The organism is Pantoea sp. PGP6 (assembly GCF_053474785.1).
In genome coordinates, this window is record NZ_JBQBMA010000001.1 from 3,992,171 (window position 1) to 4,222,856 (window position 230,686).

Annotated in this window: 182 protein-coding genes, 11 tRNA genes, 6 rRNA genes, 2 other RNA genes, 1 pseudogene and 2 riboswitches (2 of these 204 cut by a window edge); of the genes and pseudogenes, 59 read left to right on the top strand and 143 right to left on the bottom strand. The window is 56.1% G+C overall.

The window, feature by feature from the left end:
• On the bottom strand, positions 1–447 hold the 5' portion of the coding sequence (locus ACLIBF_RS19335; protein WP_031375506.1) for an oligosaccharide flippase family protein. 810 nt of this gene lie to the left of the window's left edge; only the first 447 of its 1,257 coding nucleotides appear in the window; its start codon is at positions 445–447; its stop codon lies off the left edge, out of view.
• Between the two features lie 525 nt (positions 448–972).
• Here ACLIBF_RS19335 and ACLIBF_RS19340 point away from each other — a divergent pair.
• Complete coding sequence (locus tag ACLIBF_RS19340) at positions 973–1,368, top strand: transposase (protein WP_031375507.1); 396 nt, start codon at positions 973–975, stop codon at positions 1,366–1,368.
• 924 nt (positions 1,369–2,292) lie between these two features.
• Here the strand turns inward: ACLIBF_RS19340 and ACLIBF_RS19345 are convergent.
• Both ACLIBF_RS19345 and ACLIBF_RS19350 read right to left on the bottom strand, forming a co-directional pair.
• Positions 2,293–3,252, bottom strand: coding sequence for a DMT family transporter (locus ACLIBF_RS19345; RefSeq protein ID WP_279810438.1), 960 nt, complete (start codon positions 3,250–3,252; stop codon positions 2,293–2,295).
• 75 nt (positions 3,253–3,327) lie between these two features.
• Positions 3,328–4,155 (bottom strand): AraC family transcriptional regulator, encoded by an 828-nt coding sequence (locus ACLIBF_RS19350; RefSeq protein WP_031375509.1) that lies wholly within the window; start codon positions 4,153–4,155, stop codon positions 3,328–3,330.
• Positions 4,156–4,282: 127 nt separating this feature from the next.
• Here ACLIBF_RS19350 and ACLIBF_RS19355 point away from each other — a divergent pair, with 127 nt between their 5' ends.
• The gene (locus ACLIBF_RS19355) at positions 4,283–4,813 is read left to right on the top strand and encodes an isochorismatase family protein (RefSeq protein ID WP_031375510.1); all 531 of its coding nucleotides are present in this window, start codon (positions 4,283–4,285) and stop codon (positions 4,811–4,813) included.
• Positions 4,814–4,898: 85 nt separating this feature from the next.
• On the opposite strand, the gene ssb1 is transcribed toward ACLIBF_RS19355, so the two are convergent.
• Positions 4,899–5,453, bottom strand: coding sequence for a single-stranded DNA-binding protein SSB1 (gene ssb1, locus ACLIBF_RS19360; protein WP_448310312.1), 555 nt, complete (start codon positions 5,451–5,453; stop codon positions 4,899–4,901).
• Between the two features lie 224 nt (positions 5,454–5,677).
• Between ssb1 and uvrA the strand changes: the two genes are divergently transcribed.
• Positions 5,678–8,506, top strand: coding sequence for an excinuclease ABC subunit UvrA (uvrA, locus tag ACLIBF_RS19365; protein WP_089561279.1), 2,829 nt, complete (start codon positions 5,678–5,680; stop codon positions 8,504–8,506).
• 233 nt (positions 8,507–8,739) lie between these two features.
• The gene (locus tag ACLIBF_RS19370; protein ID WP_031375512.1) at positions 8,740–9,804 is read left to right on the top strand and encodes an NAD(P)-dependent alcohol dehydrogenase; all 1,065 of its coding nucleotides are present in this window, start codon (positions 8,740–8,742) and stop codon (positions 9,802–9,804) included.
• A 52-nt stretch (positions 9,805–9,856) separates the two neighbouring features.
• Here ACLIBF_RS19370 and ACLIBF_RS19375 read toward each other — a convergent pair whose 3' ends face one another.
• The 6 genes from ACLIBF_RS19375 to dnaB all read right to left on the bottom strand — a co-directional run bounded on the left by ACLIBF_RS19375 (position 9,857) and on the right by dnaB (position 14,826).
• Positions 9,857–10,180, bottom strand: coding sequence for an MmcQ/YjbR family DNA-binding protein (locus tag ACLIBF_RS19375; RefSeq protein WP_089561278.1), 324 nt, complete (start codon positions 10,178–10,180; stop codon positions 9,857–9,859).
• Positions 10,180–10,599 carry a secondary thiamine-phosphate synthase enzyme YjbQ gene (locus tag ACLIBF_RS19380; RefSeq protein ID WP_031375514.1) on the bottom strand — a complete coding sequence of 140 codons (420 nt, stop codon included), beginning with the start codon at positions 10,597–10,599 and terminating at the stop codon, positions 10,180–10,182. Before ACLIBF_RS19380 ends, ACLIBF_RS19375 begins: the two co-directional genes overlap by 1 nt.
• A 119-nt stretch (positions 10,600–10,718) precedes the next feature.
• Entirely contained in the window at positions 10,719–11,912 is a 1,194-nt protein-coding gene (locus ACLIBF_RS19385) for an amino acid aminotransferase (protein WP_279810448.1), read from the bottom strand.
• A 42-nt stretch (positions 11,913–11,954) separates the two neighbouring features.
• Positions 11,955–12,569 carry a YitT family protein gene (locus ACLIBF_RS19390; protein WP_046288554.1) on the bottom strand — a complete coding sequence of 205 codons (615 nt, stop codon included), beginning with the start codon at positions 12,567–12,569 and terminating at the stop codon, positions 11,955–11,957.
• Positions 12,570–12,810: 241 nt separating this feature from the next.
• Positions 12,811–13,290, bottom strand: coding sequence for an Lrp/AsnC family transcriptional regulator (locus tag ACLIBF_RS19395; protein ID WP_031375515.1), 480 nt, complete (start codon positions 13,288–13,290; stop codon positions 12,811–12,813).
• Positions 13,291–13,419: 129 nt separating this feature from the next.
• Positions 13,420–14,826 carry a replicative DNA helicase gene (gene dnaB / locus ACLIBF_RS19400; RefSeq protein ID WP_031375516.1) on the bottom strand — a complete coding sequence of 469 codons (1,407 nt, stop codon included), beginning with the start codon at positions 14,824–14,826 and terminating at the stop codon, positions 13,420–13,422.
• Between the two features lie 96 nt (positions 14,827–14,922).
• Here dnaB and ACLIBF_RS19405 point away from each other — a divergent pair, with 96 nt between their 5' ends.
• Complete coding sequence (locus ACLIBF_RS19405; protein WP_031375517.1) at positions 14,923–15,906, top strand: quinone oxidoreductase; 984 nt, start codon at positions 14,923–14,925, stop codon at positions 15,904–15,906.
• Positions 15,907–16,113: 207 nt separating this feature from the next.
• On the opposite strand, the gene pspG is transcribed toward ACLIBF_RS19405, so the two are convergent.
• The 3 genes from pspG to ACLIBF_RS19420 all read right to left on the bottom strand — a co-directional run bounded on the left by pspG (position 16,114) and on the right by ACLIBF_RS19420 (position 18,910).
• Positions 16,114–16,380, bottom strand: a complete 267-nt coding sequence (gene pspG, locus ACLIBF_RS19410; protein WP_069729440.1) for an envelope stress response protein PspG — start codon at positions 16,378–16,380, stop codon at positions 16,114–16,116.
• Positions 16,381–16,557: 177 nt separating this feature from the next.
• Positions 16,558–17,553 carry a tRNA dihydrouridine(20/20a) synthase DusA gene (gene dusA / locus ACLIBF_RS19415; protein WP_279810439.1) on the bottom strand — a complete coding sequence of 332 codons (996 nt, stop codon included), beginning with the start codon at positions 17,551–17,553 and terminating at the stop codon, positions 16,558–16,560.
• A gap of 106 nt (positions 17,554–17,659) precedes the next feature.
• Positions 17,660–18,910, bottom strand: a complete 1,251-nt coding sequence (locus tag ACLIBF_RS19420; RefSeq protein ID WP_279810440.1) for a conjugal transfer protein TraF — start codon at positions 18,908–18,910, stop codon at positions 17,660–17,662.
• 450 nt (positions 18,911–19,360) lie between these two features.
• On the opposite strand from ACLIBF_RS19420, the gene zur reads away from it, so the two are divergent.
• Positions 19,361–19,882 carry a zinc uptake transcriptional repressor Zur gene (gene zur / locus ACLIBF_RS19425; RefSeq protein ID WP_072051006.1) on the top strand — a complete coding sequence of 174 codons (522 nt, stop codon included), beginning with the start codon at positions 19,361–19,363 and terminating at the stop codon, positions 19,880–19,882.
• Between the two features lie 72 nt (positions 19,883–19,954).
• On the opposite strand, the gene ACLIBF_RS19430 is transcribed toward zur, so the two are convergent.
• From ACLIBF_RS19430 to ACLIBF_RS19445, 4 genes are all read right to left on the bottom strand, one after another.
• Positions 19,955–20,167, bottom strand: coding sequence for a CsbD family protein (locus ACLIBF_RS19430; RefSeq protein ID WP_031375521.1), 213 nt, complete (start codon positions 20,165–20,167; stop codon positions 19,955–19,957).
• A 171-nt stretch (positions 20,168–20,338) separates the two neighbouring features.
• Positions 20,339–21,661: an MATE family efflux transporter DinF gene (dinF, locus tag ACLIBF_RS19435; protein ID WP_089561276.1), complete on the bottom strand. Its 1,323-nt coding sequence runs from the start codon at positions 21,659–21,661 to the stop codon at positions 20,339–20,341.
• A 104-nt stretch (positions 21,662–21,765) separates the two neighbouring features.
• The gene (lexA, locus tag ACLIBF_RS19440; protein ID WP_031375523.1) at positions 21,766–22,380 is read right to left on the bottom strand and encodes a transcriptional repressor LexA; all 615 of its coding nucleotides are present in this window, start codon (positions 22,378–22,380) and stop codon (positions 21,766–21,768) included.
• A gap of 105 nt (positions 22,381–22,485) precedes the next feature.
• Positions 22,486–22,854 (bottom strand): diacylglycerol kinase, encoded by a 369-nt coding sequence (locus tag ACLIBF_RS19445; RefSeq protein WP_031375524.1) that lies wholly within the window; start codon positions 22,852–22,854, stop codon positions 22,486–22,488.
• Between the two features lie 128 nt (positions 22,855–22,982).
• Here ACLIBF_RS19445 and plsB point away from each other — a divergent pair, with 128 nt between their 5' ends.
• Complete coding sequence (plsB, locus tag ACLIBF_RS19450; RefSeq protein ID WP_031375525.1) at positions 22,983–25,406, top strand: glycerol-3-phosphate 1-O-acyltransferase PlsB; 2,424 nt, start codon at positions 22,983–22,985, stop codon at positions 25,404–25,406.
• Positions 25,407–25,637: 231 nt separating this feature from the next.
• On the opposite strand, the gene ubiA is transcribed toward plsB, so the two are convergent.
• The 4 genes from ubiA to ACLIBF_RS19470 form a co-directional block, all read right to left on the bottom strand.
• Positions 25,638–26,522, bottom strand: coding sequence for a 4-hydroxybenzoate octaprenyltransferase (gene ubiA, locus ACLIBF_RS19455; protein WP_046288553.1), 885 nt, complete (start codon positions 26,520–26,522; stop codon positions 25,638–25,640).
• Positions 26,523–26,533: 11 nt separating this feature from the next.
• Complete coding sequence (ubiC, locus tag ACLIBF_RS19460; protein WP_031375526.1) at positions 26,534–27,046, bottom strand: chorismate lyase; 513 nt, start codon at positions 27,044–27,046, stop codon at positions 26,534–26,536.
• A gap of 85 nt (positions 27,047–27,131) precedes the next feature.
• The gene (gene psiE / locus ACLIBF_RS19465; RefSeq protein ID WP_031375527.1) at positions 27,132–27,542 is read right to left on the bottom strand and encodes a phosphate-starvation-inducible protein PsiE; all 411 of its coding nucleotides are present in this window, start codon (positions 27,540–27,542) and stop codon (positions 27,132–27,134) included.
• 71 nt (positions 27,543–27,613) lie between these two features.
• Positions 27,614–28,321, bottom strand: a complete 708-nt coding sequence (locus tag ACLIBF_RS19470) for a UTRA domain-containing protein (RefSeq protein ID WP_031375528.1) — start codon at positions 28,319–28,321, stop codon at positions 27,614–27,616.
• A 216-nt stretch (positions 28,322–28,537) separates the two neighbouring features.
• Here ACLIBF_RS19470 and ACLIBF_RS19475 point away from each other — a divergent pair, with 216 nt between their 5' ends.
• The 6 genes from ACLIBF_RS19475 (at position 28,538) to ACLIBF_RS19500 (ending at position 34,802) form a co-directional block, all read left to right on the top strand.
• Positions 28,538–29,599, top strand: coding sequence for an ABC transporter substrate-binding protein (locus tag ACLIBF_RS19475; protein ID WP_031375529.1), 1,062 nt, complete (start codon positions 28,538–28,540; stop codon positions 29,597–29,599).
• Positions 29,600–29,619: 20 nt separating this feature from the next.
• Entirely contained in the window at positions 29,620–30,432 is an 813-nt protein-coding gene (locus ACLIBF_RS19480; protein ID WP_031375530.1) for an alkaline phosphatase family protein, read from the top strand.
• A complete protein-coding gene (locus tag ACLIBF_RS19485) occupies positions 30,429–31,274 on the top strand; it encodes an ABC transporter permease (RefSeq protein ID WP_031375531.1) in 846 nt (281 codons plus the stop codon). The genes ACLIBF_RS19480 and ACLIBF_RS19485 overlap by 4 nt, the downstream gene beginning before the upstream one ends.
• Positions 31,275–31,285: 11 nt before the next feature.
• Entirely contained in the window at positions 31,286–32,071 is a 786-nt protein-coding gene (locus tag ACLIBF_RS19490; protein ID WP_031375532.1) for an ABC transporter permease, read from the top strand.
• 2 nt (positions 32,072–32,073) lie between these two features.
• A complete protein-coding gene (locus ACLIBF_RS19495) occupies positions 32,074–33,066 on the top strand; it encodes an ABC transporter ATP-binding protein (RefSeq protein WP_279810442.1) in 993 nt (330 codons plus the stop codon).
• Positions 33,067–33,176: 110 nt separating this feature from the next.
• A complete protein-coding gene (locus tag ACLIBF_RS19500; RefSeq protein WP_046289211.1) occupies positions 33,177–34,802 on the top strand; it encodes a Na/Pi cotransporter family protein in 1,626 nt (541 codons plus the stop codon).
• 67 nt (positions 34,803–34,869) lie between these two features.
• On the opposite strand, the gene panS is transcribed toward ACLIBF_RS19500, so the two are convergent.
• The 3 genes from panS to lysC form a co-directional block, all read right to left on the bottom strand.
• Positions 34,870–35,805 carry a ketopantoate/pantoate/pantothenate transporter PanS gene (gene panS, locus ACLIBF_RS19505; RefSeq protein WP_031375534.1) on the bottom strand — a complete coding sequence of 312 codons (936 nt, stop codon included), beginning with the start codon at positions 35,803–35,805 and terminating at the stop codon, positions 34,870–34,872.
• A gap of 183 nt (positions 35,806–35,988) precedes the next feature.
• Positions 35,989–36,681 carry an aquaporin Z gene (gene aqpZ / locus ACLIBF_RS19510; RefSeq protein ID WP_089561272.1) on the bottom strand — a complete coding sequence of 231 codons (693 nt, stop codon included), beginning with the start codon at positions 36,679–36,681 and terminating at the stop codon, positions 35,989–35,991.
• A 221-nt stretch (positions 36,682–36,902) separates the two neighbouring features.
• Positions 36,903–38,255 (bottom strand): lysine-sensitive aspartokinase 3, encoded by a 1,353-nt coding sequence (gene lysC, locus ACLIBF_RS19515; RefSeq protein WP_031375536.1) that lies wholly within the window; start codon positions 38,253–38,255, stop codon positions 36,903–36,905.
• A gap of 116 nt (positions 38,256–38,371) precedes the next feature.
• Positions 38,372–38,565, bottom strand: a riboswitch (Lysine riboswitch).
• Between the two features lie 413 nt (positions 38,566–38,978).
• On the opposite strand from lysC, the gene pgi reads away from it, so the two are divergent.
• The 5 genes from pgi to ACLIBF_RS19540 all read left to right on the top strand — a co-directional run bounded on the left by pgi (position 38,979) and on the right by ACLIBF_RS19540 (position 45,104).
• On the top strand, positions 38,979–40,625 hold the full coding sequence (gene pgi / locus ACLIBF_RS19520) for a glucose-6-phosphate isomerase (RefSeq protein WP_316554494.1): 1,647 nt from the start codon (positions 38,979–38,981) through the stop codon (positions 40,623–40,625).
• 556 nt (positions 40,626–41,181) lie between these two features.
• Positions 41,182–41,430, top strand: a complete 249-nt coding sequence (gene yjbE, locus ACLIBF_RS19525; RefSeq protein ID WP_031375538.1) for an exopolysaccharide production protein YjbE — start codon at positions 41,182–41,184, stop codon at positions 41,428–41,430.
• Between the two features lie 196 nt (positions 41,431–41,626).
• Complete coding sequence (locus ACLIBF_RS19530) at positions 41,627–42,274, top strand: YjbF family lipoprotein (RefSeq protein WP_031375539.1); 648 nt, start codon at positions 41,627–41,629, stop codon at positions 42,272–42,274.
• The gene (locus ACLIBF_RS19535) at positions 42,271–43,014 is read left to right on the top strand and encodes a capsule biosynthesis GfcC family protein (protein ID WP_448310317.1); all 744 of its coding nucleotides are present in this window, start codon (positions 42,271–42,273) and stop codon (positions 43,012–43,014) included. The genes ACLIBF_RS19530 and ACLIBF_RS19535 overlap by 4 nt, the downstream gene beginning before the upstream one ends.
• Positions 43,014–45,104 carry a YjbH domain-containing protein gene (locus ACLIBF_RS19540; protein ID WP_316554493.1) on the top strand — a complete coding sequence of 697 codons (2,091 nt, stop codon included), beginning with the start codon at positions 43,014–43,016 and terminating at the stop codon, positions 45,102–45,104. The genes ACLIBF_RS19535 and ACLIBF_RS19540 overlap by 1 nt, the downstream gene beginning before the upstream one ends.
• Before the next feature lie 511 nt (positions 45,105–45,615).
• Here the strand turns inward: ACLIBF_RS19540 and metH are convergent.
• Positions 45,616–49,299, bottom strand: coding sequence for a methionine synthase (metH, locus tag ACLIBF_RS19545; protein ID WP_448310418.1), 3,684 nt, complete (start codon positions 49,297–49,299; stop codon positions 45,616–45,618).
• Positions 49,300–49,492: 193 nt separating this feature from the next.
• Here metH and iclR point away from each other — a divergent pair, with 193 nt between their 5' ends.
• Positions 49,493–50,323, top strand: coding sequence for a glyoxylate bypass operon transcriptional repressor IclR (iclR, locus tag ACLIBF_RS19550; RefSeq protein ID WP_069729427.1), 831 nt, complete (start codon positions 49,493–49,495; stop codon positions 50,321–50,323).
• On the opposite strand, the gene aceK is transcribed toward iclR, so the two are convergent.
• The 8 genes from aceK to ACLIBF_RS19590 all read right to left on the bottom strand — a co-directional run bounded on the left by aceK (position 50,298) and on the right by ACLIBF_RS19590 (position 61,548).
• On the bottom strand, positions 50,298–52,046 hold the full coding sequence (aceK, locus tag ACLIBF_RS19555) for a bifunctional isocitrate dehydrogenase kinase/phosphatase (RefSeq protein ID WP_279810445.1): 1,749 nt from the start codon (positions 52,044–52,046) through the stop codon (positions 50,298–50,300). The genes iclR and aceK overlap by 26 nt on opposite strands.
• Before the next feature lie 60 nt (positions 52,047–52,106).
• Positions 52,107–53,408 carry an isocitrate lyase gene (gene aceA, locus ACLIBF_RS19560; RefSeq protein ID WP_031375545.1) on the bottom strand — a complete coding sequence of 434 codons (1,302 nt, stop codon included), beginning with the start codon at positions 53,406–53,408 and terminating at the stop codon, positions 52,107–52,109.
• Between the two features lie 17 nt (positions 53,409–53,425).
• Positions 53,426–55,024, bottom strand: coding sequence for a malate synthase A (gene aceB / locus ACLIBF_RS19565; RefSeq protein WP_279810446.1), 1,599 nt, complete (start codon positions 55,022–55,024; stop codon positions 53,426–53,428).
• A gap of 261 nt (positions 55,025–55,285) precedes the next feature.
• Positions 55,286–56,215 (bottom strand): homoserine O-acetyltransferase MetA, encoded by a 930-nt coding sequence (gene metA / locus ACLIBF_RS19570; protein WP_031375546.1) that lies wholly within the window; start codon positions 56,213–56,215, stop codon positions 55,286–55,288.
• Positions 56,216–56,394: 179 nt separating this feature from the next.
• Positions 56,395–56,510, bottom strand: a 5S ribosomal RNA gene (rrf, locus tag ACLIBF_RS19575).
• A gap of 199 nt (positions 56,511–56,709) precedes the next feature.
• Positions 56,710–59,615 (bottom strand): 23S ribosomal RNA (locus tag ACLIBF_RS19580).
• A 230-nt stretch (positions 59,616–59,845) separates the two neighbouring features.
• Positions 59,846–59,920 (bottom strand) — tRNA-Glu (locus ACLIBF_RS19585).
• Between the two features lie 88 nt (positions 59,921–60,008).
• Positions 60,009–61,548: ribosomal RNA gene (locus tag ACLIBF_RS19590) — 16S ribosomal RNA — on the bottom strand.
• Together the 16S, 23S and 5S rRNA genes with 1 tRNA gene alongside form the textbook arrangement of a ribosomal RNA operon.
• Before the next feature lie 633 nt (positions 61,549–62,181).
• Between ACLIBF_RS19590 and purH the strand changes: the two genes are divergently transcribed.
• Entirely contained in the window at positions 62,182–63,771 is a 1,590-nt protein-coding gene (gene purH / locus ACLIBF_RS19595; protein WP_089562562.1) for a bifunctional phosphoribosylaminoimidazolecarboxamide formyltransferase/IMP cyclohydrolase, read from the top strand.
• A gap of 17 nt (positions 63,772–63,788) precedes the next feature.
• Entirely contained in the window at positions 63,789–65,069 is a 1,281-nt protein-coding gene (gene purD, locus ACLIBF_RS19600) for a phosphoribosylamine--glycine ligase (protein WP_159222925.1), read from the top strand.
• 35 nt (positions 65,070–65,104) lie between these two features.
• On the opposite strand, the gene ACLIBF_RS19605 is transcribed toward purD, so the two are convergent.
• The 6 genes from ACLIBF_RS19605 to nudC all read right to left on the bottom strand — a co-directional run bounded on the left by ACLIBF_RS19605 (position 65,105) and on the right by nudC (position 69,501).
• Positions 65,105–65,767 carry a DUF1481 domain-containing protein gene (locus ACLIBF_RS19605; RefSeq protein WP_279810978.1) on the bottom strand — a complete coding sequence of 221 codons (663 nt, stop codon included), beginning with the start codon at positions 65,765–65,767 and terminating at the stop codon, positions 65,105–65,107.
• A 69-nt stretch (positions 65,768–65,836) separates the two neighbouring features.
• Positions 65,837–66,109, bottom strand: a complete 273-nt coding sequence (hupA, locus tag ACLIBF_RS19610) for a nucleoid-associated protein HU-alpha (RefSeq protein ID WP_003850136.1) — start codon at positions 66,107–66,109, stop codon at positions 65,837–65,839.
• Between the two features lie 188 nt (positions 66,110–66,297).
• Positions 66,298–66,888: a YjaG family protein gene (locus ACLIBF_RS19615; RefSeq protein ID WP_031376924.1), complete on the bottom strand. Its 591-nt coding sequence runs from the start codon at positions 66,886–66,888 to the stop codon at positions 66,298–66,300.
• 63 nt (positions 66,889–66,951) lie between these two features.
• On the bottom strand, positions 66,952–67,620 hold the full coding sequence (gene nfi, locus ACLIBF_RS19620; protein ID WP_031376923.1) for a deoxyribonuclease V: 669 nt from the start codon (positions 67,618–67,620) through the stop codon (positions 66,952–66,954).
• A 2-nt stretch (positions 67,621–67,622) separates the two neighbouring features.
• Positions 67,623–68,690 (bottom strand): uroporphyrinogen decarboxylase, encoded by a 1,068-nt coding sequence (gene hemE / locus ACLIBF_RS19625; RefSeq protein WP_089562566.1) that lies wholly within the window; start codon positions 68,688–68,690, stop codon positions 67,623–67,625.
• A 40-nt stretch (positions 68,691–68,730) separates the two neighbouring features.
• Positions 68,731–69,501 (bottom strand): NAD(+) diphosphatase, encoded by a 771-nt coding sequence (gene nudC / locus ACLIBF_RS19630; protein WP_069729839.1) that lies wholly within the window; start codon positions 69,499–69,501, stop codon positions 68,731–68,733.
• Positions 69,502–69,590: 89 nt separating this feature from the next.
• Here nudC and ACLIBF_RS19635 point away from each other — a divergent pair, with 89 nt between their 5' ends.
• The 3 genes from ACLIBF_RS19635 to thiE all read left to right on the top strand — a co-directional run bounded on the left by ACLIBF_RS19635 (position 69,591) and on the right by thiE (position 72,995).
• Positions 69,591–70,097 (top strand): Rsd/AlgQ family anti-sigma factor, encoded by a 507-nt coding sequence (locus ACLIBF_RS19635; RefSeq protein ID WP_031376920.1) that lies wholly within the window; start codon positions 69,591–69,593, stop codon positions 70,095–70,097.
• A 153-nt stretch (positions 70,098–70,250) separates the two neighbouring features.
• Positions 70,251–70,351, top strand: a riboswitch (TPP riboswitch).
• An 86-nt stretch (positions 70,352–70,437) separates the two neighbouring features.
• Positions 70,438–72,360: a phosphomethylpyrimidine synthase ThiC gene (gene thiC / locus ACLIBF_RS19640; protein WP_279810983.1), complete on the top strand. Its 1,923-nt coding sequence runs from the start codon at positions 70,438–70,440 to the stop codon at positions 72,358–72,360.
• A 2-nt stretch (positions 72,361–72,362) separates the two neighbouring features.
• Entirely contained in the window at positions 72,363–72,995 is a 633-nt protein-coding gene (gene thiE / locus ACLIBF_RS19645; RefSeq protein ID WP_279810986.1) for a thiamine phosphate synthase, read from the top strand.
• A 187-nt stretch (positions 72,996–73,182) separates the two neighbouring features.
• Here thiE and ACLIBF_RS19650 read toward each other — a convergent pair whose 3' ends face one another.
• Positions 73,183–74,652, bottom strand: a complete 1,470-nt coding sequence (locus tag ACLIBF_RS19650) for an aminotransferase-like domain-containing protein (RefSeq protein ID WP_069729842.1) — start codon at positions 74,650–74,652, stop codon at positions 73,183–73,185.
• A gap of 174 nt (positions 74,653–74,826) precedes the next feature.
• Here ACLIBF_RS19650 and ACLIBF_RS19655 point away from each other — a divergent pair, with 174 nt between their 5' ends.
• Positions 74,827–75,015, top strand: a complete 189-nt coding sequence (locus tag ACLIBF_RS19655) for a DUF1127 domain-containing protein (RefSeq protein ID WP_031376917.1) — start codon at positions 74,827–74,829, stop codon at positions 75,013–75,015.
• Positions 75,016–75,065: 50 nt separating this feature from the next.
• Here ACLIBF_RS19655 and rpoC read toward each other — a convergent pair whose 3' ends face one another.
• The 13 genes from rpoC to ACLIBF_RS19720 form a co-directional block, all read right to left on the bottom strand.
• Entirely contained in the window at positions 75,066–79,289 is a 4,224-nt protein-coding gene (gene rpoC / locus ACLIBF_RS19660) for a DNA-directed RNA polymerase subunit beta' (RefSeq protein WP_031376916.1), read from the bottom strand.
• Positions 79,290–79,420: 131 nt separating this feature from the next.
• Positions 79,421–83,449, bottom strand: coding sequence for a DNA-directed RNA polymerase subunit beta (gene rpoB, locus ACLIBF_RS19665; protein WP_031376915.1), 4,029 nt, complete (start codon positions 83,447–83,449; stop codon positions 79,421–79,423).
• Between the two features lie 329 nt (positions 83,450–83,778).
• Complete coding sequence (rplL, locus tag ACLIBF_RS19670; protein WP_006121499.1) at positions 83,779–84,141, bottom strand: 50S ribosomal protein L7/L12; 363 nt, start codon at positions 84,139–84,141, stop codon at positions 83,779–83,781.
• 66 nt (positions 84,142–84,207) lie between these two features.
• Positions 84,208–84,705: a 50S ribosomal protein L10 gene (gene rplJ / locus ACLIBF_RS19675; protein WP_003848098.1), complete on the bottom strand. Its 498-nt coding sequence runs from the start codon at positions 84,703–84,705 to the stop codon at positions 84,208–84,210.
• Between the two features lie 365 nt (positions 84,706–85,070).
• Positions 85,071–85,775, bottom strand: a complete 705-nt coding sequence (gene rplA, locus ACLIBF_RS19680) for a 50S ribosomal protein L1 (RefSeq protein WP_031376914.1) — start codon at positions 85,773–85,775, stop codon at positions 85,071–85,073.
• 3 nt (positions 85,776–85,778) lie between these two features.
• The gene (gene rplK, locus ACLIBF_RS19685) at positions 85,779–86,207 is read right to left on the bottom strand and encodes a 50S ribosomal protein L11 (protein ID WP_006121495.1); all 429 of its coding nucleotides are present in this window, start codon (positions 86,205–86,207) and stop codon (positions 85,779–85,781) included.
• Positions 86,208–86,354: 147 nt separating this feature from the next.
• On the bottom strand, positions 86,355–86,900 hold the full coding sequence (gene nusG / locus ACLIBF_RS19690) for a transcription termination/antitermination protein NusG (RefSeq protein ID WP_003848088.1): 546 nt from the start codon (positions 86,898–86,900) through the stop codon (positions 86,355–86,357).
• Position 86,901: 1 nt separating this feature from the next.
• The gene (gene secE, locus ACLIBF_RS19695) at positions 86,902–87,285 is read right to left on the bottom strand and encodes a preprotein translocase subunit SecE (RefSeq protein ID WP_031376913.1); all 384 of its coding nucleotides are present in this window, start codon (positions 87,283–87,285) and stop codon (positions 86,902–86,904) included.
• Between the two features lie 229 nt (positions 87,286–87,514).
• Positions 87,515–88,699: an elongation factor Tu gene (gene tuf / locus ACLIBF_RS19700; RefSeq protein WP_176035909.1), complete on the bottom strand. Its 1,185-nt coding sequence runs from the start codon at positions 88,697–88,699 to the stop codon at positions 87,515–87,517.
• Between the two features lie 109 nt (positions 88,700–88,808).
• Positions 88,809–88,884: transfer RNA gene (locus ACLIBF_RS19705), tRNA-Thr, on the bottom strand.
• 5 nt (positions 88,885–88,889) lie between these two features.
• Positions 88,890–88,964: transfer RNA gene (locus ACLIBF_RS19710), tRNA-Gly, on the bottom strand.
• 193 nt (positions 88,965–89,157) lie between these two features.
• Positions 89,158–89,242, bottom strand: a tRNA-Tyr gene (locus tag ACLIBF_RS19715).
• Positions 89,243–89,249: 7 nt separating this feature from the next.
• Positions 89,250–89,325 (bottom strand) — tRNA-Thr (locus tag ACLIBF_RS19720).
• Positions 89,326–90,124: 799 nt separating this feature from the next.
• On the opposite strand from ACLIBF_RS19720, the gene coaA reads away from it, so the two are divergent.
• Positions 90,125–91,072, top strand: coding sequence for a type I pantothenate kinase (coaA, locus tag ACLIBF_RS19725; RefSeq protein ID WP_089562633.1), 948 nt, complete (start codon positions 90,125–90,127; stop codon positions 91,070–91,072).
• 45 nt (positions 91,073–91,117) lie between these two features.
• Here the strand turns inward: coaA and birA are convergent, their stop codons facing one another.
• The 10 genes from birA to pepQ all read right to left on the bottom strand — a co-directional run bounded on the left by birA (position 91,118) and on the right by pepQ (position 102,788).
• The gene (gene birA / locus ACLIBF_RS19730; RefSeq protein ID WP_089562634.1) at positions 91,118–92,077 is read right to left on the bottom strand and encodes a bifunctional biotin--[acetyl-CoA-carboxylase] ligase/biotin operon repressor BirA; all 960 of its coding nucleotides are present in this window, start codon (positions 92,075–92,077) and stop codon (positions 91,118–91,120) included.
• Positions 92,074–93,111, bottom strand: coding sequence for a UDP-N-acetylmuramate dehydrogenase (murB, locus tag ACLIBF_RS19735; RefSeq protein WP_159222931.1), 1,038 nt, complete (start codon positions 93,109–93,111; stop codon positions 92,074–92,076). Before murB ends, birA begins: the two co-directional genes overlap by 4 nt.
• Before the next feature lie 149 nt (positions 93,112–93,260).
• Positions 93,261–93,376, bottom strand: a 5S ribosomal RNA gene (gene rrf, locus ACLIBF_RS19740).
• A 198-nt stretch (positions 93,377–93,574) separates the two neighbouring features.
• A 23S ribosomal RNA gene (locus tag ACLIBF_RS19745) occupies positions 93,575–96,480 on the bottom strand.
• A gap of 213 nt (positions 96,481–96,693) precedes the next feature.
• Positions 96,694–96,769, bottom strand: a tRNA-Glu gene (locus ACLIBF_RS19750).
• Positions 96,770–96,854: 85 nt separating this feature from the next.
• Positions 96,855–98,394 (bottom strand): 16S ribosomal RNA (locus tag ACLIBF_RS19755).
• A 410-nt stretch (positions 98,395–98,804) separates the two neighbouring features.
• Positions 98,805–99,338 carry a menaquinone-dependent protoporphyrinogen IX dehydrogenase gene (hemG, locus tag ACLIBF_RS19760; protein WP_031375005.1) on the bottom strand — a complete coding sequence of 178 codons (534 nt, stop codon included), beginning with the start codon at positions 99,336–99,338 and terminating at the stop codon, positions 98,805–98,807.
• 17 nt (positions 99,339–99,355) lie between these two features.
• A complete protein-coding gene (trkH, locus tag ACLIBF_RS19765; protein WP_031375006.1) occupies positions 99,356–100,807 on the bottom strand; it encodes a Trk system potassium transporter TrkH in 1,452 nt (483 codons plus the stop codon).
• 32 nt (positions 100,808–100,839) lie between these two features.
• Positions 100,840–101,457, bottom strand: coding sequence for an IMPACT family protein (locus ACLIBF_RS19770; protein ID WP_031375007.1), 618 nt, complete (start codon positions 101,455–101,457; stop codon positions 100,840–100,842).
• Positions 101,457–102,788 carry a Xaa-Pro dipeptidase gene (gene pepQ, locus ACLIBF_RS19775; RefSeq protein ID WP_031375008.1) on the bottom strand — a complete coding sequence of 444 codons (1,332 nt, stop codon included), beginning with the start codon at positions 102,786–102,788 and terminating at the stop codon, positions 101,457–101,459. Before pepQ ends, ACLIBF_RS19770 begins: the two co-directional genes overlap by 1 nt.
• A 187-nt stretch (positions 102,789–102,975) precedes the next feature.
• Between pepQ and fadB the strand changes: the two genes are divergently transcribed.
• Positions 102,976–105,159, top strand: coding sequence for a fatty acid oxidation complex subunit alpha FadB (gene fadB / locus ACLIBF_RS19780; protein WP_448310326.1), 2,184 nt, complete (start codon positions 102,976–102,978; stop codon positions 105,157–105,159).
• Between the two features lie 10 nt (positions 105,160–105,169).
• Positions 105,170–106,333, top strand: coding sequence for an acetyl-CoA C-acyltransferase FadA (fadA, locus tag ACLIBF_RS19785; RefSeq protein WP_279810489.1), 1,164 nt, complete (start codon positions 105,170–105,172; stop codon positions 106,331–106,333).
• A gap of 72 nt (positions 106,334–106,405) precedes the next feature.
• On the opposite strand, the gene fre is transcribed toward fadA, so the two are convergent.
• The 3 genes from fre to pepE all read right to left on the bottom strand — a co-directional run bounded on the left by fre (position 106,406) and on the right by pepE (position 109,439).
• Positions 106,406–107,107 (bottom strand): NAD(P)H-flavin reductase, encoded by a 702-nt coding sequence (gene fre / locus ACLIBF_RS19790; RefSeq protein ID WP_031375011.1) that lies wholly within the window; start codon positions 107,105–107,107, stop codon positions 106,406–106,408.
• Between the two features lie 41 nt (positions 107,108–107,148).
• Positions 107,149–108,633: a 4-hydroxy-3-polyprenylbenzoate decarboxylase gene (ubiD, locus tag ACLIBF_RS19795; protein ID WP_046289563.1), complete on the bottom strand. Its 1,485-nt coding sequence runs from the start codon at positions 108,631–108,633 to the stop codon at positions 107,149–107,151.
• An 80-nt stretch (positions 108,634–108,713) separates the two neighbouring features.
• Positions 108,714–109,439: a dipeptidase PepE gene (gene pepE / locus ACLIBF_RS19800; RefSeq protein ID WP_069728598.1), complete on the bottom strand. Its 726-nt coding sequence runs from the start codon at positions 109,437–109,439 to the stop codon at positions 108,714–108,716.
• Positions 109,440–109,648: 209 nt separating this feature from the next.
• Between pepE and rfaH the strand changes: the two genes are divergently transcribed.
• Complete coding sequence (gene rfaH / locus ACLIBF_RS19805) at positions 109,649–110,137, top strand: transcription/translation regulatory transformer protein RfaH (protein WP_031375013.1); 489 nt, start codon at positions 109,649–109,651, stop codon at positions 110,135–110,137.
• Here the strand turns inward: rfaH and tatD are convergent.
• From tatD to udp, 10 genes are all read right to left on the bottom strand, one after another.
• Positions 110,134–110,916: a 3'-5' ssDNA/RNA exonuclease TatD gene (tatD, locus tag ACLIBF_RS19810; RefSeq protein WP_089562557.1), complete on the bottom strand. Its 783-nt coding sequence runs from the start codon at positions 110,914–110,916 to the stop codon at positions 110,134–110,136. The two genes, rfaH and tatD, sit on opposite strands and share 4 nt — an antisense overlap.
• 90 nt (positions 110,917–111,006) lie before the next feature.
• Positions 111,007–111,765 carry a Sec-independent protein translocase subunit TatC gene (tatC, locus tag ACLIBF_RS19815; RefSeq protein WP_031375015.1) on the bottom strand — a complete coding sequence of 253 codons (759 nt, stop codon included), beginning with the start codon at positions 111,763–111,765 and terminating at the stop codon, positions 111,007–111,009.
• Positions 111,765–112,523: a Sec-independent protein translocase protein TatB gene (tatB, locus tag ACLIBF_RS19820; protein WP_279810490.1), complete on the bottom strand. Its 759-nt coding sequence runs from the start codon at positions 112,521–112,523 to the stop codon at positions 111,765–111,767. Before tatB ends, tatC begins: the two co-directional genes overlap by 1 nt.
• 3 nt (positions 112,524–112,526) lie before the next feature.
• Entirely contained in the window at positions 112,527–112,781 is a 255-nt protein-coding gene (tatA, locus tag ACLIBF_RS19825) for a twin-arginine translocase TatA/TatE family subunit (RefSeq protein ID WP_031375016.1), read from the bottom strand.
• Between the two features lie 111 nt (positions 112,782–112,892).
• Positions 112,893–114,530, bottom strand: coding sequence for a ubiquinone biosynthesis regulatory protein kinase UbiB (ubiB, locus tag ACLIBF_RS19830; RefSeq protein ID WP_031375017.1), 1,638 nt, complete (start codon positions 114,528–114,530; stop codon positions 112,893–112,895).
• On the bottom strand, positions 114,527–115,132 hold the full coding sequence (ubiJ, locus tag ACLIBF_RS19835) for a ubiquinone biosynthesis protein UbiJ (protein WP_279810491.1): 606 nt from the start codon (positions 115,130–115,132) through the stop codon (positions 114,527–114,529). Before ubiJ ends, ubiB begins: the two co-directional genes overlap by 4 nt.
• Positions 115,133–115,143: 11 nt before the next feature.
• Positions 115,144–115,902, bottom strand: coding sequence for a bifunctional demethylmenaquinone methyltransferase/2-methoxy-6-polyprenyl-1,4-benzoquinol methylase UbiE (ubiE, locus tag ACLIBF_RS19840; protein WP_031375019.1), 759 nt, complete (start codon positions 115,900–115,902; stop codon positions 115,144–115,146).
• Positions 115,903–115,977: 75 nt separating this feature from the next.
• Positions 115,978–117,477, bottom strand: a complete 1,500-nt coding sequence (gene rmuC, locus ACLIBF_RS19845; RefSeq protein WP_089562555.1) for a DNA recombination protein RmuC — start codon at positions 117,475–117,477, stop codon at positions 115,978–115,980.
• An 85-nt stretch (positions 117,478–117,562) separates the two neighbouring features.
• Entirely contained in the window at positions 117,563–118,831 is a 1,269-nt protein-coding gene (locus ACLIBF_RS19850; RefSeq protein WP_279810492.1) for a tetratricopeptide repeat protein, read from the bottom strand.
• 97 nt (positions 118,832–118,928) lie between these two features.
• Entirely contained in the window at positions 118,929–119,690 is a 762-nt protein-coding gene (gene udp / locus ACLIBF_RS19855; protein WP_031375022.1) for a uridine phosphorylase, read from the bottom strand.
• 302 nt (positions 119,691–119,992) lie between these two features.
• Here udp and ACLIBF_RS19860 point away from each other — a divergent pair, with 302 nt between their 5' ends.
• Positions 119,993–120,826, top strand: coding sequence for a dienelactone hydrolase family protein (locus ACLIBF_RS19860; protein WP_031375023.1), 834 nt, complete (start codon positions 119,993–119,995; stop codon positions 120,824–120,826).
• Between the two features lie 58 nt (positions 120,827–120,884).
• Here ACLIBF_RS19860 and metE read toward each other — a convergent pair whose 3' ends face one another.
• On the bottom strand, positions 120,885–123,155 hold the full coding sequence (metE, locus tag ACLIBF_RS19865) for a 5-methyltetrahydropteroyltriglutamate--homocysteine S-methyltransferase (protein ID WP_069728603.1): 2,271 nt from the start codon (positions 123,153–123,155) through the stop codon (positions 120,885–120,887).
• Positions 123,156–123,293: 138 nt separating this feature from the next.
• Here metE and metR point away from each other — a divergent pair, with 138 nt between their 5' ends.
• Complete coding sequence (metR, locus tag ACLIBF_RS19870) at positions 123,294–124,220, top strand: HTH-type transcriptional regulator MetR (RefSeq protein WP_031375025.1); 927 nt, start codon at positions 123,294–123,296, stop codon at positions 124,218–124,220.
• 83 nt (positions 124,221–124,303) lie between these two features.
• Positions 124,304–124,783, top strand: a complete 480-nt coding sequence (locus tag ACLIBF_RS19875; RefSeq protein ID WP_031375026.1) for a YehS family protein — start codon at positions 124,304–124,306, stop codon at positions 124,781–124,783.
• 182 nt (positions 124,784–124,965) lie between these two features.
• On the opposite strand, the gene ACLIBF_RS19880 is transcribed toward ACLIBF_RS19875, so the two are convergent.
• Positions 124,966–125,829 carry a carboxylate/amino acid/amine transporter gene (locus tag ACLIBF_RS19880; RefSeq protein WP_031375027.1) on the bottom strand — a complete coding sequence of 288 codons (864 nt, stop codon included), beginning with the start codon at positions 125,827–125,829 and terminating at the stop codon, positions 124,966–124,968.
• Between the two features lie 376 nt (positions 125,830–126,205).
• On the opposite strand from ACLIBF_RS19880, the gene glpT reads away from it, so the two are divergent.
• Complete coding sequence (gene glpT, locus ACLIBF_RS19885) at positions 126,206–127,546, top strand: glycerol-3-phosphate transporter (protein ID WP_031375028.1); 1,341 nt, start codon at positions 126,206–126,208, stop codon at positions 127,544–127,546.
• Positions 127,547–127,594: 48 nt separating this feature from the next.
• Here the strand turns inward: glpT and yigL are convergent, their stop codons facing one another.
• A complete protein-coding gene (gene yigL, locus ACLIBF_RS19890; RefSeq protein WP_031375029.1) occupies positions 127,595–128,395 on the bottom strand; it encodes a sugar/pyridoxal phosphate phosphatase YigL in 801 nt (266 codons plus the stop codon).
• A 52-nt stretch (positions 128,396–128,447) separates the two neighbouring features.
• A complete protein-coding gene (pldB, locus tag ACLIBF_RS19895) occupies positions 128,448–129,440 on the bottom strand; it encodes a lysophospholipase L2 (protein WP_089561590.1) in 993 nt (330 codons plus the stop codon).
• Between the two features lie 113 nt (positions 129,441–129,553).
• On the opposite strand from pldB, the gene rhtB reads away from it, so the two are divergent.
• Positions 129,554–130,177, top strand: a complete 624-nt coding sequence (gene rhtB, locus ACLIBF_RS19900) for a homoserine/homoserine lactone efflux protein (protein ID WP_031375031.1) — start codon at positions 129,554–129,556, stop codon at positions 130,175–130,177.
• Positions 130,178–130,267: 90 nt separating this feature from the next.
• Here rhtB and rhtC read toward each other — a convergent pair whose 3' ends face one another.
• From rhtC to pldA, 3 genes are read right to left on the bottom strand one after another with little or no spacing between them, the layout of a single operon-like run.
• Entirely contained in the window at positions 130,268–130,891 is a 624-nt protein-coding gene (gene rhtC / locus ACLIBF_RS19905) for a threonine export protein RhtC (RefSeq protein WP_031375032.1), read from the bottom strand.
• Between the two features lie 12 nt (positions 130,892–130,903).
• Positions 130,904–132,733 (bottom strand): ATP-dependent DNA helicase RecQ, encoded by a 1,830-nt coding sequence (recQ, locus tag ACLIBF_RS19910; RefSeq protein WP_031375033.1) that lies wholly within the window; start codon positions 132,731–132,733, stop codon positions 130,904–130,906.
• Positions 132,734–132,757: 24 nt separating this feature from the next.
• The gene (gene pldA / locus ACLIBF_RS19915) at positions 132,758–133,636 is read right to left on the bottom strand and encodes a phospholipase A (protein ID WP_279810494.1); all 879 of its coding nucleotides are present in this window, start codon (positions 133,634–133,636) and stop codon (positions 132,758–132,760) included.
• Between the two features lie 194 nt (positions 133,637–133,830).
• Here pldA and ACLIBF_RS19920 point away from each other — a divergent pair, with 194 nt between their 5' ends.
• Both ACLIBF_RS19920 and rarD read left to right on the top strand, forming a co-directional pair.
• A complete protein-coding gene (locus ACLIBF_RS19920; RefSeq protein WP_031375035.1) occupies positions 133,831–134,301 on the top strand; it encodes a thioesterase family protein in 471 nt (156 codons plus the stop codon).
• A gap of 23 nt (positions 134,302–134,324) precedes the next feature.
• Positions 134,325–135,224: an EamA family transporter RarD gene (rarD, locus tag ACLIBF_RS19925; RefSeq protein ID WP_089561591.1), complete on the top strand. Its 900-nt coding sequence runs from the start codon at positions 134,325–134,327 to the stop codon at positions 135,222–135,224.
• On the opposite strand, the gene ACLIBF_RS19930 is transcribed toward rarD, so the two are convergent.
• From ACLIBF_RS19930 to ACLIBF_RS19975, 10 genes are all read right to left on the bottom strand, one after another.
• The gene (locus ACLIBF_RS19930) at positions 135,195–136,247 is read right to left on the bottom strand and encodes an AbrB family transcriptional regulator (RefSeq protein WP_046289561.1); all 1,053 of its coding nucleotides are present in this window, start codon (positions 136,245–136,247) and stop codon (positions 135,195–135,197) included. The two genes, rarD and ACLIBF_RS19930, sit on opposite strands and share 30 nt — an antisense overlap.
• Before the next feature lie 97 nt (positions 136,248–136,344).
• Positions 136,345–137,298: a magnesium/cobalt transporter CorA gene (gene corA / locus ACLIBF_RS19935; RefSeq protein ID WP_031375037.1), complete on the bottom strand. Its 954-nt coding sequence runs from the start codon at positions 137,296–137,298 to the stop codon at positions 136,345–136,347.
• 178 nt (positions 137,299–137,476) lie between these two features.
• The gene (gene ysgD, locus ACLIBF_RS19940; RefSeq protein ID WP_353846917.1) at positions 137,477–137,533 is read right to left on the bottom strand and encodes a YsgD/CorL family protein; all 57 of its coding nucleotides are present in this window, start codon (positions 137,531–137,533) and stop codon (positions 137,477–137,479) included.
• A gap of 67 nt (positions 137,534–137,600) precedes the next feature.
• Complete coding sequence (uvrD, locus tag ACLIBF_RS19945) at positions 137,601–139,763, bottom strand: DNA helicase II (RefSeq protein WP_031375038.1); 2,163 nt, start codon at positions 139,761–139,763, stop codon at positions 137,601–137,603.
• 157 nt (positions 139,764–139,920) lie between these two features.
• Positions 139,921–140,637 carry a 5-amino-6-(5-phospho-D-ribitylamino)uracil phosphatase YigB gene (yigB, locus tag ACLIBF_RS19950; RefSeq protein ID WP_031375039.1) on the bottom strand — a complete coding sequence of 239 codons (717 nt, stop codon included), beginning with the start codon at positions 140,635–140,637 and terminating at the stop codon, positions 139,921–139,923.
• A complete protein-coding gene (gene xerC / locus ACLIBF_RS19955; RefSeq protein ID WP_046289560.1) occupies positions 140,634–141,539 on the bottom strand; it encodes a tyrosine recombinase XerC in 906 nt (301 codons plus the stop codon). Before xerC ends, yigB begins: the two co-directional genes overlap by 4 nt.
• Positions 141,536–142,240 (bottom strand): DUF484 domain-containing protein, encoded by a 705-nt coding sequence (locus ACLIBF_RS19960; protein ID WP_031375040.1) that lies wholly within the window; start codon positions 142,238–142,240, stop codon positions 141,536–141,538. The genes xerC and ACLIBF_RS19960 overlap by 4 nt, the downstream gene beginning before the upstream one ends.
• A complete protein-coding gene (dapF, locus tag ACLIBF_RS19965; RefSeq protein ID WP_031375041.1) occupies positions 142,237–143,061 on the bottom strand; it encodes a diaminopimelate epimerase in 825 nt (274 codons plus the stop codon). Before dapF ends, ACLIBF_RS19960 begins: the two co-directional genes overlap by 4 nt.
• Before the next feature lie 28 nt (positions 143,062–143,089).
• Positions 143,090–143,290, bottom strand: a complete 201-nt coding sequence (lptM, locus tag ACLIBF_RS19970; RefSeq protein ID WP_031375042.1) for an LPS translocon maturation chaperone LptM — start codon at positions 143,288–143,290, stop codon at positions 143,090–143,092.
• Between the two features lie 146 nt (positions 143,291–143,436).
• Complete coding sequence (locus ACLIBF_RS19975) at positions 143,437–145,995, bottom strand: class I adenylate cyclase (protein WP_031375043.1); 2,559 nt, start codon at positions 145,993–145,995, stop codon at positions 143,437–143,439.
• Between the two features lie 313 nt (positions 145,996–146,308).
• Between ACLIBF_RS19975 and hemC the strand changes: the two genes are divergently transcribed.
• Genes hemC through hemY form a run of 4 tightly spaced genes read left to right on the top strand, consistent with a single transcriptional unit; the run spans position 146,309 to position 150,333 of the window.
• Positions 146,309–147,250: a hydroxymethylbilane synthase gene (gene hemC, locus ACLIBF_RS19980; RefSeq protein WP_069728605.1), complete on the top strand. Its 942-nt coding sequence runs from the start codon at positions 146,309–146,311 to the stop codon at positions 147,248–147,250.
• On the top strand, positions 147,247–147,975 hold the full coding sequence (hemD, locus tag ACLIBF_RS19985; RefSeq protein WP_031375045.1) for a uroporphyrinogen-III synthase: 729 nt from the start codon (positions 147,247–147,249) through the stop codon (positions 147,973–147,975). The genes hemC and hemD overlap by 4 nt, the downstream gene beginning before the upstream one ends.
• A 25-nt stretch (positions 147,976–148,000) precedes the next feature.
• Positions 148,001–149,134 (top strand): uroporphyrinogen-III C-methyltransferase, encoded by a 1,134-nt coding sequence (gene hemX / locus ACLIBF_RS19990; protein WP_031375046.1) that lies wholly within the window; start codon positions 148,001–148,003, stop codon positions 149,132–149,134.
• A 2-nt stretch (positions 149,135–149,136) separates the two neighbouring features.
• Positions 149,137–150,333: a protoheme IX biogenesis protein HemY gene (hemY, locus tag ACLIBF_RS19995; protein ID WP_031375047.1), complete on the top strand. Its 1,197-nt coding sequence runs from the start codon at positions 149,137–149,139 to the stop codon at positions 150,331–150,333.
• A 570-nt stretch (positions 150,334–150,903) separates the two neighbouring features.
• On the opposite strand, the gene ACLIBF_RS20000 is transcribed toward hemY, so the two are convergent.
• The 19 genes from ACLIBF_RS20000 to trxA form a co-directional block, all read right to left on the bottom strand.
• Positions 150,904–151,019: non-coding RNA, RtT sRNA (locus ACLIBF_RS20000), on the bottom strand.
• Positions 151,020–151,051: 32 nt separating this feature from the next.
• Positions 151,052–151,128 (bottom strand) — tRNA-Pro (locus tag ACLIBF_RS20005).
• 20 nt (positions 151,129–151,148) lie between these two features.
• Positions 151,149–151,235 (bottom strand) — tRNA-Leu (locus ACLIBF_RS20010).
• Positions 151,236–151,251: 16 nt separating this feature from the next.
• Positions 151,252–151,327 (bottom strand) — tRNA-His (locus ACLIBF_RS20015).
• A 102-nt stretch (positions 151,328–151,429) separates the two neighbouring features.
• Positions 151,430–151,506 (bottom strand) — tRNA-Arg (locus ACLIBF_RS20020).
• 158 nt (positions 151,507–151,664) lie between these two features.
• Positions 151,665–152,405 carry a lipopolysaccharide N-acetylmannosaminouronosyltransferase gene (gene wecG / locus ACLIBF_RS20025; protein WP_031375048.1) on the bottom strand — a complete coding sequence of 247 codons (741 nt, stop codon included), beginning with the start codon at positions 152,403–152,405 and terminating at the stop codon, positions 151,665–151,667.
• A 25-nt stretch (positions 152,406–152,430) separates the two neighbouring features.
• Positions 152,431–153,774 (bottom strand): ECA oligosaccharide polymerase, encoded by a 1,344-nt coding sequence (gene wzyE / locus ACLIBF_RS20030; RefSeq protein ID WP_279810504.1) that lies wholly within the window; start codon positions 153,772–153,774, stop codon positions 152,431–152,433.
• Positions 153,771–154,838 (bottom strand): TDP-N-acetylfucosamine:lipid II N-acetylfucosaminyltransferase, encoded by a 1,068-nt coding sequence (locus ACLIBF_RS20035; protein ID WP_279810503.1) that lies wholly within the window; start codon positions 154,836–154,838, stop codon positions 153,771–153,773. The genes wzyE and ACLIBF_RS20035 overlap by 4 nt, the downstream gene beginning before the upstream one ends.
• Positions 154,835–156,085, bottom strand: a complete 1,251-nt coding sequence (gene wzxE, locus ACLIBF_RS20040; protein ID WP_279810502.1) for a lipid III flippase WzxE — start codon at positions 156,083–156,085, stop codon at positions 154,835–154,837. The genes ACLIBF_RS20035 and wzxE overlap by 4 nt, the downstream gene beginning before the upstream one ends.
• A complete protein-coding gene (gene rffA, locus ACLIBF_RS20045; protein ID WP_031375052.1) occupies positions 156,085–157,215 on the bottom strand; it encodes a dTDP-4-amino-4,6-dideoxygalactose transaminase in 1,131 nt (376 codons plus the stop codon). The genes wzxE and rffA overlap by 1 nt, the downstream gene beginning before the upstream one ends.
• A complete protein-coding gene (rffC, locus tag ACLIBF_RS20050; protein WP_069728609.1) occupies positions 157,202–157,909 on the bottom strand; it encodes a dTDP-4-amino-4,6-dideoxy-D-galactose acyltransferase in 708 nt (235 codons plus the stop codon). The genes rffA and rffC overlap by 14 nt, the downstream gene beginning before the upstream one ends.
• On the bottom strand, positions 157,887–158,768 hold the full coding sequence (gene rfbA / locus ACLIBF_RS20055) for a glucose-1-phosphate thymidylyltransferase RfbA (protein WP_031375054.1): 882 nt from the start codon (positions 158,766–158,768) through the stop codon (positions 157,887–157,889). Before rfbA ends, rffC begins: the two co-directional genes overlap by 23 nt.
• Before the next feature lie 18 nt (positions 158,769–158,786).
• Positions 158,787–159,857: a dTDP-glucose 4,6-dehydratase gene (gene rffG / locus ACLIBF_RS20060; RefSeq protein ID WP_089561596.1), complete on the bottom strand. Its 1,071-nt coding sequence runs from the start codon at positions 159,855–159,857 to the stop codon at positions 158,787–158,789.
• Entirely contained in the window at positions 159,854–161,113 is a 1,260-nt protein-coding gene (wecC, locus tag ACLIBF_RS20065; RefSeq protein WP_089561597.1) for a UDP-N-acetyl-D-mannosamine dehydrogenase, read from the bottom strand. The genes rffG and wecC overlap by 4 nt, the downstream gene beginning before the upstream one ends.
• A complete protein-coding gene (gene wecB / locus ACLIBF_RS20070) occupies positions 161,110–162,240 on the bottom strand; it encodes a non-hydrolyzing UDP-N-acetylglucosamine 2-epimerase (protein WP_031375057.1) in 1,131 nt (376 codons plus the stop codon). The genes wecC and wecB overlap by 4 nt, the downstream gene beginning before the upstream one ends.
• Before the next feature lie 10 nt (positions 162,241–162,250).
• The gene (wzzE, locus tag ACLIBF_RS20075; RefSeq protein ID WP_031375058.1) at positions 162,251–163,300 is read right to left on the bottom strand and encodes an ECA polysaccharide chain length modulation protein; all 1,050 of its coding nucleotides are present in this window, start codon (positions 163,298–163,300) and stop codon (positions 162,251–162,253) included.
• 24 nt (positions 163,301–163,324) lie between these two features.
• Entirely contained in the window at positions 163,325–164,413 is a 1,089-nt protein-coding gene (wecA, locus tag ACLIBF_RS20080) for a UDP-N-acetylglucosamine--undecaprenyl-phosphate N-acetylglucosaminephosphotransferase (protein WP_031375059.1), read from the bottom strand.
• Positions 164,414–164,693: 280 nt separating this feature from the next.
• Positions 164,694–165,953, bottom strand: coding sequence for a transcription termination factor Rho (gene rho, locus ACLIBF_RS20085; protein WP_031375060.1), 1,260 nt, complete (start codon positions 165,951–165,953; stop codon positions 164,694–164,696).
• A gap of 351 nt (positions 165,954–166,304) precedes the next feature.
• Complete coding sequence (gene trxA / locus ACLIBF_RS20090) at positions 166,305–166,637, bottom strand: thioredoxin TrxA (protein ID WP_003851963.1); 333 nt, start codon at positions 166,635–166,637, stop codon at positions 166,305–166,307.
• 117 nt (positions 166,638–166,754) lie between these two features.
• Between trxA and rhlB the strand changes: the two genes are divergently transcribed.
• Entirely contained in the window at positions 166,755–168,047 is a 1,293-nt protein-coding gene (rhlB, locus tag ACLIBF_RS20095; RefSeq protein WP_031375061.1) for an ATP-dependent RNA helicase RhlB, read from the top strand.
• Between the two features lie 7 nt (positions 168,048–168,054).
• Positions 168,055–169,539, top strand: coding sequence for a guanosine-5'-triphosphate,3'-diphosphate diphosphatase (gppA, locus tag ACLIBF_RS20100; RefSeq protein ID WP_031375062.1), 1,485 nt, complete (start codon positions 168,055–168,057; stop codon positions 169,537–169,539).
• Between the two features lie 61 nt (positions 169,540–169,600).
• Here gppA and rep read toward each other — a convergent pair whose 3' ends face one another.
• Positions 169,601–171,622 (bottom strand): DNA helicase Rep, encoded by a 2,022-nt coding sequence (gene rep / locus ACLIBF_RS20105; protein ID WP_031375063.1) that lies wholly within the window; start codon positions 171,620–171,622, stop codon positions 169,601–169,603.
• A 75-nt stretch (positions 171,623–171,697) separates the two neighbouring features.
• On the opposite strand from rep, the gene ppiC reads away from it, so the two are divergent.
• On the top strand, positions 171,698–171,979 hold the full coding sequence (gene ppiC / locus ACLIBF_RS20110) for a peptidylprolyl isomerase PpiC (RefSeq protein ID WP_031375064.1): 282 nt from the start codon (positions 171,698–171,700) through the stop codon (positions 171,977–171,979).
• Here ppiC and ACLIBF_RS20115 read toward each other — a convergent pair whose 3' ends face one another.
• Positions 171,980–174,040 carry an AsmA family protein gene (locus ACLIBF_RS20115; protein WP_279810501.1) on the bottom strand — a complete coding sequence of 687 codons (2,061 nt, stop codon included), beginning with the start codon at positions 174,038–174,040 and terminating at the stop codon, positions 171,980–171,982. It lies immediately after the preceding gene.
• Positions 174,041–174,103: 63 nt separating this feature from the next.
• Positions 174,104–174,877, bottom strand: coding sequence for a cyclic-guanylate-specific phosphodiesterase (gene pdeH / locus ACLIBF_RS20120; RefSeq protein ID WP_279810500.1), 774 nt, complete (start codon positions 174,875–174,877; stop codon positions 174,104–174,106).
• A gap of 283 nt (positions 174,878–175,160) precedes the next feature.
• On the opposite strand from pdeH, the gene ACLIBF_RS20125 reads away from it, so the two are divergent.
• Together ACLIBF_RS20125 and ACLIBF_RS20130 are read left to right on the top strand one after the other, a co-directional pair.
• Positions 175,161–176,093: a 2-dehydro-3-deoxygluconokinase gene (locus ACLIBF_RS20125; RefSeq protein WP_031375067.1), complete on the top strand. Its 933-nt coding sequence runs from the start codon at positions 175,161–175,163 to the stop codon at positions 176,091–176,093.
• 381 nt (positions 176,094–176,474) lie between these two features.
• Complete coding sequence (locus tag ACLIBF_RS20130) at positions 176,475–177,347, top strand: alpha/beta hydrolase (protein WP_031375068.1); 873 nt, start codon at positions 176,475–176,477, stop codon at positions 177,345–177,347.
• Between the two features lie 4 nt (positions 177,348–177,351).
• On the opposite strand, the gene ACLIBF_RS20135 is transcribed toward ACLIBF_RS20130, so the two are convergent.
• From ACLIBF_RS20135 to ACLIBF_RS20230, 20 genes and pseudogenes are all read right to left on the bottom strand, one after another.
• Positions 177,352–178,848, bottom strand: a complete 1,497-nt coding sequence (locus ACLIBF_RS20135) for a M16 family metallopeptidase (RefSeq protein ID WP_031375069.1) — start codon at positions 178,846–178,848, stop codon at positions 177,352–177,354.
• A 246-nt stretch (positions 178,849–179,094) separates the two neighbouring features.
• Positions 179,095–180,384, bottom strand: coding sequence for a dicarboxylate/amino acid:cation symporter (locus ACLIBF_RS20140; RefSeq protein WP_031375070.1), 1,290 nt, complete (start codon positions 180,382–180,384; stop codon positions 179,095–179,097).
• A 225-nt stretch (positions 180,385–180,609) separates the two neighbouring features.
• A complete protein-coding gene (gene hmsP, locus ACLIBF_RS20145; protein WP_031375071.1) occupies positions 180,610–182,616 on the bottom strand; it encodes a biofilm formation regulator HmsP in 2,007 nt (668 codons plus the stop codon).
• 173 nt (positions 182,617–182,789) lie between these two features.
• Positions 182,790–183,797: a glycosyl hydrolase family 8 gene (locus ACLIBF_RS20150; protein ID WP_279810499.1), complete on the bottom strand. Its 1,008-nt coding sequence runs from the start codon at positions 183,795–183,797 to the stop codon at positions 182,790–182,792.
• Between the two features lie 9 nt (positions 183,798–183,806).
• Positions 183,807–184,250, bottom strand: a complete 444-nt coding sequence (gene bcsD / locus ACLIBF_RS20155) for a cellulose biosynthesis protein BcsD (protein ID WP_031375073.1) — start codon at positions 184,248–184,250, stop codon at positions 183,807–183,809.
• Positions 184,250–188,051 (bottom strand): annotated as a pseudogene (locus ACLIBF_RS20160) (cellulose synthase subunit BcsC-related outer membrane protein). Before ACLIBF_RS20160 ends, bcsD begins: the two are co-directional and overlap by 1 nt.
• A gap of 11 nt (positions 188,052–188,062) precedes the next feature.
• Positions 188,063–190,669, bottom strand: coding sequence for a cellulose biosynthesis cyclic di-GMP-binding regulatory protein BcsB (bcsB, locus tag ACLIBF_RS20165; protein ID WP_279810498.1), 2,607 nt, complete (start codon positions 190,667–190,669; stop codon positions 188,063–188,065).
• Entirely contained in the window at positions 190,666–192,777 is a 2,112-nt protein-coding gene (gene bcsA, locus ACLIBF_RS20170; RefSeq protein ID WP_069728618.1) for a UDP-forming cellulose synthase catalytic subunit, read from the bottom strand. The genes bcsB and bcsA overlap by 4 nt, the downstream gene beginning before the upstream one ends.
• A gap of 53 nt (positions 192,778–192,830) precedes the next feature.
• On the bottom strand, positions 192,831–193,634 hold the full coding sequence (gene bcsQ, locus ACLIBF_RS20175) for a cellulose biosynthesis protein BcsQ (RefSeq protein ID WP_031377812.1): 804 nt from the start codon (positions 193,632–193,634) through the stop codon (positions 192,831–192,833).
• The gene (gene bcsO / locus ACLIBF_RS20180) at positions 193,625–194,215 is read right to left on the bottom strand and encodes a cellulose biosynthesis protein BcsO (RefSeq protein WP_159223043.1); all 591 of its coding nucleotides are present in this window, start codon (positions 194,213–194,215) and stop codon (positions 193,625–193,627) included. The genes bcsQ and bcsO overlap by 10 nt, the downstream gene beginning before the upstream one ends.
• A gap of 504 nt (positions 194,216–194,719) precedes the next feature.
• The gene (dppF, locus tag ACLIBF_RS20185; protein ID WP_069728620.1) at positions 194,720–195,742 is read right to left on the bottom strand and encodes a dipeptide ABC transporter ATP-binding subunit DppF; all 1,023 of its coding nucleotides are present in this window, start codon (positions 195,740–195,742) and stop codon (positions 194,720–194,722) included.
• Entirely contained in the window at positions 195,732–196,718 is a 987-nt protein-coding gene (dppD, locus tag ACLIBF_RS20190) for a dipeptide ABC transporter ATP-binding protein (protein WP_031377815.1), read from the bottom strand. The genes dppF and dppD overlap by 11 nt, the downstream gene beginning before the upstream one ends.
• Before the next feature lie 12 nt (positions 196,719–196,730).
• Positions 196,731–197,633: a dipeptide ABC transporter permease DppC gene (dppC, locus tag ACLIBF_RS20195; protein WP_031377816.1), complete on the bottom strand. Its 903-nt coding sequence runs from the start codon at positions 197,631–197,633 to the stop codon at positions 196,731–196,733.
• Positions 197,634–197,642: 9 nt separating this feature from the next.
• Positions 197,643–198,662, bottom strand: a complete 1,020-nt coding sequence (gene dppB / locus ACLIBF_RS20200; protein WP_031377817.1) for a dipeptide ABC transporter permease DppB — start codon at positions 198,660–198,662, stop codon at positions 197,643–197,645.
• A gap of 171 nt (positions 198,663–198,833) precedes the next feature.
• Complete coding sequence (gene dppA, locus ACLIBF_RS20205) at positions 198,834–200,444, bottom strand: dipeptide ABC transporter periplasmic-binding protein DppA (RefSeq protein ID WP_031377818.1); 1,611 nt, start codon at positions 200,442–200,444, stop codon at positions 198,834–198,836.
• A 1,127-nt stretch (positions 200,445–201,571) separates the two neighbouring features.
• Positions 201,572–201,700, bottom strand: a non-coding RNA gene (locus ACLIBF_RS20210) — RtT sRNA.
• A 34-nt stretch (positions 201,701–201,734) separates the two neighbouring features.
• Positions 201,735–201,811 (bottom strand) — tRNA-Pro (locus ACLIBF_RS20215).
• Between the two features lie 126 nt (positions 201,812–201,937).
• Positions 201,938–203,629 (bottom strand): kdo(2)-lipid A phosphoethanolamine 7''-transferase, encoded by a 1,692-nt coding sequence (gene eptB, locus ACLIBF_RS20220; RefSeq protein ID WP_256150991.1) that lies wholly within the window; start codon positions 203,627–203,629, stop codon positions 201,938–201,940.
• 326 nt (positions 203,630–203,955) lie between these two features.
• Positions 203,956–204,384 (bottom strand): organic hydroperoxide resistance protein, encoded by a 429-nt coding sequence (locus ACLIBF_RS20225; protein ID WP_031375563.1) that lies wholly within the window; start codon positions 204,382–204,384, stop codon positions 203,956–203,958.
• Between the two features lie 95 nt (positions 204,385–204,479).
• On the bottom strand, positions 204,480–204,944 hold the full coding sequence (locus tag ACLIBF_RS20230) for a MarR family winged helix-turn-helix transcriptional regulator (protein ID WP_031375564.1): 465 nt from the start codon (positions 204,942–204,944) through the stop codon (positions 204,480–204,482).
• Between the two features lie 63 nt (positions 204,945–205,007).
• Here ACLIBF_RS20230 and ACLIBF_RS20235 point away from each other — a divergent pair, with 63 nt between their 5' ends.
• On the top strand, positions 205,008–205,601 hold the full coding sequence (locus ACLIBF_RS20235; RefSeq protein ID WP_031375565.1) for an HD domain-containing protein: 594 nt from the start codon (positions 205,008–205,010) through the stop codon (positions 205,599–205,601).
• 42 nt (positions 205,602–205,643) lie between these two features.
• Here the strand turns inward: ACLIBF_RS20235 and ACLIBF_RS20240 are convergent, their stop codons facing one another.
• Positions 205,644–205,937 (bottom strand): HTH-type transcriptional regulator, encoded by a 294-nt coding sequence (locus ACLIBF_RS20240; RefSeq protein ID WP_031375566.1) that lies wholly within the window; start codon positions 205,935–205,937, stop codon positions 205,644–205,646.
• A gap of 728 nt (positions 205,938–206,665) precedes the next feature.
• Here ACLIBF_RS20240 and ACLIBF_RS20245 point away from each other — a divergent pair.
• The 6 genes from ACLIBF_RS20245 (at position 206,666) to ACLIBF_RS20270 (ending at position 213,927) form a co-directional block, all read left to right on the top strand.
• A complete protein-coding gene (locus ACLIBF_RS20245) occupies positions 206,666–208,264 on the top strand; it encodes a gamma-glutamyltransferase family protein (RefSeq protein WP_448310352.1) in 1,599 nt (532 codons plus the stop codon).
• Between the two features lie 248 nt (positions 208,265–208,512).
• Entirely contained in the window at positions 208,513–209,229 is a 717-nt protein-coding gene (locus tag ACLIBF_RS20250; protein ID WP_279810143.1) for a DUF3053 domain-containing protein, read from the top strand.
• A 442-nt stretch (positions 209,230–209,671) separates the two neighbouring features.
• Positions 209,672–211,606: a PTS mannitol transporter subunit IICBA gene (locus ACLIBF_RS20255; protein ID WP_031375569.1), complete on the top strand. Its 1,935-nt coding sequence runs from the start codon at positions 209,672–209,674 to the stop codon at positions 211,604–211,606.
• Between the two features lie 95 nt (positions 211,607–211,701).
• Positions 211,702–212,850 carry a mannitol-1-phosphate 5-dehydrogenase gene (mtlD, locus tag ACLIBF_RS20260; RefSeq protein WP_031375570.1) on the top strand — a complete coding sequence of 383 codons (1,149 nt, stop codon included), beginning with the start codon at positions 211,702–211,704 and terminating at the stop codon, positions 212,848–212,850.
• 64 nt (positions 212,851–212,914) lie between these two features.
• The gene (gene mtlR / locus ACLIBF_RS20265) at positions 212,915–213,460 is read left to right on the top strand and encodes a mannitol operon repressor MtlR (RefSeq protein ID WP_176035878.1); all 546 of its coding nucleotides are present in this window, start codon (positions 212,915–212,917) and stop codon (positions 213,458–213,460) included.
• A gap of 104 nt (positions 213,461–213,564) precedes the next feature.
• Positions 213,565–213,927, top strand: coding sequence for a YibL family ribosome-associated protein (locus ACLIBF_RS20270; RefSeq protein ID WP_031375572.1), 363 nt, complete (start codon positions 213,565–213,567; stop codon positions 213,925–213,927).
• A gap of 8 nt (positions 213,928–213,935) precedes the next feature.
• On the opposite strand, the gene ACLIBF_RS20275 is transcribed toward ACLIBF_RS20270, so the two are convergent.
• From ACLIBF_RS20275 to ACLIBF_RS20285, 3 genes are all read right to left on the bottom strand, one after another.
• Entirely contained in the window at positions 213,936–214,898 is a 963-nt protein-coding gene (locus ACLIBF_RS20275; protein ID WP_046289490.1) for a VirK/YbjX family protein, read from the bottom strand.
• A gap of 212 nt (positions 214,899–215,110) precedes the next feature.
• On the bottom strand, positions 215,111–215,728 hold the full coding sequence (gene sodA / locus ACLIBF_RS20280) for a superoxide dismutase [Mn] (RefSeq protein ID WP_031375573.1): 618 nt from the start codon (positions 215,726–215,728) through the stop codon (positions 215,111–215,113).
• A 257-nt stretch (positions 215,729–215,985) separates the two neighbouring features.
• Positions 215,986–217,326: an aspartate aminotransferase family protein gene (locus ACLIBF_RS20285; RefSeq protein ID WP_031375574.1), complete on the bottom strand. Its 1,341-nt coding sequence runs from the start codon at positions 217,324–217,326 to the stop codon at positions 215,986–215,988.
• A 177-nt stretch (positions 217,327–217,503) separates the two neighbouring features.
• On the opposite strand from ACLIBF_RS20285, the gene ACLIBF_RS20290 reads away from it, so the two are divergent.
• The gene (locus ACLIBF_RS20290) at positions 217,504–218,280 is read left to right on the top strand and encodes a DeoR/GlpR family DNA-binding transcription regulator (protein WP_279810142.1); all 777 of its coding nucleotides are present in this window, start codon (positions 217,504–217,506) and stop codon (positions 218,278–218,280) included.
• Here ACLIBF_RS20290 and fdhD read toward each other — a convergent pair.
• Positions 218,277–219,101, bottom strand: a complete 825-nt coding sequence (gene fdhD, locus ACLIBF_RS20295) for a formate dehydrogenase accessory sulfurtransferase FdhD (protein WP_407719872.1) — start codon at positions 219,099–219,101, stop codon at positions 218,277–218,279. The two genes, ACLIBF_RS20290 and fdhD, sit on opposite strands and share 4 nt — an antisense overlap.
• Before the next feature lie 404 nt (positions 219,102–219,505).
• Between fdhD and fdnG the strand changes: the two genes are divergently transcribed.
• The 5 genes from fdnG to ACLIBF_RS20320 are packed head-to-tail and all read left to right on the top strand — an operon-like array spanning position 219,506 to position 225,668.
• The gene (fdnG, locus tag ACLIBF_RS20300) at positions 219,506–222,556 is read left to right on the top strand and encodes a formate dehydrogenase-N subunit alpha (RefSeq protein WP_279810141.1); all 3,051 of its coding nucleotides are present in this window, start codon (positions 219,506–219,508) and stop codon (positions 222,554–222,556) included.
• A 12-nt stretch (positions 222,557–222,568) separates the two neighbouring features.
• Complete coding sequence (gene fdxH / locus ACLIBF_RS20305) at positions 222,569–223,474, top strand: formate dehydrogenase subunit beta (protein WP_089561657.1); 906 nt, start codon at positions 222,569–222,571, stop codon at positions 223,472–223,474.
• A complete protein-coding gene (gene fdoI / locus ACLIBF_RS20310) occupies positions 223,471–224,112 on the top strand; it encodes a formate dehydrogenase cytochrome b556 subunit (protein WP_031375577.1) in 642 nt (213 codons plus the stop codon). The genes fdxH and fdoI overlap by 4 nt, the downstream gene beginning before the upstream one ends.
• Complete coding sequence (gene fdhE, locus ACLIBF_RS20315; RefSeq protein WP_031375578.1) at positions 224,112–225,038, top strand: formate dehydrogenase accessory protein FdhE; 927 nt, start codon at positions 224,112–224,114, stop codon at positions 225,036–225,038. Before fdoI ends, fdhE begins: the two co-directional genes overlap by 1 nt.
• Before the next feature lie 18 nt (positions 225,039–225,056).
• Positions 225,057–225,668 (top strand): glutathione S-transferase, encoded by a 612-nt coding sequence (locus tag ACLIBF_RS20320; RefSeq protein ID WP_279810139.1) that lies wholly within the window; start codon positions 225,057–225,059, stop codon positions 225,666–225,668.
• Between the two features lie 81 nt (positions 225,669–225,749).
• On the opposite strand, the gene glyS is transcribed toward ACLIBF_RS20320, so the two are convergent.
• Both glyS and glyQ read right to left on the bottom strand, forming a co-directional pair.
• The gene (gene glyS / locus ACLIBF_RS20325) at positions 225,750–227,819 is read right to left on the bottom strand and encodes a glycine--tRNA ligase subunit beta (RefSeq protein WP_069728628.1); all 2,070 of its coding nucleotides are present in this window, start codon (positions 227,817–227,819) and stop codon (positions 225,750–225,752) included.
• Between the two features lie 9 nt (positions 227,820–227,828).
• Complete coding sequence (gene glyQ, locus ACLIBF_RS20330; RefSeq protein ID WP_031375581.1) at positions 227,829–228,740, bottom strand: glycine--tRNA ligase subunit alpha; 912 nt, start codon at positions 228,738–228,740, stop codon at positions 227,829–227,831.
• A 220-nt stretch (positions 228,741–228,960) separates the two neighbouring features.
• On the opposite strand from glyQ, the gene ACLIBF_RS20335 reads away from it, so the two are divergent.
• Positions 228,961–229,956: an acyltransferase gene (locus tag ACLIBF_RS20335; RefSeq protein WP_031375582.1), complete on the top strand. Its 996-nt coding sequence runs from the start codon at positions 228,961–228,963 to the stop codon at positions 229,954–229,956.
• On the opposite strand, the gene ACLIBF_RS20340 is transcribed toward ACLIBF_RS20335, so the two are convergent.
• On the bottom strand, positions 229,941–230,686 hold the 3' portion of the coding sequence (locus ACLIBF_RS20340; RefSeq protein ID WP_279810138.1) for a GlxA family transcriptional regulator. The gene runs 187 nt beyond the window's last position; only the last 746 of its 933 coding nucleotides appear in the window; its start codon lies beyond the right edge, outside the window — the gene reads right to left on this strand; the stop codon is at positions 229,941–229,943. The genes ACLIBF_RS20335 and ACLIBF_RS20340 overlap by 16 nt on opposite strands.

Here is a 230,686-nt window from a genome sequence, read left to right on the forward strand (position 1 = left end):
CATGCCGACCGCATTGGCGATGGTATTCAGACGCGAGGCAAGACGCGCATTGTTGTAAACGCTGAACGTATCCTGGGTGACAAAAACCGAGGCAACAAATGAGGCCAGTGCAAATGCCAGGAAATTTTCCTGCATGTTGTACCAGACCCAGATTAAGACTGGCACCGAGGTGAGCAGTAATAGCACCATGCGCAAGGTACGCGCGATGGTCATCAGGCGTAAGCCTTTCGACGCATTTTTACTGACACGCTTAAACAGAATGGTTTCGGTGCCAAAGATTGCAACGGTTTGCACCATCGCAAATAGTGAGGTTGAAAACGCCATCTGGCCAAACACCGTTGGGCCAAAGGATTTCGCCACGTAAGAAGTCACAAATATGACGCCAAACACGGAGATGATCTTCTCAGACATCATCCAGGCGGCATTAGACATTACGCTCAATTTCATCGACTCTTCCTTAGTATTACTCAACTACAACCGCTTCGGTACAACATCCCTGTAACGAATTAATAAGCGCTCAGTGGGCCTGGCGAAAATGTAAGACTTCAAACCAAGCTGGTCCGAAAATTGAGAATCACATCATGATCCGGAGAATAAATTCAGGACAATTCTTATTATATTTGGCGCGAATCGGTTCGGTTGGAAACGATTTCAGCCTGAAAATAGTGCAATCTTCATGAGTCATAACCGCTAAATTAATCAAGTCGGTTATGCTAAATATCCAACGTACGTAGAATTTTTTCGTATTTGGGATGCGATGAATTTATAACAAAAAACCGCCTCCAGGAAGGCGCGCCCCTCGGATCGGAATAAAATAAGATTTATCCCATGATGATATTTATTCTAAATATCTTAATTTAACCTTCGCAATTCAATACGCACACTTTAATACTGCATTAATAGAAACTTACAGTGCCAGGAATTATTAAAGTCATTCTCATCCATTAATCGATAAGAAAGGTAAGAGCATTTATGAGAAAGTCACGATACAGCGAAGATCAAATCACAAATGCCATTAAAGCTTCTGAATCGGGCGTTAAAGTCAGAGAGATTTGCGAAGAGCTGGGTATCTCTGAAGCAACTTTCTACAGCTGGAAGAAGAAGTTTTCTGGGCTGTCTTCCGAAGAAGGCAGAAAAATCAAAGAGCTGGAGGAAAAACTGCAGAACCTTACCCGTGAACTGCAAACCCTGAACTCTGATAAGGAGATGCTGCAAAGCGTTCTGAAGAACTTCTTTACTACGAATGAAAAACGTCAGGCGGTCGACTTCCTGCAGAGCACCTTCGACATCGGCACCCGTCGCAGCTGTCGTTTATTAGATATCAGTCGCAGTGTATATCATTATCCGTCCGGCACAGAGAATCGCTAAACCCAATGCTACCGCGCTTTTTAGACTTAACGCTGAGATTTGTTCTTACCAGAAGAGATGAAGATCATTTAACAGGACAATTGCGGCACCCTTTTCCGCTCCATTTATAACTAATGAATGGCTTCACGGCTAAGCTTCTTTTTTTGCGGTAAAATTGATTCACAACAGCAAAAGTCTCGCATTCTACGCACCTTTCCCCTCTCCCAATCCCGTTTCGGCGGGATTGGGGTCTCATGTTTCTTCGTTAAGCTCGGCTAATCATCGGAACTGAATTGCATCCATTCCGTTAAGCCGGCTTAAACATCGCTTTCAAAATAACCTACTCGCCTTTAAGTTAATGATGGATCTAATCCCCATTTTTGCGGTTACGCTTTAATTCGCGAGTAGTGTCATTCGGCAAAACTTTCCCCAGGATTAATCCAGGATAAATAGTTTATTACTGCTTATCACTAACGTTATGTGCCTACTCATTTTGCATCCTTAGTGCGCATCAATGATGCCAGACGTTAATCTTTAAATAAAAACGCAGCGGCGGAATTCTCTTACTCTTTTATCAATGAATGAAGTTAATAGTGGTTTTTAGTCGCCGTTCTTCAGGTCCGGAAGGCAATGACAGCAGGTCGTTAATCACTTAATCGCCATTATCTGGCCGAAATTCGTCTCATTAATGGATGAATTTCAACCACTGCCCCGGCGTTACACATCAAAAAGGATCTGATTCTGACCTGTGCTGGCTGTTTTTTAGCCTTGGCTTGTCGTCAATGGCGTGAAGATGAAGCGGCCTGTCCGGCCGGATGTGAGGTATGAAATCGATTACGTAGCGAATATGGGTGCAAAATCGTTCAAATCGGAATGCGACTTAATCTTAAAAAGCCGCGCGGACGGCTGACCGCGCGACAGAACAAAGATTATCCACTGGCAGCGTTACTCGTTGATCGCCACCACCTGCGGTTGCGGTTTTATCCGCATCGCCCACAGCACGCCAGCCATCAGAAAAATAATGCCGGCCACGGTCAGCAGCGGCGGCCAGCTTTGATGCCAGAGAAAAGTCCACAAAAGGCCAAAGAGGATTTCAAAAACGATCAATGGCCCCATCAATACAGTGGGTAAGCGCTGGCTGGCGGCATTCCAGCACAGCGTCCCCAGCCAGGAGCAGAGCAGACCAATCGCCAGCATTAGCGGAATGAAGACCTGAGGATGAGGCCCAAACGGCAGCGTGAAGTCAGGCTGCTGCCAGGCGAGCTGAGCGCTGACCAGCGCATACAGCACCAGCGCCATCGGCAGCGTGACCAGCCCCTGCGCCGTAGCCCAGGTAGAAGGCCGGTGTTCAGGGTGCGTGCGCAGCCAGCGCGCGTTACGCAATGGATACCAGGTCCAGCACACCACGGCCAGCATCGCCAGCACAATCCCGGTGAGATACCGGCCGATGTCCAGCGTGCTGCCATGAGCCTGCAACTCGGCAGCATTCACGCACACCAGCCCGGCCGCCATCAGTATTAAGGCAGGAAACAGTCGCCGCCACGGCAGTCGCCCTTCAAGATGACCGTAACAGAGGTTCGCGGTGACAGCGATCACCACCGGCAGCGTACCGATTATCATGGTCGAGACCGGCGCGCCGGTGCGCTGAATGGCATTGGCGAGAAAGGCGTAATAAAGAAGGTTGCCCACCAGCGAAAGCTTTACCGCTTCCCGCCAGTCAGCCACAACCAGCCGCTGCAATCGACGGCGGTCGTGCCACGCCAGCGGCAGCGCAATCAGGCCAAAGGCAACGTAGCGGCCAGCTGATTGCAACGCCCCGGGATAGTCCGGCACCAGCAACGGGCCAACAAAGATCAGTCCCCACATCAGACCTGCGGTCACAGCAAACAGTACGCCAGCGAGCATAATTTTTCCCTTTATCGTTTGTCTGGCGCAGTGTGGCGAAATGAGGCGGGAAAGGCTTGTAGCAGATTGCGATTTTCAGGCCTGGCGCACCTGTTTCTGATAGCGGACCGGAGTAATACCGTACCGGTTGGCGAAGGCGCGGGTCAGGTGAGCCTGATCGGTCAGCCCCACCGCAGCCGCCACGCTGGCTGCACTCTCCCCCTGCGCCAGCCGCTGTTTGGCATCATACAGCCGAAAGGCCATCAGCATCTGATGCGGCGTCACATGATAATGCTGGCGAAAAGCACGTAAAAAGTGCCAGGGCGATAATGCTGCCAGCGCCGCCAGCTCCTCAAGGCGCACCGGTTGCGCCAGGTTTTCCCGCAGGTAATCACGTACCTTATCGAAGCGATGCGCTGGCTGAAGCCGGGCGGACGACGCCATCCGCGCCAGCGGCCGAATCTGCAATAACAGTTCCGACAGCAATCCCTGACGTGCCAGCACCGAGTCCGCCTGCCACAGTGCCGCCAGGGTGCGCGACAGCGGCTGGGCCAGACGGGAATCAGTCAGCAGTGCCTCATTAAACCACCAGCCGCGATCGCCGGTCAGCTCATCCATTAACTGTGGCTGGATATAGATCATCTGATAACGCCAGCCTTCGGCACAGGCGGATTCCCCGGTATGCAGTTCATCCGGATTCATCATCACCAGCGAATCTTTGGGTGCGGTGTATTGGGTGCCGCGATAGCGAAAGCGCTGCGCGCCAGCTTCAATAGTGCCGATACCAAAGGCTTCATGCGTATGCGGTTCAAAGGCGTAGCGAGAGATGTGAGCCTGATACAGTTCCACACCGGGTAACTCAGACAGCTGCTGAAACTGCGCGCGATCTGTCTCGCAGGGAAAAATAGCCGGAACGCCCTCCACTTCACTCTCCTCATTTAACCGACAGGCAGTTCAGCATGCCTGTGATGGACGATAAAATGCAAAATATTGCTATTCATCCGCCTGGTGCCAGGCAACACTGCTTTTTTCCGTCGCGATAGGATCAAGCATGGCACAGCGAGTGGTGTTGGTTATAGATATGCAAAATGGCGTATTCGCTACGCCGCGTTTTGACTGGCAGGGGCGGGTGGCGCAGATAAATCGTCTGACTGAGCGGGCCGATGTCACGGTGTTTATCCAGCATACCGAGGAAAGCCTGCCTGAAGGCAGTCATGCTTTTGCGCTGTTGCCCGAGATCCACCAGCCTGCCGGCGCGCATTTTATCACTAAAACGGCCTGCGACAGCTTCTGGCAGACTGGTCTGGCTGCGTTGCTTCAGACGCTGGCGGTGAAGGAATTTGTGATTTGCGGCTGTGCCACAGACTACTGCCTGGATACCACCATTAAAGTTGGTGCCAGCGCCGGCTATCGCATCACCGTGGCGGCAGATGCGCATACCACCGCCGATCGCCGCTGGGTGAGCGCAGAACAGCTGATAGGTCAGCATAATGAGGTGTGGTCGTCGCTGCTGATACCCGGCAACGTGCCGCGCGTGCTGAGCTGTGACGCAATCCTGACCGAATGGGCGTCCCTCGCCTGATCTGTTTGTGCAGCCGCTATTAAAGGTAATAAAAAGGCCCGGTATACCGGGCCTGTTTGCTATCAATGTCGCGCTGTCAGGCGGATCAGAACGGGATATCGTCGTCAAAATCCATTGGCGGTTCGTTGTTGTTGCTGGCAGGTGCGCTCTGAGGCTGCTGCTGCGGACGGGACTGCGCGCCGCCGCTGAACTGATTATTGCTGCCCTGCGGCTGCTGTGGCTGGCCCCAACCGTTGTTGTTACCGCCGCCCTGCACGCCGCCTGCTGATGCACCGGCGTTACCGCCCTGCTGACGGCCGCCCAGCATCTGCATGGTGCCGCCGACGTTAACCACCACTTCGGTGGTGTAACGCTCCTGGCCACCCTGATCCTGCCATTTACGAGTGCGCAGCTGGCCTTCGATATAGACCTGAGACCCTTTTTTCAGGTATTCACCCGCGACTTCAGCCAGTTTGCCAAACAGCACCACACGGTGCCACTCAGTGATCTCTTTGTTTTCACCGGTCTGCTTGTCGCGCCAGCTTTCCGACGTAGCCAGCGTAATGTTGGCAACAGCGCCACCATTTGGCATATAACGTACTTCCGGATCCTGACCCAGATTCCCGACAAGAATCACTTTGTTAACGCCACGACTGGCCATGTTGCTGTCTCCCGATGAGTTAATGCATACAGTCTAATCTATCAATTCTAACACGTCCTGCTGACTGTTTCCCACTTTAGAGCGGGGTTCCAATTTTAATCATCCGCCGCCAAAAGGCAAAGAGTACTGGATATTTATTCAGTCTATTTTTTGTGCCATAATGATGCGTTTATTCTGGCCGTGTCGGCAAGGCGCGGTGAGTGCTGCTAATCCGGGAAAGGTGAATGGATAAGATCGAAGTTCGTGGTGCCCGCACCCATAATTTGAAAAACATCAACCTGACCATCCCACGCGACAAACTCATTGTGGTGACCGGCCTGTCTGGCTCCGGTAAATCCTCACTGGCGTTTGATACGCTGTATGCGGAAGGTCAGCGCCGCTATGTGGAGTCGCTCTCTGCGTATGCGCGCCAGTTTCTTTCGCTGATGGAAAAACCGGACGTCGATCATATCGAAGGTTTGTCGCCCGCCATTTCCATTGAGCAGAAATCAACCTCACATAACCCGCGATCTACGGTCGGTACCATCACCGAGATCCACGACTATCTGCGTCTGCTGTTTGCCCGCGTCGGTGAGCCGCGCTGTCCGGATCACGATGTGCCGCTGGCGGCGCAGACCGTCAGCCAGATGGTTGATCAGGTGCTCTCTCAGCCGGAAGGCCGCCGCTTGATGCTGCTGGCTCCGGTGGTGAAGGATCGTAAAGGCGAGCACACCAAAACGCTGGAAAACCTGGCGACGCAGGGCTACATTCGTGCGCGTATCGACGGCGAAGTATGCGATCTCTCCGATCCGCCAAAGCTTGAACTGCAGAAGAAGCACACCATTGAAGTAGTGATTGATCGCTTTAAAGTGCGTGCCGATCTGGCAACCCGGCTGGCCGAATCGTTTGAAACCACGCTGGATCTCTCTGGCGGCACGGCGATCGTGGCGGATATGGATGACAGCGCGGCTGAAGAGCTGCTGTTCTCTGCCAACTTTGCCTGCCCGATTTGTGGCTACAGCATGAGCGAGCTGGAACCGCGCCTGTTCTCGTTTAACAACCCTGCGGGTGCCTGTCCGACCTGTGATGGGCTGGGCGTGCAGCAATATTTCGACCCGGATCGGGTAGTCCAGAACCCGGAGCTCTCGCTGGCGGGCGGTGCAATCCGCGGCTGGGATCGCCGTAACTTCTACTATTTCCAGATGCTGCGCTCACTGGCGGAACATCTCGATTTTGATATCGAAGCGTCGTTCGGCAGCCTGCCGGATAACGTGCAGAAAGTGATTCTGTACGGTTCCGGTAAAGAGACCATTGAGTTCAAGTACATCAACGATCGGGGTGACACCTCCGTGCGTCGCCATCCGTTTGAAGGCGTGCTGAACAACATGGAACGCCGTTACAAAGAGACCGAATCGTCAGCGGTGCGCGAAGAGCTGGCGAAATTTATCAGTAACCGGGCCTGTGCCACCTGCGATGGGACGCGTCTGCGTCGTGAAGCGCGCCATGTCTTCGTGGAAAACACCACGCTGCCGACCATCTCGGAGATGAGTATCGGTCATGCGATGTCGTTCTTTGAAAACCTGAAGCTCAGCGGCCAGCGCGCCCAAATCGCGGAAAAAGTGCTGAAAGAGATCAGCGATCGCCTGAGCTTCCTGGTGAACGTCGGCCTGAACTACCTGTCGATGTCTCGTTCGGCTGAAACCCTTTCCGGCGGTGAAGCACAGCGTATCCGTCTGGCCAGCCAGATCGGCGCGGGCCTGGTGGGCGTGATGTACGTGCTGGATGAGCCCTCTATCGGCCTGCATCAGCGCGATAACGAGCGCCTGCTCGGCACCCTGATTCACCTGCGCGATCTCGGCAATACGGTGATTGTGGTTGAGCACGATGAAGATGCGATTCGGGCGGCTGACCACGTGATCGATATCGGTCCCGGCGCGGGCGTGCATGGCGGCCAGGTCGTGGCAGAAGGCACCGTGGATGAGATCATGGCGCAGGAAGCGTCACTGACCGGCCAGTTCCTTAGCGGCAAACGTGAAATTTCCGTGCCGCCGCAGCGGGTTAAAGGCGATCCGGCCAAAGTGCTGAAGGTGACGGGCGCACGCGGCAACAACCTCAAGGACGTGACGCTGACGCTGCCGGTCGGGCTGTTTACCTGCATCACCGGCGTATCGGGTTCAGGTAAATCGACGCTGATCAACGATACGCTGTTCCCGATTGCCCAGCGCGCGCTCAACGGCGCGACCATCGCGGAACCGGCGGCCTATCGCGAGGTCACCGGCCTCGAGCATTTCGATAAGGTCATCGACATCGACCAGAGCCCGATTGGCCGGACACCGCGCTCTAACCCGGCAACCTACACCGGCATCTTCACGCCGGTACGTGAACTGTTTGCTGGCGTGCCGGAAGCGCGCTCGCGTGGATACAATCCGGGCCGCTTCAGTTTCAACGTGCGTGGTGGACGCTGTGAAGCCTGTCAGGGCGATGGCGTACTGAAAGTCGAAATGCACTTTTTACCGGACATTTATGTGCCGTGCGATCAGTGCAAAGGCAAACGCTATAACCGCGAAACGCTGGAAGTGAAGTACAAGGGCAAGAGCATCCACGAAGTGCTGGAAATGACCATTGAGGAAGCGCGGGAGTTCTTCGATGTGGTGCCGGCGCTGGCGCGTAAGTTGCAGACGCTGATCGATGTGGGTCTCTCTTACATCCGTCTCGGCCAGTCCGCTACTACTCTTTCCGGCGGTGAAGCGCAGCGCGTTAAGCTGGCGCGTGAGCTGTCGAAGCGCGGCACCGGTCAGACGCTCTATATCCTTGATGAGCCCACTACCGGCCTGCACTTTGCCGATATCCAGCAGCTGCTGGAAGTGCTGCATCAGCTGCGCGATCAGGGCAATACCATCGTGGTGATTGAGCACAATCTCGACGTGATCAAAACTGCCGACTGGATTGTCGATCTCGGTCCGGAAGGCGGCAGCGGCGGCGGTGAAATTCTGGTGGCCGGCACGCCAGAAACCGTGGCGGAGTGTGAAAAATCACACACCGCACGCTTCCTCAAACCGTTGCTGAACAAGTAATCTGTCAGGCCCGCCTCGTGCGGGCCTTTTTTTTACCGGCTGCCCATTCAGCCAGAGAAATGCAGGATCAGGCAAGATTCAGACACCTATAGGCATATACGCTTTTCGCTACGCTGACTATCCTTAAGCGGTTCCTCTTTGGCACGCCCTGCGCGTCGCCCTGTTTTCGCTGCAGCACACTGCTGCCGCACTTCACCGAAAAACACGCACGACACATCGAAACTGGAGACACCATGAATATTACGCATGCGTATGCTGCTCAGGATGCTAAATCCAAACTGGCACCGTTCGATTATCAGCCGCGTGAGCTTCGCGCTCATGACGTACAGCTTGAGGTCCTGTTCTGTGGCGTCTGCCACTCAGACCTGCATCAGGCACGTAATGAGTGGAAGAACACCATTTTCCCGGTGGTGCCTGGCCATGAAATCGTGGGTCGCGTTACTGCTGTGGGTCCACAGACTCAGAAGTATAAGGTGGGCGACCTGGTCGGCGTCGGCTGTATGGTCGACTCCTGCCGCAGCTGTCCAAGCTGTCAGGAAGGTTTAGAGCAGTATTGTGAAAATGGCTTTGTTGGCACCTATAACGGTGAAGATCGTGAAACCGGCGCCATTACCTATGGCGGTTACTCAACGGCGATGGTGGTGGATGAGAGCTTTGTGCTGCGCATCCCTGAAAACCTGGAACTGGCTGGCGTTGCGCCGCTGCTGTGTGCCGGTATCACCACTTACTCACCGCTGCGTCACTGGAATGTCGGTCCCGGCAAAAAAGTAGGCATCGTCGGATTGGGCGGTCTCGGCCATATGGGCGTCAAAATTGCCCATGCGATGGGCGCGCATGTGGTGCTGTTCACCACCTCGCCGTCTAAAATTGAAGACGGTAAACGCCTGGGCGCAGATGAAGTGGTGATTTCGAAAGATCCGGAGCAGATGGCACAGCACGCCAACAGCTTCGACTTCATTCTGAATACCGTGGCGGCACAACACGATCTCAACCCGTTCATTACCCTGCTGAAGCGCGATGGCAACATGACGCTGGTCGGCGCACCAGAGCACGATCACCCTGCGCCGCAGGTATTTAACCTGATCTTCAAGCGTCGCAGCATCGCCGGTTCACTGATTGGCGGCATTGCCGAAACGCAGGAGATGCTCGATTTCTGTGGTGAGCACGGCATCACCTCAGATATCGAACTGATTGCGATGGATCAGATCAATGAAGCCTACGAACGTATGCTGAAGAGTGATGTGAAATACCGTTTCGTTATCGATATCAACACATTGCGCAATCAGTCCGCCGCGTAATCGCTGCACCTTATCACCCTCTTCCAGCCGGGAGAGGGTTTTTTATTGCCGCCTATTTGACGGTCGCAATCTGATCAAAAGACGCATCAACCAGATAGTAGATCTGCGAATCTTTCAGTGAGCCATCAAGATACAGAGTGCTCCAGTGAGATTTGTTCAGATGCTGGCTTGGAAAAATGTCGTTATGCTCTTCGCGCAGTAATTCCGCCAGCGCCGGGGTCGATTTCAGTGAAACCGCGGGACGACCTTTCACCTCATGCACCATGGCAAACAGTACGCCGTTGCTTTTAATCTGAGTGGCTTTCCAGTCACTATGGACGCTCTGTTCCGCGCCCGGCTTGCTCATGCAATAGGTCAGTAAGTCTGAATTCGTCATTACGCTTCCCCTTGTAAAGTGGCGACAATTCGCCGCGCACCGCCATCAATGCGGTGTTCGCCCAGCCAGATCCCCTGCCAGGTGCCCAGCACCAGACGTCCGCGCTGAACCGGCAGTAACAATGATACCCCTAAGGTCGATGATTTAATGTGCGCTGGCATATCGTCACGCCCTTCGTAGTCGTGCTGATAAGGCGCATCTTCCGGAACGTGCCGCATAAAGTGCTGCTCCATGTCGCTGCGCACCGTCGGGTCGCAATTCTCGTTTAAGGTTAACGAAGCCGAGGTGTGCTGCAACAGCAGATGCAACAGGCCGGTGTTGATGTTACGCAGGGCGGAAAGCGCATCGACGATCTCATCAGTGATCAGATGAAATCCGCGTGGTTTCGCGCTAAGCGTCAGAATTTGTTGATGCCACATAGCTTTTTCCTGAAACGGTCTCCCGTTTAAGTGTGCAGCATGTCGGCGAAAGGTAAACCCTGCGGGCAAATAAAAAACCGCCGGGCTGGGCCGGCGGTTTTTACACAGCGGAACGGCGATTACATTACGGCAGCAAATGCTTCCGCAACCTGATGTACATTTCTGCTGTTCAGGCCGGCGACACACATCCGGCCGCTGCCGACCAGATAGATGCCGAACTCGTTGCGCAGGCGATCAACCTGCTGTGCGCTCAGGCCGGTATAGCTGAACATACCGCGCTGCTTCAGCAGGTAGTCAAAGTTTTTACCTGGCAGTGCGGTGTTCAGCACATCGACCAGCGACTGACGCATCTCCAGGATGCGTAAGCGCATCGCTTCTACTTCCGCCAGCCAGCTCGCTTTCAGAGCATCATCATTCAACACCCGTGCCACCACCTGCGCACCAAAATTCGGTGGGCTGGAGTAGTTGCGGCGTACGGTCGCTTTTAACTGACCCAGCACCCGGCCGGCTTCCTCTGCGCTGTCGCAGACGATAGACAGACCGCCGACACGCTCACCATACAGTGAGAAGATTTTCGAGAAGGAGTTGCTGACCAGCGCTGGCAGGCCCGCTGCGGCCACGGCGCGCAGTGCATACGCATCCTGCTGCATGCCCGCACCGAAGCCCTGATAGGCAATGTCGAGGAACGGAATCAGCTGCTGCGCCTTCAGCACCTCAACGGTCTGGTCCCACTGCGCATCGGTCAGGTCGGCACCGGTCGGGTTATGGCAGCACGGATGCAGCAGAACGATGCTCTGCTGCGGCAGGGTTTTCAGCGCGCTGATAAATGCATCGAACCGCACGCCGTGGGTCTCTGCGTCATACCACGGATAGGTGTTCACCTCGAAACCGGCACCGTTGAAAATCGCCACGTGGTTTTCCCAGGTCGGATCGCTGACCCAGACCGCTGACTGCGGAAAATAACGTTTAAGGAAATCCGCACCGACTTTCAACGCGCCAGAGCCGCCCAGCGTCTGAATAGAGGCAATCCGGCCCGCCTGCAGCATCGGATGGTCGGCACCAAACAGCAGAGGCGCAATCGCGCTGCGGTAGCTGTTCAGCCCTTCCATTGGCAGATAGAGCGACGCCTGCTGTGGCTCAGCGTGCAGCTGCTGTTCAGCAGTCGCAACCGCTTTCAGCTGCGGGATGATGCTCTGCTCGTCATAGTAAAGCCCGATACTGAGGTTAACTTTGTGTTCGCGTGGGTCTTGTTTAAACGCTTCCATCAACGACAGAATCGGGTCGCCAGCATAGGCATCAACGTTTTGAAACACGGTGTAGGTCTCCATGAGTGGTCTTCGGGTAACAGAGTGTCATTAAACCAGGTAGCGTCCTGGACGGTGGTTCATCGCGATAATCAGATTAAGAATAACCGCGCCGCCAATCGAGGCGAGCAGAATCGGTACGCTCACCACAAACAGGGAGGCCAGCACCACGCAGGTATCCACCGCCATTTGCAGCTTGCCGGCGCGAATGCCAAAGCGATCCTGTAGCCACAGCGCCAGGATATTGATGCCGCCCAGGCTGGCTTTATGACGAAACAACACTATAAACCCGATTCCCATGATGACGTTACCGAACAATGTCGCATAGAACGGATCGAGGGCGGAAAAATGGACAAACAGCGGATGCAGATGGGTAAACAATGATACCAGCCCAACGGCACAAAAGGTTTTCAGGGTAAATTCCCAGCCCATGCGTTTTACCGCCAGCCAGTAGAACGGAATATTGATCAGAAAGAAGGCGCTGCCGAAGGATAACGGCGACAGGTAGCTGATCAGAAAAGCGATGCCCGCCGTACTGCCGGTCAGCGCGCCCGCCTGTTTCAACATAATGACGCCGAACGAAACCATTAGGGTGCCAAGCACAATCGCCAGTGCATCTTCAATGCGGGAATGGGGAATGCGGGCGGGTTCTGCAACGTTATCCATGGAGTTATCTCAGTGCAAATGATGCGGTTCAGATGCAAAAAACGCACCATACCGGCAGCCGATGACGGCCACCGGTAGGGTGCCAGCGATTATCCCATTGATATCTAAGGTGCTTTATTGCAGGGTTTTGTGCAAAAAACTTCGAAAAAACCGTTAATTCATGCACAAATGTTTGTTCTGGTGCGTATTACTTGCATTATTTACCGCAGTGATGCACCAAAACGGCACAGGACGCACCTTTTTAGCGCGTCTTGTGTTCTGGAATCATCATCAGCCCGTTCTCTTTCAGACGTCCCAGCACCACCGAGGTTTTTACATGAGAAACGCTCTGGTGGCCGGCGACCAGCTGGCTGATTAAGGCGCTGAGCGAATTGAGATCGGCCACCGCCACTTTTAACAGATAATCGGCATCACCGGTGGTTTTGTAGGCGTCGACAATCGCCTCTTCCTGCTCCACCATCCGATGAAAACTGTCGACATATTCGGCAGTATGATTAATTAACCGCACCTCGATCAGCCCGACCATACCCAGCCCAATCGCATCCGGTGACAGCCGGGCGTGGTAGCCAAGGATAAGGTTGGCCTGCTCCAGGTTGATCCGGCGGCGTGAGCATTGTGACGCCGACAGGCCGACTAAATCGCTCAACTCCTGATTGGTCAGGCGGCCATTAGATTGTAATAAAGTCAGGATTTTAAGGTCGTAATCGTCTACGTGAGTCATTCCGTTTCCACAGCGTTATTGGCATCGCTTTGTTACAGATAACCCGATAATCGGCGGGGTTGTCCAACACTATTTTCTGATGACGGGGGCTGTCATGCACAGATCGTGCATGACAGCACAAAGAAGGGATTATTCGTCGTCGTATTGCGGACCCGCGTAGTTATCGAAACGCGACCACTGTCCGTTAAAGGTCAGACGCACCGTGCCGATGGGACCGTTACGCTGTTTACCGAGGATGATCTCGGCGATCCCTTTAAGATCGCTGTTTTCGTGGTAAACCTCATCGCGATAGATAAACATGATCAAATCCGCATCCTGCTCGATCGAGCCCGATTCACGCAGATCCGAGTTCACCGGCCGCTTATCGGCACGCTGCTCCAGCGAGCGGTTAAGCTGCGACAGCGCCACCACCGGCACATTCAGCTCTTTGGCTAACGCTTTCAGTGAGCGCGAGATCTCGGCGATCTCCAGCGTACGGTTATCCGACAGGGAAGGCACGCGCATCAGCTGCAGGTAGTCGATCATAATCATGCTTAAGCCACCGTTTTCACGGTAGATGCGGCGGGCGCGCGAGCGCACTTCGGTCGGCGTCAGGCCAGAAGAGTCATCAATGTACATGTTCTTCTTCTCCAGCAGGATGCCCATGGTGCCGGAGATACGCGCCCAGTCCTCATCATCCAGCTGGCCAGTACGAATACGGGTCTGATCGACCCGCGACAGCGAAGCCAGCATACGCATCATGATCTGTTCGCTGGGCATTTCGAGGCTGAAAATCAGCACCGGTTTGTCCTGCAGCATCGCGGCGTTTTCGCACAGGTTCATCGCGAAGGTGGTTTTACCCATTGAGGGACGCGCGGCGACGATAATCAGGTCAGAGCGCTGCAGGCCCGCGGTCTTCTTGTTCAGATCCTGATAGCCGGTATCCACGCCGGTGACGCCATCGTGCGGCGTCTGATAAAGCGATTCGATACGTGAGACGGTCGCCTCAAGGATCTGCTCAATATTTTTCGGGCCAGCATCCTTACTGGCACGCGCTTCGGCAATTTTGAAAACGTTGGATTCGGCGAAATCCAGCAGCTCTTCGCTGTTGCGGCCCTGCGGATCGTAGCCAGCATCGGCAATCTGGTTGGCGACCGAAATCATCTCACGCACTACCGCACGTTCACGCACGATGTCTGCATAAGCGCCGATGTTAGCCGCGCTGGGGGTATTTTTCGCCAGTTCAGCAAGGTAAGCAAAGCCGCCAGCCATCTCCAGCTCGCCGCGGGTTTCCAGCGATTCAGAGAGAGTGATCAGGTCGATTGGCTTGCTGTTTTCCAGCAGCCGCTGCATCTCGGAAAAAATCAGCCGATGCGAGCGGTTGAAGAAATCATTGGCGACCACGCGCTCGGAGACGTTGTCCCAGCGCTCGTTATCCAGCATTAACCCACCGAGCACCGATTGCTCCGCTTCCAGCGAATGCGGGGGCATTTTCACGCCTTCCAGCTGGCGATCCTGCGTTTCGTTCGATTTGTTGGTGGGTTTATTTCCTGCCATAGTGAATGCATTACCGATGTTCTGTGGGGACGCGCAAGTATACCTCAGTTGGGGTGCGCGCCTCACCCTCATGATGAAACAATCACAGGAGTCAGAATGGCAAAGCGTATTCAGTTCAACGCGCACGGCGGTCCGGACGTTTTACAGTGGGCTGATTTTGAACTTGCCGATCCTGCCGGTAATGAGGTGCAGGTAGAAAATCGCGCCATCGGCATTAACTACATCGATACCTATCTGCGCAGCGGGCTCTATCCGGTGGCAGCCTTCCCGTCCGGTCTCGGTACCGAGGCGGCGGGCGTCGTTACCCGCGTCGGCCGTGACGTGACGCTGTTTAAGCCTGGCGATCGGGTGGTCTATTGTCAGGCAGCCCTCGGCGCCTACAGCGAAGCGCACAACGTAGCAGAAGATCGGCTGATGCACCTGCCCGACGCGATCGGCTTTGAGCTGGCGGCAGCCAGTTTTCTGAAAGGGCTGACCACTCAGTATCTGCTGCGCCAGACCTATAAAATCAAAGCGGATGAGACCTTCCTGTTTCATGCCGCCGCCGGCGGTGTCGGGCTGATTGCCTGCCAGTGGGCAAAAGCGTTGGGCGCGCACCTGATTGGTACCGTCGGTTCGGCTGAAAAGGCGACGCTGGCGAAGAATGCCGGTGCCTGGGCAACAATTAACTATCGCGAAGAGGATATCGCCGCACGCGTCAGCGAGCTTACCCAGGGGAAAAAGGTTGGCGTAGTGTATGACTCGGTCGGTAAAGATACCTGGGAAGCATCGCTGGACTCGCTGCGTCGTCACGGTCTGATGGTCAGTTTCGGCAACGCTTCCGGCCCGGTGACCGGGGTTGATCTGGGCATTCTGAATAAAAAAGGCTCACTGTTTGTTACCCGCCCGTCGCTGTTCGGTTACATCACTAACCGTCAGGAGCTGGAAACCGCCAGTGCCGAACTCTTTTCGCTGCTGGCCAGCGGCGCGATCAAAGTGGACGTGCCGGAACAGCAGAAGTTTGAATTGAAGGAGGCGGGCAAAGCGCATCAGATGCTGGAAAGCCGCGCTACTCAGGGGTCGAGCCTGCTGATTCCCTGACCATCGGCAACGCCGTCTGGCATACAAAAAGGGCTTCCCGCAGGAAGCCCTTCTCTTTTTTTATTTTCGTTCGCGCTGGTGTAGGGACAGCGGCGATGAATTCGTTTCGACTCAACGACGACTATCCTGCCAGAAAACATAAGTAAAAAATATGTTTAATTGCAGATATCGTCTAAGCAAAACGTCACACTGTGATCATCTCCGCATTTAACGCCAGCCTTTTCGGTCTAAGTTGTTGATCTTACGCTTTAGCTTACGCCATTCTCGCGTGTTGCGATCGCCGAAAAAGGCGCGATGCAGCCAGACCGCGACCACTGCCAGCACCAGCCACGGCAACACTTTGATAACAAGTGCAAACAGTCCACCGACGAACATTACCAGCGTGGCGACCACCAGCGCAGCCAGTACGCCGAGCAATGAAACACCGGTCAGCAACAGCATCAGGAAAAACCCCAATACAAATAAAATTTCCACGTTAGCGCTCCTTATTGAGACTCATTGTGTCAATCTTTACAAGAAACGTGCCAATGTTTAACTGCTTGTTTTACCTGACAACAGCCCGGTGTGGCTATCCTGCAAGCAGTCAAAATAACCAAAAAATGGCGCAAAAAAAACCAGCCGTTGCGGGCTGGTCTCCTGGGCGCAGGTCGATCAGGCTTCCTGCGGGATTTTGTCCGCCACCAGTGCCAGTGCAGCTTCCAGTACGCGCACATCCGCGCCTGGTTTGTGGGCATTTTCACTCAGGTAGCGTCGCCACTGGCGTGCACCCGGAATCCCCTGGAACAGACCGAGCATATGACGTGTCACATGGCCCAGATAAGTGCCCTTCGCCAGTTCGGCTTCAATATAGGGGTACATGGCGCGGACCACTGCCACCGGATCGGCCGCCGGATGCTGACGACCAAACAGTTGCTGGTCCACCTGTGCCAGAATGCCGGGATTTTGATAGGCTTCACGCCCCATCATGACGCCATCAAGATGCTGCAGGTGGGTTTCCGCCTCTTCCAGCGTTTTCACACCGCCGTTAATCGCCAGCGTCAGGTGCGGGAAGTCCCGCTTCAGCTGATAAACCCGTGGATAATCAAGCGGCGGAATTTCGCGGTTCTCTTTCGGGCTGAGACCTGATAGCCAGGCTTTACGCGCATGAATGATAAACGTCTCGCATCCACCGCGCTCGGCCACTGTCCCGACAAAATCGGTCAGAAACTGATAGCTGTCCTGTTCATCAATCCCGATGCGCGTTTTCACCGTCACCGGAATCGACACCACATCACGCATCGCTTTGATGCCGTCAGCAACCAGATCGGCTTCTGCCATCAGGCAGGCCCCGAAGCGGCCATTCTGCACCCGGTCAGAGGGACAGCCGACGTTCAGGTTCACTTCATCGTAACCGCGCTGCTCTGCCAGTCGGGCGCAGTGCGCCAGCGCAGCGGGATCGCTGCCGCCCAGCTGTAAGGCGACCGGATGTTCATCCTCGCTATAGGCCAGGTAATCGCCCTTACCATGAATAATCGCGCCGGTGGTCACCATTTCGGTGTAGAGCAGCGTATCGCCGGTCAGCTGGCGATGAAAATAGCGGCAGTGGCGATCGGTCCAGTCGAGCATCGGGGCAATCGAGAAACGTTGCGAAGAAACAGTATCGGTCATGAAGCGCAGATAATCCGGTAAATGAGGGTGATTGAATTCTGTGCAAGGATAACACAAGGGCGGGCGATAGTGCATCGCCCGCCCCGAACTGCGGTATCAAAGAAGATCAGAAATTGAAGCCCAGCTGCATCATCGCGCCCCAGGTATTGTTCGCCCCGACCGAGCCAGCCAGATCCAGATGCACCGCTTTATTAAACGGTGACAGGCCGAAACCGGCGGTTGCGACGTTTTCATCGTTCGAACGCATATCCGCACGATAACCGGCACGTAACTGTAACCAGTCGAGCACCCGATATTCCGCACCGACCGCCGCATACTGGCTGTTTTCCTGCGTTTTGAAACGCTTGGTTTCGGTCAGATCGACATCGCCGGTCACGGTGAACGGACCTTTATCCCAGGCCAGACCGGTGGTGACCAGCGGACGGATCTGGTAAGTATCACGGAAGCCGTTGACCTCTTTGGTCTGCAGATCGCGGGATACCAGGTTTTGACCGGTGATGCCCAGCGTCCAGTTTTCAGCAAACGTGGTCGCCAGACCGGCATCAACGTTAAAGCCGGTGTCCGTGCTGCGATACTGGCTATTGTTGATGTCACTTTTGTCGTAGTTGTAAATGCTGGCGGTGTAGTTATACAGCCAGGTTTTTTGCAATTTCGGCGTGACGCCTACCGACACCGGCTGACCGGCAATGGTGAACTCATGCGCCAGTGCGACGCCATAATCGGTGACCAGCGCCGCCAGGCCGTTGGCGCTGGAGCGCAGATTGTCCTGATCGCCCGGACGCGGAAGCACCGTGCCGTTAGCTACGCCGCGCAGATAGTCGATATCGCTCTGGACCACATTGGCTCGCACATGTGCCGATCCATAGGCTTTGGTGATAAAGGCGAAAGGCAGCGTCTCGTTAGGAATAGTGACCGCCAGCGCCACCCCGGTGTTGCCGTCCGCTTTGTTGCCACGCAAATCACTTAACTGGTTAGCAACATCGCCTGAAGCAGCGCGCACTTCAGGATAGCCACGCAGATAATCGGCAAAGGTCAGGTTGCCGATCACCTCGCGGTAGCGATCAACGGTATCGGTGATGTCATCCACTTTGTCGATCAGGTGATCTTTGTCGGTGACCTGAATACCGGCTGAAGGGAAAATAATACTGACGCTATCGTCGGGTTTAGCTCGCGTCATCAAAGCCGGGTTGGCCAGCACGGCTGAGCCATAAAGAGAAGATGCGACGCCGGTTCCGCCCATGGCATCATTGCGTGCATCATACCAGGTCCCCGCCGCCATGGCGGAAGAAGAAAGGAAAAGCGCGTTCACTACAGCGGTGTACTTCAGCGCTGAGCGTTGAGCGGATTTTTTCACCATTTGCCTGCCATCACCTGAGAAAGTGCCGTTGAAACATTCAACGACTGAATAGTTTGTTAGCCCTATTGTGAACCCTGGCTAACGCGTTATTGCTGTGAATTCAAAGGAAACAGTCGCTTAATTCAAAGGATTGGATGTTTTCCAATCAATAAAACTTTATTTTTGTTCAAAATACCCGGTAATAAATAAAATAATACCAGACATTTCTTAAGTCTTGCTGAACATTACTTCTTAACTCAGTGAGATGCAAAGCAAAAGCGCTGAAAAGGCCACCTTAACCGGTCGGCGAGTGGATCTGATTGGGTGCCGATAGCGGCCTCTCCTGATCCTCACACAGCGTTTTTAATCGACCACCGGCCAGAATTTGCTGTTTTATCAGGCAAAAACCAACCTCTGCGCCGCGAAAATTTGTGTGATAAAATAACATCACTTATCCAGCGGAGAGTTTCCATGTCAAACATGACGTCACAGCAAATAATGACCCAGGCGGAAAAACTGTGCCTGCAGCGCGGCGTGCGTCTGACATCGCAGCGGGCTGAAGTGTTGCGATTAATGGCTGAGCAGCCAGGATCGATCAGCGCTTATGATCTGCTGGATCAACTCCGGGTTAGCGAACCCCAGGCCAAGCCCCCTACGGTCTATCGGGCGCTGGACTTCCTGCTGGAACAGGGCTTTATCCACCGGGTGGAGTCCAATAATAGCTACGTAATGTGTCACCATTTCGAGGCACCGGCACACACCTCGGTCATGCTGGTGTGTGATCGCTGTGCGGCGGTAACCGAAAAGCAGGCGCAGGGAGTAGAGAAGATTATCGCCACACTGGCTGGTGAGGCACAGTTTGCCCTGCGTCATAGCGTGATTGAAGCGCATGGATTATGTGAGAATTGTGTCGAAGTCGAAGCCTGCACCCATCATGAAAGTTGTCAGCACGATCATCAAAGTGAGGGTAAAAAGCGGGGAAAACGCGGGTAATGTGCACATCCTTGTGCGGTTGCCGGTATGAGCGTACCGGCGGGTAGGAGCTTTATCCGTAAATCTTTGTGATTACCAACGGTAATCTTTGTTCTGACCTTCCCAGTCCGTTACTTCACGCTCTGCATCTTCTTTCGCATAGCCGTAACGTTCCTGAATTTTTCCGACCAGCTGATCGCGTTTGCCTTCGATAACCTGCATATCATCGTCGGTCAGCTTGCCCCATTTCTCTTTTACTGTGCCTTTGAACTGCTTCCAGTTGCCGCTCGCTTGATCTTTATTCATGGCAGACCTCTATGTCATCCTTTGGTTACATCATTTATCTTGAAAGAAAACAAAATGACGATATAAAGCGCTGGTTCACTGCGCTGCTTACGGTTAATTGTAGTAGAAGATTTTAGGTTTGCCGGAACAATACAGAATAATCTGTAGCCGGAGGACATCAGATGCCAGCTATCAGGCGTTAAACCAGCTGTTCTGCTGCCAGTGTTTACGCCAGATCAGCCACAGCGACAGGCCACGCAGCGCCAGGAAAACGGTGACCGCCAGCCACAAGCCGTGGTTGCCCAGCAGCGGGACGCTAAGCAACGTCAGGAAGTAACCAAGTGCCGCCACCATCATGCTGTTACGCATCTCCCGGCCGCGGGTTGCACCGATGAACATGCCATCCAGCAGATAGCACCAGACGCCCGCCAGCGGCAGGATCACCTGCCATATCAGATAGCGATCGGCCGCCTGTTGCAGCTGTTCAATCGAGGTCAGCAGCGCCACGATATGCGAGCCGAAACACGCATAAATTACTGAGAACATCAGAGCCACCACCAGCGCCTGTCGGCAGGCAGAATGCCAGACGCGCAGCAGCCTGCTGCCATCTTTCGCGCCATGCGCCTCACCGGCGAAGGCTTCGACTGCGTAGGCAAAACCATCCAGCGCATAGGCGGTAAAGGTGATAAACATCAGCAGCACGGCGTTCACCGCCACCACCTGCGGACCGATACGTGCGCCCAGCACGGTCAGCGAGGCAAAACAGAGCTGCAGCATTAACGAACGCAGCATAATGTCGCGATTAAGACGCAGTAGCCGCTGAATATCGCCGCGCCAGCTCTGCTTCAGCATTGCGGTGGTGATGCCACGTAGTTTCAATACCCGCCAGACCATCACTGCCCCGACGACCAGCGTTATATACTCCGCCAGCGCGGTCGCGGTTGCCGCGCCTGCCACTCCCCAGTGCAGCCCCATCACCAGCCACAGATCGAGCACAATATTGACCAGATTGCCGATCACCAGCAGGATGACCGGCGCACGCGCGTACTGCACGCCCAGCAGCCAGCCAAGGATCACCAGATTTGCCAGGGTGGCGGGCGCACTTAACCAGCGGATCTGAATAAACAGTGCCGCCTGTTGCAAAACTTTGGGATCGCCGCCAATCAGATCGGCCGCCAGCGTAGTAATCGGCGAGCGCAGGCAGATGAACAGCACGCCAGCCAGCAGCGCAATAATTAAAGGCTGGGTCAGCGCACGTGCCAGCGCCATTTTATCGCCGGCACCAAAAGCCTGCGCCGTCAGGCCGGTAGTACTCATCCGAAGGAACAGCAGCAGCATGAAGAGGAAACTGGTGACTGTCGTGCCGACCGCAACCCCGCCCAGATAGACCGGGCTGTCGAGGTGACCAATGACAGCAGTATCGACCACCCCCAGTAAGGGAACGGTGATGTTAGAAAGGATCATCGGCAGCGCCAGCCGCCAGAGGTTTTTGTCGGTAGCCGTTAAAAAACGCATTCGCAGTTCCGTGCTCGGTGTCGCTGCAGAGAGGGGAGCAGCAGCGACAAAATTAGGGCAGACAGAATAGCATCAGACGCTACGAATGCGCGGTTATGTCAGACTCAGAGCCATTCGCCGTTGCGAACCACACCGACCGCCAGACCTTCTACCGTCAGCGACTGGGCGCGCGTATCGACAATGATCGGCTCAAAATCACTGTTTTCAGGCAGCAAATGCACAATAGCACCCTGCTTCTTCCAGCGTTTAACCGTCACTTCATCATCAATACGGGCCACAACAACCTGGCCGTTGCGTACGTCCTGGGTTTTATGTACCGCGAGCAGGTCGCCATCCATAATCCCGATATCTTTCATCGACATTCCACTGACGCGCAGCAGAAAATCGGCAGAAGGTTTGAACAGGCCCGGATCCACTTTGTAATGGGTTTCGATGTGCTCCTGCGCCATGATCGGCTCACCGGCAGCAACCCGGCCAATCAGCGGCAGACCTTCAGATGCTTCTTCTTCCATCAACAGGCGAATACCGCGAGAGGCGCCAGAGACAATCTCAATCACCCCTTTGCGTGCCAGTGCCTTCAGATGCTCTTCTGCCGCGTTCGGCGAGCGGAAACCCAGCTGCGCGGCAATTTCTGCACGCGTAGGCGGCATGCCCGTTTGAGTAATATGGTCGCGAATCAGGTCATAGACCTGCTGCTGCCTGCTGGTTAATGCTTTCATCCCGCCCCCTGGTTGTTTATACAGTCGCTGTGAGTATATACAGGTATTGGTGAAATGGAAACCGATTCTCAGGCAAAACGCGCCATCTGGCGCGTTGTGGAAGGCTTATCGCAAATGCGACCAAAGCAGCGCGATCCAGACAAACAGTGCCAGTAAGATGCTGATCAGCACCGCCGCCGAGCCCATATCCTTTGCCCGTCCGGCTAAAGGGTGGCGCTCCTGGCCAATACGATCCACTACCGCCTCGATGGCGCTGTTGAGGATTTCAACAATGACCACCAGCACCACTGCCCCGATCATCAGGATGCGAGAGACAATATCGACATCCAGCCAGCAGGCCACAATAATGGCCACCAGCGCGGCCAGCGCCTCCTGGCGGAAAGCCGCTTCGTGTTGCCAAGCGGCACGCAGGCCCTGCCATGAGTAACCTGCGGCTTTTACTATTCTTACAAGACCCGTGGCATTATTTGCCATATAAGTGGAACCCTTTCATCGGATTGACGTCAATGTCTGGGCTGCGTGCAAATGGCACCACCACAGATCTTCGCTGCGCTTTCTGGTATGCTTGCGGCGCTTTGCTAACAAGAGGCTTCATGTTGTCTATGTCAGGTTGGCGTAAACTTTATTACAAATTACTGAATTTACCACTGTCGTTTTTGGTAAAGAGTAAGGCCATTCCGGCCGATCCCGTTTCTGAACATGGTCTGGACCCGACCCGGCCCATTATGTACGTTTTGCCTTACGATTCGAAGGCTGACTTACTGACTTTACGCGCGCAGTGCCTGCGGCATCATCTGCCCGACCCGCTTTCTCCGCTGGAGATTGATGGTTCGCTGCTGCCGCGCCACGTTTTTATCCACGATGGCCCGCGTGTGTTCCCCTATTTTGTGCCCAGCGTCGAATCGGTGAAGATTTTTCACGATTATCTGGACCTGCATCGCAATAACCCCAAGCTGGATATCCAGATGCTGCCGGTGACGGTGATGTTTGGCCGGGCGCCTGGTCGTGAGGTTCAGGGCGAAGATACGCCGCACCTGCGGGTGCTGAACGGCGTGCAGAAATTCTTTGCGGTGATCTGGCATGGACGCGACAGTTTTGTCCGTTTCTCGCCGACCGTTTCGCTGCGCCGCATGGCAACCGAACACGGCACCGACCAATCAATCGCCCAGAAACTGGCCCGGGTGGCGCGCATTCATTTCGCCCGCCAGCGGCTGGCGGCGGTTGGCCCACGCTTACCGGCACGTCAGGATCTGTTTAATCGTCTGCTGCAATCGAAAGCGATTGAAAAAGCGGTTGAAGATGAAGCGCGCAGCAAAAAAATCTCCCATGAAAAAGCGCAGCAAAATGCGGTTGAGATGATGGAAGAGATCGCGGCAAACTTCTCCTATGAAGCGATTCGCGTCACCGACCGCGTCATGGGCTGGCTCTGGAGCCGGCTCTATCAGGGCATCAATGTTAATGGCGGCGAAAAAGTCCGTCAGCTGGCGCAGGATGGCCATGAAATCGTCTATGTGCCGTGCCATCGCAGCCACATGGATTACCTGCTGCTCTCTTACGTGCTTTATCATCAGGGACTGGTGCCGCCGCACATTGCCGCCGGTATCAACCTCAACTTCTGGCCAGCCGGACCGATTTTCCGTCGTCTGGGCGCGTTCTTTATCCGTCGTACCTTCAAAGGCAACAAGCTGTATGCCACGGTGTTCCGTGAATATCTTGGCGAACTGTTCACCCGCGGTTACTCGGTTGAATACTTTGTCGAAGGGGGACGTTCACGCACCGGTCGCCTGCTCGATCCGAAAACCGGCACCTTAGCCATGACCCTGCAGGCGATGCTGCGCGGGGGGAATCGCCCGATCACCCTGGTGCCGATTTACATTGGCTACGAACATGTCATGGAAGTGGGTACTTACGCCAAAGAGCTACGCGGCGCGGCGAAAGAGAAAGAGGGCTTCATGCAGATGGTGCATGGCTTACGTAAGCTGCGCAACCTCGGCCAGGGCTACGTTAACTTTGGCGAACCACTGCCGCTGGTTAACTATCTCAACAAGCGCGTGCCGGAATGGCGTGAGTCGATCGATCCTATCGAACCGCAGCGTCCAAGCTGGTTAACGCCCACCGTGAATGACATCGCGGCGAGCTTAATGGTACGCATCAATGAAGCGGGCGCGGCCAACGCCATGAACCTGTGCGTCACCGCGCTGCTCGCCTCACGTCAGCGCTCACTAACCCGCGAACAGCTGATTGAGCAGCTTGAGTGCTATACCCAGCTGCTGCGTAACGTGCCTTATTCAGCCAACGCCACGGTGCCCGATCTCTCGGCAGAGGCGCTGCTGGATCATGCAATGGGCATGAATAAGTTTGAGAGCGAGAAAGACAGCATTGGCGACATCATCATCCTGCCACGTGAGCAGGCGGTGCTGATGACCTATTATCGCAACAACATTCACCACATGCTGGTGATGCCGTCGCTGATTGCCGCTATTGTGCAGCAGCATCAGACCATGAGCGAAGCCGAGTTGTTGCGCCAGGTGAGTCTGATCTACCCGATGCTGAAGAGCGAACTGTTCCTGCGCTGGCAGACCGATGAGCTGCCGCAACTGCTGACCGAACTCTGTCAGGAGCTGGCGCGTCAGGGACTGATTACGCTTGAGGCTGGTCAGCTGCGCTTTACGGCGGCGCGCTACCGTACGCTGCAACTGCTGGCGGCCGGGGTGCGAGAAACGCTTCAGCGTTATGCCATCACCTTCTCTATTCTTAGCGCCAAGCCAGCCATTAACCGCGGGACGCTGGAAAAAGAGAGCCGCACACTGGCACAACGTCTGTCAGTGCTGCACGGTATCAACGCGCCGGAGTTCTTCGATAAAGCCGTCTTCACCTCACTGGTGCTGACGCTGCGTGATGAAGGGTATATCAGCGACAGCGGTGATGCGGATGTCGCGCAGACCCTGGCGACCTGGCACATTCTGGCCGATCTGGTCACCAGCGATGTACGCATGACCATCGAAAGCGCCGTGGCCCACGACTAAATGCCCTGCGCAGTAAAAAGGCGACCCCGAAAGGTCGCCTTTTTTGTGCCTGAATGATGTTGCAGCCTAATCCTTTCCTGCCTGACTCGTTGCCTAATCCTTTCCTGCCTGACTCGTGGCCTGATCCTCTGCTGCCTGACTCGTTGCCTGACTGCGCGCCAGGTACCGTTGCGCTGAATCGCGTCGGGACTTAGCCCGCCTGCAACCCGCCCGGCCTGTCGATCACCACGATCACAACAGCTGGGTAAACGGCGGGGTGTTCATCAGCACACCGAGGAACAGCACCAATCCGACATAGTTGTTGTTGAGGAAGGCTTTAAAGCAGGCAGGGCGTTCACGCTGGGCGATCAGCGTTTGCTGGTAAATAAACAGGCCAGCTGCCAGCAGTAGCGTCCCGTAAAACGCCACGTTGAGCTGCAGCAACATGCCAACCCATGCCATCAGCAGCAGCGTTGCCAGTTGCAGCAGGCCGATTATCAGCTTGTCGAAACGGCCAAACAGAATCGCGGTCGACTTAACGCCAATCTTCAGGTCATCGTCGCGATCCACCATCGCGTACTGGGTGTCATAAGCCACCGTCCAGCAAATGTTGGCGCAGAATACCAGCCAGCAGACCAGAGGTAAGGACTCACTAACTGCCGCCCAGGCCATCGGAATCGCCCAGCCAAACGCGGCCCCCAGCACCACCTGCGGCAGATGGGTATAGCGCTTCATAAACGGATAAACCCAGGCGAGCGCCAGACCGACGACCGAAAGCAATATCGTCATCAGATTCATGGTCAGCACCAGCGCAAACGCCACCAGCGCCAGCCCGGCAAATAACAGTTTGGCTTCTCTGGCACTGACCGCGCCGCTGGCTAAGGGCCGATGCTTTGTCCGCTCAACATGCCCATCCACCTTACGGTCAGCAAAGTCGTTAATGACACAGCCGGCTGCACGCATCACGAAAACGCCGGCAACAAACACCAGCAGCACCGGAAGCGGCGGGATCGCCATATCAGCCAGCCACAAGGCCCACAGGGTGGGCCACATCAGCAACAGGGTGCCGATCGGCTTATCAATGCGCATCAGACGGCTGTAGGCCTGCCATTTATTGATGTGTAAGCTCTTTTCCACCACAGATTTCCTCAGGCCAGATCGCGATAAAGCGGCGAAGCCGGTAAAAACAGTTCCGTCAGCAACAGCGGTTTGCCGGACAGCCGCAGACGTGAGCGGCGTCCCCACAGCGCTTCAACCTTGCCCGGTTCGATAAAATCACGGGTCAGGGTTGAAGAGGAGAACAGATAACGCCCCAGCGGGCGCGTGCCCAGCTGTTGAAGCATCGCCTCAGGACCATTCAGGGTACTTTCCGGCACCAGCGTGCGACCCGCCAGCCAGGGTTCACCGTCGCCGAACAGCAGCACTTCCCGCAGCCAGAAGCGTTTGTCGTCCGGTAAAAAGGCTTTTTCCTCTCCCAACTCGCTGGCATCAATAAAGCCTTCACGTACCGGCTCTACGGTAACCTGCTGGCAATGCTGCTCAAAACGGCGCGTCATGGAGTCTTCTTCCATCAGCCAGTCGAGCAGGGACGGCGCAAGCGTAGCCTGCGTCGATGAAAGCCAGTTGATCGCACGTAATAAGCTGAGCGCGTCTTGCGACATAGCACCACTCCCAAAAATTTTCAGGGCGTCAGTTTAGCGCAGAGTCGCGGCATGAACACCTGCCGTCGTTACCGACGGCAGAGGTTTATTCGCGTTTGAGGCGGTTGCTGTTCGCCAGCCACAGCGTCACCACCAGAATCAGGATCGCGGCGGAGTAGCAGAGGGTATCGAAAGGATTTTTATGATCGACAATAATCAGGCGAATAATTGCGGTAATGCCGATATAGACAAAATAGCGTAACGGGAAGTGATAGCCAGACTGAAAATACTTCACAATCAAAGCGATAAACTCAAAATAGAGGAAATAAATGACAATTCCCTCTATCAGCAGATAGGACGAAGCCTGTTCACCGGTGCTGAACAGCACGTTAGCCAGGTGAATGGTTTCTTTGCCGAGAAAGACGATAAGGATAATCGCCAGGCTAAGCAGACCCAGATTCAGCACCCATTGCAATACGGTCGCAAGGTGGCGGGCCAGGGGATTCTTGTCACTCATGTAGCGCCTTAGAAAAGAGTTAATAGCGAACGCTATCATGCGTTAGTGTGACCTGAATCACAATATGGCCCTCAGGCTTCGACATCAACACACAGCGCATCGTAGCGCCAATATTCACAGTCGCAGTCAATCACCTGTTTTAGCCGATCGCGATTAATCCGGGTAATCAGCAGGCCCGGACTGCCAGGCGCGACGTTCAACGCCGGCGCGGCGATCTCGGGCAAAGGGCCGGGCAGAATGGTAAAGCGCGCCCCGCCGTAGCGAATACCGTAGCGCTGGTCATAGAGATCGGTCAGTGAACGGGTAAGATCTTCATCCAGCAGGCCGGGGAAAAAACGCGGATTAAGGTAATGTTCAACGTACAGCACCGCCCGTCCGTCAATGCGCCGCAGGCGGCGAATGCGGTAAACCGTTGATCCCGGCGCCAGCAGCAGCGCTGTCGCTATCTCGCCCTGCACCGCGACCTGTTCAGCCGCGATCACTTCGGTGGTCGCCTGACGCCCCTGTTCCGTCGCCATGGCATGAAAATGGCTGTGATGCAGCGGGTTATAGATCAGTCGTGGCGGTGCGATAAACCAGCCACGGCGCAGTTCACGGTAAATCATTCCCTGCGCCTCCAGCTTGCCTAACGCTTCACGCAGGGTAATGCGGGTGGTGCCAAATGCCTCGCTCAGGGCCCGTTCCGCAGGCAGTCGCCCGCCGCTGAACTCACCAGCCTGTATGCGGCTCAGCAACGCGCTGGCGATCACGTCCGCCGTTTTGAGTGCTATCGACTCCACAACAGTAGCCTCATTTTGGTGCGATTCCGCACTGTAACCGTTCAGATAAACGTCCCGGACCCTGCCTGCCGCGGTGGGACGCTGCTGGCTTGCTATCTGCTATCCGCTACGCGCCCTCGCTTTGTCATAAATCGTTCATATACAGGGGCTACATTGGCTCGGTTCTTGCTGGACTAGACCAGCCAGGCCCATCAACTTACACCCGGAGCAACTGAGATGAAAGCGTTTATCGCCTCTGTAGTAGCCAGTGCTGTAGTGCTCGCCCTGCCCGTTGCGCAGGCTGCCGATAACGACCTTGCCGCGCTGGAAAAAGCCGCGCGTAGTGAAGGTCAGGTTAACAGCGTCGGCATGCCGGACAGCTGGGCCAACTGGAAAGATACCTGGAACGATATCAGCAGCAAATACGGTCTTAAACACAGTGATACCGATATGTCGTCCGCCCAGGAGCTGGCGAAGTTTGACGCTGAGAAAGAGAACGCCAGCGCCGATATCGGTGATGTAGGCGCGGCATTCGGCCCGGTGGCGGTGGCGAAAGGCGTTGCTCAGCCTTATAAACCGAGCCACTGGGATCAAATCCCCGACTGGGCCAAGGACAAAGACGGTAATTGGGCGCTGGCCTATACCGGCACCATTGCCTTCCTGATCGACAAGCAGCAGGTTAAAGATATTCCGCATAGCTGGGCCGATCTCAAAAAAGGTAAGTATGTGGTTACTATCGGCGACGTCGGCGTGGCTGCTCAGGCGGCCAATGGCGTACTGGCTGCAAACTACGCTTTAGGCGGCGATGAGAAGAACCTGAAACCGGCGCTGGCCTTCTTTGCTGACCTGGCTAAACAGGGCCGGCTGGGCGTCACCGATCCGGTGATTGCCAACATTGAAAAAGGCGAAGTACAAATGGCGGTGGTGTGGGACTTTAATGGCCTGAACTATCGTGACCAGATCGATAAAAATCGTTACGAAGTGGTGATCCCGTCTGACGGCTCCGTGACCTCTGGCTACACCACCATCATCAACAAATACGCGAAGCATCCGAATGCCGCCAAACTGGCGCGTGAATATATCTTCTCAGACCAGGGTCAGATCAATCTGGCGAAAGGTTACGCCCGACCAATCCGTGCCGAGCATCTGACCCTGCCTGCCGATGTTCAGGCTCGCCTGCTGCCGCAGTCTGAATACAAAAATGCCCGTCCAATCCACGATCAGGCCGCCTGGGATAAGTCCTCGAAAATGCTGCCGCGTCTGTGGCAGGAAAATGTCGTCATCAATATGCAGCAGTAAATCGCGGCAAGGAGAACGGAATGAAGACTATCCTGGTGGTGCTGGACGGGTTGAGCAATCAGGTCGCGCAACATGCAATGGGCTATCTGCACGCCGAATGTGCGCAGGGTAACGGTCACTATTACCGTCTGACCTGTGAACTGCCGTCGCTGTCGCGCCCGCTCTATGAGTGCATTCTGACCGGCGTTACGCCGGTCAGAAGCGGTATTATTCATAACGGCGTCAACCGTTTAAGCCGCGAGCGCAGCGTATTTCACTATGCGCGCGCTGCCGGGCTGACCACGGCCGCCGCCGCCTACCACTGGGTCAGTGAACTGTATAACCGGACGCCGTTCGTGGCGGCGCGCGATCGTCATACTGATGCGCCGGAGCTGCCGATTCAGTACGGACATTTCTACTCTGATGATAGCTATCCCGATTCACACCTGTTTGAAGATGCCGAAAGCCTGCGGCTGCGCCATGATCCGCACTTCCTGCTGATTCATCCGATGAACATTGACGATGCCGGCCATAAATCCGGCCTCTCGTCACCGCAATACCGCAATCGGGCGCGGATAGCGGACGGCCTGCTGTCGCTCTGGATGCCGCGCTGGCTGGCCGAAGGCTATCAGGTGATAGTGACTGCCGATCACGGCATGAACGACGATCGCTCACACGGTGGCATTCTGCCGGAAGAGACTCAGGTGCCCCTGTTCGTTTTCGGTGCGGCTTTCTCGCTGCAACCCGACCTCCTGCCACAGCAGACCGACCTGTGCGGCACCCTGTGTGAGCTGCTTGGGGTGCCCCACGATAAGCCGCTCTGTCGCGGGCTGCTGGCGGAGCAGCGTGCATGAAGGGAAAAGTGTTAGCGCTGTTTCTGCTGCTGCCGTTTGCCCTGTTCTGGATTGCCTTTCAGCTCGCCCCGCTGCTGTGGATCACTATCAATAGCTTCTGGAGCGAGATGAACACGCGCTGGGGCTGGGACAACTATGTCGACATTCTGAGTTCGCCGTTTTATCAGCAGGCATTTCGTTTTTCGCTGGATATCTCTTTCTGGTCAAGCGTGTATGGCTTACTGATTGCGCTGCTGACCGGCTATTCGCTGCATCAGCTTGGCGGCGGTCGCCTGCAGCGCTTCCTGATTTCGTTCACCAACATGACCAGCAACTTTGCCGGCGTGCCACTGGCGTTCGCCTTTGTGATCCTGCTGGGGCTGAACGGTTTTCTGACGCTGCTGCTGCGTCATTATGGAGTCATTGACGCGTTCAGGCTGTTTTCACGTAACGGTATGGTGCTGGTCTACACCTGGTTTCAGATCCCGCTGGGCGTGCTGCTGCTCTATCCCGCTTTTGATGGGCTGAAGCGCGAGTGGCAGGAATCCGCCGCCCTGCTGGGTGCCAGCCGCTGGCGCTACTGGTGGCATATCGGCCTGCCGATTCTGTTTCCGGCGCTGCTGGGGACTTTTGTCATTCTGCTGGCCAATGCGCTCGGGGCCTATGCCACCATTTATGCCCTGACCACCGGCAACTTTAACGTGGTGCCGGTCCGTATCGCCGCGCTGGTGTCCGGTGATATCTCGCTCGATCCCAACACCGGCAGCGCACTGGCGATGCTGCTGGTGGCGATTATGGCGCTGATCACCCTGATACAGCAGTATCTGGTGCGCCGTAGCTACCTCAACGCCAGACAACCATGAAAGGAGCCGTCATGTCGCGCGCCGAACATCTCTATCATCGGGTGATGGTCTGGTTACTGTTTATTCTGCTGGCGCTGCCGCTGGTGGCAACGCTGTTGTACGCGCTGTCATCTGACTGGAGTAATACCATTCTGCCGCAGGGCTACAGCCTGAAATGGTTTATCCAGCTCTGGAGCGATGGGCGTTTTCTGACCGCGCTGGGCCATTCTTTGCTGATTTGCTTCGGCGCCCTGCTGTTCTCGCTAGTACTGGTGCTGCCTGCGATGTTTGTAATCGCTTACTACTATCCACGGCTGGATGCGGTAATGAACATCCTGATCCTGATGCCCTTCGCCGTGCCGCCGGTCGTGTCCTCGGTCGGATTGCTGCAGCTCTACTCCTCGTCACCGCTGATGCTGACCGGTACGCCGTGGATCCTGATCGGCTGCTACTTCACCATCGCGCTGCCGTTTATTTACCGCGCGCTGGCCAACAATATGCAGGCGATCAACCTGAAAGAGCTGATCGATGCTGCCCAGTTACTCGGTGCCAGTACCTGGCAGGCGGCGCTGTGGGTAGTGCTGCCTAACCTGCGTAAAGGGATGCTGGTTGCCGTCCTGCTCTCTTTCTCTTTTCTGATCGGTGAGTTTGTATTCGCTAACCTGCTGGTCGGCAACCGCTATGAAACGCTGCAGGTTTACCTCTACAACATGCGTAACGGCAGTGGTCACTTCACCAGCGCGCTGGTGATCTCCTACTTTTTTGTGGTGCTGCTGGTCACCTGGCTGGCCAATGCCCTGAATCCAGAACGAGGCTGAGTATGAGCTACCTTGAGGTCAGACAACTGAATAAGCGCTATGGGCCAACGACGATATTCGAACAGATCAATTTCAGCACCGCCGAAGGGGAATTTGTGACGCTGCTCGGCCCGAGCGGCTGCGGCAAATCGACGCTGCTGCGCTGTCTGGCCGGTTTAACCGAAGTCGACAGCGGCGAAATCGTGATACAGGGCAAGGATATCGTGCCGCTGGCCCCGCAGAAGCGCGCCATTGGCATGGTGTTTCAGAGCTATGCGCTGTTTCCCAATATGACGGTGGAGAAAAACGTCGCTTTTGGCCTGAAGATGCAGAAGCTGCCGGAGACGCAAATTCGTCAGCGGGTGCAGGAAGTTCTGGAGCTGGTCGAGCTCACCGACTATGCGCGCCGCTATCCGCATCAGCTGTCGGGAGGACAGTGTCAACGGGTGGCGCTGGCCCGTTCTCTGGTCACCCGCCCGCGCCTGTTGCTGCTGGATGAGCCGCTGTCGGCGCTGGATGCGCGCATCCGTCGTCATCTGCGCGACCAGATCCGTCGTATCCAGCGCGAGCTGAATCTCACCACCCTGTTCGTTACCCACGATCAGGAAGAGGCGCTGACGCTGTCAGATCGCATCGTGCTGATGAACCGCGGCAAAATTGTGCAGAATGGCGACGCCGAAGCGCTCTATACCCAGCCGGTCGATCTGTTTGCCGCCGGTTTTATTGGCAACTACAACCTGCTGAGCGCCGAACAGGCAACGCAGCTAACCGGCCAGCCTTTCCACAGTCAGGTGGCCATTCGCCCCGAGTCGATGCAGTTCACCGCGCCAGGGCTCGGCATTCCGGCCGAAATCCTCAGTCACAGCTTGCTGGGCAACGTGATTCGCTACCGCATCCGGGCGCAGGGAGTGGAGCTTTCTGTCGATGTCCTGAACCGATCCGCCGCGGAATTACACCCCGCCGGACAGCAGATTGGTCTACAGTTAGAGATGTCGACTTTGCGCCAGGTGGCTTAAAACACAGGAAAAATTTACGCAAAGTCCGGCAATCCCCTTCACAGATTGCTCTCTCCGTCAGGCTGGCAGTCTGTGCTGCTTAAAGCCTGATGGTCGAGGAGCATCGCGACGTGTTAACCCTGCTTAATTTACTCTCTGCTGTCGCCCTGCTGGTGTGGGGAACCCATATTGTGCGGACCGGCATTATGCGGGTGTATGGTGCCGATCTGCGGCGGGTACTGAGCCGCAGCGTGGAGAAAAAGCCGATGGCGTTTCTGGCTGGCATTGGCGTGACGACGCTGGTGCAGAGCAGTAATGCCACCACGCTGCTGGTGACCTCTTTCGTGGCGCAGAACCTTGTCAGCCTGACGCCGGCGCTGGTGGTGATTCTGGGTGCTGATGTCGGGACCGCCATCATGGCGCGTATCCTGACCTTTGACCTCTCCTGGCTATCGCCGCTGTTCATCTTCTTTGGCGTGGTGTTTTTTCTCAGCCGTAAGCAGACCCGGGCCGGTCAGCTCGGCCGGGCCAGTATCGGCCTTGGGCTGATTCTGCTGGCGCTGCAGCTGATTGTCGAAGCAGCCCGCCCGATTACCCAGGCCGCCGGGGTACAGGTGCTGTTCTCCAGCCTGACCGGCGACATCATGCTGGATGCGCTGATTGGCGCCGTCTTCGCCATCATCAGTTACTCCAGCCTGGCGGCCGTGCTGATTACCGCGACGCTGACCGCCACCGGCGTCATCTCATTCAAGGTGGCGCTCTGCCTGGTCATTGGTGCCAACCTGGGTAGCGGTTTGCTGGCGATGATCAATGCCAGCGCGGCCAACGCGGCCGGCAAGCGCGTCGCTCTCGGCAGCCTGCTGTTTAAGCTGATTGGCTGCGTGGTGATCCTGCCGTTCGTTAATCTGGTGGCGGACTGGCTGGATAAGCTGCCGGTCAACGACGAAGAGCTGGTGATCTTTTTCCATGTTTTTTACAACCTGATCCGCTGTGTGGCGATGGTGCCGTTTGCCGATCTGATGGCACGTCTGTGCCGCCGGCTGATCTCTGATGACGTGGAAAATGATCTGCATCTGAAGCCGAAACATCTGGACCGCAGCGCGCTGGATACGCCGGCGCTGGCGCTGGTCAATGCCGCCCGTGAGGCGTTACGTATGGGTGATGTGCTGGAACAGATGCTGGAAGCGTTCAACAAAGTGGTGCATGGCGAACCGCGTGAAGAGCGTACGGTGCGGCGGCTCGATGATGACGTTGACGTGCTTTATACCGCCATCAAGCTCTATCTGGCGCGGATGCCGAAAGAGGATCTGCCGGCGGAAGATTCGCGCCGCTGGGGTGAAATTATTGAGATGTCGCTTAACCTGGAGCAGGCCGGTGACATCATTGAGCGGATGAGCGGCGATGTCGCGGATAAGTCGCTGGCTGCAGGCCGCGCGTTCTCCGCTGAGGGATTAAAGGAGCTGGAGGCGCTGCAGGAGCTGTTGATCGCCAATCTGCGCATGAGTCTGTCGGTGTTTCTGTCGCACGACGTCACCAGCGCCAAACGGCTGCGCCGCGCCAAACATCGCTTCCGCCTGATGATTCGTCGCTATTCTCATGCGCACGTCGATCGCCTGCATCAGCAGAACGTACAGAGCATAGAGACCAGTTCACTGCATCTGGGTCTGCTGGGCGATATGAAGCGTCTGAACTCGCTGTTTTGCAGCGTCGCCTATACCGTGCTGGAGCAGCCGGATGATGAGCGTGATTACGAGTAACAGCGAATAGGCGTAACCTACAGCGCCGGGCGAAACGTGCCCGGCGCAAGCAGATTGCGGTGCGGTGTTACTCGCCGTGCCGCGTTGATCCCTTGGTGATCGGCTTACCGGACCAGTAACCGGCCAGCAACGAACCGGAAAGGTTGTGCCAGACCGAGAACAGTGCGCCAGGCAATGCCGCCAGCGGTGAGAAGTAGAGCTTGCCCAGCGTTGCCGCCAGACCGGAGTTCTGCATCCCGACTTCCAGCGCCAGCGTCCGGCAGGTTGACTCATCGAAGCCAAACAGCTTACCGCCCCAGTAACCGCCCAGCAGGCCAATCGCGTTATGCAGTATCACCGCTGCGATCACCATTAATCCAACCGATCCGATAAAGCCCTGGCTACCTGCCACCACCGCGCTGATGATCAACAGAATGCAGACCATAGAAAATGCCGGCAGCCAGGGTTCGACCCGACGCACCACGCTGTTCATGCTGTGATGAATGATCAGGCCGAGGCCGATCGGGATCACCACGATCTTTACGATGCTCAGCAGCATGCCAACCACATCCACCTGAATATGGGTATCGACATACAAACGCGTTAACAGCGGCGTGGCGAACACGCCCACCAGCGCCGATACCGACGAAATGGTCACCGACAGGGCGACATCGCCCTTAGCCAGATAGATCATTACGTTACTGGCCGTGCCGCTGGCGACGCTGCCGACCAGGATCATCCCGGCGGATAGATCCGGCGGCATATGAAACAGTTTCGCTAATCCCCACGCCGCTAACGGCATCACCAGATAGTGCAGAAAAGTGCCGGCAATCACCGGCGCAGGCCGGGTCAGTACCCGTTTAAAATCGCCGATATTTAAGGTCACGCCCATCCCAAACATGATCAGCATCAGCAGGTAACTCACCCACGGACCGATGCCGAGGAAAGTGGCGGGAGAATAATAGGCGGCGACAGATAACAGCACGGCCCACAGCGGGAACAGGCGGGTGACGGTGGCGAGCATGGCCAGACTTCCTTATAAGAATGTAATGATTTATGCAGGTTTGCCATAGAGATACGCCCGACAGGAACGACTGCGCAGGCGAAGGCGGGATCATAACATTTCGTTATCACGGCGTAAGGCGCAGATGGGGTCAGAGCGGAAAATGCGGATCGACTGCTGCCGATCCGCCGATCGTTGACGAAATTACGCTGCTTTTTCGCCTAAACCGCGGTAGATCGCACCACCAATCATCGCCCCGATGACCGGCATCAGCCAGAACATCCACAGCTGGGACAGCGCCCAGTCGCCCTGGAACAGCGCGACGGCGGTACTGCGCGCCGGATTGACCGAGGTGTTGGTGACCGGAATGCTGATCAGATGGATCAGCGTCAGCGCCAGACCGATGGCGATTGGAGCAAAGCCTTTGGGCGCGCGCGGGCTGGTGGCGCCCATGATAACGATCAGGAAGATCGCCGTCAGCACCCCTTCGGCGATCATGCCAGCCTGCAGGCTAAAGCCACCGGGTGAGTGCTCACCATAGCCGTTCGCCGCAAATCCGCTGGCAGCGGCGTTAAAGTCGCTCTGGCCGCTGGCAATCAGGTACAGCACCGCGCCTGCCGCAATGCCGCCTGCCAGTTGAGCGATAATGTAAGGGATCACCTTTGAAGCAGGAAAGCGCCCGCCCGCCAGCAGGCCCAGCGTTACCGCCGGATTAAAATGGCCACCGGAGATAGGACCGACCGCACAGGCCATTACCAGCACGCTTAGCCCGAATGCCAGCGCCACGCCCATAAAACCGATACCCAGGCCGGGGAACGCGGCTGACAATACCGCACTCCCGCAACCGCCCAGTACCAGTACGAAGGTGCCCAGCGCCTCTGCCACTAACCTTTTCATATTATTTCCTAAAATGTGTGTATTGATTTAGCGGCGGGATTATAAAACTGCGCAGCAGCAGCGCAACGAAAGTGACTGAAATCCCTGAATAAAGTGGATTTCATTTGGCAATGAAGGAATCTAACGTCTTGTAGAATAAGGCTTAAATCAGGAAGAGGGACAGAGCGGGATGGGGATGATTTTCAGGCCGCGCGCACGCGGCCTGATCGACGCGCTGGCGTCTATTCGAACAGATTGTGATGCAGCGTACGGACCACGCTTTCCGCGTCCGTGCCGGGGACCAGGAAGCAGAGGTTATAGCTGCTGGCACCGTAGCAAATCATCCGCAGGTTAAACGGCTCAAGCACGCCAAACACCTCTTTGCCGACGCCACAGGCTTTTGACAACTGGTTGCCAATAATCGCCACCAACGCCAGATCTTCTTCTACTTCGACCCGACACAGTGACGACAGCTCAGTCAGCAGCGCCTGCGTCAGCAGGCTGTCGCCGGTTGAGGTAGAACCGGTGGTGTCGAGCGTCAGCGCCACGCTCACTTCAGAGGTGGTAATCAGGTCCACGGAAATATTGTGGCGGGCCAGAATATTAAACAGTTCGGCGAGGAAGCCAGGCGTATGCAGCATGTTAAGGCTGTGCAGCGTTAGCAGCGTCTGCTTGCGACGTAATGCCAGCGCGCGGAACAGCGGTGGATTACGGGTTTCATTACAGACACGCGTTCCGCCCGCGGCCGGATCTTTGCTGGAGCCGACAAACACCGGAATATCACAGCGTACCGCCGGCAGCAGTGTGGCCGGGTGCAGCACTTTGGCACCAAAGGTCGCCATTTCAGCGGCTTCTTCAAAGGTAATTTCGTCGATGCGCTTGGCGGTCGGTACCACACGCGGATCGGTGGTATAGATGCCTGGCACGTCAGTCCAGATATCGACCCGCGCCGCTTTCAGCGCTTCACCCAGCAGCGCCGCCGTGTAATCACTGCCGCCACGGCCTAAGGTGGTGGTGCGGCCTTTGCTTTCGCTGCCGATAAAGCCCTGAGTGATGACCAGCGCCTGCTCAACGCGCGGCTGCAACTGGGCAATCGCCTGCTCCGCCAGCAGCTTCACGTCCGGCTCGGCACGGCCAAAACGGTCATCGGTGCGCATCACTTTACGCACGTCAAACCACTCGGCATTCACCTGGCGTTCACGCAGAATTTCGACAAACAGCAGCGACGACATCAGTTCGCCATGGCTGACCAGCTCATCAGTCAGCGCATGCGACGTCGCCAGCGAGGCGGCTTCAGACAGCATAGCAATGTTGTCAATCATCCGATCGATTTCGTCGCGGATCACGTCCGGACGCTGTAAGCGATCGATAATGGCATATTGGATACGGCGGATATCATCCAGCAGGATGGCGCGCTCGGTGAGCGGCTGGCCTTCAGCCAGAGCCACCAGCAGATTGGTAATGCCCGCCGAAGCGGATAGCACCACCAGACGCGTACTGGCATCTTTCAGCACCACGTCGGCGCTGCGGTTCATCGCATCAAAATCGGCTACGCTGGTGCCGCCGAATTTTGCCACAATCAGAGTTTGAGACATGTATGACCTCGTGTCAGGTTATCTTGTTCTCGCCGGCGATAATGCGGTCGGGAAACATTCTTTCAGCCAGGCACAAGGGAAGAGCAGAAACGGGCAGACCAGATCGGGTAGACGAGTCACCCAGAAGCGCCCCACCTTGCGAAACGTCCGACTGTGGACGTTTCTGGTGACAACCCAGAGGATTCAGCCCCTGTAGCCGACAGGCAACACACCGCGTGTTGACCCACCTCGGCGTCGCTCCCCATCATGTGTCTTCACCGGATACGGTTCCTCCAACACACTGCCTGGGCGACGCGCCTCTTCTGGCTTGCGCACGGGTGCGCAAGTAGCCGCATACATTTATCGGTTTCTGGCTCTGCTGTCAATCTCAGAGGCAGGCAGATTTTTGCTTTGCGGCGCACCGTAAAACAAATTTACCTGCCTTACAGCGACTAGAGTGCTAAATGGCTTCAGCCAGTGCAGCAATCTCTGATGCGGCACAATGATTTATCGCCGCGTTCACGCCACACTTTCGCCGCGCGATCTCGTCGCCGTCTGCAGGCCATTCGCACCAGCCAATGCTGGCGATCCGGCGCAGGCAGGCCGGCGACTGCGCCCGGCTTACCCGCAGCCGGATGACAAAATTTTTCCTTTCAGTAGCAACTGTGGTCATACTGAAACGCTAACCGGGTACGATGTGCCCCCGATGGAATGACGGTTCTTAATATCAACAAGAGTGTTGCCATGAAAAATATCAATCCGACACAAACCGCAGCCTGGAAAGCGCTGCAACAGCATTTTGAGCAGATGAAATCGGTAGAAATTGCCGACCTGTTTGCCCAGGATGCCGATCGTTTTGCCAAATTCTCTGCCACCTTTGATGATCAGATGCTGGTGGATTTCTCCAAAAACCGCATCACCCAGGAAACCCTCGACAAATTACAGGCGCTGGCGATAGAGACCGATTTAAGCGGCGCGATTAAGTCTATGTTCTCTGGTGAGAAAATAAACCGCACCGAAGACCGTGCGGTGCTGCACGTTGCGCTGCGTAACCGCAGCAACACGCCGATTCTGGTCGATGGCAAAGATGTGATGCCTGAGGTCAATGCGGTGCTGGACAAGATGAAGGGCTTTTCAGAGCGCATCATCAGCGGCGAATGGAAAGGCTATACCGGTAAAGCAATCACCGACGTGGTGAACATCGGTATCGGCGGGTCTGACCTGGGTCCTTTCATGGTGACCGAAGCGCTGCGTCCTTACAAAAACCACCTGAACATGCACTTTGTCTCCAACGTTGACGGCACCCATATCGCTGAAACGCTGAAAGACCTCAGCCCGGAAACCACTCTGTTCCTGGTGGCGTCAAAAACCTTCACCACCCAGGAAACCATGACCAATGCGCACAGCGCGCGTGACTGGTTCCTGAAAACGGCCGGTGACCAGCAGCACGTAGCGAAACACTTTGCGGCACTCTCGACCAACGCCAAAGCGGTCGGCGAATTTGGTATCGACACCAACAACATGTTCGAATTCTGGGACTGGGTTGGCGGTCGCTACTCGCTGTGGTCAGCGATTGGCCTGTCGATTATTCTCTCTATCGGCTTCGATAACTTCGAGCAGCTGCTGAGCGGCGCGCATGCGATGGACCAGCACTTCGCCTCTACCCCGGCCGAACAGAACCTGCCGGTCCTGCTGGCGCTGATTGGCATCTGGTATAACAATTTCTTCGGCGCGGAAACCGAAGCGATTCTGCCGTATGACCAGTACATGCACCGCTTTGCCGCCTATTTCCAGCAGGGAAATATGGAATCGAACGGCAAGTATGTCGATCGTGACGGTAATCCGGTGGATTACCAGACCGGCCCAATCATCTGGGGCGAACCGGGGACTAACGGCCAGCACGCGTTTTACCAGCTGATCCATCAGGGCACCAAGCTGGTACCGTGTGACTTTATCGCACCGGCTATCACCCACAATGCGCTGGCGGATCACCATCCAAAACTGCTGTCTAACTTCTTTGCACAGACCGAAGCGCTGGCGTTTGGTAAATCACGCGAAGTGGTCGAGAAAGAGTTTACCGATGCCGGTAAATCGGCCGAATCGGTCGCCCACATCGTGCCGTTCAAGGTCTTTGAAGGTAACCGTCCGACCAACTCCATCCTGCTGCGTGAAATTACGCCGTACAGCCTCGGCGCGCTGATTGCCCTGTATGAGCACAAGATCTTCACCCAGGGCGCGATTCTGAATATCTTCACCTTCGATCAGTGGGGCGTGGAATTAGGTAAGCAGCTGGCAAACCGTATTCTGCCAGAACTGGAAAATGACGAAAAAATTACCAGTCATGACAGTTCCACCAATGCCTTAATTAACCGCTATAAATCCTGGCGTTAATCGGCGATAAAATATCCGGGCGGCATGATTGCCGCCCTTTTTTTGCCCGGATCGGACAATTTATTCACTGCGCTACCGCCGCTCCGGTTGGATAATTCTTAAAATCACCTAAGATAATTCTGAACATGCCGTGATTAACCACGTCTTAATCCAGTTAAAAATGGACCTGAAATAAGTGCATGATAGCAGTTACTCTTTGATTATTAATGGGATTAAAATAAGGCAATCCTGAGTAAATTCTGATTATTCTTATTCCGTACCAAATATAACTAAAAAAGAACAATCCGCTTTGCATCTGTTTTATGACCAGTGAAATATGCGGCATTAACCGGAAATATTCCGATATAAAAAGGTGTTAAAACCAAACTGACTTAATATCCCGCCGTTTTACCCCGCCCGATCGCCTGCTTTTTCCGGTGCTGAACTCTGGTATTTTGTTGCCCTATACTGAACGCGCCCGCAATGGGACTGTCCGTCGCCTTTGCTGCGTAGTTATCTGCGCGGTGAATGTGGCGGATCAGAGATCCTTCATTCACTCAATGCAGGAAACGTTGTTATGAAAAAAACCATGGTTGCCGGTGCAGCCCTGATTTTCGTTGCTGTCTCTTCTAGTGCTTTTGCAGCCCCGGAAGACGCAGGTGCCGCAGCTGGCGCGCAGGCGGGAGCAATCTCCGCTGGCACGTCGACCGCTGTAGGTATCGGCGCACTTGGCGCGTTAGTCGGGCTCGGCATTGCTGCTTCTGGCGGTGGTGACGGCGCAAATACCGGTACAACAACCACGACCACGACGAGCACCACTCGTTGATGGATACCCAGCAGGTGTTCGGGTGCCAGACAGCGGCAAACGGGCAACGGCGGAATCGCTGACCACGGTGAGTGATCTGCCGGGCAACGCAGTCTTGCTGTACCGACACGCGAACCCTGCGGGTATAGGACCTTTAAACATAACCACACGCCTGTGTGGTTATTTTTACTTTGGCATGACTTATCAGGGACACACAGTGCGCCAACTTCCTCTGCTGCTCGCTTGCCTGCTGCTGCAGGCCTGCACACAAACGCAAAAAGGCCTTGAACAGACCCTTATGCTGGCCGTTAACGGTCCGGATGACGTCACCGTCACCGACCAGCAGGTCAACGCATTACCCTACGCCAGCCTCTATGCCCGCCTCAATGAAGGCCCGCGAATCTTCGTGGTACTTGGCTACAACGAAGCCGGCCAGCAGAAATGGGTAACGCAGGATCAGGCGATGCTGGTGACACAGCATGGCCGGCTGGTTAAAACGCTGGGATTACCCGATAACCTGATTAGCGTGAGTAATCTGCAGCAGGATCCGCTGGCGGATAGCCTGCATCTCAGCAACGGTGCCAGCTGGACCCGCATCGTGCAGTGGACCGAGCAGGGCAACATCCGCGCGGGGACGGTTCGGTCCACCTTCCAGCGCGGCACCGATGAAGTGCTGACCGTGGCGGGTAACCGTATCGCCTGTCGCGTCTGGCATGAGCAGGTGAGCCTCGACAGCAGCAACCGCGAGTGGGAAAACACGTTCTGGATCGATAACAGCAGCGGCGATGTGGTGCAGGCCCATCAGATGCTGGCGGCTGACGCCTTCCCCGTAGACACCACCATTCTGAAGCCGGCGAAATCATGAAAAAAATCACTTTCCTGCTGGCCGGATTGAGTCTGCTCAGCACCGCAGGCGCGCAGGCTGCTGCGCAGGTTACGGTCCATGCGCCGCACAATGGAGCACAGGCAGAACTGAGCCAGGTGCCCGATCTGGCACAACTGGTCAGCCAGCCCGCCCTTCAGCAATCGATCGACTGGCGCAGCAGCGTCATTGCCGAACGCGGCGCCAGCGCCGTGGCACAGCAGCAGTATCAGCAGACGCTGGGCCAGCTACGTGCCTGGCGAGCCGACAGCAGTGGCGATCGTGCCGCCGCGATTGATGAGGTGATCCGCCAGCTAAGCGCGATTAAGGTCACCGGCCGGCAGTTCACCTCGCTCGATCCGGACTGGGTGCGCCTGCATCCGGCCGACAATCGCCGCCTTGAAGGCAGCTACGATCTCTATCTGCAAACCCGGTCTGATTCGGTGTTACTGCTCGGCGCGCTGAGCGGCGCAGGCAAGGTCAGCTGGCAACCGGGCCGCTCAGTGCGCGAATACCTGGCCGATCATGCACGCCTTTCCGGCGCGGAACGAAACTTTGCAACGGTTATCGCCCCCTCAGGTGCCACGCAGCAGGTGCCGATTGCTTACTGGAACCACCGTCACGTCGAAGTGGAACCGGGCAGCATTATCTGGCTGGGCTTCTCATCATGGAGCCTGCCAGGCGCCTATGACGATCTGAATAATCGCATCCTTTCCGTTCTGACTCACCGGATACCAGACTGATGAAAAAACGTTATCTCTTCAGCCTGTTGGCTGTTTCTGTGGCGACAGCCTGTCAGGCGCAGGCTGAAACCTGGCCCGCGCCGGTGGGCCCTTCACAATCCGATTTCGGTGGTGTTGGCCTGATGCAGGTGCCGACGGCGCGCATGGCCAGAGAGGGCGAGTTCAGCCTTAACGCGCGCGACAACGATCAGTACCGCTATTACTCCGCGTCGCTGCAGCTGTTCCCGTGGCTGGAAACCACCGTGCGCTATACCGATGTACGTACCCGCCGCTACAGCGCCGTGTCAGATTTCAGTGGCAATCAGAGCTACAAAGATAAAGCCTTCGATCTGAAACTGCGTCTGTGGCAGGAAGGTTTCTGGCTGCCGGAAGTGGCGCTGGGTACCCGTGATCTTGGCGGTACCGGGCTGTTCGACAGCGAATATCTGGTCGCCAGCAAAGCCTGGGGTCCGTTTGACTTCACGCTCGGCCTTGGCTGGGGCTATCTCGGCAACAGCGGCACGGTTAAAAACCCGTTCTGCTCCTACAGCGACAGCTACTGTCAGCGTCCACGGGTCGGGGAAGCGGGCTCGATCAATGGCTCACAGATGTTCCATGGTCCAACGGCCCTGTTTGGCGGCGTCGAGTATCAGACACCGTGGCAGCCGCTGCGGCTTAAGATGGAATATGAAGGCAACGATTATCAGGATGATTTCGCCGGCCGGCTGACGCAGAGCAGCAAGGTTAACGTCGGTGCCATCTATCGCGTGACCGACTGGGCAGATATTAATGCCAGCTACGAGCGCGGCAACACCTTTATGTTTGGTGTGACCATCCGCACCAACTTTAACGATCTGCGTCAGGCGCACATCGACAGCGAGAAACCGGCGTATAACCCGCAGCCTCAGCCGAAGCTGCTGGAGCCGACCGTGGTCGGTAATCAGCTAACTGACCTGAAGTACAATGCCGGACTCGACGGTCCACGCATTCAGACCAAAGGCCACACGCTGTATGTGTCGGGCGAGCAGACCAAATATCGCGACACCCAGGAAGGGGTCGATCGCGCTAACCGCATCGTCATGAACCACCTGCCGGCGGACATTGATACCATCAGCGTCACCGAGTCCCGCTTCAATATGCCGCAGGTCACCACCGTGACGCCGGTCGCCAGCCTGCACAATACGCTGGCGGGCTATCCGCTGGGCCACGAGCAGCCGCTGCAGCAGACGCGTGAAAATCCGGTGGATCCGGGTCAGACTGAGCAGGGAATGTTTATCCGTAAAGATCGCCTGAACTACAGCCTGTCACCGGTGCTCAATCAGTCAGTGGGCGGCCCGGAAAGCTTCTACATGTATCAGGTTGGCGTGATGGGTAACGTCGATTACTGGCTGACCGATCACCTGCTGGTGGGCGGTAGCCTGTTCGGCAACCTCGCTAACAACTATGACAAGTTCAACTACAACGGCGCGCCAGCGGACTCCAGCCTGCCCCGCGTGCGGACCCATATCCGCGACTACGTTGAGAACAACGTCTACGTTAACGATCTGCAGGCTAACTATATGGGCCACCTCGGCAATGGCTTCTATGGTCAGCTGTATGGCGGTTATCTCGAAACCATGTATGGCGGCGTGGGCGGCGAGCTGCTCTATCGTCCGGTCGATGCCAACTGGGCCGTGGGCGTTGATGCCAACTATGTCCGGCAGCGTGACTGGGACAATATGATGCAGTTTACCCGTTACAAAGCCTCAACCGGCAACCTGACCGCCTACTGGCGTCCGTGGTTTATGCAGGATGTGTTGGTCAAAACCAGCGTCGGTCAGTATCTGGCGAAAGATAAAGGTGTGACGGTAGACGTGTCGAAGCGCTTTGACAGCGGCGTAATGGTGGGTGTTTATGCCACTAAAACCAACGTGTCGTCTGAAGAGTATGGCGAAGGTGACTTCACCAAAGGGTTCTACATCTCGATTCCGATGGATCTGTTCACCGTCACCCCAACCCGTGGTCGGGCGCAGGTCAACTGGGTGCCGCTGACGCGTGACGGTGGTCAGATGCTGGGCCGTAAGTACCAGCTGTATGATTTGACGTCGGATCGCGACGCTCGCTTTAACTAAACAGAGGCGGCCTCCGGGCCGCTTCATGCTGTTGATAGAAAGCGGGCTCAGGGAGCATACGCCCTGCGTAAAGACGCAAAAAATGCCATCCATGGCATGCTCAGCGCGGGCCATCCCTGGCCCGCGCTGCTTTACTCCGGGCGTATACTCCCATCGCGTTGACTTCGGTACACATTTCAGACGGCCCTCTGAACGCTTCAGACGCTGAAAAGCCGAATCAGGGTGAGGCTGGCCGCAGCACCTAAGCTCAATGCGCAGGGAACGCGGTCAGAAGAGGAAAGCGTCCCGCTGCCCGGATAAAAACGCCGGGAGCGTTTTTGAACAATGCAAAGCGTTGGCCCGGCTACGGGCGCAATTCAGGGATGAGGTGCGTAATCGTGCGGGCCGAGCGGCCAGGGACTGGCTTTAGCGCCTTTCCGATCTGACCGTGTATCCTGCGCTGGCTCGATTTCACTGCTGACCGGGCCAGACTGTGCAACAACCTCAGGCGGCCATCAGGCCGCTTTTTTGTTTAGTCTGCGTCGTAGCCGAGATTTGGTGCCAGCCAGCGCTCGATCTCGGTCACTGACATCCCTTTACGCGCCGCATAATCCTCCACCTGATCGCGCTGAATCTGCGCCACAGCGAAGTAGCGACTGTCAGGATGGCTGAAATACCAGCCTGAGACTGCCGCGCCTGGCCACATGGCAAAGGATTCGGTCAGCTGCATGCCGGTCTGCTTTTCCACATCCAGCAAGGTCCAGATCGCCGCTTTCTCAGTATGCTCGGGACAGGCCGGATAGCCTGGCGCTGGCCGTATGCCCTGATAATTTTCGCGAATCAGCTCTTCATTACTCAGGTTTTCGTTGGGCGCAAATCCCCAGATCACTTTACGCACGCGTTCATGCAGATATTCCGCAAAGGCTTCAGCCAGACGGTCAGCCAGCGCTTTCACCATGATCTTGTTGTAGTCGTCATGCTGACGATCGTACGCCTCCGCCAGCGCATCCTCTTCCAGTCCGCCGGTCACCGCGAAGGCACCGAGATAGTCCGCTTTACCGCTTGATTTAGGTGCGACAAAGTCCGCCAGACAGTAGTTGGCGAAGTCGGTTTTTTCGGTCTGCTGACGTAAGTGATGACTCACTACCAGTAACTCACTGCGGCGCTCATCGCGATAGATCTCGATGTCATCGCCGACCCGGTTAGCCGGAAAAATACCGACCACGCCGCGCGGTTTCAACAGTGCCTGCTGGCTTAGCTGGTCCAGCATCGCATTCGCATCGGCGAACAGGCGCTGTGCCTCTTCTCCGACCACCTCATCTTCCAGGATGCGCGGATACTTGCCAGCCAGCGACCAGGTCATGAAGAACGGCGTCCAGTCAATGTAGTTGCGCAGCGTTTCAATACTGGCCTCGACCTGACTGACCCCGAGACGATGCGGCACCGGCGGCGTATAGCTCTGCCAGTCAATCGAGGTGGCGTTGTCGCGGGCCACCTGCAACGATACCGGCGGGGTGCGCGGTTTTTTGCGCGCATGCTGAATACGCACGGTTTCGTACTCTTTACGGGTCCGCGCCACAAAATCCTCTTTCAGCGTGGCGGAAAGCAGTGAAGAGACCACGCCTACGGTACGTGAGGCGTTCTGCACGTAGACCGTCGGACCGCTGTAGTTCTGCTCAATTTTGACCGCCGTATGCGCTTTAGAGGTGGTCGCGCCGCCGATCAGCAGCGGTAGAGTGAAGCCCTGACGCTCCATCTCTTTCGCCATATTGACCATCTCATCCAGCGACGGCGTAATCAGGCCCGACAGGCCAATGATGTCAGCATTCACTTCACGCGCCGTTTTCAGGATCTTCTCGCCCGGCACCATCACGCCGAGGTCAATAATTTCGTAGTTGTTGCACTGCAGCACTACGCCAACGATGTTTTTTCCAATGTCGTGAACGTCGCCTTTGACCGTGGCCAGCACGATTTTACCGTTGCTGCGCCCCGCCTCTTTGCTGGCTTCGATAAAGGGCTCCAGATAAGCCACCGCCTGCTTCATTACCCGCGCCGATTTCACCACCTGCGGCAGGAACATCTTGCCTTCGCCAAACAGATCGCCAACCACGTTCATGCCGGACATCAGCGGGCCTTCGATCACCTCTATCGGACGCGGCACCTGCTGGCGCGCCTCTTCGGTATCCTGCTCAATGAATTCGGTGATGCCTTTGACCAGCGAATATTCCAGCCGCTTCACCACGTCCCAGCTGCGCCACTCGGCCAGCTGTTTTTCCTGAGCACCGTCACTTTTGCCGCCACGATATTTTTCCGCCAGATCCAGCAACCGCTCGGTCCCGTCATCACGGCGATTGAGGATCACATCTTCTACCGCATCGCGCAGCTCCGCCGGCAGATCGTCATAAATCGCCAGCTGGCCGGCGTTGACGATGCCCATATCCATGCCTTTGCGGATGGCGTAGTAGAGAAATACCGCGTGTATCGCTTCGCGCACCGGATCGTTGCCGCGGAATGAAAACGACACGTTGGAGACGCCACCGGAGATCATCGCATGTGGCAGCTCGCGCTTGATATCCTCACAGGCGCCGATGAAATCCATCGCGTAGTTGTTATGTTCTTCAATGCCGGTCGCCACCGCAAAAATGTTGGGGTCGAAGATGATATCTTCCGGCGGGAAACCGACCTGCTCCGTCAGGATGCGATAGGCGCGGCGACAAATCTCAATCTTACGGGCGCGGGTATCCGCCTGGCCCACCTCATCAAATGCCATCACTACCATCGCCGCACCGTAGCGGCGGACCTGGCGCGCATGATGAATAAAGGCCGCTTCACCCTCTTTCATCGAAATGGAGTTAACGATGCCTTTACCCTGAATGCACTGCAGCCCTTTTTCAATCACCTCCCACTTTGAGGAGTCGATCATGATCGGGACGCGGGCAATATCCGGCTCACCAGCAATCAGATTCAGGAAGCGCACCATCGCCGCTTCGGCGTCGAGCATTCCTTCATCCATGTTGATGTCGATGATCTGAGCACCGCTTTCAACCTGCTGCAGCGCTACTTCCAGCGCTTCGTTATATTTCTCTTCTTTAATCAGCCGTTTGAATTTGGCTGAACCGGTAACGTTGGTCCGTTCGCCGACGTTAACAAACAGCGATTCTGCGGTAATGTTGAGCGGCTCAAGACCGGCCAGACGGCAGGCAACCGGGATCGTCGGCAGCTTACGCGGAGCAACGCCCTCAACGGCCGCCACCATGGCGGCGATATGCTGCGGTGTGGTCCCGCAACAGCCACCGATAATATTCAGAAAACCCGAAGTCGCCCATTCGCCAATCTGCTGCGCCATCAGCTCCGCATCCAGATCGTATTCGCCAAAAGCATTGGGTAAACCAGCGTTCGGGTGCGCAGTGACGTAACCCTCGGCGATGCGCGACAGCTCCGCCACATACTGACGCAGCTCGTCCGGTCCGAGGGCGCAGTTAAGGCCAAAGGAGAGTGGTTCAGCGTGCCGCAGGGAGTTGTAAAAGGCCTCGGTGGTCTGGCCGGAGAGTGTCCGGCCGGAGGCATCGGTGATGGTGCCTGAAATCATCAGCGGCAGCGTCACGCCGAGCGCTTCCATCTCGGTCTGGACCGCATAGATCGCCGCTTTGGCATTCAGGGTATCGAACACCGTTTCGATCATGATGATGTCACAGCCGCCTTCCACCAGCGCACGGGTCGATTCGCGGTAGGCGTCCACCAGCTGATTAAAAGTGACGTTACGGTAGGCGGGATCGTTAACATCGGGCGAGATCGAGCAGGTACGGTTTGTCGGCCCCAGCACGCCCGCGACGTAGCGTGGGCGATCCGGCGTTTTTGCCGTCCATTCATCGGCGCAGACGCGCGCCAGACGGGCGGCCTCGTAGTTGATCTCGGCCGATAACGCTTCCATCTGGTAATCCGCCATCGCAATGGTGGTGGCGTTAAAGGTATTGGTTTCGAGAATATCGGCACCGGCAGCCAGATAGGCGTCGTGGATCTCGCGGATCACCGCTGGTTTAGTCAATACCAGCAGATCGTTATTGCCCTGAAGATCGCAGGGCCAGTCGGCAAAACGGCTGCCGCGAAAATCCTGCTCATCCAGCTTATAGCTCTGGATCATGGTACCCATACCGCCGTCCAACACCATAATGCGTTGTGCGAGCTGCTGATGTAGCGCTTCGATTTTATTGCTCACTGATGGCCCACCCACGTCAATCTGCTGGCTGAAATAGCTGTTAGTCATTCTGTCATAAGCGGGTTAACCAACAAAGCAACCTTAGCTGAGACATTTTCAGGTCGGCCATGAACAGGTCTGACCAGAAAACCAGCATTTGCAAAGCGCGTGATTAAAACGAAAATGATTTCCACATTCCTAAGGAGATTTGATCATGGCGACGCCTGTTCCCGTTAAGCGCGGCAAAAAACCTCGCGGCACTGCCGCCACTGCCGCACCCGCGGGTGGCCAGGTGCAATCCCTGACCCGCGGCCTGACACTGCTGGAGCTGATTGCCGATTCCCACGGCAGCGTGGCGCTGACCGAACTGGCACAGCAGGCAGGTTTGCCGAACTCCACGACTCATCGCCTGCTCAGCACCATGCAGCAGCAGGGGTTTGTCCGCCAGGTGGGCGATCTGGGGCTGTGGACCATCGGAGCACATGCCTTCGTGGTGGGCAGCAGCTTCTTGCAGAGTCGCAATCTGCTGGCGCTGGTGCATCCGGTACTGCGCAGCCTGATGGACGCCTCGGGCGAGACGGTTAATCTGGCGGTGCTGGATCTCAGCGATCATCAGGCGGTGATCATCGATCAGGTGCAGTGTACCCAGCTGATGCGCATGTCCGCACCGATTGGCGGCAAGCTGCCCATGCACGCGTCGGGAGCCGGCAAAGCGTTTCTGGCCCATCTCAGCGATGAGCAGGTCACGACGCTGCTGCATCAGAAAGGGTTGCATTACTACACGCCGAAGACCCTGATGTCGCCGCAGAGCCTGAAAGAGAATCTGGCGCAGGTGCGTAAAGCGGGCTTCTCGTTTGATGATGAAGAGCATGCGCTTGGACTGCGCTGTGTTGCAGCACCGATCTATGACGAACACGGCGAGCCGTTTGCGGCCCTCTCCATCTCCGGCCCGATCGCCAGGATGACCGACGATCGCATTACCGAACTGGGTGCGCTGGTGATCCGTGAAGCGCGTCAGGTCACGCTGGCGTACAGTGGTCGCTGACTGCCTCCGTCGCGTAGCGCACGCAGAAGCGCTGCGCCTGCCGCCAGGCAATCACCTCTTCCACGTGTCCCCCGGCAATGCGTTGTTGCTGGGCTCGCCACCAGCGGGCCTCAAAAATCTCCGGATGCAGTTCCAGCAGCAAAGCACCGATGGCAGCGTCGCTGCATAGTGCATAACGGAAGGTTTCCGGAAATACATCGTCCGGCCCGACGCTGTACCAGGGTTCGGCGCTGAGTTCATCCTCTTCGTAGCGCGCGGCCGGCACCTCACGGAAGTGCAGTTCCTGCATCGGTCGGATCTCATCGTAGTCGTAAAACACCACCCGGCCATGGCGGGTTATGCCGAAGTTTTTAAACAGCATGTCGCCCGGGAAGATATTCGCCGCCGCCAGCTGGCGGATAGCATTGCCATACTCCTCAATCGCCTGACGCCGTTGTTCGGCACTGGCCTGCGCCAGATAGAGGTTAAGCGGCTGCATGCGGCGTTCGAGCCACAGGTGCCGAATGATCAGCCGGTCGCCTTCAATCTTCAGCTTCTCCGCCGCGCAGGCGTTAAGTTCGGTCAGCAGTTCAGGCGAGATACGCGCCAGCGGCAGCGCGAACTGCTCAAACTCCTGAGTATCCGCCATTCGTCCGACGCGATCGTGCTCTTTAACCTGCTGATAGCAGGCGCGCACCTGGGCCTCCGTTACCTCTTTTTGCGGCGCGAAGCGATCTTTAATCACTTTAAACACCCGATCAAAGCCAGGCAGCGTGAAGACCAGCATCACCATGCCGCGAATGCCAGGTGCGATCTCAAATTCAGCTTCACTCTGTTCCAGCGCCTGCAGGTATTCGCGGTAACTTTCGGTCTTGCCATGCTTCTGGCAGCCAATCGCCATATAACGTTCGGCCAGCGTTTTGCCTGGCAGAATCGGCTGCAGCCACGCCACCAGCGCTGCGGGCATCGGCGCATAAACCATGAAATACGCGCGGGCGAAACCAAACACAATACTGGCGTCATCCACATCGGTCAGACAGGTATCGATCCACAGTTCGCCCGTCGCGCTGCGCTGAATCGGCAACAGACAGGGATGGATGGCATCCGGCAGGTGCAGACGCGCCACCAGCCATGCAGTTTTATTGCGATAAAACAGTTCGCAACTGACCTCAAGCCAGCCCTGCTCCAGCTGCGGAAACTGCGTCTGCAGGTGGCGCACAATCCAGCCGATATCACGTTCGCGATGCTGCCATGGCAAGGTTAACGGTAAATCACGCAGCACCTGTCCGATCAACGCCTGCCAGCCCTGCTGTGGCTGATAGCCGCGCGCCAGCGGCCGCGACGGACTTATCTGTGCTGACGGTGATTGAGAACTGAAGATAAATAGCCGTTCTGGCTGCAAATCGGCATGACCGTGCAGCCGGCAGTAGACCGAATTAAAGAAACTCTCTGCAATTTCATAGCGCGGATAGCCAGGCAATAAGCTTTCATACTGGCTCTTTACCCGTAGCCAGAACGCCTCATCCCAGCAGGCTGCACCGTTCAGCACCCGCAGCTGATCAGCGACCAGCCCGACATGATGATCGTAGAGATGGATTCTTGCTTTCATGGCCTGCTGCACCGCCTGCCATTCAGCCTGTTCAAAGCGCTGCTGGGCTCCGGCCGTGATGTCGAGAAAGCGGCCATATTGTGCGTCGAAGCCCTGCAGGATGGTGTGCGCAATCAGCGATTCGCGTGGCGGCATAATCAGCTCCGATAAAAGCCCGCCCGCGAACAGCCGGGCAGGAGACTGTCAGGGATTTACTCAGAACTGGTGCTCTTCAGTCGAACCGGTCAGCGCCGTCACCGACGATTTACCGCCCTGGATGGTGGTGGTGACCCGATCAAAATAGCCGGTGCCCACTTCCTGCTGATGCGATGAGAAGCTGTAACCGCGATCGCGCGCGGCAAATTCAGGCTGCTGCACTTTCTCAACGTAGTGGCGCATGCCCTCGCCCTGCGCATAGGCGTGAGCCAGGTCAAACATGTTGAACCACATGCTGTGAATCCCGGCCAGCGTGATGAACTGGAAGCGATAGCCCATCTCGCTGAGCGCCTGCTGAAACTGTGCGATGGTGCGATCGTCGAGATTTTTTTTCCAGTTGAACGATGGCGAACAGTTATAGGCCAGCAATTTACCGGGATAGCGGGCGTGGATGGCATCGGCAAAACGCTGCGCCATAGCCAGATCGGGCGTCGAGGTTTCACACCACAGAATGTCAGCGTAAGGGGCATAAGCCAGACCGCGGCTGATCGCCTGCTCGATACCGGCATTGGTGCGGAAGAACCCCTCTGCAGTGCGGTCGCCACTGATGAAAGGACGATCGTATTCATCGCAGTCTGAGGTAATCAAATCGGCTGCATCGGCATCGGTACGCGCCAGCAGCAGCGTGGGCACGCCCATGACATCGGCCGCCAGCCGGGCAGCCACCAGTTTTTGTATCGCTTCCTGCGTCGGTACCAGCACTTTACCGCCCATATGACCGCATTTTTTCACCGCCGCCAGCTGATCTTCAAAGTGAACGGCCGCCGCTCCCGCCTGAATCATCGCTTTCATCAGCTCAAACGCATTCAGCACGCCGCCGAATCCCGCTTCGGCATCGGCAACGATCGGCAGAAAGAAGTCGGTATAGCGACTGTCACCCGCTTCAATCCCGCTGGACCACTGAATCTGGTCGGCGCGCTGAAAGGTCTGATTGATGCGCGTCACCACTTCAGGTACCGAGTTAACCGGATAGAGCGACTGATCCGGGTACATCTGTCCCGCCACGTTGGCATCGGCAGCCACCTGCCAGCCAGAGAGATAGATCGCCTCTATACCGGCCTTTGCCTGCTGTAATGCCTGCCCACCGCTTAACGCGCCCAGACTATTGATGTAACCCTTCTTCGCGTCTCCGTTAAGCAGCGCCCACAGTTTTTCCGCACCGCGCTGGGCCAGAGTGCAGGCGGGCTGTACCGAGCCGCGCAAATTTACCACCTCTGCCGCACTGTAAGGACGGGTGATGCCTTCCCAGCGCGGGTGCTGCCAGTGCTGCTCGAGTTGCTGAATTTGTTGAGTACGTGTCATGGCAATGTCTCCGAGAGTCAGGGGATCAGGCGGTAGCCCGGCAGAGTAAGGAATGAGACCAGCTCGCGTTCGGTGGTGATTTGCGCCATCAGCTGTGCCGCTTCGCCATAGCGACCGGCACTGAACCGGGTTTCGCCCAGGCTCTGCTGCAACAGATGGAGTTCTTCGTTCAGCCAGCGCAGGAACAGTTCAGCGGTAACCTGCTGACCACTGCTCAGGGTTTGCTGATGACGTATCCATTGCCAGATTGAGGTGCGGGCAATCTCTGCCGTGGCGGCATCCTCCATCAGGCCATCAATCGGCACACAGCCGTTGCCGCTGATCCAGGCTTCAAGGTATTGCAGCGCTACGCGAATATTGGCGCGCATACCCGCTTCAGTGCGTTCACCGGAACAGGGCGCCAGCAGCGTGGTCGCGTCGATCGGCGCATCCTCTTCCCGTGTGACCGATAGCTGGTTAAGCCGGTTGCCCAGCACCGCATCAAATACCGCCATCGCGGTGTCCGCCAGACCGGGATGGGCGATCCAGGTGCCATCATGACCGTTGTTCGCTTCGCGCTGCTTATCTTCCGTAACGCGTTGCAGCACCCAGGCATTACGCGCCGGATCTTTACTCGGGATCAGCGCTGACATGCCGCCCATCGCAAACGCGCCGCGCCGATGACAGGTTTTGATCAGCAGGCGTGAATAGGCGTCCAGAAAAGGCTGAGACATAGTGACGGACTGGCGATCCGGCAGTACCCGATCCGCATGCTGTTTCAGCGTTTTGATATAGCTGAAGATGTAGTCCCAGCGCCCACAGTTAAGGCCAACGATGTGATCGCGCAGATTCCACAGGATCTCATCCATCTGGAAGACCGCCGGCAGAGTTTCTATCAGTACCGTGGCTTTGATGGTGCCGCGCGGCAGATCGAAACGATCCTCACTGAAGCTGAAGATCTCACGCCACCAGGCGACCTCCTGCCAGCTTTCGGTTTTGGGCAGATAGAAATAGGGACCGCTGCCTTTCGCCAGCAACGGGTGAACGTTGTGAAAGAAATAGAGCGCGAAATCAAACAGCCCGGCGGGAATCGGATTGCCCTGCCAGCTGACATGCTTTTCCGATAGATGCAGGCCGCGCACCCGACACATCAGCACGGCTGGATCGGCGCGCAGCTGGTAAATTTTGCCGGCATCGCTGGTATAGCTCAGGGTGCCCTGTACCGCTTCACGCAGGGTCAGCTGCCCCTCCATCAGCTTATTCCACTCCGGTGACAGCGAGTCCTCAAAATCTGCCATAAATACTTTTACATTCGCATTCAGGGCGTTAATAACCATTTTGCGATCCGGCGGACCGGTAATTTCGACCCGACGATCCTTCAAATCTTCCGGAATCGAACGGATTGCCCACTTACTAGCTCGAATGGAAGCTGTTTCCATATCAAAGTCGGGCAGATAACCCTGATCGTACTGTTGCTGTCGCAGCTGGCGGGCCGTCAGTAACGCGTCACGCTGTGAGGCAAAGCGCGTAACCAGCGCATCTAAAAACAGAATCGCCTCGGCAGTCAGCAACTGCTGTTCGGCATGGTTAAAGGGCTGGCTGAAGGTCAGGGTATGGCTGATTACAGAATCTGTCATGCTGGCGCTCTCCTGTATTCAGAGGATCGAATAACGCGGATCCCCGGATCGACTGTTTTGTGAACTACAGGATCAGAGCATATTCATTTAATTTTCTAAATCAAAAACTATTTCCATTTTATTGGAATAAATTATCCATCCGATTGTTTTTAAAGTAGTTAAACTTTTATTTTCTAAGGGAACAGTTTTCACCGTCAATTTCAGGTGAAAAAAAACCGTGTCGCCAGCGGCTAACACGGTTCAGTTGAGGATATCCCGGCGCTATTCAAGAGTCGGATTCATGCGGCGTAAATCAAACGGTGTGATCTGATAGACGTAGTAGTTAAGCCAGTTAGAGAACAGCAGATTACCATGGCTACGCCAGGCGGCACGCGGTGGCAGTGCCGGATTATCCTGTGGGAAGTAGTTATAAGGCACCTCAGGATTGAGGCCGGCTTCATAATCACGGTGATATTCACCCGATAAGGTCAACGCATCGTATTCAGGATGACCGGTAACAAACACCAGTCGTTTGTCTTTACTCGCCATCAGGTAGGCACCGGTTTGTTCCGATTCAGCAAATAATTCCAGATCGGTATAATCGGTAATCAACTGCGTCGGGAAATCAGCATAACGTGAATGCGGCGCCAGAAAATTATCATCAAATCCGCGGGTCAGTAAGGCATGCGGATGCAATATCTGATGCTCAAAGACACCTGATAGCTTGTTATGCCTGGTCTGCTTTGGAATGCCATACAAAATATTAAGCGCCGCCTGCACTGCCCAACAGACAAACAGCGTTGAGGTAACATGCTCTTTGGCCCAGTGCAGCACGCGCTGGATCTGTGGCCAGTACGCCACATCATTAAAGTCGACCAGTCCCAGCGGAGCACCTGTCACGATTAAGCCATCAAAGTTGTCGTGCTGGATATCTTCAAAATTGCAGTAGAAGTTATTGAGATGCTCAGTCGGCGTGTTACGTGACTCCCGGCTGTCGATGCGTAACAGCTGAATATCGATCTGTAACGGTGAATTTGAGAGCAGGCGCAGGAACTGATTTTCCGTTTCGATCTTTTTCGGCATCAGATTCAGTACCAACACTTTAAGCGGACGGATCTCCTGAACACTGGCGCGTGACGAGGTCATCACAAAGACGTTTTCGTTACGCAAAAAATTCACTGCCGGTAATTCGTCGGGAACCCTGATTGGCATAGCCTGCTCACCTCTTACAACCATATAAACGTTTAGACATCTGGATGCCCAACATTAGCCTGGTGGTCCTGTAATGTCGAGGTTTCATGCAGAAAATGAAAATGTTTCAGCTTAAAGTGGCAAATCGCAGACGTAAAAAAGCCCCGCACTTTCGTGCGGGGCTTCTTCACTCGTATGATGCCTGGCAGTTCCCTACTCTCGCATGGGGAGACCCCACACTACCATCGGCGCTACGGCGTTTCACTTCTGAGTTCGGCATGGGGTCAGGTGGGACCACCGCGCTACAGCCGCCAGGCAAATCTTGGTGCACGAAACGAATCTTTTACGCCGTGACCGCGTTGCCATCGCTCGGCCACACCGGTCACATACTTCAGTATGCTCCCGCTGACGTCCTCGCTCTGCGCCTTGTCACGCCGCAAAATCTTTCGTTTCCGCTAATTTTTATCCGGTACAGGCTGAAAATCTTTCGTCTCTCAAAACGCCTCTGGCGTTGTAAGGTTAAGCCTCACGGGTCATTAGTACCGGTTAGCTCAACGCATCGCTGCGCTTACACATCCGGCCTATCAACGTCGTCGTCTTCAACGTCCCTTCAGGACCCTTAAAGGGTCAGGGAGAACTCATCTCGGGGCAAGTTTCGTGCTTAGATGCTTTCAGCACTTATCTTTTCCGCACTTAGCTACCGGGCAATGCCATTGGCATGACAACCCGAACACCAGTGGTGCGTTCACTCCGGTCCTCTCGTACTAGGAGCAACCCCCCTCAATTCTCCAGCGCCCACGGCAGATAGGGACCGAACTGTCTCACGACGTTCTAAACCCAGCTCGCGTACCACTTTAAACGGCGAACAGCCGTACCCTTGGGACCTACTTCAGCCCCAGGATGTGATGAGCCGACATCGAGGTGCCAAACACCGCCGTCGATATGAACTCTTGGGCGGTATCAGCCTGTTATCCCCGGAGTACCTTTTATCCGTTGAGCGATGGCCCTTCCATTCAGAACCACCGGATCACTATGACCTGCTTTCGCACCTGCTCGAGCCGTCACTCTCGCAGTCAAGCCAGCTTATGCCATTGCACTAACCTCACGATGTCCGACCGTGATTAGCTGACCTTCGTGCTCCTCCGTTACGCTTTAGGAGGAGACCGCCCCAGTCAAACTACCCACCAGACACTGTCCGCACCCCGGATAACGGGGCCACGTTAGAACATCAAACATTAAAGGGTGGTATTTCAAGGTTGGCTCCACGCGGACTGGCGTCCGCGCTTCAAAGCCTCCCACCTATCCTACACATCAAGGCTCAATGTTCAGTGTCAAGCTGTAGTAAAGGTTCACGGGGTCTTTCCGTCTTGCCGCGGGTACACTGCATCTTCACAGCGAGTTCAATTTCACTGAGTCTCGGGTGGAGACAGCCTGGCCATCATTACGCCATTCGTGCAGGTCGGAACTTACCCGACAAGGAATTTCGCTACCTTAGGACCGTTATAGTTACGGCCGCCGTTTACCGGGGCTTCGATCAAGAGCTTCTCCTTACGGATAACCCCATCAATTAACCTTCCGGCACCGGGCAGGCGTCACACCGTATACGTCCACTTTCGTGTTTGCACAGTGCTGTGTTTTTAATAAACAGTTGCAGCCAGCTGGTATCTTCGACTGGCTTCGGCTCGGGGAGCAAGTCCCTCCACCTACGCGCCAGCGTGCCTTCTCCCGAAGTTACGGCACCATTTTGCCTAGTTCCTTCACCCGAGTTCTCTCAAGCGCCTTGGTATTCTCTACCTGACCACCTGTGTCGGTTTGGGGTACGATTTTGTGTTACCTGATGCTTAGAGGCTTTTCCTGGAAGCAGGGCATTTATCACTTCAGCACCGTAGTGCCTCGTCGTCACGCCTCAGTGTAAAGTGAACCGGATTTGCCTGGAACACACACCTACACGCTTAAACCGGGACAACCGTCGCCCGGCTGATATAGCCTTCTCCGTCCCCCCTTCGCAGTAACACCAAGTACAGGAATATTAACCTGTTTCCCATCGACTACGCCTTTCGGCCTCGCCTTAGGGGTCGACTCACCCTGCTCCGATTAACGTTGAACAGGAACCCTTGGTCTTCCGGCGAGCGGGCTTTTCACCCGCTTTATCGTTACTTATGTCAGCATTCGCACTTCTGATACCTCCAGCATGCCTCACAGCACACCTTCGACGGCTTACAGAACGCTCCCCTACCCAACAACACATAGTGTCGCTGCCGCAGCTTCGGTGCATGGTTTAGCCCCGTTACATCTTCCGCGCAGGCCGACTCGACCAGTGAGCTATTACGCTTTCTTTAAATGATGGCTGCTTCTAAGCCAACATCCTGGCTGTCTGTGCCTTCCCACATCGTTTCCCACTTAACCATGACTTTGGGACCTTAGCTGGCGGTCTGGGTTGTTTCCCTCTTCACGACGGACGTTAGCACCCGCCGTGTGTCTCCCGTGATAACATTCTTCGGTATTCGCAGTTTGCATCGGGTTGGTAAGCCGGGATGGCCCCCTAGCCGAAACAGTGCTCTACCCCCGAAGATGAGTTCACGAGGCGCTACCTAAATAGCTTTCGGGGAGAACCAGCTATCTCCCGGTTTGATTGGCCTTTCACCCCCAGCCACAGGTCATCCGCTAATTTTTCAACATTAGTCGGTTCGGTCCTCCAGTTAGTGTTACCCAACCTTCAACCTGCCCATGGCTAGATCACCGGGTTTCGGGTCTATACCCTGCAACTTAACGCCCAGTTAAGACTCGGTTTCCCTGCGGCTCCCCTATACGGTTAACCTTGCTACAGAATATAAGTCGCTGACCCATTATACAAAAGGTACGCAGTCACCCCCATAAAGAAGGCTCCCACTGCTTGTACGTACACGGTTTCAGGTTCTGTTTCACTCCCCTCGCCGGGGTTCTTTTCGCCTTTCCCTCACGGTACTGGTTCACTATCGGTCAGTCAGGAGTATTTAGCCTTGGAGGATGGTCCCCCCATATTCAGACAGGATACCACGTGTCCCGCCTTACTCATCGAGCTCACAGAATGTGTGTTTTTGTGTACGGGAGTATCACCCTGTACCCTGCGACTTTCCAGACGCTTCCACTAACACACAAGCTGATTCAGGCTCTGGGCTGCTCCCCGTTCGCTCGCCGCTACTGGGGGAATCTCGGTTGATTTCTTTTCCTCGGGGTACTTAGATGTTTCAGTTCCCCCGGTTCGCCTTGCAGCACTATGTATTCATGCTGCAATGATGCACTGAGTGCACCGGGTTTCCCCATTCGGACATCGACGGCTGTAGCGGTTCATATCACCTTACCGTCGCTTTACGCAGATTAGCACGTCCTTCATCGCCTCTGACTGCCAGGGCATCCACCGTGTACGCTTAGTCGCTTAACCTCACAACCCACAGGCGTTTTTCAGCGCTGCGTGTTGCAAGCATTTGAGAGACTCGAACATGTCGTGGCTTTCATTCTTATTACGGAGAATGAAAACGACATGTCGTTTCAATTTTCAGCTTGTTCCGGATTGTTAAAGAGCAAATATCTCAAACGCGGCTCGGCTGCTCACGCAACTGAATCGGTTTTGAGATACTTCGTGGAGACACCTTTCACCTGTCACCAAGCAAGTGGCGTCCCCTAGGGGATTCGAACCCCTGTTGCCGCCGTGAAAGGGCGGAGTCCTAACCGCTAGACGAAGGGGACACAAAGGTGTCACGACTTCGCAGCCGTCTTGCTCATTACTTTTTATCAGACAATCTGTGTGGACACTGCGCCGGAAGGTATCTTCAGGTAAGGAGGTGATCCAACCGCAGGTTCCCCTACGGTTACCTTGTTACGACTTCACCCCAGTCATGAATCACAAAGTGGTAAGCGCCCTCCCGAAGGTTAAGCTACCTACTTCTTTTGCAACCCACTCCCATGGTGTGACGGGCGGTGTGTACAAGGCCCGGGAACGTATTCACCGTGGCATTCTGATCCACGATTACTAGCGATTCCGACTTCACGGAGTCGAGTTGCAGACTCCGATCCGGACTACGACGCACTTTGTGAGGTCCGCTTGCTCTCGCGAGGTCGCTTCTCTTTGTATGCGCCATTGTAGCACGTGTGTAGCCCTACTCGTAAGGGCCATGATGACTTGACGTCATCCCCACCTTCCTCCGGTTTATCACCGGCAGTCTCCTTTGAGTTCCCGACCGAATCGCTGGCAACAAAGGATAAGGGTTGCGCTCGTTGCGGGACTTAACCCAACATTTCACAACACGAGCTGACGACAGCCATGCAGCACCTGTCTCAGCGTTCCCGAAGGCACCAAGGCATCTCTGCCAAGTTCGCTGGATGTCAAGAGTAGGTAAGGTTCTTCGCGTTGCATCGAATTAAACCACATGCTCCACCGCTTGTGCGGGCCCCCGTCAATTCATTTGAGTTTTAACCTTGCGGCCGTACTCCCCAGGCGGTCGACTTAACGCGTTAGCTCCGGAAGCCACTCCTCAAGGGAACAACCTCCAAGTCGACATCGTTTACGGCGTGGACTACCAGGGTATCTAATCCTGTTTGCTCCCCACGCTTTCGCACCTGAGCGTCAGTCTTCGTCCAGGGGGCCGCCTTCGCCACCGGTATTCCTCCAGATCTCTACGCATTTCACCGCTACACCTGGAATTCTACCCCCCTCTACGAGACTCAAGCCTGCCAGTTTCAAATGCAGTTCCCAGGTTAAGCCCGGGGATTTCACATCTGACTTAACAGACCGCCTGCGTGCGCTTTACGCCCAGTAATTCCGATTAACGCTTGCACCCTCCGTATTACCGCGGCTGCTGGCACGGAGTTAGCCGGTGCTTCTTCTGCGGGTAACGTCAATCGACGCGGTTATTAACCACATCGCCTTCCTCCCCGCTGAAAGTACTTTACAACCCGAAGGCCTTCTTCATACACGCGGCATGGCTGCATCAGGCTTGCGCCCATTGTGCAATATTCCCCACTGCTGCCTCCCGTAGGAGTCTGGACCGTGTCTCAGTTCCAGTGTGGCTGGTCATCCTCTCAGACCAGCTAGGGATCGTCGCCTAGGTGGGCCATTACCCCGCCTACTAGCTAATCCCATCTGGGTTCATCCGATAGTGAGAGGCCCGAAGGTCCCCCTCTTTGGTCTTGCGACGTTATGCGGTATTAGCCACCGTTTCCAGTGGTTATCCCCCTCTATCGGGCAGATCCCCAGACATTACTCACCCGTCCGCCACTCGTCACCCAAGAGCAAGCTCTCTGTGCTACCGTCCGACTTGCATGTGTTAGGCCTGCCGCCAGCGTTCAATCTGAGCCATGATCAAACTCTTCAATTTAAGTTTGATTTGCTTAAACACGTTAAGCGGTACTCATCTGTAAAACGTCATAATGAATTTCATTATGTGTTCACTCGTGAGACTTGATATTTTTTACGTCCGGAGACGCTGATATCAATCCTGCGAGTGCCCACACAGATTGTCTGATAAATTGTTAAAGAGCAGTGCGAGCAGCGGGTTAACCGTCTGTCGCGAGGTGGCGTATATTACGCTTTCCTCCCTCAGAGTCAACTTCTTTTTCAGAAGCTTTTCTCCGGCGGCGCAGTCTCCTGTGCCTCTCAACCCGGCGGCCGGTAAGCCGTTGTTCCGTGTCGATGGAGGCGCATTATAGGGAGTTGTTCGGCAGGCGCAACCAGTAAATTGCATAAAAACAACCGTTCGCTGCATTCCACAGCAAAAGCCCCTGTTATACGCAGTTACGCACAAACTTATCCACATTCATCGGCCACAGCGAATTTAGGCGAGCATCACGCAAACGTTTTCGCTACAATGCCCGGCGACGTAACGGACGCCCCTTTTCGGGGCGTTACCTGAAGTTTTCGATCTTTTCTTCTTATATAAGCAAAGGAAGGATCGTTAAGCTTGATGTAACGCTCTTATATACGCGAAACAAAGCCAAGGGATAAAACCACCATGCAACAACGTCGTCCTGTACGCCGCGCTCTGCTCAGTGTGTCTGACAAAGCCGGTATCCTCGAATTTGCTCAGGCGCTCGCTGACCGCGGTGTCGAGCTGCTCTCCACAGGTGGCACGGCTCGCCTGCTGGCGGATGCGGGCCTGCCTGTCACTGAAGTCTCTGACTACACCGGCTTCCCGGAAATGATGGATGGACGCGTCAAAACCCTGCACCCGAAAGTGCACGGCGGCATTCTGGGCCGCCGCGGCCAGGATGATGCCATCATGGCGCAGCACGACATCAGCCCAATCGATATGGTGGTGGTAAACCTGTATCCCTTTGCCCAGACGGTGGCACGTGAAGGATGTTCGCTGGAAGATGCCGTTGAGAACATCGATATCGGCGGCCCGACTATGGTGCGCTCCGCTGCAAAGAACCATAAAGATGTGGCGATCGTAGTGAAGAGCAGCGACTATCCGGCTATCGTGGCCGAGATGGATGCGAATCAGAACGCCCTGACCCTTGAAACCCGCTTCGACCTCGCCATTAAAGCCTTCGAGCATACAGCCGCCTACGACAGCATGATCGCTAACTATTTTGGATCGCTGGTGCCGGCCTATCATGGCGAACGCGGCCAGCCAGCCGGTCGCTTTCCGCGTACCCTTAACCTGAACTTCATTAAGAAGCAGGATATGCGCTATGGCGAAAACAGCCATCAGGATGCGGCCTTCTATATAGAAGAGAATGTGGCGGAAGCGTCCGTCGCTACCGCACAGCAGGTTCAGGGCAAGGCCCTTTCTTATAACAACATTGCCGATACCGATGCGGCGCTGGAATGCGTAAAAGAGTTCAGCGAGCCAGCCTGTGTCATCGTTAAACATGCTAACCCGTGCGGCGTCGCGGTCGGTGATTCTCTGCTGACGGCCTATGAGCGTGCCTGGCAGACCGACCCGACCTCCGCATTCGGCGGCATCATCGCCTTTAACCGCGAGCTGGATGAAGCAACCGCGCAGGCCATTATCAGCCGTCAGTTTGTTGAAGTGATCATTGCGCCTGCAGTTTCCGAGGCGGCTTTGAAAATTACCGCGACCAAACAGAATGTCCGGGTGCTGATCTGCGGTCAGTGGCAAAACCGGGTGGCAGCGCTGGACTTCAAACGGGTTAATGGCGGCTTACTGGTGCAGGATCGCGATCTCGGTATGGTCGATGCCAGCCAGCTGCGCGTGGTCAGCAAACGCCAGCCAACGGAGCAGGAACTGCGTGATGCGCTGTTCTGCTGGAAAGTGGCGAAGTTCGTTAAGTCTAACGCCATTGTTTATGCGCGCGACAATATGACTATCGGTATCGGCGCTGGCCAGATGAGCCGCGTCTATTCCGCTAAGATTGCCGGCATCAAAGCGGGCGATGAAGGGCTGGAAGTGAAAGGCTCGGCGATGGCGTCTGACGCCTTCTTCCCGTTCCGCGACGGTATTGATGCGGCAGCGGCGGTAGGTATCAGCTGCGTGATTCAGCCTGGCGGCTCGATCCGTGATGACGAAGTGATCGCCGCAGCCGATGAACACGGCATAGCGATGATCTTTACTGATATGCGCCACTTCCGCCATTAATCGTTTGGAGAGTACAGATGAAAATTTTAGTGATTGGCAATGGCGGACGTGAGCACGCATTAGCCTGGAAAGCTGCACAGTCTCCGCTGGCGGAAACTGTGTTTGTGGCACCGGGCAACGCTGGCACCGCATTAGAGCCGGCGCTGCAAAATGTGGCGATCGCCGCCACTGACATCCCTGCCCTGCTGGCCTTTGCACAACGCGAAGCCATCGATCTGACCATCGTCGGCCCTGAAGCGCCACTGGTGGCGGGCGTGGTCGATGCGTTTCGCGCTGCCGGCCTGAACATTTTTGGCCCGACCCAGGCAGCCGCTCAGCTGGAAGGCTCAAAAGCCTTCACCAAAGATTTTCTTGCCCGCCATCAGATCCCGAGTGCCGAATACCAGAACTTCACCGAGGTTGAGCCTGCGCTGGCCTATCTGCGTGAGAAAGGCGCACCGATCGTCATTAAGGCTGACGGTCTGGCTGCGGGCAAAGGCGTGATTGTGGCGATGACGTTGCAGGAAGCGGAAGCGGCGGTTCAGGATATGCTGGCCGGCAATGCTTTTGGCGATGCCGGCCACCGGATTGTGATCGAAGAGTTTCTCGACGGTGAAGAAGCCAGTTTCATCGTCATGGTCGATGGCGAGCATGTCCTGCCAATGGCCACCAGCCAGGATCACAAACGCGTCGGCGACGGCGATACCGGCCCGAACACCGGCGGTATGGGCGCCTATTCTCCGGCACCGGTGGTTACCGATGAGATCCACCAGCGGGTGATGGATCAGATTATCTGGCCAACGGTGCGTGGCATGGCCGCTGAAGGTAACGTCTATACCGGCTTTCTCTATGCCGGCTTGATGATCGATCAATCCGGTCAGCCTAAAGTGATCGAATTTAACTGCCGCTTCGGCGATCCGGAAACTCAGCCGATCATGCTGCGTATGCAGTCGGATCTGGTCGATCTTTGCCTGGCAGCCTGTGCCGGCACGCTGGATCAGAAAACCTCTGAGTGGGATCCACGGCCGTCACTGGGCGTGGTGCTGGCGGCGGGCGGCTATCCGGGCGATTACCATCAGGGCGATCAGATTCACGGTCTGCCCCTGGAAGAGGTTGAGGATGGCAAGGTATTCCACGCCGGAACTCGCCTGGAAGACGATTTAGTGCTTACCAACGGTGGCCGGGTACTGTGCGTTACCGCGCTGGGCGACGATGTGGCGGCGGCCCAACTGCGGGCTTATCAGCTGGCTCAGCCGATTTCCTGGCAAGGCAGTTTCTGCCGCCGCGATATTGGCTACCGCGCTATTAACCGCAAATAAGTCAAAGGGGCACTGTGTGCCCCTTACTCCTGCGCTTACATATCCTCTTCTTTCGGCTGCTGTGCGCAGTCATCCTGCGGGCTTACCCGCAACAGTTGCACCCCTTCCGGCGCTTCCAGCCATGAAACCATCAATGGCGAGGCCGACCCACGCTGCTGCTGCGCCAGCGTCCGTAGGGCATCGCTATCGAAGGCGGGCCTGACCTGCTGGCCTTCACAGCTTTCGATCAAATTGCCGCCCTGCCAGTGACCCTGGCGCAGGAATATCCGGCCGCTGAGCAGCGCGTCACTAACGTGGCGCATCCGCTGGGCGTCGAACTTATACAACTCAACCGCATCCGGACTGACCGCTTCGCGCCGGCCAGCCAGCTGGCGCTGCATAAAGTTAAGGCCGCCTTCCTGGTCAAACCGTAAGGTGACGTCATCGGGATGCTCGCCTTTGACCTGACGATGAACGCTGATTAACGCCTCTTCCAGCCAGATGTAATCGGTAATTTCCCCTTCACCGCTGGCGAACGGGGTAAAAATGGTGCGGATATGGACCGACTGGTGATCGTTATTCTTGCGCCAGATGCGCACGACGCCACGGTCAGCAAGATAACCACTGGCAGAGAAAGGAGGAATATCGGGTGTTGAGCTGCAACCGAAAAGCAATAAGGAGAGAGACAGGGCGGAAAAACGCTGAAGCAGCGTGGTCATGATGGCAGGCCCCTTAAACAAAAGGGGCGAATCGCCCCCTGTTTTAAAGCTTAACCGCAGTGCGACGTCTTACTTAACGGCGTCTTTCAGCGCTTTACCAGACACGAATGCCGGTACATTTGCTGCAGCGATTTTGATCTCTTTGCCAGTCTGCGGGTTACGACCGGTACGCTCAGCGCGGTGGTTCACTTTAAAAGTACCAAAACCAACCAGTTGTACAGCATCACCATCTTTCAGAGACTCAGTGATCGCAGCCAGAGTAGATTCCAGCGCTGCCTTTGCCTGGGTTTTAGACAGGTCAGCTTTTTCTGCGATCACATCAATCAGTTGAGTCTTGTTCATAAGTTATCCTTAAAGTGTATTTATCGCTTGCTAAGCAACGAGTGCGAGGGAAAAGCCATATTCTGGCACTCTTCAGCCTGCACGCACCGATAGCCACAATTTTCAGCCCCCCAAATGTAGACCAGAGAGGGGGCCGATGTGAAGCCTCCAGGCGCGCTAATTCGGGCCTGAAGTCACGTTTTGTCGCCTTACTGCTGGAAATTTATACCGATGTTGCTAATTCCCGCTTCACGCAGGTCCGATCGCAGGCCTTTGATTAATTCAAGGTCACGCTCTTCGCACTCGGCAAGCAGGCGGAAAATCTCCCATTGAAGGTCCCATTCATCAATGATGGCCGGGTTTTCACGAAGCTCTTCGTCGGTCATTTCGCGTCCAGCCTGGGTCATTTCCAGCATGGCAACGGTAGTAATTGAGGTCTCGCTGACTTCAATCGCGTGCTCAAGTGTGTCGCCGCTCAGCTGCGCATGAACCACTTCGCTTAATGCCACGCAGGCATCAATCGCCGGATACACACCGTAAACCTCAAACGCATCACCATCAGGAATGGCAGCTTCAAGTTTTTCCAGCTGGCTGTCGAAGTTGATCTTCGCATCTTTGACCGTCAGGTTTTCCCAGATCAGATCAAGAATGCGGCGATAGAGTGCCGGATCGGCAAATTCGGTCTGCTCGCAGAATGCCCGATAATTCGGGTACATACGCTCACACAGGCAGGCCATAAAAGTAAGATGCTGCCAGCTTTCCAGCTTCGCCAGACGCAGATGAACGGGATTTTGTAACATAAAGGTGGCTCTTATTCGTTTCGCTGGCGGCAGTGTAACTGCAAAAGCGCAGCACAAACAGTGTTAAAGCGCGTTTTGCCAGCGCTGGAAAGCGGTTCGGTTCGAGGCAACCGCGTCGGCCCAGCGGGTCGGTTCCGGCAGCCGGTAACCACGCGTACAGTTTTCGACCCACTGCAGCGCGGTATCCAGGCTGACACGATGACCGGTGGCGACAAACAGCGGATTGCAACGCTGCTTGCTGCGCCATACCCAGCCTATCTGTTCGCCTTTGTCGATCAGTGGCTGACGACTGCCAGGCTGCGCATCCAGATCGGCAAACCGGCCACACAGACGACTTTTCGCGACACCAATGGTGGGCACATCGACCAGCAGGCCAAAATGCGACGCAACGCCGAGCCGTCGGGGATGGGAGATACCGTGACCGTCGACAAACAGCAGATCCGGTTTTTGCTCCAGCATCTGCCATGCGGCCATCAACGCCGGATACTCACGGAAGGAGAGAAAGCCGGGAATGTAAGGCATGGTGGTCTCAATACGCGCAATGCGATGTTCCACCAGCGTTAGCGAAGGCCACTCAAGCACTACCAGCGCCGCCCGGGTGACGGCACCTTCCTGTTCAAACCCGACGTCCGCCCCGCCAATAAAGCGCGGCGGCAATACGTCAAAGTCATCTTCACGCACCACATCAGCGGCGCGTTGCAACTGCTCAGCGCGAAGTGCGGCAATATCCATGGTTACTCCTGATGGAAAGGACGCGATAAACGGTGCACCGCTTCAACAAACACGCCCGCATTTTCCGGCGGGACATCCTGATGAATACCGTGACCGAGATTGAAAACATGACCGGTGCCATTGCCAAAGCGCTGCAGAATCCCGGCCACTTCCTGTTCAATACGGGCGGGTGGCGCATAGAGCATTGAAGGATCCATGTTGCCCTGCAGCGCAACTTTGTCACCGACACGGCGGCGTGCATCGTCGATATCTGTGGTCCAGTCGAGGCCCAGCGCATCGCAGCCGGTTTCGGCCATCGCTTCCAGCCACTGCCCGCCCCCTTTGGTGAACAGGGTAATCGGCACCCGACGACCGTCGTTTTCACGCAGCACGCTATCGACGATTTTGTGCATGTAGTGCAGCGAGAACTCGCGATAATCACGGCCGGTCAGGACGCCGCCCCAGGTATCAAACACCATCACTGACTGCGCACCGGCGCGAATCTGGGCATTGAGATAGAGAATAACGCTGTCCGCCAGTTTATCCAGCATCGCATGCAGCGTGGCGGGATCGGCATACATCATCTTTTTGATTTTGGTGAACGCTTTGCTGCTGCCGCCTTCCACCATGTAGGTGGCCAGCGTCCACGGACTGCCGGTAAATCCGATCAGCGGCAGGTCGCCGTTCAGGCTTTTACGGATGGTGCGCACCGCGTTCATTACGTAACCCAGTTCCATTTCCGGATCGGGCACCGGCAAACGCTCTACATCTGCCCGGCAGGTAATTGGATGCGAAAAGCGCGGACCTTCGCCGGTTTCGAAATAGAGGCCCAGGCCCATCGCATCAGGGATAGTCAGGATGTCACTGAAGAGGATTGCAGCATCCAGCGGATAGCGGCGCAGCGGCTGCAGCGTCACCTCACAGGCCAGCTCAGCATTTTTACACAGCGACATAAAGTCACCCGCTTCGGCGCGCGTCGCTTTGTATTCTGGTAAATAACGTCCGGCCTGGCGCATCATCCACACTGGCGTTACATCTACTGGCTGACGTAACAGGGCACGCAAATAACGATCGTTCTTCAGTTCACTCATTTCATTACTCTCTCAATTTCAGGCGTGTAGTGTAGCACTTTCACGCTTCGGCGCGGCACAGGGCGACGGTATCTTCAATCAGGCGGCGCGCCACGGTGCCCGGTGGCGGCAGCAAGGGCAAGGCATCAAAACGAAACCAGGCCGCATCCAGCAGCTCTTTGCCGTCATGTTGCAGATCGCCACTATCATATTCCGCCATAAACGCCGTCATCAGCGATTGCGGGAATGGCCACGGCTGGGAGGTGACGTAGCGGACATTTTTGACGCGGATATTACTCTCCTCCATCACTTCACGTGCCACCGCCTGTTCCAGCGTCTCGCCGACTTCGACAAAGCCAGCCAGTACGGTATAGACGTTATTACGATGACGGGCGTGATTCGCCAGCAGGATCTCATCGCCACGCCGGATCGCCACGATAATGCAGGGCGCAATCTGCGGATAATAGCGCTCGCGGCAATGACTGCACAGGCAGGCAAACTCATGTTTGCTGTGGTGCATTTCGTGACCACAGTAGCCACACCAGCGATGGGAACGGTAGAACTCCGCCAGCTGCACGCCGCGTCCCGCCAGCTGAAACAGCCCCACATCCAGATCGATCAGTTGCCGTACCGAGAACATGCTCTCTGCACGTGGCTCGCAAATCAGCCAGACTTTTTCCCCCTGCCACTCGCCAATCTGTCGGGCTTTGGTACCCGTCAGACCGAAATTTTCGGCGCTTCCGTGGGGTAAATCACCTTGCGGCAACCAAAGTTTCTGCTCGTGGCTGACAATCCACCATCCAGCGTCTACGCTTGAGATTTCGCATTGCATTTATTTCGTCATCCTTAGCGTCAACTCGCACGCTGAAGTCCTGATGTTAAGTGTGTAGATGAACAACTATAACTCACATGGAGTTAGATATGCTTAACCAGTTAGACGTCCTGGCCGAACGCGTAGGTGGCAGTAACGAACTGGTCGATTCGTGGCTGGAAGCCCGTCGCCAGCTGTTAGTAACCTATTACCATCTGGTCGGACTTAAACCGAATAAAGAAGCCCTGACCCGCCTTGATGAGCAGGCGCTGGATAACTTTTGTCATGGCCTGGTCGATTATCTTTCCGCCGGTCACTTTAGTATTTATGAACGCATCATCAGTGAGATGAGTGGTGACAGCCCGATGATCGCGGCGGCCCAAATCTATCCCCCGCTGGAAGCCAACACTGAGCGCCTGATGCAGTTGTATGATGGCCATCTGCAGCAGGCGATCGATGATGATAACTGCATGACGTTCCAGCAGGCGCTATCTGAAGTCGGTGAAGTGCTGGAGGCGCGCTTTACGCTGGAAGACAAGCTGATCCAGCTGGCGTGGGATAACCATCTGGCACCACCGCCGGTGGCCAATGACAGCCAGATTGCTCGTCCGGCATAAGGTTAAACGCAGGTAAAGGGGTTGTGATTCAGTTGCAGCCCTTTTATGCTGAAGGGGTTCTGATGGCTGAGGCCAGAAGAACCCATTTTTTTCTGTTAGAACGTTAAGGTTTTTCGTCTTCAGCGGGCGCTCTGCCAGCCGCAGCGTAAAACCGCATTCTTGTCGGAGTGCCCAGTTGGGCTGAGACCGTTAATTCGGGATCCGCGGAACCTGATCAGGTTAGAACCTGCGAAGGGAACAAGAGTAAATATTGTCGGTACGCCAGTCTCTTGCACTGCCCGTGCTGTTACTCCTTCCGAACTCCGGACAAGCATCATTCCCACTCAACTGGAAGATTGCTATGTCTGACCCAAAAATGACCCGTCGTGAACAGCGTGCCCTGGCGCAGGAATTTATCGATTCACTGCAAGGCGGCAGCGCATTTCCCCGTTCTGAACGCATCTGGATTACCGGCAGTCGGGAGGATATTCGCGTACCGATGCGCGAAATCAGTCTCAGTCCGACCCCGGTCGGCGGCAGTAAAGATCAGCCACTTTATGAGCAGAATGAGGCGGTGCCGGTCTATGACACCGCCGGTGCCTATGGCGATCCCGCCGCGCAGATTGATCTGCATCGCGGGCTGACAAAGCTGCGGGCAGGTTGGATCGAAGAACGCAATGATAGCCAGCCACTGCCACAGCGCAGTTCAGACTATACCCAGCAGCGTCTGGCGGATGATAGCCTCGATCATCTGCGCTTTGACGCGCTGCCCACCCCGCGTCGCGCCCTTGCTGGCCGTTGCGTCACGCAGATGCATTACGCCCGCCAGGGCATCGTGACGCCGGAGATGGAGTTCATCGCCCTGCGGGAGAATATGGGCCGTGAGCGAATTCGCAGCGAGGTGTTACTGCAACAGCACCCGGGCCACAGTTTTGGCGCGCATTTGCCAGATAACATCACCCCGGAGTTTGTGCGTCAGGAAGTGGCGGCTGGCCGGGCGATTATTCCCGCCAACATTAACCATCCTGAATCGGAACCGATGATTATCGGGCGTAACTTCCTGGTCAAGGTGAATGCCAACATCGGCAATTCAGCGGTCAGCTCGTCGATTGAGGAGGAGGTAGAGAAACTGGTCTGGTCGACCCGCTGGGGCGCCGATACGGTGATGGATCTCTCTACTGGCCGTAATATTCATGAAACGCGCGAATGGATTTTGCGTAACAGCCCGGTGCCAATCGGCACAGTGCCGATTTATCAGGCGCTGGAGAAAGTGAACGGCGTGGCCGAAGCGCTCAACTGGGCAGTATTCCGCGATACGCTGCTGGAACAGGCTGAACAGGGAGTCGACTACTTCACCATTCATGCGGGCGTACTGCTGCGCTACGTGCCGATGACGGCAAAACGGCTGACCGGGATTGTCTCGCGCGGCGGATCGATCATGGCGAAATGGTGTCTGTCGCATCATCAGGAGAGCTTCCTCTATCAGCATTTCCGCGAAATCTGTGAAATCTGCGCGGCCTACGATGTCTCACTGTCGCTGGGCGATGGCTTGCGTCCAGGCTCGATTCAGGATGCTAACGATGAAGCGCAGTTCGCCGAACTGCAAACGCTGGGCGAGCTAACGCAGATCGCCTGGGAATATGATGTGCAGGTGATGATTGAAGGCCCCGGCCACGTCCCGATGCATATGATCCGCCGCAATATGACAGAGCAGCTCGATCGGTGTCACGAGGCCCCCTTCTATACGCTTGGTCCCCTCACCACCGACATTGCGCCCGGCTATGACCACATTACCTCCGGTATCGGCGCCGCAATGATTGGCTGGTTCGGCTGTGCGATGCTGTGTTATGTCACGCCCAAAGAACATCTTGGTCTGCCAGATAAGGAGGATGTGAAGCAGGGTCTGATCACTTATAAAATCGCCGCTCATGCCGCCGATCTCGCCAAAGGCCATCCGGGCGCGCAGATCCGGGATAACGCGATGTCAAAAGCGCGCTTTGAATTCCGCTGGGAAGATCAGTTCAATCTGGCACTCGATCCGCATACGGCGCGCGCGATGCATGACGAAACATTGCCTCAGGCGTCCGGCAAGGTGGCCCATTTCTGCTCAATGTGCGGCCCTAAATTCTGTTCAATGAAAATCTCTCAGGAGGTACGGGATTTTGCCGCACGCCAGCAAGCCAGCGCGCAGCCGATTGAGGTTGGCATGGCACAGATGTCTGAACAATTTCGCAGCCGGGGTGGTGAGCTTTATCATCCGGCAGATGCCATGAAGGAGGAGTAACTATGTCCGCATTTCCTGCTACTGTGTCGCGTCTCGGCCTGTATCCGGTAGTCGATAGTGTTGAATGGATCGAACGCCTGTTAGATGCCGGCGTCCGTACCCTGCAACTGCGCATCAAAGATCAGTCGGACGAGGCGGCAGAAGCGGCCGTCGCCCAAGCCATTGCGCTGGGCAAACGCTACGATGCGCGCCTGTTCATCAATGACTACTGGCGGCTGGCGATAAAGCATCAGGCCTACGGTGTCCATCTGGGTCAGGAAGATCTGGCGGTGGCGGACCTGGCACAAATCCGTCAGGCGGGATTACGACTCGGCATTTCAACCCATGATGATGCCGAACTGGATCGTGCGCTGGCCATTCAGCCCTCTTACATCGCGCTCGGGCATATTTTTCCGACCCGCACCAAACAGATGCCATCCGCGCCGCAGGGACTGGCAGAACTGCAGCGGCATCTGGCCCGCCTGACGCACATTCCGACCGTGGCGATTGGCGGTATCTCCGTTGCGCGGGCATCCGCGGTGCTGGCGACCGGCGTAGGCGGCATTGCAGTGGTAAGCGCCATCACCGAGGCAGAGGACTGGCATGAAGCGACGCGTACCCTGCTGGCGCTGGCTGAACCGGCGCAGCCAGCGTGAGTATTGTTGGGTAACAGCGCGCAAAAATAATTAAACTGCTGTAACGGCAGCGATAAATCAGGAATACCGCGCGCAGTTAGCCAATCAGTCACTGGCGCGGTGTCAGACAGCCGTTTAGTGTGGCCTTCGTCAGGTACGGTTACCTGACCAGGGCCAGTTCCCTCCTCTTTCTGGCCCTGCTTCTTCCCTACTTAGCCACCAGCAAATCGGGCGCTAAGGCGGCAGGAAGATCATCATGCTGGCAGGCCTGCATCGCCCGCTCGACGGCTGCCCCTACCCGCGCCACCGCCTGTTCGGTTTGTTCAGTGATCGGCAAGCCGTAGTTTAAGCGCAGGCAGTTACGGTATTTGCCCGAGGCGGAAAACAGTGAGCCGACGGCGATCTGAATTTTAGATTCACGCAGTTCGCGATTAAGACGAACGGCATCAAAGGGCTCCGGCAACTCAATCCACATCAGGAAACCGCCCTGCGGACGGGACACGCAAATCCCACAGGGGAAGTAATGACGCACCCAGCAGCTGAAGGTTTCATAGTTGCGATGATAGATCTGCCGCATCCGCCGCAGATGGGGTTGATAATGGCCCTGACGAATAAACTCCGACACAGCATGTTGCGGTTGCGTGGCGGTAGAGCCGGTAACAATGTACTTCATATGCAGGACGCGGTCCCGGTAGCGGCCCGGTGCCACCCAGCCAACCCGTAATCCGGGTGCCAGCGTTTTAGAAAACGAGCTGCAGAGCAGGACCCGGCCATCCAGATCTAACGCTTTGATGGTCGGCGGACGCGGATATTCCCAGGCAAGCTCACCATAGACATCGTCTTCAATCACCGCAGCGTCAAAGCGTTGCGCCAGCGCCAGCAAGGCGCGTTTACGCGGTTCCGGCATAATGAAACCCAGCGGGTTATTGCAGTTCGGTACCACCACCACCGCTTTGATTGGCCACTGATCAAATGCCAGTTCCAGCGCTTCCAGGCTGATGCCGGTCACCGCATCGGTGGGGATCTCAATGGCGCGAATGCCAAAGCCGCGCAGCGTCTGCATGATGCCGTGAAAGGAAGGTGACTCAACCGCGATGATATCGCCGGGCTCGCAGACCGCGCGTACTGCGACGGATAACGCTTCATGACAGCCGGTGGTGATCACAATGTCATCAGCGGTAAACTGACAGCCGCTATCGATCGCCAGACGCGCAATCTGTTGTCGCAGCGCGAGCACGCCGTACAGGTTGTCATAATTAAGCAGCGCCGTTTCCTGCTTCTGGGCCTGACGGCTAAATGCTTTCCACAGCGGCTTTAGCGTCGGCTGGGTCAGATCGGGCATGCCGCTGCCAAGTTGCAGCACGTCATCTTCCAGACGGCTGTTGATCAACTCCAGTACCGCGTCCCACTGGGTGACTTCAACCGGCCGCTGCGCAGGCCGCGTCAGTGCGGGTATCGGCGGGGTCGCTTTCCGTGATGCCACAAAATAGCCTGAACGCGACTGCGGTGTGATCATCTGCTTCTCTTCCAGCAGGTGATAGGCCTGTTGTACCGTACTGATGCTCACGCCATGTTCGGCGCTCAGGCTGCGTACTGAAGGAAGACGCTCTCCGCTGCGGTATAAGCCCTGTTCAATGCGCTGCGCCAGTAGCGTAGCCAGATGTTCATATCGGGTCATCGTATCCCCTCGTTGCAATTTTCAAAGCCTGAACCAGTACAGTTAGTCACTATTATTACCATTCAGATCGCACTGACAGCAATCTGTATGTTAAATAAAAGTGATTTTTGGGTCTGTATCATACAGCGCTACTTTACGAAAATAGTCCTCAGGCAAAACAATGAGGGCAGCATGATGGGATACGATGAAAATCGCGCAGGCAAACCGTTTACCGGTACACCTTACACACTGGTGCGTTATCTGTGGCGCAGCTTCAGACGCTGGCAGTGCCGGCGTGAAACCCGCCTTATTCTGTCGAAACTCAGCGACAGCCAGCTAAAAGATATCGGCCTCAGTCGCAATGAATGGAACAAGCTGAACTGAAGACAAAAAAAACCCTGCCGAAGCAGGGTTTTTTATTACGCCAATGACGATTACTCGTCGTTGTTACCGCCGAGACCGGCGTTCAACAATTCGGCCAGGCTGGCTGAGGCTTCATCCGCAGTAACCTGCGGTGCTACCGGCACTTCACCTGCCGCTTTGCGGCGCATACGATCCTGATGGTAAGCGTAACCGGTACCGGCCGGGATCAGACGACCCACGATTACGTTCTCTTTCAGACCGCGCAGTTCGTCGCGCTTGCCTGCTACAGCAGCTTCGGTCAGGACACGAGTAGTCTCCTGGAACGATGCGGCAGAAATGAACGATTCGGTTGCCAGTGACGCTTTGGTGATACCCAGCAGGTCACGCATGAAAGTGGCACCAACTTTTCCGTTCGCTTCCAGATCGCGGTTAGCAATCTTGATGCGAGAGAATTCAGCCTGTTCACCTTCGAGGAAGTCTGCACTTCCTGCGCTCATGATGGTTGCTTTACGCAGCATCTGACGAACGATGACTTCGATGTGCTTATCGTTAATCTTAACGCCTTGCAGACGGTAAACTTCCTGCACTTCGTTAGTGATGTAACGGGTCACCGCATGCACGCCACGCAAGCGCAGGATGTCATGTGGAGACTCTGGGCCATCGGAAACCACGTCACCACGCTCAACACGTTCACCTTCGAACACGTTCAGCTGACGCCATTTCGGAATCATCTCTTCGTACGGCTCGCTGCCATCCAGCGGAGTAATCACCAGACGACGCTTACCTTTGGTCTCTTTACCGAACGAGATAATACCGCTGATCTCGGCCAGAATAGCCGGCTCTTTCGGACGACGCGCTTCGAACAGGTCAGCAACGCGTGGCAGACCACCGGTAATATCTTTGGTACCGCCAGATTCCTGCGGTACACGCGACAGCGTGTCACCGGCGCTGATTTTAACGCCATCTTCCAGCTGAACAATCGCTTTACCTGGCAGGAAGTACTGAGCCGGCATATCGGTGCCCGGAATCAGAACGTCGTTGCCGTTGGCATCCACAATTTTCAGCGCTGGACGCAGATCTTTACCGCCCGCAGTACGCTCGGCGCTGTCCAGAACTACCAGCGAGGAGAGACCGGTTAAGTCATCTGTCTGGCGGGTAATGGTCTGGCCATCAATCATGTCGGTGAAGCGAATGAAACCGCCCACTTCGGTGATAACCGGCATGGTGTGCGGATCCCAGTTTGCGACGGTTTCGCCCGCTGCAACCTGCTCACCATCACCTTTCGCCATGGTGGCACCGTAAGGAACTTTATAGCTCTCTTTGGTACGACCAAATTCGTCGATCATTTTTAGTTCAACGTTACGCGAGGTGATCACCAGCTTGCCAGCCGAGTTGGTTACCGACTTAGCATTGGTCAGCTTGATGGTACCTTTGTTCTTCACCTGAATGCTGGATTCAGCAGCCGCACGTGATGCCGCACCACCGATGTGGAACGTACGCATCGTCAGCTGTGTACCCGGCTCACCGATGGACTGTGCCGCGATAACACCGATCGCTTCACCTTTGTTGATGATGTGACCACGTGCCAGGTCGCGACCGTAGCAGTGTGCACACACACCAAAGTCGGTTTCACAACCTACTACCGAACGGACTTTCAGGCTGTCTACTGAGTTCAGTTCCAGCACGTCACACCAGTGCTCATCGAGCAGGGTGTTACGTGGAACCAGAATGTCAGCGGTGCCTGGCTTCAGCACGTCTTCTGCCGTCACACGACCCAGTACACGTTCACGCAGTGGTTCTTTAACGTCGCCACCTTCGATGACCGGAGTCATCATGATGCCTTCGTGCGTACCACAATCGTCTTCGGTAACCACCAGATCCTGTGCAACGTCAACCAGACGACGCGTCAGATAACCGGAGTTCGCCGTTTTCAGTGCGGTATCCGCCAGACCTTTACGCGCACCGTGGGTTGAGATGAAGTACTGAAGTACGTTCAACCCTTCACGGAAGTTCGCCGTGATTGGTGTTTCGATGATGGAGCCATCTGGCTTCGCCATCAGACCACGCATACCGGCCAGCTGACGAATCTGTGCAGCAGAACCACGCGCACCGGAGTCGGCCATCATAAAGATGCTGTTAAAGGAAACCTGTTTCTCTTCTTCGCCATGACGGTTGATCACGGTTTCGGTTGAAAGGTTTTCCATCATCGCCTTGGCAACACGTTCGTTCGCTGCTGCCCAGATATCGATGACTTTGTTATAACGTTCGCCGGCGGTAACCAGACCAGACTGGAACTGTTCCTGAATCTCAGCCACTTCGGCTTCAGCTTCAGAGATGATTTCCACTTTCTTGGCCGGGATAACCATGTCGTCGATACCGACTGACGCACCTGAACGGGCTGCGTAAGCAAAACCGGTGTACATGGTCTGGTCAGCAAAGATAACGGTCGGCTTCAGGCCCAAAATGCGGTAACAGGTGTTCAGCATTTTGGAGATGGCTTTTTTACCCAGCGCCTGGTTAACGATTGAGTACGGCAGACCTTGCGGTACGATCATCCACAGAATCGCACGACCAATGGTGGTGTCGATAATGCTGGTTTTCGGAACGAATTCGTCCTGCTCGTTTTTGCTGTATTCAGTGATACGAACTTTAACGCGGGCATGCAGCTCAGCCAGGCCAGCGCGGTAAACACGCTCAGCTTCTTTCGGGCCAGTCAGCACCATGCCTTCGCCTTTGGCGTTCACTTTGTCGCGGGTCATATAGTACAGACCCAGAACAACGTCCTGTGAAGGAACGATGATTGGCTCGCCGTTCGCTGGAGACAGAATGTTGTTGGTCGACATCATCAGCGCACGCGCTTCCAGCTGGGCTTCCAGCGTCAGCGGTACGTGAACAGCCATCTGGTCACCATCGAAGTCGGCGTTATAAGCCGCACAAACCAGCGGGTGCAGCTGGATCGCTTTACCTTCGATCAGAACCGGTTCAAACGCCTGAATACCCAGACGGTGCAGCGTAGGCGCACGGTTCAGCAGAACCGGGTGCTCACGGATTACTTCGTCGAGGATATCCCAGACAACCGCTTCTTCGCGCTCAACCATTTTCTTCGCGGCTTTGATGGTGGTGGCGAGGCCACGCAGTTCCAGCTTGCCGTAAATGAACGGTTTGAACAGTTCGAGTGCCATTTTCTTCGGCAGACCGCACTGATGCAGGCGCAGGTATGGACCTACGGTGATAACCGAACGACCTGAATAGTCGACACGTTTACCCAGCAGGTTCTGACGGAAACGACCCTGCTTACCTTTGATCATGTCAGCCAGCGATTTCAGCGGACGCTTGTTGGAACCGGTGATCGCACGACCGCGACGACCGTTGTCCAGCAGGGCATCTACCGCTTCCTGCAGCATACGTTTTTCGTTACGTACGATGATATCTGGCGCAGCCAGATCCAGCAGGCGCTTCAGACGGTTGTTACGGTTGATCACACGACGATAAAGATCGTTCAGATCCGACGTAGCAAAACGGCCACCGTCCAGCGGTACCAGCGGACGCAGATCCGGCGGCAGTACAGGCAGCACGGTCAGGATCATCCACTCTGGCTTGTTGCCAGACTGAACGAACGCTTCCAGCAGCTTGATACGCTTGGTCAGTTTTTTACGCTTGGTTTCAGAGTTGGTTTCGTTCAGCTCTTCGCGCAGCTGCTCGCACTCCTGCTCCAGATCCATGTTTTTCAACAGGGCCTGGATCGCTTCGGCGCCCATTTTGGCGTCGAACTCATCACCGAACTCTTCCAGCGCGTCAAGGTACTGCTCTTCAGTCAGAATCTGGCGCTTCTCGAGGTTGGTCATGCCACCTTCGATTACCACGTAAGATTCAAAGTAGAGCACGCGCTCGATGTCACGCAGGGGCATATCCAGCAGTAAGCCGATACGCGAAGGCAGTGACTTCAGGAACCAGATGTGCGCAGTTGGCGACGCCAGTTCGATGTGGCCCATGCGCTCACGGCGCACTTTAGTCTGGGTCACTTCAACGCCGCACTTCTCACAAATCACACCACGGTGTTTCAGGCGCTTATACTTTCCGCACAGGCACTCGTAGTCTTTTACCGGCCCGAAGATACGGGCACAGAACAGACCATCGCGCTCTGGCTTGAAAGTACGGTAGTTAATGGTTTCCGGCTTTTTCACTTCACCGAAAGACCAGGAACGGATCATGTCTGGCGAAGCCAGCGCAATTTTGATCGCATCAAACTCTTCGGTTTTAGTTTGCGCTTTCAGAAACTTAAGTAAGTCTTTCACGGATTAGCTCCCGTCGGAGTGAGACTCAGGGGCGTCCAACCGAAATTGAACGCCCCATAACCAGTACAATTGCGAGCGCTTAAACCCTGCGCTTTCAGGCGGCGGGGTTGCCCGCCAGCCTGAAGTGGGGGTTACTCGTCTTCCAGCTCGATGTTGATACCCAGCGAGCGAATCTCTTTCAACAGTACGTTGAAGGATTCTGGCATGCCCGGTTCCATCTGATGGTTGCCGTCAACGATGTTTTTATACATCTTGGTACGGCCGTTGACGTCATCAGACTTAACGGTAAGCATTTCCTGCAGGGTATACGCGGCGCCGTATGCTTCCAGCGCCCACACTTCCATCTCACCGAAGCGCTGACCACCGAACTGCGCCTTACCACCCAGCGGCTGCTGAGTAACCAGGCTGTAGGAACCTGTTGAACGCGCATGCATCTTGTCATCAACCAGGTGGTTGAGTTTCAGCATGTACATGTAGCCAACGGTTACCTGACGTTCGAACTGCTCACCGGTACGGCCGTCAAACAGGGTAATCTGACCAGAAGAAGGCAGGCCGCCGAGCTGTAACAGCTCTTTGATTTCGCTCTCTTTCGCGCCGTCAAACACCGGAGTGGCGATTGGCATACCTTTTTTCAGGTTCTCAGCCAGACGCAGGACTTCGTCGTCGGTGAACGTATTCAGGTCAACTTTCTGACGTACGTCGGTACCCAGGTCGTAAGCGCGCTGGATGAACTCGCGCAGTTTCGCGACTTCTTCCTGCTTCTTCAGCATGGCGTTGATTTTCTCGCCGATGCCTTTCGCTGCCATACCCAGGTGGGTTTCGAGGATCTGACCGATGTTCATACGTGACGGTACGCCCAGCGGGTTCAGTACGATGTCAACCGGCGTGCCGTGTTCATCGTAAGGCATATCTTCGATCGGGTTGATCTTGGAGATAACACCTTTGTTACCGTGACGACCCGCCATTTTGTCACCCGGCTGAATCTGACGCTTAACCGCCAGATAAACCTTAACGATTTTCAGCACGCCTGGTGCCAGATCATCGCCCTGGGTGATCTTACGACGCTTACCTTCGAGCTTCTTCTCAAACTCGTGTTTCAGTTCGTCGTACTGCTCTGCCAGCTGCTCCAGCTGGTTTTGCTTGGCTTCGTCAGTCAGACCCAGTTCCAGCCAGCGCTCACGCGGCAGCTTGTCCAGTTTGTCTGCTTCAACGCCACCCGAAATCAGCACGCTCTGGATACGGCTGAACAGGCCCGCTTCCAGAATCTGCAGTTCTTCAGACAGGTCTTTCTTGGCCTGCTTCAGCTGCATCTCTTCGATTTCAAGTGCACGTTTGTCTTTTTCCACGCCATCGCGGGTAAAGACCTGAACGTCAATCACGGTGCCTGACACGCCATTCGGTACGCGCAGTGACGAATCTTTCACGTCAGAGGCTTTTTCACCGAAAATAGCGCGCAGCAGTTTTTCTTCCGGCGTCAGCTGGGTTTCACCTTTCGGCGTAACCTTGCCCACCAGAATGTCACCACCGGTCACTTCAGCACCGATATAAACGATGCCGGATTCATCCAGTTTAGACAGAGCGGCTTCACCCACGTTCGGGATATCCGCAGTGATCTCTTCTGGCCCCAGCTTGGTGTCACGCGACACACAGGCGAGTTCCTGGATGTGAATAGTGGTGAAGCGATCTTCCTGAACCACACGCTCGGAGACCAGGATGGAGTCTTCGAAGTTGTAGCCGTTCCACGGCATGAACGCTACGCGCATGTTCTGGCCCAGCGCCAGTTCACCGAGGTCGGTGGACGGGCCATCTGCCAGCACGTCGCCGCGCTCAACCGGCTCACCCAGAGAAACACATGGCATCTGGTTGATGCAGGTGTTCTGGTTAGAACGGGTATATTTGGTCAGGTTGTAAATGTCGATACCGGCTTCGCCAGCGTGCATTTCGTCTTCGTTAACTTTGATAACGATACGGGATGCATCAACGTACTGCACGGTACCACCACGTTTCGCTACGGCGGTTACACCGGAGTCAACCGCAACCGCGCGCTCCATACCGGTACCAACCAGCGGCTTATCAGCACGCAGAGTCGGAACGGCCTGACGTTGCATGTTCGCACCCATCAGGGCGCGGTTGGCGTCATCGTGTTCCAGGAATGGGATCAGTGATGCACCGACAGAAACCACCTGTTGGGTGGAGACGTCCATGTAGTCAACCTGATCGCGACTGAACAGGCTCGACTCGCCTTTGCTACGGCAGGTGACCAGATCATCAACAAACGCGCCGTTATCATCCAGAGAGGCGTTAGCCTGAGCGATAACGTAGTTACCCTCTTCGATAGCGGAGAGGTAGTGAATCTCATCAGACACTAAACCGTCGATAACGCGACGATAAGGTGTTTCAAGGAAACCGTACTCGTTGGTCTGCGCATAGACAGACAAGGAGTTGATCAGGCCGATGTTCGGACCTTCAGGGGTTTCGATTGGGCAGACACGACCGTAGTGCGTTGGGTGTACGTCACGCACTTCGAAGCCGGCACGCTCACGGGTCAGACCGCCTGGGCCGAGAGCAGAGATACGACGTTTGTGCGTAATCTCTGACAGCGGGTTGTTCTGATCCATAAACTGAGACAGCTGGCTTGAACCAAAGAACTCTTTCACCGCCGCCGAAATTGGCTTGGCGTTGATCATGTCCTGTGGCATCAGGGTATCGAGGTCGCCCAGTGACAGGCGCTCTTTAACCGCACGCTCAACACGCACCAGACCGACACGGAACTGGTTCTCAGCCATCTCACCCACTGAACGAATACGACGGTTACCGAGGTGGTCGATATCGTCCACTTCGCCTTTACCGTTACGGATGTCGATCAGCTTCTTCATCACTTCGATGATGTCTTCTTTGCTCAGGATGCCTGAACCTTCGATTTCATCACGCAGCAATGAACGGTTGAACTTCATGCGGCCAACCGCAGAGAGATCGTAACGATCTTCAGAGAAGAACAGGTTCTCAAACAGGTTCTCTGCAGCTTCACGCGTTGGCGGCTCACCAGGACGCATCATGCGGTAGATCTCAACCAGTGCGCTCAGGCGATCGCTGGTTGGGTCGACACGCAGGGTCTCGGAGATATAAGGACCGTGGTCCAGATCGTTGGTGAACAGCGTCTCGATGCGCTTATGACCCGCCTGGCTCAGCTTAGCCAGCAGATCCAGCGACAGCTCCATGTTGGCAGCAATGATCAGCTCACCGGTGCTCTCATCGATATAATCTTTAGAGACCACTTTGCCCGCGATATATTCAACCGGGACTTCGATGTGCTGAATGCCATCTTTTTCCAGCTGACGGATATGGCGCGCAGTAATACGGCGTGCTTTTTCGACGTAGACGGTGCCGTTAGCTTCGATATCGAAGGTCGCGGTTTCACCGCGCAGGCGCTCAGGCACCAGTTCCATCTGCAGCTTGTTGTCACGGATTTCAAACACCACTTTCTCGAAGAAGATATCGAGGATTTCAGCGGTGGTGTAATGCAGTGCGCGCAGAATGATACTGGCCGGCAGCTTACGACGACGGTCAATACGGACGAACAGGTTATCTTTCGGGTCAAACTCAAAGTCGAGCCATGAACCACGGTAAGGGATGATACGTGCGTTATACAGCACTTTACCCGAAGAGTGGGTTTTACCCTTATCGCTGTCAAAGAACACGCCAGGACTACGGTGCAGCTGAGAAACGATAACGCGCTCGGTACCATTGATAACAAAGGTACCGTTGTCGGTCATGAGCGGAATTTCGCCCATGTAGACTTCTTGCTCTTTAATGTCTTTTACGGTGCCTTCTGGCGCTTCGCGCTCATAGATCACCAGACGCAGTTTCACGCGCAGCGGTGCCGAATAGGTCACGCCACGGATCTGACACTCTTTCACGTCAAAGACAGGTTCACCTAAGCGATAGCTCACATACTGCAACTCAGAGTTGCCGCTGTAGCTCGCGATAGGGAAGACGGAACGGAATGCAGCTTCCAGTCCGTACTGACCTTCTGGATCTTGCTCGATAAACTTCTGGAACGAGTCAAGCTGGATGGAAAGGAGATAAGGTATGTCCAGAACTTGTGGACGTTTACCAAAATCCTTACGAATACGTTTTTTCTCGGTATAGGAGTAAACCATAGGGTTCCTCAGCTAGCTGACAAGTCGACCCACGCTGTCCGTCCTGACAGGACAGTTCATGCAACACGATTTTGTTTGATTCACTGGCTGCGCGGCAGCAGTGCAATACCTCTTTCTATCACGCTTAAATCATTTCATCGCTGTTGCGAGGGCAGGGAACCCGCACAGGAAAGCGGTATATTAAGTCGTCGATAGAGAAAGATATTGAAGAGCAACAATGGACAAACAGTGTGAAACCCCATTGAGGCCCTGGAGCGCAAAAAGGCTGGTGACCAAAAAGTCACCAGCCATCAGCCTGAAACTACTCAGACTGCAACCCGAAGGTTGTCTTACTTAACTTCAACTTCAGCGCCAGCTTCTTTCAGAGCAGCTTCAAGTGCAGCTGCGTCATCTTTGCTGATGCCTTCTTTGATTACGCCAGTTGCTTCAACCAGATCTTTGGCTTCTTTCAGGCCCAGACCAGTTGCAGTACGTACGGCTTTGATTACTGCTACTTTGTTCGCGCCAACAGCTTTCAGGATAACGTCGAATTCAGTTTTTTCTTCAACAGCTTCAGCTGGGCCAGCAGCAACAGCTACAGCGGCAGCAGCAGAAACGCCGAATTTTTCTTCCATAGCAGAAACCAGCTCAACTACTTCCATTACGGACATAGCTGCAACAGCTTCCAGAATTTGGTCTTTAGTGATAGACATGACAATTGTTCCTAAGAATCAGAAAAAGTTTATACGTTAGCAAGTACGAAGAAAAAGAATCTGGCCTTAAGCCGCTTCTTTTGCATCGCGTACAGCAGCCAGAGTGCGGACCAGTTTGCCAGCAGCGGCTTCTTTCATGGTCGACATCAGACGTGCCAGTGCTTCTTCGTAGGTCGGCAGAGTTGCCAGACGGTCAATATTAGCCGCCGTGATCAGCTCACCTTCAAAGGCTGCAGCTTTGACCTCAAATTTTGCATTCGCTTTCGCGAAATCTTTGAACAGACGAGCAGCAGCGCCCGGGTGTTCCATAGAATATGCAATCAGGGTCGGACCAACAAACGTGTCTTTCAGGCACTCAAACTGAGTACCTTCAACGACGCGGCGCAGCAGGGTGTTACGAACAACACGCATGTAAACGCCAGCTTCACGACCTGCTTTACGCAGTTCGGTCATTTTATCAACGGTAACGCCACGGGAATCCGCAACAACCGCTGAAAGCGCGCCTTTGGCTACTTCGCTGACTTCAGCAACAATCGCTTGTTTGTCTTGAAGATTTAATGCCATTAGCTTTTGCTCCTGGATTTGACCGGGGAAGGATTTCCCCGGAACTCACTTCACTTACTCACCCGAAGGAAAATAAGCGCTCGAACACGGTGAGCAGAATCCAGCTAAGAAAAAATTCTTTTGGTTCTGTCACCGTCTACGCAGGGAATTAAGCGGAATATCCGAAGATAAGCTGCTCCTGCGGTCTTGGACGGAGGCCAGGATAAGGCCTGGCTCCAACCTAAATTCTGTTTGATGCAGCAGGGTTCAAAGCGGGAAGGCGATAAACGCAGCGACCGGTTCTGACTCTCTGGTATCGGTTCTGCTATTAACAGAACAACGGGCGTAAGATTCTAGGTGAATTTTTCGCCCGTTTCAAGCAGCAATTAGTTTGCTGTTGCGTTCAGACCAGCCTGGTCAACGGCAACGCCGGCGCCCATGGTGGTTGAAAGGCTAACTTTCTTGATGTACACGCCTTTCGCCTGAGATGGTTTAGCTTTTTTCAGCGCAACCAGCAGAGACTCCAGGTTTTCTTTCAGTTTGTCAGCGTCGAAGTCCACTTTACCGATGGTAGTGTGGATGATGCCGTTTTTGTCGTTACGATAACGAACCTGACCCGCTTTAGCATTCTTAACTGCTTCAGCAACGTTAGGGGTTACAGTACCGACTTTCGGGTTTGGCATCAGGCCACGTGGACCCAGAACCTGGCCCAGCTGGCCAACAACGCGCATTGCATCCGGAGAAGCAATAACAACGTCAAAGTTCATTTCGCCTTTCTTGATCTGATCGGCCAGGTCTTCCATACCTACCAGCTCAGCGCCTGCTGCTTTAGCAGCTTCAGCGTTGGCGCCCTGGGCGAAGACAGCAACACGTACTGAACGACCAGTACCGTGTGGCAGAACGGTCGCGCCGCGCACGTTCTGATCAGATTTACGAGCATCGATGCCGAGGTTTACAGCAACGTCAACGCTTTCTACGAACTTAGCGGTAGCCAGTTCTTTCAGCAGAGCGATCGCTTCAGCAATGTCGTACTGCTTGGTCGCGTCAACTTTGTCGCGAATTACGGTCATGCGCTTGGTCAGCTTAGCCATTTCTTAGTCCTCTACTACCAGGCCCATGGAACGAGCAGTACCTTCGATGGAGCGAGTCATCGCTTCAACGTCAGAACCAGTCATGTCCGCAGCTTTAGTTTCTGCGATTTCACGTACCTGAGCACGAGTCACTTTACCGACTTTATCTTTGTTCGGCTTACCAGAACCAGACTTGATGCCCGCTGCTTTTTTCAGCAGTACGGCAGCCGGAGGCGTTTTGGTAATGAAGGTAAAAGAACGGTCGCTGTATACAGTGATAACAACAGGAGTCGGCAGACCTTTTTCCAGAGATTCGGTCTTCGCGTTGAACGCTTTACAGAATTCCATGATGTTAACACCCTGCTGACCCAGTGCTGGACCAACCGGTGGACTTGGGTTCGCCATACCAGCTGCAACCTGCAGCTTGACGTAGGCTTGGACTTTCTTAGCCATGATATTTCCTCAATTGGGTTATAGCGCCTGAAAAGGCTCCCCGTGATAACGATTCACACGCTGTTGCCAGCGCATAAAAACAAAAGGCGCGAAATTGTAGTTAAATTTCGCGCCTGCTGCAACAGCTAAATTGTGAGCGGAAAGAGGTTAACCTTTCTCCACCTGACCGAAGTCGAGTTCAACCGGTGTTGCACGTCCAAAGATGGAAACGGAGACAGTCAGACGACTCTTCTCGTAATCCACATCTTCAACGACGCCATTAAAGTCAGCAAACGGACCGTCATTAACGCGAACCATTTCACCTGGCTCGAACAGCGTTTTCGGCCGTGGCTTATCGCCAACCTGCTGCAGACGGTTCATGATCGCGTCGACTTCTTTGTCACTGATAGGCGCTGGACGGTCAGAGGTGCCGCCGATGAAACCCATCACGCGCGGAACGCTGCGGACCAGGTGCCAGCTTGCGTCATTCATGACCATCTGGACCAGGACATAACCCGGGAAAAACTTGCGCTCGCTCTTACGACGCTGGCCGCCACGAATCTCAACGACTTCTTCAGTCGGAACCATGACGTCGCCAAACAGCTCTTCCATGTTGTGCAATTTGATGTGCTCGCGCAGCGACTGTGCTACGCGGCCTTCAAAACCGGAAAACGCCTGTACGACGTACCAGCGTTTCTTTGGAGCTTCAGACATCTCAGAACCTCAGGCCAGTGATAAACGATACCAGACGGACCAGAATACCATCCAGCCCCCACAAAATCAGTGACATCACGGCGGTAACCGCGGCAACGATTAACGTGGTGTGCAGCGTTTCCTGGCGGGTTGGCCAGATAACCTTACGCATTTCGGTTCTTGCTTCACGAGCAAAAGCCACGGTCGCTTTGCCTTTGGTCGTTAAAAGCGCAATGCCGCCGGCCGCTGCAATCAGCACAACTACAGCTAACGCGCGCAGAGGCAGTGTCACATCACGATAGAGGTAGTTACCTACGATCGCTGCGAGCAGTAGTAACACCACTACTACCCACTTTACCGCTTCCAGGCCGCGCCCGCTCCCTTGAGCTTCGGTATTCGCACTCATAAACCAACCTGCCACAATAATTCAGAAACTATTCTGCCCCGCAGTGCGAGGCATCCAAACCGAATGAGCTTTTGGGGCGTAACTCGGTATCCTACGCCGCATAACAGAGCCTGTCTCAGCAATGATTATGATCGAAAATCACTGATGAGCCAGGTTCTATGAAGCAGCGTGCAAAAAGGGCATCAAATGATGCCCTTTTCGTGTGCATTGCGTCAAACGTTATCGATAATTAAGCGATAACTTTAGCAACAACACCCGCACCAACGGTACGGCCGCCTTCGCGGATTGCGAAGCGCAGACCTTCGTCCATCGCGATTGGGTGGATCAGGGTAACAACCATTTTGATGTTGTCGCCTGGCATTACCATCTCAACGCCTTCTGGCAGCTCAACTGAGCCCGTTACGTCAGTAGTACGGAAGTAGAACTGAGGACGGTAGCCTTTGAAGAACGGAGTATGACGGCCGCCTTCGTCTTTAGACAGAACGTAAACTTCTGACTCGAACTGGGTGTGTGGCTTGATGGTGCCTGGCTTAGCCAGAACCTGACCACGCTGGATGTCTTCACGCTTGATACCGCGCAGCAGAACACCACAGTTTTCGCCTGCCTGACCCTGGTCCAGCAGCTTACGGAACATCTCAACACCGGTACAGGTTGATTTCGCAGTATCTTTGATACCCACGATTTCAACTTCGTCGCCGACTTTAACGATGCCGCGCTCAACACGACCGGTAACAACAGTACCACGGCCAGAGATTGAGAATACGTCTTCGATTGGCAGCAGGAACGGCATGTCGATCGCACGAACTGGATCCGGGATGTAGTTATCCAGGTGTTCAGCCAGTTCAACAATCTTCGCTTCCCACTCTGGCTCGCCTTCCAGCGCTTTCAGCGCAGAACCACGAACGATTGGGGTGTCGTCGCCTGGGAAATCGTACTGTGACAGCAGGTCACGCACTTCCATCTCAACCAGTTCCAGCAGCTCTTCATCATCAACCATGTCGCACTTGTTCAGGAACACGATGATGTAAGGAACGCCAACCTGACGACCCAGCAGGATGTGCTCACGGGTCTGTGGCATTGGGCCATCAGTCGCAGCAACAACCAGGATCGCGCCGTCCATCTGCGCAGCACCAGTGATCATGTTTTTCACATAGTCGGCGTGGCCTGGGCAGTCAACGTGAGCGTAGTGACGTGAAGCCGTCTCATACTCAACGTGTGCGGTGTTGATGGTGATACCACGCGCTTTTTCTTCAGGCGTGCTGTCGATCTGATCAAATGCACGCGCCTGGCCTCCGTTAGTTTTTGCCAGAACGGTGGTGATAGCTGCAGTCAGGGTGGTTTTACCGTGGTCAACGTGACCGATGGTGCCCACGTTTACGTGCAGTTTGTTACGTTGAAATTGCTCTTTAGCCATCGCTTGTCCCTCTAAGACACGGATATATCAAAGATATCATCACATTAACCAGGCAATGCCTGACTGCAAGGAAGTTACAGAGAGAAAATCAGGAGGGAGATAAAGGAAGTGGTGCTGATACCCAGAGTCGAACTGGGGACCTCACCCTTACCAAGGGTGCGCTCTACCAACTGAGCCATATCAGCACATCTGGAGCGGGCAGCGGGAATCGAACCCGCATCATCAGCTTGGAAGGCTGAGGTAATAGCCATTATACGATGCCCGCATCCTGGAACTCGGCTACCTGTTCTTTCTGTAGCTTGTGAGTAACAGAGGATGTTCCCCTATTATTCACAGCCTGTCAGCGAAGCTGACCGACTTTGACTGCGCTAATGCCCAGCCTGAATTCAGGGTGAGAAGAAGTGACTCACCTGACAGATAAACAGGTTGTTTATCTGGTCTCAACCGTGAGGTTGAGATGGTGGTGGGAGAAGGATTCGAACCTTCGAAGTCTGTGACGGCAGATTTACAGTCTGCTCCCTTTGGCCGCTCGGGAATCCCACCTACTTGATGGTGCCGGCTACCGGAATCGAACTGGTGACCTACTGATTACAAGTCAGTTGCTCTACCAACTGAGCTAAGCCGGCATCAAGTGACGCGCATTCTAGGAAGGTCGGCTTCAGGATGCAACAAAAAAATCGCTTAAATTGCGCTATCGCTTACTATTTGTGCAAATCATCGCAATTTAGCGTTTTTATGCAGAATTATTGTGCAATTCACTGGCGTTTTACTGGATGGCAGCCAGTCTGCGGACGCCTGTGACTGGCTGATCGCTCCCCCTTTTTGCCGGTCAGCGCGCTGCAGCAATAAATTTATTTTGCGGCCAGGAGATTAAGTGCTGCTTTTTTAGCCTGCCCCTGCGCCTTTACTTATCCGGCGGCTAAATCGGGCGCACCTGACTGACTGCGGGTCAGACCCACCCTGCCAACCTGATTGCCTCCTCTACGCGCTCATAGGCGGTATGCTGTCCTGTTCTGGCGTATCACCGCCTGATGATTCATCTGCGCCACCTTGCACTCAGTGCCAGGCTGTTGCGTCAGCGTGGCGACAGATGCGGTTACAGGCCTCATCGGGCGAATCAGCATTGTCACGCTATACTCAGCGTGAGTAGCAATAGCACAGCGCAAAGTTATGACGTAATGCGGGTCAGCCTTTAACAGGATTGCACTATTTTATGGGCTGCCCGACGTAAGTTTGTGGGCCTGCCGACGAAAGCGAGTGCACATTTATCTTTTTACTTCTGTTAAAAGCCTTACTGGTGATACCCTCCAGCCCATTGTTCTCAATGATAAACTCGTGATCCGCGATTCATATTTACCATGTTGTCTTACCCTATCCGGGTGACAATCTCCTGAATGTAACGAATTTGCGGTCAGATGCATGCTTATGGATAAAACGACACCCTTGACGACGCCTTATTTGCAGTTCACTCGTGAACAGTGGGCTGCATTACGCGATTCTGTCCCTATGACGCTGTCAGAAGAGGAGATCGCCCAGCTGGAGGGGATCAATGAAGACCTCTCGCTGGAAGAAGTCGCAGAGATTTATCTGCCGCTTTCACGTCTGCTCAATTTTTATATCAGCTCGAATGTACGTCGTCAGGCGGTGCTGGAGCAGTTCCTCGGGACTAACGGGCAAAAGATCCCCTACATTATCAGCATCGCCGGCAGCGTCGCGGTGGGAAAAAGCACCACTGCACGCGTGTTACAGGCGCTGCTGAGCCGCTGGCCTGAGCATCGTAAAGTTGAGCTGATCACTACGGATGGTTTTCTTCATCCCAATGCCGTGCTGAAAGAACGGGGCCTGATGAAGAAAAAAGGCTTCCCGCAGTCTTATGATATGCACCGACTGGTGAAGTTTGTCTCCGATCTCAAGTCCGGTGCCAGTCAGGTGACCGCACCGGTTTATTCGCATCTGATTTACGATGTCATCCCGGATGGCGACAAGGTTATTCAGCAACCTGATATTGTGATTCTGGAAGGGCTTAACGTATTACAGAGTGGGATGGATTATCCACACGATCCCCATCATGTCTTCGTTTCCGATTTTGTCGATTTCTCTATTTATGTCGATGCGGCAGAAGATCTGTTGCAGAGATGGTATATCAATCGCTTCCTGAAATTCCGTCAGGGTGCGTTTACCAATCCTGATTCTTATTTCCATCATTATGCCCAGCTCTCTGAAGCGGAAGCGATTGAAATAGCAGGCAACTTGTGGAAAGAGATTAACTGGCTGAATTTGCAGGAAAACATTCTGCCAACGCGCGAAAGAGCCAGCCTGATTATGACTAAGAGTGGTAATCATGCGGTCGACAAGGTCCGACTGCGTAAATAAACGGTTCAATGAAAAAGGCCTGCGTTCGTGCAGGCCTTTTTATATTCAGACTGGCCGAAGTGATATTTCTCCGCCAACCCACGATTTTATTTCGCCATCCTGCTCTAATAACAGCCCGCCCTGGCTATCCACTCCCCGGGCAATGCCATGCACCTCACGTTCGCCAATAAGCAGCTTAACCGGTCGATTAATAAAATTATCGAGTGCTGCCCAGCGCGTAACAAACGGCGCTAGTCCTTCCTGCTCAAACATCGGCAGTGCGTCACGCAGGCTGTTAATCAGGCTGGCGGCCAGTTCATTACGGTTAACCGTTACGCCTGCTTCCTGCAGGTTGATCCAGCCCTGATTGATCTGGGACGCATCCGCTGAACGCATCGCCAGGTTAATCCCGGCCCCCATCACAATATGCGCAGCATCGCCGGTTTTACCGGTAAGTTCGACCAGAATACCCGCCAGTTTGCGATCGTTGAGGTATATATCGTTGGGCCATTTTACCCGTACATCCGTGGCCCCTAGCGCGTGCAATGTTTCAGCCATGATAATACCAATCACCAGGCTAAGCCCCATAGCGGCTGCAGGCCCCTGATCCAGACGCCAGTACATCGACATATAGAGATTGGCACCAAACGGTGAGAACCATTGCCGACCACGGCGTCCGCGACCCGCCTGCTGATATTCAGCAATACAGGCAGCCCCCGATTGCAGCTCATGCATCCGCTCCAGCAAATACTGATTGGTCGAATCAATAACCGGAATGACTGAAACATTGCCCTGCTTAACCCGTGACAGAATCGCCTGTTCATCCAGCAACTGGATGGGCGCGGACAGGCTGTAGCCTTTCCCGGTTACGGTATAAACGTCGAGGCCCCAGCTTTTTAGCGTCTGAATATGCTTATTGATGGCTGCCCGGCTCATACCGAGGGTTTCACCTAACTGCTCGCCAGAATGAAACTCGCCATCAGACAAAATATCGACCAGTTTCAGCGGGACATTATGGTCCTTCATGCGATCACCTCAACAGCATTGCATTCACCCTGTGCCTGAATGAACCGGACTTCAGGCTCAAGCCAGACATCAAATTTTTCACCCACCCGGGTACGTACGGTTCGGGCCAGCGCCACAATGTCGTCAGGGGTCGCATCATCAGCATTGATCAACACCAGGGCCTGCTGCTGATGCACAGCTGCGCCACCCATACGAAAGCCCTTTAACGCGCATTGGTCAATAAGCCACCCTGCAGCCAGTTTGGTTTCGCCGCTCGCCAGTGGATAATTTGGCATCGACGGAAAGCGAGCCAGCAGCAGGCTGGCCTGCGCCTGGCTGATCACCGGGTTTTTGAAAAAGCTGCCCACATTACCGGTGATTTTGGGGTCGGGTAACTTGCTCTGACGCATCTCACAAACTGCTTGATAAACATCCCAGGCATTTGCGGTGACGGGATTAAGCGTTTTTAGATCGCCGTAGGTCAGGATCGGTCGCCATTGTTTTGGCAGAATCATCCCTACGGCCACAATCACGTAGCCAGACTGGTAGCGGTGTTTAAATATACTGTCGCGGTAGCCGAACTCGCAGGCGTCGCGATCGAGCCGCTCCGTCTGACCGGTGCGCAGATTGAGCACATCGACATATTCGCATACGTCTTTTAATTCAACGCCATAGGCGCCGATATTCTGGATCGGTGCAGAACCGACCATGCCAGGGATTAACGCCAGATTTTCCAGGCCGGTAATGCCCTTTTCCAGCGTACTTTTCACCAATTGATGCCAGTTCTCACCTGCCCCAACGTGCAGTTTCCAGTACTCGAACTCATCCCGGATCCCGATTCCTTTGATACGGTTCAGTACCACCGTGCCGGCGAAATCCTCCAGGAACAGCACGTTGCTGCCCTCACCTAACACCATAAACGGCGTTTGTTGATGCTGGCTTGCTTGCCAGGCAGCCAGGATAGCGGCTGGAGTTTCCGCCACAATGCGTTGTTGGGTATGAATGGCAAGCCCAAGCGTATTGTCGGCTTTTAATGAGGGGTGTTGGCTGGACATTTGACGGCCTTAACTGATTAATCTGGCCGTAGTTTACCGTATCAGACGGGTGTTGCAGGGGGAATTTCAGGTTCTCAGCGAAAATTTCAGCGATCTGCAGACGTAAAAAAGCCCCGCACTTTCGTGCGGGGCTTCTTCACTCGTATGATGCCTGGCAGTTCCCTACTCTCGCATGGGGAGACCCCACACTACCATCGGCGCTACGGCGTTTCACTTCTGAGTTCGGCATGGGGTCAGGTGGGACCACCGCGCTACAGCCGCCAGGCAAATCTTGGTGCACGAAACGAATCTTTTACGCCGTGACCGCGTTGCCATCGCTCGGCCACACCGGTCACATACTTCAGTATGCTCCCGCTGACGTCCTCGCTCTGCGCCTTGTCACGCCGCAAAATCTTTCGTTTCCGCTAATTTTTATCCGGTACAGGCTGAAAATTGTGTCTCTCAAAAACGCCTCTGGCGTTGTAAGGTTAAGCCTCACGGGTCATTAGTACCGGTTAGCTCAACGCATCGCTGCGCTTACACATCCGGCCTATCAACGTCGTCGTCTTCAACGTCCCTTCAGGACCCTTAAAGGGTCAGGGAGAACTCATCTCGGGGCAAGTTTCGTGCTTAGATGCTTTCAGCACTTATCTTTTCCGCACTTAGCTACCGGGCAATGCCATTGGCATGACAACCCGAACACCAGTGGTGCGTTCACTCCGGTCCTCTCGTACTAGGAGCAACCCCCCTCAATTCTCCAGCGCCCACGGCAGATAGGGACCGAACTGTCTCACGACGTTCTAAACCCAGCTCGCGTACCACTTTAAACGGCGAACAGCCGTACCCTTGGGACCTACTTCAGCCCCAGGATGTGATGAGCCGACATCGAGGTGCCAAACACCGCCGTCGATATGAACTCTTGGGCGGTATCAGCCTGTTATCCCCGGAGTACCTTTTATCCGTTGAGCGATGGCCCTTCCATTCAGAACCACCGGATCACTATGACCTGCTTTCGCACCTGCTCGAGCCGTCACTCTCGCAGTCAAGCCAGCTTATGCCATTGCACTAACCTCACGATGTCCGACCGTGATTAGCTGACCTTCGTGCTCCTCCGTTACGCTTTAGGAGGAGACCGCCCCAGTCAAACTACCCACCAGACACTGTCCGCACCCCGGATAACGGGGCCACGTTAGAACATCAAACATTAAAGGGTGGTATTTCAAGGTTGGCTCCACGCGGACTGGCGTCCGCGCTTCAAAGCCTCCCACCTATCCTACACATCAAGGCTCAATGTTCAGTGTCAAGCTGTAGTAAAGGTTCACGGGGTCTTTCCGTCTTGCCGCGGGTACACTGCATCTTCACAGCGAGTTCAATTTCACTGAGTCTCGGGTGGAGACAGCCTGGCCATCATTACGCCATTCGTGCAGGTCGGAACTTACCCGACAAGGAATTTCGCTACCTTAGGACCGTTATAGTTACGGCCGCCGTTTACCGGGGCTTCGATCAAGAGCTTCTCCTTACGGATAACCCCATCAATTAACCTTCCGGCACCGGGCAGGCGTCACACCGTATACGTCCACTTTCGTGTTTGCACAGTGCTGTGTTTTTAATAAACAGTTGCAGCCAGCTGGTATCTTCGACTGGCTTCGGCTCGGGGAGCAAGTCCCTCCACCTACGCGCCAGCGTGCCTTCTCCCGAAGTTACGGCACCATTTTGCCTAGTTCCTTCACCCGAGTTCTCTCAAGCGCCTTGGTATTCTCTACCTGACCACCTGTGTCGGTTTGGGGTACGATTTTGTGTTACCTGATGCTTAGAGGCTTTTCCTGGAAGCAGGGCATTTATCACTTCAGCACCGTAGTGCCTCGTCGTCACGCCTCAGTGTAAAGTGAACCGGATTTGCCTGGAACACACACCTACACGCTTAAACCGGGACAACCGTCGCCCGGCTGATATAGCCTTCTCCGTCCCCCCTTCGCAGTAACACCAAGTACAGGAATATTAACCTGTTTCCCATCGACTACGCCTTTCGGCCTCGCCTTAGGGGTCGACTCACCCTGCTCCGATTAACGTTGAACAGGAACCCTTGGTCTTCCGGCGAGCGGGCTTTTCACCCGCTTTATCGTTACTTATGTCAGCATTCGCACTTCTGATACCTCCAGCATGCCTCACAGCACACCTTCGACGGCTTACAGAACGCTCCCCTACCCAACAACACATAGTGTCGCTGCCGCAGCTTCGGTGCATGGTTTAGCCCCGTTACATCTTCCGCGCAGGCCGACTCGACCAGTGAGCTATTACGCTTTCTTTAAATGATGGCTGCTTCTAAGCCAACATCCTGGCTGTCTGTGCCTTCCCACATCGTTTCCCACTTAACCATGACTTTGGGACCTTAGCTGGCGGTCTGGGTTGTTTCCCTCTTCACGACGGACGTTAGCACCCGCCGTGTGTCTCCCGTGATAACATTCTTCGGTATTCGCAGTTTGCATCGGGTTGGTAAGCCGGGATGGCCCCCTAGCCGAAACAGTGCTCTACCCCCGAAGATGAGTTCACGAGGCGCTACCTAAATAGCTTTCGGGGAGAACCAGCTATCTCCCGGTTTGATTGGCCTTTCACCCCCAGCCACAGGTCATCCGCTAATTTTTCAACATTAGTCGGTTCGGTCCTCCAGTTAGTGTTACCCAACCTTCAACCTGCCCATGGCTAGATCACCGGGTTTCGGGTCTATACCCTGCAACTTAACGCCCAGTTAAGACTCGGTTTCCCTGCGGCTCCCCTATACGGTTAACCTTGCTACAGAATATAAGTCGCTGACCCATTATACAAAAGGTACGCAGTCACCCCCATAAAGAAGGCTCCCACTGCTTGTACGTACACGGTTTCAGGTTCTGTTTCACTCCCCTCGCCGGGGTTCTTTTCGCCTTTCCCTCACGGTACTGGTTCACTATCGGTCAGTCAGGAGTATTTAGCCTTGGAGGATGGTCCCCCCATATTCAGACAGGATACCACGTGTCCCGCCTTACTCATCGAGCTCACAGAATGTGTGTTTTTGTGTACGGGAGTATCACCCTGTACCCTGCGACTTTCCAGACGCTTCCACTAACACACAAGCTGATTCAGGCTCTGGGCTGCTCCCCGTTCGCTCGCCGCTACTGGGGGAATCTCGGTTGATTTCTTTTCCTCGGGGTACTTAGATGTTTCAGTTCCCCCGGTTCGCCTTGCAGCACTATGTATTCATGCTGCAATGATGCACTGAGTGCACCGGGTTTCCCCATTCGGACATCGACGGCTGTAGCGGTTCATATCACCTTACCGTCGCTTTACGCAGATTAGCACGTCCTTCATCGCCTCTGACTGCCAGGGCATCCACCGTGTACGCTTAGTCGCTTAACCTCACAACCCACAGGCGTTTTTCAGCGCTGCGTGCTGCAAGCATTTGAGAGACTCGAACGCATCGCCTTGCCATTCCTTATTACGGAGGAATGACGCGCTGCGTCGTTTCAATTTTCAGCTTGTTCCGGATTGTTAAAGAGCAATATCTTAAACATGACTCGTAAGTCATCTTTAAGATATGTGGGCAACACCTTTCACCTGTCACCAAGCAAGTGGCGTCCCCTAGGGGATTCGAACCCCTGTTACCGCCGTGAAAGGGCGGTGTCCTGGGCCTCTAGACGAAGGGGACATTTAAGCCTGCTTCGCAAGACGCTTTGCTCGTTACTTTTTATCAGACAATCTGTGTGGACACTGCGCCGGAAGGTATCTTCAGGTAAGGAGGTGATCCAACCGCAGGTTCCCCTACGGTTACCTTGTTACGACTTCACCCCAGTCATGAATCACAAAGTGGTAAGCGCCCTCCCGAAGGTTAAGCTACCTACTTCTTTTGCAACCCACTCCCATGGTGTGACGGGCGGTGTGTACAAGGCCCGGGAACGTATTCACCGTGGCATTCTGATCCACGATTACTAGCGATTCCGACTTCACGGAGTCGAGTTGCAGACTCCGATCCGGACTACGACGCACTTTGTGAGGTCCGCTTGCTCTCGCGAGGTCGCTTCTCTTTGTATGCGCCATTGTAGCACGTGTGTAGCCCTACTCGTAAGGGCCATGATGACTTGACGTCATCCCCACCTTCCTCCGGTTTATCACCGGCAGTCTCCTTTGAGTTCCCGACCGAATCGCTGGCAACAAAGGATAAGGGTTGCGCTCGTTGCGGGACTTAACCCAACATTTCACAACACGAGCTGACGACAGCCATGCAGCACCTGTCTCAGCGTTCCCGAAGGCACCAAGGCATCTCTGCCAAGTTCGCTGGATGTCAAGAGTAGGTAAGGTTCTTCGCGTTGCATCGAATTAAACCACATGCTCCACCGCTTGTGCGGGCCCCCGTCAATTCATTTGAGTTTTAACCTTGCGGCCGTACTCCCCAGGCGGTCGACTTAACGCGTTAGCTCCGGAAGCCACTCCTCAAGGGAACAACCTCCAAGTCGACATCGTTTACGGCGTGGACTACCAGGGTATCTAATCCTGTTTGCTCCCCACGCTTTCGCACCTGAGCGTCAGTCTTCGTCCAGGGGGCCGCCTTCGCCACCGGTATTCCTCCAGATCTCTACGCATTTCACCGCTACACCTGGAATTCTACCCCCCTCTACGAGACTCAAGCCTGCCAGTTTCAAATGCAGTTCCCAGGTTAAGCCCGGGGATTTCACATCTGACTTAACAGACCGCCTGCGTGCGCTTTACGCCCAGTAATTCCGATTAACGCTTGCACCCTCCGTATTACCGCGGCTGCTGGCACGGAGTTAGCCGGTGCTTCTTCTGCGGGTAACGTCAATCGACGCGGTTATTAACCACATCGCCTTCCTCCCCGCTGAAAGTACTTTACAACCCGAAGGCCTTCTTCATACACGCGGCATGGCTGCATCAGGCTTGCGCCCATTGTGCAATATTCCCCACTGCTGCCTCCCGTAGGAGTCTGGACCGTGTCTCAGTTCCAGTGTGGCTGGTCATCCTCTCAGACCAGCTAGGGATCGTCGCCTAGGTGGGCCATTACCCCGCCTACTAGCTAATCCCATCTGGGTTCATCCGATAGTGAGAGGCCCGAAGGTCCCCCTCTTTGGTCTTGCGACGTTATGCGGTATTAGCCACCGTTTCCAGTGGTTATCCCCCTCTATCGGGCAGATCCCCAGACATTACTCACCCGTCCGCCACTCGTCACCCAAGAGCAAGCTCTCTGTGCTACCGTCCGACTTGCATGTGTTAGGCCTGCCGCCAGCGTTCAATCTGAGCCATGATCAAACTCTTCAATTTAAGTTTGATTTGCTTAAACAAGTTAAGCGGTGCTCATCTGTAAAACGTCATAATGAATTTCATTATGTGTTCACTCGTGAGACTTGATATTTTTTACGTCCGGAGACGTTGATATCAATCCTGCGAGTGCCCACACAGATTGTCTGATAAATTGTTAAAGAGCAGTGCGAGCAGCGGGTTAACCGTCTGTCGCGAGGTGGCGTATATTACGCTTTCCTCCCTCAGAGTCAACTTCTTTTTCAGAAGTTTTTCTCCGGCGGCGCAGTCTCCTGTGCCTCTCAACCCGGCGGCCGGTAAGCCGTTGTTCCGTGTCGATGGAGGCGCATTATAGGGAGTTCGCGCGGGCTGACAAGCGTTTATTGCAAAAAGATTACCGTTCGAAGTAATTTTCATCAAATCGCGTTATTTCGCTACGATTTGCCTGGTAACTGTGCAAAATCATTGGCAAAACGGCTGACCTGTTGCCAATCGGTGTACTCCACTTCTTTAGTAGAATCGGTCTCGCCACCGGTCATTCGCATAATCAGCTGAATCATGATGCGATCAAACCAGCGATAACGCGGGTAATAGAGCGCACCAGCAAACACCGCACAGCAATCTGGCCGCCACGGCGACTGTGATAAGAACTTCTGGGTATAGGCATTGGTTTCCGGGGAGCGCTTCTCGGGTTTACGCGCCGTCAGGTTCACCGAGAAGAAACCACTGGTACGCTGCTGCAATTGGTGCAAATGCTGCTTAACAAATGCATCGACCACCGGCTGGAAATGGCCGTAACGAATCGAGGCACCAATCAGCACCCGATCATACTGTGCCCAGTCAGGCGAAGTGGCATGCTGGATATTCATCACATCACAGTTTTGCTGCTGACCGATCTGCTCAGCTATATAAGAGGCGATTTTTTGCGTTTGTCCGTCACGGGTCGAGTAGAGAATTAGCGCTTTCATTTCAGCATCCTTATTAATTACTCACGCCAGAACGTCGGCGTGAACAGCACCAGCAAGGTAAAGACCTCGAGACGCCCGAATAGCATGGTGGAGATCAATATCCACTTCGCCACATCATTCATTGAGGTGAAGTTATCCGCGACCACCCCCAGACCGGGTCCGAGGTTGTTCAGCGTGGCGGCGACGGCAGCAAAGGCCGAGAAGTCATCTACCCCGGTGGCGATGATTGCCAGCATGCTGATCAGGAACACCAGCGCATAGGCCGAGAAGAATCCCCAGACCGCTTCGAGGATACGCTCCGGCAGCGCCCGGTTGCCCAGCTTGATAGTGTAAACCGCATTCGGGTGGACCAGCCGTTTAAGCTCCCGGTTACCCTGCTTGCACAACAGCAGGATGCGGATCACCTTCAGGCCACCGCCGGTTGAACCGGCGCAGCCACCAATAAAGGCGGAGCACAGCAGCAGAACCGGCAGGAACAGCGGCCAGCGCGCGATGCTGTCGGTAGTAAAACCGGCAGTAGTCGCCATGGAGACGACCTGGAAGAACGCCTGGTTCAGGGTCTGCCAGCCACCGGCGTAGACATTGTGGAACCAGAGCACCAGCGTGCAGATCAACACCAGCGTCAGCTGGACGCCGATAAACATCCGTAACTCCGGGTCACGCCAGTAGACGCGCAGATTACGGCCACTCAGCATGGCAAAGTGCAGACCGTAGTTACAGCCGGAGATCAGCAGAAACACCGCCACGATGGTATTGATGGTGCCGCTATTAAAATAGCCGATACTGGCATCATGGGTGGAAAATCCGCCGATGGCGATGGTCGAGAAGCTGTGGCCAATCGCATCAAAGGCCGGCATCCCCGCCAGCCACAAGGCCAGCGCACAGGCCACCGTCAGCAGCACATAGATCAACCACAGAGTCTTGGCTGTTTCAGCAATGCGCGGCCGCATTTTGTTATCTTTCAGCGGGCCAGGCATCTCAGCGCGATAGAGCTGCATCCCCCCCACGCCCAGTATCGGTAATATCGCCACCGCTAAGACGATGATCCCCATACCGCCGAGCCATTGCAGCATTTGCCGATAGAACAGAATCGCCTTTGGCAGTGAATCCAGTCCGACCAGGGTAGTGGCACCGGTGGTCGTCAGGCCAGAGAACGATTCGAAGAACGCGTCGGTAACCGACAGGTGCGGCTGTTCGGCAAAGATAAACGGCATTGCCCCCACGCTGCCCAGCACCGTCCAGAACAGCACCACAATCAAAAACCCTTCGCGTGGCTTGAGCTCTGTCTTCTGTTTGCGGTTTGGCCACCACAGCAGCGAGCCGATCACCAGCGCCATCATAAATGTCTGGCTAAAGGCCCGACCGGCACCGTCGCGATAAATTAATGCGACCAGGCCGGGCAAAATCATCGTCACTGAAAAGAGGATCACCAGCAGACCGACTATGCGGGTAATGGCGCGAAAGTGCATTCAGCCGTTCCTTTAAATAAAAGAGAAGAACATCAAGGTATGAGCGGGATAAGCGCTAACGCGCCCCGACTAAAGTCTGACAGATTTTGCTGGAATCCGTCGATTTGTCCATAAGGCACGGCCAGCGTCAGTGCAATGCGGTCCTGATACTGGCTGTCGGTGACCTTGCCTTCAAAGCGCTGCACCAGCCGTTCGATATCGCTGAGCTGCGCGTAGTCGCATTGCAAAGTGAACAGTTTCATCGGCACTTTACGCTGGCGCGCCAGTTGCTTAAGCCCCTGCTGCACCCCGCCGCCATACGCTTTCACTAAGCCGCCCGTGCCCAGCATGATGCCACCGTAATAGCGCACCACAACCGCAGTGATTTCACCGATACCGGCGCCCATCAGCTGCGCCAGCATCGGTTTACCGGCGGTGCCGGACGGCTCACCATCGTCAGAGAAACCCAGCTGTTGTGAATCATCTGGCGCGCCAGCCACCCAGGCCCAGCAGTGGTGACGCGCAGCAGGATGTTCATGCCTGACCTGCTGAACAAACGCCCGTGCCGCTTCCGTGCCGTCGGTGTGAGCCAGCAGCGTGATAAAGCGGCTCTTTTTGATGGTCTCCTCGCTGACGCTTAACGCCACCGCGGGAATATCAAAGGCGTCCATCAGGCCAGGTGCAGATCGCGGGTCATATTTTCAACGCGATGCGCATGGATCACCACGTTATCCTCAATGCGAATACCGCCGTAAGGCCTGAGCGCATCAATGGCCTGCCAGTTAAAATGCTGGCTGAACCGGCCTTCACGCAGTGGCGTCAGCAGCGAGTCAATAATATAGAAGCCAGGCTCGATGGTTAATACCATGCCGGGTTGCAGCACGCGAGTGCAGCGCAGATAAGGATACTGCGCTGGCGCCGCAAGATGGGTGCCCTGCTCATCCTGCATAAACCCGGCGACGTCATGCACCTGCAGGCCGAGCGGATGCCCTAATCCATGTGGCATGAACGGACCGGTCAGATCTTCCGCCACCAGCGCCTCTTCACTGATGCCCTGCACCAGCTCGAACTTCAGCAGCAATCTGGCGATACGCTGATGCATCTGCAGATGATAATCGGTGTAACGCACGCCTGGCTTCAGGGTCGCGATCAGCGCCAGCTCTTCTGCATTCATCGCCTCGACCATCCGGGCATACAGCGAGCTGCTCTGCGCCGCGTAGCTGCGGGTTAAATCAGCGGCATAGCCAAGATATTCGGCACCCGCGTCAATTAAAAAGCTGTGGCGCTTTGCCGGTGGCTGATGATCCAGACGGGTGTAATGCAGCACCGCCGCGTGTTCATTCAGCGCAATGATGTTGCCGTAAGGTACGTCGGTATCGCGATGTCCGGTGGCTGTCAGATAAGCCTGATTGATGTCGAACTCGCTTAACCCGGCAGAAAAAGCCTCTTTGGCGGCGCGATGTCCGGCCACGGCCAGCTTCTGCGCCTGGCGCATACAGGCCAGCTCATACTCGGTTTTGATGCTGCGATGGTAATGCAGGAAATCGATCACCGCTTTGGGATTGATATTGCCAGAACTGATACCGAGCTGCGCTGCCCGCGCATTTACCGGGCCAATATAGGCGACATTCTCACGTTGAGCCGGCAACAGCTGCGCAATCTCATCCGCATTTTTCAGGCCGATGACCTCAATCTCAGCGGTCCAGAAGCTGTCCGGCAGCGGCTCAACGTTATGCCAGTAGTCAACCGGAGAGTAAAACCACAACTTTGGTTTACTGACCCCATCAACCCACAGCCAGCAGTTCGGCACCTGCGTTACCGGCACCCAGGCTTTAAACTGTGGATTCACCTTGAACGGATAGGTGTGGTCATCCAGAAACACCGTCAACAACTCACCGGAATGGATCAGCATCGCATCCAGTTTATTGTGTGCCAGCACCTGCTGCGCCCGTTGCTGCAACGTGGCGATATGCGCGTGATACAAGGTCTTCAGGGAATCCATTGACGTCTCTCCAGTGTCGCGAAATGGCCGCAGTTTAGCATACCCCTTAAGCGGATGCCGTGTTGAGAGCGGCTGTGATCTTGTTAGCAAATAAGCAAAGACCCGTTTGCAAAAAATTAACATCACTCCCACACTCTCGATCATCTGGTATGACCAGATCACTTTTCCGCGGTTTCAGGAGACGCACATGCTCTACCAAGGCGCTAACCTTTCTCTTCACTGGCTGGACGATGGCATCGTCAAGCTGGTTTTTGATGCCCCTGGCTCGGTCAATAAGCTTGATACGCAAACCGTCGCCAGCCTGGGCGAAGCCATTGCAGTGCTGGAGCAGCAGTCTGACCTGCGCGGCGTGCTGCTCAGCTCGGCTAAACCGGCCTTCATTGTCGGTGCTGACATCACCGAATTCCTCTCACTGTTTGATGCACCGACCGAAAAACTGAGTCAGTGGCTGAGCTACGCCAACAGCATTTTTAACCGGCTGGAAGATTTACCGGTACCGACGCTGGCCGCCATCGATGGCTATGCGCTGGGTGGTGGATGTGAATGCGTACTGGCAACCGACCTGCGCGTTGCCACTGCCGATGCCCGCATTGGCCTGCCGGAAACGAAACTTGGGATCATGCCAGGCTTCGGCGGCAGCGTCCGTCTGCCGCGTCTGTTAGGAGCCGATAGCGCAATGGAGATCATTGCCGCTGGTAAAGACGTCGACGGAAACGCGGCACTTAAACTCGGTCTGGTCGATGCGGTGGTGGAACGCGATAAACTGCGCGAGGCGGGCATCACCATGCTTAAAGCTGCGGCGCTCGATGGTAGCTGGCGTGCGCGCCGGGCACCGAAACTGGCACCGCTGAAACTGAGCCCGATTGAAGCGGCGATGAGCTTCACCCTTGCCAAAAGTATGGTGATGCAGACCGCAGGCAAACATTACCCGGCGCCACTGATGGCTGTGAAAACCATTGAAGCGGCTGCCGGTCTTGGCCGTGAAGATGCGCTGAAACTGGAAAATGCCGCTTTTGTTCCGCTGGCGCAGTCTGACGAAGCGCGGGCGCTGGTCGGCATCTTCCTCAACGATCAATACGTTAAAGGGCTGGCTAAAAAACGCGGCAGCGAAAGCGGCGCGCCAACGCAGGCGGCCGTACTGGGTGCCGGTATTATGGGTGGCGGCATCAGCTACCAGTCAGCCTGGAAAGGCGTGCCGGTCAAAATGAAAGACATCAATCCACAGGCCCTGACGCTCGGGATGAACGAAGCCAGCAAGCTGCTTAATAAACTGCTGGAGCGCGGCAAGATTGACGGCAATAAGCTGGCCAGCGTGATTGCAACCATTCAGCCAACGCTGGATTACGCCGGTTTTGAACACGCCGACGTAGTGGTCGAAGCGGTGGTCGAGAATCCCCTGATTAAAGCTAAAGTGCTGGCCGAAACCGAGCAGCACCTGCGGGACGACGCCATCCTGGCCTCCAATACCTCCACCATTCCCATCAGTCAACTGGCACAGGCGCTGCAACGTCCGGAAAATTTCTGCGGCATGCACTTCTTCAATCCGGTGCCGCGTATGCCGCTGGTAGAAGTGGTGCGTGGCGAGAAAACCAGTGAAGCGACCCTGAGCAAAGTAGTGGCCTGGGCCAGCAAAATGGGTAAAACCCCGATTGTGGTCAATGATTGCCCCGGCTTCTTCGTCAACCGGGTGCTGTTCCCCTACTTCGCCGCCTTCAGCCTGCTGCTGCGCGACGGTGCTGACTTCCGTCAGATTGATAAAGTAATGGAAAAACAGTTTGGCTGGCCAATGGGACCATCGTGGTTGCTGGATGTAGTCGGCATCGATACCGCGCATCATGCGCAAAGCGTAATGGCGGAAGGTTTTCCACAACGCATGAAACACGATTATCGCGATGCGATCGATCTGCTGTTTGAGGCCGGTCGTTTCGGTCAAAAAAATGGCAAAGGCTTCTGGCACTGGGAAACCGACAAAAAGGGCAAACAGAAAAAAGTGGCAGACAGCGAGGTCGATACGCTGCTGCAACAGGTCTGCCAGCCTAAGCGTGTCTTCAGCGACGAAGAGATCCTTAATCGCATGATGCTGCCAATGCTGAATGAAGTGGTGCGCTGCCTGGAGGAGAAAATCATCGCCTCGCCGGCCGAAGCAGATATGGCGCTGGTATACGGTCTCGGCTTCCCGCCTTTCCGCGGCGGCGCCTTCCGCTACCTCGATACCCTGGGCAACAGCAATGTGGTCGATCAGGCCCGGCGCTACAGCGCACTCGGTGGCCTGTATGAATTGCCTGAACTGCTGGTGCAAAAAGCGCATCAGCATCAAAGCTGGTATCCCGCCGCCAAACCAATTGACGAAGCCGCGCTAAAAAGCGCCTGAGGGCAAGAATATGGAAAATGTGGTGATTATCGATGCGGTACGTACGCCGATGGGTCGTTCAAAAGGCGGTGCTTTTCGTCATGTACGTGCCGAGGATCTTTCCGCCCACCTGATGCGTGAGCTGCTGAGCCGCAACCCGGCGGTCAATCCTGCCACGCTGGATGACATTGTCTGGGGCTGCGTGCAGCAGACGCTGGAACAGGGGTTTAACATTGCGCGTAACGCCGCCCTGCTGGCTGAAATACCGCACTCGGTACCGGCAACCACCGTCAACCGCCTGTGCGGCTCATCGATGCAGGCACTGCATGATGCCGCCCGTGCCATTATGGTCGGCGATGCGCACAGCTGCCTGATTGGCGGAGTGGAACATATGGGACACGTGCCGATGAATCACGGCGTCGACTTTCATCCGGGCCTCGGCCGCACCGTGGCCAAAGCGGCGGGGATGATGGGTCTGACCGCTGAAATGCTGGCGCGTATGCATCATATCAGCCGCGAGCAGCAGGATGCGTTTGCCCTGCGTTCGCACCAGCGCGCCTGGCAGGCAACTCAGCGCGGTGATTTCAAAGCGGAGATCGTCGCCACTGCCGGTCACGACAGCGACGGCATTCTCAAACGCTACGATTACGATGAGGTCATCCGTGAAGAGACCAGCGCCGAAGGTCTGGCGGCACTGCGGCCGGCGTTTGATCCGGTCAATGGCACGGTAACGGCGGGCACCTCGTCAGCTCTGTCTGATGGCGCGGCCGCGATGCTGGTGATGAGCGAATCCCGCGCCCGTGAACTGGGGCTGACCCCGCGTGCCCGCATCAGAAGTATGGCGGTGGTCGGCTGCGATCCGTCAATCATGGGCTACGGCCCGGTGCCGGCCAGCAGGCTGGCGCTGAAACGTGCCGGTCTGAGCGTCAATGATATTGACGTGTTTGAACTCAATGAGGCGTTTGCAGCACAAACCCTGCCATGCATAAAGGATTTGGGTTTGCTGGATCGGCTGGATGAAAAGGTCAATCTGAATGGTGGTGCGATTGCGCTGGGTCACCCGCTGGGCTGTTCCGGGGCACGTATCAGTACCACATTGCTTAACATCATGGCGCGACGCGATGCGCAGTTTGGTCTGGCGACCATGTGCATCGGTTTAGGTCAGGGCATCGCCACCGTATTCGAGCGTCTGTAATACGTTGGGTCACTTCTTTGTCCGATTTACCCGCCCGTGATGGGCGGGTTTTTTCTTTTGGCTTGACGTCGATCAGATGAAGGCGAAAGCATCACCATACATCTGCGATTCCAGCGCACCGCGTTCGGCGCAGAAGCGATCGCGTGCGATCTTGGCCATCTCGAAACGGCCAGCAATATAGATCTCATGCTCGCTCAGCGTGCTGAAATCCTGCATTACCGCGGTTAATACCGTACCCGAACGTCCCTGCCAGCCCGCTTCCGGCTGCTCGACCACCGGGATCACCTTCAGGTTGGGGTGTTTCACCGCCAGCGCATCCAGCTCATCCAGATCGTACAGATGCTTCAGCTCACGTCCGCCCCAGTAAATGGCGATATCACGATCCGGCTGCTGCGCTAACGCGGTCAGCAGAATGGAACGGGCATAGGAGAAGCCGGTACCGCCAGCGATCAGGATCAACGGTTTGCTGCTCTCTTCGCGCAGCCAGGCATCACCGTGCGGCATGTCGACGGTGATCTGGCGATCGTCACGAATACGATCCATCACCGCCATGGCGTACAGGTTGAGATCGGACGCACCGATGTGCAGCTCAATGATATCCTTTTCCATTGGCGTTGAGGCCAGTGAGAACGGGCGCTTATCACGCTCATCCATCACCACCATCAGATACTGTCCTGCGCGAAAACTGAAATCCGCTTCCGGAATCAGGCGAACGCGATACACCGTGTCGGTAATCGCTTCAACTGAAGTTACTTTACAGCTTAACGTTGTCATGCGTTCCCTCTGTCGGGTCGTCTTTATGGTTGTGCTCGCCATCAACGCTGTGGCGGCTGATCAAAAATACCTAACTCATCCCAGATAGCATCAATGCGCGCGGTAATCGCAGGATCTTTCACGATAGGTGTGCCCCATTCGCGCTGCGTTTCGCCCGGCCATTTGTTGGTCGCATCCATCCCCATCTTCGACCCCAGCCCGGAAACCGGTGAGGCGAAATCGAGATAGTCGATCGGCGTATTTTCCACTAATACCGTGTCACGCGCCGGATCCATGCGGGTGGTAATCGCCCAGATCACATCATTCCAGTCACGCGCATTAACATCATCGTCACACACAATAACAAATTTGGTGTACATGAACTGCCGCAGAAATGACCAGACGCCAAACATTACCCGTTTGGCATGCCCGGCATACTGCTTTTTGATGGTTACCACCGCCAGCCGGTAGGAACATCCTTCCGGCGGCAGATAGAAATCGACAATTTCCGGGAACTGCTTGATCAGAATCGGCACCAGCACTTCATTCAACGCCACACCCAGTACGGCGGGCTCATCCGGCGGACGGCCGGTATAGGTCGAGTGATAAATTGCCTGATGCCGCTGGGTAATGTGCGTCACGGTAAAAACCGGGAAGCTATCTACTTCATTGTAGTAGCCGGTGTGGTCGCCGTAAGGCCCTTCAGGTGCCATGTCGCCTGCCTCGATGTAACCCTCCAGCACGATCTCCGCGCTGGCTGGCACTTCCAGATCGTTCGACAGGCATTTCACCACTTCGGTTTTATTGCCGCGCAGCAGACCAGCAAACGCATATTCTGACAGCGTATCCGGCACCGGCGTTACCGCACCGAGAATAGTCGCAGGGTCAGCACCGAGCGCCACCGAGACCGGAAAACGCTCGCCCGGATGCGCTTTGCTCCACTCCTGAAAATCGAGCGCGCCGCCACGGTGCGACAGCCAGCGCATAATCAGCCGGTTTTTGCCGATCACCTGTTGGCGGTAAATGCCGAGATTCTGTCGCTCTTTATGAGGACCACGGGTGACGGTCAGACCCCAGGTAATCAGCGGCGCGGCATCGCCCGGCCAGCATTTCATCACCGGAATGCGCGACAGATCGACCTCATCACCGCTGAACACCACTTCCTGGCAGGGCGCATTGCGCAGGCGTTTAGTCGGCATGTTGAGCACCTGCTTAAACTGCGGCATCTTATCGAACAGATCGCGAAAGCCTTTTGGTGGCTCCGGCTCTTTCAGAAATGCCAGCAGTTTGCCTACTTCCCGCAGTGCACTCACCTCTTCCTGACCCATCCCCATGGCGACGCGCTTTGGCGTGCCAAACAGGTTACACAGCACTGGCATGTCATACCCTTTCGGGTTTTCAAACAGCAGCGCGGGCCCGCCGGCACGCAGCGTGCGGTCGGCGATTTCGGTCATTTCCAGGACGGGATCAATCGATTGCTTAATTCTTTTTAACTCACCGCGCTGTTCGAGCAGCGCGAGAAAGTCGCGTAAATCGTGATATTTCATGCGGCTTTAGCTTTCCGGCCAGAGTGAATCGGCCATTATAGGGCTGATTATGCGGTTGTGTTGAGGTTTATGCGGCAACCTTAATCACAGCGAAAAGGCACCAGCGGCTGAAGCGCGCGGGTATCGTGATAAGCCTGAATCGGCTCGCCGTGGCGGAACACCTTAAAGTCTTCGTTGCGCACACTGTGATAGCGTAGCCGATCGTCATGCAGATGCAGAAAGCTGCCTTCACGCAGCGCAATCACCGACTCGGACGGATTGACGGCACAGAATTCAGACAGCCGCTCGTCGCGTGTTTCGCCCATATGACCGCTGACGCTGGCATCCAGATAGTGAGGATTGATCTGCACCGGGAACAGCCCCAGCGCAGGCAGCACCACGCTACTACGCACCGGCATATCATTGGTGGTGCGAATCGACGGCGTCGCCACATTACAGCCAGCACTCCAGCCGACATACGGCACCTGCCGTTCACGCACCGCGCGCTGTATCGCCACGATTAAGCCCTGCTCATGCAGCATCTGGTTCAGCAACCAGGTATTACCGCCGCTGACTAAAATCAGCTCCGCCTGGGCGATTGCCTCAGCCGGTGAGGTAAAAGCGTCAACGGTGCGCACCGCAATGCCCAGTGACGCACTGAGATCGGCGGCGCGCTGCGCATGATCGCCCCGGATAATGGCGTAAGGAATCAGCACCGCTGAACGGATAGCACGTCTGGCAATCATGGCGTGTAACTGCGGCTGAGCATAACCCAGTAACGGCGCATCATCCGCCAGCTTGCCGTTGCTTAACAAAAAGAGTTCCATCAGATGATCCTTTTCGCCGGTATGATGGCCACCGAGTCTGATACAGAGCAGGGTGAAACGTCAATTTCCAATCGCCTTTTCTGTCACTATCCGGCATCTTAAGAAAAGTCTCAGTTTATTTTCTGCGCGCTGCGCTTTTCCCCTGCCCGATGCGCTATAACTCTGGCAGCAGGTTTGCTATTCTTAGCGTCCATTCGATGGGAGCGGTTATGGAATCCTGGTATTTACTCTATTGCAAACGTGGTCAGCTATTGCGCGCGAAGGAGCATCTGGAGCGGCAAGAAGTGAATTGCCTCAGCCCGATGATCGCTCTGGAAAAGATCGTGCGCGGTAAACGCACCACGGTGAGTGAGCCGCTGTTTCCTAACTATCTGTTCATCGAATTCGATCCGGAAGCGATTCATACCACCACCATCAGCAGCACGCGCGGCGTCAGCCACTTTGTGCGCTTTGGCACTACGCCCGCTACGGTGCCGCCTGCGGTGATTGAAGCGCTGGAAACCGATGTCCCGCAAATTCTGCTCGATCCTGAAACGCCACAAATCGGCGATGAAGTTGTCATCACCGAAGGGACGTTTGAAGGGCTACGCGCCATCTTTGCCGAGCCGGATGGCGAAACCCGTTCGATTCTGTTGCTCAACCTGCTGAATAAACAGGTGATGCGCAGCGTGGATAACAAACAGTTCCGTAAGATCTAAACCAGTCGGAACAGCGTCCGCGCATTGTTATCAACGCAGGCCGCCAGCGCCTCGCTGCTCTCGCCACGCCATGTCGCCACCTGTTGCACAATATGCGGTAAGAAGCAGGGTTCGTTACGACGTGAAGTCGGACGCGGTCGCATATCGCGCGGCAATAAATAGGGCGAGTCGGTTTCCAGCAGCAACTTATCGGCCGGGATCAGCGGCAGCATTTCACGCAGTTCAAGCCCGCGACGTTCATCACACACCCAGCCAGTAATTCCTATCGATAATCCCAGCGCCAGGCACGCTTCCAGTTCATCGCGCGTGCCGGTAAAGCAGTGAATCACCGCACCCGGCAATTTTGGCAGCCAGGGCGCCACGATGGCCGCAAAGCGCGCATGGGCTTCGCGGCAGTGCAGAAACACCGGCATATTCAGTTCGGCTGCCAGCGCCAGCTGTGCTTCAAACGCATATTCCTGCTGCTCATGGGCTGACAGGTTGCGGTTAAAATCGAGCCCGCATTCGCCGATAGCCACCACTTCCGGTTTCTCCGCCAGCCGACGCAGCGTGCTGGCGATCTCCGTTGACCATTCACTGGCGTGGTGCGGATGCACGCCCGCGGTAGACCAGCAGAAGCCCGGCTGATCTTCAGCCAGTTTCTGCGCCTGCTGGCTCTCCAGCGCATTGGTGCCGGTAATCAGCATGCCGGTGACGCCCGCTTCACGCGCGCGTTTTACCACCTTTGGCCGGTCGGAGGCGAATTGCGTGCTGGTCAGGTTTACACCGATATCAAACATAATTTTTCCCACAGTTTTACTAAACAAAAACCGCCCCGGAGGGCGGTTCGGATTGATCTCTGCCCGCCAGAGCGGGACCTGAAGATCGCGTCAGGATTCGGTGTTATGTTCCTCATCCTGTGCCCGGCGGCCTTTGCCCACATAGTATCGGGAAAAGAATACGCCGACTTCAAACAGGCAGTACATCGGAATAGCGAGCAAAGTTTGGGAAAAAACGTCCGGCGGCGTCAGTAACATGCCGACCACGAAGGCCCCGACCAGAATATAGGGACGTTTCTTTTTCAGATCGTCCGGGCTGGTGATACCAGTCCAGCACAACAGTACAATCGCTACCGGCACTTCAAACGCCACGCCAAACGCCATAAACAACGTCATGACAAAATCGAGGTATTTGGTAATGTCGGTCGCCATGGTGACGCCAATCGGCGCGGTTTTGGTAAAGAAACCAAACGCCAGCGGGAAGACGACAAAGTAGGCAAATGCCACACCGATATAGAACAGAAAGGTGCTGGAAAACAGCAGCGGCATTACCAGTCTGCGTTCATGGCGATAGAGCGCAGGCGCAATGAACGCCCAGACCTGATAGAGGATCACCGGCACCGCCAGAAATACCGACACAATAATCGTCAGTTTAATCGGGGTGAAAAACGGCGAAGCCACATCGGTGGCGATCATGCTGGAGCCGATTGGCATCTGACTGATGAGCGGTGCCGCCACCAGTTGATAGATATCATTGGCAAAATAAACCAGCGCCAGGAATATCACTAAAACGGCGATGATGCAGTTCAGCAGTCGCTTACGCAGCTCAATCAGATGACTGATGAGCGGTTGGGTATCTTCAACGGCCATTATCGTTCATCACTTGCAGAAGAGGGGGAAGCGGAAGTGCGCGTAGTGGCGGCGTCAGGTTTGCTGGCTAATGCCGTGTCAGCACGGGCTGGTGCCTGAGCGGGCGCGCTGGCTACAGTCGCTGCCAGCTGCCCGGCTGATGCCGTTTCCACAGACGGTGCCTGAGCGGGCGCGCTGGCTACAGCCGCTGTCGGCTGCCCGGCTGATGCCGTTTCCACAGACGGTGCCTGAGCGGGCGCGCTGGCTACAATCGCTGCCGGCTGCCCGGCTGATGCCGTTTCCACAGACGGTGCCTTAACTGGCGCGCTGGCCTGATGATCAGCCGCCGCAGGCGTGCCTGACGGCGACGCAGTGCCGGCCGCTGCCGGATGCACTTCCGGCTGGTCCGCCAGAGGCGGCGCCGATCGGTGCTGTGGCGAGTGAATAGTGTTGGCTTCGTCTTCCTCTTTTTCAATGTCGATGCTCTGGCTGACCGAGCGCTTCATTGAATCCGCAGTCTTACGCAGCTCTTCCATTGACTCTTTCAGCTCCGGCGACAGTGTCCCGCGGCCCGCTTCTTCCACCTTTTTCAGACTGTCCTGCAACTCCTGCAGTTTCAGCTCCTGCGCCAGTTCGTTTTGCACATTGGCTGCCAGCGAACGAATCGCCCTGATCCAGCCGACCACGGTTTTCACCGCAACCGGTAAACGTTGTGGGCCGAGTACAATCAGCCCGATAACGAACACCAATACCAGTTCACTAAAACCAATGTCGAACACGGTTTACACCTGCTTGTCGTTCTTAACTTCTTCTTTAGTAGCCGAAGTTTGCTGTTTGTCCGCCAGCGTTTTGGCGCTGAAGTCAGCGTCCTGCTCTTTCGGTTGATCCTTTTTGTCGTCCTCATCGCCCATGGCTTTTTTGAAGCCACGAATCGAGGAACCCAAATCCGAACCCAGATTACGTAATTTATTGGTACCGAACAGAAGTACAACAATCACGGCAATAATTAACAATTGCCAAATACTGATACCGCCCATGAGATAGCCTCTAATATTCTGTGAAAAACGATGGGGTAATGCACCACAGAGCGCCCTTATCAACCCGGGCCTGAGCCAGCGACATTACCGTGTTTTTGGCTGAAGTGACAATCAGTTTGTCTTACGCCAGCCGATTAACCATGAGACGATGCCCGCTGCCATTAATACCGCCGGAAACAGGTCCCAGTCCGGTCGCGAAAGCAGCACTGCCGTGCCGCTGAGCAGCAGGGTTGCGCCAACGCCAAACAGATAGCGTGCCTGGTGATGCCGGGTACGCTGCGCATTGAGATCGCCCACTAATTTGTCAACGCTATGCCGCAAAAGTTTATGCTGGCGCATGCTGTCATAAAACAGTTCCGGCAGTTCCGGTAACTTCTCGGCCCAGAACGGTGCTTTCTCTTTAACCGCGCGAATGATGGCGGGCAGACCGACCTGATCCTTGATCCACTCTTCGAGGAACGGCTTGGCGGTCTTCCACAGGTCAAGCTGCGGATAGAGCTGACGACCAATACCTTCCACATACAGCAGAGTCTTTTGCAGCAGCACCAGCTGCGGCTGGACTTCCATATTAAACCGACGCGCGGTATTGAACAGATTCAGCAGCACGTGACCGAAGGAAATTTCAGCCAGCGGCTTTTCAAAAATCGGCTCACAGACGGTGCGAATCGCAAATTCAAAATCTTCGACGTTGGTATCGGGCGGCACCCAGCCAGAGTCAACGTGCAGCTCCGCCACCTTGCGGTAGTCGCGGTTAAAGAAGGCGATAAAGTTTTCAGCCAGATAGCGCTTATCTTCTTTGTTGAGCGACCCGACAATACCGCAGTCGATGCCGATGTATTGCGGATCTTCCGGATGCTCATAGCTGACAAAAATATTGCCGGGATGCATATCAGCATGGAAGAAACTGTCGCGGAATACCTGGGTGAAGAACACCTGCACACCACGCTCTGCCAGCAGCTTCATGTTGACCCCGTGTCGCTCCAGCGTGGCGACGTCCGAAATCGGAATGCCGTAAATACGTTCCATCACCATCATGGTTTCGCTGCAGTAGTCGGAATAGACTTCCGGTACATAAAGCATCCGGCTGTCTTCAAAATTGCGGCGTAACTGAATGGCGTTCGCGGCTTCGCGTAACAGGTTCAGCTCATCAAGCAGGGTTTTTTCGTAGTCGCGCACCACTTCAACCGGACGCAGACGACGGCCATCAGGCAGTAAACGCGGCACCCAGCGCGCCAGGCGATAGATCAGCTTCATGTCAGCTTTGATCACCGGCAAAATATCCGGACGAATGACTTTGATCACCACTTTCTTGCCGGTCGACTTCAGCGTTGCCGTGTGAACCTGGGCAATCGACGCTGATGCCAGCGGCTTAATGTCAAAATCATCAAACCAGGTTTCGATCGGTGCGCCCATTGAGGCTTCGATCTGCGCTTTCGCTTTAACGCCATCAAACGGTGCAACCCGGTCCTGCAGAATGGCCAGCTGATCGGCGATCATCGGCGGGAACAGGTCACGGCGGGTCGACAGCATCTGACCGAACTTAATCCATACCGGCCCCAGCTGCTCCATCGCCATGCGCATGCGGGCGCCGGTCGGTTCATTCTGATGCAGATTGGGTAACCAGAAAATACAGCGACGCCACAGGCGAAGCGGAAGGGTAAGGCGCGTGTTGGGAATCAGTTCATCAAGGCCGTAAGTCAAAAATACCTTCATGATCAAATATAAGCGGCGGATCTCTCCAAAACTCATTTTGCCTCCAGCTGCGCCAGACGCGCATTAAGCGCCTCAAGCGAACGTTCCATCGCGTCGACCTCCTCGGAAAACCAGGCTAATTCGAGCGAGCCTGGCGCGACACGCCACTCTTCGGTCAGTGCCTGACCGAGGTAATCCTGCCGACGCCCGACTTCGCCTTTTATCCGGCGAAAGACTCGTAGTGCGCCCTGACTGATGCCCTGTGCCGCAATATCGCCGACCCACGGCGCCAGGTATTCCGCCGGATCCAGCTCGGCCAGATCCATCAGCGCGGAAAACTGCTGCACTACCTGCAAATCACCTTCTACCTGCAACTCACCGCTGCGAATCAGCGGCGTCAGCTGCTGGCGATCGCGCAGCTTCGGCAAGGTTTTCAGTGAAGTAATCACCGTGCAGTCGCTGGTATCCTGCCAGTCAGCCACCACATCCAGCTGCTGCTCACTGAATACCAGCACCAGCGGATGGGAAAACTCGCTCAGACGCAGCGTCAGGACCTTACCGGTCAGACGCTGCCGTGCCGCCTTCAGGCCGCGATCGCGATACAACATGCGGTTAAGCGCTGTTTCCAGGCCCGCGGTAATCAAGGGCGTTAGGTTCATCACCATCTCACTCAGAACTTAAATCCACGGTGTAAGGCCACAATGCCGCCGGTCATATTGGAGTAAGTGGTATTTTCAAAACCGACGTCGTTCATCATCGCTTTCAGCGTTTCCTGATCGGGATGCATGCGGATCGATTCGGCCAGATAGCGATAGCTCTCGGCGTCCTGCGCCACCAGTTGCCCGATACGCGGCAGAATATGGAACGAGTAAGCGTCATAGGCTTTGCTCAGCGGATCAATCACCGGTTTGGAGAACTCCAGTACCAGTAACCGTCCGCCCGGCTTCAGCACACGGAACATAGAGGCCAGCGCCTTCTCTTTTTCCGTTACGTTGCGTAAGCCGAAGGAGATGGTGATGCAATCGAAGTAGTTATCCGGGAACGGCAGAGCTTCTGCGTTGGCCTGCACGTAGCTCACGTTGCCGACCACGCCGAGATTGCGCAGCTTTTCACGGCCCATCTTCAGCATCGAACTGTTGATATCGGCCAGCACTACCTGACCCGTTTCGCCCACCAGGCGAGAAAATTTAGCCGTCAGATCGCCGGTTCCGCCGGCCAGATCTAACACGCGTTGACCGCGACGTACGCCGCTGCTGTCAATGGTAAAACGCTTCCAGACACGATGGACGCCAAAGGACATCAAATCGTTCATCAGGTCATATTTTGCCGCTACGGAGTGAAACACATCCGCAACTTTGTCGGCTTTTTCGCTTTTGGCGACCGTCTGAAAGCCAAAATGGGTGGTTTCCTGCTGTGATTCATCTGCCATCGGTTTTACCTGCTCCACAAACAATACTTCCCGAAGTGTATCAGAGTCACGGAAGTCAGGCACGCTGCGCCCATACTATTCGTGGAGGCGTCTCACACGCATGGCTCTGTCATCCGCATCATCATCGTCGTCCTGCTCTTCATCAGCCGGATTTTCCGGCATCGCCCGCTCCACCAGCTGAGGATTAATCGACCGTTTCACTTCAACCCCCAGCGCACGGAAACCTTCCGTCTGCGCTATCAGGTTGCCGCGTCCTTCGGCCAGTTTTTTCATCGCCTCGCGGTAGCTGATTTGCGCCTTATCCAGGCTGTGACCAATACCACTCATGTCATCAACGAAAAGCCGCATTTTGTCATACAGCCGGGTGGCGCGGTCAGCGATACGCTGTGCATTGCGGCTTTGGTGCTCGTAACGCCACAGGTTATTGATGGTACGCAGCGCTACCAGCAGCGTGGTGGGACTGACCAGCATGATATTCTGCTGCAGCGCCTCGCCAATCAGCTCTGGCTGGCGATCGATCGCCAGCAAAAACGCCGGTTCGACCGGAATAAACATCAACACATAATCAAGCGAGCGTAAACCGGGCAATTGTTGATAATCTTTACGTCCCAGCAGACGAATATGGCTGCGCATCGCGCTGACATGTTCCTGAATCGCCTGTTCACGCTCAACCTCATCTTCCGCATTGAAGTAACGCTCATAGGCGACCAGCGTCATTTTGGCGTCCACCACCACATCTTTGCCCTGCGGCAGACGCACAATGACATCCGGCTGCATCCTGCCCTGCTGCTCCGACTGAATGCTGACCTGGGTTTCATACTCATAGCCTTCACGCAGCCCGGACGCTTCCAGCACCCGGCTGAGCACCACTTCGCCCCAGTTGCCCTGAATTTTATTGTCGCCTTTCAGCGCCTTGGTAAGGTTGAGCGCTTCCTGCGCCATTTGCGCATTAAGCTGCTGTAACTGACGGATTTCGTGGGTCAGGGTGTGCCGCTCACGCGCTTCCGCGCCAAAGCTCTCATGCACCTGACGACGGAAACCATCCAGCTGTTCACGCAACGGGCCGATCAGGCTGTCGAGGCTCTGGCGATTCTGTTCATCGACGCGGCGGCCGCTATTTTCGAAAATACGGTTGGCGAGGTTTTCAAACTGGGCGCTGAGGCGTTGCTCGCTGTTGGTCAGCAGACGCTGCTTCTCTTCGGCGGCGAAGCGGGTCTCTTCAAGACGGATGGTTACCTCACGCAGCTCCGCTTCCTGAGCGCTGTTGACCTCCAGCTGGTTGCGCAGTTCCCGGTTAAGCTGTTCGCTCTCGTTGCGCCAGTAATCGAGCTGTTGCAGACGTTCATTGGCACCACTCAGCGCACCATGAAGCTGGCGCAGTTCCTGCTCACGCTGCTGCGCCTGCTGCTGAAGCTGTTCAATCTGCTGCTGCTGGCGCTGTTGTGCCTCTTCCAGCAGACGGCGCTCGGTTAAGAAACTGGCGGCCTGATGCCCGACACGTAACTGTGCCAGCATCCAGCCAATTCCTGCGCCGGCGAGTGCCAGACAGACGCTGATAATGATGTGCTGATCCATGATTTCCCCGCGACTCAAGCTGCTGAGGGAAAAGGTAGAGTCGCACTGTATGAATGTCCAGATATATTTACCTGCACTCAATCACTTACCGCACGGTCACCGTCAGCTTTCCGGCCTGCCAGTCTTCAATCAGGAAGAACGGCATCGGCAGCAGCCATTGGCCACTTTTCACCTGGGCCGGATATTGCCAGCTTTTGCCGCCCGCGCTGATGTCCACCACCTGCCGGGTGCCGTCGGCGGCGGCGGACTGTCCGGTCAGGCTGGCAAAGCCCACGTTGCTGCCAACGTGAAATCGGGGCATCTGCCAGCGTACCGGCGGATGCGCTGGCCACGGCTGAGCCTGATGGAAATGAAACAACTCATCATGATTGAGAATGCTTTCACGCACCGTTGGCCACAGCGCCGTCTTGAGGAAGTACTGATCGGTAAAGCGTTCGCTGCCACGGTACTGCGCAATAAATTCGCGCATCGTTTGTTCAACCTGCTGGAAAACGCCATGGCAGCCGCCCCACATGCCGGCCAGCAGTAACTCGGTGTGGGAAAAATAGTCGCGCATGTGGTGGAACCAGTACGGCGATGCCAGCCAGGCGTTGACCGCCGCCGCTTCGCGCTCGGAAAGCAGCGAGTCGGCATCACGCACAATAAAGCGTTTAACGCTGGGATCGTCCATCACCAGAAAGCGCCACAGCGTCGGGAACAGCGTTTTTTCCTGCGACATATCAACCCGCTCAACGTGGGGCTGATCGAGCCGTTGCCAGACATGCTGCGGCACGCTGTCATCCAGATAGATGCGGCAGATCCAGCCGGGAAAGAGCTGCGGTGCCACCTCAACGTTTTTAATCAGGGTTTCACAGTAGCGCGGCTGGTCGCCATACAGGCTGAACGCGATCACGTTCTGCCGCGGCTGGCTGAGATCGATTGGCTCAGGCTGCGCAGCGGGAAAGGCGACCCGCGGCCCCTGACGAAAGCGGGCGTCTGACTGCATCAGCGATTCCAGGCCGTAACGCGCCACCTCATCCTGCTTATCCAGCCAGCCACACACTTCGGTCAGGCCATCCAGCCAGGTTTCTGACGCGGTGGCGCGCACGGCCGGCGGCGACTGGTAAATTTTCTGGTAGGTTTTGTACGCCTTGTGATGCTGACCGAGACGCATCAGGCAGAGCGCATAGTCACTCAGTACCTGCATCTGGTGAGGCTGATAACGCAACACCTCTTCGCAAGAGCGGACGGCCTGCGCATAATCGCCCTGCTGCATGGCGGCGCGGAACCGGGCGGCACTGCTCTCCAGACGGGCATTGAGCGCGGCGGAATTCGGGTTAACGACGGGACGACGAACGGGAATAGTTTTGCGCATCGGGCACTCTCAGAGTCCGTTGAAAGGCTGCGCCGGGGTTATCCGGCAGCAGGCAGGCCTCATAGCGGCCCGTTAACCTGCTGCCTGGCTGTGAGGGTTATAACAAGCGGCGTGCCGCTTCAACCACAATTTTTACCGCATCGCTTTCGGTCTGTTTCATCGTCACCGCATCCGGGATCTCTTTCTGGGTACGGTTAACGATCACACCAGCCACCATGCCGGCGCGCAGGCCCTGGCTGGCACACATGGTTAACAGTGTAGCGGATTCCATCTCATAGTTGAGTACGCCCATCTCCTGCCACTCTTTCATCGATCCCTGGAAGCGATTCACCACCCGACCAGAGAAGGTATCGTAGCGTTCCTGTCCCGGATAGAAGGTATCAGAAGAGGCAGTAATGCCGATATGGGTCTTCGCGCCACAGGCTTCTGCCGCAGCCACCAGCGCCGTGGTACAGGCAAAATCGGCCACTGCCGGAAACTCCATCGGTGCGAAATGCAGGCTGGCACCGTCGAGCCGCACGGAACCGGTAGTCACCAGCACATCGCCAACGTTGATGTGCGGCTGGATAGCGCCGGTGGTGCCAACGCGCAGAAAAGTGCGTACGCCAAGCTGTGCCAGTTCCTCAACCGCAATGGAGGTAGAAGGACCGCCGATACCGGTTGAACAGACCACCACCGGCTTACCGTCGAGTTTTGCCAGCCAGCTGGTGAATTCACGGTGTGAGGCCAGATGCGTGGCATCCTCCATCAGTCCGGCAATTTTCTTCACGCGCTCCGGATCGCCGGGCACAATCGCCAGGGTAGCGCCCTGCAGATCGGCTTTAGTCAGGCCAAGATGGAAAACGTCAGACTGTGTCATTTCAGACTCCTGTTAAGGGAAGGTAGCGCGTCACTCTACGTCAGCACGCCCGATAAATATGTGACAACATTCACTTAAGAAAATGAAAGTTACATTTTTCACTAAAAACAATGTGATGATTATCACAATATCACATCGGGTTCGCCGTCATTGCGATCGGCGGGGCTGTGTCGGGGTCATCGCAGTGTTAAAGAGTTGGGTGATATTGTCCGCTGCTGACTCTGTTACCCGACGTCTGGCTCGCACCGTTTCCGGCCAGGCTATAGTTACGTGATTGCGCAATTGCTCGCACGGAGAGAATAATGAAAACCAGTGATAATATGACACAAAAAGCCGCGGCAGGGACCTTTGCGCCTGCCGTTCAGCCGACCGCTTCCACCACCATTATTACCGACAGCCCGGCGATTCAGTCGGGTGAGACCTCAGTGCCAAGCCAGGGCGAAAATATGCCCGCGTTTTTTGCCCGACCAAAATCCGCAGAGGGTCCGCTGCCAGTGGTGCTGGTGGTACAGGAAATTTTCGGGGTGCATGAGCACATCCGTGATATCTGCCGCCGGCTGGCGCTGGAAGGCTATCTGGCCATCGCCCCGGAACTCTACTTCCGTGAAGGCGATCCCAACGATTACCAGGATATTCCGACGCTATTCAGCGAGCTGGTGAGTAAGGTGCCCGACAGCCAGGTGCTGTCCGACCTTGATCATGCCGCCAACTGGGCAGCGCGTAACGGCGGTGATATCCGGCGGATGGGCATTACCGGTTTCTGCTGGGGCGGCCGCATTAGCTGGCTCTATGCGGCGCACAATCCACAGCTGCGTGCCGCCGTCGCCTGGTATGGACGGCTGACCGGCGATCGGACCATGAAGCAGCAAAAGCACCCTATTGATGTCGCCGTCGATCTCAGCGCCCCGGTATTAGGCTTATACGGCGGTCAGGATGACGGAATTCCGCTGGAGAGCGTTGAGCAGATGCGTCAGGCGCTGCACGCCGCCAATGCCACCGCGGAAATCATCGTCTATCCCGAAGCCGGACATGCGTTTAATGCTGACTACCGTCCGAGCTATCATGCCGAATCGGCCAGCGATGGCTGGGCGCGGATGCTGGCCTGGTTCAGGCAGTATGGCGTAGCTTCACAGTAAGCGAAAAAAGGGGCGCCTGCGCGCCCCGATTATTTCTCATTCCCTGCCGGACGCCCGTTTACGCCGTTTTAGCCCGCAGGTTTTTTGCCGCAGTGACCATGTTAGCCAGCGCCTGCCGCGTTTCGGTCCAGCCACGCGTTTTCAGCCCGCAGTCCGGATTTACCCACAGCCGTTGCGGCGGAATACGCTTCGCCGCTTTCAGCAACAGCGCTTCAATCCATTCGACGTCCGGTACATTAGGCGAGTGAATGTCGTAGACGCCTGGGCCAATCTCATTCGGATAGTCAAAGTGTTCAAACGACGCCAGCAACTCCATGTCAGAGCGCGAGGTTTCGATGGTAATCACATCGGCATCCAGCGCAGCGATGGAATCCATGATGTCGTTAAACTCGCAGTAACACATATGGGTGTGGATCTGGGTGTCATCCTGCGCCACAGCGGCATTCAGGCGGAAAGCATCGACCGCCCAGTTCAGATAGGCAGCCCAGTCGGACTGATGCAGCGGCAGCCCTTCGCGCAGCGCGGGTTCATCAATCTGGATAATGCCAATACCGGCTTTTTCCAGATCGGCCACTTCATCACGCAGCGCCAGCGCAATCTGTTTTGCGATGGTTTCACGTGACACATCTTCACGCGGGAATGACCAGCAGAGAATGGTCACCGGACCGGTCAGCATCCCTTTCACCGGTTTGTCCGTTAGCGACTGGGCATACTTCGCCCACTCAACGGTGATCGCTTCCGGCCGGCTGATGTCGCCGATAATCACCGGTGGTTTCACGCAGCGTGAGCCATAGCTCTGTACCCAGCCGTTCTGGGTGAAGACGAATCCATCCAGATGCTCGCCGAAATATTCAACCATGTCGTTACGTTCCGCTTCGCCGTGCACCAGCACATCCAGCCCCAGCCGCTCCTGCTCAGTAATCGCCTGTTTGATATGTTCAGCGATGCCGGTACGGTAATGATTGCTGTCGAGGCGACCCTGTTTGAAATCGAGGCGCAGACCGCGAATTTCCGGGGTTTGTGGGAAAGAGCCAATCGTGGTGGTCGGCCAGGCGGGCAGATTAAAGCGCTGACGCTGTGCCTTAGCCCGCTCGCTGTAGCGGCTGTGTCGTTCGCTGTCCTGCGGCGTGATAGCCAGCAGGCGCTGAGCGACCGCGGCGTTATGTACGCGGCTGGAGTGAGCACGGGCGCGAACCGGCGCGCTCCAGGCCGCCAGTGACGCGGCATCGTTGTGGTTGAGCGCCTCGGTCAGCAGCGAAAGTTCGGTGCATTTCTGCAGCGCGAAGGCGAACCAGCTTTTCACTTCCTCATCCAGCCGGGTCTCAACGCTCAGATCGATAGGGCTGTGCAGCAGCGAGCAGGAGGAGCCGATCCACAGCTGCGCGCGCTGAGCGACCAGCGGCTGCAGGCGCTCAAACCAGCGGCTCAGATCGGCGCGCCAGACGTTACGCCCGTTGATCACCCCCAGCGACAGCAGCCAGCTGGCGGGCAATTGCTGATTCAGTTGCTGAATATCATCCCGGCCATGCACCAGATCGACATGCAGCCCCTGCACCGGCAGCTGGCGAATCACCTCAATGTTCTGACCGATACTGTCGAAATAGGTGGTGAGCAGCAGTTTACTTTGTCCCTGCAACGCATCGTAGGCGGGCTTAAACGCCTCACGCCACGCCTGCGGCAGCTCCAGCGCCAGCGCAGGTTCATCAATCTGCACCCATTCGATATCGCGTTTTGCCAGCTCGGCCAGCACCTGCTGGTAAACCGGCAGGATCGCTTTCAGCAGCGACAGACGATCAAACGCTTCCCCTTTGACCTTACCCAGCCACAGATAAGTCACCGGCCCCAGCAGCACCGGCTTGATGTTGTGGCCCAGTGCCAGCGCCTCGTCGACTTCATCCAGCAACTGAGTCCAGGCCAGCCGGAAGGTCTGGCCCGGCGTAAATTCTGGCACCATGTAGTGATAGTTGGTGTTAAACCACTTGGTCATTTCCGCCGCCGCCGCAGGTTCGCCGGTCGGCGCGCGGCCTCGGCCCAGACGGAACAGCGTATCCAGATCAACCGAACCCTCTTTATTCTGATGACGTGCTGGCACGTTGCCCAGCATCAGGCTGGTGGTCAGCACATGATCGTACCAGGCAAAGTCACCCACCGGCAGCAGATCGACCCCGGCCTCTTTTTGTTGTTGCCAGTGACGTGCACGCAATTCACGGCCCACCGCCAGTAATTCCTGCTGGCTGCAGTCACCGGCCCAGTAGCTCTCCTGGGCTTTTTTCAGTTCACGGCGCAGGCCGACACGCGGAAAACCAAGGGTATGGTTAAGGATTGTCATTCGCTGTTCTCCAGATAATCTTTCACTTTGGCTGACAGCCAAAGATGTTTAGCCGTCCAGATGTTTACACCGCTATAATCTGCGGGTACTGTATGTTCCTCAAGCGCAATATGTTCACTTTCGATGTGAAGGACTCTCATGATCGAACTCAAGCACCTGCGGACGCTTCAGGCTCTGCGTAATACGGGTTCGCTGGCGGCGGCGGCATCCCAGCTTCATCAGACGCAATCGGCGTTGTCCCACCAGTTCAGCGATCTGGAACAGCGGCTGGGATTCCGCCTGTTTGTGCGTAAAAGTCAGCCGCTGCGCTTCACGCCACAGGGCGACATCCTGCTGCAGTTGGCCGAACAGGTGCTGCCGCAGATCCAGCAAGCGTTGCAGGCCTGTCATGAGCCGCAGCAGACCACTCTCAGGGTGGCGATTGAGTGCCACAGCTGCATCCAGTGGCTGACGCCGGCACTGGATAATTTCCGTCAGAGCTGGCCGCAGGTGGTGATGGATTTCAAATCAGGCGTCACCTTTGATCCTCAGCCTGCGCTGCAGCAGGGCGAGCTGGATGTGGTGCTGACCTCCGACATCCTGGCGCGCTCCGGGCTGTTCTATTCGCCGATGTTTGATTTTGAAGTGCGACTGGTGCTGGCACCGGATCATCCGCTGGCGCAGGTTGAACATATTGCCCCTGAGGATCTGGCCGACGAGGTGCTGATGATCTATCCGGTGCAGCGTCAGCGCCTTGATATCTGGCGTCACTTTCTGCAACCGGCCGGCGTCAGCCCGGCGCTGAAAAACGTAGATAACACCCTGCTGATGATCCAGATGGTCTCGGCCCGCATGGGAATTGCCGCGCTGCCGCACTGGGTGGTAGAGAGTTTTGAGAAGCAGGGACTGGTGGTAACCAAAACGCTGGGTGACGGGCTGTGGAGCCGTCTTTATGCCGCGGTGCGCGATGGCGAGCAGCGTCAGCCGGTGCTGGAAGCCTTTATCCGCTTTGCCCGCCAGCATGCCTGTGAACATCTGCCTTTTGTCCGCGATGCGCTACAGCCCGGTGCGATATTGCAGCGTTAAGTCGGAGGGTACAAACCTGCGCGGAGGTGGGCAAAATCCCCTATAATGCGCAGCCTGTCGACTGACCATGAGAAGATCTCACCATGACTAACAACGATATTCTGCGCAGCGTGCGCTACATGCTCGATCTGAGCGATGCCAAAATGGTGGAAATTTTTGCGCTGGCGCAGTGTGAAGTCCCACAGACGGATATTCAGGCGTGGCTGAAAAAAGATGAAGATGCGGCGTTCCGTCCCTGCCCCGATGTGCTGATGGGCTACTTCCTCAACGGCCTGATCTTTTACCGTCGCGGTAAAAGCGAAGAGATGCCCGCCCCGTCCATTGAGCGCAAGATGAATAACAACATCTTTATGAAGAAGTTGCGCATCGCCTTTGATCTGAAAACCACCGATATTCCTGAGGTACTGAAACGCGTGAACTTTACCGTTTCGCAGGCGGAAATCGGTGCAATTTTCCGCAAGCCTGACCATAAGAACTATCGCGAATGCGGTGATCAGATTCTGCGCAACTTCCTGAAAGGGCTGGCGATGATTCAGCGTCCGAAGAGTGAAAAACCTGCTTAACTTCTGTTGCCGATCGCGTCGGGTACCTGCGTGGTCAAAAGTGGCGCACCTGATCGCAAAGAAAGCCTGCATCCATGCAGCACGGCCTCGCCATCCCTGGCCCGGACGATCCACAGGGATGTGAGATTCCTTCGCGATCGGACGCGCCAGCCCGGGAGGCCGCATCCATGCAACAGCCCTGTTTATGATCGGTCACCGCGCCCCACCACCCAGCGCTTATGCACCCACAGCGAGGCGAGGATCACCAGCGCTCCGGCAATGAAGCTCGGCCAGTGCGGTTTCTCCTGCCAGATAGCCAGATTAACCAGCAGACCGGCAGGCACGTGCATGTTGTTCATGATGCCAAGCGTGCCGGCATCAACCTGGGTCGCGCCATAGTTCCACATAAAGTAGCCCAGCCCTGAAGCGGCCACGCCCAGCCACACCAGAATGCCCCACTGCAGTGAGGTGGTGGGTAATTTCTGCGGATTGCCCCAGGCAAACCAGGCGATTACCGCGATCACCACCGCCCCCAGATAGAACCAGGAGAAGGCGGTGTGCTGCGGCATCGGACGGGTTTCCTGCAGGCGCTTATAGCCCACCATACCGGCAGCAAAGCAGATGTTTGCCAGCTGCACCAGCAACAGGCCGGTCCAGAAGTTATCGCTGACTTTGTCGTAGCGAATGATGGCCGCACCCGCTACCGCCAGCAAGGCGCTGAAGATATAGCCGACCCGCAGCGGACGGCGGCTGATCAGATCATAAATCAGGGTGACATAGAGCGGCGTCATCACGGTAAACAGCAGGAACTCTGACACGCTGAGATAGAGGTAGGCTTCGAAACTCAGCAGGTACATCACCCCTAATTGCAACATCCCCACCAGCATATAGAGCAGCAGCGTTGAGGGACGATAGCCGCGCCAGCGCAGGAACGGCAAAAAGACCAGCGCGGCCAGCGCCAGTCGCATCAGCACGGAAAACCAGCTGTCCACCTGACCGGCAAGATATTCGCCAATCAGGCTAAACGAAAAAGCCCACAGAATGGTGGTAATAATCAATAAGAACACGGTAACGACCCCGAAATTAACAGAGCGACAGTGTAAACAATGTGCTGTCAGGCGGCTGCACTATCTGGTTTACATCTGGTTATTTACCAGGCAAACAAATACAACCGACAAGAGCTTTGTTACGGCTGGTTAGCATCACCTTCTCTTTTCACGCCTGCCTGCGGCGCAAAATGCGCGAAATAAACCATCTGATGATCACTTTCGCTCTTAAGTGTAATAAAACTGTAACAAATGTGTCACACATCACAGTAACGCCGCGTCACTAATTTTATTCTTTGCGCGAAATGGAACATCACACCGCCATTTTCCCTTTGCTTTTTTTTGACCCAACCACTGGGAATGTAAAAACCATAAAGTGCCCTGGAGGGCCTCACTGATGCTGAGTATTTTTAAACCTGCACCACGTCAGCCGCAGGTGGCAGCGGATCGCGTTGATCCGCTCTACCGTCGCCTGCGCTGGCAAATTTTCATCGGGATCTTTTTCGGCTACGCCGCCTACTACCTGGTCAGAAAAAACTTTGCGCTCGCCATGCCGTATCTGGTGGAGCAAGGCTTTTCACGTGGCGACCTCGGTTTCGCCCTGTCAGGCATTTCCATCGCCTACGGCTTCTCCAAATTCATCATGGGCTCGGTGTCCGATCGCTCAAATCCGCGCGTCTTTTTACCGGCCGGGCTGATCCTGGCTGCTGCGGTGATGCTGTTTATGGGATTTGTGCCGTGGGCCACTTCCAGCATCATGGTGATGTTCGTCCTGCTGTTTATCTGTGGCTGGTTCCAGGGAATGGGCTGGCCACCGTGCGGACGGACCATGGTGCACTGGTGGTCACAGAAGGAGCGCGGCAGCATTGTCTCAGTGTGGAACTGCGCCCATAACGTTGGCGGCGGCCTGCCGCCACTGCTGTTTCTGCTCGGTATGGCGTGGTTCAACGACTGGAAAGCGGCGCTCTACATGCCCGCTTTTGGTGCCATCCTGGTGGCGTTCATCGCCTTTGCCCTGATGCGCGACACGCCGCAGTCCTGTGGTCTGCCGCCGATTGAAGAGTACAAAAACGACTATCCGCCGGATTACGATGCCAGCCATGAAGAAGAGCTGACGGCTAAGCAGATCTTCATGAAATATGTACTGCCCAATAAACTGCTGTGGTACATCGCCCTGGCAAACGTGTTTGTCTACCTGCTGCGCTACGGCATTCTGGACTGGTCACCGACCTACCTGAAAGAGGTGAAGCACTTCACGCTGGATAAGTCCTCCTGGGCCTACTTCCTGTATGAGTATGCCGGCATTCCGGGAACGCTGTTGTGTGGCTGGATGTCGGACAAAGTGTTCCGGGGTAATCGGGGTGCGACCGGGGTGTTCTTTATGACGCTGGTCACCATCGCCACCGTGATTTACTGGCTGAACCCGGCGGGCAACCCCGGCGTTGATATGGCCTGTATGATCGTGATTGGCTTCCTGATTTACGGGCCGGTGATGCTGATTGGTCTGCACGCGCTGGAACTGGCACCGAAGAAGGCCGCCGGCACCGCTGCGGGCTTTACCGGTCTGTTTGGTTATCTGGGCGGTTCCGTCGCGGCCAGCGCCATTGTCGGCTACACCGTCGACTACTTTGGCTGGGACGGCGGCTTCCTGGTGATGATTGCTGGCTGTGTACTGGCGGTGATCCTGTTGTTACTCACCATGGTTAGCGAGCATAAACACAAGCAAAAACTGGCCTGACGGCAATAAAAAAGGGCCGGTTAACCGGCCCTTTTTTGCGCTGTTCTGTCAGGAAAGATAGAGGTCACGCAGCGTCTGCGGCACCGCATCGTCGGCGTTGGACCCGATCACTTCCAGTTCAGGCAACCGGTCTTTCAACCGCTGGTGCGCGTTGTGCATGATGAATCCTTTACCCGCCATGCTCAGCATCTCGACATCATTCATGCCGTCGCCAAAGGCGATGCAATTATGCAGCGTATGACCCAGTTGCTTCGCCACGGCTTCGAGCGCATGCCCCTTCGATACGCCGCCCGCCATCACTTCGAGGCAGGTAGGCAGTGAAAAACTGACGTTGACCCGATCGCCCCAGCGCGCTTCAATCGCCTGCTCCATCGGAATCAGATGCTCGGGATCTTCGCAGGTAAAAAAGACCTTACTGATGTTATCCGTCGGCAACAGACCCGGTTCATAAACCTGATAGTTGAATACCGATTCACGGAAATAGTCCTGCTCAGCGGGACGTGAACGGCTGACAAACCACTCATCATCACGGTAAACGTGGGTCAGAATATCGCTGTGATGATACTGCAGGCCAAACAGGTCGTTAGCGATATCCTCATCCAGATTATGGCTGAACACCAGCTCGCCCTGGGCGTTATGTACCCGCGCGCCGTTTGAGGTGATCATATACGCCGGGATAGCCAGGCTGTCACGCATCTGTCCGACATCGATATGATGGCGACCGGTGGCGAAAACAAAGTGGATATCCTTTGCCACCAGTTGTTGCAGCGTTTCACGTGCAAAAGGCGTCAGGCGATGTTCGGGAGAAAGCAGCGTGCCATCCAGATCGGATGCAACGATGTGGTACATGAAAACCTCGGGTATCTGATTCTGCTGGCCGTGGCCAGTCGGATAATGAACGTCAGCGATGCGATGAAAAAAAGTCGATCACTGCATTAAGCGCTTCGGCGCGCATGTCGTCTTTTTCGAACAGGATCTCATGACGCGCACCGTTGATCACCCGCGGTTTGTTGCCTTCGCACGGATGACCCGCCGCCGCCATGGCAGCACAAAAAAGATCCTGCGAACGATTATCCACCACCTGATCGTCGCTGGCCTGCAGCAGCAGCAGCGGGGTGGTGATTTTATCGGCCTGACTGATAATGTTGCGGCCGGCATGAATGCCTTCGCGCACCCAATGATAAGTCGGGCCACCGACGCGAATCGCCGGATCGTCGGCATAAAAACGCAGGCTGCGCCGATAACGCTCAGCACTGTGCGTCAGCCGGTTAATGCCAAACGGATGCGCCCGCCAGCGCCCGGTACCCAGCGCGTAACCGTCGCGCAGCGCCGGGCGTTTCTCGGCCCAGTCGAGGATCCGGTGCGCCAGAAATGAGGGCAACGGCAGCGCGATACCAAACATCGGTGCCACCAGCGCAACCGCATGAAAAGCCTGCGGCTGTCGCGCCAGAAACAGCGTTAGAATGGCCCCGCCCATGGAGTGGGCCAGCGCATAACGCTGCTGATAGTGGCCGCTGACAATTTCTTTCAGGTAGAGCGTCTCCAGATCGTCGACGTAATGCGCGAATTCTGCCACGTGGCCGCGGTGTGAATCTTCCAGCAGACGATCGGAGCGGCCCTGACCACGATGATCGAGGATCACCACGTCAAAACCGCAATGGAACAGATCGTACGCCAGCTCAGGATATTTTATATAGCTCTCGATGCGGCCGGGCACAATCAGCACCACACGCTTATGTTGTGGTGAGGTGAAGCGTACGTAACGCAGAGTGAGATTACCGACGCCGGTAAATTCACGCTCCTCACGCCGATGCCAGAAATCAAGCAGTGGCCCGGTAGCGAAGGCAGCAAAGGCTTTTTCTCGTCGCAGCCAACTGGCTTTGTGTTGATTCATTCGCCCCCCTGATGACCGGAAAAAAGTGTCCTTAACGCTGTGTGTCGGCCATAGCGCCGCGCTTATTTCTGGCGTATTGTGTCACATTTCCGCCGCTAAAGAGAGCGCAACCCATGACCATTGAATGGTGGCTGACCTACCTGCTTACCACCACAATTCTTAGCCTGTCGCCCGGTTCGGGCGCTATTAATACCATGAGTACCGGCATCAGCCATGGTTATCGCGGCACGGTTGCCTCGATCTCCGGTTTGCAGGTCGGGCTGGCCGTGCATATTGTGCTGGTCGGGATCGGTCTGGGTGCGCTGTTCTCCCAGTCGCTGCTGGCGTTTGAAATTCTCAAATGGGCCGGTGCTGCCTATCTGGTGTGGCTTGGCATTCAGCAATGGCGATCGGCTGGCGGCATCGATCTTGATGCGGTTGCCAAAGCGATGCCGCGTCGTCGTCTGTTCAAACGCGCCGTTCTGGTTAACCTGACCAACCCGAAAAGTATCGTTTTCCTGGCCGCGCTGTTTCCGCAGTTCATCCAGCCGCATCAGCCGCTATTGATGCAGTACGTGGTGCTGGGCGTGACCACCGTGGTGGTCGATATTATCGTGATGATTGGCTACGCCACCTTAGCGACGCGCATTGCGGGCTGGATTAAAGGGCCGAAGCAGATGAAGCTGATGAACCGTATTTTTGGCGGGCTGTTTATGGCGGTGGGTGCGCTGCTGGCCAGCGCGCGGCGCATTGCCTGAGAGCTACCAGCCGGTGAAAAAGACGCAATCGCCCTGCCCTCTGGCGATTGTGGCGCGGCCTGGCGATGAACCGGCCGCACGCGTTCCGCCTTAGCGGGAAATGATCAGATGAATACCAAAGCCGGCAAACAACACGCCAGCCATGCCATCGACCCACTTCGCCAGGCGCTGATACCTGTTACGCATCCACGGCATTGCGAAGATAGCGGCAACCAGCGCAAACCAGGCAAATGTCTCGCCGATAATCAGTAAGAACAGGCCCCAGCGCTCGGCTGCACCGACGTCATCGCCGACAAACAGGGAAAATACGCTGCCGAAGTAGATGATCGCTTTAGGGTTGGACAGGTTGGTCAGCAGACCCTTGATGAAACTCATGCCACGTTTCGGCAGCTCAACCACCGGCTCATCCTGCTGCGGCTGTTTATGACGCTGACGCGCTGAACACATCAGCTGCCAGCCCATCCACAGCAGATAAAGACCGCCGCCCACCATAATGATCTGATGCAGCCAGGCCATTTTCTCCAGAATCAGATGCAGCCCCATCAGCGCTACCCCGGCCCAGACCACGATGCCGAGTGTAATGCCCAGCACGCCCATCATCGCCTCTTTGCGTGAACGGCTGGCGGCGGTTTGCGAAACGAAAAAGAAATCGGGGCCGGGGCTCATCAGTGCGACCAGATGAACCAGTGCCACGGTGGCGAATAACATCAGCATTATTAGTATCCTTTACTCTTCATCATCAAGATGCTCTTTGATCATCACCAGGAAAGGTTTGCCAAAGCGCTCCAGTTTGCGGTGACCGACGCCATTGACGCTGAGCATCTCTGACGCGCTAACCGGCATCTGTTCTGCCATCTCAATCAGCGTGGCGTCATTGAACACCACGTAAGGCGGAATATTCTCTTCATCAGCGATCGCTTTACGCAGCTTGCGCAACTTGGCAAATAGTTTGCGATCGTAGTTGCCGCCATAAAATTTCGCCGAACTGTTGCTCTTCGGCTTCGCGGTAATCAGGCGCGGCACTGCCAGCATCAGCGGCACTTCGCCGCGCAGCACCGGCCGTGCCGCTTCGGTCAGCTGCAGCGCTGAATGCATCGCGATGTTTTGCGTCACCAGTCCGAGGTGAATCAGCTGACGTAACACGCTGACCCAATGCTCATGGCTCTGGTCTTTGCCCAGCCCATAAATCGGCAGTTTGTCGTGACCGTGCTCGCGGATCCGCTGGTTATTGGCACCGCGCAGCACTTCGACAATATAGCCCATACCGAAACGCTGGCCGACGCGATAGATACCGGACAGTGCTTTCTGCGCCTCGACCAGTCCGTCGTAACGCTTGGGCGGATCGAGACAGATATCGCAGTTGCCGCACGGCTGCTGTCGGCCCTCACCAAAATAGTTGAGCAGCACCAGACGGCGACAGGTCTGCGCTTCAGCAAAGGCGCCCATCGCGTTGAGCTTATGACGCTCAATGTCCTGCAACGGGCCTGGCGCTTTCTCTTCGAGACATTTTCGCAGCCACGCCATATCCGCCGGATCGTAGAGCATCATCGCCTCGGCAGGCAGGCCATCACGCCCCGCTCGCCCGGTTTCCTGATAGTAGGATTCGATGTTGCGCGGGATATCGAAATGCACCACGAAGCGGACGTTGGGCTTATTGATGCCCATCCCGAACGCCACCGTGGCGACCACGATTTGCAGATCGTCACGCTGGAATGCTTCCTGAACCCGGGCGCGCTGCTCGCTGTCAATGCCGGCATGGTAGGCCCCGACGCTCAGTCCCCGACTTTGCAGGCGCGCGGCGGTATCTTCGACCTTCGCCCGGCTATTGCAGTAGATAATGCCGCACTTACCGCGCTGATCCTGCACGTAACGCAGCAGCTGCTCGGTAGGTTTAAATTTTTCGACCAGCGTGTAGCGAATATTGGGACGGTCAAAGCTGCTGATCTGGATCAGCGGATCCTGCATATGCAGCAGGTTAACGATATCGTTACGGGTGGTTTCGTCGGCGGTGGCGGTCAGCGCCATCACCGGCAAATCCGGAAAACGCTGACGCATCTGCCCCAGCGCGCCATATTCCGGACGGAAATCGTGACCCCATTGAGAAATACAGTGCGCTTCGTCGACCGCCAGCATGGCCGGCTGCCAGTACGCCAGATTCTCCAGGAAGTTATCCATCATCAGGCGTTCTGGCGCGATATAAAGCAGCTTAACCCGACCGGTACGGCAATCTGCCATCACCGCCTGCTGTTGCTCACGCGTCATGGTCGAATTGAGATACGCCGCCGCAACACCGTTGGCCAGCAGTTGATCGACCTGATCTTTCATCAGCGAAATCAGCGGCGAGACCACCAGTGTCAGCCCCTCGCGCACCAGCGCCGGAATCTGATAGCACAGTGATTTACCGCCGCCGGTCGGCATCACGACCAGACAATCACGCCCGCTCAGCGCCTGGTTGATGATCGTCTGTTGACCGGGACGAAACTGCTGGTAGCCGAAGGTATCCTGCAATACCTGCTGCGCCAGCGCTTCCTGATTTAGGACTGCCGAGGTTGCCACTCTATTCCTGTCTTACGTAATTGATTAGAACAAGTCGTTAAGCGTTACGCCTACACCCAGACGGGTCTGACGATGGTCGTAATCGATCAGCGATTCGCCATAGCCGCTAAACACCTGGGTATAGAAGCGAACATGCTCCGAGATCGGATAGCTCCAGGCCATGGTCGCGCCGCCATAACCGCTGTTCCAGTTATAGTTGCCTTCGACGCTAAAGATGCTGTCGCCGAGCTTATAGCCAACTTTGGCGCGGTAGTAACCCATATATTTGGTGATATCGGGATTATCATCGCTGCTTTCGCCTTCCGGAATCCGGTACCAGGGTTTGATTTCCGCCAGGAAATTCCCGTTCTCCGCCATCAGGCGGGTATAGACGCGGTTCCAGCTACGTGAGGTCGGGTCGCTTCGGCCATTGGATTCATGGTTCAGGCCCACTTCCACGTCACGCAGCGTCCAGCCAGCAAAAGAATAATCGGTTGCCCAGCCGAGGAAAATCTGAGGCTCATAGTTGGTTTCGCGGAATGGTGATGACTCACCGCGATTCGACAACTGCCACCAGGAACGCTGCGTATATGAGGCAGCCAGCACCGAGTTATCGCCCAGGATACCGCGCCACAGCGGGAATGCCAGACTGAGCTGGAATTTTACCTCATCCTTACGGGCGTTTTCTGCCCAGTTGTAGGAGGAGATCGCCTCTTTATTGAGATCGCTGGTGTAAGTGTAGAGAAGATAGTTGTTCTCGTAAGGATAGAGGACGAACGGATTATCATGCTTCTCCAGCAGGTTAGCGATGATGCTGCCACGAACCTGCGGCGCGTCATGCACTTCATTAACCTGAGCTTCGTCCGCCTGCGCCAGTGCAGGAAGTAATAACATAGCCGCCAGCAAGGCGCGATGCTTACGCATAAAATTCTCCGGTGAGCGCTGCGTAGTAAAAATTTCTGAAAGGGTGTCGTAAAAAGCAGGCCATTCTACACGCAAATGGCAGTGAAGATGAGAGCTGATTTCTTAAACTGGAAACCCCCTCGCGAGCGGCATAGAATACACATCTCATTAACATTACGCGCCCCTCTGGCCCGAATTTTTCAGGACACTTCATCATGTCATCACTTGTGCTGACGCAGCAGGATGCCCGCCGTCTGGTTGGCGAGATTTTCGTCTACCACATGCCGTTTAATCAGGCGCTAGGTCTGGAGCTGACGCGGCTGGATGCCGACTATGCCGAAATCAGTTTCGCCAATCAAACCATGCTGGTCGGCAACACTGCCCAGCAGATTCTGCACGGCGGCGTGATCGCTTCCGTGCTGGACGTCGCGGCGGGCATGGTGTGCGTCAGCAATGCCCTGACGCGCCAGGAGAGCATCAGCGAAGAGGAGCTGCGTCAGCGCCTCTCCCGCATGGGCACCATCGATATGCGCGTTGACTATTTGCGTCCGGGACGCGGCGAACGCTTTACCGCCACCAGCAGTCTGCTGCGCGCCGGTAACAAAGTCGCGGTGGCCCGCGTCGAATTGCACAACCAGCAGGGTGATTATATCGCTACCGCAACCGCCACTTATCTGATCGGCTAATTTCGCCTTACAACAGGACAGACATGGATACGCAACAAACTCGCCAGGGCGTTGGCTTTGCACTGGGCGCTTACTTTATCTGGGGCATCGCCCCGGCTTATTTCAAGCTGGTAAAAAATGTTCCGGCAACCGAAATCATGACGCACCGGGTAATCTGGTCAGCCCTGTTTATGCTGATCCTGATCTCCCTGACGCGCAGCTGGCCAGGCGTTCACAGCGTCCTGCGCCAGCCGAAAAAAGTGCTGCTGCTGGCGCTTACCGCGCTCACTATCGGCGGCAACTGGCTGCTGTTTATCTGGGCGGTGAATAACCAGCATATGCTGGAGGCCAGTCTCGGCTACTTTATTAACCCGCTGATCAACGTAGTATTTGGCATGCTGTTTTTGCGCGAGCGTTTTCGCCGCTTACAGTGGCTGGCAGTGGTGCTGGCTACCGTCGGTGTGCTGGTACAGCTCTGGCAGTTCGGTTCGCTGCCGATTATCGCGCTGGGTCTGGCGCTGAGCTTTGCTTTTTATGGGCTGTTACGCAAAAAGATTCAGGTGGATGCGCAGAGCGGAATGCTGATTGAAACCCTGTGGCTGTTTCCGCTGGCGGCCATCTACCTGTTTGCTTTTGCCGACAGCGCCACCAGCCATCTATCGGCCAACCCGCTGAGCCTGAACCTGAAGCTGGTAGCGGCAGGTATTGTCACCACCATTCCGCTGATGCTGTTCGCTGCCGCCTGTAGCCGCCTGCGTCTCTCTACCGTCGGCTTCTTTCAGTATCTTGGCCCGACGCTGATGTTCGTGCTGGCGGTGGTGTTCTACGGCGAAACCATCACGCCAGACAAAATGGTGACCTTTGGCTTTATCTGGCTGGCACTGCTGGTGTTTGTCTGTGATGCGGTGGCATTTTCATTCCGTGGCCGGCCGCGCATAGCGTGAGATAAAGCGCGCCATTGCCGGACCGGTCAGCAGGATGGTAAACAGCCGCAGCGTCTGTAATGCCATCACAAAGGCCATATTGACCTGGGTTCCGGCAGCAATAATCGCCACCGTGTCCAGTCCGCCTGGGCTGGTGGCGAGATAAGCCGTCATCAGATCGATGTGCAGTACGCGCGTCAGCATCCACGCCAGTCCGCCACACAGCAGCATCAATCCAAAGATCGACGCCAGCATCTGCGGCAGCGTGCGCAGAGCCAGCAAAAATACCGGCCGGGTGAAGCGCAGGCCGACGCTCCAGCCAATCAGCGCGTAAGCCAGTGCCAGCAGCCATTCCGGCACCTGCAAAATTGCCATCCCGCTGGTGTTCAACGCCGCACCCGCCAGGGCAGGCAGCAATAAGGCACCGGAAGGAATGCGCAACCGGGTCCCGAGCCATGCTCCAGTCAGCATCACCGCCAGCGTTACCGCAAAACCGCGATTCAGCGGCGGGAACCACAGCAGCGAAACGCTATGGGCCGCATCGCCCAGTCCGATCCGGGCCACCAGCGCCGCCGCAGTGGCGACAAACAGCACCCGCAGATATTGCATGAATGCCACCAGCCGCACGTCGGCACCGAAATCGCCAGCCATCGCGACCATTGCCGATGCGCCGCCCGGTGACGATCCCCATGCGCCGGTCGGGCCGGGCAGATGACTGAAGCGGACCAGCAGAAAGCCTGACAGGCCGCTGGCCGCCAGCGTCAGCAGCAGCACCGCCAGCACCACCGGCCAGTCCTGAATCAGCGGAGTCAGAATAGAGGGCGAAAGGCTCTGCGCAATCATGCAGCCCAGTACCGCCTGCGCCAGCAGAAACAGCCGTTTATCAATGCGCATTGTCGCGCCTGACAGCCCCATCACCACACCGACAATCATCGGTCCCAGCAACAGCGCGGCGGGCAGATGAAAAAATTGCAGCACGCCGCCCAACAGCACCGAGCTGAATAACAGCAGTGTCCACTGCGCGCGCAACGAGAGTGCATCCATAAGAAGTTAATTATTTGTAAAAAGAGGGGGTAAGATTACGCAGAAATGCAGACGGGGACCAGCAAAACGGGCCGTCTCAGACGACCCGCTGCCTGCTTTATAACCAGTTCTTACGTTTAAAGTAGAGATAAGGCGCCAGTCCGGCCAGAATCATCAGGCCAATCGCGGCGGGATAACCAAAGCTCCACTTCAGCTCTGGCATAAACTCAAAGTTCATTCCGTAGCTTGAGGCGACCAGCGTCGGCGGCAGGAACACCACCGAAACCACCGAGAAGATCTTGATAATGCGGTTCTGCTCGATGTTGATGAAGCCCATCGCTGCCTGCATCAGGAAGTTCACCTTCTGGAACAGCGATTCGTTATGCGGCAACAGCGACTCGATATCGCGCAGGATTTCACGCGCCTGCTCCAGCTGATTGCCCGGCAAACGCGCTTTACGCACCAGGAAGTTGAGCGCGCGCTGGGTATCCATCAGGCACAAACGCACCTTCCAGCCGATATCTTCCAGTTCGGCTAAACGCGACAGCGCCAGATCGTACTCTTCGCCCTGCTGACCTTCCATGATCACCCGGCTCAGTTTTTCCAGGGCGCTATAGATGTTCTCAATCTCATCCGCCAGCTGTTCGATTTTGGTTTCAAACAGGTCGAGCAGCAGCTCAAACGCATTGCCGTCGATCAGCGTCTGATTACGGGCGCGCATGCGATAGAGCCGAAAGGCCGGTAGTTCGCGTTCACGCAGCGTATAGAGACGGCCTTCACGGATGGTGAACGCCACGGTGGAGTTACCGGCGTGATCTTCAGCATCTTCATAGAAGAAGAAGGAGTGAATATGCAGGCCATCTTCATCTTCGAAGAAGCGCGCCGAGGCCTCAATATCCTCCAGCTCTGGCCGGGTTGCGAGGCTCTGACCGAGTTCGGATTGCACCCGGTCACGCTCGCCCTCTTCCGGTTCGATCAGATCGACCCAGACGGAGGTGGTCAGTTTGTCGTTTTCGTCTTCCAGCTCCAGACGCGTCAGGCGGCTGTGATCCAGTTTAAATGCGCTCAGCATAGCAATACTCCCCATTGCAGACTAAATGGGACAAGGCAGTCCGCCGTTCACCAAGCGGAACGGGCAACCTGAACACGGAAACACAGTTTCAAGGGTAAATCAGTGCTGACTCGTGCGACGGGATTAGAAAAGGGAGGTCGCTGATAACCGCTAAGGCTACCCGCGTAGAGAGGTAGCCTTAGATGTTATTCCTGTTATCCAGGTTAGTGAGCCAGCATCGACTGGGCGTGTCCAAGGCATTGTCCTCTCATGATAATAGTGGGCGCATGTTACGCTGAGACGAAAATGTCGTCAACCGCAGGCTACAGGGTTTCCAGTTTGGCGTAAGCCGCCACTAACCACTTGATTCCCTGCCCCTGGAAAGCCACCTGCAGGCGGCTATGCTCACCGCTGCCTTCCAGATTAATGATGGTGCCTTCACCAAATTTCGCGTGATGCACCCGCTGGCCCAGCGCGAAACCGCTGTCGTTTTTGCTTATCGGCGCCCCCATCCGCTGATGATTCACCGGACGGCTGACGCTGGCGCGTAAGCGCACTTCTTCAATGCACTCTTCCGGCAGCTCGCCGATAAAACGTGAAGGACGGTGATACACTTCTTTACCATACAGTCGGCGGGTTTCGGCGTAGGTTAGCGTCAGCTTGATCATCGCGCGGGTCACACCAACGTAAGCCAGTCGACGTTCCTCTTCCAGCCTGCCGCCTTCGTCCAGCGACATCTGGCTCGGGAACATCCCCTCTTCCATGCCGACGATAAACACCTGGCTGAACTCCAGCCCTTTCGCCGAGTGCAGCGTCATCAGCTGCACCGCATCCTGCCATTTGTCGGCCTGGCCTTCGCCTGCCTCCAGCGCCGCGTGCGATAAAAAGGCCTGCAGCGGCATTAAGTCTTCATCTTCATCCTGATAGCTGAACTGGCGTGTGGCGGTTACCAGTTCCTCAAGGTTTTCGATTCGCGCCTGACCTTTTTCACCTTTCTCCTGCTCATACATCAGCCACAGACCGGAGTCTTTGATCACCCGGTCAGTCTGGACGTGCAGCGGCAGCTCTGCGGTTTCCGTCGCCAGCGAATCGACCAGTTCACAGAAACGTTGCAGCGCCGACGCGGCCCGGCCGGCCAGCGCGCGGGTTTGCAGCAGTTCGCGCGTTGCCTGCCACAGCGTCATCTGTCGTTCACGCGCGGTCTGGCGCACCACGTCGAGCGTACGATCGCCCACGCCACGCGTCGGGGTGTTAACCACGCGCTCAAATGCTGCGTCATCATTGCGGTTGGCCATCAGGCGCAGATAGGAGAGCGCATCTTTGATCTCCTGACGTTCGAAGAAGCGCATACCGCCATAAATACGGTACGGCATACTGCTTTGCAGCAGCGCCTCTTCCAGCACGCGTGACTGGGCGTTGCTGCGATAGAGAATGGCGCAATCATTCAGCGCGTTGCCGTTTTCCATCCACGTCTTGATGCGGTTTACCACGAAGCGCGCTTCATCCAGCTCATTGAAGGCGCAATAGATGGAGATGGGTTCGCCGTCGCTGCCGTCGGTCCACAGCTCTTTACCCAGACGGCCGTTGTTGTTGGCGATCAGGGCGTTGGCGGACTTCAGAATGTTGTTGGTTGAGCGATAGTTTTGCTCAAGGCGGATGGTTTCCGCGCCGGGGAAATCCTGCAGGAAGCGCTGGATATTCTCGACCTGCGCCCCACGCCAGCCATAGATAGACTGATCGTCATCGCCGACGATGATCACCCGGCTGCTGTCGCCCGCCAGCATGCGGATCCACGCATACTGAATGTTGTTGGTATCCTGGAATTCGTCCACCAGCACGTTGGTGAAGCGTTCGCGGTAGTGATTCAGAATGTGTGGCTTATTGAGCCACAGCTCATGGGCGCGCAGCAGCAGTTCAGCAAAGTCGACTAAACCGGCACGGTCACAGGCTTCCTGGTAAGCCTGATAGATACGCAGCCAGGTCTGCTCAACCGGATTGCCATAACTTTCAATGTGCTTTGGCCGCAGACCTTCATCTTTTTTGCCGTTGATGTACCACATGCCCTGGCGAGCTGGCCACTGCTTCTCATCCAGATTCATCGATTTGATCAGGCGTTTTAGCAGCCGCAGCTGGTCTTCACTGTCGAGGATCTGAAAGTCCTGTGGCAGATTGGCATCCAGATGGTGGGCACGCAGCAAGCGGTGCGCCAGGCCGTGGAAGGTACCGATCCACATGCCGCCCTGGCTGGTGCCGATCAGCTGCTCGATACGGTGACGCATCTCGGCCGCCGCTTTGTTGGTAAAGGTCACCGCCATAATCGAGTAAGGCGAACAGTTTTCGACCGACAGCAGCCAGGCGATGCGATGGACCAGCACCCGCGTTTTTCCACTGCCCGCGCCTGCCAGCACCAGCAGGTTACTGCGCGGTGCCGCTACGGCCTCGCGCTGTTTGTCATTCAAACCGTCGAGCAGTTCAGAAACGTCCATAAGCCCCGTTTACCAAAGAAAAAAGGTCGTCACCCGGTCTGTTACGCCTGACGCCAGGCGACGGCTGCCGGTGTCCGGCCTGCGGCGGGAACAAACCCGGCTGCCGCCACGGCCGCAGCGCGAAAGTAAGGGAGACGACTGGATAAATTTACAGCCATTATAGCAGTGAGGTGAGTGATGCCAACTGCGAAATTTCGACATGCGGCAACAGGCGCGCATCGGCGATCTGCATCAGGTTGCCCTGACGCAGGTTAATCCAGCAGGCCTGCATACCGCAACGCAACGAGCCAGCCACATCGGTGGTGAGGTCGTCGCCGACGTGCAGAATGTGCTGAGGGGCGATGTTAAGCCGCTGTGCCGCCAGCTGATACATATCCTGCCACGGCTTCGCACGTCCATCCGGCCCCGCCCGCAGCGTGAACCGGAAGTAATCGGCAATGCCCATTTTTTCCGGGCAGGCATTGCCGTTGGTGACCGCCACCAGCGGGACTTTCTCCGCCAGGATTTTCAGCGTCTGATGGGTCTCATCCGGCATCTCAACCTGACTACGCCATTGATGAAACACCGCCATGACCTGCTCCGCTCCGGCCGTCGCATCAGCCGCAGACAAGCCGATATTGAGCATCGCCAGCTCAACCGAACGCCGCCGCCACTCCGACACATCGTGGTAGATCTCCGGTTCACGCAGCAGCAACTCATCGCGCAGCGCCTGATAAGCCTGCGGCGTAAAATCGCGCAGCGCCGGATGAAAAGCCTGTAACGCCGCGTGGGACTCAGCGGTGGTCCGGCGGATCACCGGATGGTTATCATACAGCGTGTCATCAAGGTCGAAGGTAATCGCTTTGATGGCAGCCAGCGGACGATAAAACTTCATTCGTTCTTTCCTCGTTTGGCCCGGGGATGCGCAGCATCATAGACCGAAGCCAGATGCTGAAAGTCGAGATGGGTATAAATCTGGGTGGTCGAGAGATTGGCATGGCCCAGCAGCTCCTGCACCGCGCGCAAATCACCGCTCGATTCCAGCAGGTGAGTCGCAAAGGAGTGCCGCAGTTTATGCGGATGAATATGGCTGGTCACGCCCTGCTTAATGCCCCATTCGGCGAAACGCTTTTGCACGTTGCGCGCCGATATCCGGTTGCCGCGCGTAGAGAGAAACAGCGCGTCATCCTGGCCGCCAAAGCTGGTGCGCAGCGGCAGCCACTGCTGGATCCAGCTGACCGCGGTACGGCCAATCGGCACACGACGCTCTTTGCTGCCTTTACCCACAACCCACACCTCGCCGGAATCGAGATCGACATGACGGCAATCCAGATTCACCAGTTCAGAGAGACGCAGACCACCGCCGTACATCACTTCCAGCATGGTGCGGTCGCGCACCGCCAGCGGATCGCTGGGATCGATCTCCAGCAGCTGGTTTACGTCATCGACATCAATATTTTTCGGCAGATGGCGCGCCTTACGCGGCGTCATCACCCCTTTCGCCGGGTTCGCGCTGAGCAAACCCTGGCTGACCTGCCAGTCGAGAAAGCTGCGCAGCGCGGAGAGGCGTAATGCAAGACTGCTGGCGGCCAGACCGGCGCGACGACTGCGTGCCGCCATGCTGCGCACCTGCGCCGGTTCAAGCTGCGTCCAGGCGCTGAGCTTCATCTCATCAGCAATCGCGACCAGCGCCGCCAGCTGGCGAGCATAGCTGCTCTGGGTCAGCGGACTGAGCTGGCGCTCCACCTTGAGGTAGCGCAGAAATCCGTCGACGGCCTCCTGCAGCGCGCTGCTCATGCGCGTTCGATCCAGCGAGTCAGCAAATCAGGCATCATCTGTGACAGGTGCTGCAGCAGCAAGGTACCCATGCCAGATTGATAATGCTGGCTGTCGCGGCTGCTGAAGATCAGCACGCCCAGATCGCCGGCTTCGCCCATCAGCGACATCGCGACCGAACCGATCGCTTTCGCCTGCGGTAGCAGCAGCAGTAATTCCGGGCCATTGATATTGCCCAGATAGTGATGCTGATTACCGAAGCGCTGGATGCGCAGCGGCTCAAAGGCCTGACGCGACAGGCTAAGCTGGAAAAAATCCGAAGGCGCGCCGAGCTGCCATTTATCGCTGAAGAGCCGCACGTTGGCCCCGGCCAGGCCGAGTTCACGCGCCCAGCGGTGCAGACGGTTCAGCATCTCCTGCAGCGAATCCGCTGCCGCCAGATGGCTTTGCAGCGCCAGCAAGCGATCAAACAATTCGTGATTGGCGGTGGCCTGTTCCATCAGCAGGGTAATCTCTTCTTCCAGCTGCTGGATATGGTTACGCTGCCGCGCCATGTGCCACTCAACCAGTGACACGCTACCGCGTACCGGATGCGGCACCGCCATCTGTTCAATCTGGCGGGCGTTGCGGATGAAGAAATCGGGATTTTGCCGCAGATAATCACTGACGGCCTGATCGTCCAGCAGGACCGTACTGTCCGCCTGCTCTTCGATATTTTTCATAGATGAATAAACCCATCGTAGACATGTGTGGCGGGACCGGTCATGTAGAGTGGCTGACCCGCCCCCTTCCAGGCGATATGCAGCGTTCCGCCGGGCAAATCAACGCGCACTTTCGGCGCCAGAATACCCTGCTGAATGCCGCACGCAACGGCAGCACAGGCTCCGCTGCCGCACGCCTGCGTTTCCCCTGCGCCGCGTTCATACACGCGCAGACGAATGTGTTCCGGATTGATGATTTCCATAAAGCCGACGTTAACGCGATCCGGGAAGCGCTCATGGCTTTCCAGAATCGGCCCCAGCAGTTCAACCTGCGCGGTTTTCACGCTTTCGACCTGAATAACGCAGTGGGGATTGCCCATGGAAACCGCCCCCAGCATCACCGTCTGCTCGGCCACGCGCAGCAGATAGAGATTCTCGGCTTTATTGGCGCGAAACGGCACCTGCTGCGGCTCAAAGTTGGGCTCGCCCATGTTGACGCGCACCTGATCGTCCGGCGTCACGCTCAACACCATACGGCCATTCTGGGTACTGACGCGAATATCACTTTTGTTGGTCAGCCCTTTCAGCTGAACGAAGCGGGCAAAGCAGCGCGCGCCGTTGCCGCACTGCGCGACTTCGCTGCCATCGGCATTGAAAATGCGATAGTGGAAATCGAGATCGGGATCGTAAGGCGGTTCAACAATCAGCAATTGATCAAAACCGATCCCCAAATGACGATCGGCCAGCCGGCGGATCAACTCCGGCGAGAAAAAGACGTTTTGTGTCACCGCATCGACCACCATAAAGTCGTTGCCGAGACCGTGCATTTTGGAGAACTGCATTTTTAGCTCCGCCGGATAAGCCATTATATTAGTTCGCTTGCGCGCTTGAATCGCCGGTCACCAGACCGTTGACATCCGCTTTAGAGGCGTCTGCTTTCTGGCGTTCAGTCGGGGCTTGTTGCTTCTTCGGCTGGTCCTTCGGCGGGAAGTAAAGCGGCCCTTTCAGACCACAACCGGCAAGGCTGGTCACGGCCAGCGCCATCGCCAACAGGCTTATCACTTTCTTCATTCTTTATGCTCTTCATGTCCTTTACCTGGATGCTTATCATCGCAGTTGAAGTTGGAAAAGCAACAGGAAATCCCCGCAAATAGCGTGAGCAGAGTGTCAGGCCGGAAAGATGACGGCCACCTGAGCAGGCAGGCGGCCGATCGGGTTCAATGCACCTGATAGCGCGGTTGATAGTCGCCGTTGTCGTTATCAGGCGGCGAGGCGCACAGCTGCGTCAGCGTCTGGCTGCGGAACGGAATCACCTGGAAACGTTCACCGGTATTCACGATCTGATAGAACTGCGGCAGGTTGAAGTTGATAAAACTTGAGCCGTAGGTAAAGCGATCGTGCGACGAGGAGTAGAAACGGCTGACGTCTCGCACCAGCTCCTCTTTGCTGCCTTCGCAGTGATGGTAAACCTCAACCCGGTTAGTCTCATCAAGAATGTAGATGTTGAAACCGCGCTCATCGGTGGTGTTTTCAAAGAAGAACTGGATGATGCCTTCGCTGGCATAGCCGTTAACCACCGGCGGCAGCGGCGTCTGGTTGGTTTCCACCTTGATCGACAGGCCGTGCAGCTTGTTATTGGAAATCGCGCCGTAAAATTCGACGGCGTTTTCCAGCTTCTGTACCGAAACGCTCATGCGTTCAAAGAACAGACCCCAGGTCTGGCCGGCCATACGCAGCGCTTTGAAGCGGCCCGGCTCCTGTCGCGTACTGGAAAGCCGTAGCTCAATGCATTCCGACACCAGTTGCTGCACGCGGGTCCGGATCAGCCCGCGCAGATGCTGGCTGTAGCAGAACACTTCGACCGTATCCGGCGGCGCGGCATCCTGATGCATCTTGCCAAGAATGGTTTTCAGCCCTTCGATCATCGCCTGTTCGCCGCTGAAGTGCAGCGTACGCACTTCATTCCACGAGTTACGATAGAGCAGGTCGATACTGCCAATCAGGCACTGCTGCTGCTGGCCGAAGCTGAACACGTCGAGCTTACGGAAGTCGAAGTGCACCACCTGATTACGGAACGCCGAGGTTGGATCGTGCTCGAGGTTGACGATAATCGCGAGGTGACGAATTTCACACGGGCTGTAGAGCGCTTTTGGCGTCGGGGCTGGCAGGCGAAGCGGGAAATGACTGGAGACGTCATTGACCAGCTCCTGCAGACGCGCCAGATCGCAGATCTCATTGCCTTTAATGTGCAGCCGGGTTTTGCGGGTCAGCAGACCGTTGAACCACGCCCACGCCACCAGCTTATTCAGGTAGCGGTTATATTCCAGCGGCTGATGGCTGATGATCGAATCCATGTCTGGCGCCTGATTATACAGGTACCAGCCAGCGCGGTTGGCCCGGCCAGGCGGCACATGAATAAAGGTCAGGTTCGGCTCAGAAAGATCGGGCGAAATCTGCGGGTTGACCAGGGTAACCTTGCCTGGCAGTGCTTCAAACGCGGCGTACAGTTTACGGGTCAACACGCCGATGTCCTGCGGACTCGCGCTGACGCTTAAATTGTTGCGGCGGGCAAACCGGATCAGGTTGCGATAACTCTGCATCATCGCATCCAGCAGTTCATTGTGCGCTTCACGCACCCGCTCGATTTTCCACTCTGCGCGGTTATCCAGGATGGCTATTTTCTCGTCATCCCAGCCCCACTCTTTCACCAGCTGCGACAGAATTTCACGCCGCCATCCGGTGCGATGCTGATGTTCTTCGGTGCTGAGTTTCTCGCACACTTTGAGGTAGAAACAGCGGCGCACCAGATCGAGACGTGGCTGATCGTCCACGCTGGTCAGATAATGCGTAACGCGTTCCAGCATCATGCAATAGGGATCAAGCCCGAAGCAGATGATTTCGCCGTCGTGCAGGCGCTGTTTGATGTCCATCGCCAGCAGTTGTGTATTCGGGTATTCCCAGCTGTAGGCTTCCAGCAGCAGGGTTTTCAGCACCGCTTTATACGGCGAGTCGATACTTTTATACAGCTGCCACAGGCTGGCACCGAAGTACTCTTCCGCCGACAGCGTGCCAAGGCCGCCCAGATCGAGCCATTCGTTTGGCGTCAACACACCCTTGGCGTAGAGCGACATCACATAGTCGTCATAATGGTGCTCTTCTTCACCGGGCACCATGTTCCACAGGATACGTTTACCCGCCATGCGCACCGCCGTGCGGTAAAACTCGTCCAGCAGCAGAATATGTTGGGTCGAACCGCAATCTTCACCGCCCAGATTACCGCTTTCGTTATGCCGGAAACGGTTCTCATCGATCAGGAAGAAGCTCACTTCCACGCCCATCGAGACGCACCATTTCTGCAGCATGGTGCATTTACGCTGCAGATTGAGGCGCTCTTCATTGTCCAGCCAGGATTGATGACAGACCCAGATGTCGAGATCCGACACGCTGTTCTGACCGACCGACGAGGTGCTGCCCATCGAATAGATCGCGGTGATCGGCATTTCGCCTTTTGGCGCATCGGCAAGGCGCAGATCGCTGTCGCCGGTCAAATCGGCCAGTAGCTGACGCTGATTTTCATCAGGCGTGAAGAAGCTGATGCCATGTGGAACGTTACCTTCAAGGTAACCCGGCATCTGCGGATGTTGATAATGTAATAAGGTTGGCAGCAGACTGTAGACGCGCTGAAAAGCGGGTCCCATGGCAGCCAGTGCACGATCGACGCGCAGCTGGTTGATTGCATCCAGTCTCTGTTTCAGTGTCTCAATGTAGAGGTACAAGACGTTTCGCCTGATTGTCCCAGTGTTTAAGCACCCTGTTTCCACCATCTGCCGCTTATAAAGTGAAAAAGTGGGCAGATTATTGCTGGAAACGTGATCAATCTAACACTCGGCAGATTGACCGTAAAGAAAGTTGCGCTACTTAACAGTTTAGCACGTTCTTACTGGCTTCCCGCCTTTTCAGCATCGGTATCAAATGAGCCTTGATAAATCGGGCCTAATCCGTGAGCAGGCCGTTTTCAATCCGTTGAAACTGACAGCATTCCCTCATAGATGATAGGATATTCAGTGAACGATCAAAATGGTTAACAGCATGTTAGACAAAATTTTCAGAATTGCTACAAGACAAAGCCCGCTGGCATTATGGCAGGCACATTATGTACAGCAACGCTTGATGAGCGCCCATCCTGGCCTGCAGGTTGAGCTGGTGCCGATGGTCACCAAAGGTGACATTATCCTTGATACGCCGCTGGCTAAAGTGGGCGGCAAGGGGCTGTTTGTCAAAGAGCTCGAACAGGCGATGCTGGATGGCCGGGCCGACATGGCGGTGCACTCAATGAAAGATGTGCCGGTCGATTTCCCTGCCGGTCTGGGTCTGGTCACCATTTGCGAGCGCGATGATCCGCGCGATGCGTTCGTTTCTCATCACTATGACTCCATTGATGCCCTGCCGCATGGCGCGGTCGTCGGCACTTCCAGCCTGCGCCGTCAGTGTCAGATCAGCGCCCGTCGTCCGGATCTGGTGATCCGCTCGCTGCGTGGCAACGTCGGTACCCGACTGAGTAAACTCGATGCTGGCGACTATGACGCCATTATTCTGGCCGTCGCCGGACTGAAGCGCCTCGGACTGCAGGATCGGATCCGTCAGGCGCTGCCGGCAGATGTTTCCCTGCCCGCGGTCGGTCAGGGCGCGGTCGGCATTGAGTGCCGTCTCAACGACAGCCACTTAATCAGCCTGTTGCAGGCGTTAAACCACGATGATACCGCCGTCTGCGTCAAAGCAGAACGCGCCATGAATACCCGCTTAGAAGGCGGTTGTCAGGTGCCCATCGGCAGCTTTGCGGTGCTGGAAGGCGATGAGCTCTGGCTACGTGGCATGGTCGGCGCGCCGGATGGCAGCGTGATGGTCAGCGGCGAGCGCCGCGGGCCGCGCGATCAGGCAGAACAGATGGGCATTTCACTTGCCGATGAGCTGCTTAACGGCGGCGCGCGTGAAATCCTGCGTGAAGTTTACCAGGGGCAGCCGCCGGCATGACCATTCTGGTGACGCGTCCGGAACCCGCAGCAGCAGAGCTGGTATCACGCCTGCATGCCCTGGGTAAGCAGGCATGGAGCCTGCCGCTGATTGAATTCGCGCCGGGCGTCGACCTGCCTCATCTGCCGCAAAAGTTAGCCGATCTGCAACCTGGCGATCTGGTTTTTATCCTGTCGCAGCAGGTTATCCACTACGCTCAACACGCCGTCACAGCGTGGCCCGCCGGGCTGGACTATTATGCAATTGGTCGATCCACTGCGCTGGCGTTCCATACCGTCAGTGGTCAGCAGGTGACCTGGCCGCATGCACATGAAACCAGTGAAGAGTTAATTCAGTTAAATACGCTGCAGCAGGTTGCCCATAAGCGTGCGCTGATTTTGCGCGGTAACCCCGGCCGGGAGCTACTGGCGGAGACCTTAACGCAACGCGGCGCAGAGGTGTCGTTTGCCGCCTGCTACCAGCGCTGTCAGAAACACTATAACGGTGCGACAGAAGGCCGGCGATGGCGCGATCGCGGCGTCTCGGTGCTGGTGGTGACCAGTGGAGAAATGTTACAACAGCTTTTTTCGCTGTTCCCCGCGATCGATCGCGAGGAATGGTTGCTCAACTGCCGACTGATTGTCGTCAGTGAACGTTTGGCTACCCTGGCCGCAGGATTGGGTTGGCAGGATATTCAGGTAGCCGATGGTGCCGATAACGATGCGCTATTGCGCGCGTTACGCTGAACTTTAACAATGGGATGTGCCACATATGACGGAACAAAAAGACTCCTCCGCCATGGTTGAAGAAACCACCCCAGCAGTCGACCGCTCTGCTGCCAGCAACGCCACACCACCCCGTAAAGCAAAAAACGGTGGCATGGTGCTGGGTGCGGTTGCGATCGTCATTGCGCTGGCGATTGGTGCAGGTTTATACCTTAATGGGAAACATCAGGCTGATTTACAGGCACAAACCAACCAGCGTCTGAGCGAACAGCTTAGCGCGCTTCAGCAGCAGGCCAGCAACGACAAACAGCAGCTAACGCAGCAGCTGAGTAGCACCGAAACCGCGCTGCAGAAGGCGGAAGCCCAACAGGGCGCCTCTGCCAAAGAGCTGGAAACGCTGCGTGAGAAAGTGGCTGTGATTTCAGGCAACGACGTGCGCAGCTGGTTGCTGGCGCAGGCGGATTACCTGGTGAAACTGGCGGGTCGCAAACTGTGGAGCGATCAGGATGTCACCACCGCCGCCGCGTTGCTGAAAAGCGCCGATGCCAGCCTGGCTGACATGAACGACCCGAGCGTGATGAATGTCCGTCGCGCGTTAACCCAGGATATCAGCACCCTCTCATCGGTCAGCCAGGTCGACTATGATGGCGTGATCCTGAAGCTGAATCAGCTGTCGAACAATGTCGACAATCTGCGTCTGGCCGATAACGACAGCGATGATGCGCCGATGGACAGCGACGGTGGTGAGCTGTCAGGTTCAGTGCGCGAATGGCGACAGAATCTGGTGAAAAGCTGGCACAACTTTATGGATGACTTTATTACCATCCGTCGCCGTGATAACACCGCACAACCGCTGCTGGCACCTAATCAGGATGTTTATCTGCGTGAGAACATTCGTTCCCGTCTGCTGATTGCCGCTCAGGCGGTTCCGCGTCATCAGGATGAGATCTACAAACAGTCGATCGACACCGTCTCCGCCTGGGTTCGCGCCTGGTACGATACCAATGATGCCGCCACCAAAGCGTTTCTCGCCCAGCTGGATGAGCTGAGCCAGCAGAGCATCAATATGGATCTGCCGGACAACCTCGAAAGCCAGCCGTTACTTGAGCAGCTGATGCAAACCCGCGTGCGGAACCTGTTAGCGCAACCCTCTGCCGCTGCTAATCAGCAGGGAGGCTAAGCATGCTTAAGGTATTTATCCTCTTTATCCTGCTGATTGCTGGCGTGGTGCTGGGACCGATGATCGCGGGTCATCAGGGCTACGTGCTGATTCAGACCGATAACTGGAATATCGAGACCAGCGTGACCGGGCTGGTGATTATCCTGATCATCAGCCTGCTGGTGATTCTGGCCGTGGAATGGCTGCTGCGTCGCGTGCTGCATACCGGTGCCCGTACCCGCGGCTGGTTTACCGGTCGTAAACGTCGTCGCGCCCAGCGTCATACCCAGTCCGCGCTGATGAAGCTGGCGGAAGGCGACCATCGTCAGGTTGAAAAACTGCTGTCTAAAGATGCCGATCATGCCGATGTGCCGGTCGCCAACTACCTGCTGGCGGCGGAAGCAGCCCAACAGCGTGGCGATGAAGTCCGCGCCAATCAGCATCTGGAGCGGGCGGCTGAACTGTCAGACAGCAACACCATCCCGGTGGAAATTGCCCGTGCGCGTATTCAGCTGGCGCGTAATGAAGATCACGCCGCGCGTCACAGCATCGATCGTTTACTGGAAGTTGCGCCGCGCCATCCTGAAGTGCTGCGCCTGGCCGAGCAGGCTTATATCCGTACCGGCGCCTGGAGCGCCCTGCTGGATATTCTGCCAGCGATGCAGAAAGCACAGGTTGGCGATGACGATCACCGCGCTGCCCTGCAGCAACAGGCCTGGCTGGGCCTGATGAGTCAGGCGATGGCCGATCAGGGTAGCGACGGACTGAAGCGCTGGTGGGGCAATCTGAGCCGCAAAACCCGTCAGGAAACCACGCTGCAGGTCGCGATGGCTGACCACCTGATTGAGTGTGACGATCACGATACCGCGCAGTCAATCGTCCTGGAGGGGCTGAAACGCCACTATGACGATCGGCTGGTGCTGCTGATGCCACGCATCAAGAGCGGGAATCCGGAAGCGCTGGAGAAAGCGTTACGCCAGCAGATTAAACAGCATGGTGCTACGCCGCTGCTGCACAGTACGCTGGGTCAGCTGTTGATGCGTCATGGTGAATGGCAACAGGCGGCCGAAGCGCTGCAGCAGGCGCTGGCACAGCGTCCTGATGCGTTCGACTATGCCTGGCTGGCGGATGTATACGATCGCCTGCGTCGCCCGGAAGAAGCGGCAAAGATGCGTCGTGAAGGCTTATTGCTGACGCTGAAGAACAATCCCGGCGCCTGATTGGCCGGAGAGAAAGATAAAAGCCGGGCTTGCCCGGCTTTTTTGTGCCCGACATTTACCGCCAGCCGGCAGTAAACCGCAGATAAAAAAACACCTGCCATAGGCAGGTGCAAGATCAGGTCGGTAAGACAACCGGGAGGTACCTGACTCAACGTGGTGTCTGTTAACCCTGTAAGACTTTCGCGATACAGGCAGGCAGACAACAGGTACCTAAAAATTGGCTCTGCATCATTCCCAGGTTTATGTTGCATCAGCAAACATAAGAGGTGGAATGAGCATCTACAGGTTTATTATTGCATAATTCATGCCAGCTTAGATTTTATTTTCAAAGCCTTTTTAAATCAGCTATTTAATAAAAATACGGAATAAGGTGACGTAAACAGCCTGCCGCGAGTGTCGGTATTCAGCGACACCGGTCCGCTTCGCTGTCTCTCTCTGGAGACAGCCACGAGAAACTGTCGGACATCCTTATAAAATCAACAGGTTAACTGTCGCAGAATAGCGACGCGGCCGGTCTTTCGCTAACCGACAGACGAAAAAAAACCTGTCTTTTCAGACAGGTTTCTAAAATGGTCGGCGAGAGAGGATTACCTGGCTCTGCGAGCCGTTGCTGAAGCAACGTTGTCTCGCTGCGCTCGGCTCAAACCTCCTGCGGAGGTTCTCATCCTCTTTTGCTACAGACGAAAAAAAACCTGTCTTTTCAGACAGGTTTCTAAAATGGTCGGCGAGAGAGGATTCGAACCTCCGACCCACTGGTCCCAAACCAGTTGCGCTACCAAGCTGCGCTACTCGCCGATTTTTTTAACTGTTTTGCCTGGTGCGAAGAGAGGGACTTGAACCCTCACGTCCGTTAAGACACTAACACCTGAAGCTAGCGCGTCTACCAATTCCGCCACCTTCGCGTATCCCAGCAAAATCTGGGGTGGCTAATGGGACTCGAACCCACGACAACTGGAATCACAATCCAGGGCTCTACCAACTGAGCTATAGCCACCACTGTACCGAATGTTACAAGTTTAAAACCTGCAGCATCTAAATCTTTACTGCCAACTAACGCGGTAAATCAAACCACCGAAGCTCATGCGCACAAACGATATGGCGCGCCCGACAGGATTCGAACCTGAGACCTCTGCCTCCGGAGGGCAGCGCTCTATCCAGCTGAGCTACGGGCGCGTAGCGCCGTTGCGGATGTGCATACTAGAGATAAGCGCCCATCGTGTCTAGTGCTTTTTCAATAAAAAAACGCGTTTGATTACGCTTTGTGCATTTCGTCGACAAATAGTGCACTTCTCCCCACCTTCCGGGTAAAAATGCGGCATTAATCAGCAATATCAGAGATCGCCACGCCAGTGGTAGCGCAAATATTTCAGCAGTTTTAATTGCCTGCGCCAGCGGCCTGGCTGCCTGATCAACCGATAAAGCCATTCCAGTCCGAGTCGCTGCCAGATTTTAGGTGCGCGCTTCACATGACCGGTGAAAACATCATAGGTGCCACCGACACCCATATAGAGCGCATCAGGCCAGTGGGCGCGGCACGCCAGCATTAACAGCTCCTGGCGAGGTGAACCCAGTGCAACCGTCACCAGCTTCGCACCGCTGGCGGCCACGCGGGCAAACAGCGCATCTTGATCGGCTGGCGCAAAATAACCATCCTGCGCCCCGACAATGTTTACATTCCACTGACGACGCAGCTTGTCGCAGGTTTCATCCAGCACCGCCTGACGCCCACCGATCAGGAACACCGGGGTGCCCTCACGTCCGGCCCGCTCCATCAGGGCTTCCCATAAGTCTGCGCCAGCAATGCGCTGTACCGACGCCTGCGGGTATTTTTTACGGATTGAACGGACGATACTGATGCCGTCCGGATAGGCGAACTCGGCCTGCGTTAACAGGTTACGTAATCCCTCATCCCGTTCGGCAGTCAGAATCTTTTCTGCATTGATGGCGACTAAGATGCCGCTCCGCACGCCCTGCGGCGGCATTAAAAAATCCACCGCCGACGGCATGCTGTCGAAGCCATACAGCGCGACGCCGCGAATCCGGTACTGCGGCGAGTCAGGTAACTTTGTCATATCTTCCGTCAATCCCAGAGGTTAATCAGGAGGGGCTATGCAGCACCCGCTCGCTGCGGTCGCGAATTAAACCGGCGCGATCCAATAACCAAAATAGTAATTTAGCCACGCCCAGACAGGCGGCAAAAATAATAGCGAAAAACACCACGCGTGAGCCAAACGCATCCAGACCTTCACGCGCCAGCACGATCATGTTGAACACCGCGCCAAAACAGAAACTTTGCAGAATAGCCCCGCTGTAGCGATTGGTTTCCTGGCAGCCTCGCGCATAGAGTGCATCGAAGACTTTGATAATCATCCCCACCGCCACCGCACCGATCGGGATTGCCCAGACGCCGCCCATCACCACCAGCGAACCGATCAGCGTTGGCGAGATCGCCAGTCCCGAATGGTTATTCAGCACTTCCCAGGTGAAGTAGTTAGCGCTGTTCAGCACCGCCAGCGGACGATCCGGCCACAACCAGCTGGGAATAAACACATAAAAGTCACGCCAGAGCGGCGCCAGTCCCTGAAATTCAATGCGGGCATAGTTATCCAGCAGTAACGCCAGGTTCTCCCACGGCGAGAAGGTATCACGCGTCAGGTAGAGAAAGGTATAAAAGGCTTCATCGCCCATCACGTCGAGGTTATAACGGCGCAGCGCCAGCCAGAACATGCCGGCAATCGCCATGACGCCCGCAGTTGCCAGCATCCACAGCGTAATCCAGCCGCGGGTAATGCCGATAAACAGAAACAGGGCAAACGCGATAATGATATTGGCACGGGTACCGCCGACCAGCGCGTAGGTCAGCAGACCAAAAGCGACGGTTACTACCAGAAACAGCAGCCAGTTGCGTCGTGTCGGGCGCAAAAAATAGGGGATCAACATCGCCGGAATAAAGAAATAGAAGAAGCGCTTAAGCGCCACGCCAGAGACTTCACTGGAGAAAATCTGGTTATAGGCGGTCAGACGGAACAGCAGAAAACCGTTGTGGATGAAAAACACCGTCACGGTGCCCAGCGCCACCAGCGCCAGGATCACGCAGGTCAGGTGGGTTTCGACCCGGTTCATCTGCAGCCAGGGTTTGGCCAGCGAGGCGTTCGCGGGCCGCAGTCGGACCTTATAGCTGACGTAATAGATGGCATAAAATCCGGTGGCCGACAGCAGCGCCTGCAGCAGAGACGCTACCGGCACCACTTCAACGTTAAAACGGAACACCAGCACGCTGGTCAGCGGAAAGCCGAAGTAAAAAGTCAGTAAGAACAGCAGTGTGAAGAACAGATGGAAGTTAAAACGCACGCGCTTAAACTCCCGCCAGGTCAGGGTCAGAATAAAACCCAGCGACAGCAGGTAGACCGCCAGCAGACCGCTAAACTGCACAAGGCTCATGGCAACTCCCCTTCGCTGAGGCGTAATGCTGAATGCCATCCGGCCAGATAGCCGGGCGCGAAAAAGGCGATCTCCTGTTTGTCGCAACCCGCCAGCTGACGACGCGCCTCGGTAATCACTGCAGGCGAGAGCGCATCTTCGCTAAACAGCACCGGTAACTGCTGCTCCGCCACATCACGCCAGAACGGGTTTTTACGGCTCAGGACAAAAGGTACGTTGGCCTGGATTAACAGACACAAGGTCCCGATCCCTTGCTGACGTTCAAACATAAAATAGCCGACGTGGCAGCGCGCCAGCAGCGCTAAATAGTCATCAAACGCCATTTGTTCACTAATCAGGTTCACCTGCCCCTGCGGATACAGCGCCTCAGCCGCGGCCCGCACCTGACTGATATAGGCCTGATTATTCGGCGGATATCCCAGCGGCACCTCGATACGCACCTGGTCGCCAAACTGCGCGCGGATCGCCTTGAGTCCGTCGATATGCCGGTTACTCGGATCGCCTGAATTTCCCAGCAGCAGGGTAAACCTCGAATCGGGCGCAGAGTGGACCGCGGTGTCCGGCATGCGGGTCGGGAAATAGAGTAACGAACCGGGTACCCGGCGATGGCGTTGCTGGTAATGATGCAGATCGCCGCGGGTGGCAAAAACGTGCGCTACCCGCCCCTGCGCCATCCGGCGTAGAAAATAGAACAGGCGAAACTTCAGGCTGCGAGAATCTTCATACAGGTCAGCGCCCCACACGTGCCAGAACAGCTGGGAACGATGCAGCTTGCCGCTGAGTAACGCCAGCCAGAGCCAGGGATTGAACTGGCCGTGGCAGAAAAAGCGTTGCTGACGCTGCCTGGCGCGCTGCAATACCGCCTGCGCCAGCGCTTTTTTACTGGCAAAGCACTCAATCTGTAAGGCGCTGAACGGCGAAAAGCTCTCAGGCTGTTGCGTCACCACCATAAAATGGCGTGGCGTGGCCGTGGGCTGTTCAACGCTCAGTATGTCGTTGAAGAAACGCAGCACCGTGAGGTTGTGGTGGGGAATATCCGATCCCAAAACGTGAATTAAAGTCATTTTTTCCGGCAATAAACCATAAAAGCGCCACAACACAGGGCAAAGTAAGCCATATAGGTAAACATGTAGGCCTGCGCCGCACCCGTCGCGCCCTGTAACGGGATTAGCCAGCGTGAGAACAGCGTCAGCAATACAAACTGGCTGATCTCAGTCAGAACATAAAAGCGCAGCGAGGCCTTGGCGATCACCAGATATCCGAAAACATAGGCTCCCACTTTAAAAACATCACCGCACAGTTGCCAGACAAACAGATCGCGCATGCCACGGAACGCGTCGGAAAACAGCAGGCTGATGGCAACATCCCGCAGCATCCAGACCGCGAAACTGGCCACCGCTACCGCTGGCAGCACAAAGCGCAGAGCCCGGCCAATTTCCTGGGCAATATCGCGTTTGTTATCCAGTCGCGCCAGCGTCGGCAGCAGCCAGACGCTGAAGGTGGCGGTGATAAATTGCAGATAGGCATCGGAGATGCTGGTCACGCCCTGCCACAGTCCGACCTGCGCCCAGCCCTGCTGCTGCGCCAGCAGGTTACGCATCATTACCCAAGCTACCGGCAGCGTCACGGTGGTAATCAACGCCATCAGGGTATATTTAGCCAGATTACGCGCCAGCTCGGGCTGCCATTGCGGACGCAGCCAGCTGAGCGGCAAGGGTACGCGGCGTTTCAGCAACACCACTGCCGGCACCAGCAACAGTGCCGGCACCAGCGCCAGACCGATCAGTGCGCCCTGATAACCACCAAACCACCAGCACAACAGATAACCGGCGACGCCAATCAGGCTGCCGAGAATCAGCGCCAGCGCATTGCCGCGCGCATCACGATACCCTTTCAGCAGCGCCAGACTAAAGTTCGCCCAGGCGATACCGAGCTGAAGAAACGCCACCACGCGGATCACGTTCTGATAGCGATCGTGACCAAACAGCGCGCTGCTGATCGGGCCTGCCGCCAGCAGGAACAGCAGCGCCAGCACGCCGGAAAAGCCCAGCACCAGGGTTGAGGCGGTACCGACCAGCGCCCGTAACCGTTCGGGCTGCTGCTGATACTGCGCCACATAGCTGGTCACGCCGTTGAAAATTCCGGCCCCCGCCAGCACGCCCAGCACGGTAATCAGCTGACGAAAGTTACCCGCCTGACCGACGCCCTCCGGCCCGAAGCTGACCGCCAGCAGTTTGACCACCAGCAGTCCGGCAACGATTTTTACCAGCGTGGACGATGCGGTCCATACTGAAGCTCTGGCCAGTGACATCAGGAAAAGAAGCTCAGCAGCGAGCTGATAACCGTGCTCTGGTTGTTATCCGACAGGTTATAGAACAATGGCAGGCGCAGCAGGCGTTCACTCTCAACGGTGGTGAAGCGGTCGTCGCCGAAAAACTGCGAGAAACGCTGGCCAGCCGGCGAACTGTGTAGCGGAATGTAGTGGAATACCGTCAGTATCTCGGCTTCTTTCATCCAGTTAATCAACGCCTGACGGTCGTCCTGATCGCGCAGTTTGATGTAAAACATATGCGCGTTGTGCTCACAGTTAGCGGGGATCGCCGGCAGCGCGATTCGCCCCTGCTCCGCCAGCGGCTGTAACGCATCATGATAACGCTGCCAGATGCGCAACCGCTGCTGGTTGATGCGTTCAGCCGCTTCCAGCTGCGCCCAGAGATAGGCTGCCTGCAAATCGGCCATCAGGTAGCTTGATCCCATATCGCGCCAGGTATATTTATCCACCTGACCGCGGAAAAACTGGCTGCGGTTAGTGCCTTTTTCGCGAATGATTTCGGCGCGTTCAACCAGGCTGGCATCGTTAATTAACGTCGCCCCGCCTTCACCACCAGCGGTGTAGTTCTTGGTTTCATGGAAGCTGAAACAACCGATGTGACCTATAGTGCCCAGCGCACGGCCTTTGTAGCGTGACATCACGCCCTGCGCCGCATCTTCAATGACAAACAGCTTATGCTTCGCCGCCAGCGCCATTATGGTGTCCATTTCACAGGCGACGCCGGCGTAGTGCACCGGCACGATAGCGCGGGTTCTTTCGGTGATGGCGGCTTCAATCAGCGTCTCGTCGATATTCATGGTGTCGGGACGCACATCGACAAACACGATGCGGGCGCCGCGCAGCACAAAGGCGTTGGCGGTAGAGACGAAGGTGTAGCTCGGCATGATCACTTCATCGCCCGGCTGCAGATCGATCAACAGCGCGGCCATCTCCAGCGACGCGGTGCAGGAGGGGGTCAGCAGCACTTTTTTACTGCCAAAGCGCTGCTCCATCCACTGCTGGCAGCGACGGGTAAAACCGCCGTCTCCGCACAGCTTGCCGCTGTTCATCGCCGACTGCATGTACTCAATTTCGGTGCCCACAACCGGGGGTGCATTAAATGGAATCATGACCTTTCCTGTAGAACCAGTAGGCGGTGCTGTCGATGCGGGCACCGCTGCGTAAATAGAGGCGCATCGCCGTGAGATTGCTGAGCTGAGTGGCGACCCGAAGCTGCGCCAGTCGCCGCACCCGCGCCCAGTCCGCTGCCGCCAGCATCAGCCGTTGGCCCAGTCCCTGGCCCTGCGCGTCAGGCAGCACCGCCAGCAAACCAATACGAGCGTCGCCGTCCACTTCACGCAACGAGACGAAGCCCTGTAGCTGGCCTGCCGCATCCGCAGCCACTAGGCATTGATGATCAAAGGTGCCACGCACCGCGTTTTCAATCCACTGGGCGTAGAAACGCCCGCTGGCATCGGGCGCATACCACGGCGCACGAAAGCGACTCTGACTGAACAGCTGTGAGGCCGCCTCGCGCAGGGCCGGAATTTGCGCCTCGCGTGCAATGCGAATGCCGACCTGTCGTTCGGTCTGGTTAATCGGCAGCGTCAGATCCGCTTCGCCTTCCACCAGCTGGAACCGGTGCTGCTGCAGCGTATCAATCAGCGCGGTCTGGCTGGCGGGCACTTTGACCTGCAGCAGCGCGCAGGGATGTTGCAGCGCTGCATCCAGGGCGGTGTCACCGTTAAGATCCAGCCGCACGGTCTCAACACCGAAGAACTGACTCTCCCAGCGAAGGGGATTAATATTGACGTGGACGGGCATGTAACAGATCCAGCAGATATTGGCCGTAGCCGGTTTTGGTCAGCGCTTCGCCTGCCGCACGTAGCTGGTCATCACTCAGCCAGCTGTTACGCCAGGCGATCTCTTCCAGACAGGCAATCTTGAAGCCCTGACGTTTTTCAACCGTCTGCACAAACATGCTCGCTTCCACCAGGCTGTCATGGGTACCGGTATCCAGCCATGCGAATCCGCGTCCCAGCAGTTCGACAGTCAGCTCACCGCGCTCAAGATACATCTGATTAATGGCGGTGATTTCCAGTTCACCGCGTGGCGAAGGCTTAACCTGTCTGGCGAAGTCGACCACCTGATTATCATAGAAATAGAGGCCGGTTACCGCCCAGCGAGACTTCGGCTGCTTTGGCTTCTCTTCAATAGAAATCGCTTTAAAGTCATCATCAAACTCCACCACACCGAAGCGTTCGGGATCCATCACCTGATAACCGAACACGGTCGCGCCACGGTTCTGCTCTACCACTTTTCGTAGCTTCGGACTGAATCCCTGGCCGAAGTAGAGATTGTCGCCCAGAACCAGGCAGCAATTATCGTCGCCAATAAAAGATTCACCGATGATAAACGCCTGCGCCAGACCGTCCGGACGGGGCTGAACCGCATAACTGAGCCGCAGACCAAATTCCGCTCCGTCGCCCAGCAGACGCTCAAATTGCGCCCGATCTTCCGGCGTGGTAATCAGCAGAATATCGCGGATACCCGCCAGCATCAGAACTGACAGCGGGTAGTAGATCATTGGTTTGTCATAGACCGGCAGCAGTTGTTTAGAAACTGCACGGGTGATGGGATGTAACCGTGTTCCCGATCCTCCGGCTAAAATGATGCCTTTCATCGCTGCTCCTTTCGCTGATTATTGCGATAAGCCGAGGCGCTCACCACGGTAGCGCCCGTCGAGAATGGCCTGCCACCAGTCGGGATTCGCCAGATACCAGGCAACCGTTTTACGCATGCCGCTTTCAAACGTTTCCTGCGGCAGCCAGCCCAGTTCTCGCGCGATTTTGCTGGCATCAATGGCGTACCGCTGGTCATGGCCGGGACGGTCGGTTACGTAGGTGATCAGGTCACGATAATGGGCCAGCCCCTGCGGTTTTTGATCTGCAGCCAGCTCTTCCAGCAGGCTGCATACGGTTTCCACCACCTCAATATTGCGCCGCTCATTATGGCCGCCAATATTGTACGTCTCGCCAGGCTTGCCATGACTGACAACCTGGTACAGCGCGCGGGCATGATCTTCGACATAGAGCCAGTCACGGATCTGTTGTCCGTTGCCGTACACCGGCAACGCTTTGCCCGCCAGGGCGTTGATGATGGTCAGTGGGATCAGTTTTTCCGGGAAGTGGCACGGACCGTAATTGTTTGAACAGTTGGTGACCAGCGTAGGTAAACCGTAGGTTCGCAGCCAGGCCCGGACTAAATGGTCGCTGCTGGCTTTACTGGCAGAGTAAGGGCTGCTCGGCGCGTAAGGGGTAGTTTCGGTAAAGTATTCCTGACTGCTATGCAGATCGCCGAACACCTCATCGGTGGAGATGTGGTGAAAGATAAAGGCGGCTTTGCGCGCGACATCCAGCGCCTGCCAGTAAAAACGCGCCGCTTCCAGCAGCTGGTAAGTCCCGACAATGTTGGTTTCGATAAAGGCCATCGGTCCGTCAATAGAGCGATCTACATGACTTTCCGCAGCAAGATGCATCACGCAGTCGGGTTGATGACGGGCGAAAATCTGATCGAGCGCCGGCCGGTCGCAAATATCAGCCTGCTCAAAGATAAAGCGTGGCGAATCGGCGACGCTGCTCAGCGAAGCAAGATTGCCGGCATAGCTGAGTTTGTCGACCACCACCACCTGGTGGTCCGTTTCGGCAATCAGAAAACGAACCAGCGCCGATCCGATAAAGCCAGCACCGCCAGTGATCAGAAAACGTTTCATCGCCAGACGCCTTTGGTATCGACCACCCACTGCTGGCGCACCCCGGCGGCATCCACTGCGCGGAAGGCGCGATGATCCACCAGCATCACCAGGATATCGGCCTGCGCCAGCGCCTGCTCACTGGAGACCAGCGTGGCTTTATCCCTGAGGGCCGCAGGAATCTGGTCGATGTGCGGTTCAACCACCCAGGTGCTGCCGCTGTGCCAGTCAGCAATCAGTCGGGCGACACCCATCGCCGGGCTTTCGCGCAGATCATCAATGTCCGGCTTGAAGGCCAGTCCAAAGCAGGCAATGGTCAACTCAGTAGCACGCTTACCGGTCTGCGTCAGGCTGTCCGCTACTGCCGTTTTGACCTGATCCAGTACCCATTGCGGCTTAGCGTCATTAACCTCACGCGCCGTGCGGATCAGGCGCGCCAGCTCAGGATTCTGCGCCACGATGAACCACGGATCGACAGCGATGCAGTGACCGCCGACGCCCGGTCCGGGCTGCAGGATGTTGACGCGCGGATGGCGATTCGCCAGCGCAATCAGTTCCCAGACGTTAATCCCCTGATCGGCGCAAATCAGCGACAGCTCATTCGCAAAGGCGATATTAACGTCACGGAAGCTGTTTTCGGTCAGCTTACACATCTCAGCGGTGCGGGCGTTGGTTTCCACGCATTCACCTTTTAAAAACAGCCGATAGAGTTCACTGGCGCGGGCCGAGCAGGCTGGCGTCATGCCGCCAATTACCCGATCGTTATTAATCAGTTCCACCATCACCTTGCCTGGCAGCACCCGCTCCGGACAGTAGGCGATATAAATATCGGGCGTTTCACCGTGCTGCGGGAAACGCAAATCGGGACGCGCTGCGGCCAGCCAGTCAGCCATCTGCTCGGTGGTGCCAACCGGCGAGGTTGATTCAAGAATCACTAAATCGCCCGGCTTCAGCACCGGTGCGATCGACTCCGCTGCAGCCTGCACGAAGCGCAGATCGGGCTGATGCTCTGCCTGAAAAGGCGTCGGCACGGCGATAAGAAACGCATCGGCGGCTTCCGGCTGGGTTGTCGCCCGCAGATCGCCGCGCGTGACGGCGGCATGCACCACCTGGTCTAAATCGGGTTCCACGATATGAATCGCACCGCGATTGATGGTTTCAACCGCCCGGGCGTTGATATCCACACCCACTACTTTTTTTCCCTTTGAGGCAAAAACGGCTGCCGTTGGCAGCCCAATGTATCCCAGTCCAATCACGGAAATGGTTTCAAAACTCATAAGTCGGCTCGGTTATCTTTTAAGGCTTGCAAAATACGGCCACAGGCTTTGCCATCGCCATACGGGTTATGGGCATGGCTCATCGCCTGCCAGGCATTGTCATCCGTCAGCAAGGTGCTGACCTCCGCGACGATTCTGTCGATATCCGTCCCTACCAGTTTAACCGTACCCGCATCGACCGCTTCGGGCCGTTCTGTGGTATCGCGCATTACCAGCACCGGTTTGCCCAGCGACGGCGCTTCCTCCTGAATGCCACCCGAATCGGTGAGAATCAGCCAGGCACGGTTCATCAGCCAGACAAAAGGCAGATACTCCTGGGGCTCGATCAGAATGATATTTTCAACGCCGCTGAGTATGCGGTTAACCGGCTCGCTGACGTTGGGATTAAGGTGCACCGGATAGACGATTTGCGCCTCCGGATGCTGACGCGCAATCTGCGCCAGCGCGCTACAGATCCGCTCGAAACCGTCACCGAAGCTTTCACGCCGATGGCCGGTCACCAGCACCAGTTTCTTGCTGGCGTCGAGAAACGGATAGCGCGCCGCCAGCTGGGCATTCAGATTGCAGTCATCCAGCACCCGATCGCGCACCCACAGCAGCGCATCAATCACCGTATTGCCGGTCACCACGATGCGCGCATCCGGCAGATTTTCCTGCAACAGGTTCTGGCGCGAGCGCGAGGTGGGGGTGAAATGGAGACGGGCGAGATGACCGGTGAGTTTGCGGTTCCCCTCTTCCGGCCACGGTGACGCGAGATCACCGGTGCGCAGTCCGGCTTCAACATGGCCGACCGGGATTTGCTGATAAAACGCCGCCAGGCTGGCCGCTAAGGTGGTGGTGGTGTCGCCATGAACCAGCACGATGTCTGGTCTGAAGTCGAGCAACACGGTTTTCATGCCCTCTAAAATGCGGCAGGTGATCTCGGTCAGCCCCTGCTCAGGACGCATAATATTAAGGTCATAGTCCGGCTGCAGCTGAAACAGGCGCAGCACCTGATCGAGCATTTCACGATGCTGTGCCGTGACGCACAGACGCGATTCAAACGCCGGATCCTGCGCCAGGGCCTGCACCAGGGGCGCCATCTTAATCGCTTCGGGACGGGTACCAAATACTGTCAGAACTTTCACACTGTTTCTCTCAATGACGCTGGTCTGACATCAGACGCGGACGACGTGCCAGCGCCACACCAGCCCCAACCAATGCCCCTACGGCACCCCACATAATCATCATGAACAGGCGGCGTGGACTATCACGCGACACCGGTTCTTCGGGGGTACGCAGGTAGCGGTAAGTCTGGAATTTACTGTTCAGCGTCGGGCCGGCGACCAGCGTGGTCAGCATGGCTCTGTTCTGATCATAGCTTATATCGAAGTTCGGGCCGGTAGCGCGCAGGGTCTCGAGCTGCCCTTGTAAAACTGGCTTGCCCAGCAGAAACAGGTCGCTGTCCGCCAGGTTTTCACCAGCTTCGCGCGCCTGCTTTTCATTAATACCCTGCTGGCTGGCAATCTTCAGTGCCTGCTCCAGCCGGTGTTGCTGACGCTGAAACACCGCGTTGGCCACATCTTCCTGCCGCTTAACCTGCGCCTGAAGCTGTGCCGTGCGCGCCTGCCAGGCCCCTTTGAATTCTTCGTTCAGATGACGGGCTGCACGCTCGCTGGCATAGGCAATGTACTGACGCAGCAGATTATTCGCATCGCCGGCGGTTTCCGCTTTAAGCCGCACGTTATCCGGCAGGTTGTGCGCCGCATCAGCAGGCGTAAACAGAATATTGCTGATCATATCGTCAAGCAGCGCAGCGTCGTTGTGCGCATTACCGGTTTTTCGGCTTTTGTAATAATCAGTTTGTTGCCAGAACTCGCGGCGTGTATCCCATGAGGCAAGCTGCATGGTGAATTCCTGATAGACCTCATCCATCACCGTGGGTGACGGAGCGGCCAGGGTCAGGGCATTGTTGCGCACATCCAGATTGGCGAGGAACTGCTGCTGCGCATAGTAAGATCCGAGCATGTTCACCGTCGGGCGATCGGTGACCGCCGTGGTGCTCCAGACCTGTTTCATCAGCAGCGTCGCCAGCCAGGCGACCAGCGCAAACAGCAACGCCAGCCCGACAATCCAGCGCTTGCCACGCCATAAACGGCAACATAAGCCGCGAATATCCAGTTCGTTGTCCACAATGTCAGCAGGCATGGCAGCGTTATCCTTTATCAGCGCTTAGCGGGGTAAGTTTTTTTTGGCGTCGCGGTAATGGCTCAGACGGCGTTTGATCCGCCGGACACGTCGCGCCACGCGCCACGCATGCTTCAGGCAGTAGCCGTAAACCATAAAGGCCACCAGGAACAGCAGCAGCATCACCCATTCGGGGATGAACGCCAGGTATTCGCCTAAAACGCCGATACCGGCGAGGATCGCGGCAGCAACGGTAATCAGGACAAAGGCCTGACGCGAGCTAAAACCGGCGCGCATGATCAGATGATGGATATGCTGGCGGTCGGCAGAGAACGGGCTCATGCCTTTGCGCAGACGGCGATACATAATCGCCACCATGTCCATTAATGGAATGGCAATCAGCCACAGCGCGGTCACCGGCGTAATCGGATGGCTCAGGCCCTGCGTGGTTTCCAGCAGAATCCAGATGATGGTGAAGCCGATCATCGTGCTGCCCGCATCGCCCATAAAGACTTTGAAGCGACGTCCGAGGAAGCCGAGGTTAAGCAGAATGTAGGGCAGCGTGGCGGCGATCATCGCAAAGCACCACATGGCGAGGCTGGTCTGGCCATCAAAGTAGAGGATGATGCCCATCGCCGCGAAGGTCACTGAGGAGAGTCCGCCCAGCAGGCCGTCAATCCCGTCGACCATATTAAAGGCGTTAATCGCCGCCCAGACGGCAAACAGCGTCAGCACGTAGCCAAACGGCCCGACGATCAGTTCAAACGGACCGACAATAAAGCCGAGGCTGAGCAGATAAAGTTTGGCACCGACCATCATCACAACGGCGACGAGCGCCTGTACCACGGCACGGATTTTCACGCTGATATCGAAACGATCGTCCAGCGCGCCAACCAGCACCAGTACCCCGGCACACCCCAGATAGAGCAGCGCATGCGGCAGATAATAATTGGTTATTGCGAAGGTGAAGCAGATACCTGCGAACACAGAAATGCCGCCCACCAACGGAATCGCGCCATGATGGCGTTTACGTGAGTTAGGCTTATCAACTAAACCAATTTTTTTAGCTGCTTTTCGAGCAAAAAAGAGGAAAGCCAGGGAAAAGAGAAAAATTAAACCAAGCTCAGTACTCATAGTGAGTAAATTCACGTTAAACGCTCTCAGCTAACATCCCGGGCAACAATACGCGAAAAAGTGCGTTTATCGCTGCGTCGGATTCCGAATTCTGCATAAAGAGATGCACGAACGGTCATTAATTCGTCACCACTACCACAGTCATTATAAATGCTCCTGTCAGTGTTCAATCCTATAGCTCACAAATGAAAAACGCCACGTTGAGACGTGGCGTAAGGTCGATTTTCTGCGCATTTAAGCTAAAAAAGCCGAATCTGTGGTTCGGCTTTACAGTATCGGATTAGGAACGCTTCATCATATCGAAGAATTCGTCGTTGGTTTTGGTCATCGCCAACTTGTTGATGAGGAACTCCATCGCGTCGATCTCGCCCATTGGGTGAATAATCTTACGCAGGATCCACATCTTCTGCAGCTCTTCCTGAGAAGTGAGCAGCTCTTCTTTACGGGTACCAGAACGATTGTAATCAATCGCCGGGAAGACGCGTTTTTCTGCGATTTTACGTGAGAGATGCAGTTCCATGTTACCGGTACCTTTAAACTCTTCGTAAATCACCTCATCCATCTTCGAACCGGTGTCTACCAGCGCGGTCGCGATGATGGTCAGGCTGCCGCCCTCTTCCACGTTACGTGCCGCACCGAAGAAACGCTTCGGACGGTGCAGGGCGTTGGCATCAACACCACCGGTCAGGACTTTACCTGATGCCGGAACCACGGTGTTGTAAGCACGCGCCAGACGGGTGATGGAGTCGAGCAGGATGATCACGTCTTTTTTGTGTTCAACCAGACGCTTGGCCTTTTCGATCACCATTTCAGCGACCTGAACGTGGCGCGAAGCGGGCTCATCGAAGGTAGAAGCGATAACTTCACCTTTGACCAGACGTTGCATCTCGGTGACTTCTTCCGGACGTTCGTCGATCAGCAGCACCATCAGGGTGCAATCCGGGTAGTTATACGCCAGGCTCTGCGCAATGTTCTGCAGCAGCATGGTTTTACCGGCTTTCGGCGGTGCTACGATCAGACCACGCTGACCACGACCGATCGGTGAAGCCAGATCCAGTACGCGCGCCGTCAAATCTTCCGTTGAGCCATTACCCCGCTCCATACGCAGACGTTTATTCGCGTGCAGCGGCGTGAGGTTTTCGAACAGAATCTTATTACGCGCGTTTTCCGGCTTGTCGTAGTTAACTTCATTAACTTTCAGCAGCGCAAAATAACGTTCACCCTCTTTCGGGGGACGAATTTTGCCAGAGATGGTGTCACCTGTGCGGAGGTTGAAGCGGCGGATTTGGCTAGGGGAAACGTAGATATCATCAGGACCGGCGAGGTAGGAGCTGTCTCCGGAACGGAGGAATCCAAATCCATCCTGCAGTATCTCCAGCACGCCATCACCGAAGATGTCTTCGCCGCTTTTCGCGTGCTGCTTCAGGATGGAGAAGATGATGTCCTGCTTGCGCATGCGAGCCTGATTTTCCAGCCCCATATTTTCGCCGAGAGTAATCAGCTCAGCAACCGGCGTATTCTTTAATTCGGTAAGATTCATAGTGATGGGTTCTTAAACTCGGGGTAATACTCGAAATGTTTGTCGTGAATGGTATGGCAATTAATCCATGCCGTTAATGGCTCTTTTCGACTCTTCTCGACGATCATCGTCTGGGTTGGCGACCTGGAAGCGAGGAGACGGTCGATTGCGATGCCAGAGTTGGAGCTAACCGTCAGATTGCTAAACCGTTCTATCTTTATAAGGTACAGTGCGACAGGGTTTAACAAGGGAAAACTTTAGATGCTAACTACAAGGTAAGTTCGTAATGCAGTATTGGTAACTTAGCACGCCTAAAAGCGAACGTCCAGCAGCAGGAGATAAATTCACCACTGCCGAACGTTCAGCCCTGAATTACGCCAGGTTGGCGTTCAGGAACTCTTTCAGCTGGCCTTTAGACAGCGCGCCCACTTTGGTCGCGGCGACTTCACCATTTTTAAACAGCAGCAGCGTCGGGATACCACGAATGCCGTATTTCGGTGCCGTGCCTGGGTTATCATCAATATTCAGCTTAGCGATGGTCAGTTTGCCATCATACTCTTCTGCAACTTCATCAAGGATTGGGGCGATCATTTTGCAAGGACCACACCATTCAGCCCAGAAATCTACCAGTGTAACGCCGTCGGCCTTCAGCACGTCGGTGTCGAAACTGTCATCAGTCAGATGAACGATTTTATCGCTGCTCATGTTTTACTCCACAAGATTATGCCTGGCGAATTGGCGTAATATAAACCAATGTAGGTTGACTTTATTTCATCGGATACGCTTTCGTAAAGCGATAGTAAGCTGATATTCTACCACACTATGAGCAAAACACACTTAACTGAACAGAAGTTTTCCGACTTCGCCCTGCACCCAAAAGTGGTTGAAGCCCTTGATAGTAAAGGCTTTCAATACTGCACGCCGATTCAGGCGTTAGCTCTGCCCTTTACGCTTTCCGGGCGTGATGTTGCAGGCCAGGCGCAAACCGGTACCGGCAAAACGATGGCGTTTCTGACGTCAACGTTTCATCATCTTCTCTCTCATCCTGCGGCTGAAGGTCGTCAGGTTAACCAGCCGCGGGCATTAATTCTCGCGCCAACGCGTGAACTTGCGGTGCAAATTCATGCCGATGCAGAACCGCTTACCGCCTCAACGGGCCTGAAGCTGGGTCTCGCTTACGGCGGTGATGGCTACGATAAACAGCTGAAAGTGCTGGAGCAAGGCGTCGACATTCTGGTCGGGACGACCGGCCGTCTGATTGATTACGCGAAGCAAAACCACGTTAACCTCGGTGCCATTCAGGTGATGGTGCTGGACGAAGCCGACCGCATGTTCGATCTCGGCTTTATTAAAGACATTCGCTGGTTGTTCCGCCGGATGCCTGCGGCAACCCAGCGACTCAGCATGCTGTTCTCCGCCACCCTCTCTTATCGGGTGCGTGAACTGGCGTTTGAGCACATGAACAGTGCTGAATATGTCGAAGTGGAACCGGAACAGAAAACCGGCCACCGCATTCAGGAAGAGCTTTTCTATCCGTCTAACGAAGAGAAAATGCGCCTGCTGCAAACCCTGCTGGAAGAAGAATGGCCGGATCGTGCCATTGTGTTCGCCAACACCAAGCACCGTTGCGAAGATATCTGGGGCCATCTGGCTGCGGATGGTCACCGTGTCGGCCTGCTGACCGGCGATGTCGCTCAGAAGAAGCGCCTGCGCATTCTTGACGACTTCACCAAAGGGGATGTGGATATTCTGGTTGCGACTGACGTTGCCGCCCGTGGTCTGCATATTCCTGCCGTTACCCACGTGTTTAACTACGATCTGCCGGACGATTGCGAAGATTACGTTCACCGTATCGGTCGTACGGGTCGCGCAGGTGCCAGCGGACATTCTATCAGCCTGGCCTGTGAAGAGTACGCACTGAACCTGCCTGCGATTGAAGAGTACATTGGTCACAGCATTCCGGTCAGCAAGTACAACAGTGATGCATTACTGACCGATCTGCCGCCGCCTAAACGCCTGGCGCGTAGCCGCACCGGTAACGGTCCGCGTCGCGGAGGAAATAACGCCAATCGTCGCGGTGCACCACGCAACAACAACCGTAAACGTTCGGGTTAAGCTCACCATGCTAAGCGCATCGTCACTTTATGCTGCGATTGATTTAGGTTCTAACAGCTTTCATATGTTGGTGGTGCGCGAGGTGTCTGGCAGTATTCAGACCATCGCGAAAATTAAGCGCAAGGTACGCCTTGCGGCCGGTCTGGATAAAAGCAACCATTTGTCAGCTGAGGCGATGTCGCGCGGCTGGCAATGCCTCAAACTGTTCTCTGAACAACTGCAGGACATCCCTCTCGATCAGATCCGCGTGGTGGCGACCGCCACGCTGCGTCTGGCAGCGAATGCGCAGGAATTTCTCGATACGGCGCAACAGATTCTCGGCTGTACCATCAACGTGATCAGCGGTGAAGAAGAGGCGCGCCTGATTTATCAGGGCGTGGCGCACACCACCGGCGGTTCCGATCAGCGTCTGGTGGTCGATATCGGCGGCGGCAGCACTGAACTGGCGACCGGTGATGGCTCGCACGCCACGGTGTTGTTCAGCCTGTCGATGGGCTGCGTCACCTGGCTGGAACGCTTTTTCAGCGATCGGCATCTGGCGAAGGAAAACTTTGACCAGGCTGAACAGGCGGCACGTGAAATGATTCACCCGATTGCCGCGCAACTGCGTCAACAGGGCTGGCAAGCCTGCGTCGGCGCCTCGGGCACGGTACAGGCGCTGCAGGAGATCATGGTGGCGCAGGGCATGGATGAGCGCATCACCCTGAATAAACTGCAGCAGCTGAAGCAACGTGCCATTCAGTGCGGCAAGCTGGAAGAGCTGGAAATTGAAGGGCTGACGCTGGAACGGGCGCTGGTGTTTCCCAGCGGCCTGTCGATTCTGATCGCCATCTTCCAGGAACTGAGTATTGATAGCATGACGCTGGCGGGCGGCGCGCTGCGTGAAGGACTGGTTTACGGCATGCTGCATCTGCCAATCGATCGCGATATCCGCACCCGCACGCTACAGAACGTGCAGCGTCGTTTTAGCATTGATGTTGAGCAAGCCGATCGGGTCCGTCAGTTGGCAGAAAGTTTTTTCCGTCAGGTCTGTACGCTGTGGAAACTGGATCAGCGCTGTCGTGAGCTGCTGCTCAGCGCCTGCGCTATTCATGAAATTGGCCTGAGCGTCGACTTCCGTCATGCGCCGCAGCACGCGGCTTACCTGGTTCGTCACCTCGATCTGCCCGGCTTTACTCCGGCGCAGAAAAAGTTGCTGGCCTGTCTGCTGCAAAACCAGAGCGGCAGCATCGACCTGGCGCTGCTGACGCAGCAAAATGCCTTACCGCCGCGGCTGGCGGAACGGATGTGTCGTCTGCTGCGTCTGGCAATCATCTTCTCCAGTCGCCGTCGCGACGATACCCTGCCCGCAGTCCGGCTGCAGGCCGACGATGATGCGCTGCATCTGACCTTGCCGGCCGGCTGGCTGGAGGCGCATCCGCTGCGCACCGAGCTGCTGGAGCAGGAGAGCCATTATCAGTCCTATGTGCACTGGTTATTGACCCTGTCATAATCGACGGGCGTGAAGTCAGCGTGAGGCGAACCGCCGTCGTCTCAGCGCTGTACCCTCGAGTTTAGGCTTTCTTCGCCTTATCCAGCATCGCTCGCAGGCCCGCCACGCGGCTCTGCCCGGTTTTCATCCGCTCTTCAGCACTGACCACTTTGCGCTCCGTTTCCCACTGCAGATCGTCCTGCGGCAGCTCCAGCAGAAAACGACTCGGTTCCGGCCGCACTAACTCGCCATATTGCCGACGTTCGCGACATAAGGTAAAGGTCAGCTCCTTCTGTGCCCGCGTTATGCCGACGTAGGCGAGACGACGCTCCTCTTCGATGTTGTTCTCATCAATGCTGCTCTGATGCGGCAACAGTCCCTCCTCCATTCCCACCAGAAACACATAAGGAAACTCCAGTCCTTTAGAGGCGTGTAGCGTCATCAGCTGCACCTGATCAAGCTCTTCGTCGCTTTCCCCACGCTCCATCATGTCGCGCAGGGTAAAGCGCGTTACCACCTGCGCCAGAGTCATCGGCTCATCCAGATCGCTGCCTTCCAGCATCTCCGTCATCCACTGAAACAGCGTATTGACGTTCTTCATCCGCATTTCTGCCGCTTTCGGACTGCCCGAGGTTTCAAACAGCCAGCTTTCGTAATCGATGCCGCGAATCAGGTCGCGCACGGCATTGACCGGCTCGCGTTCGGTCAGCTGGATAATCTCATGCAGCCAGTGGGTGAAGCGTTGCAGATGTTCCAGCCCGCGCCCGCCCAGCGTCTGTCCCAGCCCGACATCAAAGCTGGCATTAAACAGACTCTTATTGCGCAGGTTGGCCCATTCGCCCAGTTTTTGCAGCGTCGCCGGGCCAATCTCGCGGCGCGGCGTATTCACGATGCGCAAAAAGGCGCTGTCATCGTCGGGATTGGTCAGAACGCGCAAATAAGCCAGCAGATCCTTGATTTCCGGGCGGGAAAAGAACGAGGTGCCGCCAGAAATGCGATAGGGAATACGGTTCTGCATCAGAAACTTTTCAAACACCCGTGACTGATGGTTGCCGCGGTAGAGAATCGCGTAGTCTTTGTACTGCGTCTTGTTGATAAAGTGATGGGCGATCAGTTCACCCGTGACCCGCTCCGCTTCGTGCTCTTCACTGTTGGCAGTCACCACTTTCAACTCGCTGCCCTGGCCCAGTTCTGAGAATAAGCGCTTCTCGAACACGTGCGGATTATTGGCGATCAGGATATTCGCGGCTTTCAGGATGCGCTGGGAGGAGCGGTAATTCTGCTCCAGTTTCACCACTTCCAGCGCGGGGAAATCCTCTTTCAGCAGCACCAGATTTTGGGGTCGCGCCCCGCGCCACGAGTAGATCGACTGATCGTCATCGCCCACCACGGTAAAGCGCGCCCGCGCGCCAACCAGCAGCTTAACCAGCTCATACTGGCTGGTGTTGGTATCCTGATATTCATCCACCAGCAGATAGCGGATGCGCTGTTGCCAGCGTTCACGCACCTCCTGATTACGCTGCAACAGCAGCGTCGGCAGCAGGATCAGATCGTCAAAATCCAGCACGTTACAGGCTTTAAGATGCTGGTCATAAAGCGCATAGCAGTGCGCGAAGATTTTATCGCGCTCCGATTGTGCCAGTGCGGCCGCCCGGGGAGGATCGACCAGATCGTTTTTCCAGTTTGAAACGGTAGAGATCAGCTGTTGCAGCAGGGTCTTATCCTCTTCCAGCCACTCTTTGGTCAGCTCTTTCAGCAGGCCAAGCTGATCCTGGTCGTCAAACAGCGAAAAGTTGGACTTCATGCCCAGCGCCGCGGTTTCACGCTTGATAATCTCCAGCCCCAGCGTATGGAAGGTCGAGATCATCAGGCCGCGCGCCTCTTTGCGACCCAGCGTCTGCGCTACGCGCTCTTTCATCTCTCGCGACGCTTTATTGGTGAAGGTGACCGCCGCGATATGCCGTGCCTGGTAGCCGCACTCGCGAATCAGATGGGCGATTTTATTGGTGATTACGCGGGTTTTGCCCGATCCCGCGCCCGCCAGCACCAGACAGGGACCGGTAACAAATTCGACGGCGCGTTGTTGGCTGGGGTTTAAACGCATAGGAAAAATCGCTCAGTTGAATCAAAAGAAAGGGGTTTATACTGGGCGGCAATTATACACAACCGAGATAGCAACATGGCGAAAACCGCGGCGGCTTTACACATCCTGGTGAAAGAGGAAGCGCTGGCAAAAGAGATTCTGGCGAAACTGGCTAAGGGTGGCAATTTTCAGCAGCTGGCAAAGAAGCACTCAACCTGTCCTTCCGGCCGCAATGGCGGTGATTTGGGGGAATTTCGTCAGGGGCAGATGGTGCCAGCCTTTGATAAAGCGGTCTTTACCTGCCCGCTGTTAACGCCTTACGGGCCGGTAAAAACCGGCTTTGGTTATCACATTATCAAAGTGCTCTATCGCAGCTGATTACTTCTGCTGCTTCATCTGCTGCAATACGGTGCTGCACTGGTTATCGTCGTTATCACTCGGCGAAATCAGTGCCAGCAATGCCGCAGCCGGGCCGACAACGGTACCCAGCGCCACCGCTGCTGCGCCACGGGCCAGCAGCGGACCGGCTTTCACGCCGGCATCCGGATTTTTAAAGGTGCCGCGCACATAGAGCGGTGAACGCAGCGTGATGATACGCACCCCTTTACTCTCCGGATTGACCGAAAGATCCATCCGCTCAGTGGCAAAATTGGCGTTACCGGTGACGTTAATCACCGCATTTTCGGTATCAAACACAAACAGGTTTGGCGTCGCCAGACCGTTTTGCAGTTTGATATCGGTAGCGGCGCAGTTAATCCGTACCTGATCGTCGCCAAATAGCTTGCCCACCACGTAGTTGCCGACGTTCAGTCCGGCAATCTCCATCAGGCTACGGCTGATCACGCCGTCGTTCATCAGCAGCTTCAGCTGACCGTTACTGGTCGCCAGCAGATCGGCTACCGAGTTACCGGTGCCGGTGAAGCTGGCATCGCCGTTTAGCTGGCCGAGACTGTTTTGCATCGCCTGAACATTCGGGAACAGCTGACGCAGGCGCAGTTTACGCGCATGAATGTCAGCCCGGCCGCGCATCGGCGTGCGATCGCCTTCCAGCCGGATAGTGCTGTTGAGGGTGCCGCCCGCCATACCAAAACGCAGGGGATCAAGCAGCAGATCGCCATCCTTCAGCTGCAGATGGGTATAAAGATCGCTCAGCGGCAGCGAATTGCTGTGTTCAATGCGTTTCCCGCTGAACTTAACGTCGGCATCCATCACGTCCCAGTTTTTAGTGTCGAACCGATCGTGTGGCAATACCCGATCGGCTGGCTGGCTCGATTTCTCACCCCGCCGCGATTTTGCCTGTGCGGTTTTGTCGCTGCCTTTACCGGAATCGACCCCAATCAGCGGCCCCAGATCGGCCATCCGCAGTTGGTCTGAGGTCAGCTCACCGCTCAGCCGGGGGCGCGGTTTGCCCTGGCTGTAGGTCAGCGAACCATGAATATCGCTGTCGCCAATATGGCCGTTAAATTTCTGATAGTGGTAGATCGCGCCCTTATCGTTGCTGAATTTCGCGATCAGGTGGCCATCGGTTTCGTACGGCGGCGTGTCAGGCAACAGCACGCCGGTCAGCCCATACAGATTCGCCAGCGTGTCGCCAGAGAAGCGCAGACGCACATCCAGCCCGCCGAGATTCATTGGGTCTTTCACCCCGCCGGTCACCTGCACGCGCGTGGTGCCGTTGCGGATATCGGCCTGCACCGGGAACGGCGTCGTCTGGCTGCGCAGCGACAGCATTCCGCCAATCTTGCCTTCACCGTTCAGTTTCTCGTCGTTATAGGTTCCGCGCGCCTGCCAGCCGAAGACAAAGTCGCCTGCGCCCTGCTGCTTATCGTCACCACCAGCGATCTGACCATACGGTACAGGTTTACCCAAAGGATTAACCTGTACCGTTACATCGGCGTGGTTAATCGCGTCGCGATAGCGAATCTGGCCCTGATCGAACAGGATGTTATCGAGGCGGAACGACCAGGCTGAAGGTGCCGCCTGCTGATCGTTGCTGTCGCTGTTGGCGAGATTGAAGGTCCAGTTATTTTTCTTATCCGCGGTCTGAACCAGCCGCGCATCGGGCCGCTGCAATTTAATCCACGGGATGAACAGCTCTTTATGCAGTAACGCCAGCGGAGCCAGCGTGGCATCGATCCGCTGCAGATGCACCATGGTCAGGTCAGGAATATCGGGCGGATTGCCCAGCATGATATCTTCCGCATGCACCTGCGGCCATGGCACCCAGCGCCGCCAGCCTTGCTCTTGCGGATTGCGCGCCCAGTCGACGCCCAGATCGCCGCGTATCGCAAACGGACGATTGAGTTCGGTCGTGACTTTCTTATTGATGGTGGGTTTCAGTCGGTTCCAGTCAAAGGTGGCGATCACCACGATGATGATCACGATTAACAACAACAGAATTCCTGCAACCCAACTGACTATTTTCCCGGTACGCGACAATGCGCTTTCTCCTTGCACTTTCACGGTCTCCGTTAAAGATAGTCGAGACCGTGGGCAACGGGATCAGGGAAGCTGGATAGTGAGATGATTCAACTCAGAAAATGGGAGCGGACGCGAAAAGAAATAGCCCTGCGCGGCAATAGCGGGCGAACTTCTGACCTGCTGCCACTCATCGTCGGTTTCTACTCCTTCGACGATCACCCCGTTACAGTAGCGGTTGATTAGCGCCAGCAGCATCGAAAACAGGCTGCGTCCTTCATCGGAATTGCGCAGCAGGATAAACAGCTCGCGCGACAGTTTGATGTAGTCATATCTCAGTTCGGTCAGCGCCGAAAAATTGGCCATGCCGGAGCCAAAGTCATCCAGCCACAGCGGCCCGAGCTCCGGCATCTGAGCGATCATCTCTTCCTGTGGCAGGACATGGTGTTCTGTCAGTTCAAAGCGAACCCAGGGCAGGCGAACAATCAGGCTGCGGATGGCCGGATGATGCTGAATAGATAACAGCGACGGCCCATCAATGTTGACCGAGGCGACCACCGCATTCTGCTCAAAGAAAGGAGCCCACTGCGTTAACAGTTCGAGTTGTTCCTGTACCACATGCAGCCGCTGCGCAATCTCAAGCCCGGCAAAATAGGCTTCCGGCGACAGGGTTTCTTCCGGTGCAGACGGATGGCTAATGGCCGTCAGCAACTCGATTGCCAGCAACCGCCCCGTCACCTGATAAATCGGCTGGAAGCGATAAAATCGTTGGCATTGGTGCCAGAAATGCGGCGTTTCCGGTTGGGAGTTGAGGTCAGTTGAAGAAGGTAGCCATTGACTAATACTCTCCATCACCATGATGTTTTCCTGGTTGGTAATGAGCGCTCAAAATTGGCGACTCAGCGGCGATTATCGACCATGCCTGTGATCGCTTGATGAAATGTCCGGCCACATCAAAGCGGGGAGTTTAACAACCTTTAGCGGGACACTATCGCCAAAACAAGCCGAAAATAGCCCTCTTTATCAGCGCGATCGCTGCTATTCGTCACCTTAAGTTAAATTAAAACACCGTTTTAAAAACATTGACGTCTGCCATACCAGACGCGAGACTAAGGCGATATTTCACTACAGGTCTAAAACCATGACGCAGAAAAAAATTGCCATTATTGGTGAATGCATGATTGAGCTGTCCGAAAAGGGTGAGAACATTAAACGCGGCTTTGGCGGCGATACGCTGAATACTGCGGTCTACCTCGCTCGCCAGGTGAATCAGGATCAGCTTCGGGTCGATTACGTTACTGCACTCGGCGTCGACTCCTTCAGCGATCAGATGATCGCCGCCTGGCAGCAGGAGAAGGTCAATACCGATCTGATCCAGCGCCTCGACAACAAGATGCCCGGCCTGTATGTGATTGAAACCGATGCTGAAGGCGAGCGCACCTTCTGGTACTGGCGCAGCGATGCCGCAGCCCGTTACTGGCTCGACAGCCCTCAGTCAGAGGCGATCTGTCAGCAGCTGGCGCACTACGACTATCTCTACCTGAGCGGCATCAGCCTGGCGATTCTGGCCCCGGCCAGCCGCGATAAGCTGATGCAGTTGCTGGACCGCTGTCGGGCCAATGGCGGTAAGGTGATTTTTGATAATAACTATCGTCCGCGCTTATGGGCGGATCAGGCCAGTGCGCAGGCGGCTTACCGCGCCATGCTTAACCGCACCGATATCGCTTTTCTGACGCTGGATGATGAGCATCTGCTGTGGGGCGAACAGCCGCTGGAGGCGGTGATTGCCCGCACTCGCCAGGCGGGAGCCAGTGAAATTGTGATTAAACGCGGCGCAGAATCGTGCCTGGTCGCCGTGGGTGATGCCCCCCTGACGGATGTCCCGGCGGTGCGTCTGGCGAAGGAGAAGGTGATTGATACCACGGCCGCCGGCGACTCGTTCAGTGCCGGTTATCTGGCCCGCCGCCTGACCGGCGCTTCAGCCGAAGCCGCTGCGCAGCGGGGCCATCTCACCGCCAGCACCGTGATTCAGCATCGTGGCGCAATTATTCCCGCTGAGGCGATGCCCGACTAAACGGCTCCGACGAGGGCGTATCAGTACCGCCCGTAGCCTGCCTGACCCATTATTGCCTCTTAACAGCCCGCAGCGAAATATCCGGTAAATTCCGGCTAACAAAGCGGGCTATACCGGACATTTACCTTAAGCGGATAAATCGTCATTAATCGCCTATCCTGCCGCCTTAACGCCTCCAGAACGACTTATAAATTCTTGTTTAAAATTAGCCGCTTACTGGAAAAAAATCGCCACCAGGCATAGTCCGAATCTGGTCATTTTTACCGTTTTCGGATGGACGTCCGGCTGAAAAAAGACCATCTTTTAATCAACAACAGCAGGACGCTGTGCTCTCCGGCCGCGAACAAAACAATTAAAACATCCCTCGCATCAGGACATGTTATGCACACAGAAATTATTAATATCTGGCCGCACGGTGATGCGCCAGGCGCCAGCGATTCGCGCGCGCAGCCGCAAATTATCGATATGGCCAAACAGTATGAGCCTTACGATCGCGCCGCCACCGGCGTACGTTGCCCGGAAATGGCGATCTGGCATCCGGTGGAGTCGAACGGTATTACCCTGCTGGTCGCGCCGGGCGGTGGCTATCATCGCGTGATGATCGATCGTGAAGGAAGCGCGCTCGCCACTTTCTTTACCTCGATGGGCTACACCCTGGCGGTAATGACCTATCGGCTGCCTTATGATGGACATCATGAGGGGCCGGATGCGCCGCTGGCCGATGCGCAGCGGGCGGTACGGGTGTTGCGTGAACGTGCGCAGCGCGGCCTGAACGGCAAATACATCGTGATGATGGGCTTTTCAGCCGGCGGACACGTCGCCGCCAGCCTGGGTACCCGCTTTGCCGAAAAGCTCTATCCGGTACAGGATGGCGCAGAAAACTTCTCGCCGCGTCCCGATGCGATGGTGCTGGTCTATCCAGTGATCAGCATGCGTGACGGCATTGCCCATGAAGGTTCACGTACCCGATTGCTCGGCGCATGGCCCGATCAAAAAACGATTGAGGCCTATTCACTGGAAACCCGGGTTCACCCGCTGGTGCCGCCAACCCTGCTGATTCACGCCGCCGACGACGAATCGGTGTCGGTGAACCACAGCATGGCGTTTTTCGGCGCATTACGGGAGCACAACGTCCCGGCAGAGGTGCATTTCTATCAGAAGGGTGGCCACGGATTTGGTATCCGTGGCGTGGCAGATTTGCCCCTTGCCAGCTGGCCGATGCTGGTGACCGAGTGGCTCAGGGCAAAAACCTGAAGGATTACGCGGCGGGCGGCTGAATGTCGCTGACGCTGTTATCCGGCTGGCTGGCATCGTTGCCGGCCGCCGGTGCCGCAGGCGGCGCCATCACCTTCTCCCAGCTGCTCTGCAGGCTTTTCACGTTGGTTTCGGCTTCCCCTTCCGGCTGAATCAGCACCATCATCAGTTCCTGGCTAAGCTGCTGACGCAGTTCCTGATTCAGCTGCTCGCGGGTCAGACCGGCGAGAAACGCCTGCCGCAGTTTCTGATACTGTTCCGGGGCGATATCCACCACCGAGTTCTGCTGTGAACGCAGACGCTGGCTCATCAGCACATCGGTATCGGTGCGGGCGTAGGTGGTGAACAGCTTGTTCAGCTCCAGCAGTTTCTGCGCCATCAGCGCATCAAACTCCTCCTGCGGTAAGCCTTTATCACGCACCGTCGCCAGTTCGCGCGCCACCAGCGTCATGTTCTGCGCCAGCGATTCATTGCGCGCATCCAGGTTGATGGAGCATTGCGCACGCTGATAGAGCACACGACAGTCAAAACCAACCTGTACGCCCTGCGCTTTGCTGTCGCTTAGCGCACGCTGGACGTGCCAGAACAGCGCTTCACGCGCCAGATCGCCTTGCCAGTAACGTTGCAGGTTCTGGGAATCACGGATCGGTTGCCACGGCGTATCCCACACCAGCGACAGACGATCCTGAGTCATTTTGCCGTTGACCAGATTCACCGGCTCATGCGGCAGCGGTGATAAAGTCGGCAGCGGCGCAGGCGTTTCACGTTTGCCGGTTAACGGCGAAAACGCTTTATTGATCTGCTCGGAGAGGCTACGGCTATCAACATTACCCACCACATACAGCGTCATCGCGTCAGGCGTATACCACTGACGGTAAAAATCATTCAGCTGGGTTAAATCGACCGGCGCGCGCGGTTGTGCCGCGGGATCGTGCGCCAGCAGGGCCGAGCCTTTCAGCCGATAACGCCACCAGACATCCTGGGTATCTTTCGGCCAGGTCGCAACCGGATCGGACGCGGTCAGCGCGGTATTCACCACCTGCTCGGTAATCGCCATATTGCCGGCGGTAGCCGCCAGCCAGCTCAGCGCTTCTTTCAGCAGTTCAGGGCGATTGTTCGGCAGGCTGAGGTTGTATTGGGTGAAATCATAAGAGGCGATGACAGGTGGCAGCGGGTGCTGGGGATCCATGGCCTGTTGCCACAAAGCGCGCTGCTGGTTGGTGTCGAGCGCGGTGTTATGCACCATCGCCAGACGTGGCAGCAAATGGCTGAAGCCCGCCTGTTGCGCACTTTCGACCAGCGAGCCAGTATTCACCACCATGCGCAGTTCGATGCGGTCACTGGGACGTTGCGGTGTGGCCAGTAACTGCCAGTTAAATCCGTTATCCAGCTTGCCTTCCTGCCAGGCCGGATCCGGTTGCAGCGTTTCTGCCTGGAGACCATAGCTGGTCGCTGCCAGCACTAATCCACCAACCAAAAGCCGAATTCTGGTGCCCTGCATGTGAACCCCTACTCAAATAATTCAAATATCGTTATCGCTGGCACGTTTTGCCGCTGTTATTAGCGAATCGGCTGGCGCCGAATCGCGCTGTTATCCAATAACAGAGTGTTTGACCACAGGAAGCTCAGGATGTCGCGCAACGAAGTGAAAAACGTCAAAAAAAACAAGTAGGGTTTATTATCCAAATGCCCGCTGTCAGGGCAAGTGACAGCGGGCATTTGTCGGGATTTAAGTGCAAATCAATGATTAAAGTGTGGGATCAGCTGCTTTTTTCGCCTTATTCCCACCGGCCAGCGTCTCTTTCAGCTGTTTTTGATCCAGCTGGTCGACCCACTTCGCCACCACCACGGTCGCCACGCCGTTACCCACCAGGTTGGTGAGCGCACGGGCTTCGGACATAAAGCGGTCGATACCCAGGATCAGCGCCAGACCGGCTACCGGCAGATGGCCGACCGCTGAAAGTGTCGCCGCCAGCACGATGAATCCGCTACCGGTCACCCCGGCGGCCCCTTTCGACGAGAGCAACAGCACCACCAGCAGCGTGATCTGATGGAAGATGTCCATGTGCGCGTTAGTGGCCTGGGCGATAAACACCGCCGCCATGGTCAGGTAGATCGACGTGCCATCCAGATTGAAGGAGTAGCCGGTCGGTATCACCAGGCCCACCACCGATTTCTTGCAGCCCAGTCGCTCCATCTTATCCAGCATACGCGGCAGCGCCGACTCCGAAGAGGAGGTCCCCAGCACGATTAACAGCTCTTCTTTGATGTAAGCAATAAATTTGAAGATGCTGAAACCGGCAAACAGCCGCGCAATCAGTCCCAGCACCACCACCACGAACAGGATACAGGTGATATAGAAGCAGATAATCAGCTGGCCGAGCTGCACCAGCGAGCCAACGCCATACTTACCGATGGTGAACGCCATCGCGCCGAATGCGCCGATCGGAGCCAGACGCATGATCATGTTGATAATCCCGAAGATCACGTTCGAGAAGCTCTCAATCACGTTGAAAATCAACGTGCCGGTATTACCGAGGCGATGCAGCGCGAAACCAAACAGAATGGCGAACAGCAGTACCTGCAGAATGTTGCCGCTGGCGAAGGCGCCGATGACGCTGTTAGGGATCACATCCAGCAGGAACGCAACGACTCCCTGCTGCTCCGCCTGCTGCGCGTAAACCGCCACCGCTTTGGCATCCAGCGTGGCCGGGTCGACGTTCATTCCGGCTCCCGGCTGCACCACATTGACCACCACCAGACCGATGATCAGCGCAATAGTACTGACAATTTCAAAATAGAGCAGCGCCACCGCGCCGGTGCGGCCAACCGCCTTCATGCTCTCCATACCGGCAATGCCGGTCACCACGGTACAGAAAATAACCGGGGCGATAATCATCTTGATCAACTTAACGAAGCCATCTCCCAACGGCTTCATCTGGGTCCCTAATTCCGGATAAAAATGGCCTATCAAAACGCCGATGCCAATCGCCATCAGCACCTGGAAATAAAGGCTTTTAAAAAGTGAGGTTTTCATAAACAGGTGTCCACTAACGCCGTGAGGTGATGTTGTCGGATTCGTTATTGTGACTGACGGGCAACACAGGCGGCGCCTGACAGTAACCCGAAAATAACACTCTGTTTACGTGATTAATACAGGCTTACAAAGCAGGGGGAAATGATACAGACGTAATTCTGAACTGAAACGCTTCAGCATAGGGTTTTGTAACTAAAATTCTCGCAAAATCAATGAATCAGGTAATTATTCCGGCAGTGAGCGGTTTTCAATCCATGCCTGATTGAAGCGCGCCAGCGGCAAGGCTTCAGCATAAAGATACCCTTGCCCGATATGGATGCCGCGCGCCAGCAGCCAGTCGCGCTGCTCGGCGGTTTCGACGCCTTCAGCAATCACATCCAGATGGATGATCTCGGCTATTGCCGCCACGATGCGCACCATGGTGTCATCATCCGGCAGCGCCGCGACGAAGCTGCGATCCATCTTCAGCTTATTGACCGGCAACGCTTTGAGCTGATGCAGAGAGTTCAGGTTGGAGTAGCCCATGCCGAAGTCATCCAGCGCGACCGCCACACCGGTCTGCTGCAAGGTCCGCAGCAGCGAGATGGCCTGGCCGGTATCCCCGATATGGGCTGTTTCTGTCACTTCCAGCACGAAGGTGCCTGGCGCAATCTGATGGCGCTTCAGCAGCGCCTGCAGATGGCTCACCATCGCGCTATCACGCAGCTGGACCGCAGAGATATTCACGCTCAGCGGCAGCATAATGCCCTGTCGCTGCCAGCCGGCCAGAATGCGGCACGCCTCTTCAAACACCCAGCGGCCAATCGCGCTAATTACCCCAATCTCTTCAGCGCTGGCGATAAACTCCTCGGTCAGACCGAAACTGCCGTCCGGCTGACGCATTCGCAGTAGCGCTTCCGCCCCAGCCAGTTCGCCGGTGCGCATATCAATCTGTGGTTGCAGGTAGAGGGCAAACTGATCGTCATGCAGCCCCTGCAAAATGTCGTGCTCCTGGGTCAGGCGTTTTTGCGCCCGCTCGGTTAAGGCCGCATCGAAGAACAGAATCTGGTTCTTACCCTGATGGCGCGCCGACATCATGGCGGAAGTGGCGCGATCCAGCAGCTCATTGGCACTCAGCGGCCGATCGTCGCGCAGCGCCAGGCCAATGCTGGCGTTCGGTCGCAGCTGCAGCTGATGCAGATTAACCGGCTGGTTGAGGCGAATCATCAGATTACGCGCCAGCCGCAGCGCGCGGAATGGATTACTGGCGCGCTTCATCAACAGCACGAAGTCGCTGGGACCGGTTTGCGCCAGCAGGGTGTGGTCATCCAGGGTACTGCGGATTTTCTCGACCAGCGTCAGCATCAGGGTGTCGCGCTGCTCATCACTCAACACGCCATTGGCTTCCTGCAGGGTCTCAATGCGGATCACCATCAGGCCGAGTGGCTGGTCAGGATTGCACATGTACTGCTCGACCAGCGCCAGAAACAGCGCCCGGTTGGGCAGATCGGTGACGTCAAAATGGGTGGTCAGCCGGCTCATCTCATCATGCACTGACTCGAGCACCTGCTGATTACGGTTGTAACTGCGGATCAGCATGCCGATCTCATCGTCACGGTGGCTCGGCGGCAGCGTCAGTTTGTGGGTCAGAATCGACTGCGGCGGCAGCTCCTGCAGTTCACGCGAGATATTACGCAGCGGATGGACCACCAGCCGGTTAATGCACCAGCTGATCGCCACCGACAGAATCAGCGCCAGCAGCAGATAGGTGGTGATCATGGTCGACAGCGTACTGAGGATAAACTGGTAGACCCGCGTCGAGTTGGCCTGCAGCACCAGATAGGCCAGCGGTTTAGGCAGCCCGGTATTTTCAACCGAGTAGAGCGGCAGGGTAATCTGCACCGGCAACTCAAACAGGCGTGCCACCAGTCGCGGCACCGGCTTCTCATTTTCGAAGTCAGCATGCAGCGCCTGGAACGCGTTGGGCAGCACCACGTCGGCACGCGATAAAATCCCGGCGGGTTTCAGCGAGTGGAGAATGCGTTCGGCCTGCGGAATGTCCGCTCTCAGCACCGCTTCTGACAGCGGCTGCCGGACGGTATGCGCGATATTTTCCATTTGCTGGGCGTAGTCAATCCTGCGCTGCTGCACAAAATGAAACAGTTGGATGACGATAAAGATACTAATGGTGATAACCGCAACCAGCGAAACCGTCGCCATCTGCTTTATCGTAAGTGACCGGCTTACCCGCAAAAATTCTCTCCCGACTATAAAAAAGCTCAGATATCAGACAGGAAAATGTCCGGCAAGTATATCCCAACGTTGGTTTTTTTTGTTGGCAATAGCGCCACAGCGGAGAGATTCGGATTCTCTACCCGATAAGGGCGATTTTTTCCGCACTTATCGGGCAGGCAATAGCAGTCGCGTTACCGTTTTTCCTGAAACGCCATCCAGGTCAGCAGTTGCAGGCTGGCCGAAAAATAGTTCTGATCCGCTGCCAGCCGGTCGCTCAGATAGCCGGTCTCATTCAGCGTCAGGTCGCGCACCGCCAGCAGACCGCCTTCAAGATGGTAGGGCGCGGGAGTATTGGCCAGGACATCAAACCAGGCCGGCGTCATCATCCGGCTATAGCCCTGCCAGACCTGCTGGAACGGCACCAGCGCCAGGCTGTGCGGATCGTACCACCAGATATTGAGCGGCACGCGAATCGCATCGTAGCTGAAGCGGCTGGAATAGCCGATGGCCGGGGCAACCGAACCGTCGGCATTCAGCGCCACCCAATCCAGCGGCAGACCACTGTTACCGAAATGCAGCTTAGCGAGCAAATCAAGACCGCTCTCAATCAGCTGATTCCACACCTGCAGATGGCTGTGTTCACCGAACTCCCGCCACGCCTGAAACAGGAAGTAAGAGGGGTTCAGCACCACGTAGCTGCTTTTATTGAAGCCCTGTGCGCCAGGCAACAGCACGGTATGCCCACCAAAGCTCACCACATCCAGCTTAATAATCGCCCGCTGAATACGATCAGACGCCTGCTGATAACTCTCCACCTGCCATTTCTGCGCGGCGCGCTGTAACGCCCAGGCCAGCAGCACATCGCCATCAGCGGCGTTATTTTTATCCGCAACCGGGTTTGCCGTGCCTGGCGTATAGCGCCAGTAAAACAGATCGGTCTGTGGATTCCCTAACTGGCTGCGCGTCCACTGCCATAGCCGATCAAAGGTGACGCGATCGTCATTCGCCACCGCCAGCAGCATGCCGTAGCCCTGCCCTTCGGTATGGCTGACATTGTTATTCGCGGTGTCGATGACCCGCCCTTCTGACGTGACAAAGCGACTTTTAAAACTGTCCCAGCCGCTGGCTGCGGCTTGCGCGCTGCCGAGTAACAGCCAGATACAGCAGATCCATCCCAGCCACTGTGGCTTAACGTTCATTCACCCGTCCTATTGATATCGATAATACAGCGTACTGCCATCATTCAGTTCAGGCGTTACCGGCACCGCACTGCTGCCGCCCTGGGCCTGCAGCCAGCCCGAGAACAGCCCCGCCGCGACTGCGCCAAACGCCGCCTGCCAGTCAGCAGCCGTATGGATATTATCACCTGCCGGTAAGGCGTGATGGCTGATCAACAGCGCCTTCTCTTCTGGCTGCAGCTGCACAAATCCCCAGTTAAAACGCGCCAGTTGCAGATTCATTTCCCGCTCCAGATCCTGCACCGTGCGTGCTTCAGACAACGGATAGCGGGTCGCCAGCGATTCGCCCATGTTGTAGAGGAACGCTTCAGCCTGCTGCTGGCCGCCGTTGGCGACCATGCCCTCAATCAGTACGCTGACCAGATCAAACCAGCCGGGTGGATGCGGATGCGACACGCCAGAATGTTCATTCATTATTTATCTCCAAACAGATAACGGACATAAAGCTGCGCGCTGCTTTCGTTGTAATCACCAAAGGTGTCGTAACCCAGCTGACCGCCAATCGTCACCTCTTTATTGAGTTTGTAATCGGCCCCCGCGTGCAGGTTATAACCGATACCGTTTTTACTGCCGCCCGAGTAGTACGCGCTTTTCACGCTACCGTCGGCAGCCAGCGCTTCCAGCTGTGACTGCAGGCTGGCGTCGTCCGGGAAGTAAGCACTCTTGTCCTGACTGTAGGACTGATAGCCGACCGAGCCGCCCAGCTTCACCTTCAGATCGTCATACTGACGTGAGAAGTCGACCGGGAATGACACGGAAGCGTAGTTTTGCGGACTGAAGTAGCCGCCCTGGCCATAACTGAAATAGCTGAGGTTTCGAGAAGTCCATCCACGACAGGCTCATCCCCAGTTTCAGCTCCCGGTCGTCGGCATGGTAAGGACGCACATAAGCGCCGGCGGTCGCCTGCAGATTGTTGTTACTGGCGACATTCTCGCCGAGGTAGCTGTAAGCGCCCGCGCCCGCGAAGAAACCGGCATCGCCATTGTCATAACTCAGTAAGGCATTGCCGCCGTTTTTGGTGACGCGACCCCACCGCTTGCCGCTGGTCTTGTCCTCTGCGCCAACATATGACAGCAGACTGTCGGTGATGGCGCGACGTTCGCCAGTCAGGATCAGCGTCAGGAAGTCGGTAAGCTTCGGCGACCACTGCACCCCACCCACCAGCGTACTGAGATCCTGACCCAGCGGCGTACTGCCGAGATCGACTTTGTAACTGTCGCCCTTCAGCGCCAGATTCAGCTCCACGCCCGAGGCGGTTTGTGAATCGGTTGTGGCGTTCGGCACGTCATTCAGGGTTGCCCCGCCTGCGGCGACCACCTGGCCCTGGGTTAAGGCGTTGGTGCCAAAACGTCGCCATGCATCGCCCGCGGCGCTGCCGGCCGTCAGCGACACCGGCGTCATGGTGAAGTCAAAGCGCGACTCACCAAACGGTACGGTAGAGAAGGTCAGCGGCGCTTTGGCTTCGGTCAGCTTGCTCAGTCCCGATTCGCCATCACGACCGCGCACCTGCACCATTCCCTGACTCCAGCTGGCCGTTTTTTCCTGCAGCGAATCCATCATGGTGTCAATCTGACGCAGGGTCTGCGATGAGGCAGATACCGTCGCATCGCCTTCTGGCTGCTCAGAGCGGGCAGACGTGGTGGCAGGCGCAACCTGCCAGGGCAGCACGGTGCCGTAGCGGGAAGCTGAACGCCCGACCGGCGACGTGTTGCGATTGATGAACGGATTATCCGCCAGCGCCAGCCCGCCCACGGTCGGCATACTGCCCGGCTGCGCGCCCTGCAGGCCAATCAGCTGTCCGCGTGCCGAACGCAGATAGCGCATCGCTTCGCTATGCTCGCCATTCGCTTCCGCCACCCGCGCCAGCAGCAGCAGGCGATCCGGCGTCTGGGTGGCGGTGTTCAGGCCGCGCGTCAGCGTGTTGGCGCGCTGCACATTGTTCTGCGCCAGCGCGACGTTAATCGCCCCGACGCGCGCATCCTGAGTTGGCGTGTCCTGCGTCATCAGGTAGTCGTATACCACGCCCGCGTCCCGGTTCATCTTACCGTCCTGATAGAGACGCGCCATGGCGAACATCAAATCGCGATTCTGTGGATCCTGCTGTAACGCACCGATCAACTTATCGTAGGCCGCTGCGTACTGCCGCTGCTGCCGCAGGCGGTCAACTTCATTAATCAGATACCCGTTACGTATCGCCGCCAGCTGCGTCGGCGTGCTGCGCGCCTGCAGTTCCGGGCTGCTGAGGAAGCGCTGCGCTTCGGCGCTCAGCCCGGCCTGGTTCAGGACCGCCATCTGCGCTGCGTAATCACCGGCATTACCCTGTACACCGCGCTGCATATTGGTGCGCACCACCGAAACGGCGGTGGTGAGATCGCCAGCCTGCGCCAGCTTCTGCGCCAGATTACCGGCATCAGCCGGGTTGGCGGGCGGATTCACCGCTAACGCTTTCAGGGTGTTAGCGGCGGCGGCATTGGCACCCTGAGACAGATACTGGTCAGCGGTGCTCATCTGCAGATTAAAATTGACCCGCTGCGCCAGAGCGCGCATCTCTCGCGTTTGGGCAGACGGCGGAATGCGCGATAGCAGCACGCTGGCCTGCTGCCAGCCACCGCTTTCGCTGGCGTTGAGTGCGCCAGCATAAAGTTCACTGTTGCTGGCACCGCTGCGCATCACCGGCTGCATTACATTAGCGGCCTGTAAAGGTTCACCCTGCTGTCGGTAGAGACGGGCCAGATCAAGCCGCAGCCAGCCATCGGCTGGATAACGCTGGACTCCCTGCTGCAACGTCGCGATGGCCGCTGCGTTGTTGCCGGCGGCCAGCTGACGCTTCGCCTGCTGACGCAGCGTATCGGCACCGTTTGCCTGCGGCGTCACGCTCTGACGAACGCTGGCTGGCAGCGAGCCCAGCAGGGTATTGGCTTCAGCACTGCGATTCTGCTGACGCAGCACGTAGAACAACCCCTCTTTGGCGCTGCGGTTATTGGCATCGCTCTGCAGAACAGATCGGTAGGTCTGCTCCGCCTGATCGAGCTGGTTACTGCGCCGCTGCACGTCAGCGCGGAACAGGCGGGCAGCAATGCCTTTCTCGCCTTCAGCCTGCGCCAGCGGTTCGCTTAATGCCAGCGCCTGTGCACTGTTGCCGCTTTTCAGCGCCTGCTGCGCATTGGCCAGCTGCGCATAAAAACGGGCATCGTCGGCCTGCTGCTGACGGGCCGACCCCTGATCGCCTCCCAGCTGCGCGGCGCGTTGCAGATAGTCTGCGGCTTCCTGATAACGACCGGCGCGCTGAGCGACATAGCCCATACCCGCCAGCGCATCGGCGTCCTGCGGATTGGCGCTCAGCACTTTTTCGAAGCTGGTCTGCGCACCGCCCACGTCACCGCTGTTGAGCGCACTGAAACCGGCACCTTTCTCAGCGCCCCCGACGTTTTTACGGTAATAGTCGATTACCGCGGCATCCTGTGGATGACGCTGTTGCCAGGTCTGATACAACGCGGCATCGGTGGGCTGCGGACCGAGCCACAGCAGCGCCTGCCGCAGCGAGCGGTCGGCCTCCTGATTCCCACTCGCCAGCGCGGACAGCACCTCAATCCCTTCGCGACGGGTCGACTCCTGATACGTCAGCGCTTTACCCAGCGCCAGCTGCGCGCCGGTATCCTGCGGGTGCTGCGCGGCAAACTGCCGCAACGCCTCTACCGCCTGTGGCAGCAGAGTACGGTCACCGGCCATCGTCAGATAATATTCAGCAGCAACGCTGGCTGGCGGCTCATTGCCGCTAAAGGTATTACGCCAGGTCTGCAGAGCGGCAGCAATGTTGCCGCTGCGCGCCTGCTGACGCGCCAGTGACAGCTGCGCCTGCGGAATCGTCTGTAGCTGACGGGCATTGTCCAGCTCGCTCAGGTGTGGATCGTTGGGTGATACTTTGCTCAGACGCTGGCGATACTGCGCTGCGGCGGCATTATCACCGCCCTGCTGCGCATAAAGCGCCAGTAAATAGAGCGCCTGCGGGTTGTTGGGCTCCACCATCAACACCTTCTGCAGCGAGGATATCGCCAGATCGTCATGCGCTTTCTGATGCCAGTAAGCCGCCTGATCGAACAGCGCCTGCAACGCCGGATTGGCGCTTTCAGCCGCCAGCAGCGACGGTGAAAACGCCAGCAGGCCGCCCAGCAATAACGCATGATGAACACCGGCACTTATCAGATTTTTTTTCATTCTTGTTATCCTTACTTCTTGCCGGAATGACTATCCTGCTTCGGATTCAGACGCCGCCACGCATGACGCTTCAGCATCACCCAGACCGCACTGCCCACCAGCGCAGAAAGCAGCAACGCCGCCAGCGCAAGGAATACCGAATGCTGATTGGCGTACCACACCACCATCATGTACCAGGGCATTTCCCCGACCGGGAACTGCGCGCCAACACGGAAACTGCGAATGCCATTTTCATCGGTGATGATTGCGGTATCGCCACGAATCGCGGCATTGATACGTGCCGAACTCAGATCGTTGTGGAGCCGCAACAGCTGATCGTCACTGGTCGCCACCGTGACCACCACCAGCCGATCGCGATTCCACGGCGAGCGATAGCTCAGGAAGCCGCGCCACGCTTCGTTAGAAGAGAAGTACCGATCGGCATCCAGCTGTTGACGACTCCAGTCACCGCTCAGCCAGCCGCGCAGTTTCTCCAGCGTATCGGACTCTTTCACACCGAAGGTGCTGCTGCTGGCGTCATAAGGTGAAGAGGCCAGTAACGCCCGATTGAAATCGCTGTTGCCGGTGGTGCTGACCGCCAGCAGATCGTTCTGCTGCAGCCGTGCCAGATTAGTGCCGCCCTGCGGCAGACCAAACAGCACCTGATTCTGCGTCAGAGCTACACCGGTAGCGTTACCGGCACGCGCCGCCAGATCCAGCAGCGTCGACAGTTCGGCATTGCTGGGTTTTTCCGGCAGCAGCAGCGTAGTCTGGCCAAAATCCGCCAGGCGAGAGAACGGGAACGAGGCACCGACAAAATAAGAGAGGTTCGGCAGCATGCTGAAGTGGCGGGTGTGGCTGAGATCGATCCACGAATCCTCTTCAATCCGGCTCTTGATGTTGTTATTCAGCAGCACACCACAGGGCGCATCCGCCCGCGGTTTGATGTTGAAGTAGAGCGCCAGCTGGTTATCGCCATAAATCAGATAGGGTTCGAGGTTGAGCTGATATTGTTCCTGTCGCGCATCGCCCCCTAAACGGTGCCAGACATTTTCCAGCAGTCCGACCTTATTCACGGTCAGGTTGCGCAGGAAGGTCCCGTTCAGCATCACGTTAAGAAACGAATTCTCTTCATCGATCCAGCTTTCAGACGGGAAGCGATAGTGCAGATTGACCGGCACGGTATCGCCATCCCACAGGAACAGATCGGGCGCGGCACGGAAGTTAACGCGCAGCGCATCGTGCCAGATACCGCTGCTGGTCAGGCTCTGGTCTTTACGCAGCAGTTCACTGAGACGCACCGGGCGATCGGTATTGATCCAGCGCGGCGCATCATAGGGTTTGCGATTGCCGAGCGTTTGCGGTTTTACCAGCAGCTGGCTGTCGTCAGTGGTCAGCGGCTGCGTGGTCAGACGGTTTGCCGCCTGACGCAGCTCGGCATCGTCATTACCGCTCACCAGCAGCAATTTATACACCGGGTTATTCGGGTTATCGACTACCTGCAGCATCGGCCCGTTGCTGGCTGGAAAGGTCAGCGTACCGATGCGATCGCCGGGGTGACCAAACAGAATGCCGTTGTGCTCCGGCAATTCACCCCGCATCACCGGGAAGCGAATACCGCGATAATCGCTCTGAATGCCGAGCCAGGACGCCACCAGCGTCGCCGCGCTCACGGCATCCGGTGCGACATTACTGGCGAATCCGAAGGTGACAGTGGCGGCGGTCATACGTTGTGGATCGAGGAACGGCCGCGGGAAGTTGCGCAGGCTGGTGCCGATGTTCAGCTGCTGGCCCTCAAGGCTCAGCGTGGTTGTCGGCATGATGGTGACCTGATACTGCTCGGCGCTTGCACGCTCGCACAGTAACTTGTCGGCATCATTAATTTTGAAGCTGAGGTTATTGCTGGAGACCACCATCGCCGCCGGAATATCCAGCTGATAATCGCTGGTATCACTGTCGCTGGCGCCGAGCGGCAGCGTGCCGAGCGGCTGGCCGTTCAGCATCAGCTGCAGCGAAGTGTTGCGCGCCGCCAGCGCCTGCGAGACGCGCAGCGTCAGGTTGAGACGCGCATTAGTCACCACCTCATCCGAGGGCAGCGTAAAAGTAATGCCTGACTGTAACTGGCCGCCGGTCAGCGTGATGCCGCGCGCCTGGCCCATCTGCGCCACAGAAATAGTGCTGCTGATCGGCTGGTTAATGGCGGCGCTGATGACCGGCTGTGGTTCCACTACCGGGGGGGCGGCCACCGGCGTTACGGCCTGACCTGGCGCGTAGGGCAGCGCACTGGCGGCCGCTTCCAGCGCCGGATCGCCATTGTTCAGCCCTTGCGGCAGTGGCACGGTGGAGAGCGCACCGCTGTCCTGCGTCACCGCGTCCCCAGTCAGCGCGGACGCGGCAGAGGTAGCCGCCGGCGCACTCTGTGCCGGTGCTGACTCAGACTGGACGCCCGATGACGCCTCGCCAGCCGCAGGCTGGGCTGATGGCGTCGCTTGCGCAGTGGGCTGCACGGTCGGTGCCGCGCTGTTGACCGGCGCGGGGTTGCTGGTGTCATCAGCAGATGGCGTTTCGGCCCAGGCTGGCGTCAGCCACAGCGCCGCGGTCAGTGAACTGACCAGCAGCGTTTGGGTCAGGGTTTTCATACTGCGCCATCCTCTTTCGCCGCCGCGGCAACCGGGTCGACATTTTTACGTTTATCGTGGCGTCCTTTCCAGGTCAGCCAGAACAGCTCAAAGACGGTACGGATAATGGTTCCCAGCGAGATCAGCGGGTTATCCTGCTTATACTCCGGCTGAATCCAGGCATCGGCGCGTGCCAGCACCACCCGCACCAGCTCACGGCGGCGCGCCAGAGGCATCGCCTCAAAACGCAGACGGATGGTTTCCGCATCGCCAGAAATCTTACTGACCGGAATGGTGATCGCGCCCGATTTAAGCAGCAGATCGATCTCTTCAATCTCATCGAATTCATGACGGTTATCTGGCGCATCCAGCTGCGCGCCGCCCATAGAGAGATCGCTGGTCAGGGTGCGTGACGAGATACCGCTGGCGTAGTGAATGATCGCCGGAATCTGCACCTCAATACGGATGGTTTTACGCACCTGTTTGGTTTCGCGCGCCACGGCAATCGCCGCCATCAGAATGATCAGGCTGAAGATGGCCCAGCCGACGTTCAGCGCAATAACGTAAGGATCGACGCCAAAGTAATCGTGCATCACCGCTCGCACCACGCCCGCCACAATGCCGATACCCAGCAGCAGCGCCACAATGACGTGCGGACGCACGATATGGAAATCGAAGAAGCCCTGATCCAGCACCCCGCCTTTATCGGTCACGTTGAATTTGCCGTGCTTCGGCGACAGCAGCGTCAGGATGGTCGGGATCACCAGGTGGAAACACATCACCGTCTCATAAATCTCACCCCAGAAGGTGTAGCGGAAACGGCCATTCATCCGCGAGTTGACGTACAGCGACATCACCAGATGCGGCAGCACGTACGCAAAGATCAGCGACGCGGAGGAGTGAATAATATTCAGATTAAACAGCAGGTAAGCCAGCGGCGCGGTGAGAAAGGCTACGCGCGGCAGACCAAACTGGAAGTGCAGCATGGCGTTGAGATAACACAGGCGCTGCTGCCACTTCAGGCCGCGACCCAACAGCGGATTATCCACCCGGAAAATCTGCGTCATACCGCGCGCCCAGCGGGTACGCTGAATGATGTGCAGACCGAGACGCTCGGTCGCCAGACCGGCCGCCAGCGGAATGGACAGAAACGCCGAGCCCCAGCCAAGGCGCTGCATTTTCAGCGCGGTATGCGCATCTTCGGTCACGGTTTCTACCGCAAAACCGCCAATCTGCTCCAGCGCTGAACGGCGGATCACCGCACAGGAGCCGCAGAAGAAAGTGGCATTCCAGTTGTCATTGCCCTGCTGTACCGGGCCGTAAAACAGTGAACCTTCATTGGGAATGCTGCGCGCGGCGCGCAGGTTACGCTCAAACGGATCGGGTGAGTAGAAATAGTGTGGCGTTTGCAGCAGCGCCAGCTTCGGATCTTTCAGGAACGGGCCTACCGTCGCCTGCAGGAAGGTACGCGTCGCGACGTGGTCGCAGTCAAAAATGCAAATCAGCTCACCTTTGGTGATCTTCATTGCATGATTGAGGTTGCCGGCTTTGGCGTGATTGTTATCGTCACGGGTGATGTAGCCTACGCCCACATCGGCGGCGAAGCGGGCGAACTCACTGCGCTTGCCGTCATCCAGCAAATAGACTTTCAGTTTGTCACGCGGATAGTCGATACACTGCGCAGCCAGCACGGTATCGCGCACCACATCGAGGCTCTCATTATAAGAAGGCACGTAAATATCAACCGTCGGCCACAGATCGGTATCATCCGGTAACGGTTCGATGGTGCGCTTTAATGGCCAGGTGGTTTGCAGAAAGCCGAGAATTAAGATCAGCCAGACATAAAGTTCAGCCAGATATAAGCCAATCCCTAAAATCGCTTCGACTTCGGAATTAAAATGCAGGGTTTCTGTCGTGCGCCACCAGATATAACGGGTGGACATCAACGCCGACAGAATCACCATCATCACGGTTATTTTGCGGCTTTTGCTGAAACCCAATAAAAACATCAAACCGATGCTGATCAGGCCAAAAATATACTGTTTCTGGCTGTCCATTGGCGTAATGATGATCACCGCGGCAACGGGCGCAAGCACCAGCAGCAGCAGGTAAAACCCGATTTTACTCATGATTCACCCTGAGAAGAGCTGTGTAAATTCAATCACCTGTTCACATCAGGTGATTAATATTGGTTAGTACGGATGGGAGCCTGAACTTCGCCGTTGCCGACGGTGATATTCAGAATGCTGCTGACACGTTTGGCAATCAGTTCAATATCAAAGGCCGCCGCAGACGCGGGACTAAAATCATACACAGACTGCTGGGAAGCATTTGCTTCACCCACACTTTCGTCGCGGTGAACCACGCCGAGTAAATTATCGCCCAGCCGCTGTTGCATAAATGCCGTCACGTCACGGTTAATATTGCGGCGGTTGTCGCACTGGTTCAGGACGAAATAGTGACCCTGTTTATTGTTGAGAGGTTTACCGGTCATCCGGTTCTCCTCAATCTGCGGTAATAAAGAGACCGAGGCGGTATCCGCTAACATCACCACTAAATGCATATCGGCCAGCGCCGTCATTGCTTTAAGGGCCGGACCCGGACCCGGCGGAAAATCAGCCACAATGACCAGGCCGGGATAATTAAGCACCGTGTCGAGTCCGCGCTGAATAAAGTGCGGATCTTTCATCAGCTGTTCTTCAAAGCGCTCACGCTGGGGCTCGGTCACGTCGCCATAGGGCAGCACGAAGATATTGCCGCCGGTGGTCAGAATCGACTGACTCCAGTCCGCCTGCTCTTCCGAACGGGCCACAAATCCGCGCCCGTCATGAAGCGGAACGCCAAAATGCAGACGCAGAGCATTCTGCACATCAAAATCAATTGCCAGAACTTTGCTACCGGAACGCGCCAGACTCCAGGCCAGGTTCGCCGCCAACGTGGTTTTCCCTACTCCCCCTTTCGGCGAGCACACACAAACTAACGGCATAGCGCAATCTTCTCCAGTAACGGTTTCAATAAGGTCTCTTTTGGCAGGTTAACCGGTTCGCTGTCGCGTGAGCGGAACAATGCACCAAAACGTCCCGGTTCGGCGCGGTTCGCCGACGCAGGCGGGGTGAGGTCCGTCGGTGGGTTTGCCACCGCAGCGGGCTGAACAGCAGCAGGACGCAGCGTTGCCACCGGCTCTGCCGGTTTTAGCGAAGGCGGCGGGAACAGCGATGAAGATCCAGCTTCAGCGGTCAGTTTCGCTGCGGCAGCACTGCCCGCCAGACTGTCCAGTATCGAGCCGCGAGCTGCCGCTGCCGGTTGTGCACTGAGCGTCGGCTGGCGCGGCTGAGAGGCCGGAGCCGGCGCGCTGAATTCATCGCCGCGCAGCGGCTGAGGTTGGGGCAAATCGATACGCTGACCGCCGCCAAGGGCATTCTGCTGGGCATCGCTCGCCAGCTGACGAATCAATGACCATTTACTGTGTTCCGCCGCTTCCTGCGTCTGGCCAGACATATCTTTAAAGGCGATGTCGAGCGTTTGCGTCTTCTCTTTAAAACGCTGCAAATCGTCGTAATTCTTCATTGACTATGGCCTGCAACAAGGGGGGAATTTTCCTGGAATATAGCACATCCGCTTAAACTCAGTGAGAAAAATCTGATTACAAAAACAGCGAATTCAATAAAATAGTTTAATCAGAAAGATTCGATAAGCGCCGAAAAAGGGTGACAGCGACTGCTTTTGCCCTGAAATTAATAAGTAGTTGTTAAGTTAAATTGATTAGCAGGGTTTCAACATTCAGCGACTGAGGTGTACTCATGGAACGGCTGGCCCAGCCAGCCGGGATAAGATGAGATTAATCCCTGGCACTGACTAAATTTGCCCGATGGCTTTGCGCGCATCTGCCTGGATTTAATCCCCGGCAGAGATTGAGGATATTTACCGGTTTTTTGCTGCAAATATCCGCGGCTGAACTCATTGATTAATCAGGATAATGAAAAAAGACAGCAGAGGAGGGTAAGCGACACCCGGATGTGGGCTGAGCGGGACGCGTCAGTAAAAAAGGCCCCCGCAGGAGCCTTCTTATCTTTAACCGACTTTTTCTGCCGCGCCGACCGGCTGATTTTCATCCTGGTCGACGGCGAAGCAGGCGATCTGCTGACCACCGTAGCTTTTCAGCTTCGGTTGCAGCTGAACGCAGGTGCCAAAGCGCCGGCGGCAGCGTGCGTTGAAGGCGCAACCCGGTGGCGGACTGAGCGGACTCGGCAGCTCGCCGGTCAGCTTAATCCGCTCACGGCGGTCGTCCGGATTCAGACGCGGCGTGGCCGACAGCAGAGCCTGGGTATACGGATGGCGCGGATTAGCAAAAATCGCCTCTTTACTGCCCTTCTCAACGCAGCGTCCGAGGTACATCACCATCACTTCATCCGCAATGTGCTCTACCACCGACAAATCGTGCGAGATAAAAACGTAGGAAAGTCCCATATCCTGCTGCAGATCCATCATCAGGTTCAGCACCTGGGCGCGCACCGAGACGTCGAGCGCCGAAACCGGCTCATCGGCAATCAGCACGTCCGGATCGAGCATCAGGCCGCGGGCAATCGCAATACGCTGGCGCTGTCCCCCGGAGAACATGTGGGGATAGCGGTCGTAATGCTCGGTCTTCAGGCCCACTTTGGCCATCATCTCCAGCGTTTTCTCGCGGCGCTCGGCTTTGGTCAGCGTGGTATTGATGACCAGCGGCTCTTCCAGAATCTGACTCACTTTCTTACGCGGATTCAGAGAGCCGTAGGGGTTCTGAAAGACGATCTGGATTTTCTGACGACGCAGTTTCTGCGCCTGCGGATCGTGCTTCAGCAGATCCTGTCCATGCCAGTAAAGCTGGCCTTCGGTCGGGGTTTCAATCATCGTCAGCAGGCGGCCAAGGGTGGATTTTCCACATCCTGACTCGCCGACTACCGCCAGCGTTTTGCCGCGCTCCAGATTAAACGACACGCCATCCAGCGCTTTCACCAGACGTTCCTGACCAAACAACCCTTTCTTCACCGGGTAGTGCTTTTTCAGATCGATCGCCTGTAACAAATACTCATGCTTGGTTGTTTCATGACTCATAAGTCGGTCTCCCGGCATCGTCCAGCGGATAGTGACACTTGGACTGGCGGCCTGGAATGGTGCGCAGTTCCGGTTCTTCCTTACGACAATGGTCAGTGGCATAAGGACAGCGTGGGTTGAGCAGGCAGCCAACCGGGCGATCGTATTTGCCCGGTACCACGCCCGGCAGCGAGGCCAGACGGGCTTTATCGGCAGCGAACTCCGGCAGGGCACGCAGCAGCGCCTGGGTGTAAGGATGACGCGGTGCCTTAAAGATATCGGTCGCTTTGCCGCTCTCCACCACCTGACCGGCATACATCACAATAATGTGGTGCGCCGCTTCGGCCACCAGCGCCAGATCGTGGGTAATCAGGATCAGCGCCATGTTCTCCTGCTGCTGTAACTCCAGCAGCAGTTCGATGATCTGCGCCTGGATAGTCACGTCGAGCGCGGTGGTTGGCTCATCGGCAATCAGCAGCTTCGGACGGCAGGCTATCGCCATGGCGATCATGACACGCTGGCTCATCCCGCCCGACAGCTGGTGCGGATAAACATCCAGTCGCGACGCCGGATCGGGAATGCCCACCTGATTCAGCAGGTCGATTGCCCGCTGACGCCGGGTACGTTTGTTGCCGCCCTGATGCACTTTGATCGCTTCCATGATCTGGAAACCCACGGTGTAACAAGGGTTGAGGCTGGTCATCGGGTCCTGGAAAATCATCGCCACTTCCGCGCCCACCAGCTGGCGGCGCTCTCTTTCGGAGATGCGTTTCAGGTCGCGCTGGTTAAACTCCAGCTTTTCCGCCATCACTTTGCCAGGGAAATCGATCAGCCCCATGATCGCCAGCGAGCTGACCGACTTACCGGAGCCTGACTCGCCGACAATGCCGACTACCTGGCCCTGCTCCACCTGATAACTGATGCGGTCAACCGCCCGGAACGGTGCCTTTTCGTCGCCGAAATGCACCGACAGTTTGTCTACATTTAATAACGCCATCTCGGTGCCTCTTTACTGCTTGAGTTTCGGGTCGAGTGCATCACGCAAACCATCGCCCATCAGGTTAAATGCCAGCACGGTAAGCAGAATGACTAATCCAGGGAACGTCACCACCCACCAGGCACTTTGCGCATACTGCAATACGTCGGAGAGCATGGTGCCCCACTCCGGCGTTGGCGGTTGCGCACCCATACCGAGAAAGCCCAACGCCGCCATATCGAGAATGGCGTTGGAGAAACCTAACGACGCCTGCACGATCAACGGTGCAAGACAGTTAGGCAGAATATTAACGAACATCTGACGCAGCATACCGGCCCCGGCGACGCTGGAGGCGGTCACGTAGTCGCGGTTCACCTCCACCAGTACCGCGGCACGGGTCAGACGAATGTAGTGCGGCAGCGCGACAAACGTCAGGGCGATAGAGGCGTTAACGATTGAGGGACCGAAAATAGCCACCAGCACCAGCGCCAGCAGCAGGCTCGGCAGCGCCAGCATGATATCGACCAGGCGCATAATAGTGGCATCCACCACGCCGCCGAGGTAACCGGCCAGCAGACCGAAGATCACCCCGAAAATCAGCGACAGCACTACCACCAGGCAGCCGACCAGCAGCGACAGACGCGCGCCGTACATCAGACGCGACAGCACATCGCGGCCAACATCATCGGTACCGAGGATGTAGCTCCAGTTTCCGCCTTCCTGCCAGACCGGCGGATGCAGCAGCGCATCACGGAACTGTTCCGCCGGCGCATGGGGCGCCAGCAGATCGGCGAACACCGCCACCAGCAACATAATGATGATGTACGCCAGGCCCACCACGGCGCCTTTGTTGCGTTTAAAATAGTGCCAGAATTCCTGAAACGGGGTCATCGGCTTGGGTGCAGCGGTTACGCTGGCGGGATCAACAACAGACATGATGCCCCCTTATTTCTTATGACGTATGCGCGGGTTAACCACGCCATACAGCAGATCAACCAGCAGGTTGACCAGGATAATCAGTACCGCCGTCAGCAGCACACCGCCCTGCACTACCGGATAATCGCGGCGTTGCAGCGCTTCGATCAGCCAGCGACCCAGACCCGGCCACGAGAAGATGGTTTCGGTCAGGATCGCGCCGGCCAGTAAGGTTCCGACCTGCAGACCGATGACGGTCACCACCGGCAGCATGGCGTTACGCAGCGCATGCACCACGATAACCCGCATCCGCGTCAGTCCTTTAGCGCGCGCCGTACGGATGTAATCTTCACCCAGCACTTCCAGCATCGCCGAGCGCGTCATACGTACAATCACCGCTAGCGGAATGGTGCCGAGCACGATAGCGGGCAAAATCATGTGCATCACCGCATCGTGGAAATCACCCGCCTCACCCCAGAAAAAGGTGTCGATCAGCATGAAGCCGGTCAGTGGCATGGTGTCATCGAGGAAAACGGTGTCGCCGACGCGGCCGGAAACCGGCGTCAGATTGAACTGTACCGAAACCAGCATGATCAGCATGATGCCCCACCAGAAGATCGGCATCGAGTAGCCGGTCAGGGAGATGCCGACCGCGGTGTGATCGAAGATCGAGCCACGTTTAACCGCCGCCATCACCCCAACCGGGATGCCGATCGCGACCGCAAACAGCATCGCGCAGACGCCCAGTTCCAGCGTGGCTTTAAAGCGCGGCACAAATTCATCCCATACCGGGATGCGGCTCTTGAGTGAAATGCCCAGATCGCCATGTAATACGCCGTTAATGTAGTTCAGGTACTGTTTCCACAGCGGCTGATCCAGGCCTAACAGCGCCATTAACTGCGCGTGACGTTCAGGGGAAATACCGCGTTCGCCCGCCATGATCAGCACCGGATCGCCGGGGATCATGTGAACAAATGCGAAAGTGAGTAATGTAATACCGATAAACGTTGGGATGACAAGGCCCAAACGTCGGAGTATGAACTGCAGCATAATCCGGGTTCTCTCTTGTCCGCGCGACCGTCGCCGCGAGGGTAGTTATTGCTTACATCTGACGATCGGGTAGGCCCGACCGCGACGCAGCCAGGCTGCGCCTCTACCGTTTCCAGTAAAACAGGGAGATAAAGCCGGAGCGACGGGTGGCCGCCCCGGAAAAGGCAACAATTATTCCTGAATGTCTACCTGGGCAAAGTAGTGTCCGCCAAGCGGATCGACTTTGTAGCCGGAGACTTTCTTGCTGACCGGTTCGTAGACCGTTGAGTGCGCGATCATCAGCGCCGGTGCCTGGTCATGCATCACAACCTGTGCCTGCTTGTAGTACTCGATGCGCTTGGCCTGATCGGCGGTGGCGCGTGCTGGCTGAATCTGATCCTCAAAGGATTTATCGCACCAGCGCGAGTAGTTAGAGCCATCTTTGGCCGCTGAACAGCTGAACAGGGTGGCGAGGAAGTTATCCGGATCCCCATTATCACCGGTCCAGCCCATCATTACGGTCTGATGTTCGCCGGCTTTGGCACGCTTCAGATATTCGCCCCACTCATAGGTCACAATCTTGGCTTTCACGCCAATCTTCGCCCAGTCGGACTGAATCATCTCCGCCATACGGCGCGCGTTCGGGTTGTAAGGACGCTGTACCGGCATCGCCCACAGGTCGATGGAGAAGCCGTCAGCCATACCTGCTTCTTTCAGCAGCGCTTTGGCTTTTTCAGGATCGTAGGCGTAGTCCTTCACGGCGTCGTTGTAGCCCCACATGGTCGGTGGGATCAGGTTTTTAGCCGTCTGGCCTGCACCCTGATAAACGGCATCAATGATCGCCTGCTTGTTCACCGCCATGGTCAGGGCCTGACGTACTTTCAGGTTATCCAGCGGTTTTTTCTCAACGTTGTACGACAGATAGCCGACGTTCAGGCCAGCCTGCTCATACAGGTTGATGTTTTTGTCCTGCTTCATGCGCGCAATGTCAGCCGGGTTTGGATACGGCATTACCTGACATTCGCCCTTCTGCAGTTTGGCGTAACGCACGGAAGCATCCGGCGTAATGGAGAAGACTAACCGATCGATTTTCGGTTTAGTGCCCCAGTAGTCCGGGTTGGCTTTATACAGAATGCGCGAATCTTTTTGGTACTGCAGCAGCTGGAACGGGCCGGTACCGACCGGATTCAGGTCGACCTTTTGCGGTGAGCCGGCTTTCAGCATGTTGTCCGCGTACTCTTTCGACAGAATAGAGGCGAAGTCCATGCCGAGATCCGCCAGGAACGGCGCTTCAGGACGGGTCAGCACAAAGCGCACGGTATGATCGTCCACTTTTTCAATTTTGCTGATCAGCTTCGGCATATCCATGCCTTCGAAATATTCGTAGCTGCCGCCGGAGACGCCATGGTAGGCGTTGTTTTTATCCAGCTGGCGTTCAAAGGTGAACACCACATCATCCGCGTTAAATTCACGCGTCGGTTTGAAATCTTTGGTGGTCTGCCACTTCACGCCTTTGCGCAGGTGGAAGGTGTAGGTTTTGCCGTCTTCGCTGACATCCCACTTCTCGGCCAGTGCTGCGTGTAATTCAGTGGTGCCGATGGTGAACTCAACCAGACGGTTATAAATCTGGCGTGAGCTGGCGTCATAAGTGGTACCCGAGGTGAACAGCTGCGGGTTAAAGCCTTCCGGAGAACCTTCTGAACAGTAAACCAGGGTTTTTGCCTGAACACCGGCGGCGACAGTCATAGCAATCAGGCTCAGACCGACCTTCAGCATCCCGGATTTAGCCAGGGAGTTGATCATGCTTTTGCTCCATTGTGATGTGATGTTGTGTGCATTGCCCGACCTCTGGTTTTTTTATGCGGTTCAGGCGTACCACCGAACGGGTGGCTAAAGCGCGTCAGGTTTTTTATGTTTTTCCTGATGCCGTGGAAGCGGTCAGAAAATTCCGTAACTGCGCTTTATTGACGCATCAATTTGTCAACAGTTGCAAAGAACGTCAATACAACGGTTAGTTATTTACACAGAGTGTGAGGGATAGCAAGCAACGGTAAAAAAAACCCTTTTCGGCTAAAAGCCATACAAAGCACAGTGCCGCTGGCGTAACGTCCGGACTTTCTGCTGGATAGCCAGTTTGTCGCTAGTGATTCTCACCGCTAAAAAACTTAAAACTTTTACCGGCAAATGTTGAATAACTGAACGATTCACCGTGCGTTATGACGTTCAGCCAGCGGAATATGCTGGTATTGAGGCATAAGAAATCAGCAACTTGCCGCTTTCGGTCATAAGAAGAACGTGTCACGAATTATCCCTGCGTCGCAGATGTGCCAAGGGCTGCCGATGGGAAAAGCGGATTAATCCCGGCTGAAAATCAGATTGCGTTACGGATGCCTGTTATTGGAACTTTCTGGAAGATCGACAAACAGAACAGTCAGCAATGGGAAGCGGGAATAGCGTAAAGGAGAAGAAAGGCCCAGTTCACTGTAAGCCTATGCCTGCAGAGTAAACACGCTCAGATTCACCCTGATTGCGGTTTGTCAGCAGGCTGAAGCGAAGGGAGCATACGCCTGTAGCAAAGCATAGCGGGCCAGGGATGGCCCCCGCTGAGCCTGCCAGGGATGGCGTCTTTTGCGTCTTTGCGGAAGGCGTATGCTCCCTGAAGCCTGCCTGGCGTTGAAACCGGGACTGCTCAGGGAACACGGTCAGATCGGAAAGACGCTAAAGCCAATCCCTGGCCGCTCGGCCCGCGCCGTCCATGGCGCGGGACGCTTTCCTCTTCTGCCCGTGTTCCCGGCGCCTTGAGCTTATTCGTTGCGGCCAGATTCACTCTGACTGGGCCAATCAGCAGGCTCAAACCTCCTTCGGAGGTCCTCATCCTCTTTTGCTACAGACGAAAAAAAACCTGTCTTTTCAGACAGGTTTCTTAAATATGGTCGGCGAGAGAGGATTACCTGGCTCTGCGAGCCTGCCCTGCGGGCCGTTGCTGAAGCAACGTTGTCTCGCTGCGCTCGGCTCAAACCTCCTTCGGAGGTCCTCATCCTCTTTTGCTACAGACGAAAAAAAACCTGTCTTTTCAGACAGGTTTCTTAAATATGGTCGGCGAGAGAGGATTCGAACCTCCGACCCACTGGTCCCAAACCAGTTGCGCTACCAAGCTGCGCTACTCGCCGATGGGGGCGCATGTTACTGCGACCCCCGATCAGCGTCAACCGCTTTTTGCGCTTTTGCCGCCAATCGCCTGGAAAGCGCGCGGTTGCTGATCATCCCGCACCCGATTCACCGATTCGGCGTTGTTATTACAGCGGTTTCGCCGGGCTGGTCGCCGGAGCCTGACACCAGTTGTTGGCCGGATTAATCCCGCCATCTGGCGAGGTGTAACCCAGACAACCAAGAATGGTATCAAACAACTCTACGTGGCGATGGGTTTTGCCGACGCGCTGCTGCGCCTGTAAGCGCTCAAAGTTGCTGCGGTTCTGGCTGTCGGCCAGATACTTATCTGACGCCCACACCATCATCGGAACGCGGAACTGCTCTGGCGGTGCCATCTCACGTGGGGTGCCGTGCAGGTGCATATTTTCGCTAATTGACTCACCGTGGTCAGCGGCATAGAAGACAATCGCCTTCTTATCACGCAGCTGATCCAGCACGCTGTCGAGCATACTATCGACATACAGCACCGAGTTGTCATAGGCATTAATCAACTGTGCTTTGCTACAGGTTTCATCCACCCCCATACATTCCGGCTGGTACTTCGCGAAACTGCGCGGATAACGTTGAGAATAGAGATAGTGCGAACCCTTGGTGTGCAGCACGACCAGATGCTTGCCTTTCGGGAAGCGATCCAGCGACGCCTTCATCTCAGGCACCAGCAGCATGTCATCGACCGCTTTACCCTGGTTACGCTTCTCTGAACCAATCTGCTCACGGAAAGCAAAGTTATTGGCGTTGATGTTGTCGTAGAACCAGACCTCACTCTGCATCGCAAACAGCTCAGAGGTAAAGCCCAGCTCTTTCATCACCGCAAACACGTTTTGCTCTTTCAGCGTACGGCCAGGGTTATCCATGGTGCCGCCTTCGCGCACGAACATGCAGCGCAGCGACAGCTTGGTAGCGGTATCACAGGACTCACCGCGGAACGCGACCAGGTTTTTCTCTTTCGAGAGCTTCGGCGTGGTATCACGATCGTAGCCGAGCATGCCCATGTGATCCCAGCGGGTGGTTTCCCCAATCACGAACACCACATAGGTGTCGTCCAGCCCGGCAGGTGCGACGTAGGTAAACTTCTTCGCCGGATCGAGCAGTTCCTCGCTATTCAGCGACTCATCTATGCGGGTCCAGGCAAACAGCCCCACCGCCGCCAGCCAGTTCGAAGGTAGATAAGAGTGCGCCACCACACCGCCGTAGCTCGGCAGATCGATGTTGGTGATCTCTTCATTATTCTTCTGCAGCTTGTCGAAAAACCGAATTGGCAGCCAGACCAGCGCCACACAGATCAGCATAATCAGAGTGGGTTTCAGGCGTTGTCCTGGCGTACGCAGCTGTTCATTCAGCGTCATACTCAGTTTATTACGCCAGATCATTAACAGCGGCAGCGCGCTGACCAGCACCATCCACAGGATGAAATGGTAGCCAATCACCTCTTTGGAGAGATCGGTATCGGTGGTCATCACCGATGCCACAATGCCGTAGCCAATCACGACGTTAAAAAATGCCATGTAATAGGCGGCAGCAACAGAAATCAGCACGATAAGCGTGGCGAGCACGCGATAAAACCACTTTCCACCCAGCGACAGCAGCCGCATCAGGAAGAAAGTCAGCAGCACAATTGCCACCACTTCGGTCACGGCAGTCAGCCAGTTGGTCACCGTCGATTTCGTCAGGAAACCGTCAAAACGGCGATAAAAAATCGGTAAATTCAATAATATACCGAGATAGAGCGCGAGCAGTAGCGACAACTTTTGCTGCGTTAAGGTTTTAATATAATTCATGAAAAATGGAGTTTCCCCGGAATGATGCGCTTTACCAAATCTTTAATGTGACTACCGAAACGCGGCAGAGTTCGCTGAATAAGCGGACCGGACCAGATGAAGGAGAATTCTGAACGGATTTACAGGCTATAACGCGAGGTGGCCCAGTAAAACATGGCGACACCTGATAGACCAGAAAATAATCTTTGTCGAGCCGATTAGCACATTTTTTGTACAAACGGTATTGCCGGTCGGATCCCGACTGAGGCAAACAAGGCAGAAGTGCGGGATAAGGCGTGGCGGGCGGACAGGAGAGAGCGGGCCAGCATAGCTGGCCCGCGATACGCTTAGCGAATGATGTTCAGCGTCACGTCGATATTATTGCGGGTCGCGTTTGAGTAAGGACAAACGATATGTGCGGCATCAACCAGCTTCTGCGCTTCGGCTTCATCCATTTCTGGCAGATGAATGTTCAGGGTAGCTTCGATACCAAAGCCATTCGGGATCGGACCGATACCGACTTCACCTTCAATCCACGCCTCTTTCGGCATCGCGATTTTGTCACGGCCGGCGACGAATTTCATTGCGCCCAGGAAGCAGGCTGAGTAACCCGCAGCGAACAGTTGCTCAGGGTTAGTCACTTCACCACCAGCACCGCCCATCTCTTTTGGTACGCCCAGCTTCACGTCCAGCACACCGTCAGAGGAGGTTGCACGGCCATCACGACCACCGGTTGCTTTGGCTTTTGCACGGTAAACCACTTGTTCTAAAGACATGACATTTCTCCGTTACGCTATTTAATCGCTCACTACTTGTAACGCGGTAATGAGGCGGTGAGGTTCAACGGACGCGGTACGCCCGTCAGTAAGATTTATCGTGATCGGTTCAGATTGTCGCGTAAACCGTCCAGCTGCACTTTCAGCGCCAGCAACGCATCATCGTCACAGGCGGTCGCGCATTTGACCGCTTCCGGAATAGATTCCGCCTTACTGCGCAACGCCCGGCCAGCCTCGGTCAGAGTCACTGCAACCTGGCGCTCATCCTGGCGGGTGCGCTGACGCATAATCAGTCCGGCACTTTCCAGGCGCTTCAGCAGCGGCGTCAGGGTGGCTGAATCCAGGAAAAGCTGCTCGCCAATCTCTGAAACCGTAAGATCGTCCTTTTGCCACAGCACCAGCATCACCAGATATTGCGGGTAGGTAATGTCGAGTTGGGACAGCAACTGACGATAGACCTTATTCATCGCCAGATTAGCGGAATAAAGTGCAAAGCAGAGTTGCTGATCGACCAACAGTGGCATCGTTTTCACTTTTTTGTCATCTTGATCACTGTTCATAGTGGTAAATATAGATAGCGCGCTAGATAATTGCAAGCAAACTTTTTGAACAGGGGAAAACGCATGCAGAATTCACTGGAAGAACACGCGCGACGCTACGCAACGCAGGCCCATGCCGATGCTGGTCAGCGTCGCAAATATACCGATGAACCCTATATTGTTCACCCGGCGGCGGTGGCGGAACTCGTCCGCAGCGTCAGCGATGACGACGCCCTGCTGGCGGCGGCGTGGCTTCATGATACGGTTGAAGATACGCCGACCACGCTGGCCGATATCGACACGCTGTTTGGTGCCCGCGTCGCCAGTCTGGTCGAGATGCTGACCGACAGCGCACCGGCATCCGCAAAGAACCGGGCAGCGCGTAAGCTGGCGCACTTCCGACATACCGCCAGCGCCAGTCCGGAGGCGCAAACCATCAAGCTGGCGGACATCATCGACAATACCCGGGCGATCGTGCGCTTCGATCCCCACTTCGCCCGCATCTATCTGGTGGAAAAACGGGTGCAGATTGATCTGCTCAAGCAGGGTGATGCGCAGCTATGGCAGCAGGCCTCAACCATTATCGAATCAGGCATTGCCCAGCTGGGACAGCCACCCTACAACGTGCCGGACAGCTGGTTTGAGAAGCAGGCGGCCAGATACCGCGAGCCAGGCTAAAAAAAAACCCGCCATGGCGGGTTCCTTTGGATTTTTTCTTCATTATTCCAGCAGTTGCCGACCCAGATAGGGATTGGCATGCAACAGCTTCATTAATTTCTGTGCTGTCGCGGAAGGACGGGTACGTCGGGCTTCCCAACTTTTTACTGAAGAAACGCTTACGCCCATCACTTTTGCAAATTCATCAACCTGCATGCCGGTCATTTCGCGCAGACGCTGTGGCTCTGGCACGGCAGGTTGGCGTTGAATAGAGATCTCAGCGGGACGGTTGTCACGTGTCAAAACAATCTGCTCAAGGCTGCTGAGCAATTCAAACATTGGGTCTTTTAATTCCATAGAGAACTCCTTAAAAACTCACTATGAAGCACGTGAAAGTAGAGAGGTACGAGTCTGAAGTCAGACTCTGAAACCGGGCCTGGTCAGGCTGTATCCCGCAAGGGTTTGTTTTTGTTATGAGAGAAACCACTACGGGACACAGCCTGCTGTGCACTGCTTGTAAACATGTCAGGTCAATGCAACAAATGCCGGGAAGCTAAGTATGGATAGAGACCTGACGATTTGCCGCGCAATTTATAATTATTTTTTTATCTTTTCTTAGCCGGAAAAGTTCCAGCGCCACTAAATAGTTGAGGCTACTATCTTTTGTACCTCAGCAAGCGGCAAAAAAATCAAATTATGTTTGGTAGTGATGTGGATGCCGTCATGCTTTCTGTCGGCATATTGTCGATTCTGTGAGGAAATACACTTCCACCTGAACGAGTGCAAAATATACGCCAATGGCTCACTTCTTAAACATTTATATTCACTGTGTTAATCAAATTAAGAATAGTCCTGGGGCGATATGCCGCGCGGCCGCGGCGTGGCTCACATCCGTGGGCTAACAATTCTTTTACTCTGCCGTAACCTTTTCCGCGGCTGGCGCAGCCGTCACCACGCGGGTGCCTTATGCAGGTGCGTGCGAACGATCTCTGCGAGATCGCTGCGCTGTCGTGGTGCGCCGCCGGGCGACAACATCACCGGAGAGATTCTGCGAATGACAGAAGAGTTAATCAAAAGGAACAGTGATGAGTGAAGTTGATTTTAATGTGAGTTATGCCTCCCATCGGGTGCCGATGATGGGGCGTAATGCGGTTGCTACCTCACAGCCTCTGGCGGCCCAGGCTGGGATTCGAATGCTGCAACAGGGCGGTAATGCGGTGGATGCCGCCATCGCCACGGCTATCGCGCTGACCGTGGTCGAGCCGACCGGCAACGGCATCGGCAGCGACGCCTTCGCCATTGTCTGGGATGGCCAGGAACTGCACGGCCTGAACGCCTCAGGGCGTGCGCCAGCCGCCTGGAACCTGCAACGCTTTGCCGGACATCAGGTGATGCCGGAGATCGGCTGGGAGTCGATCACGGTGCCCGGTGCCGTTTCGGCGTGGGTGGCGCTGGCCCAACGCTTCGGCACGCTGCCGCTCACCACCTTAGCCCAGCCGGCGATTGACTATGCGCGCCACGGTTTTCCGGTTTCGCCGCTGATTGGCCAGCTGTGGCAGCGCGGCTACGACAAGCTGCGGCATCAGCCTGGCTTCAGCAACTGTTTTGCCCCGCAGGGTCGTCCACCACGCATCGGCGAACTGTTCCGTAACCCGGCGCAGGCCAGCACTTTGCAGCAGATTGCCGCGAGCCAGGGGGAAAGCTTTTATCGCGGTGAACTGGCGCAGAAAATGGTGGCCTTTGCCCGCGAGCACGGTGCCGCCCTGACGCTGGACGATCTCAGCAAGCATCGCGCTGACTGGGTGAAATTACTGTCACGTCCGTTTGCCGGCGGATCGGTGCAGGAGCTGCCGCCTAACGGTCAGGGCATCGCCACCTTAATCGCCCTCGGTATCCTCGAAGAGTGGGACATTGGCCGCTATGCGCCCGACTCACCGCAGTGGCTGCATCTGTCAATTGAGGCGATGAAACTGGCGCTGGTCGATCTGACGCGCTACGTCAGTGATGAAGATCACCTTGAGTTCCCGGCGGACCGGCTGCTGAGCACTGACTATATCCGCCAGCGGGCCGGGTTAATCGATCCGGCACAGGCGGGTGATTACGCGTTTGGTGCTCCGCAGCAAAGTGGCACGGTCTATCTCTCCACCGCCGATGCCAGCGGCATGATGGTGTCATTTATTCAGTCTAACTACATGGGTTTTGGATCGGGCGTGGTAGTGCCGGATACCGGTATCAGCCTGCAGAACCGCGGCGCGGGCTTTTCACTCGATCCGCATCATCCCAACGTGGTGGCGGGCGGCAAGCGGCCGTTCCATACCATTATTCCCGCCTTCGCGCTGGATGGTCAGGGTCAGCCACTGATGTCGTTTGGTGTGATGGGCGGCCCGATGCAGGCGCAGGGGCACCTGCAACTGGCGCTGCGGATTATGCTGCATCGGCAAAATCCGCAGGCCGCGATCGATGCGCCGCGCTGGCGAGTGGAACAGGGCCGTGAAGTGGTGTTTGAATCGACTCTCGACCGCAATACCCTCAGCACCCTGCGCCGTATGGGCCACCAGGTGGTGCTGGAAGATCCGCTGAGTAACTATAATTTTGGCGGCGCACAGGCGATTGTCCGCGATCCGCAGGGCTTCTATATTGCCGCCACCGAAAGCCGTAAAGATGGTCAGGCCGTGGTGTTTTAAGGCCGTCTGAGCGCGGCTGCCAAGCGTTATGCTGCCCGTGGTCTGCGGTTGCGGATGACCGGCGGACAGCAGCCGGGATGACCGGCACAGCGTCATCGACCGTGTTGCGCATCCTGCCCGGCAGCAGACAACCGCGATCGGCTGCATATCACTGATGGTTTCGCATTGTGCCGCGACGCGGGTTTGTTCTATTCTTTAGGCCATTCTTACCTGGACATCAGCCAGTTTCACCGACAGGAGTTGAACGTATGGCTTTAGGACTCACACGCCACTGGGCGCGCAGCGCGTTTTTAGTCGCTGGCGCGCTGATCGTGCTGCAACTCACCGCATGCGGTGATAAAGAAGGCGAGCAGCGCAAAGCGTTTATCGATTTTCTGCAGAATACCGTAATGCGCAGTGGCGAGCACCTGCCGAGCCTGAGCGAAAACCAAAAACAGAGCTTTGGCAATTTTGCTGGTGATTACGCCATCCTGTATGGCTTCTCGCAGCAGGCGAATAAGGCGGTCGATCAGGGTATGCGTCCGGTGGTCGATGAGCTTTCTGCCATTCGCGTGCCGCAGGATTACCTTAATCGTCGCGACTCGCTGCGCCAGGCAAACAGCGCGCTGGTGATTGTCACTCAACAGATCGAAAGCGCCAAAATGCAGGCGGACAGCAGCAAAGCGGCCCTGAAGCAGTCTGATGATCTGAAAAAAGTCTACGATACCGCCTACAACAAAGTGGTCACCGTGCCGGCAAATCAGCTTATCCCACTGTTGCCACAGCTGCAGGCCCTGAGCCAGGCCGCGGTACAGACCGGTGATTTCCTGCAAACCCAGGGCACCCGCGTCAGTTTTAACGATGGCGGCGTGCAGTTCCCGACCCAGGAGCAGGCTTCGCAATATAACGCGCTGATGAGCACCTTATCAGCCAATGCCCAGGCGCTGACCCAGGCACAAAGTGCCGTTCAGGGTGGTTTACAGTAACCTCATTTAGCGGCAGGCGTCGATCGCCTGCCCTTTTCCCATTCCGTTTTGTCTCCCCTCTCCCCCTGCTTTCTGCTGGCCTGACTAAAGTGTGATCGGGCGCATTTTTGACCAAAAATAGTTTGTGATCGAAGTCACAGAGTCATAACAAACTGCCGCCTGTAAAATGTGACAATGGTCACAGATAAGCCGGTTTTGCGGTTAAAATTCCGCCACCTTAAGACTCTTCTGAGTTATTTTTGTGATCATAATCACTAAAAACACCCCCGCTACCACCCGCATTACGTGATCTGAATCACACTTATTTCGGCCGCTACGCAGCGTCATATTCGCGTGGTAGAGTCCGGCTGCATACAGTAATACCACCGGCTGATTGCCGGGGTGGCTAAACAAAAACAAGCGCGCTCTCCTATTGCAGCGCGTCTCAATAAGGGGTGGGTTTATGTCCTCATCAGTGAAGGTCAAAGTACAGAGCTTTGGTCGCTTTCTGAGTAATATGGTGATGCCAAATATCGGGGCGTTTATCGCCTGGGGTATCATCACTGCACTGTTTATTCCAACTGGCTGGATCCCTAACGAAACGTTAGCCAAACTGGTTGGCCCGATGATCACCTATCTGCTGCCGCTGTTGATCGGCTTTACCGGTGGACGTCTGGTCGGCGGCGATCGCGGTGGCGTGGTCGGTGCAATCACCACCATGGGGGTGATTGTTGGTGCCGATATGCCGATGTTCCTCGGCTCAATGATTGCTGGTCCGTTGGGCGGCTGGGCGATCAAGTCGTTTGACCGGGTCGTCGACGGCAAAATCAAAAGCGGCTTCGAGATGCTGGTTAACAACTTCTCTGCCGGCATTATCGGTATGCTGCTGGCGCTGCTGGCGTTCCTGGCTATCGGTCCGCTGGTTGAAGGGTTGTCGCACATCCTCGCGGCGGGCGTGAACCTGATGGTGCAGAACAACCTGCTGCCATTAACCTCCATCTTCGTCGAACCGGCGAAAATCCTGTTTCTGAACAACGCCATTAACCACGGCATCTTCTCGCCGCTCGGTATCCAGCAGGCGAGCGAAGCGGGCAAGTCGATTTTCTTCCTGATTGAAGCCAACCCAGGTCCCGGTATGGGCGTGTTGATGGCGTACATGTTCTTTGGTCGTGGCAGTGCCAAACAGTCTGCGGGCGGTGCGGCTATTATCCACTTCCTCGGCGGCATCCATGAAATCTACTTCCCGTATGTGCTGATGGCGCCGCGTCTGCTGCTGGCGGTGATCCTCGGCGGGATGACCGGCGTCTTCACCCTGACGCTGCTGAATGGCGGCCTGGTCTCCCCTGCTTCGCCAGGTTCTATCCTCGCCGTGCTGGCGATGACGCCAAAAGGCGCTTACTTCGCTAATATCGCGGCGATCATCGCGGCGTTCGCGGTCTCCTTCGTGGTCTCTGCCATCCTGCTGAAAACCAGCAAAGTGAAAGAAGATGACGATATCGAAGCCGCAACAAAACGCATGCAGGATATGAAGGCGCAGTCTAAAGGCCAGACCACGGCGGGCGCACCGGTTGCCAGCGATGCAATGAGCGTTGAGCTGCATCACGTGCGTAAAATCATTGTGGCCTGTGATGCCGGTATGGGTTCCAGCGCCATGGGCGCAGGCGTGCTGCGTAAGAAAGTGCAGGATGCCGGCTTAAGCAACGTGTCGGTAACCAACACGGCGATTAACGCTCTGCCGGGTGATGTCGATCTGGTGATTACCCACCGTGACCTGACCGAACGCGCGATTCGCCAGGCGCCCCATGCTCAGCATATCTCGCTGAACAACTTCCTCGATAGCGCGCTCTACAGCACCCTGACCGACCGTCTGGTGGCGGCTAACCGCAGCGAAGTCCACCGTGAAACGGTGCAGACTGCGCTGTCAGACAGCTACGACGAAGGCAACGCGCACCTGTTCAGACTGGGTGCGGACAACGTGTTCCTCGGCCTGAGCGCCAGCAACAAAGAGCAGGCGATTCGTTTTGCCGGTGAACAGCTGGTGAAAGGCGGCTACGTTGAGCCAGAGTATATTGACGCGATGCTGGCACGTGAAAAACTGACGCCAACCTACCTCGGTGAGTCGATTGCCGTGCCGCACGGAACGGTTGAAGCCAAAGACCGGGTGCTGAAAACCGGCGTGGTGTTCTGCCAGTATCCGGCAGGCGTGCAGTTCGGTGATGATGCGGAAGATGTGGCGCGGCTGGTTATCGGTATTGCAGCCCGCAATAACGAGCACATCCAGGTGATCACCAGCCTGACCAATGCGCTGGATGATGACAGCGTGATTGAAAAGCTGGCCAATACCACCCGGGTGCAGGACGTGCTGGATCTGCTGTCAGGCAAACCGGCCACCGCGTAATTTAAACGGATTATTTTCCCTGGGGCGGTCAGGCCCGTCCCGATTCCTGGGGCGGGCGTGCCCGCCCCTTCGTCATTTGATATGGGTCAAAAATTATGAAAGCGTTACATTTCGGAGCAGGAAACATTGGTCGCGGCTTCATCGGTAAATTACTGGCGGATGCAGGTATCGAACTGGTTTTTGCTGATGTGAATCAGGTGGTGCTGGATGCACTCAACGCGCGTCATGAGTATCCCGTTCATGTGGTTGGCGAACAGGCCAAAGTGGAAAGAGTAAAAGGCGTTAGCGCAGTAAACAGCACCAGCGATGAGATCATCACGCTGGTGTCAGAGGTTGATCTGGTGACCACGGCGGTTGGCCCGCAGATTCTGGAACGCATCGCCACCAGCGTTGCCAACGGTCTGGCCAGACGCAGCGACAACGGTAATCTCCGTCCGTTAAACATCATCGCCTGTGAAAACATGGTGCGCGGCACCAGCCAGCTGAAACAGCATGTGCTGAAAGCACTGCCGCAGCAGTATCACGCCTGGCTGGAACAGCATGTCGGTTTTGTTGATTCTGCGGTCGATCGCATCGTCCCCCCTTCCGAGGCAGGCAGCACCGATCCGCTGGAAGTGACGGTCGAAACCTTCAGCGAATGGATTGTCGATAAAACCCAGTTCAAAGGCGATCTGCCGGCCATTCCAGGCATGGAGCTGACCGATAATCTGATGGCCTTCGTCGAGCGTAAACTGTTCACTCTGAATACCGGTCATGCCATCACCGCTTATCTTGGCCAGCTGGCGGGTCACCAGACCATCCGCGACGCGATCCTTGATGAAAAAGTACGGGCGATTGTTAAAGGCGCGATGGAAGAGAGTGGCGCAGTGCTGATTAAGCGTTACGATTTTGACGCCGATAAGCACGCGGCTTATATCCAGAAAATCCTCGGCCGGTTTGAAAATCCTTACCTGAAAGATGATGTTGAGCGGGTCGGCCGCCAGCCGTTACGTAAACTGAGCGCGGGCGATCGCCTGATCAAGCCGACGCTGGGTACGCTGGAGTATGGCTTGCCGCACGATTGTCTGGTACAGGGTATTGCGGCCGCGATGCACTATCGCAGCGATCAGGACCCACAGGCTCAGGAGCTGGCTGCGCTGCTGGCAGAGAAAGGCCCACAGGCCACGCTGGCTGAGATTTCCGGACTGGACGCCAACAGCGAAGTGGTGGCTTCTGTGGTGAGCGCCTGGCACGCTATGGCATAATGCGCGCGTGTTAGTGACGCAAGCCGGGCGCAGTTCGCCTGCGCCCAACGGCGGTATTGAACCTATGCAGGCAATAATGGAACAGAAGCAAGCTTTTGAAAACCGGGTGCTTGAGCGCCTGAACGCCGGTCGCTCGGTGAGAAGCTTTCTGATCGCCGCCGTTGAGCTATTGGCTGAAGCGGTCAATTTGCTGGTGTTGCAGGTGTTCCGCAAAGACGATTACGCCGTCAAATATGCCGTTGAACCGCTGCTGCTGGGCAATGGTCCGCTGGGTGAACTGTCGGTGCGCCTCAAGCTGATTTACGGACTTGGCGTCATCAGCCGGCACGAATATGAAGATTGTGAGCTGCTGCTGGCGCTGCGCGAGGAACTGAATAACGACACCGGCGATTACCGCTTTACCGATGATGAGATTCTCGGGCCGTTTGGCGAGTTACACTGCGTGACCGCTTGGCCACCTGCGCCGGTGTTTCACACGGAGGATGCGGAGCTGCGCAGCATGCAACAGCAGCGCTATCTGCAGATGGTGCGTTCCACCATGGTGCTGTCGCTCACCGAGCTGATCTCTCGCATCAGCCTGAAGCAGGCTTTCAAAAAGTCCGCCAATTAAATCTATCAGGTGCCAGAGCGGCACCTGATATCGCTGTAACCTCACCGGGAATATGCGCCCGATTTGGTGTATCCTTTGCCTGTTTTCCTCAACGAGTTGTTGTCATGAAAGAGCAAGAAAAGAACGAAATCAAACGTCTCAGCGATCAGCTGGACGCCCTTAACCGCAAAGAGCCACAGTTACTTGAATCGGGTGATGTTGAGAAACTGGGCGCACTGCTGAAAGAAAAAGAGACGCTGGTCACTGAGATTGAGCGCCTGCGTAATCAGCGCGTCGAGAAGCTGAGTGCCGAAGCGCAGAAGCTGCAAAAGATGGGCTTCAGCCGCGAAATCACTAAGAAAGAGCAGGCGAACCTGGGCGCGCTGAAAAAAAGCGTGCGCGGCCTGGTTGTGGTGCATCCAATGACCGCGCTGGGACGTGAAATGGGTCTGCAAGCGATGACCGGCTTCGCTAAAACGGCCTTCTGATCGGGCGATCAGGCGGCAGCCTGATCGATCCTGTGCTCGCCGGCGGCAGCATCAACCTGCTCCGCCAGCGCATCCAGCAGTTGGTAACGACGGCGATACTCTGCACGCTTCTTGCTGGCAATCTCTTCCAGGGTTTTACGTGGCAGGCTTAACGGCAGCGTAAACATCCCATCCCGGCGTGCCTCTCCGTTCAGCGACAGCCAGAATTCGCTGTAGCTGGCAAAGAATTTATCCCCTTTACTGTGACGATAGCGCAGGCTACGGAAAACATGGGTTTCATCGCCGACCGCCAGGATATTTTCCACCCCACACTGCCGTGCCACAATAAACACCACTTCCATTAACAGACGTTTCGGAAATAGACCGTGTGCCGCTTTGGTCGCCTCGCGAATAACGTCATTGCTGATATGTTTACGCGGCCCCTGCAGTCCGCCAATTAATAAGGTGCGCTTTTTATTCTCGTTAATAATCGAGAAGGAGAGCGAGGCAATAATTTCGCTGTTATAACGCAGCACCAGCGTCACTTCGCCTTCGCGGTCGAAATAACCCGAACTGCAGGAGAGTAAAAACGTCTCGTCATTTTTACCGTTCAGCGACGCCAGTAAATTATCACCGGCGCTTTGCAGCAGTTGGCGTAACGCCGGATTCGGCAGATTATTCATCAGGGTATAGTGATCCAGAATCGCCTGTGCACGCGCCGCAATGCTGATGCCGGCCCGCAGATAAGGCCGGTGCAGCTTGGCGGGCAGCAGCCCCTGGGTACTCATCAGCAGCCCGATTTGCGGTAAATGCGACAGCTGATGTAAATAACGCAACGTTGTCAGTGGCGATATTAAGCTCCTTAACACAAATTTCAGCCGAAAACGCTTGCTCAGCCAGAGCTTATTTGGGATATATTTTCCGCTTATTAACTGAAAAAACAGCGAAGCAGATGAATCAGTGCGGGTCTGGTGAGTAGTTATAATTGACATAGTTAGCGACACACAGTTAGCAGGAATGTCGCTGAGGATAAAACAACCATTATCAACGGCAGGTTAATGTGGCATAAGGTTAAAAAGCGCCCTGCTTTAAACCTGTGGTTTGTTTATTTTTGGTTTAATTAAGCCTGGCCGGAATTAAGGCGAAAAAAAACCGGCGGAGCCTGTCCACCGGTTTATTATCATCACGTTAACGCAAAGATGACTTACTGAGCAGCAGCAAAGCGCGCTGCCGCTTCGTCCCAGTTAACCACGTTCCAGAACGCTTTGATGTAATCAGGACGCTTGTTCTGATACTTCAGGTAGTAAGCGTGTTCCCATACATCCAGACCGAGGATTGGGTAGCCAGAAACGCCGGCGATCGCTTCGCCCATCAGCGGGTTATCCTGGTTAGCCGTAGAAACGACCGCCAGTTTGTCGCCTTTTTTAACCAGCCACGCCCAGCCAGAACCGAAACGGGTCGCTGCGGCTTTCTCAAACTCTTCCTGGAATTTTTCCACGCTGCCGAAATCTTTTTCGATAGCGGCTTTCAGGTCGCCCTGCAGGGTGGTACCAATTTTCAGGCCTTTCCAGAACAGGCTGTGGTTAGCGTGACCGCCAGCGTTGTTGCGCAGTGGGCCTTTTTTATCTGCTGGCAGCTGATCCAGTTTGGTGATCAGCTCGTCGACCGGCAGATTGGCAAATTCAGTGCCTTCCAGCGCCGCGTTCGCGTTGTTGACATAGGTCTGGTGATGTTTAGTGTGATGGATTTCCATCGTCTGCTTGTCGAAATGCGGTTCCAGTGCGTCGTATGCGTAAGGCAGGGATGGCAGTGAATAACTCATGTTCTTCCTCTCCATTTAGTATTTGAGCAGCACGACGAATTCGGGACGTGCCGCGTAAGCAGTCGAATCATTATAGTTAAATTCATGTAGCGTAAAAGGGTAATCAATGCCCTATTAACCATAAGGATTTGAGCAATCCGGCAAAAGCAACCCGTTGTTTTTACAGACTGCCGCCTGATGTGACGCTTTTCAGACGGCTTTGGCCCTGCTTCTGCGCGACGTGGCGGCAGCCTCAGTGCCGCTCTGCTGGCCTGGACTCAGCGACCCAGTTCGCGCAGCGCGCTGTCGAGCGCGCCGACCAGCCAGTCGATGTCGCCCTGCTGGAACGCCAATGGCGGACGCAGTTTCAGCACATTCCCATACGGGCCGGCGACCGATGTCAGCACCCGATGCTCACGCAGTTTCTCAATCAGGTCCAGCGCCAGCGCTTTGTCAGGCGTTTTGCTGTCACGATCGGTGACCAGCTCAAAGCCAATAAACAGCCCGGCACCGCGCACATCACCGATGCAGTCGTAGCGATCCATCAGGCTGCGCAGTTCGGCCAGCAGTTTCGCCCCGACTACGCGGCTATGCTCCTGCAAGCCCTCTTCGGTGATCACGTTCAGCACCGCCTGCGCCGCCGCCATTGCCACCGGATTACCGCCAAAAGTATTGAAGTAAGGAATCGAGTCGCTGAAGGCTGCCAGCACCTCACTTTTGGCCAGCAGGCCCGATACCGGAATGCCATTGCCCATCGGTTTACCGGTGGTGATGATATCCGGCACTACATCGTGACGACCAAAGCCCCAGAAGGCATCGCCGGTGCGGCCAAAGCCAGGCTGCACTTCATCGGCGATGAAAATGCCGCCATTGGCATGCACCACGTCCACGGCGCGTTTCAGGAAGCCGCGCGGATCCGGCAGCACCCCGTCGGAGGAGAAAATGGAATCCGCCAGAAAACCGGCAAATTTAATGCCGTGCGCAGCCATATCATCAATCTGCTGCTGAATCTGATCGGCAAACCATTCGCCCAGATCGGGCGCATCAACCCGATACGCATCAGGCGGCATCACCAGCCGGGTGGTCGCCGCCAGCGGCTGTCCACTGCCGAGCGCCGGTGAAGCGCCGGAGGTCAGCTCACTGGTGCCGTGATACGCCTCTTTACTGACGATAATGCCGCTGCCGCCGCTAAAGGCGCGCGCCACGCGAATCGCCAGATCGTTAGCCTCAGAGCCGGTACACATGTACATGGCGCGATCGATCGCCGCGGGCGTGGTGGCCAGCAACGCTTCGCTGTAATCGAGGATATTTTCATGCAGATAACGGGTGTGGGTGTTCAGCATTTTCATCTGCTGCGTCACCGCCTCAATCACCGCCGGATGGCAATGGCCGATGCTCGCCACGTTGTTATAGACGTCAAGATACTTGTCGCCGGCCGCGTCCCACAGATATTGCCCCTCACCACGCACCAGATGCACCGGCTTGCGATAGAACAGGCGATAGGATTCGCCGAGCACTTTGCTGCGTTTTTCGGTCATTTTACGGGTGTCGCTATCCAGCGCATCCGCATGTTCGGCCCGAAAACTGTTGGTATCCATAATAGTGGAACGCGTGGCCATGATAACTCCCGTTGCGAGGTGAAGTGGTTGAGGCTGATAGCCCATCATGCCTGCCTGCGCTAAAAATGCAACCAAATACACAAATACAACCAAATACACATGACGGCATCCGGGCGCTCAGGTAAGCTTAGTCACTGATTCAGCCGACTTTCGCACTGCGCCTATAAGGAACCGACCATGCTGCAGGAAACGCGTCTTCAGCGCATTCGTGCCCTGCTGACCACCTTAAATCAGGTCAGCACCGATCGCATCATCAGGGAACTGGGGGTGTCACGCGAAACCGCGCGCCGCGACATTATTGAGCTGGAAGCACTGGGGCAGGCACGCCGCGTCCACGGTGGTCTGGTAGCCATTGAGACGCCGCCGGAGCCGCCGCTGACGGTACGCCGTGCCGCACAGGCCAGAGAAAAACGCGCCATCGCCCGGGCAGCCGCGCAGTTATTGCAGCCGGGACAGACGCTGTTTATTGATGCAGGCAGCACCACCACCCTGTTAGCCGGGGAGCTGCGCGCACTCTCCGGTCTGACCATCCTCACCAACAGTCTGCAGGCTGCGCTGGCACTCAGCGCCGGCGAGGAGCATGACGTGCTGGGTAACGAGATTATTTTACTGGGCGGAACACTGTCAGCCGGCGCGCAGCAGACGCGCGGCGAAATTACCGTCGGAGAGATCGTCCGTTATCGCGCCGATGTTGCGCTGCTGTCGCCGGTCGGCATTGACGCCAGTCGCGGTGCCACCAGTTTTCATCCGCACGAAGCGGCGATTGCCCGGGCGATGGTGCAGCAGTCCGCCACCACCGTTTTACTGGCTGACCACAGCAAGCTGGGCGTGGTCAGCCGCACGGTGTACGCTGCGCCGCAGGCGATTACCACGCTGATTACCGATGGCGGCGGTGAGATTTCTTCTGCGCTGGCCGCCTTACAGCAGGCGCTGCCGCAGGTGATAGTGGTTTAAATCAGGCGCTGCGGATGGCTGTAAACGGTCGCGCGTCCCGGCTTGCTGAAGCCGACCAGCGTCAGGTTGCATCGCTCAGCAACCTCAACCGCCAGCCGCGTCGCCGCCGAAACCGCAAACAGAATCTCGACGCCGCACATCGCCGATTTCTGCACCATTTCATAGCTGGCGCGACTGGATACCAGTACCGCGCCATCGCCCCAGTCTGCCTGGCTGCGGTAGCCCAGCAGCTTATCCAGCGCCACATGACGGCCGACATCTTCACAGCCGCCCGCCAGCTGGCCATCCGGCTGGATCCATGCAGCGGCGTGGGTACAACCGGTTTTCTGCCCGACCGGCTGGTAATCTTTCAGCTGGCTCAACGCCCGATCCAGCTGTGCGAGAGCAAAGGTCTGGGTAAACGGTAAGGGCGACAGCGGTTTGCCGATCTGATCCAACTGTTCAACGCCACAGACGCCGCAGCCGGTGCGACCGGCCATCGCACGACGCTGCGCTTTCAGCGCCATAAAGCGGCGGCTGGAGAGTTCAATCTGCACTTCAATACCGTTACAACCCGGCACCACATCCATCCCGAAAATATCTTCCGGCGCGTCGATAATCCCCTCCGACAGCGAGAAACCCAGCGCAAACGCCTCCAGGTCTTTTGGCGTCGTCATCATCACCACGTGAGAAATGCCGTTATAGACCAGCGCCACCGGGACCTCTTCCGCCAGCCAGTCAGGCTGCGCCACCGCAAGATCTGCGCGCTGCCACACCTGGGCCTCGCTGATGCCGGGCTGAATTGTTAAATCTTCGTCGGAAGCGTGCGGAATAACGTTCAAAGAGTACGACCTGTTGTTAACAAATAATGAAAGAGGACTGACCGCGCTGTCGTTCAAAAACAGCCCGGCAGCAGCTAATTTTGCCCTCTGGCATGGGACAGCGCAAATAAACCACGGGGCAATTGATGCGATTCCGCTGACGCAGATTGCGCCTGCCGCGCCCGCTGGCGGCAGAATGAGAATGATTCGTCCTCATGCTTTAAACGCGGCCAGCCTCCGGCCGCGATTGTTGTTGCCCCCTACTCATAAAGAGGGAGTAACGGGACTTTTTTGTCAGAGAAATTTTAACACTATGTAAAAAATGGATTACTAATGACTAACCTGTTGACCCGGGTCAATTTGCATACAGGGAGGGCTGCTATTTTGCATTGATTCGCAATGGAGTTAATAAAGAAGAATAATCAATGCAAGTAAGCAGACGGAGTTTTTTCAAAATCTGTGCCGGCGGTCTGGCTGGCACCAGCGCAGCACTATTAGGGTTTGCCCCGGTAAACGCCCTCGCCAGCGTCAGAGAATATAAGCTGATCCGCGCCAGAGAAACGCGCAATAACTGCACCTACTGCTCGGTCGGCTGCGGCATGCTGATCTACAGCCTGGGTGACGGTGCGAAAAATGCCAGCGCCTCGATTTACCATATCGAAGGCGATCCCGATCATCCGGTCAGTCGCGGCTCACTCTGTCCAAAAGGGGCCGGCGTGCTCGACTTTATCCACAGTGAGCAGCGGCTGAAATACCCGGAATACCGCGCGCCAGGCAGCGATAAATGGCAGCGCATCAGCTGGCAGGAGGCGTTTGAGCGCATCGCCCGGCTGATGAAGCAGGATCGCGACGCCCATTTCCAGACCAGCAACGCCGACGGACTCACGGTTAACCGCTGGCCAACCACCGCGATGCTCTGTTCATCCGCCGCCAGCAACGAGACCGGCCTGCTCGACCAAAAATTTGCGCGTGCGCTCGGCATCGTGGCGCTGGAGAATCAGGCGCGGCTCTGTCACGGCCCCACCGTTGCCGCACTGGCACCGAGCTTTGGGCGCGGCGCAATGACCAATCACTGGAACGACATCAAAAACGCCAATGTGGTGCTGATCATGGGCGGCAATCCGGCCGAGGCGCATCCGGTCGGGTTTAAATGGGTGATTGAAGCCAAAATTCACAACCAGGCCCAGGTGATTGTGGTCGATCCACGTTTTAACCGCTCTGCCGCGGTCGCCGATCTCTACGCCCCGCTACGCGCCGGCAGCGACGTGGTGTTCCTGATGGGGGTGATCAACTATTTGCTGCAGCATGACCACATTCAGCACCAGTATGTGCGCGCCTTTACCAACGCCGCACTGATTGTTGATGAGGGCTACCGCTTCAGCGACGGCCTGTTCAGCGGCTACGATGCCGCATCGCGCCACTACGATCGTCAGAGCTGGCGCTATGCGCTCGATGAAAACGGCCATGCGCAACGCGATGAGAGCTTCAGCCATCCGCGCTGCGTGCTCAACCTGCTCAGGGAGCACGCCAGCCGTTATACGCCGGAAATGGTGGCGCGCCTGTGCGGCACACCGCAGGAGAGCTTCCTCAGCATATGCCAGCAACTGGCCGCCACCTGCGTGCCCGATCGCACCACCACCATCCTGTATGCGCTCGGCTGGACCCATCACACCAACGGTTCGCAGATTATCCGCACCGCCGCCATGATCCAGCTGCTGCTCGGCAATATTGGTATGCCCGGTGGCGGCATCAATGCGCTACGCGGCCACTCCAACGTGCAGGGCTTTACCGATCTTGGCCTGCTGGCACAAAGCCTGCCGGGCTATCTGCCGCTGCCGTCAGAGAAAATGCCCACCCTGGCGAGCTATCTGCAGCAGGCGACGCCTGCTGCCCCGCTGCCGGGCCAGGTTAATTACTGGCAGAACAGTGACAAATTTTTCGTCAGCATGATGAAGAGTTTTTATGGCGATAACGCCACCGCGGAGAATCAATGGGGTTACCACTGGCTGCCGAAGTGGGACAAAAGCTACGACTGCATGGCGCAGGCGGAGATGATGGAGCAGGGCGAACTGAACGGCTGCCTGATTCAGGGCTTCAACCTGCTGGCCGCCTTCCCGGATAAAAATAAAGCCTGTCGCGCCCTGTCACGTCTGAAATATATGGTGGTGATCGACCCGCTCAGTACCGAAACCGCCAGCTTCTGGCAGCATCATGATGAGTTTAATGACGTCGATCCGGCCAATATCCAGACCGAGGTGTTCCGTCTGCCCTCCTCCTGTTTCGCTGAGGAAGCAGGTTCGGTAGCGAACTCCTCGCGCTGGCTGCAGTGGCACTGGGCCGCCGCCGAGCCGCCGGCTGAAGCACTGCACGACGGCAAAATTCTCGGCAATCTGTTTTTGCGTCTGCGCGATCTTTATCGCCAGGAAGGCGGCACCGCCCCAGAGCCGCTGATGGCGATGCGCTGGGATTACCACGATCCCGCTAACCCGTCGCCGGAAGAGGTGGCGCAGGAGAGTAATGGCCGGGCGCTGGCTGACATTTATGATGACAGCGGCACGCTGCTGCTGAAAAAAGGCCAACAGCTTAACGGCTTTTCGGAGCTGCGTAATGATGGTACCACCGCCAGTGCCTGTTGGATCTACGCGGGCAGCTGGACTTCACAGGGCAATCAGATGGCGCGGCGCGATAACGCCGATCCTTCCGGCCTGGGAGCCATCTCCGGCTGGGCCTGGGCGTGGCCCGCTAACCGGCGCATCCTCTACAACCGCGCCTCTGCTGATGCCGATGGCAAAGCCTGGGACCCGCAGCGCCGCCTGATCGAGTGGGATGGCGCACGCTGGCACGGCATTGATGTACCGGACTATTCGCTGACCCTGTCGCCGCAGCAGCAGGCCGGGCCGTTTATCATGCAGCCCGATGGTCTCGGTCATCTGTTTGCGCTCGACAAACTGGCTGATGGCCCGTTCCCGGAACACTACGAGCCCATGGAAAGCCCGCTGGCTGACAATCCGCTGCATCCGCTGCAGCGTCACAGTCCGGTGGTGCGGTTGTTCCGCAACGATGCGGCCAGTCTGGGCGAGGCTGCTGACTATCCCTGCGTGGCGACCACCTACTCGATTACCGAACTGTTCCGCCACTGGACCAAACACGCCCTGCTGAACGCCATTGCGCAGCCGGAGCAGTTTGTCGAGATCGGCACCGAACTGGCCGCAGAGAAAGGAATACGCGCCGGGGACAGCGTCAGGGTGACGTCACGTCGCGGCTATATCAAAGCCAAAGCGGTGGTGACGCGCCGTCTGCCACGTCTGATGATCGACGGCAAGCCGGTCGATACCGTGGGCATTCCCTGTCACTGGGGCTTCGAAGGCACGACGCGCAAAGGCTTTCTCGCCAATACGCTGACCCCTTCAGTTGGCGATGCCAACTCACAGACCCCGGAATACAAGGGATTTTTAGTGAACGTGGAAAAAGCGTAACGGTGGATGACGATGGCTTACCAATCACAAGATATTATTCGTCGCTCAGCGACCAACGGACTCACCCCGCCACCGCAGGCGCGCGATCATCAGCGCCAGGTCGCAAAATTAATCGACGTCACCACCTGCATCGGCTGTAAAGGCTGTCAGGTGGCCTGCTCAGAGTGGAACGACATCCGCGCCGAGGTCGGGCATAACGTGGGGATTTATGACAACCCCACCGACTTAAGCGCCAAAGCCTGGACGGTGATGCGCTTCTCCGAAGTGGAAGAGAACGGCAAGCTGGCGTGGCTGATTCGCAAAGATGGCTGCATGCACTGCGCCGATCCCGGCTGCCTGAAAGCCTGTCCATCGGCGGGTGCCATTATTCAGTACGCCAACGGCATCGTCGATTTCCAGTCAGAGCAGTGTATTGGCTGCGGCTACTGTATCGCCGGTTGCCCGTTCAACGTGCCCCGACTGAATAAAGAGGATAACCGCGTCTACAAATGCACCCTGTGCGTGGATCGCGTCAGCGTCGGCCAGGAGCCGGCATGCGTTAAAACCTGCCCGACCGGTGCCATTCATTTCGGCAGCAAAAGCGACATGCTGACGCTGGCCGCCGAACGCGTTGCTGAACTTAAGGCGCGCGGTTACGCCCAGGCCGGGGTGTATAACCCGGCAGGCGTTGGCGGCACCCATGTGATGTATGTCCTGCATGACGCCAGTCAGCCGCAGCGCTATCACGGCTTACCGGCCGATCCGCATATCAGCCCGACCGTTACCTTCTGGAAAGGTATCTGGAAACCGGTGGCCGCCGTCGGTTTTGCCGCCACCTTCGCCGCCTCGCTGTTCCACTATGTCGGCGTGGGCCCGAACCGGGTCGCCGAACACCACAATGATGACGACGACGATCGCGCGGAGGAGCGCAAATTATGAAAACTTCCGATCGCCTGGTGCGTTATCGCCCGGCAGAACGCATTAATCACTGGATTGTCGCCTTATGCTTTGTGCTGGCTTCGCTGAGCGGGTTAGGCTTTTTCTTTCCCTCCTTCAACTGGCTGATGCTGATATTCGGCACGCCACAGCTGGCGCGTATTCTGCATCCGTTTGTGGGGGTGGTGATGTTTGCCGCCTTTATGCTGATGTTTTTGCGCTACTGGCGGCATAATCTGGTCAATCGCGACGATCTCTACTGGGCCAGAAATATTCACCGTATTGCCCTGAATGAAGAGGTCGGTGATACCGGTAAATATAACTTTGGTCAGAAGTGTGTGTTCTGGGCTGCTATCATCTGCTTAGTACTGCTGCTGGTCAGTGGCATTGTGATCTGGCGACCTTACTTCGCCGGTGCATTCACTATTCCGCTGATTAGACTGGCACTGGTGGTGCATTCGGTTTCCGCCACGGCGCTGATCCTGATGATCATGGTGCATGTTTATGCCGCGCTGTGGATCAAAGGCACCCTGACGGCGATGGTAGAGGGTTGGGTCAGTTCCGACTGGGCCAGACAGCATCATCCGCGCTGGTACCGTGAGCAGCGTAATCAGCCTCTTAAACAGGAAAAACGCCCCTGATGAGTATTCGCATTATCCCGCAAGATCAGCTGGAGAAGAGCGAAAAAACGACGGCGGAGATGATTCCGCCGTTACTTTTTCCACGGCTGAAAAACCTGTACAGCCGCCGTGCTGCGCGACTGCGCGACCTGGCGGCTAAAAATCCACTGGGTGACTATCTGCGTTTTGCCGCAGTGATTGCCGAAGCGCAGGAAATTGTACTGTATGACCATCCGCTGCATATGGATCTGCAGGCGCGGCTGGTCCAGAGTGCCAGTGAAGGCAAGCCGCCGCTGAATATCCATACGCTGCCGCGCGATACCCACTGGCACCGATTGCTGCACTCACTGATCGCTGAACTGAAGCCAGAAATGAGTGGCCAGGCGCTGGCGGTGCTGGAAAACCTGGAGAAAGCCTCGGCGACCGAGCTGGAGACGCTGGCCAGCGCGCTGTTCGCCGGCGAATATGCACAGGTCAGCAGCGACAAGGCACCGTTTATCTGGGCGGCGCTGGCCCTTTACTGGGCGCAGATGGCCGCGATGATCCCGGGCAAAGCGCGCGCCGAAATGGGCGACCAGCGTCAGTTTTGTCCGGTCTGCGCCAGTATGCCGGTCGCCAGTGTGGTACATATGGGTAGCCATGATGGCGCACGTTATCTGCATTGCAACCTGTGCGAGAGCGAGTGGTACGTGGTGCGCAGTAAATGTACCCAGTGCGAACAGACCCGCGATCTGCACTACTGGTCGCTCGACAGTGAGCACGCGGCGGTGAAAGCGGAGAGTTGCGGCGACTGCGGCACCTATCTGAAGATGCTGTATCAGGAAAAGAACCCGGCTATCGAACCGGTCGCCGACGATCTGGCGTCGCTGGTGCTGGATGCCCGGATGGAGCAGGAAGGCTTTGCCCGCAGCAGCCTTAACCCGTTTATGTTTCCTGGCGAATCGTAGCTAACCTGGAGAAACCCGATGAAACTGATTGGCAGCTATACCAGCCCGTTTGTGCGTAAGATTTCGGTCATCATGCTGGAAAAAGGCATTATCTTTGAGTTCGTTAACGCATCGCCCTACAGCGATGACAGTCACGTTCCGCACTACAATCCGCTGGGAAAAGTCCCGGCGCTGGTGGCTGACGATCAGCAGATCTGGTTCGATTCCAGCATCATTGCAGAGTTTCTGGAGCTGCGCGGCGATGCGCCCGCCCTGCTGCCTGCCGATCCTCATCAGTCGCTGCACATCCGCCAGCTGGAGAAACTGGCGGATGGTGTCAGCGACGCCGCGCTGGTAATTGTGCGTGAGCAGATGCGGCCAGGCAATCAGCAGTCGGAAGAGGTGTTGCTGCGTAACCGGGAAAAAATCCAGCGCAGCCTCGATATGCTGGAGACCCTTGCCGCCGAGGGCAAATGGCTCAATAACGGCCAGCTCAACCTGGCCGATATCGCCACCGGCTGCATGATCGGTTACCTCAATTTCCGGCGGGTGGTACCAAACTGGTGCGTGGAGCGGCCGGCACTGGTGAAACTGGCGGAGACGCTATTTCAGCGCGAGAGCTTCGCCCGGACAACGCCGCCTGCAGCGTGACAGGCCGGCGCGGTGCGCCGCCACGGCCATAAAAAAGGGACGATAGCTCGTCCCTTTTTCACCCGCGGATCGCTGAAAAGCTTATTGCAGCAGCGAGATATCCGCCACCTGCAGGAACAGCTCACGCAGTTTTGACAGCAGCGTCAGGCGGTTAACCCGCACCGCCTGATCGTCGGCGTTAACCATCACTTTATCGAAGAAGTTATCAACGGCTTCACGCAGCTGTGCCAGTTCGATCAGCGCATCCTGGTAGCGTCCTTCCGCAAAGTACGGCTGCAGCTTGCTGCTCAGCGCGGTGACAAACGTCGCCAGCTGGATCTCTTCATTCTCTTTCAGCAGTGACGCCTGCACGCTGTCATTCAGCGTTTCGGTCGATTTTGCCAGAATGTTAGAGACGCGCTTGTTGGCAGCGGCCAGCGCAGCGGCTTCATTCAGCGTACGGAAGTGCGATACCGCTTTCATGCGGGCATCGAAGTCAGCCGGACGGGTCGGACGACGCGCCAGCACCGCCTGCAGCGTATCAATGCTGTGGCCTTCTTCCTGATACCAGGCGCGGAAGCGACCCAGCATAAAGTCGATCACATCATCCACTACGCTGGCGTTGCTCAGCTTGCTGCCATACAGACGCACGGCTTCTTCAGTCAGGGTTTGCAGATCAAGCGGCAGATTCTTCTCAACGATGATGCGCAACACACCGAGTGCGGCACGACGCAGAGCAAACGGATCTTTGTCGCCTTTTGGATGCTGACCAATGCCAAAAATGCCGGCCAGCGTATCCATTTTGTCGGCGATCGCCAGCGCACAGGCGACCGGACTGGACGGCAAATCGTCACCGGCAAAGCGCGGCTGATACTGCTCATTCAGCGCGACGGCCACATCTTCAGCTTCGCCATCGTGACGCGCATAGTGCATCCCCATCACGCCCTGCGTATCGGTGAACTCGAACACCATATTGGTCATCAGGTCACACTTCGACAGCAGGCCCGCGCGGGTCGCATGGTTGACATCGGCGCCAATCTGACCGGCAATCCAGCCGGCCAGCGCCTGGATGCGATCGGTTTTGTCACGCAGCGTGCCCAGTTCTTTCTGGAACAGCACGGTTTCCAGGCGCGGCAGATGATCTTCCAGACGTTTTTTGCGGTCGGTATTGAAGAAGAACTCCGCATCGGCCAGACGCGGACGCACCACTTTCTCGTTACCCGAGATAATCTGGCGCGGATCGCTGGATTCGATATTGGTGACGAAAATGAAGTTCGGCAGCAGGTTGCCGTTATCGTCATATACCGGGAAATATTTCTGATCGCCTTTCATGGTGTAGACCAGCGCTTCAGCCGGCACCTTGAGGAATTTCTCTTCAAAGGTGGCGGTCAGCACCACTGGCCACTCCACCAGCGAGGTCACTTCTTCCAGCAGGCTATCACTGAGATCGGCATTACCGCCCAGACGACGGGCGGCGGCTTCGGCATCGGCCTTGATCATCGCTTTACGGGTCTGGTAGTCGGCGATCACCTTGCCGCGTTTCTCCAGCACGTCCGGATACTGATCGGCGTTGTCGAGAGTAATGTCATGCTCGCCCATGAAGCGATGGCCGCGAATGGTGCGCGCAGAGTCCACGCCCAGAATGGTAGCGGGAATCAGCTCATCGCCCAGCAGCAGCGTCACGGTGTGAACCGGACGGACGAACTGCACGTCGCTGTCGCCCCAGCGCATCAGTTTCGGCACCGGCAGTTTGCTCAGCGCGGTGGCGATCATCGCCGGCAGCAGAGCCTGAGCCGCTTCGCCCTTAACCTGAGCGCGATAGACCAGCCACTCGCCTTTGTCGGTGCTCAGACGTTCAGCCTGATCAACGGTGATGCCGTTACCGCGTGCCCAGCCTTCTGCGGCTTTGGTGGCGTTACCGTCGGCGTCAAACGCTGCGCTGACCGCCGGGCCGCGCTTTTCCACTTCCCGATCGGGTTGTGAGGCGCTCAGGTTCGCCACTTTCAGCGCCAGACGGCGCGGTGCGGCAAACCAGCTGACGTCGCCGTGGTTCAGATTGGCGGCATCAAGTTCCGCAGTGACCTGCGCGGCAAAGGCTTCAGCCAGGCTGCGCAGGGCTTTTGGTGGCAGCTCTTCGGTGCCGATCTCCACCAGGAAGGTTTTCTCAGTCATGGCTGCCTCTTACTTTTTGTTATTGCACATCGGGAAGCCCAGTGCCTCGCGAGAGGCGTAGTAAGCTTCAGCCACGGCTTTCGTCAGGGTGCGGATACGCAGAATATAGCGCTGACGCTCGGTGACCGAGATCGCCTTACGCGCATCCAGCAGGTTGAAGCTGTGTGCGGCTTTCAGAATGCGTTCATAGGCTGGCAACGGCAGCGGTTTTTCCAGCGCCAGCAGGTGCTGCGCCTCTTTCTCGTACTGCTCGAAGCAGGTAAAGAGGAAATCCACGTCGGCGTATTCGAAGTTATAGGTGGATTGCTCCACTTCGTTCTGATGGAACACGTCGCCGTAGGTGGTTTTACCCAGCGGACCGTCGCTCCACACCAGATCGTAGACGCTGTCGACGCCCTGGATATACATCGCCAGACGTTCGAGACCGTAGGTGATTTCACCGGTCACCGGTTTACACTCCAGGCCGCCCACCTGCTGGAAGTAAGTGAACTGCGTTACTTCCATGCCGTTGAGCCACACTTCCCAGCCCAGTCCCCAGGCACCCAGCGTTGGGTTTTCCCAGTTATCTTCCACGAAGCGAATGTCATGCACCGTCGGGTCCATACCCAGCTCTTTCAGCGACCCGAGATACAGCTCCTGAATGTTGTCCGGTGACGGTTTGATGATCACCTGAAACTGGTAATAGTGCTGTAAGCGGTTCGGGTTTTCACCGTAGCGACCATCGGTCGGACGGCGTGACGGCTGCACGTAAGCTGCGGCGATCGGCTCCGGGCCGAGTGCGCGCAGGCAGGTCATTGGGTGCGAAGTGCCAGCGCCTACTTCCATGTCCAGCGGTTGAACAATGGTGCAGCCCTGACGTGCCCAGTAATCCTGCAAGGTCAGGATCAGGCCCTGAAAGGTCTTGGTATCAAACTTTTGCATGTTGAATTTGCACGCGATTGGCTAGATGAAAAAAGAGTGCGACAGTATACCCTTTGACCGCGCGATGTGCAGCCGGAAATCCTGTACGGTTGCGGCGCGGTTTGGTTGTCGCGTCCTTTTGCCGCCATACAGAGGGCTCCGAATCCTGCCGGCAAAGGTTGTTGCCACCGCCGCGCCTGGCTACCCTTCTCCGCACGGACGTTATGCGCAAGAGGACGCCATGCCGCAGAAGATTTACTGGATCGATAATTTACGCGCGGTTGCCTGCCTGATGGTGATCGTGATCCACACCACGACCTGGTATATCACCGGGCCGATGGCGGTCACCGGCACGTCGTGGGACGTCGCCAATCTGCTGAACTCCGCCTCGCGGGTCTGCGTGCCGCTGTTTTTCATGATCTCCGGCTACCTGTTTTTCGGCGAACGCAGCGCCCAGCCGCGTCATATGATCCGGCTGGTGCTGTGTCTGCTGTTCTACAGCGCGGTATCACTGGCGTATATCACCTGGCTGACGCCGATCAGTGAAGGCCGATCGATCCTGAAAATGCTGCAAAAACCGGTATTTTATCACCTGTGGTTTTTCTTCGCGCTGATCGGTATCTATCTGATGTCGCCGCTGATTCAGGTGAAGTCGGTACAGGCGCGCTATGTGGCGCTGCTGGTGCTGGTGCTGGCGGTGCTGGCCAATCCGAACACCGTCAGTCAGTCGCTGGGGCCGTTTCACTTCCTGCCGGTCAATCTCTATGTCAGCGGCGACAGCATCTACTACCTGCTGTATGCGCTGTTAGGACGGGCTATCGGCACCATGGAGACAGAAAAACGCGGGCTGACACCCGCTGCCAGCGGGGTGTTTATCGCCTGTGTGATTGGCATTGCGCTCGGGACAAAGCAGGCGTTACGGGACAATGGCGCGTTTAACGACACCTGGTATCTCTACTGCGGACCGCTGGTCTTTATCGCAGCAATCAGCTTACTGCTGGTGTTTAAAAATGCCCTTAACCAGCGCGCGCTGCCGGGTTTATCGCTGATTGCGCGCTACTCTCTGCCGATCTACGGTTTTCACGCGCTGTTTATCCACTATCTGCGTACCCATCACTACGACGATATGTCGCGTCCGTGGTTCGATCTGCCGTGGGTATTCGGGGTGACGCTGGGCGGCAGCCTGCTGCTGGCGATGGTGCTTAAACGCGTTGATAAACGTCACTTCGTCAGCTGATCGGCGTCACGCTGACAGGCGCGACGCAGCTGGCGCGCCGAGGAGAACCCGGCCGCCAGCGCCGCTTTCTCGGCTGATTTGCCCTGCTGCTGATGCTGGCGCGCAATGCTGACCCGCAGCTGTTCATGGTATTCGCGCACGCTGATGCCCAGATGCTGACGGAACAGCCGCGCCAGATGCCGACTGCTGACGTGCGCCCGTGCTGCCAGCTCGGTCAGCGACCAGCTGTACTCGGGATGGGCAATCATCGCATCCTGCGCCCGATGAACCGCCGGGTGCAGATGGTTACGATAACGCAGCCAGGGTGAAAGCTGCGGATCGTCACCGGCGCGGCGGAACCACACCACCATTTCACGTGCCACCGCCAGCGCGGTCGGCGTATCACACAGCTGATTAATCAGATGCAGCGCCAGATCGATGCCCGCCGTAATGCCGGCGCTGGTCCAGATATTGTCATGCCCGACAAACACCCGATTTTCCTGCACCAGTGCCTGCGGCGCAGCCGCTTTCAGCCGATCGATGACCTCATGATGGGTAGTGCAGCGAATGCCATCCAGCAACCCCGCCTGCGCGGCCAGCAGCGCACCGGAACAGACGCAGACCAGCATCAGGACCTGTGAATGCAGTGCTGCCTGCTGCTGCTTCAGCCACTGGCGCGCCTGTTGCGCTTCGGGCGTGGCGTAACAGATCCGCGAGTCATAAACACCTGGCACCACCAGCAGGCTGTCGG

Coding starts and splice junctions, on each gene's coding strand:
- ACLIBF_RS19340 (WP_031375507.1), top strand. CDS start 973: ATGAGAAAGTCACGATACAGCGAAGATCAAATCACAAATGCCATTAAA.
- ACLIBF_RS19345 (WP_279810438.1), bottom strand. CDS start 3,252: ATGCTCGCTGGCGTACTGTTTGCTGTGACCGCAGGTCTGATGTGGGGA.
- ACLIBF_RS19355 (WP_031375510.1), top strand. CDS start 4,283: ATGGCACAGCGAGTGGTGTTGGTTATAGATATGCAAAATGGCGTATTC.
- ssb1 (WP_448310312.1), bottom strand. CDS start 5,453: ATGGCCAGTCGTGGCGTTAACAAAGTGATTCTTGTCGGGAATCTGGGT.
- uvrA (WP_089561279.1), top strand. CDS start 5,678: ATGGATAAGATCGAAGTTCGTGGTGCCCGCACCCATAATTTGAAAAAC.
- ACLIBF_RS19370 (WP_031375512.1), top strand. CDS start 8,740: ATGAATATTACGCATGCGTATGCTGCTCAGGATGCTAAATCCAAACTG.
- ACLIBF_RS19375 (WP_089561278.1), bottom strand. CDS start 10,180: ATGACGAATTCAGACTTACTGACCTATTGCATGAGCAAGCCGGGCGCG.
- ACLIBF_RS19380 (WP_031375514.1), bottom strand. CDS start 10,599: ATGTGGCATCAACAAATTCTGACGCTTAGCGCGAAACCACGCGGATTT.
- ACLIBF_RS19390 (WP_046288554.1), bottom strand. CDS start 12,569: ATGGATAACGTTGCAGAACCCGCCCGCATTCCCCATTCCCGCATTGAA.
- ACLIBF_RS19395 (WP_031375515.1), bottom strand. CDS start 13,290: ATGACTCACGTAGACGATTACGACCTTAAAATCCTGACTTTATTACAA.
- dnaB (WP_031375516.1), bottom strand. CDS start 14,826: ATGGCAGGAAATAAACCCACCAACAAATCGAACGAAACGCAGGATCGC.
- ACLIBF_RS19405 (WP_031375517.1), top strand. CDS start 14,923: ATGGCAAAGCGTATTCAGTTCAACGCGCACGGCGGTCCGGACGTTTTA.
- dusA (WP_279810439.1), bottom strand. CDS start 17,553: ATGACCGATACTGTTTCTTCGCAACGTTTCTCGATTGCCCCGATGCTC.
- ACLIBF_RS19420 (WP_279810440.1), bottom strand. CDS start 18,910: ATGGTGAAAAAATCCGCTCAACGCTCAGCGCTGAAGTACACCGCTGTA.
- zur (WP_072051006.1), top strand. CDS start 19,361: ATGTCAAACATGACGTCACAGCAAATAATGACCCAGGCGGAAAAACTG.
- ACLIBF_RS19430 (WP_031375521.1), bottom strand. CDS start 20,167: ATGAATAAAGATCAAGCGAGCGGCAACTGGAAGCAGTTCAAAGGCACA.
- dinF (WP_089561276.1), bottom strand. CDS start 21,661: ATGCGTTTTTTAACGGCTACCGACAAAAACCTCTGGCGGCTGGCGCTG.
- lexA (WP_031375523.1), bottom strand. CDS start 22,380: ATGAAAGCATTAACCAGCAGGCAGCAGCAGGTCTATGACCTGATTCGC.
- ACLIBF_RS19445 (WP_031375524.1), bottom strand. CDS start 22,854: ATGGCAAATAATGCCACGGGTCTTGTAAGAATAGTAAAAGCCGCAGGT.
- plsB (WP_031375525.1), top strand. CDS start 22,983: ATGTCAGGTTGGCGTAAACTTTATTACAAATTACTGAATTTACCACTG.
- ubiC (WP_031375526.1), bottom strand. CDS start 27,046: ATGTCGCAAGACGCGCTCAGCTTATTACGTGCGATCAACTGGCTTTCA.
- psiE (WP_031375527.1), bottom strand. CDS start 27,542: ATGAGTGACAAGAATCCCCTGGCCCGCCACCTTGCGACCGTATTGCAA.
- ACLIBF_RS19475 (WP_031375529.1), top strand. CDS start 28,538: ATGAAAGCGTTTATCGCCTCTGTAGTAGCCAGTGCTGTAGTGCTCGCC.
- ACLIBF_RS19480 (WP_031375530.1), top strand. CDS start 29,620: ATGAAGACTATCCTGGTGGTGCTGGACGGGTTGAGCAATCAGGTCGCG.
- ACLIBF_RS19485 (WP_031375531.1), top strand. CDS start 30,429: ATGAAGGGAAAAGTGTTAGCGCTGTTTCTGCTGCTGCCGTTTGCCCTG.
- ACLIBF_RS19490 (WP_031375532.1), top strand. CDS start 31,286: ATGTCGCGCGCCGAACATCTCTATCATCGGGTGATGGTCTGGTTACTG.
- ACLIBF_RS19495 (WP_279810442.1), top strand. CDS start 32,074: ATGAGCTACCTTGAGGTCAGACAACTGAATAAGCGCTATGGGCCAACG.
- panS (WP_031375534.1), bottom strand. CDS start 35,805: ATGCTCGCCACCGTCACCCGCCTGTTCCCGCTGTGGGCCGTGCTGTTA.
- aqpZ (WP_089561272.1), bottom strand. CDS start 36,681: ATGAAAAGGTTAGTGGCAGAGGCGCTGGGCACCTTCGTACTGGTACTG.
- lysC (WP_031375536.1), bottom strand. CDS start 38,255: ATGTCTCAAACTCTGATTGTGGCAAAATTCGGCGGCACCAGCGTAGCC.
- pgi (WP_316554494.1), top strand. CDS start 38,979: ATGAAAAATATCAATCCGACACAAACCGCAGCCTGGAAAGCGCTGCAA.
- yjbE (WP_031375538.1), top strand. CDS start 41,182: ATGAAAAAAACCATGGTTGCCGGTGCAGCCCTGATTTTCGTTGCTGTC.
- ACLIBF_RS19535 (WP_448310317.1), top strand. CDS start 42,271: ATGAAAAAAATCACTTTCCTGCTGGCCGGATTGAGTCTGCTCAGCACC.
- ACLIBF_RS19540 (WP_316554493.1), top strand. CDS start 43,014: ATGAAAAAACGTTATCTCTTCAGCCTGTTGGCTGTTTCTGTGGCGACA.
- iclR (WP_069729427.1), top strand. CDS start 49,493: ATGGCGACGCCTGTTCCCGTTAAGCGCGGCAAAAAACCTCGCGGCACT.
- aceK (WP_279810445.1), bottom strand. CDS start 52,046: ATGCCGCCACGCGAATCGCTGATTGCGCACACCATCCTGCAGGGCTTC.
- aceA (WP_031375545.1), bottom strand. CDS start 53,408: ATGACACGTACTCAACAAATTCAGCAACTCGAGCAGCACTGGCAGCAC.
- aceB (WP_279810446.1), bottom strand. CDS start 55,024: ATGACAGATTCTGTAATCAGCCATACCCTGACCTTCAGCCAGCCCTTT.
- metA (WP_031375546.1), bottom strand. CDS start 56,215: ATGCCAATCAGGGTTCCCGACGAATTACCGGCAGTGAATTTTTTGCGT.
- purH (WP_089562562.1), top strand. CDS start 62,182: ATGCAACAACGTCGTCCTGTACGCCGCGCTCTGCTCAGTGTGTCTGAC.
- purD (WP_159222925.1), top strand. CDS start 63,789: ATGAAAATTTTAGTGATTGGCAATGGCGGACGTGAGCACGCATTAGCC.
- ACLIBF_RS19605 (WP_279810978.1), bottom strand. CDS start 65,767: ATGACCACGCTGCTTCAGCGTTTTTCCGCCCTGTCTCTCTCCTTATTG.
- hupA (WP_003850136.1), bottom strand. CDS start 66,109: ATGAACAAGACTCAACTGATTGATGTGATCGCAGAAAAAGCTGACCTG.
- ACLIBF_RS19615 (WP_031376924.1), bottom strand. CDS start 66,888: ATGTTACAAAATCCCGTTCATCTGCGTCTGGCGAAGCTGGAAAGCTGG.
- nfi (WP_031376923.1), bottom strand. CDS start 67,620: ATGGATATTGCCGCACTTCGCGCTGAGCAGTTGCAACGCGCCGCTGAT.
- hemE (WP_089562566.1), bottom strand. CDS start 68,690: ATGAGTGAACTGAAGAACGATCGTTATTTGCGTGCCCTGTTACGTCAG.
- nudC (WP_069729839.1), bottom strand. CDS start 69,501: ATGCAATGCGAAATCTCAAGCGTAGACGCTGGATGGTGGATTGTCAGC.
- ACLIBF_RS19635 (WP_031376920.1), top strand. CDS start 69,591: ATGCTTAACCAGTTAGACGTCCTGGCCGAACGCGTAGGTGGCAGTAAC.
- thiC (WP_279810983.1), top strand. CDS start 70,438: ATGTCTGACCCAAAAATGACCCGTCGTGAACAGCGTGCCCTGGCGCAG.
- thiE (WP_279810986.1), top strand. CDS start 72,363: ATGTCCGCATTTCCTGCTACTGTGTCGCGTCTCGGCCTGTATCCGGTA.
- ACLIBF_RS19650 (WP_069729842.1), bottom strand. CDS start 74,652: ATGACCCGATATGAACATCTGGCTACGCTACTGGCGCAGCGCATTGAA.
- ACLIBF_RS19655 (WP_031376917.1), top strand. CDS start 74,827: ATGGGATACGATGAAAATCGCGCAGGCAAACCGTTTACCGGTACACCT.
- rpoB (WP_031376915.1), bottom strand. CDS start 83,449: ATGGTTTACTCCTATACCGAGAAAAAACGTATTCGTAAGGATTTTGGT.
- rplL (WP_006121499.1), bottom strand. CDS start 84,141: ATGTCTATCACTAAAGACCAAATTCTGGAAGCTGTTGCAGCTATGTCC.
- rplJ (WP_003848098.1), bottom strand. CDS start 84,705: ATGGCATTAAATCTTCAAGACAAACAAGCGATTGTTGCTGAAGTCAGC.
- rplA (WP_031376914.1), bottom strand. CDS start 85,775: ATGGCTAAGCTGACCAAGCGCATGACCGTAATTCGCGACAAAGTTGAC.
- rplK (WP_006121495.1), bottom strand. CDS start 86,207: ATGGCTAAGAAAGTCCAAGCCTACGTCAAGCTGCAGGTTGCAGCTGGT.
- nusG (WP_003848088.1), bottom strand. CDS start 86,900: ATGTCTGAAGCTCCAAAGAAACGCTGGTACGTCGTACAGGCGTTTTCC.
- secE (WP_031376913.1), bottom strand. CDS start 87,285: ATGAGTGCGAATACCGAAGCTCAAGGGAGCGGGCGCGGCCTGGAAGCG.
- tuf (WP_176035909.1), bottom strand. CDS start 88,699: ATGGCTAAAGAGCAATTTCAACGTAACAAACTGCACGTAAACGTGGGC.
- coaA (WP_089562633.1), top strand. CDS start 90,125: ATGGATAAAACGACACCCTTGACGACGCCTTATTTGCAGTTCACTCGT.
- birA (WP_089562634.1), bottom strand. CDS start 92,077: ATGAAGGACCATAATGTCCCGCTGAAACTGGTCGATATTTTGTCTGAT.
- murB (WP_159222931.1), bottom strand. CDS start 93,111: ATGTCCAGCCAACACCCCTCATTAAAAGCCGACAATACGCTTGGGCTT.
- hemG (WP_031375005.1), bottom strand. CDS start 99,338: ATGAAAGCGCTAATTCTCTACTCGACCCGTGACGGACAAACGCAAAAA.
- trkH (WP_031375006.1), bottom strand. CDS start 100,807: ATGCACTTTCGCGCCATTACCCGCATAGTCGGTCTGCTGGTGATCCTC.
- ACLIBF_RS19770 (WP_031375007.1), bottom strand. CDS start 101,457: ATGGACGCCTTTGATATTCCCGCGGTGGCGTTAAGCGTCAGCGAGGAG.
- pepQ (WP_031375008.1), bottom strand. CDS start 102,788: ATGGATTCCCTGAAGACCTTGTATCACGCGCATATCGCCACGTTGCAG.
- fadB (WP_448310326.1), top strand. CDS start 102,976: ATGCTCTACCAAGGCGCTAACCTTTCTCTTCACTGGCTGGACGATGGC.
- fadA (WP_279810489.1), top strand. CDS start 105,170: ATGGAAAATGTGGTGATTATCGATGCGGTACGTACGCCGATGGGTCGT.
- fre (WP_031375011.1), bottom strand. CDS start 107,107: ATGACAACGTTAAGCTGTAAAGTAACTTCAGTTGAAGCGATTACCGAC.
- ubiD (WP_046289563.1), bottom strand. CDS start 108,633: ATGAAATATCACGATTTACGCGACTTTCTCGCGCTGCTCGAACAGCGC.
- pepE (WP_069728598.1), bottom strand. CDS start 109,439: ATGGAACTCTTTTTGTTAAGCAACGGCAAGCTGGCGGATGATGCGCCG.
- rfaH (WP_031375013.1), top strand. CDS start 109,649: ATGGAATCCTGGTATTTACTCTATTGCAAACGTGGTCAGCTATTGCGC.
- tatD (WP_089562557.1), bottom strand. CDS start 110,916: ATGTTTGATATCGGTGTAAACCTGACCAGCACGCAATTCGCCTCCGAC.
- tatC (WP_031375015.1), bottom strand. CDS start 111,765: ATGGCCGTTGAAGATACCCAACCGCTCATCAGTCATCTGATTGAGCTG.
- tatA (WP_031375016.1), bottom strand. CDS start 112,781: ATGGGCGGTATCAGTATTTGGCAATTGTTAATTATTGCCGTGATTGTT.
- ubiB (WP_031375017.1), bottom strand. CDS start 114,530: ATGAGTTTTGGAGAGATCCGCCGCTTATATTTGATCATGAAGGTATTT.
- ubiJ (WP_279810491.1), bottom strand. CDS start 115,132: ATGAACCTAACGCCCTTGATTACCGCGGGCCTGGAAACAGCGCTTAAC.
- ubiE (WP_031375019.1), bottom strand. CDS start 115,902: ATGGCAGATGAATCACAGCAGGAAACCACCCATTTTGGCTTTCAGACG.
- rmuC (WP_089562555.1), bottom strand. CDS start 117,477: ATGGATCAGCACATCATTATCAGCGTCTGTCTGGCACTCGCCGGCGCA.
- ACLIBF_RS19850 (WP_279810492.1), bottom strand. CDS start 118,831: ATGCGCAAAACTATTCCCGTTCGTCGTCCCGTCGTTAACCCGAATTCC.
- udp (WP_031375022.1), bottom strand. CDS start 119,690: ATGACACAGTCTGACGTTTTCCATCTTGGCCTGACTAAAGCCGATCTG.
- ACLIBF_RS19860 (WP_031375023.1), top strand. CDS start 119,993: ATGAAAACCAGTGATAATATGACACAAAAAGCCGCGGCAGGGACCTTT.
- metE (WP_069728603.1), bottom strand. CDS start 123,155: ATGACAATCCTTAACCATACCCTTGGTTTTCCGCGTGTCGGCCTGCGC.
- metR (WP_031375025.1), top strand. CDS start 123,294: ATGATCGAACTCAAGCACCTGCGGACGCTTCAGGCTCTGCGTAATACG.
- ACLIBF_RS19875 (WP_031375026.1), top strand. CDS start 124,304: ATGACTAACAACGATATTCTGCGCAGCGTGCGCTACATGCTCGATCTG.
- glpT (WP_031375028.1), top strand. CDS start 126,206: ATGCTGAGTATTTTTAAACCTGCACCACGTCAGCCGCAGGTGGCAGCG.
- yigL (WP_031375029.1), bottom strand. CDS start 128,395: ATGTACCACATCGTTGCATCCGATCTGGATGGCACGCTGCTTTCTCCC.
- pldB (WP_089561590.1), bottom strand. CDS start 129,440: ATGAATCAACACAAAGCCAGTTGGCTGCGACGAGAAAAAGCCTTTGCT.
- rhtB (WP_031375031.1), top strand. CDS start 129,554: ATGACCATTGAATGGTGGCTGACCTACCTGCTTACCACCACAATTCTT.
- rhtC (WP_031375032.1), bottom strand. CDS start 130,891: ATGCTGATGTTATTCGCCACCGTGGCACTGGTTCATCTGGTCGCACTG.
- pldA (WP_279810494.1), bottom strand. CDS start 133,636: ATGCGTAAGCATCGCGCCTTGCTGGCGGCTATGTTATTACTTCCTGCA.
- ACLIBF_RS19920 (WP_031375035.1), top strand. CDS start 133,831: ATGTCATCACTTGTGCTGACGCAGCAGGATGCCCGCCGTCTGGTTGGC.
- rarD (WP_089561591.1), top strand. CDS start 134,325: ATGGATACGCAACAAACTCGCCAGGGCGTTGGCTTTGCACTGGGCGCT.
- ACLIBF_RS19930 (WP_046289561.1), bottom strand. CDS start 136,247: ATGGATGCACTCTCGTTGCGCGCGCAGTGGACACTGCTGTTATTCAGC.
- corA (WP_031375037.1), bottom strand. CDS start 137,298: ATGCTGAGCGCATTTAAACTGGATCACAGCCGCCTGACGCGTCTGGAG.
- uvrD (WP_031375038.1), bottom strand. CDS start 139,763: ATGGACGTTTCTGAACTGCTCGACGGTTTGAATGACAAACAGCGCGAG.
- yigB (WP_031375039.1), bottom strand. CDS start 140,637: ATGAAGTTTTATCGTCCGCTGGCTGCCATCAAAGCGATTACCTTCGAC.
- xerC (WP_046289560.1), bottom strand. CDS start 141,539: ATGAGCAGCGCGCTGCAGGAGGCCGTCGACGGATTTCTGCGCTACCTC.
- ACLIBF_RS19960 (WP_031375040.1), bottom strand. CDS start 142,240: ATGAAAAATATCGAAGAGCAGGCGGACAGTACGGTCCTGCTGGACGAT.
- dapF (WP_031375041.1), bottom strand. CDS start 143,061: ATGCAGTTCTCCAAAATGCACGGTCTCGGCAACGACTTTATGGTGGTC.
- lptM (WP_031375042.1), bottom strand. CDS start 143,290: ATGAAGAAAGTGATAAGCCTGTTGGCGATGGCGCTGGCCGTGACCAGC.
- hemC (WP_069728605.1), top strand. CDS start 146,309: ATGTTAGACAAAATTTTCAGAATTGCTACAAGACAAAGCCCGCTGGCA.
- hemD (WP_031375045.1), top strand. CDS start 147,247: ATGACCATTCTGGTGACGCGTCCGGAACCCGCAGCAGCAGAGCTGGTA.
- hemX (WP_031375046.1), top strand. CDS start 148,001: ATGACGGAACAAAAAGACTCCTCCGCCATGGTTGAAGAAACCACCCCA.
- hemY (WP_031375047.1), top strand. CDS start 149,137: ATGCTTAAGGTATTTATCCTCTTTATCCTGCTGATTGCTGGCGTGGTG.
- wecG (WP_031375048.1), bottom strand. CDS start 152,405: ATGACAAAGTTACCTGACTCGCCGCAGTACCGGATTCGCGGCGTCGCG.
- wzyE (WP_279810504.1), bottom strand. CDS start 153,774: ATGAGCCTTGTGCAGTTTAGCGGTCTGCTGGCGGTCTACCTGCTGTCG.
- ACLIBF_RS20035 (WP_279810503.1), bottom strand. CDS start 154,838: ATGACTTTAATTCACGTTTTGGGATCGGATATTCCCCACCACAACCTC.
- wzxE (WP_279810502.1), bottom strand. CDS start 156,085: ATGTCACTGGCCAGAGCTTCAGTATGGACCGCATCGTCCACGCTGGTA.
- rffA (WP_031375052.1), bottom strand. CDS start 157,215: ATGATTCCATTTAATGCACCCCCGGTTGTGGGCACCGAAATTGAGTAC.
- rffC (WP_069728609.1), bottom strand. CDS start 157,909: ATGCCCGTCCACGTCAATATTAATCCCCTTCGCTGGGAGAGTCAGTTC.
- rfbA (WP_031375054.1), bottom strand. CDS start 158,768: ATGAAAGGCATCATTTTAGCCGGAGGATCGGGAACACGGTTACATCCC.
- rffG (WP_089561596.1), bottom strand. CDS start 159,857: ATGAAACGTTTTCTGATCACTGGCGGTGCTGGCTTTATCGGATCGGCG.
- wecC (WP_089561597.1), bottom strand. CDS start 161,113: ATGAGTTTTGAAACCATTTCCGTGATTGGACTGGGATACATTGGGCTG.
- wzzE (WP_031375058.1), bottom strand. CDS start 163,300: ATGCCTGCTGACATTGTGGACAACGAACTGGATATTCGCGGCTTATGT.
- wecA (WP_031375059.1), bottom strand. CDS start 164,413: ATGAGTACTGAGCTTGGTTTAATTTTTCTCTTTTCCCTGGCTTTCCTC.
- rho (WP_031375060.1), bottom strand. CDS start 165,953: ATGAATCTTACCGAATTAAAGAATACGCCGGTTGCTGAGCTGATTACT.
- trxA (WP_003851963.1), bottom strand. CDS start 166,637: ATGAGCAGCGATAAAATCGTTCATCTGACTGATGACAGTTTCGACACC.
- rhlB (WP_031375061.1), top strand. CDS start 166,755: ATGAGCAAAACACACTTAACTGAACAGAAGTTTTCCGACTTCGCCCTG.
- gppA (WP_031375062.1), top strand. CDS start 168,055: ATGCTAAGCGCATCGTCACTTTATGCTGCGATTGATTTAGGTTCTAAC.
- rep (WP_031375063.1), bottom strand. CDS start 171,622: ATGCGTTTAAACCCCAGCCAACAACGCGCCGTCGAATTTGTTACCGGT.
- ppiC (WP_031375064.1), top strand. CDS start 171,698: ATGGCGAAAACCGCGGCGGCTTTACACATCCTGGTGAAAGAGGAAGCG.
- pdeH (WP_279810500.1), bottom strand. CDS start 174,877: ATGGTGATGGAGAGTATTAGTCAATGGCTACCTTCTTCAACTGACCTC.
- ACLIBF_RS20125 (WP_031375067.1), top strand. CDS start 175,161: ATGACGCAGAAAAAAATTGCCATTATTGGTGAATGCATGATTGAGCTG.
- ACLIBF_RS20130 (WP_031375068.1), top strand. CDS start 176,475: ATGCACACAGAAATTATTAATATCTGGCCGCACGGTGATGCGCCAGGC.
- ACLIBF_RS20135 (WP_031375069.1), bottom strand. CDS start 178,848: ATGCAGGGCACCAGAATTCGGCTTTTGGTTGGTGGATTAGTGCTGGCA.
- ACLIBF_RS20140 (WP_031375070.1), bottom strand. CDS start 180,384: ATGAAAACCTCACTTTTTAAAAGCCTTTATTTCCAGGTGCTGATGGCG.
- ACLIBF_RS20150 (WP_279810499.1), bottom strand. CDS start 183,797: ATGAACGTTAAGCCACAGTGGCTGGGATGGATCTGCTGTATCTGGCTG.
- bcsD (WP_031375073.1), bottom strand. CDS start 184,250: ATGAATGAACATTCTGGCGTGTCGCATCCGCATCCACCCGGCTGGTTT.
- bcsB (WP_279810498.1), bottom strand. CDS start 190,669: ATGAAAACCCTGACCCAAACGCTGCTGGTCAGTTCACTGACCGCGGCG.
- bcsA (WP_069728618.1), bottom strand. CDS start 192,777: ATGAGTAAAATCGGGTTTTACCTGCTGCTGCTGGTGCTTGCGCCCGTT.
- bcsQ (WP_031377812.1), bottom strand. CDS start 193,634: ATGCCGTTAGTTTGTGTGTGCTCGCCGAAAGGGGGAGTAGGGAAAACC.
- bcsO (WP_159223043.1), bottom strand. CDS start 194,215: ATGAAGAATTACGACGATTTGCAGCGTTTTAAAGAGAAGACGCAAACG.
- dppF (WP_069728620.1), bottom strand. CDS start 195,742: ATGAGTCATGAAACAACCAAGCATGAGTATTTGTTACAGGCGATCGAT.
- dppD (WP_031377815.1), bottom strand. CDS start 196,718: ATGGCGTTATTAAATGTAGACAAACTGTCGGTGCATTTCGGCGACGAA.
- dppC (WP_031377816.1), bottom strand. CDS start 197,633: ATGTCTGTTGTTGATCCCGCCAGCGTAACCGCTGCACCCAAGCCGATG.
- dppB (WP_031377817.1), bottom strand. CDS start 198,662: ATGCTGCAGTTCATACTCCGACGTTTGGGCCTTGTCATCCCAACGTTT.
- dppA (WP_031377818.1), bottom strand. CDS start 200,444: ATGATCAACTCCCTGGCTAAATCCGGGATGCTGAAGGTCGGTCTGAGC.
- eptB (WP_256150991.1), bottom strand. CDS start 203,629: ATGAATTATATTAAAACCTTAACGCAGCAAAAGTTGTCGCTACTGCTC.
- ACLIBF_RS20225 (WP_031375563.1), bottom strand. CDS start 204,384: ATGTCTTTAGAACAAGTGGTTTACCGTGCAAAAGCCAAAGCAACCGGT.
- ACLIBF_RS20230 (WP_031375564.1), bottom strand. CDS start 204,944: ATGAACAGTGATCAAGATGACAAAAAAGTGAAAACGATGCCACTGTTG.
- ACLIBF_RS20235 (WP_031375565.1), top strand. CDS start 205,008: ATGCAGAATTCACTGGAAGAACACGCGCGACGCTACGCAACGCAGGCC.
- ACLIBF_RS20240 (WP_031375566.1), bottom strand. CDS start 205,937: ATGGAATTAAAAGACCCAATGTTTGAATTGCTCAGCAGCCTTGAGCAG.
- ACLIBF_RS20245 (WP_448310352.1), top strand. CDS start 206,666: ATGAGTGAAGTTGATTTTAATGTGAGTTATGCCTCCCATCGGGTGCCG.
- ACLIBF_RS20250 (WP_279810143.1), top strand. CDS start 208,513: ATGGCTTTAGGACTCACACGCCACTGGGCGCGCAGCGCGTTTTTAGTC.
- ACLIBF_RS20255 (WP_031375569.1), top strand. CDS start 209,672: ATGTCCTCATCAGTGAAGGTCAAAGTACAGAGCTTTGGTCGCTTTCTG.
- mtlD (WP_031375570.1), top strand. CDS start 211,702: ATGAAAGCGTTACATTTCGGAGCAGGAAACATTGGTCGCGGCTTCATC.
- mtlR (WP_176035878.1), top strand. CDS start 212,915: ATGCAGGCAATAATGGAACAGAAGCAAGCTTTTGAAAACCGGGTGCTT.
- ACLIBF_RS20270 (WP_031375572.1), top strand. CDS start 213,565: ATGAAAGAGCAAGAAAAGAACGAAATCAAACGTCTCAGCGATCAGCTG.
- ACLIBF_RS20275 (WP_046289490.1), bottom strand. CDS start 214,898: ATGTCAATTATAACTACTCACCAGACCCGCACTGATTCATCTGCTTCG.
- sodA (WP_031375573.1), bottom strand. CDS start 215,728: ATGAGTTATTCACTGCCATCCCTGCCTTACGCATACGACGCACTGGAA.
- ACLIBF_RS20285 (WP_031375574.1), bottom strand. CDS start 217,326: ATGGCCACGCGTTCCACTATTATGGATACCAACAGTTTTCGGGCCGAA.
- ACLIBF_RS20290 (WP_279810142.1), top strand. CDS start 217,504: ATGCTGCAGGAAACGCGTCTTCAGCGCATTCGTGCCCTGCTGACCACC.
- fdnG (WP_279810141.1), top strand. CDS start 219,506: ATGCAAGTAAGCAGACGGAGTTTTTTCAAAATCTGTGCCGGCGGTCTG.
- fdxH (WP_089561657.1), top strand. CDS start 222,569: ATGGCTTACCAATCACAAGATATTATTCGTCGCTCAGCGACCAACGGA.
- fdoI (WP_031375577.1), top strand. CDS start 223,471: ATGAAAACTTCCGATCGCCTGGTGCGTTATCGCCCGGCAGAACGCATT.
- fdhE (WP_031375578.1), top strand. CDS start 224,112: ATGAGTATTCGCATTATCCCGCAAGATCAGCTGGAGAAGAGCGAAAAA.
- ACLIBF_RS20320 (WP_279810139.1), top strand. CDS start 225,057: ATGAAACTGATTGGCAGCTATACCAGCCCGTTTGTGCGTAAGATTTCG.
- glyS (WP_069728628.1), bottom strand. CDS start 227,819: ATGACTGAGAAAACCTTCCTGGTGGAGATCGGCACCGAAGAGCTGCCA.
- glyQ (WP_031375581.1), bottom strand. CDS start 228,740: ATGCAAAAGTTTGATACCAAGACCTTTCAGGGCCTGATCCTGACCTTG.
- ACLIBF_RS20335 (WP_031375582.1), top strand. CDS start 228,961: ATGCCGCAGAAGATTTACTGGATCGATAATTTACGCGCGGTTGCCTGC.